The sequence below is a fragment of the Pseudomonas sp. QLc11A genome (genome assembly GCF_052112305.1).
Classification (GTDB): Bacteria; Pseudomonadota; Gammaproteobacteria; order Pseudomonadales; family Pseudomonadaceae; genus Aquipseudomonas; species Aquipseudomonas laurylsulfatiphila.
This window is the reverse complement of the sequence record NZ_JAVAJJ010000017.1, coordinates 1-172,320: the sequence shown is the minus strand read 5'-3', so window position 1 is coordinate 172,320 and position 172,320 is coordinate 1. Positions and strand designations below refer to the sequence as shown.

The window sequence follows — 172,320 nt, the reverse complement described above, 5'->3', positions numbered from 1 at the left end:
GAGGGTGCCGCCGCTCCAGGCGATGTCGTTGTTGGCGGTCTGGCTGACCGTCACGGCGTCGTTGCTGTCCAGATCGGCAAAACTCAGCGCCCCGCTGTCGCTCAGCGTGGCTGCGCCATTGCCTTCGCTCATCGCCCCGGTCTTGTCATCGATGGTCAGCGTCGGCTGGTCGTTGGTGCCGGTCAGGGTGATCGTCACATCCTTGGTCACCGTCGCCCCGAAGTCGTCGGTCAGCGTCACCGTGAACACTTCGGTCTTGGTCTGACCCTCGGCCAGGTACTGCGCCGCGCTGTTGTTCAGCGTATAGCTCCAGCCCACGCTGCCCGCCGCGTCGCCCGTGCTCTCGTCGTTCACAGTGGCCACCAGCGTACCCAGCGCACCGGCCGGCGCGCTCACGCTGGCCACATGGGCGTCGTCGGCCAGGTCCACGTCGCCGAAGGCGAAGCTGCCGCTGGCCACCGTGGTGCCGTCTTCGGTCACCGCACCGCTTTCGATTTCTGCCGCCGTAACCGTTGGCCCGTCGTTGGTGCCGGTGATGGTGATAGTCACATTCTGCGTTACCGTCGAACCATGACCATCGCTGATGGTGACCAGGTAGGTTTCGGTAACTGTCTGTCCCTGGGCCAGGTACTGCGCCGCCCCATTGCTCAGGTTGTACGTCCATTGCACCGAACCATTGGCCGCGTTCGCGGCTTCGCTTACCGGCGAGAGCACGAACGTACCAAGATCAGTAGCGTTGCCCGCCGCCGGTGCGAACGTCGCCATGTGCGTGTCACTCAGGTCGACGTCGTTGAACACAATCGTGCCGCTGGCCGTCAGCGAGTCGGTCGCGCTCGCAGTGGTGTCGGCGTCTTCGGTCACCATGCCGGCCTGCGTCTCGAGGTTGACGGTCACCCCATCATTCATGCCCGAGAACTGCACTGTCGCGGTGGCCCAACTGAGCGTGCCGTTGCCCAGGCGCATCGCATAGGTAAAGCTGTCCGTCAGGACCTCTCCGACAGCAAGCGCCTGGAGTTGTGCCTTGAAAGCAGTGGTGAAAGTAGCGGCGTCGTAGCCGACCTTACCGTCCGGGGTGATCCAGATCTTTGCACCATTCACACTGGTGTCAGAACTCGTCGCCTCAGCCCTCGACGTATCCTGGGTCAGGAGGTCGGCCGGAGCATAAGCCTTGGTGGCAGTAGAAAGACTGTCCGCGTTGTCGAGTGACCAGAGTGTCTTCGCGTTACCGCCGAGGTCATTGGACATGACGTCCCAATACACGACCCCCAGCAGATTTTCAGTGGTGGTAAAGACGTCATCCTTCGCCTGCGGCGTGTTGGAAAACGAGGTAACGGTTCCGCCGCTGGTAGTGGTGGTGCTAGCCATGTCTTTCTCCCAAGAATGTCACTCAGAGCAAAAAACCGCTGTAGGCCGCCAACAGCCGCAAGCCGATTCTTGCTCACTCCACGAACACTTCACTCCACCGCTACCAGCCGGCTGGCCAGTAGCTTCACACCCACCCCGGCCCTGCCGCCCAGCGGCTCAATGCGCACGATTTGTCCTTGCGCCCTGAACTTCATGGGGCCGCCGGGAGCGTCGAGCTCGATCTCGAAGTCAATCAAGCTACCCACCTGCTGCTCGCTATCGGTTTCGAAATACAAACCGGAGGCGCTGATGTCACGGGTGACACCGTTGCCCCCGCCGATCAGTTGCAGCGACAGGGTGACTTGTTCTCGGGGCTCAATGCGGAGTGTGTCTTTCATGTCGGCAGTCTAAAAACGACCGCTGTTAATTACATGAGCGCGCTATCCCTTTTTTTCTGGGAGTCAATCACCCATCAAAACAGTGTTTTACGGGACAAATGTCATGGGAGGGGGGAGTCAAGCGCTATGGAAAAAGCTACGGACTGCAACGATTGCTATCATGATCAGCTAACACAACCCGCCTAAAGGGGCAGCGACACGCATGCCAATTCAAGTTCTGTTAGTAGCTCTACCGCTCGTGGCCTGGGGCCTTGAGCGTCTGGTGGAAAGCGCTCGACCAAGATTGGCGCTGGCGGGTTCGGTGTCGTCGGTGGCGCAATACCTGCTTTCTCCGCACCAATACGCACCGGATGTGGTGGTGCTGGACCTGGACAGCGAGGACTGTATCGAGTCGCTGGCCGACTTGCACAACCAGACCAAAGCCAGGATTCTGGTCGTGACCGGGTCGAGCGACGTGGCGCTGCATGACCGTGCTGTGCTGGCGGGCGCACGTGGCGTGGTGGATAAGCGGGAGTCGGCCTCCGCATCAACATTGCTCAAAGCCATAGAAAAAGTGCATGACGGCGAACTGTGGATTGACCGCAATGCCACCAGCCGTATCTTTCTTGAACTGGCGCGCAAGAAAGCCGAGCGCGAAATAGACCCGGAGCAACAAAAAATCGCCAAGCTAACGCGCCGCGAGCAGCAAACCATTGCATCGCTGGCCCGAGACCCCTCAGCGCCAGGCAAGTTGGTGGCCGAGAAACTGCACATCAGCGAGCACACGCTGCGCAACCATTTGACATCGATCTACAGCAAGCTGGGCCTGACAAACCGCGTAGATCTGTACGCTTATGCACACAAGCATGGGCTGTCCACTGGCGACTGAGGACTGCGGCAACACGCCGGGCGTGTTGCCGCAGCCTGACCTTGCCACGAAACTCCAGCACAGGTCATTCGCCGATTCTTTCCAGATTTATGAGAACCCGATCACCCCCCAGCTCCTGCGAGGCCGGCAAGATTCGCCATCAATCTCCATGACAGACCACTCCCGCAGTGGATCTTCACAGAACCCAACCTTTATCCTTGACGCCCCCCGCTGCCCCGAGTCCTGGAATTTCGCCCATGCCCCATGAAAGCAACCTGCTACAAGCCGCTGTCGTGTTCCTGATGGCGGCCGTGCTCATCGTTCCGTTAGCCAAGCGTCTGCAACTGGGGGCGGTCCTGGGCTACCTGTTCGCCGGGGTGATCATCGGCCCGTCGGTGCTGGGGTTGATCGACAACCCGCAAAGCGTCGCGAACATTTCCGAACTGGGCGTGGTTTTGCTGCTGTTCATCATCGGCCTGGAGCTGTCGCCGCGACGCTTGTGGGTGATGCGCAAATCAGTGTTCGGCGTAGGTCTGGCGCAAGTGTTGCTGACCGGCACGGTGATTGGCGTGGTGGCTTTGTGGTTGTTTGGCCAGCCGTTGAACACCGCGATCGTCCTCGGCCTGGGCCTGGCGCTGTCGTCCACGGCGTTCGGCCTGCAAAGCCTGGCTGAACGCAAGGAGCTGACCAGCCCCCACGGGCGATTGGCGTTCGCAATCCTGTTGTTTCAGGACATCGCCGCAATCCCCTTGATTGCCATGGTGCCGTTGCTGGCCGGTGGCGATCACAGCACCAGCGCCAGCGAAAACCTGAACCACGGCCTGCAAGTGCTGGCCAGCATCGCCGTGGTGGTGATCGGCGGGCGTTACCTGCTGCGACCGGTGTTCCGCGTGGTGGCCAAGACCGCGTTGCCGGAGGTTTCCACCGCCACCGCGCTGCTGGTGGTGATCGGCACTGCCTGGTTGATGGAGCTGGTCGGTATTTCCATGGCCCTTGGCGCATTCCTCGCCGGCCTGCTGCTGGCGGACTCCGAGTACCGCCATGAACTGGAAGCCCAGATCGAACCGTTCAAGGGCCTGCTGCTGGGGCTGTTTTTCATCAGCGTCGGCATGGGCGCGAACCTGAGCCTGTTGCTGAGCATGCCGGTCGCGGTGCTGGGCCTGACCCTGCTGCTGATCGCGATCAAACTGCCGCTGCTGTTTATTGTCGGTCGCCTGGCCGGAGGTTTGAAGAACGTCAGTGCCATCCGCCTGGGTATCGTGTTGGCGGCCGGAGGTGAATTTGCCTTTGTGGTGTTCAAGATCGGTCGCGACCATGGGCTGTTCGCCGCCGGGCTGTATGACTTGCTGGTGTTGACCATCACCCTGTCCATGGCCGTGACGCCGCTGTTGCTGCTGGTTTGCGCACGCCTGGTCAGCCCGAAAGTGCAACCGGTGGAAGTACCGGAGAAGTTCCGTGAAATCGACACCGACGCACCACGGGTGGTGATCGCCGGGATGGGCCGCATGGGCCAGATTGTTGCGCGGATTCTGCGCGCGCAGAACATCAAGTTCGTGGCCCTGGACACCTCGGTGGAAACCATCGAACTGTCCCGCAGCTTCGGTGGCGTGCCGGTGTTCTACGGCGACCCGATGCGCCCGGAAATCCTCAGCGCGGCCAAGGTCGGCGAAGCCGAATTTTTTGTGATCGCCACAGACGACCCGGACACCAACATCAAGACCGCCGAGCTGGTGCGCAAGCTCTATCCGCATATGAAAATCATCGCCCGCGCCCGTAACCGTCAGCATGTGCACCGGCTGATGGACGTCGATGCTCACGCTGTGCGCGAGACCTTTTTTTCGAGCCTGGAAATGAGCCGGCAGACCCTGATCGGCCTGGGATTGACCCAGGCCCAGGCCGATGCGCGGATCAAACGTTTCAAGCAGCACGACGAAGAGGTGCTGGAAGCCCAGCACGCGGTGTATGACGACGCGGTGAAAGTGCTGCAGACGGCGCAGGAAGCGCGGGCGGAACTGGCCAGGTTGTTCGAGTCGGATCAACTGCAGGAGCAGGCAGGCAAGAAATGAGGTGACTATTCGGCCCTCATCGCGGGCAAGCCCGCTCCCACAGTTATTTCGGGTGTCCTTGATTTTGCGTACATCCATTAATCCTGTGGGAGCGGGCTTGCCCGCGATGAACGATGACACGGTGTATTGGATAAACAATCATTTCAAAGGAATCCACCATGGCTGACGAATCCTCCCCCGCCCTCAAGGAAATCTTCAACACCGAGCGCCTCAAGCACATCGCCACAGAGATGACGGCGGTGTACCCCGATTTTGACGGCGAGAAATTCCTGAAGCTGGCCCAATCCGGCCTGGCAGACCTCAGCGTCATGCAGCGCATGGCCCGGGTCAGCGAATGCCTGCACGCGGTGTTGCCGCTGGACTATGAAGCATCGCTGCAGGTGCTGCGCGCCCTCGCCCCGCGCCTGAACAGCGGTTTCGTCAGCATGTGCCTGCCGCACTACGTCGCCCGCTACGGCGCCCATGCGTTCGAGCAGTCGATGGACGCGCTGAAGTACTTCACCGCTTTCGGCTCTTCGGAATTCGCGATCCGCTATTTTTTGCGCAGCGACCTCGAACGTTCGCTCGAGCTGATGCACGACTGGTCACTGGATGACAACGAGCACGTACGACGCCTGGCCAGTGAAGGCTGCCGGCCACGCCTGCCCTGGTCATTCCGCCTGGAACCCGTCCAGGCCGACCCGACACTCGCCGCGAAGATCCTCGACAACCTCAAGGCCGACACCAGCCTGTACGTGCGCAAATCCGTGGCCAACCACCTCAACGACATCACCAAGGACCACCCCGACTGGGTGCTGGACCTGATCGAAGGCTGGTCGCTGGACAACCGGCACACGGCATGGATCGCCAGGCACGCCCTGCGCAGCCTGATCAAACAGGGCAACCAGCGGGCACTGGCGATCATCGGCGCGGGCGGCAAGCCTGAAGTCGAGATCGTCGATGTGAAAGTCGAACCGCCGGTGATTGGCCTGGGAGAAAAGATCACCCTGTCGTTTGCCATCAGATCCACCGTTGAAAGCAGCCAGCGCCTGGTGATCGACTACGCCATCGATTACGTCAAGGCCAACGGCAGCACCTCGGCGAAGGTGTTCAAGCTCAAGGCGCTGACACTGCCCGGCAACGCCAGCGAAGCCGTCAGCCGTGGGCAACACATCAAGGAACTCACCACCCGCCGGCATTATGCGGGGCACCATGCGGTGCATGTCATGGTCAACGGCGAAAGGCTGGCCAGCACGGCGTTCGAGATTGTTGCTTAAACCTCAAGATGGATATTGGATGTTCCGCCGCCTTCGCGGGCAAGCCCGCTCCCACAGGTATCTCGGGTGTACACAACACTTGCGTACGACATGAACCACTGTGGGAGCGGGCTTGCCCGCGATGGCGTCAGGTCAGCCACCCAGTAGCAACCCCTGCTCCCGCTCACACAGCTCCACCACATAATCCCACAACACCCGCAACCGCACCGACTTGTGCAACTCCCGACGAGTGCTGATCCAGTAGCTGCGCTGGATGCTTTCATCCGGCAACAGCGGCACCAGCCCCGGATCGGCACTGGCCATGTAACACGGCAGCACCGCGATCCCCAGGCCCGAGCGCGCAGCCTGTTGCTGGGCGATCACGCTGGTGCTGTGAAACACCACCTGCGGGTTGCGGCAGAAGCTGTTGAGGAACATCAATTCCTGGCTGAACAGCAAATCATCGACGTAGCCGATCCACGCGTGACGCCCCAAGTCCTCGCGACTGCGCAACGGCGGCGAACGATCGAGGTAGTCCTGGCTGGCATACAACGCCAGGCGATAGTCGGTGAGTTTGCGGGTGACCAGCATGTCGGCGGCCGGGCGTTCGAGGTGGATGCTGATCTCCGCCTCCCGGTTGAGGATGCTGACAAACCGCGGCACCGCCACCAGCTCCACTTCCAGCCCCGGATAGCGCTCGAACAAGCCGTTCATGCGACTGGCGAGGAACATGATGCCCAGGCCTTCGGTCACCCCGACGCGGATCTTGCCCAGCGGCGCGGTGGATTGGGTGATTTCCTCCTGGGCCAGCAGCGCCACGTTCTCCATCGCCTCGGCGTGTTTAAGCAACGCCTCGCCCGCCGGGGTCATCTCATAACCCTGGGCATGCTGGACGAACAATGCCGTACCCAGGCTCTTTTCGATGGCCTCGATGTGCCGCGCCACGGTGGCATGGGTGGTGTTCAAGCGCCGGGCAGCCGTGAGCAAACGCCCGCTGCGCTGCAATTCGAGAAAAAACCGCAGGTCATTCCAGTCGAACATGAAGCGTCCTTGTTCGTTGCCGTTCGGGATGCTGTTTAAAAACGCACAGCGGCTGCGCAAAAACTAACATTCTTTTGACGAAAGCTAACAACTAGGATGACAGACAACAAGAACAACAAAATGAGGTCAGGGATGCAGGCTTCCCTTGATGAATACGATTACATCGTGGTCGGGGCCGGCCCAGCCGGGTGTCTGCTGGCCAATCGACTGTCGGCCAACCCTCAACATCGCGTGTTGTTGCTCGAAGCCGGCGGCCGCGACAACTATGCGTGGATTCACATCCCCGTGGGTTACCTGTACTGCATCGGCAACCCGCGCACCGACTGGTGCTTCAAGACCGAAGCACAACCCGGCCTGCAAGGTCGCGCCCTGAGCTATCCGCGCGGCAAGGTACTGGGCGGCTGCTCATCCATCAACGGCATGATCTACATGCGCGGCCAGGCCGGTGACTACGACCGCTGGGCCGCCGACGGCAACCCCGGCTGGAGCTGGCAAGACGTGTTGCCGCTGTTCAAGCAGAGTGAAAACCACTTCGCCGGCGCCGCCGAATTTCACGGCGACGCGGGTGAATGGCGAGTCGAACGCCAGCGCCTGTCGTGGCCGATTCTCGACGCCTTCCGCAGTGCCGCCGAACAAAACGGCATCGCCAGCATCGATGACTTCAACCAGGGCGACAACGAAGGTTGCGGCTATTTTCAGGTCAATCAGAAGGCCGGCATCCGCTGGAACGCGGCCAAGGCGTTTCTCAAACCGATTCGCCAACGCTCCAATCTCACGGTGCTGACCGGTGTCGAAGTCGACCGCGTGCGGCTGGACAATGGCCGCGCCTCTGCAGTCAGCGCCCGCTGGCAAGGCGAGGTGAAGACCTTCAAGGCACGCAAGGAGATCGTCCTCTGTGCCGGCTCGGTCGGGTCGCCTGGCATCCTGCAACGCTCCGGCATCGGCCCGCGTCCACTGCTGGAACGGCTGGGCATTGGCGTCGCCCATGAACTGCCCGGTGTCGGCGGCAATCTGCAGGATCACCTGCAACTGCGGCTGATCTACCAGCTGGAAAATGCCCGCACCCTGAACCAGATGGCCGGCAGCCTGTGGGGCAAGCTGGGCATGGGCCTGCGCTACCTGTATGACCGCAGCGGCCCGCTCTCCATGGCGCCGAGCCAGTTGGGCGCCTTTGCCCGCTCGGGGCCGGAACAGACTTCAGCCAACCTCGAATACCACGTGCAGCCGCTGTCGCTGGAGCGCTTTGGCGAACCGCTGCATGCGTTCCCGGCGTTCACCGCATCGGTCTGCGATCTACGCCCGCAAAGCCGTGGCCGGGTCGATATCCGCTCGGCTGATCCGCAACAAGCACCACTGATCCAGCCCAATTACCTGAGCCACCCGGAAGACCTGCGGATCGCCGCCGACGCCATTCGCCTGACCCGGCGCATCGTCGCCGCGCCGGCCCTGCGCGCCTTCAATCCGGTGGAATACCTGCCCGGCGCCAGCCTGCAAAGCGAAGAACAACTGCACGAAGCCGCCGCGCGCATCGGCACCACGATCTTCCACCCCGTGGGCACCTGCCGAATGGGCAATGACGCCGAGGCCGTGGTCGATGCGCAACTCAAGGTCCATGGCATCCCCGGCTTGCGTATAGCCGATGCCTCGATCATGCCGCGCATCACCTCGGGCAACACCTGCTCGCCGACGCTGATGATTGCCGAGAAGGCTGCACAGATGATCCTCAACCCCGCCACAAGGAGCACCACACCGACAATGGAACTGATCGCACACCTCTGAATCCTGCGCGCCCCCTGTAGGAGCGAGCTTGCTCGCGATGGTCGTCAACGATAACGCTGTAAACCTGACACCCACGTGCGCTCTCAGGTTCATCGCGAGCAAGCTCGCTCCTACAAGTAACGAGTACGCCCGATACATCGCAACAGCGGCACCAGCCCTCAAGACTGGCGCCGACAGTGGAACAACAAAAACAATCACTGTGAGGGATACCGGTATGTCAGAAAATGTTCAAACCCTGGAAGCCGTGCGCAGCGCGGGCACCAGCCAGGAAACCCAGAAAGTCATCTTCGCCTCGTCCCTCGGGACCGTCTTCGAGTGGTACGACTTTTTCCTCTATGGCGCCCTTGCGGCAGTCATCAGCAAACAGTTTTTCGCCGGGGTCAATGACACCACGGCGTTCATCTTTGCGCTGATGGCCTTCGCCGCCGGCTTCATCGTCCGGCCGTTCGGCGCGCTGGTGTTCGGTCGGTTGGGGGACATGATCGGGCGCAAATACACCTTCCTCGCCACCATCGTCCTCATGGGCCTGGCGACGTTCTGTGTCGGGCTGCTGCCGACCTACGCCAGCATCGGCATCGCCGCGCCGATCATCCTGGTGGTGCTGCGCATGCTCCAGGGCCTGGCCCTGGGCGGTGAATACGGTGGCGCCGCGACCTATGTCGCCGAGCACGCGCCCATGGGCAAACGCGGCTTCCACACCAGCTGGATTCAATCCACCGCGACCCTGGGCCTGCTGCTCTCGCTGCTGGTGGTGCTGGGCTGCCGCTACTTCACCGGTGACCAGTTCGAAGTCTGGGGCTGGCGCATTCCGTTCCTGTTTTCCATCGTGCTGCTGGGTATCTCGACCTGGATTCGCCTGAGCCTGCACGAGTCGCCAGCCTTCGTGAAAATGAAAGAGGAAGGCAAGCTGTGCAAACAGCCGATTCGCGATTCCTTCGGCAAATGGGAAAACCTCAAGGTGGTGTTGATCGCGCTGTTCAGCATCAATGCCGGGCAAGCGGTGACCTTCTACGCCGCGCAATTCTATGTGCTGTTCTTCCTCACCCAGTTCCTGAAAATGGACCCGGCCGTGGCCAACGGCTTGCTGATTGTCAGCGTGACCATTGGCGCCCCCTTCTTCATCTTCTTTGGCTGGTTGTCGGACAAGGTCGGGCGCAAGCCGGTGCTGATGATCGGCCTGCTGCTGGCCACCGCGCTGTACTTCCCGATCTTCAAGACCCTGGCCCACTACGCCAACCCGGCCATCGACCAGGCCAGCCGCCAGGCACCGATCACCGTGATGGCCGACCCGGCCACCTGCACTTTCCAGTTCGACCCGGTGGGCAAGGCGAAATTCGACAGCCCCTGCGACAAGGTCAAAACCTTCCTGGTCAAGCAGGGCCTGCCGTACCAGAGCGCAGCGGCCCCGGCCGGCAGTGACGTGCAGGTAAGCGTCGGTGACGTGAAGATCGATGGATTCGACGAAGCCGCCTTGCGCGGTGCCGTGACTCTCGCCGGTTACCCACAACAGGCGGACATGCAGCAGATCAACAAACCGATGATCGTGGCACTGATTGTCGCGCTGATCATCATCTCGGCCATGTGCTACGGCCCGTTGGCGGCGTTGATGGTCGAACTGTTCCCGACCCGCATCCGCTACACCTCGATGTCCCTGCCCTACCACATCGGCAACGGCTGGTTCGGCGGCTTCCTGCCGACGGTGTCGTTCGCGCTGGTGGTGTACACCGGGGACATCTTCTACGGGCTGTGGTATCCGGTGGTGATCACCGGGGTGAGCCTGGTGGTGGGGATGATTTGCCTGCGTGAGACGCGTAACGTGGATCTCGACAAAAACTAAGATCCCCCCACCTTTGCAGGAGCGAGCTTGCTCGCGATGGACGTTAACGATAACGCGTGTTTTCTGGATAAACGCGTCGCTCTCAGGTCCATCGCGAGCAAGCTCGCTCCTACAAAGACCGGCTCAGAAACTGGCCTTGACCGACACCATGAAGTTGCGTGGATCACCGTAGTAATTGCCAAACGACTCGGTTCCGATAGTGGTGTAGTAACGCTTGTCGAACAGGTTGTTGCCGTTGAGCGCAGCGCCGTTCAGGCTGGCGTCGATGTCATCCAGGGTCTTGGTCTGGGTGTAGGTGTAGCCCGTCGGCAGTTGCAGGCGCTCAATGACTTCACCGCTGATTTCCGCTTCGAAGCCCCGGGCTCGCACCTTGCCGGCATTGACATAGCAATAGCCATCGGAGGACGGATTGGCTTGAGCTGTGCGCGCCTTCACGAATCCCTGACGCGCACGGTGCAGGGCCAACACAGACTGCTGTTCAACATTCTTGATTGGCACAAACCGCATGGTTGGCCGAGTCACAGCCTCGCAGATGGCCTCGGCATCTGCTGCGTCATTTTTGTTGCTCTTGACATAGGGTTTGACGAATTGGGGAGCCATGAGTCGCACGGTATGGCCCAGTTCCTCAAGCTTGCGGGCCCAATAGTGAGCGCTACTACAAGCTTCCATGCCGATCAGGCAGGGCGGTAAATTAGCAAAAAATACCACTACCTGATCGCGCTTCAGTTGCTTGCGCAATATCGGCTTGCCTCGCTCGTTCATGCCATGGATCTGGAACACGTTTTTGGCTAAGTCGATACCAACGGTTTTGATTTCCATGGCTGACTACCCCTTTGCACAAGTGGATGGCGACACCACTCACTCTGGCACAGCGATACGATTATGGGCGGGGGCGTCCATCCCATTGCTTACGTCTCTATGTAGGATTGGCGATCATTTGAGTATTAGATAAGTCTTGCGCACAGCTTCGCGAATATCCCAGGTACCGTGGGAGTTGGCCTCGAAGAAGAGTGCATCGCCCGGCTTGAATTGGATGGTTTCTCCATTATCCGGCGTGAACGAGCCCTCACCACTGACAATGTAGCTGTACTCGGCGCCTGCCACTTGACGGCGGAATTGCCCCGGGCTGCACTCCCAGAAACCTGTAACTGCGTTGTAGCCTTCCAGAGGCATGTGTTCGGCTGTACGGGTCATCGCGACGGGCTCTCCAATAGGCTGCCCGACCGGAGTTTGGGGGGAAAATGTGCTTTGGTCATGCAAACGGATGCGGACGACTGACATGCTGGTCTCCTTGATGTTTTACGTCGAGCAGGGTGCAGGGGGATTTTGATCGACATCGGTTAGCGCCCCTCCCCCTCCATGTGTTGAGGAAGCTGGGGCGCCAGCAGGTCGTCAGGTCAAAGCGTCGAGCATTCGGTACCAAGCGATACCCAGGCCGACATAAACGCGCTGCAGGCCATGAAACGGAATCGGCTTGATACCGGTGATCGGGAAAGGGAATTCCTGCCCGTTACCGAGAAGGTTCATGGCTAAATGGCGGCCCAGGCTTGTTGAAAGTGCAATACCGCGTCCGTTGTAGCCTAGCAACATGCTCAAGCCCGGCTTGGGCTGATGGACATGAGGCAGGAAATCCTTTGTCAGTGCTACGCGACCGCTCCAGCGATATTCCAAAGGCACACCTTCCAGTTGCGGGAAGACGCCTGCCAATGCTCGCTCCAGATGAGCCCAGTCACTGTTCGAAGTCGGCTCTGAAAATGGCCCACGCCCACCGAACAAAACTCGACCTTGAGCATCTTGCTTAAAATACATCAGCAGCCGACGGGCGTCGGAGCATACTTCGCCACCAGGCAATACCGTTTCCCTAAGGTTTTTGGGCAAAGGCCGGGTCGCGATAATGAAGCTGTTGGCGGCAAGAACCGTCTGCCGCAAACCTGGCCAGAGGTTGTCGGTGTACCCATTAGTCGCCAGCACCACCTGCTGAGCCCGGACCTTGCAACCTTGGCCCGTCGTCAAATTCCAGTGGCCGTCCCTGGACTCCAGCTTAACGACCGGGCTGCGACCATAAATTTCAGCACCATGGTTGAGAGCGACGCGAGCCAGTCCACGGGCATAGTTCAACGGGTGCACGCTACCGGCGCGTGGATCGACCCAGGCACCCAAGTAATCATCGCTACCAATTCGCTTGGTCACGCTGGCTTTATCAAGCATCTCCACGGACACACCGCGTCGTTGCCATTGCTCGGCCCGGCTCTCGATATTGCGCATTGCCGTAGCGGATACCGCGGGTTGTATCCAACCTTTACGGGTGGCATCGCACTCAATACCGTAGCGATCGATCAGTTCGAACACCTCGTCAGCCGCGTTGCCTACCACATCGATCAGGGCCTCGGCGCGCTCACTACCAAACATCTTTAGCAAATCATCCGGATCGTGCTTAAGCCCCGGAATTACCTGGCCTCCATTGCGTCCCGACGCTCCCCAGCCTGGCTCGGCTGCGTCCAGAACGCACACCTTCGCGCCACCTGCTGCCAGGTGCAGGGCCGTTACCAGGCCGGTATAACCAGCCCCGACGATAGCAACGTCTACCTGCTTGTCTTCACACAGCTGCGGTGTCGCCGGTCCGGCAGCGGCCGTAGATGCCCAGAGAGAAGGAGGTAATGCCAACTGCTGTCCAGTCATGCCGACACCTCATCGGTGTTGAGCAGACGGCGCAAAAAATCTTGAGTACGCGCATGCTTGGGTGCACCCAGAACTTCATGGGCAGGACCTTCTTCCACGATACGACCGCCATAAAGGAAGCAGACCTTATCAGCGACCTCGCGAGCAAATCCCATCTCATGAGTCACCACCACCATGGTCATGCCTTCGTCGGCCAGTTTGCGCATTACCGCCAGGACTTCGCCCACCAGTTCAGGGTCGAGCGCAGAGGTCGGTTCGTCGAAAAGGATGGCCTTTGGGCGCATGGCCAATGCGCGCGCGATCGCTACCCGCTGCTGCTGACCGCCCGAAAGCTCGTCCGGGAACGCATTGATACGATGCGAAAGGCCAACCTTCTCCAATAACTGGCGAGCGTGCTCGCGAGCCTCTTGAGGGTTTTCCTTTTTCACATAGATCGGGCCCTCCATCACGTTCTCCAGGGCGGTGCGATGAGGGAACAGATTGAAACGCTGGAAAACCATGGCAACCTGAGTGCGGATCTCGTGGATGCTTTTCGCGTGACGATCAACACGTTCGGAGGACACCAGGATGTCCCCGCCCTCGTATGTCTCCAGGCCATTGATGCACCGAAGAAGCGTGGATTTACCAGAGCCTGACGGCCCGATCAGGCAAACCACCTCACCGCTATTAACTTGTAAGTCGATTCCTTCGAGCACGCAGGTATTGCCGTAACTCTTGCGCAGCGCTTTGATCTCGATCATGACGTTTTCCTCATTCCAAGCCGCTTCTCAAGGCGGCGTAACGCGAAGGACAGCGGCAGGCTCAAAGAGAGGTAGAGCAGCGCTACCAGGGTATAGATCGTCATGTTTTCGAATGTGGATGAAGCGATCAGTTGACCTGCACGGGTCATCTCCACAACGGTAATGGTGGACACCAGCGACGAGTCCTTGAGCATCATGACCAAGGTGTTGCCGTAGGGTGGCAAAGCGATACGGAAAGCCTGCGGAAGTACAACGCGGCGCATCACCATGAAGCCGCGCATGCCTAGCGATTCCGCGGCTTCGATTTGCCCTTGCTGAATGGCCTGTATGCCGGCCCTGAAGTTCTCAGCCTGATAAGCCGAGTAGGCGATACCGAGACCGATGATGCCGGCTTGCATTGCGGTCAGTTGAATGCCGAATTCAGGTAGTACGAAATAGATGTAGAACAGCTGAACGATGATTGGAAGACCGCGGATCAAGTTGACCACGGTGATCGCGAACAACGAAATGGTGCGGACCTTTGACACCATCATCAAGGCCAAAACCAGGCCGATGACCGAACTGAGCAGGAAGGATGCAACCGTAACCTGCAAAGTGACCACCGCCCCGCTCAAAAGAATGGGAAGGAAGTCCAGAGCATTCTGGAGAAACATAGGATTATCCATGAGGCGAGTTCAACCAAGGCCTGGTGGGGGCACCAAGCCAACAAAGGCGCTTAGTTAAGCTTCCACTTCTCGACAATGCGCGCGAGGGTGCCATCTGCCTTGATCTTGGCAATGCCCTTATTCACTTCAGCGAGCGCCTGCTCATCGCCCTTGCGCAGAATCAGGCAGACCTCACCCTTGATCTGAGGCTGATAGGTGTCAACCAGCCGCACCTTCTGCAGGGAGCCTAAAGACATCTGGTACGCCAGGATGGGACGGTCGCCGAATCCGGCCTTGATCCGCCCCAGAGACAGGTCGCGGGTGAGGTCCGCGATCGAGTCATAGCCACGGACTTCCTTGAAGATGCCGCGCTTATTGAGCGCATCGAGGAAGATGGTGCCGACCTGGGCACCCACCACCTCACCCTTGAAGTCATCCATGCCGGTGTACGACGTATTGTCGTCAGCCCGCACCACCAAGCCCTCGCCGTACTCGAACACCGGATCGGAGAACTGCACGACTTTCTCACGCTCCGGGGTGCGCACCATCGCTGCGGAGATGATGTCAATTTTGCTGGCTGTCAGGGACGGGATAAGCGAAGCGAAGGTGGTTTGCGCAATATCCACCTCGAAGCCAGCAGCCTTGGAGACGGCTTCGACGGTGTCGATCATCATGCCCTGGATACTGTTGCTTTTCACATCCAGGAAGGTGAAGGGTGCTCCGGTAGCGGTGGCGCCGACCTTGAACGTCTCGGCTTGAGCAACGAGAGAAGCGGCACAGCCAGCGACCAGAGCAATGGCACAGGTGAACACACGAAGGCGAGGATACATGTTGAACACTCCAATTTGACGCGGTTCTTGTAGTTGTGAGTGGTGGACAGCCTTTGCGCATCAAAAAAAGGCCTTGAATTAAATATATATGATTTACAAAAATCGTAAAGAGATTTATAAATATCGCATATCGATATTTAAATCAGAATCAGCAAAAGAGATGGCGCCATGATCGAGAACGAAAACAGCCTCTTCAATCAGTCTCTAGAGAAGGGTCTAGCCGTACTGCGTGCATTCAACGCACGCCAGCGGACAATGAATCTGGCAGAAATTGCCGAGGCAGCCGGCATCAACAAGAGCTCTGCACAGCGCATGATTTTCACCTTGGAGGCGTTGGGGTACGTGTGTAAAAACCCTCAATCCAAGCGTTTCCAGCTCACTCCACGCGTCATGGAAATCGGTTACAACTATCTGGCAGCGGATACGCTGGTAGACGTCGCCAACCCTTTTCTCGCCGAATTGGCTGAGCTCACGGGGGAATCGACGAACCTCACCGAACCGGTCGACCTGGAAATGATCTACGTGGCTCGTTTCGTAGCCCCCAAGTTCATTCCGATCCACCTGCCTATCGGCAGTCGTATACCGATGTACTGCACGGCTTCTGGCAGGGCTTACCTAAGCGCCTTGAGCGATGAGGGGGTTAGTGAGGTGCTGGTTGCCAGTGATCTGAAGCGTCATACCCAACACACCCTGACAAGAGTGGACGAGATAGTCAGCGAGATTCAGACAATCAGAGATAACGGCTATGCCGTTAATCTGGAGGAGCTTTACCTCGGAGATATGACCATTGCAGCACCTATCATCAACAGTCAGCATAAACCAGTGGCCTCGGTGCACGTGGTTGCGCCGACCAGCCGATGGACTTTAGAGGAGGCGCAGCGACGGATAGCTCCAGCGGTTATAAAGTGTGCCCGCGCAATCAGCACCTCGATACGTTCTCTCTGATGATGAATTGGAATCACCCTGAGTAACGTGATGCATAGACGGAGCATGCCGCCCTCTGCGTGCTCCGGTCATGTGATTTGACGAGCGCTGACTACTTTCGATTGCCCCCACAGTCTGAGCGTTACAAAAACACCTCAACGTCAAAGAGATAGAGCTTGCGGCCAAAGTACGCTGTCGGGCGAGGCGTCATTGACCAGCGAAAATGCCCAACCAATGACTCGGCGATCATGAGTCTGATCCTGTCGGCGCGGCTCAACGGACATGATCCGTATGCTTACTTGAAGGAAAGTCTTACACGCCTGCCGACGCAGCGTGCAAGTGAGCTCGCCGAGCTGTTACCGCACCACTGGACGCCACCGCATCGGATTGACAGGGGCAGTCAGCATTACTCTAAAAGCCTTGGCGTCACTGTCCGAGCTAAACAACCGGAGAATGAAGGGGAGTACGATGACAATTCAGACACCAGACGACACCGGTCACCAGCAGTGCAATCGCCACCATTTCATATGACTCGGGCAACCGATATTCCCATAAAAATCCAAAAACGAGCGCCGCTAACGTCTCAATCACGAGCACTTGCCCACTAAGTGCCAACGGTAGAAGTCGGCTCGCCTGGTTCCAGCACGCGCCACCCACAACCGAAGATAAAAGGGCTACGCCACCAGCCACCAGGAAAAAATGCAGCCATTCGGAGTTGCCATGCGTCCCGGGCTGCAAACCCAGGACAGGCACCGCCAAAAGCAGTGACTGAGCGCCAGTCATGATCCCTGTCAGCAGTGCCCAGTCATGCGAGGAAACGCCTGCTACCTGAACCAACCGACGAGCGTTGCTCACTGCGAACCAACTCCACGTCACTAATGCGCCCGTCGCGCATAAAATCCCGGCGATGTTTGTCAATGTATCGGGCCTGTCTCCATTGATCAGTGCATGCCAGCTGATAAGCACGACTCCACCCACAGCGCAGCACAGCGAGGGGACGAGCTTGCGCAAAGAAACGGCGTTGACGTCATGACGACCTGCCAAAGTGACGAGCACCGGGATGAGTCCGACAATCAGGGACGTTGTGGCAATGCCAACCAACTGCACACCGGTGCCCACCAACGCGTAGTAGATGAGGTTCCCTATCAGGCTAAGCCAGAAGAGTGACTTCCAATCGGCCATAGTGAGATTGGCGCAAACGCGCCTCCAGCGCGGCATAAGCAAGACCGCCGAGATCGCGCCATAGCAGAGGAATCTCAGGACGGCGAATTGCAGGCCACTCAGCCCCGGGGTTAGCTGGGGGCCGAGGAAAATCACTCCCCAACACAGGCCCGCACAAACCCCGTAGACGATGCCCTTGAGCAGAGATCGATCAGCAAACATTTCACCCGCGCTCCAAAGCGTAATGGATTAAGTCTGGAGCAGCTGACTCGGGGGAGTATTGTCGGTAACTGTGGGATTTTTTACCCAGACTGTTTTTGCGCTTTACGATAAACCGCCGGGGTCGTAGCGCTCACACGTTGCATGGTCCTGGTCAGCGATGCCTGATCGGAGAAGCCTGCACGCAAGGCAATCTCGGATATCGGTAATGAGGTTCCACGCAACCATCGCTGCGCTTCTTGTATGCGTAAATCAGTCAGCCACGCTTGAGGACTCATCTCGAACAATTGCCGGAATCGCTGGTGCAGTTGACTCATGCTCATGTTTGTTACTTGAGCCATCACTTCGTTGCTCCAGTTAGCTCCAGGATTCGCCCGAAGACGGGCGATCAACTGCTCCATGGGGTCTGATAAACAGCAGGTATCCGGGCTAAGGGACGACAAAAGCAGAGGGCCCAACTGTGAGGCCGCGATGGATAGTTGCGTGTTGCCTATCAACTCAGCGAACTCGATAAGCCGACGTGTCGCTGGGGGAATAGGCACATATATTCTCTGAGCAAGACGCCCGATCTGGAGTGTTTCCAACGTCGTAGGCGCACAATCCAAAACCAAAAAGCGGCTATCGACGTTAGTGAGCTGCGAATGCACCGAGCCGGGTGTCACAAGCGCTGCCAATGACTGATCAATGCAGCCCCCGCGCCCGTCTACGTCAATTTCCATTCGGCCATGAATCGGCAGTACCAATTGAGTATGGTCATGATGGTGGTGGTTAGGGTTTTCCCTCTCGTAGCTGCGAACTTCAAGACTTAGAAACATTAGTGCACCATCCGGCCCGTCTGGTGATTCGATATTTGACGTCGCAAAACGCCCGCGCGCACCTGCATCAGGTCAGGCTTGGGCCCCCAGATCCTAACACCTGCTCACCAGACCGTTAATCGCACAAGCTGTGTTGGCCATACGCTTACATTTAGTGTGCGGCATCGACCGGTTGAATCCACAGGTGTGAAGCGGTCATTGAGTAATGGAGGATACTTACGGGTTCAGTTTTTTCAGCGCATTTCGCAATTCTGTATCACTGCCGCCTAACGCGCTTGTTGCAATAGCAGCATTGCGTAAAAGGATCGACGCGGCATGCTGGATATGCTCTTGCAAGAGACGGTCTGAGGGACCCGACAGCGTCAGCGCCCCCTTGAGCTCATAGCCCATGGAGAATACCGGTACTGATACAGCGGTCGTTTCCGGATCCCTTTCACCAAAAGAACAGGCCCAAAAGCGCTCACGCACCTCCGCCAAAAGGGGATCTGACTGTCGAGAAAAAGCACGAAGAATCTTCCCTGATGCACCTGCTTGCAATGGAAAGCGCGCGCCTTCGAGTACGGAAACACGCACCGCTCGCTTAGGCTCAACCCGAAACAACACGACTCTGCTACCGTTTTCGAGCACATAGAAAGAGGACGTTTCACCGCTCTCCTCGGTAATGGACTCCAGTAATGGATAAATGACATCGCGCAGACGGAAGGATGCCTGGTACAGCTGTGACAGACGAAGAGGCTCGGGTCCGACGGAGTAACTGCCATCGCTCAAGCGCCGTACAAATCCGGCCTTCTCCAACGAAGTAATCAATCGCAGGATCGTACTTTTATATAGCCCGGTACGCCTCGCGAGCTCGGCCAACGTCAGGCTTTCTTGCTCGGCTTGAAAGGCCGAGAGAATCGAAAAAGCGCGATCGACAGCCGCGACGCCGCCTCCTTCCGCACTGTTGGACTGATTAGAAAGGCTTGTGTCGGATTCGGTGTTCATAGCCACTCAACGTGAGGTCTGAGCTCGCAGGCGATCCAGCAGCACTGGAGCCGCTGGATCACCCACAAGAAAATTTTAGTGGGCCTAAGATACCTTCTGAACAGCCATGGAGCCAGCGTGTCACTCCTCTCGCAGGAACAGGCGTAACGACACAACCATCGCGGCGGCCAAAAACATGATGCATCCCATCACCATTAGCCCCGCGGTGAATGAACCGGTGTAATCCTTGAGAAACCCCATCAGATAGGGCCCCACGAAACCACCGAATGCACCAATCGAGTTGATCAACGCGATACCACCCGCCGCTGCCTGGCCGCGAAGGAACTTGCCTGGCAACGTGTAAAAGATGGTCTTGCCGGCGATCGTACCGACCAACGCCAGAGAGATACCGGCCAGTGCTGGAACCAGTGCATTCATCTGCAGCGCAAATAGTAGCGCCAGGCCTGCAAGGAGCATCGCAAGCGTGAGGTTGAAAATGCCCTTACCGGTGCGATCGACATGTTTTGCCCAGATCAAAAGGCCAATGGTTGCGAAAAAGTAGGGAATCGCTGCTACCCAACCAATCATGCTGACTTCGACGCCATGCGCCTTGAGCATCTGCGGCAGCCAGATGCCGATCCCGTAGGAACCCAACGTGAAGCTGAACGTGATAGAGCTGAGAATCCAGACGCGAGGATCCTTCAGCGCTGCCTTGAAACCGTGGCTGTGATGGCCCTTGCTCTGTTCTTCAGCCAGCATGCCCGCGATCAGCTCACGCTCGCCGGGTGTCAGCCATTTGGCTTCTGCCGGGTGGTTGGTCAGCACCTTCAGCGTGATCAGCCCCAGAATACAGGCCGGCATCCCTTCGATGATGAACATCCATTGCCAACCTGCGAGGCCAAGGAAGCCATGCATTTGCAAGAGCCAAATGGACAGTGGCCCGCCTACCAGGAATGAAATCGGTGTGGCCACCGTGAACCACGCAAGCACCCTGGTGCGGTACTGCGCCGGAAACCACAGCGTCAGAAAGAAGATAACGCCAGGAAAGAAACCCGCCTCGGCGATACCCAGGATCAGCCTCACCACATAGAAACTGTAAGGCCCGACGACCAATGCAGTTGCGGCAGCGGCCAAGCCCCATGTGATCATGATCCGGGCCATCCACAGCCTGGCGCCAAATCGATACATCGCCAGGTTGCTGGGCACCTCGCACAAGCAGTAGCCAAAAAACATGATCCCTGCACCAAGGCCGAATTGAGTGGCCGTCAGCCCCAACTCTTCGGTCATCTGCAACGCCGCATAACCGACGCTGGTGCGATCCAGATAATTGAAAAAGTAGGCGAGTGCAAGTAACGGGATCAGACGCCAGGCGGCCTTGTGAAGGACGCGGGTTTGTTCCGCATCAAGCGGCTGCGCCGTTAAGCCGTTAGGCCGCTGGGTAGATGTCGTGACAATAGCCATGACGGGGTTCCTCAACTTTATTTTTATATGGCGGACGGCGAGAAAACCATCAGCGAATTTGCTACACAGTCGATCAGGAGAATCAGCGGACGATGCCGCATCCGCGCAGGGCTTCAATGTCCCCTGCCGCATAACCCATCTCTTGGAGTAGCGCCTCGGAATGGCTGCCTAACCGAGGCACATTCAGGCGAGCATCCAGGCGCTGACCATTCATCTCGAACGGCAACATGGGCACCTTTACTTCGTCACCGTTTTCCAGGGCGAGATGTGCCAGGCCTCCAGACACGTTCAGGTGCGGATCCTCGAATAGATCCTGCGGGCGCTGGATAGGCGAAAACGGCAAGCCTGCCTGCTCGCACAGCGCCATGACCTCTTGCTTGCCAAGGGTTGCGAGCCGCTCCTTGACCAAAGGCAATATCTTCGAGCGAGCCTGAACGCGCTGTGTGTTCCTGGCGAGATCAGGGTCACGACCCAACTGTTCAAAGCCAAAAGCCTGACAGAAACTGGCCCATTGACTGTCGCTCACCACGCCCATGAAGACCTGATCATCATCAAGGGTGCTGAAAACGTCATAGATAGCCCACGCTGAAAGGCGGCTGGGCATCGGGGCTGCCGGCTTACCGGTGGTCGCCATTTGCATCATGTGCTGACCGACCAGAAAGGCCGAGTTTTCAAAAAGTCCGGTCTGAACAAACTGCCCCTCACCGGTCGCCTTGCGCTGCCAAAGTGCTGCAAGGATCGAGATGGCGCTGAACATGCCGCCCATCACATCGTTGACCGAAGCGCCGGCGCGTAGCGGACGACCTTCAGGGCCGGTCATGTAAGCGAGCCCCGTCATCATCTGCACGACTTCATCCAGTGCCGTGCGGTGTTCGTATGGACCAGGCAAAAAGCCTTTCATTGAGCTGTAGATAATGTCGGGTTTGATAGCCTTTACGTCGTCATAACCCAGCCCGAGTTTTTCCATCGCTCCTGGGCGAAAGTTTTCTGTGACTACGTCCGCGCTTTCAATCAGCTTGCGGACCGCGGCCATGCCTTCCGTTGTTTTGATATCGACTGCAAAGCTCTTCTTGTTCCGGTTGTAGGTCATCCAGTAACCCGCGCCAGAACCCGTCAAGCGCCGGGTGTTATCGCCCTCTGGGGTGGGCTCGACCTTGATGACCTCGGCGCCGAGATCGGCAAGAACCAAACCGCAGGCGGGGCCCATCACCATGTGCACAAACTCGACAACCCGGATACCCGCCAACGGCAAGGTCTGGATGTTCTGATTTTGCCTGCTCATCGCGCGCCCCCGGCATAGTGAAAGTTTTTACCGACACCCGCGTCAGGAATGAAGCCGTAGAGCGGCTCTCCTGGCAGGCCCTGTTTTAGCCACTCACGAGCGGCGACGAGTTTGTCGATATCGACACCGGTGCGCAGCCCCATGGATTCGAGCAAATAGACCAGATCTTCAGTCACGATGTTGCCCGAAGCACCTGGTGCGTAGGGACAGCCACCGAGGCCGCCTTGCGACGCATCAATGGTGGTGACACCTGCTTCCAGCGCGGCCACCACGTTGGCCAACCCTTGGCCACGAGTGTTGTGAAAATGTGCGCTACCCGCTTTTGCACCTATCTCACCGCGCAGCCGGTTGAACAGACGGCGAACTTGAGCGGGGTTCGCGTAGCCGACGGTATCGGCCAGCCCGACCTCATCAACGCCCAATTCGACCATGCGCAAGGCCATGCCAATCACGTCCTGCTCGCGGACTTCGCCCTGGATCGTGCAACCAAATACCGTCGACAAACCGGACTCGATTTCTACATGAGGAAAGCGCTCGTTTCGAAGACTGACAATGGAGCGCACCTCTTCGTAAACCTGCTCATGCGTCTTTCGAATGTTGGCCAGTGAGTGAGGCTCGCTGACGGAAATGGGCAGCGTGATTTTTTGCACGCCGGAATTGAAGGCGGCCTCTGCCCCCTTGAGGTTGGGCACCAGGGCGGTGACGAACACATCAGGTCTTTTACGCAGGTGAGCCACCAACTCGGCTGCGTCCGCCATTTGCGGTAACAGCCTGGGCGAAACAAATGAGCCCACCTCGATTTCTCTGAGTCCGGAATCCGCCAATGCTGTCAGCCACTTGAGCTTCAACTCGGTCGGCATCGTCGCGTTGACACTTTGCAGGCCATCACGCGGGCCTACCTCGCTGATCAGGATGTCTATGTTCTTCTTGTCACTCATCGCCGGTACTCTGCGTATTGATTTGTGCGCATTCTGTTGTGCAGAACGTTGTTCTGATTTAAATCATGAGCGCATCAATTTCACGTGTCAACATCCCTCCTTCCGAATCAGAAAAAACGGCCTGCCTCCCGCTAAAGCATCCAGTTCATACGTAGTGCTGATAGCGCCTTTCGACGATAAAGCAGTTGACAGGAATGAAAATTACATCGAAATTTATTCTATTAGAAAAAACATCGTTCTTTCTGACAGAACAATAACGATGCAGCGCAAAGACCGAATCACCTTCAACCGGGTGACTGCTCTCTGCGCCGCCTTATGTAGGAGTTGCTCCTGTGAGCCTGTATGCCCCGCCGCGCGATTTATCGACCCGAGTGTTTACTACGTTGCCGGAAACCTTTTGGAAGGACGGTGATTCGGATTGGGTGCGCGCCAACAAACCCGGGCAGAAGGTCAAAAGCTTTCTGGAAGGGCCATCCTTCGACGTACAGGGAAATCTCTACGTAACAGACATCCCCTACGGGCGTATTTTTCGAATAGACCCACAGGGCAAATGGACCCTTGTCACCGAATATGACGGCTGGCCCAACGGACTCAAGATCCACCGCGATGGCCGGATTTTCATCGCCGACTACAAGCAGGGAATACTGGTTCTCGACCCTGAAACCGGCTCAATCGCGCCGTTTCTTACCCACAGCCGTAGCGAAGGATTCAAGGGTGTAAACGACTTGTTCTTTGATAGAAACGGCAAGCTCTACTTCACCGATCAAGGTCAGAGCGGCCAGCAGGATCCCACTGGCCGGGTGTACGCCTACGACATGGATAAGGAAATTCTGACTCGACTGATCGACAACGGCCCAAGTCCGAACGGACTGGTCATGGATCTCCAGCAGAGTGCTCTGTTCGTCGCGATGACGCGCGCAAATGCCATCTGGCGCCTGCCGATTCAGAAGGATGGAGGCACCAGCAAAGTGGGGATCTTCACCGCAATGGCCGGGGGTGTCAGTGGTGCCGATGGCATGGCATTGGACTGCGCCGGCAATCTTTACGTGTGCGATGCCGGAAACGCCTGTGTCTGGGTATTCGATCCCCACGCCGTGCCGCTGTATCGCATTCGGTCCTGTACCGATGGACGCACCCTGACCAACCTGGCGTTTGGTGGCGAGGGCAACAAGCAATTGTTCATCACTGACTCGTCCACCAGCACCGTATTGGTTGCCGATCTCGAACACGCCGGTCTGTCGATGTTTTCCCACAGCTAACTCGATGAAGCGCTGAAGCCTGTGTGCATCGCGCACGGGGTTCGTTCGGCCTGAAAAAAGCGCGCCCTCACTGCCCGTACCCTACAACACCAATAAAAGGGATACCCATGTTGATCTTCTTAAGCTACGCCATGATCGCTTGTTTCATGTATTTGATCATGAGCAAACGCCTGTCACCGCTGGTCGCGCTACTGCTCGTCCCTGTTGTATTCGGATGCCTGGGCGGCTTTACGACTCAGCTCGGCGCCATGATGTACGACGGCGTGAAAATGCTGGCGCCCACCGGCATCATGCTGACCTTCGCGATTCTGTATTTCTGCCTGATGACTGACGCTGGACTGTTCAATCCGCTGATCAAAGTACTGTTGCGCCTGGTAAAAGGCGACCCTCGCAAGATCGTCGTGGGCACTGCAGTTTTGGGGTTGTGTGTCGGACTCGATGGCGACGGCGCGACCACTTACATTATTGCCACCGCTGCCTTCTTGCCGCTGTACCGACTGACCGGCATCCGCTTACAGGTGATGGCAACCGTTTTACTGATGGCCATTGGTGTGATGAACATCCTGCCATGGGCCGGACCGTTTTCTCGCGCAGCCAGCGCCATGCATGTCGATATCACTGAGCTGTTTCTGGAGATGGTACCGATCATGATCGCCGGCGCGGCCTGGGTTGTCCTCGCCGCCTGGTGGCTGGGGCGCATGGAATATCGCCGACTGGGTGTGGTAACAGTCAGTGAAGACGACGTGCTTGAGGGGTACGCACATATTCGCCTCAAGGACCCAAAGTTCCTGTTTAACGTCGTGCTGACGCTAACGCTGATCACCGGCATGATGCTCAGCCTGATGCCCCTGCCGATCCTGTTCATGCTTGCTTTTGGCCTGGCTTGCCTGGTCAATTACCCAAGCCTGAAACAGCAAAAAGAGGTCATCGCTCGTCATGCTGACAACGTCATGGCGGTCACCCTGCTGATCTTCGCCGCAGGCATATTCGTCGGCATCATGAGTGGCACCGGGATGATCAAGGCGATCTCGGATAACATCATCACGATCCTGCCGGAACAGGCTGGCCATTACATGTCGTTGGTCACCGCCCTGCTGAGCATGCCGTTCACTTATGTACTGACAAACGATGCATTTTACTTTGGAGTGCTACCCATTCTCGCCGAAACGGCGGCTCACTATGGAATCAGCCCGAACGAAATGGCGATTGCTTCGCTCATCGGCCAACCCGTTCACCTCCTCAGCCCCCTGGTTGCATCGACCTATTTGTTGTGTGGCCTGCTTGATATCGATTACGGCGATAACCAGCGAGTCTCCCTGAAATGGACACTCGGCACAGTTCTGGTGATGTTGTTGGCCGCCATCGCGATTGGCGCGATAACCGTTGTCAACTGAGACTGGAAGCCCGCATCGAACATGGCTGGGACATCGGCGATGCCACGCACCAGCAACGTTCGCCACCCCCTCGTTTCACTCGCTGGCCGAGGGGAATCTTCATGCAGCCCACCGGCGACTACCTGAACATTCTGAAGATCAAGCCTGCGATGTGCACAACACGGGCAAGCGTGGACTACTTCGCTGACAGCGTGGATCGGATTCTATCGGAAGGTTTGTAACGACCATGGACCTTACAAGCCAACGGCCATCGGCTTGCAACACAACGCAGTGCTGTAACCGTATAGCCAGAGCGCATTGCCTGGATCGTAGAGACGCGTAACGTGGGTCTCGACAAAAACTGATCCGCCCGGCTGGCTGACGGCGCCCATCAAACCTCCACATCCAACAACTCAAACTTCACCTGATCCGGGTAGAACGCCACGTATTCGCGTATCTGCTGCACCGATATCTTGGGGTTCTCATAACTCCACACCGCATTGGCACTCTCATGCCCCGGCACCTGCAAACTGAAATAACTCGCATCGCCCTTGTACGGGCAATAGCTGGTGTGGTCGGTGCGGGCGAAATATTTCTCGTCGATATCCTCCCGCGGCACGTAGTACACCGGTGGGTAGTTGGCCTCCAGCAACACCAGGGCCCGCGCCGAGGCGGCTACTTGAATACCGTGAAACCTCACCAGCAGACAGCCAGGCTGCTCGGCGATGGTGATGACAGGACTAGGACCGGAGCTTTTCATGGAATACGTTCCTCATGACGGTGATGGACCTGCAAATCGATGATGTGGGAGCGTGGCTTGCCCGCGATGGGCTGCGCAGCAGCCCCAAAACCTGAGACCACGGTTTATCAGGTATAACCCAAGTTTTACCCTCGCGACGGCTTCGCAGCCGAACGGGAGCTACACATCAGGCTGTACATCCATACAGATAAAGATTGCTCCATCGTCCATCAAGCGCCATTCTGTGCACCCCTGACACATAGATCGACGATGGTGGTTATGCGGCTGTACCTCTGTGAAAAACCTTCCCAGGCCAAAGACATTGCAGCCGTGCTCGGCGCCCGGCGCCGGGGCGATGGCTGTTGGCTGGGAACGGACGTCACGGTGACCTGGTGCATCGGCCACCTGCTGGAGACCGCACCGCCGGATGCCTACGACGCGCGCTACAAGCGCTGGGTGCTGGCCGACCTGCCGATCATTCCCGAAAAGTGGAAAATGACCGTCAAGCCGCGCACCGCCAGCCAGTACAAGGCGGTCAAGCGCCTGCTCGGTGAGGCGAGCGAACTGATCATTGCCACGGACGCCGACCGTGAGGGCGAGATGATCGCCCGGGAACTGGTGGAGCATTGCCGCTATCGCGGGCCGATCCGCCGCCTCTGGTTGTCGGCCCTGGATGATGCGTCCATCCGCAAGGCTCTCGCGGCACTCAAACCGGGCAACGAGACGTTCAGCCTCTATCACTCGGCCCTGGGGCGTTCCCGGGCCGACTGGCTGATCGGCATGAACATGAGCCGGCTGTTCACCTTGCTGGGGCGCCAGTCCGGCTATCAAGGCGTGCTGCCGGTGGGCCGGGTGCAAACGCCGACCTTGCGCCTGGTGGTGGATCGCGATCGCAGCATCGCCGACTTTGTGCCCGTCCCCTATTGGGCCATCGATGTGCAACTGCTGCACAACGGCACCCCGTTCACGGCGCAATGGCGAGCGGCATCCGAGGTTTGCGACGATCAGGACCGCTGCCTGAATCAGGCGCTGGCCCAACAAGCAGCAGACGCCATGCGCGGCGCGGCCAGTGCACGGGTGATCAAGTTGCGCACCGAACGGATGCGCGAAGTGGCCCCGCTGCCGTTCGACCTGGGCACCCTGCAGGAGGTCTGCTCAAAGAAACTCGGCCTCGGCGCCCAGGAAACCCTCGACATCGCCCAGGCTCTGTACGAAACCTACAAGGTCATCACCTATCCGCGCAGCGATTGCGGCTACTTGCCCCTCAGCCAGCACAGCGAGGCGCCGGCCATTCTGGCGGCGCTGCACCAGGCCGACCCGGCGTTGAACGCCTTGCACGATCACCTCGATCCGCAACGGCGCTCACGGGCCTGGAACGATGCCAAGGTCAGCGCTCACCACGGCATCATCCCCACCGCGGCGGCGAAGAACCTCGACAAGCTGGCAGGCAAGCAGCGCGCGGTCTACACACTGATCCGCGCGCGGTATCTGGCGCAGTTCCTGCCCAATCACGAATACGACCGCACCCAGGCCGACTTCGATTGCGCAGGCCAAGCCTTGCGCGCTGTCGGCAAGCAGATCATCGAGCCGGGCTGGAAACGCGCCCTGCCCGAGGCACTGGCTCCGACCAGAGGACGCGAAGCTCCAGCGCCACAGACACTGCCCAACCTGGCCGAAGGCATCGATTGCGCAGTGGCCGGCGTGCAACTCAAGGACCTCTGGACACAACCGCCAAAGCCATTCACCGAAGGCGATCTGATCAAGGCCATGAAGAACGTCGCCAAACTGGTGGAAGACCCGCTGCTCAAGCAAAAGCTCAAGGACACCACCGGCATCGGCACCGAAGCGACCCGTGCGTCGATCATCCAGGGCCTGCTCGACCGTGGCTATCTGGTCAAGAACGGCAAGGCCCTGGCCGCCACGCCGGCTGCGTTCAGCCTGATCGACGCCGTGCCGCGGGCCATTGCCGACCCGGGCACCACGGCGATCTGGGAACAGGCCCTGGACATGGTGCAAAGCGGTGAAATGAGCCTTGAAGAGTTCGTCACCAAACAGGCGGCGTGGATGAGCAAGCAGGTCAGCCGTTGCGCCGGACTGAGCCTGACCATCAGCGGTCCGCCGCCTACCGGATCCGCCGCAGCCCCCTGGAAGAAAAAGCGCAAGAGCGCCCCGCGCAAACCAGCGAGCGGCACCAGGCGCAGGGCAAAACCGGCAAGCAAAACGTAGACCTGACACTGAGCCTTTGTGGCGAGAGCTTGCTCCCGTTGGGCCGCAGAGCGGCCCCATTCCCTAACAAAATGAATGGGCCTGCTGCGCAGTCCAGCGGGAGCAAGCTCCCTCGCCACGGATCGTGCGATGCCGACCATAATCGATGGTGTCCCTTGGCCGATCAGGAGCCCCCCCCGTATGTCTTCGATAGCACTGCACGCCGCCCAACGCGACGAACTGGAAACCATCGAAAACCTGATGCAGTTCTACACCTACGACTTCAGCGAATGGTTGCCGCTAAAGCTGGGTGAATCCGGATTCTTCAACATCCTGCCCATGCCGGAGTACTGGCGACACCCGGCCACCCGACCTTTCCTGATCAAGGTCGACGGGGAACTGGCCGGCTTCGTGACCGTGGATAACCGGACTCATCTCGCCGGTGCCGACTACAACATCGGCTATCTGTTTGTCAGTCGACGCTTTCGTGGCCGGGGTGTCGCGCGATTTGTCGTTTCCACCCTCTTGAGTCAATTCCCCGGTCAATGGCAGATTTTCCATCTCGAGGCGAATCAGCCGGCGCGCCTGTTCTGGGCCACCGTGATGCCGGGGCTCGGCGTTGGCGGGCTCACCTTGCATCAGCAGCAGGTAGACGGTCATCCCTGCACTTTTTACCGCTTTGAGTGTCCGCCTTTGTCGTCCTGACCGACACACCCTCGCCTCCCACCGCTAATTCCGAACAGCTTTGTCCGACAATATGTAGTGACTGAAAATAATCACTACAAAACCGTTGACGCCTCCGTTTTGCCCTTGCATGATGCAGACGTCTCCCCGATCGGGAGTACAGGCAACACGTTTGAGCAAGCTCGTCTGACCGCCGAGCTGTTTTTCCCGGATACACGCTGCCCACAAGGCAGATTGAAGAAGCTGACCTGGCCTGAACGTCCAGTACAAGGGCGAGAAGTCTTGGCGAGCAATCCTCATGATGCTTGTGGCCGACCCTGAAAATGTCGGCAGTGGCCTTAAGGTTTTCGCCGCTTCTCTTCGTTGTGACGCTATTGCGTAGCAGTTATTCAACACGACTACATGCAACAGACGCAGGACCCCGCCCGATAAGGCGGTCGAACGCTGACGTCCTGGTTTCGGTGCCAGGGATCAACTAACCGATGGGCTACCTGTATTAGCGAATCAACTTTGAAAGATCACCAATTGGTCAAGGGGCTTTATGATGAATCTGAACAATCAACCAACTATCGATGAACTGGCTCGTATGTTCGCTGCAAAGAAAGACAGCCACGACAGCCATATTCTCTGGATCAGCAAGTGTGGCCAGGTTCATATCGACCCCCTGTCGCCGCACGCCCATGAAGCAGAGTTCGACCAGAACAACCAGAACCTGCTTGCCCGACTGAAGATGTACCGTCGCGGCCAGGGCTATGTCGGCAAGAAGGCCGCGGCCGACAAGGACTTCATCGGTAGTGTTCTGCAAACCCTGAAACAGGCCTGGGCCTCGATGCAGAATCAGAACGAAGTTCGGGTAATTGACCGGTTCTACTAATTGAATGAGTCGTCACTGACTTATTGAAAAACAGGGCCTGCTCCCAATAAGGAGCAGGCTTTTTTTATGCCTGAACGAAGATCAACTGTGGGAGCGGGCTTGCTCGCGAAGGCGGTGTGTCAGATAACACTATGTCAACTGATACACCGCATTCGCGAGCAAGCCCGCTCCCACAAGGGTATGTGGTGCTTAAGAAACATTCGCCCCCATCACCAGATCCACAAACGCTACCGACGCCGCACTGTGGTAGTTGTTCTTGCGCCGCAGCAACGCGGCCCCGCGTTCTGGCGCTGCCCCCTGCATGGAAAGCTTGCGCAGTGCCCGATCCTGCGTGGCGTTTCCCCCGTCTCAGCGTTTGACGCCCAGATCGGTCTGGGTCATGCGGCTACGGATGGTGAACACGCCGTCACCCGAGAGAATCGCACTGCGCGCAAACAGGCGCCCGCTCTCCCAGTTCGAAAGGCCCAGTTCCGGCTTGTTCAGCGCGTACTGGCCGTCGACCCAACGGGTGATGCCATTGCCGACAAAAGGCGCGTTGACTGCGTTGTAGAAACGCTCCTGGGTCTCGGCGCTTTCACTGATCAAGGACACGGTGAACTGCGGGCTGTAGCGGTTGAACAAGGCAATGGCAGTGTCCAGGTCGTCGACGATTTTCAGGCTGACTTCCGGGGTTTCTTCCCACTCCCATTCGCGGCCCAATTGATCTTCCGGCAACGGCTCGGCCTGGGCTTCGGTCTGATAGCCTTCGGCGCGGTACACCTCGACCGTGGCAGCCAGCCAGTCTTGCGCCAGGTGCGACTCGCTGCCTTCGACGATGTGCAGCTTGCAGCCCTGCCCCCGCGCGGTGCCGGCCTGCTTGAGTGCGTCGAGGAACAGCGGCACCAGTTCAGCGGCGCGGTCGCGGTGAATCAGGCAGACGTTCAGGGTGTTGCAGACTTTGCGGTCCAGGGAGTTGCGCACCACGGCGGCAAAACGCTGGGCGTCGGCATCGGCGTTGGCGATCAGCCAGGCGCCACCAGTACCGTGCAGGCTGACCGCCGTGCCGGCCTGCTGCGCGATACTGCCCAACTGGCTGACGGCGCGACCCGAACCGCGGGCCACCGCCAGTGACAAGCGGCGGTCAGCGAACATCGCCCAACCGGCGGCGTGGTTGACGCTTTCCACCAGCGACACAGCACCGGCCGGTAAGCCGGCGTCGCTCAGTGCAGGGTTCAGTGCATGAGTAACGATTGCCTGGGCGGTGCCCAACGCATCACTGCCGATGCGCAGCACGGCGGTGTTGCCGGTGCGCAATACACCGGCCGCATCGGCAAACACATTCGGCCGGCCTTCGAAGACGAACGCGACAACGCCCAACGGCGAGACCACTTGCTCGACTTTCCAGCCATCGTGCTCGACGCAGCTGATCACCTTGCCCCGACTGGCCGCCGCATCACGCCACGCGCGCAGGCCGGCGATCATGTCGCGACGCATGCGCTCATCGGCGAGCAACCGGGTGGTCGAGCGGCCGCGCGCCTTGGCCCGCTCGATGTCGGCCAGGTTGGCGGCCTCGATCAAGGTCCAGCATTGCGGGGTTTCCAGGCGTTGGGCAAACAGGTCGAAGAAGGCGCTGATCGCTTGATCAGACACCGCCGACAGCGCGGTAAACGCCGCTTGGGCGCGCTCGATCGCGACGTTGGCCGCTTGCTGGTCCGCCACGGGGATCAACAACAACTCGCCGCTGACCTGCTCCACCAGCAGGTGATCACCGGGCTGGAAGCGTTGCGCCAGTTCGGGGCTGACGACGGTGACACGATTACCGGCGAAAGGGATGGGCGTACCAGCGACTAGACGTTCGAGTGCGAGAGACATGAAGCGGTTTCACCATGCAGTGGGCGGCCGGAAAATGTATAGCAATTTCCCCGGAGCGTCACGCTTCGCACCGGTGATCCCCTGTGGGAGCGAGCTTGCTCGCGAAAGCGGTGTGTCAGGCCACATCAGTCTGGCTGACATACCGCTTTCGCGAGCAAGCCCGCTCCCACACTGGTTGTTCACTGGATGAAAAATCTCATGGTTACGTATCTCAATGTATACAGCCCCGCCCCTGACACACCCCGCACGCAAAACCCCGCCACAACGACACACCGCAGATACACCCCGTTGATGAAATACGCCGGTCGATTGGCCTGGCTGATCAAAGCGCTCAACTCACGGGGCATGCCCTTGCCCCGTCTCCCCCGACCAGAAGGAGATCATCGTCCATGAACACCTCCATTTCCTCGGCCGTCAAAGGCCTGAACCTGAACCTCGACCGTGCCGGCGACTGGGTTGCGCCCCTGGCGCTGCGAGTGTTCCTTGCCTGGGAATTCTTCGAGTCGGGCCTGGAAAAATTCAACGGCCAGAACTGGTTCGCCGATATCCAGGAGCGCTTCCCGTTTCCGTTCGACCACCTACCAGCGACGTTGAACTGGGAACTGTCGATGTGGGCCGAACTGATCTTCGCCATGACCTTGCTGGTGGGCCTTGGCACACGCTTCTCAGCGTTGAGCCTGATGGTGGTGACCCTCGTCGCCACCGCCGCCGTGCATTGGCCCGCCGACTGGCACACCCTGAGTGAACTTGCCCAAGGGTACGCCATCAGCAACAAGGGTTACGGCAACTTCAAACTGCCCTTGATCTACCTGGTGACCCTCACTCCGCTGTTTCTGTCCGGTGCCGGCAAGCTCAGCCTCGACGCACTGCTGGTGCGTTACTTCTGGCGTCGCTGAAACGCAATCTGCAACGCGGACAAACAGAAGAAAACTTCACCGGGACACACAGATAACGAAATTTCTGTAGGAGCGAGCTTGCTCGCGAAAAACCTGAGAGCACCGCGGGGTGTCAGGCTCCCCGCATCATCGTTGACCTCCATCGCGAGCAAGCTCGCTCCTACAGGTATCGGTGTTCCCCGCAATTGCGTGAACAACCTACCCAATCACTTCTTCCATCCCGGTCTGCTCGGCCAGCTGCGGATGCGCACTGCGTTCATGCACATGGGCGTGCGGTGTACGGTCAATCAGCAGGCTCAACAGTTCCGGGCGACTGTAGTGGCCGCGGGAATCCATCATGCGTTTGCGCTTGTCGATCAGGCCCATGTCGAGGTCGGCGATCACCTCGCCCTCACCTTCCTGCAACGAACCCAGCACCGTGCCATCCGGGCTGATGATCGCGGTAAAGCAGCCGCCGGAGATCGGGCCGATGGTGCAGCCGGTATCCGCCATGATCTGCGCCTGTTGCTCGGGGTACAGCCACGCCGTGGAGTTGACCACGAAACACGCGGCCTCCAGGGCATGCTGGCGAATGCTGACTTCCATTTGCGAGGCGAACAACGGACCTGCAAACGACCCCGGGTACATCGCCGCATGGATCTGTTCGCCATCGGCCATCAAGGCATAACGGGCCAGCGGGTTGAAATGCTCCCAACAGGCCAGTTGCCCGATGCGCCCTGCCGCGCTGTCGACGGCCCGCAGGCCGGAGCCGTCGCCCATGCCCCAGATCATGCGTTCATGGTAGGTCGGGGAGATCTTGCGGCGGCGCTGGATCAGCGAGCCGTCGGCATCGAACAGCAGCTGCGTGTTGTACAGCGTGCCGCCATCACGCTCGTTGACGCCGATGGACACGACCATGCCGACTTGCCTGGCCGCAGCGCCGATGGCATCGGTGGCAGGCGAAGGCACGGTGACAGCCTGGTCCAGCAGCTTGAGGTGTTCGGCGGCCATTTCGAACGGCGACTGCACGAAGGAAAAGTACGGGTAGTAGGGCACGACGGTTTCCGGGAACACGGCAAATTGCACGCCCTGTTCGCCGAGTTCGAGAATCTTCTGCACCACTTTGTCGACCGTGCCTTCACGACTGTAAAGAACGGGACTGATTTGTACGGCGGCGGCTTTGACGATGGTCATGGCGGTGATCTCACTGAGGGAAAAGTTTCAACGAGATCAATATTACGCACATCATATAAAGGCTTGAATGTCGTATATACCACTTTTCAGGACATCAACAAATCAACCCCGACTGGCCCGCTGAATCACCTGCGGCGGCTGCCCGAAGGCACGAATAAAAGCGCGGCGCATCCGCTCCCGATCACCAAAACCGGTGTCCGTCGCCACCACATCGATGGAGTGCCGTCCGGTTTCCATCATCAACCGGGCCGACTCGACCCGCAGGCTTTCGATGGCCTTGGCCGGAGACTGGCCGGTTTCGGCATGAAACACCCGGCTGAATTGCCGGGGGCTGAGATTGGCCGCGCTGGCCAGCTCCTCGACCGACAGCGCGGACTTGAGATTCTGCCTGGCGTAGTTCAGCGCGGCCTGAATCCGATCGGTCTTGGGGGCAAGCTCCAGCATCACTGAAAACTGCGACTGTCCGCCGGAACGCCGGTGGTACACCACCAACTGCCGCGCCACCTGGCGTGCAAGGTCGGCACCCAGGTCCTGCTCCACCAACGCCAAAGCCAGGTCCACGCACGCGCTCATGCCCGCCGCCGTCCACAGATGACCATCATTGACGAAGATCCGGTCTTGCTCGACCTTCACCTTCGGGTACGCCTTGCGAAAGGCCGGCACATGCGCCCAGTGGGTGGTCGCCCGCCGACCATCAAGCAAACCGGCCTCCGCCAAAGCCGTCGCCCCTGTGCAAATCGAGCCCAGGCGTCGGGTGCCGTGACTGGCGCGGCGCAAAAACGCCAGCATGCCCGCAGTGGTCGGGCGGATCAGGTTGTCGCCCAGGACCAGCAGCGTATCGAACGCGCGCTGGTCGAACGCTTCGGTCTGCACGGCAAAACCGGCGGACGTTTGCACCAGGCCACCCGGCTCGGACAACAAGGCAATGCGGTACAACGGTTCGTCACCGGCACTGTTGGCCAATTCGAAGGCGGCACACATGGCCAGCCCCAGAACCTGAAAACCGGGGTAAACAATGAGTCCGATCTGGTGCATGGCGGTATGACCCTGAACGTGGCATGCCTGATATTCAGGCCAGGATCTGTACTCTAACCCGAACAGCCCGCACCGGACATCATGATGGAGCGCCTCGCGCACTGGCCGATGGCGACGGATAATGAAGCGGTTTGCATCTCACCGAGGAATGGAAGGATGTCATTGACTCTTTATTTCCACCCGCTCTCGTCGTTCTGCCACAAAGCACTGATCGCCCTCTATGAACTGGACATCGAGTTTGAAAAACGGATTATCGACCTGGGCAACGACGCCGACCGGGCCGAACTTCAAGCGCTGTGGCCGATCGGCAAGTTCCCGGTGCTTCGCGATCTCACCCGGCAAAAGAACGTGCCGGAGTCGAGTGTGATCATTGAATATCTGGACCGGCTCCATACCGGCCAGGCGCACCTGATTCCGTACGATGGGGAAGCCGCCCTGGAAGTGCGGCTGTGGGATCGTTTTTTCGACCTCCACGTCCAGGTGCCGATGCAGAAGATCGTCGCTGACCGCCTGAACGCCGCCAACGGCGACCTGACCCGCGAGCGCGCCGCGCTGACAACGGCGTACGGCCTGCTTGAACGGCAACTGACGGCACGAACCTGGGTGGCCAGTCCGGCATTCAGCATGGCCGATTGCGCCGCCGCCCCGGCGCTGTTCTACGCCAGCACCCTCGTCCCCTTTGCCGACGATCATCGCCACTTGCGCGCTTATTTCGACAGGTTGACCGAAAGGCCCTCGGTCAAGCGGGTGATCGACGAGGCAAGGCCCTGGTTTGCCTGGTATCCGTTTGCCGAGGCCATCCCGGAGCGCTTTCGCTAGAGGCTCGTGCACAAAGACCTTGCGCAAGCCTTGGCTGCACGCGGGTTTGCGAGGGAACATCCGGAACATGAGTAACGAGCGCAAAAAACCGACGAATCGACGAATAACAACCGTCGGTCGAGTGTTTTCTGATTGAGCAGGAAGAAAAATGGCAGGGGCGGCTGGATTCGAACCAACGCATGGCAGGATCAAAACCTGCTGCCTTACCGCTTGGCGACGCCCCTGTATCTGTTGCGATGAGTGCCAGGCACTCGCTTTCTTGAATGGCAACAAGCGCTGTTGCCTGCTTGCGTGACAGGCTCCCTGAGGGCCTGTGCAAGTGTGGGCGGCAATTTACCAACTTTTGCCTCGTATGGGAAGCCCCAATAAAACAATTTGTTTTTTAAAACAGATGCTTAGTGTTCAGCCAAGTCCCCGGGAAGTGCTCGGCGCACATTCGGCCCGATCACGTCTGCTACGCTTTTCCTTTAGGGGATGGAATCGGAAATCGTTTGCTCAACACCCCTCCTTTGCCATTTGAGGGCGCAAAATGTGAAAGGCAAACTGATGGGCACCTTTGCAACCATCCTGGTGGTCGGGGCCGCGATTTATGGACTGAACACCTGGGAACACATCGAGAGCCAGCGACAGGAAGCGGTCTGCAGGGCCGCCCGGGAGCATCTCAACAGCCTGGAAACCCAGGCGCGGGCCCTGGCCTCCGGGTTGACGGTCGAAGCCTATGCCGAGGCGGAAAAAGCCGAGGCTGGCCAGTTGGTCCTGGCACTTGATACGGCCAGGAACGAAGCAGAGGTCAATGCCGTCATCGACAAGCACGCCGCGGCCATCGAAGCACAGATAACGGCCGAAGACGCCGAGGTCCACTCCCGCAGCGATCAACCCTTCCTCGGCCAGGAACTCAAAAAGCAACGCATCCCCACCGACATCAAACAGGAATTCAAACGAGCTGAAAAAGCCGTCCTCGAGACCTGCGGGTAGCGTCGACTGCAGCTACGGATTTGTCACCAGCGAATGGATTCCAGCAAGAACAGGCTGCAACCATGCTCCGCGCTTAAAACAAAAAAACGACAAACGAGGACGCTCTTTCGCTGGATCTTGAGCAAAAGGCGAGCGCGCCGTTGCGGCGCGCTCGCCGGTCACTCAGTGCGGTGCGCGCGGGATGGTCTTGAGCAGGTCTTCGGGGCTGATGTGACCGACCACGCTGCCCGGTTGCGGCAGGTTGAGGATGTGGCCCTTCATCTTGCCGATGATGTGCATTTCGCATGGCTTGCAATCGAACTTCAGCGTCAGCACTTCATCGCCGTGAATCAGCTGCATCGGCGCGACCTTGGTGCGCACGCCGGTCACGCCCTTGGCCTGTTTCGGACACAGGTTGAAGGAGAAACGCAGGCAGTGCTTGGTGATCATCACCGGCACTTCGCCGGCTTCCTCGTGGGCCTCGTAGGCCGCGTCGATCAGCTTGACCCCATGGCGGTGATAAAAGTCGCGAGCCTTCTGGTTGTAGACGTTGGCCAGGAAGGTCAGGTGCGACTCCGGGTACACCGGCGGCGGCGTGGTTTCGGCTTTACGGCTGCCACGCGGGTGGGCGGCGACCCGCGCCTGGGTCAAGGCCTCGATCACTTCGCGGCGCAAGGCCTTGAGCTGCGAGTTCGGGATGAAGAACGCCTGCGGCGCATCCAGCTTGATGTCGATGGCGTGGTACTGGGTGGTACCCAGCTGGCCGAGCAGATCCTGCAATTGCTCCAGCGCCTGCTCCGGCTTGTTGGCCGCGCCGAACGGGCCGGCCAGCGTGACACTGGCGCTGATGCCTTCCTCGCTGGTCGCGGTCAGCTCCAGCTGTTCTTCACGCAAGCGAGCGACCCAGCTCAGGGCGATACGACGCTCAGCCGAGGTCCTTTGCAGCGCCTGTTGCCAGTTGTGATCGAGATTGCGATTCAGCGGATGGTTGGGGCGCAGCTTGTACATCCCCTCCGGCATCTCGTTGGGCTCGACGCGATAGCGATAACGCTTCTCGCCGTCCTCCTCGAATTCGCCCTTGGGTTCGGCGATGTTCGCGCGAAAACCCACCACTTCACGCTTGACCAGCACGTTGAGGCCGTCACCGTTGGACAGCGGCTCGTGCGTCACGACCTGCATGTCGCGCTTGGCGACCTTCTCGACCACACCCACCGGCAGACCGGTGAAGGTCGGCGAGTCAAAGGCGCCGATATCGATCTTGCGGTCAGTGACGAAGTAATCGGTACTGCCACGGTGGAAGGTCTTTTCCGGGTCGGGCAGGAAGAAGTGCGCGGTGCGGCCACTGGAAGCCCGGGCCAGGTCCGGGCGGTCTTCGAGGACGTCGTCGAGACGCTGGCGGTAGTAGGCGGTGATGTTCTTCACATAGCCCATGTCCTTGTAGCGGCCCTCGATCTTGAACGAGCGCACGCCGGCCTCGACCAGCGCGCGGATGTTGGCGCTCTGGTTGTTGTCCTTCATCGACAGCAGGTGCTTTTCGTAAGCGATCACCCCACCCTTTTCATCCTTGAGGGTGTACGGCAGGCGGCAAGCCTGGGAGCAGTCGCCGCGGTTGGCGCTGCGTCCGGTCTGCGCGTGGGAAATGTTGCACTGGCCGGAAAACGCCACGCACAAGGCGCCATGGATAAAGAACTCGATGGCCGCGTCGGTTTCGTCGGCGATGGCGCGGATTTCCTTGAGGTTCAGCTCGCGGGCCAGCACCAGTTGCGAGAATCCGGCCTGATCGAGAAACTTTGCCCGCTCCAGGGTGCGGATGTCCGTCTGGGTACTGGCGTGCAGTTCGATCGGCGGAATGTCCAGTTCCATCACACCCAGGTCCTGGACGATCAGCGCATCGACGCCGGCGTCGTACAACTGGTGGATCAGCTGGCGGGCCGGCTCCAGTTCGTTGTCGTGCAGGATCGTGTTGATGGTGGTGAAGATCCGCGCGTGATAACGACGGGCGAATTCCACCAGTTCGGCAATCTCGCTCACCTCGTTGCAGGCGTTGTGGCGGGCGCCGAAGCTCGGGCCGCCGATGTACACGGCATCGGCACCATGCAGGATAGCCTCGCGGGCGATGGCAACATCGCGGGCAGGGCTGAGCAATTCCAGGTGATGTTTGGGCAAAGACATAGTTTTTTTAGTCAGGCTTGTCACGGTCGAGGCGTGCATTGTAGCGGCGAAACGCCTGACCGGCACCCGTATGCTGCCCGGTGGTGGCCTTGGGCAGATCTGCCCTGCCTGAATCCATGTAGGAGCGAGCTTGCTCGCGATGGACGTTAACGATGACGCGGGCATTCTGTATGCACGCGTCGCCCTTGTGTTCATCGCGAACAAGCTCGCTCCTACATTCGATCGGCGTTGACCAAAATTTAGCCCCTGCCCAACATCCCCTGTGGGAGCGAGCCTGCTCGCGAAAGCGGTGTGACAGCCAAAATTGATGTCGACTGACACGCCGCCATCGCGGGCAAGCCCGCTCCCACAGGGGGATTTCATGTCGTACTCAGAATTTGTGCACAACAACATTCAACTGTGGGAGCGGGCTTGCCCGCGAAAGCGCTGGGTCAGTCAACACCTGTGCAAGCTGACACGCCGCCTTCGCGGACAAGCCCGCTCCCACAAAAGGTCTTATGTCGTACTCAGAATTTGTGCACATCAACATTCAACTGTGGGAGCGGGCTTGCTCGCGAAAGCGCTGGGTCAGTCAACACTCATGCAAGCTGACACTCCGTCTTCGCGAGCAAGCCCGCCCCCACAGGGTTTTGTGTGTGTGTGTTGCTGCAGTTATGCCTTGGCCGCCATCGCGGTCACTTCCACGCGCATGCCTTCCACCGCCAGCGAGGCAACCCCGACAGCGGCGCGCACCGGCCACGGCTTGGCGAAGTAGCGTTTGTAGACCTCGTTGAACGCGGCGCGGTCGGCCATGTCGGTGAGGTAGATGGTCAGGTGCATCACGCGGTCCATGGAGCTGCCGGCACGTTCCAGGGCAACCTTCAGCGCTTGCAGGGTGCATTCGCTTTGCAGGGTGATGTCGCCCAGTTCCAGGCTGCCGTCGGCACGGGTGGGGATCTGGGTGGAGACCAGCACACCGGCGAAACCGACGACGTCGGAGGAGATCGAATCGGCATCGAGGTCAGGCGTAAAGGTCAGGTCGTGGTTTGCCATTGGAATTTCTCTTGCTTGAAAGGGTAAGGCGAGCGCCTTTTGCGCCGCCAGTTTACAGGGCCATTTCCGGCGCGTCGCTAATGCGCACCGTTCGGTTGCGCATGAGCCGAGCCCTCGTCATTGCAAGGGGGAAAACTTCGCCGGCATATAGATCGTCGAGCACATGTCACGCAGTTGCGGGCCGGAGTTTTCCGGCGGCCAGACGCCGTCGGTGACCGCCTGGGTGCGCACCTGCAAGCGCTGCTCAAGGCTGGCCCACGGCCAGATGTGCAGATAGCGCGGCAGCGCGCCGTCGGTGGCGTAAAACGCCGCGTACACCGGAGAATATTGCTCGGCGGTTCGCGCCTCGATGGCTTTGCTCCAGCCGTCGAGTGTCGGCTGCAAGCCGCTGCTGACCAGGTCGTAGACGCGCAACTCATAGAACGGACCGTGCTGGCCGGCACTCAAGGGTTCGAGGAAGGGAAACAGCGTGTAGTTTTCGATGCGCAGGTCGGTGATGAACTCGTTGACGCCAAACGCCCCGCCCCCCAGCAGGAAACGCTCGCGCTCCGCTTGCCTGAGGTGTTCGTCCCCATAGCCGCGCAGCACGGCGATCTGGTTCAACGGGCCGATCTCAGAGGCCCAGCAGCCTATCAAGGTGCCGCCGACGTTCGGGTCGTCCAGCGCCGCCTCGATCTGCGCCAATGCTTGTGCCACCGTGCGCACCCGCACAGTGAAGGTGATCAGTTCAAATAAACGCATAGCGACTCCGCCGACTTGTTTGCCAAAAGCCCACAGCCTATGGCAGCCACTGCCGACGGGGTATTGAGACGAACCCCATCGATTGCGGCATTTCCCCCAGCGTTCCAGGTAATTTCTTTACGCCGGGCAACCATCGATCATTCACACAGCGTGTTCAATGCCTTCACTTAATGGCGCTTGATGCAGGAATGGCGACGAATATGCTGTGGGTACGTTTCCGTGATCTCGCATGACAACAAGAGCCCATACCATGCACAGCCCCAGAACGCTCTACCAGAAACATATCGACAGTCACACCGTCTGCGCCCTCGACGATCAGGGCCACGTGCTGCTGTACATCGACCGCCAGGTCGCCAACGAATACACCAGCCCGCAAGCCTTCAGCGGCATGCGTGACGCAGGTCGCAAAGCCTGGCGGCCGAGCGCGACGCTGGCGGTGGTCGACCACGTCAATCCCACGGCGCCGACACGCGTTGCTGCCATGCCGGACGCTGGCGGCGCCCGTCAGGTGTCCTACTTCGAAGAAAACTGCCGCGACTTCGGCATCGAACTGTTCGACGTGCTGGACAAGCGCCAGGGCATCGAGCACGTCGTGGCCCCCGAACAAGGCTTTATCCTGCCCGGTATGGTCGTTGCTGCCGGTGACAGCCACACCACCACCTACGGTGCCCTGGGTGCCTTCGGTTTCGGCATCGGCACCTCGGAAATCGAACACCTGCTGGCCTCGCAAACCCTGGTCTACAAGTGCCTGAAGACGATGCGCGTGACGGTCAATGGCCTGCTCGGGCCTGGCGTCACGTCGAAGGACATCATCATGGCCCTGATCGAGAAAATCGGCGCTTCGGGCGCCACGGGCTATGCCATCGAATTCGCCGGCCCGGCGATCAGCGATCTCAGCGTCGAAGCGCGCATGACCATCTGCAACATGGCCGTCGAAGCCGGCGCCCGAGGTGCGTTCATGGCCCCGGATGACAAGGTCTTCGCCTACCTGCAACGCAAGCCCCGCGCACCCCGGAGGCAGCTGTGGGAACAGGCCGTCGCAACATGGCGCGGCCTGAACAGCGACGAGGGTGCGGTGTTCGATCGCGAAGTCACCCTGGATGTCGCGGCGCTCGAACCCATGGTCACCTGGGGCACCAGCCCCGATCAGGCCGCACCGGTGGGCGGGCATGTGCCGGACCCGGCCGCACAGCCGGACCTGATCCTGCGTCAGGGCATGCAACGCGCCTTGAACTACATGGGCCTGGAGCCGGGCATGCCGCTCAGCGACGTGTTGATCAGCCACGCTTTCATCGGCTCGTGCACCAATGCGCGCATCGAGGACCTGCGCGATGTCGCCCGCGTCGTGCGCGGCAAACGGGTGGCGGCCCACGTGCGGGCCATGATTGTTCCCGGTTCGACGATGGTGCGTGACCAGGCCGAAGACGAAGGATTGGCGCAGATCTTCCTCGATGCCGGTTTTGAATGGCGCCAGTCGGGTTGCTCGATGTGCCTGGCCATGAATGACGATGTGCTCGCCCCCGGTGATCGCTGCGCCTCAAGCACCAATCGCAATTTTGAAGGCCGGCAAGGCGCCGGTGCGCGCACCCATTTGATGAGCCCGGCCATGGTCGCCGCCGCAGCGATTACCGGGCACTTGACCGACGTGCGCACCTTCGCGCTGGAGGCTTGAACCATGCAACCTTTCGCTATCGTCAGCGGCAGCGCCGCCCCGCTTCTGGCCGCCAACATCGACACCGACGTGATCATGCCCAAGCAGTTCCTCAAAGGGATTGATCGCAAGGGCCTGGACAAGGGGCTGTTCTTTGACTTGAGGTTCCTTGAGTCCGGCGAACCCGATCCGGGGTTCATCCTCAACCAACCCGCCTGGAGCGAGGCTGCGTTTCTGGTGGTGGGTGCCAATTTCGGCTGTGGTTCGAGTCGCGAACATGCGGTCTGGGGCCTGAAACAAGTGGGCATCCGCGCACTGATCGGCACTAGCTTCGCTGGCATTTTCTACGACAACTGCCAGCGCAATGGGGTGTTGGCAATTCAGCTGATCGAGGATCAACTCAAGCAGATTGCCGCGTTGACCAGCAACCCGGCAACGGCTCGAATCAGCGTCAACCTGCCGGAACAAACCATCGAACTGGCGGACGGTAGCGTGATCCCGTTCGAGATCGATCAACTGCGCAAGCAATCATTGCTGCTGGGGCTGGATGCCATTGGCACCACGTTGCAACGGGCCAAGCAGATACACCAGTTCGAAGCCCGGCACCTGGCGGAAAATCCCTGGCTGGTCTGATAAGGATCCTGTAGGAGCGAGCTTGCTCGCGATGATCGTTAACGATAACGCGAGCTTACTGGCTAAACGCGGCGCTCTTGAATCCATCGCGAGCAAGCTCGCTCCTACAGAGGATAATGACGCTGCTGGGGCTAGATGTCATTGGCACCACGTTGCAACGGGCCGAACAGATTCCTGTAGGAGCGAGCCTGCTCGCGATGGTCGTTAACGATAACGCGTGTTTACTGGCTAAACGCGGCGCTCTTGAATCCATCGCGAGCAAGCTCGCTCCTACAGAGGATAATGACGCTGCTGGGGCTGGATGCCATTGGCACCACGTTGCAACGGGCCGAGCAGATTCCTGTAGGAGCGAGCTTGCTCGCGATGATCGTTAACGATAACGCGAGCTTACTGGCTAAACGCGGCGCTCTTGAATCCATCGCGAGCAAGCTCGCTCCTACAGAGGATAATGACGCTGCTGGGGCTGGATGCCATTGGCACCACGTTGCAACGGGCCGAACAGATTCCTGTAGGAGCGAGCTCGCGATGGTCGTTAACGATAACGCGTGCTTACTGGCTAAACGCGGCGCTCTTGAATCCATCGCGAGCAAGCTCGCTCCTACAGAGACAGATGACGAAAATACTCCTCTAGAAACTCGACGCAAACCCGCAGTTTGGCCGACTGGCTCAGCCGCGTCGGGTACACCGCCCACACGTTGGCGCTCTGGGTGTATTCGTGCAGCACTTGCACCAGTCGTCCCTGCTCCAGCATCGGCTTCACATCCCACATCGAGCGCAACAGAATCCCGCCGCCACTCAAGGCCCACTGCAACACGATCTCACCGTTGTTGGAGGATAACGGCCCGCTGACACGCACCGATTCTTCCTGCCCGTCCTTCGTCAGGTTCCATACACCGAACGCGTTGTTGCGCTCCTTGAGCACCAGGCAATCGTGGTCCTTGAGGTCCGCCAGCGACTGCGGCACACCGCGCCGCTCCAGGTACTCGGGCGTCGCACACAGCACCCGCCGGTTGCTCACCAGTTTGCGCCCCAGGTGCTGGCCCGGCAGGTCATCCCCTACGCGGATCTCCAGATCGAAGCCCTCGCCAACGATATCGACCACGCGGTCGAACACGTCCAGGCGCAGTTCGAGTTTCGGATAGGTCTGCGACAGCTCGCAGATGGCCGGCGCCACATGGTTGCGGCCAAAACCAAAGCTGCTGCAGATGTGCAACGAACCCATGGGCTGTTGCCGCGCCTCGGATATTTCGCCGACGAAATCATCGAAGTCACCCAGCAACTTCTCCGCCCACACCCGCACCCGCTCACCGTCGTCGGTCAGTGCGATGCGTCTTGTCGTGCGGTGCAGCAGGCGGGTCGAGAGCGTGGTTTCCAGCACGGAAATGCGTTTGCTGATGTAGGCCGGCGAATACCCCAGCTCCTCGGCGGCGCTGGCGAAGCCGTTTTTGCGCACGACGGTGAGGAACACCTTGAGGTCTTCAGGCAAGGGAAATTGATCACGATTCGTGTTCATACGCCTCATACTTTTGCTGTTTATCGCGTTATTCGCGAAGGATAGCATCGATCTACCGAGTGGCAATCCATCCCCGGCCAACCGTGGTTTCTGAATCCTCGATAAAAACAACATGAGGAAAGCGCGACATGAACAAGCCCTACGAGCAAACCCTTAACACCCCCGACAGCGGTTTCGTGCAACGCCTGCGCAGCCTCTGCGCCTACGAAATCGGCGTCATCCCGCTGCCGATCTTTCTCGGCATCGCGGTCATCGTTTATCTCTCGGCCCATCTGGGCTTCCTGCCCAAGAACATGATCGGCGGGCTCGCCGTGATCATGACCATGGGCGTGTTTTTCGGCCAGCTGGGCTCGCGCCTGCCGATCCTCAAGGAAATCGGCGGCGGCGCCATCCTGTGCCTGATGCTGCCCTCGATCCTGGTGTTCTACGGCTTCTTCGGGCCGGCGACGATCGACGCGACCAAAATGCTCATGAAGGAAGCCAACTTCCTGTACTTCGTGATCGCCAGCCTGGTGGTCGGCAGCATTCTGGGGATGAGCCGCTTCATCCTGGTCCAGGGCATGCTGCGGATGTTCATCCCCCTGCTTGTCGGCACCCTGGCCGCCGTTGCCAGCGGGTTGCTGGTCGGCAAACTGGTGGGCTACAGCTTTCACCACACGTTCTTTTTCATCATCGTGCCGATCATTGGCGGCGGGATCGGCGAAGGGATTCTGCCCCTGTCGCTGGCCTACTCGGCGATCCTCGGCGGCACCCCGGATATCTACGTGGCGCAACTGGCGCCCGCCGCCGTGGTCGGCAACATCGCGGCGATCATCTGTGCCGGTTTTCTCGCGCGCCTGGCCCTCAAGCGCCCGAACATCAATGGCGAAGGTTCGCTGATTCGCGCCAAGGACGAGAACGATAAATTCAAGGTCAAGGAAGACACCGGCTCCCTTGTCGACTTCCGCGTCATGGGTGCCGGGGTCCTGGTGATCTGCGCGTTCTTCGTCCTCGGTGGCCTGCTGGAAAAAGTCGTGGACATTCCCGGCCCGGTGATGATGATCCTCGTGGCGGTGCTGTTTAAGTACCTCCGGGTGCTGCCGGAGAAACTCGAGAAAGGCGCCAACACCTTTTACAAGCTGGTGTCGTCGGCCTTCATCTGGCCGGTCATGATCGGCCTGGGCATGCTCTACGTGCCGCTGGACAGCGTGGTGAAAGTGTTCTCGGTCGGCTATGTGCTGGTGTGCGTTTCGGTGGTGATATCGATGACCGTGGCCGGCTTTTTCATCGGCAACCTGATGAAGATGTACCCCATCGAATCGGCCATCGTGACCTGCTGTCACAGCGGCCTGGGCGGCACCGGAGACGTGGCGATCCTCTCGGCTTCCAACCGCATGTCGCTGATGCCGTTCGCGCAGATTTCCACGCGCATTGGCGGGGCTTCGACGGTGATTCTGGCGACGATACTGTTGCGCCTGTTTGTCTGAAGTTCTCAACACACAAACCCTGTGGGAGCGAGCTTGCTCGCGATAGCGTTGTGCCTGATACATAGATGTTGAATGTACGACCGCAATCGCGAGCAAGCTCGCTCCCACAGGAGGTGCGGTGTTCAAACTATTAGCTGAACAGAACACCGGCCCCGTGCCGGTGTTTTGCATTGTGAGGTTGTTATCGGCCCAGCCGATTCAAACCTGCGAATTATCGATTTGTGCAGCAGTGCGTGGACCGCGAGCATGGCGTCACTTCCAACAACAAAAACCAAGGACCCGCCATGACCGCCCGATTTCACAACCCAGTGGATACCCGTTTCGGCTGGGGCAGCCTGCAAGAGCTGGCCGCCATCACCGAACACCAGAACGTTGCCGTCGTAACCTTTCCCGAAGCCCGTGACCTGGGGCTGGTGGATCGCCTCCAGGCGCTGCTGGGTGAACGTCTGGTCTACGTGATCGAAGATGTCCAGCCCAACCCCGATGTCGCGCAACTGCGCGCGACCTATGAACGCTTCTGGCAGGAAGCCGGCGATTGCCATGCGGTGATTGCCGTCGGAGGCGGCAGTGCCATCGACACGGCTAAAGCGCTGATTGTCGGCACCGAGTCAGGCCGTTTCGATGAACTGCTGGCATTGCTGGCAAGCGGCAAACCCTTCGTTCCGGTACGCAGCAAACAGCTGATCGCAGCCCCGACCACGGCAGGCACCGGCAGTGAAGTCACGCCTTGGGCGACGATCTGGGACGCGGCCAACCACAAGAAGTATTCCCTGCACCTGGACTGTACCTGGCCAAAGGTCGCGATCATCGATCCGCAATTGATGCTCACGGTGCCGGCCAGCGTCACCGTGTCCACAGGCCTGGATGCCTTGTCCCACGCACTGGAATCGATCTGGAACATCAACGCCAACCCGCTTTCCGACACCTTCGCCATCTCTGCCATCGAGGACATCCTCGAATGCCTGCCCTTGCTGCGGCGTGACCTGTCCAGCCAGGAACTGCGTTCACGGATGGCCCTCGCCGCACTCAAGGCCGGCATGGCGTTCTCCAACACCAAGACCGCGCTGGCCCACTCCATTTCCTATGAGATGACCTTGCACTACGGTCTGCCCCACGGCATCGCCTGCTCCTTCACCTTGCCTCTGGTGTTGGGCCTTGCCTGGGGCCACGACGCAACGCGTGACAAGACCCTGCAACGGGTTTTCGGACCAGACCTGGACAAAGCCCAGGCCCGTTTGCGCGCCTTCCTGCACAGCCTGGATGTGAAGACCGAATTCGCCGACTACGGCGTAACGGCCGAAGAGGCGCAAGTCATGATCGATTTCGCCCTGCAGGGCGCACGCGGCAAGAACTTCATCGGCTCACGAGCGGCCTAGGGCTCGACAGCCCCCCAAGACACTACACTGCCAGCGGCGTAACGAGCCGCGACGATTTCCTGCCGCACCTGAAAAAGAGTGCACCCTGCGCCGCAACTCGCAGGGAACGAACAAGAATAAGGAAAAGATCATGAATCGTGCCCAAACCATGCCAGGTCTCGCCGTACACACCGCATCGTTTCGCGTGGCCCAGTGGCGCATGCTGCTGGCCGCCATGTTTTGCTATCTGTTTTTCTATACCGGGCGACAAACGTTCGGTTTCGCCATTCCCGGCATCCAGGCCGAGTTCGGCTTTACCAAAGAGCACCTTGGCTGGGTATCGGCCGTCATGCTCTGGGCCTACGCCATTGGCCAGGCCATCAACGGCAACCTCGCCGACAAGTTCGGTGGCCGACGCATCATGACCCTGGGCGCCGTGCTGTCCTGCGGCGCCAACTGGGTGACCAGTTTCGCCAGCAACTTTGCCGCGTTGATTTTGCCTTGGGGCATCAATGGCTACTTCCAGGCATTGGGCTGGGCGCCGGGCAGTCGGCTGATCTCCAACTGGTGGAGCGCGGGCGAACGCGGCAAGGTCTACGGCTTGTATGTGTTTGCAGCCGGCTGCGCGTCGGTGCTGTCCTACGTGACCTCGATCGTCGTACTTGAGGTGATGCATCTGGAATGGCGCTGGATCTTCCGCCTGCCCGTATTGCTCATGCTGGCGGGCGGCATCCTCTTCTACCTGGTGGCCCGCGAGCGTCCGCAAGACCTGGGGTTCGAACCGCTGGCCGACACGGGCGTGGCCAACGCCGAGGACAAGAACCATGAGGTGGCGCACGGTGAAACCGAAACATCGGCGCAACGCTACAAAGCGGTACTGAAGAACTTTCGCCTGATCATCGCCGCCGTGTCCCTGGGGTTCCAGAACGCTGCCCGCTACGGTTTGATCGTCTGGGTGCCGGTGCACTTCCTGGGCGCCAACTGGAAAAGCGGCGACAGCATGATCGATCCGAAATGGATCACCGTGGCGCTTCCGGTCGGCATGGCCATCGGCGCGCTGAGCAACGGCTGGATCTCGGACAAGCTGTTCGGCTCCAAGCGCTACCTGGCGATCATGCTCTACATGTTCCTCGGTGCGGCCACCAGTCTGTGGATGTGGACCCTTGCCCCCCACAGCGCGACCGGCCTTGTGGCGTTGTTCCTCTGCGGTTTCTTCGTGTACGGCCCCGCTTCCAGCTTCTGGGCACTGTGCCCGGACCTGGTGGGCGCCAAGCGTGCCGGCACGGCGACCGGCGTGATGAACTTCTCTTCCTATCTGTTCGCCGGCCTGGCGGAACCACTGATCGGCAGTATGCTCGACAGTACCGGCAACACCTCGCTGATCTTCATCGTGGTCACCAGCGCCTGCCTGTGCAGTGCGATTGTCGCGTTGTTCATCAGGCGTTGATTGCCGGGCACGGCAGGTTGAATCGAAGGCGCGGCTTCTGAACAGGATCGTCTATGTACCAGTACCACAAGTGGCTACGTTCATTTCATGCAGTGGCCAAGACCGGCAGCTTCACCCTCGCCGCCGAGTACCTGAGCGTCGGCCAGCCCACGGTCAGTGAGCAGGTCAATGCCCTGGAGAAGAAGTTTTCCGTGGAGCTGTTCCATCGCCGCGGCCGCTTTATCGAAATGAGTGCCGCCGGGCACCAACTCTATGCGATCACCCAGGGCCTGTTCGGCCAGGAGGATGAAGCCGTGCAACTGCTGCAGAGTTTCAAGCAACGCAAGACCGGCATGCTGCGCCTGGGCGCAGTGTCCCCGCCCATTGCGATGAACCTGACCTACGAACTGATGCAGCGGCACCCGGACATCGAGCTGGAAACCTCGTTTTCTCCGGAAAAAGAGACCCTGGATCGCCTGTTCAACTTCGATATCGATGTGGCGATCCTGGCCCTGTCCGAATTCGACCAGCGTTTTGACACGCAGCTTTACCGGCGCTACCCGATCATTGCGGTGGTGCGCGAGGACCATCCCTGGGCCCGGCAGAAAGAAGTACATGTCGAGCAGATCAGCGAAGAGAAATGGGTGCTGCGGGAAAAAAGCTCCCGCACTCGCCAATTGGTAGAGGAAAGCTGCAAGCGCCTGGGCGTCGCCCTCAATTGCGTCATGCAGTTGAACAGCCGCGAGGCCATCGTCCATGCCATCGCCAAGGGCATCGGTATCGGTTTCGTCTCGGCCGTCGAGTACGCCGAAACGCCCGGCACCAAACCGATCACCTTCGTCAATCACCCGTTTTCCATCGACTACCACCTGTGCTGCCTGGGCATTCGCCGAAACCGGCCGATGATCGCGGAGCTGTTCGACTCGAGCCCAACGCCGGCCACCTGATTTCGTCTCACCCTTGAGCAATCCACAGGCCTACTTCCTGGCGACAGGAGGGACGGCCTGCCCACAACAAAAAATGGAGAAATACCATGAACTACCAACAACCGACCCAACTGCAAGCCGTGGTCCTGGACTGGGCCGGCACCGTTGTCGATTTCGGCTCCTTCGCCCCCACGCAGATTTTCGTCGAGGCCTTTGCCGAGTTCGGCGTCGCCGTTTCGCTGGAAGAAGCCCGGGGCCCGATGGGCATGGGCAAGTGGGATCACATCCGCACCCTGTGCAATCAGCCGCAGATCGCCGAGCGCTACCGTGCCGTGTTTGACCGCCTGCCGACCGATGACGATGTCACCGCACTGTACGAACGCTTCATGCCGCTGCAGATCGAGAAAATCGCCCTGCACTCGGCCCTGATACCCGGCGCCCTGAACACCATCGATGCCTTGCGCGACAAGGGCCTGAAAATCGGCTCCTGCTCCGGTTACCCGGCCGTGGTCATGGAAAAAGTGGTCGAACTGGCGCGGCACAATGGCTACGTGGCGGACCATGTGGTGGCCACCGACGAGGTGCCGAACGGCCGCCCCTACCCGGCCCAGGCCCTGGCCAACGTGATTGCCCTGGGGATCAGCGACGTCGCCGCCTGCGTCAAGGTCGACGACACCTGGCCCGGCATTCTGGAAGGCCGTGCCGCCGGGATGTGGACGGTCGCGCTGACCTGTTCCGGCAATGCCCTGGGCTTGACCTACGAGCAATACAAGGCCCTGCCTTCCGACAGGCTGGACAGTGAGCGGGCCCGCATCGTCAGGATGTTCGAAGGCTCCCGCCCGCACTACCTGATCGACACCATCGTCGATCTGCCGGCGGTCATCGAAGACATCAATGCCCGACTGGCGCGAGGTGAAACACCGCAAGGATCCTGAACGGATTCAGGCGTCAAGCGGCCGTCCCTCGGGCGGCCGCCTCACTTGAAAAAATCACTCGGCGTCTTGCCGAACTGCTTCTTGAACATGGTCGTGAACGCGCTCGGGCTGTCGTATCCCAGCTCCCCGGCGACGTCGATGATCTTCTCCCCGACGGCGATGCGTTCCAGCGCCAGCAGCAGTCGCGCTTGCTGGCGCCATTGGCCAAAAGTCATGCCGGTTTCCTTGCGAAAGCGGCGCTGGATGGTTTTGGCGTCGAGGCTCAACCGCGCGCTCCAGTCCGACAAGGTCGAGCCATCGCCCGGGTCCTGCTGCAACGCGCTACAGATCTGGCTGATCCGTTGATCGCTGGGCTGCGGCAGGTTCAATGGCAAGGTCGGCAGTATCGTCAGTTCATCCAGGATCAGCCGCAGCACCCGGGCTTCCCGCGAGTCCGGATCGCAATTGAAATCGAAATCCACCGAGACCTTGATCAGCTCACTGAGCAACGCGGACACACTCACCGCGCGGGTTTCACCGGGCAGGTCCGGGCTCGCGCCGGGGTGCACAAACACGCTGCGCATCTTGATCGGCCCGACGCAGCGAATCGAGTGCACTTCCCCACTCGGCATCCAGATGCCACGGCTCGGCGGCACTGTCCATTGGCTGGTGGCGGCGTGCACCACCATCACGCCTTCGATGGCATAGATCAGTTGATGCTTTTCATGGGAATGCGGCGCGATAAACCAGTTTTCCGGGTAGTCGGTCGCACTGCTGCGAACACTCCAATCGCCCTGGTCGATCTCCGCAAGAAATGTCTGCAATGACTTGATCATGACGCCCTTTTTGCGATGGTCGGCGCCCGAGTTGCGCGAGACGGGCGACTTTGTGGGCCATAGGATAACGCCGAACTCTGAAATTGGCTGCGCCTTGCGTTCGCGGCTCGCGTTTTTTATCCGGAAACCTGCCTATGTCGACCACCACCCTCAGTTCGCCCTCACCCACCGCCTCGGTCGCCAGCCAGGCCAGCCCCCTGGTCATGCGCGTCATCGGCGCCTGTGCGTTGGCGCACCTGATCAACGACCTGATCCAGGCCGTGCTGCCGTCGATCTATCCGATGCTCAAGGCCAGCTATGGCCTGAGCTTCACCCAGGTCGGCCTGATCACCCTGACCTTCCAGCTCACTGCCTCATTGCTACAGCCCTGGATCGGCTTCTACACCGACCGTCATCCCAAACCGTGGCTGCTGCCGGCCGGCATGGTCTGCACCCTGATCGGTATCCTGATGCTGTCGATGGTCGGCAGTTTCCCGGCGATTCTCGTGGCCTCGGCGCTGGTGGGGGTTGGCTCGTCGACCTTTCACCCGGAGACCTCGCGGGTGGCACGCCTGGCCTCGGGCGGTCGCTACGGCCTGGCGCAATCGACCTTTCAGGTCGGCGGCAACGCCGGCAGCGCCTTCGGCCCCTTGCTGGCCGCCGCGATCATCATTCCCTATGGCCAGGGCAACGTCGCCTGGTTCGGCCTGTTCGCGGTGTTCGCCATCCTCGTGCAATATGGCCTGAGCCGCTGGTATCGCAATCACCTGAACCTGTTCAAGCTCAAGCAAGGCAGCAAGGCCACCCACGGCTTGTCGAAACGGCGGGTGACCTTCGCTCTGATCGTGTTGGCGCTGTTGGTGTTTTCCAAATACTTCTACATGGCCAGCTTCACCAGCTACTTCACCTTCTACCTGATCGAAAAATTCGACCTGTCGGTAGCCAGTTCGCAGCTGTACCTGTTCCTGTTCCTCGGTGCCGTCGCGGCGGGTACGTTCTTTGGCGGCCCGATCGGCGACCGGATCGGCCGCAAGCAGGTGATCTGGTTCTCGATCCTCGGCGCTGCGCCGTTCACCCTCGTCCTGCCCTACGTCGACCTGTTCTGGACGGGCGTGCTGAGCATGATCATCGGTTTCATCCTCGCCTCGGCATTCTCGGCCATCGTGGTCTTCGCCCAGGAACTGGTACCCGGCAACGTCGGCATGATCGCCGGGGTGTTCTTCGGCCTGATGTTCGGATTCGGCGGAATCGGTGCTGCGCTGCTGGGGCACCTGGCGGATATCCATGGCATCGAGTATGTCTACACGCTGTGTTCGTACCTACCGCTGCTGGGAATTCTGACCATACTGTTGCCGTCTACTGGACAACGCTCGTCGGGAGCGTGAATAGCCATCAGGAGGCCCCCCCCCATGAAAATCGTAGTCACCAGCGTACTCGTCGATGATCAGGCCAAGGCACTTGCCTTCTACCGGGATGTCCTCGGCTTTGAACTCAAGCATGACATTCCCATGGGCGAACACCGCTGGCTGACGCTGACGTCCCCCGGGGATCCCGATGGCGTTGAACTGCTGCTGGAGCCCAATGCCCACGGCGCGGCTAAAACCTTCCAGAGCGCGATCAAGCAGGACGGCATTCCCTGCACGTTTTTCGGCGTCGATGACGTGCAAGCCGAATATGCCCGGCTCAGTGCCGCCGGCGTTCAGTTCACCCGCCCGCCGACGGTGAGGGGACCGGTCACCCTCGCGGTACTGGACGACACCTGCGGCAACCTCATCCAGATCGTCCAGCACCACTCAACCACTGACAGCAGCTGAGCGCTGATGGCGGTTCGACCGTGAAAGGCACGCCTGAATCTGGTCAGACAAACCTGACCAGATTGAGTGCCGGCAAAGGTCCGCCAGGAAACTGCACCAGCCGGGCGCCGACGTCGAGCATCCCCAGGTCGATGCCGAAGAAGCCCAGGCGGTTGATCAAGCCACCGACCGTCTCCCTGGCTTGCGGGTCATCGCCGGAGACAAACAGCACGCGGCGCCCGCCTTCCCTCCCCGGGTCGGCGCAAATCAGTTGCGGTTGCAGGTGATTGAATGCCTTGACCACCCGGGCACCGGGTACCAGCTCGGAGAACACCGCGCTGGATGTCCGGCCCTGCAAGTCGACGCCCTTGAACAGCGGTGCCTCGATCGGGTTGTTGGCATCGATCACAATCCGTCCGGCGAAGTCCGGCAGCCCTGCCAGTGCTGCCGGCAACTTCGACCAGTTCACCGCGACCAGCACGATCGGCTGTGCGGCGGCCTCCTCCCGGGTGCCCGCCTTGACCAGCGGCCCTAGCTCCCTGACCCGCTCAGCCAGCGACGCCGGGCCACGGCTGTTGGAAAGGATGACACTGATCCCCTTGCTTGCCGCTGCCCGGGCAAAAGCACTGCCGATAGCGCCCGCGCCGATCACACCGATGGTGGTCATGTTGAAAATTCCTCGTTCAATGAAAGAAAGGGATCAGGCCGTGAAACCGCCGTCTGCGACGATGTCGGCGCCGGTGATGAAGGCTGCTTGCGGGCCGGCGAGGAAGGCCACGAGGCTGGCAATTTCGTGGGGCTGGCCGTAGCGGCCAACAGCGATGCCGGGCTTGACGAAATCGCTGACCGCGCCGCCATCCGGGTTCATGTCGGTATCGGTCGGGCCCGGGTGCACGGTGTTGACCGTGATGCCTTTTGGTCCCAGGTCACGCACCAGGCTGCGATTGAAACCGGTGATCGCGCCTTTGGTCAGGGTGTACAGGGAGGCAGTGGGGAATGCGGCATAACGGGTCATCGACGAACCGATATGGATGACGCGGCCGCCGTCCTTCATCTGGCGCACGGCTTCCTGGCTGGCCACGAACACGCCGGTGACGTTGACCGCGATCATGCGCTGGTAGGTTTCGAACTCGATGTCTTCGATCGGGCCGCCGAGGGCCAGGCCGGCATTGTTGACCAGAATATCGATGCGCCCGAAGGTGTCGACGGTTTGCGCAACCGCCGCACGCATCGCTTGCGGTTCACCGGCATCCGCCGCAATCGCCATGGCGCGGCCGCCTTCGCTGGCAATGGCCTGCACCACTTCCCGGGCCTTGTCCGGCGAGGCGCTGTAGGTCAGTGCCACCTGCGCACCGTCGGCGGCCAGGCGCCTGGCAATTGCTGCGCCGATCGAACGCGAGCCGCCGGTAACCAGGGCAACTTTTCCGGCAAGCGGGAGGGTTTGGGTCGTCATGATGGATTCACTCTCGGGTTAAGGTGAAATCATCATGGCCGCGCCAATACTTAATGATTAGAGTGCAATGACTTAAATCACTTTCAAGCATTCGTATCAGGTGAGCGATGGAAACCCTGGCCAATCTGGAGTCTTTTGTCCGTAGCGCGCAGGCCGGCAGCTTTTCGGCCGCGGCCCGTCATCTCGCCCTGACGCCTGCCGCTGTCAGCCGCAATGTGGCGATGCTTGAACGCAACCTTGGCGTCCGCTTGTTCCATCGCTCGACCCGCAAGCTGACATTGACCGAAGCCGGCGAGCACTTCCTGGCGTCCATCGGCGGCAACCTCGACGCCTTGCAACACGCGATCAGTTCAGTGGCGACCGATCAGGGCGAACCTTGCGGGCAACTGAAGGTGAGCATGGCGCCGACCTTTGGCATCAGCCACGTGCTGCCTCTGCTACCGGCGTTTCTGGCCCGTTATCCGTTGATTCGCCCGGAATGGCATTTCGAGAACCGCCAGGTAGACCTGATCGCCGATGGTTATGACGTGGCCATCGGCGCTGGCTTTGAGCTGGCCCAAGGCGTCATTTCACGACCGTTGGCCCCTGCTCATGTCATCGCTGTCGCTTCACCGGATTACCTGCGGGGCCGTCCTGTCCCCGCGACCCCGGACGCACTCGAAGACCTTGAAGGCATCTTGATGCGATCCCCCCAGACCGGTCGGGTACGTTATTGGAACATGCGCAACAAGGCCGGCGTGGAAGTGCCCGCGCAAGTCAGGGAAAGCATCATCGTCAACGATCCCGTTGCCGTGCGCGAGGCGGTATTGCTGGGGCTGGGCGTAGGGTTTCTCGCCGTGGAGGATGTGCAAGGCTGGATCGAACGCGGCGATCTGCTGCGCCTGGTGCCGGACTGGTACGCCGATGCCGGCACCATTTCCATGTACTTCGCCACACGCGCCCTCATGCCGGCCAGGACCCGGGCGTTCATCGACTTCATCAGCGAGGCATTTGAACAGCGACAGCTGGCGCGCAGGTTTTCCGGGGGCGAGGGTTGAGCTCAGGGAAAGCCACCTGTGCTCCTGATCATTTCTGCTACCAACCCTGTAGCACTCGGTAACACCCGGCCCCAATGCGGTGCGTCTTTCAAACGCCTTGCCGTGCGCCACCCCGCTCCACACGGGGCCACCCGCCATGGCGTACTTTGTGCATCCAAAGGCCATCCTCCTCTGCCTGTAGTCGCCATGCGCCCCAAGGAACTGAAACTCTGGACCACCGGAGTCGCCCACCTGCTCGACCTGCCTGCCGGGCATGCGCGGCTGTCGGGATTGAGCCACTGGCTTCGACAAATCTGCCCGGTCGATCATTTCGTGTTGTTTGTCTACGAAGGCAATCACCGGCCACTGGCGTTGTTCGATACGTTTTCGGCGGACAAACGCGCGGTGTATGTCGACGACTACCAGTGCGGGCCTTACCTGCTCGATCCGTTCTACCTGGCCTGCACCCGCGGCCAGGCGCCGGGGCTGTGGCGTCTGCGCCAGTTCGCCCCCGACCATTTCTACCTTGGCGAATACTTCCTGACCTATTACCAGCAAACAGGGCTGGCCGAGGAAGTGGCGTTTTTCGTCGACCTCGGCAACGGCGCCATGGCGGTGTTGTCGCTGATGCGTTCCAGTGCCAGTTGCGCCTTCAGCCGGGACGAAATGCAGCTCGTCGAGTGTGCGCAAGCGGTGGTCGAACAGGTCATCAACGAAGCCTGGCGCTTGCGCCAGGCCCAACAACCGCGACCGGCGCAGGACCTGGACTTCAAGATCCGCGAAGCCTTCGACCACTTCGGCGCGCACATCCTCACCGGGCGCGAGCAGGAGATTGTCCAGCTGTTGCTGCGCGGCCACTCCAGTGCTTCGGTGGCTGAGCAACTGAACATCAGTCCCGGCACGGTGAAAATTCACCGCAAGAACATCTACGCCAAGCTGGGCATTGGCAGCCAGTCGGAGTTGTTGGGGTTGTTCATTCGGGAGCTGACGGAGGATCCGTTGCAGGCGCCCGGCCTCAAGCTACAAGCCTGATGCCCATTGGTATACGCATATCCCTGTGGGAGCGAGCTTGCTCGCGATTGCGGCCATACATTCAACATCCATGTGTCTGACACACCGCCATCGCGAGCAAGCTCGCTCCCACAGGTCTACTGGTGATCTGAAGATTGTGGTCAGCGCGAATCAAGCTGATCCTGCTCCCCTGGGCTCAAGCTGCAAGCCTGATACCTGTCGGTAAGCAGAAAACCCTGTGGGAGCGGGCTTGCCCGCGATACCGGCAGCACATTCAACATTGATGTGTCTGACATACCGCCATCGCGGGCAAGCCCGCTCCCACAGGTCTACTGGTGATCTGAAGATTGTGGTCAGGGCGGATCAAGCTGATCCAGCACCCGGTTCACCGCCAACTCCCCCAACATGATCACCTGCGCGATGCCCAACAGCGCATTGCGGCTCGACCCTTCCAGATGATCCACCAGATCGTTGGCCATGACATTGGCCGACGCCAGCGACTCGCAGGCGTGCACCAGCAAGGTTTCGGTATTGAGCTCGGGATTGACGATGAACATCGTGCTGGGTTTTCGCGGCGTCGCCATGATATGGGGGCCGGGATTGAGGTTGTGATCGAAACTTTCGCACGGAGATGCCGGATCAGTGTCCGGCGGGTTGGGTGTGACTTTGAACATAGTGAAACTCCTCGCATCGTAAAAAGGAGCCATCACTCTCACGCTACCAAACGTAGGGTGGTGGCCATACGCAGGTTGGTAGACCGGGATACGAGGAGACCGGCGCGCCCGAAGGCGCCCTGTGCATGGCCACCATAGAGCAGAGTAGAAAAACACTGCAGATGATGAAGCATTGCACCTCGCATACCTGGGCTACCAAACCCGATCACTGTTGTTTTCCAGCGACCGGCAAACGATAAAACCCAGGCCCGAAGCGCACAAGCCGGCGGATTCTGGCGTACCTGTAGGCAATGACGCAAGGTGTTGTAGCTTGCGGGAAGTAACGCTGACAGCGACTAAACACGAACATCTCAGCCGTGAATTTACGCGACCCACTTGCGTTGAAATTCCTAGGGAACCAGAGGAAATATCCGACGTACTTTTAAGGTTGGCGGTCGGAAGCGTGAGTATTAACTTGGCCGCTCTCAACATTCAGGGTGAAACGATTACATGCGCGAGACAAGGGTCGACAAAGTCAATTGCCCGGATGGCGACATTTGGCGTTATGATCACGTCAAATGTCGCATGGAGGTAATCGGTATGCCCGCCGTCAGATCCACAGAAAATGAAGTCGTTGGAACGGAGGCAAAGCGTCTCGCCCGCAAGCCGACTGAGGTGCTGCTACATGGCCGTAGTGGCGATACGCGCATGTTGATCATCCGATACACCCAGGAAGGCTTTGATCTGAGCGACGTCAGGGACATGATTTCCATATCCGGCCTGTACATGGAACACGACCTTGTTCAGCGCATTACCGGGAAATCCCTCAGAACTGTGCAGCGCTTGGCAAAGGAGACCCAGCCAGTTCGGCTGAACCAGCAACAAAGCACCGTCGCCTTTCAGTTTGCACAGGTACTCGAGCACGCCATCAATGTGTTTGGCGATCAGCAGTTGGCTGAGGACTGGCTGAGAAAACCCTGCAAGTACCTGGAGGGTCATATTCCGCTGGAACTGATCGACAACTCACTGGGTTTCCAGGTGGTAGAGGACTATCTGACCCGAATTGAACATGGGGTTTATCAATGAATCCTTTGCCTTGGGATGGGAAGTGGCACGCTTGGCGTCTGGACCGTGCAGTTTTCAAGGACTCATGGGATAGCGGCATTGGTGCGCAACAATCCGGCGGCCGATGGAACCCTCCTGGCCGTCGGGTCATTTACGCTTCGGCTGACCCGGCTACTGCGATTTTAGAAGTCGCCACCCACGCTGGCTTCGATACGCTCGACAGGGTGCCTTATGTGCTGACGTGTTTCGAAGTGCTGGATTCGAATGTCATCAAGGTCGTTCAGCCCGAAGATGTGCCGAACCCGAACTGGCTCATTCCGTCTGAACTTTCACCCAATCAACAGCATTTTGCTGATGAGCTACTGGCCGAACACCCATTCGTGCTTATTCCGTCTACGGTTACCCGCCACTCCTGGAACCTGCTGGTCAGTTGCGATTTGGCAGCGGACCAATTCAAGCTTGTTTCGCAGGAGCGTTTTGGACTGGATACCCGCTTACTGAAATGAATGAGAGTGTCGACCTTGCCCATCAGAACCTCAAATGTAGCCAGTCGCGTGTGATCTCTACACTTCACACCCACTGAACACCTGCTCCACTCCCCTCCTATCCCCCAAGGGATATATACACCGCAAAACCCCCATTGCTAGTTTGGCCCCCGACGCACTGATTCATCACTGCAAGGGAGCCCGCCTCGTGAACAACACCCCGCCAAGCGATATCGAATTCTGCAATGTGGTCAAACGCTATGGCGAGGTGCAGGCCGTCAGCGGTCTGGATTTCGCGGTACGGCGTGGCTCGTTTCATTCCTTTCTCGGTGGCTCGGGCTGTGGCAAGACCACCACCCTGCGCATGATCGCCGGTTTCGAACAGCCCACCAGCGGCGAGGTCCGTCTGGCCGGTAAAAGCGTGGCCGGTGTGCCGGCGTTCGAGCGGCCGGTGAACATGGTGTTCCAGCATTACGCGTTGTTCCCGCACCTGACCGTGGCGCAGAACATTGCCTACGGCCTGCGCTATCGCACACCGCGCCCGGACAAGAAACAGCAACTGCGCATGGCCGATGAAGCGCTGGAAATGGTGCGCCTGAGCGGCTTCGGCCAGCGCAAGCCGAGCGAGCTTTCCGGCGGCCAGCAACAGCGTGTCGCCCTCGCCCGCGCGCTGGTCAACAAGCCGACGGTGTTGCTGCTCGACGAGCCGCTGGCCGCGCTGGACCGCAAGCTGCGCAAGGAGATGCAATCGGAGTTGCTGCGTTTGCAGCGTGAGGTCGGCATCACCTTCGTGCTGGTCACCCACGACCAGGAAGAAGCCCTGTCGATGAGCGACAGCATCAGCGTGATGCACAACGGTTCGATCATCCAGACCGCCACCCCGGAGCAACTCTACGAGGCTCCGGCCAGCCGCTACGTCGCCGACTTTATCGGCGAGTCCAACCTGTTCGACGGCACCGTGCGCCAGCTCAACGGCAATTCGGTGGTGCTGCGTACCGAGCAGGGTCTGGAACTGACCAGCCCGCTGACGCCCACCGGCAAAGCCCTGAGCGCCAACACAGCCGGTTGCATCGCGGTGCGCCCGGAGCTGATCAGCATCGCCGGCGCCCATGCCGAGATGAGCCGCGAAGTGAAGCTGCCGGGCTGCGTCGAAGACCGGATCTACCTGGGAAACTCCACCGAATACCGCGTACGCACCCAGGCCTTCGGCGTGGTTTGCGTGCGGGTGCCGCGCCAGCAGGATCACGGCGCCAATGCCTTCGAACACGGCGCAGCGGTTCGCGTCGGCTGGGATCACGCCAATGGGTTGGCCATGGCGTTGTAAATCATCGATTCGTTTCATCAACCGGATGTGGAGCGTGCTATGGACCAGAAGACTTTTATAAAAACCCTGCGCAGCTGGCAGAACGGCTCGATCAGCCGCCGCGAGTTTCTTGGCCGCACCGGCCTCGGTATCGCTGCTGCCGTGGTCGCCACCAACATGCCCGGCCTGCTGACCTCCAGCGCCGAGGCCGCCGAGCAAACCAAGCTCGGTGATCGCCTGTCGCTGGCGACCTGGCCGAACTACCACAGCCAGGAAAACCTCGACGCCTTCGGCAAGACCACCGGCGCCCGGGTGTCGATGAGCGTGTTCGGTTCCAACGAAGAAATGCTCGCCAAATTGCAGGCCGGCGGCAGTGGCTGGGACGTGCTGGTGCCGACCAACTACACCATCAGCACCTATGTCGGGCTAGGCCTGATCGAACCGCTGGACCTGTCGCGCATTCCCAACTTCGATGCCTCGGCGTTCCAGCAGAAATTCATGGCCCAGGGTACGGTGGACGGCAAGGTCTACGCGGTGCCGAAAAACTGGGGCACCACCGGCATGCTCTACGACACCGGCAAGCTGAAAAACGGCCCGACCAGCTGGAAGGAATTCTGGGTCGCCGCCCAGGGCCCGGCCAGTGGCCGGACGATGGTCCACGACTACCAGTTGACCGCCATCGGCAATGCCCTGAAAAGCTTCGGCTACAGCTTCAACTCCCTGGACCCGAAAGAACTGGCCGACGCGGAAAAGCTGCTGATCGAGGTCAAGCCGCACCTGTTCGCGATCAACTCCGACATTCAACCGTCGATGCGCAGCGGCGATGCCTGGCTGGCGATGTCCTGGACCGGCGATGCTTCGCAACTGCACCGCGACAACGCGCAAATGCAGTTCGAATTGGGCAAGGAAGGGGGCGAGTTGTGGAGCGACTTCTTCGCGATTCCCAAAAGTTCGGAACACAAGGACGCCGCCTACGCGTTCATCAACTACCTGCTCGATCCGCAGCACAACAAGCTGGAAGTGCTGAGCCACGGCTACCCGAGCGGCGACAAGCGTGTCGACGCACTGCTGCCTGTGGCGATGCTCGACGACCCGATCATGTACCCGGCCGCCGAGGCCTTGAGCCCGCTTGAGTTCGGTGCCGCCGCGACGCTGACCAGCCCGGCGCGAGCCGAACTGATGGCGCGTTTCAAGTCCGCCTGATCGCCTGACCATGGCCAATGAGGAGTCACCCATGAATGCCGCCGCCCACCCGCAAACGGTTCAGCCGGGCCATGCCCTGTCGGCCGAGGTTCGCCAGCGGCGCAGCCTCGGCCGGCGCATCACCCTGCTGATGCTCTTGCCTTCGACCCTGTGGTTCCTGCTGCTGTTGTTGATGCCGCTGGTGATCATCCTGGTCTTCAGTTTCGGCGAGCGCAGCGCCGTGGGCGGTTACGCCGGTGGCTTCACCCTGGCCAACTACCTGAACCTCGGCTCTCGCGGCGCAGCGTTCAGCAACACGCTGATGCTCGCGCCGCTTGGCACACTGGTGTGCCTGGTGGCGGCCTATCCGCTGGCGTACTTCCTCGCGGTCAAGGTCAGCAGGAACCGCTCGCTGTTGCTGACCCTGGTGATCGTGCCGTTCTGGACCAGTTTTCTGATCCGCACCTATGCGTGGATTTTCATCCTCAGCGGCAAAGGCATTCCGGCGCTGCTGGCCAGCCTGGGTCTCGAGGATGTGCGGCTGATCAACACGCCGTGGGCGGTGCTGATCGGCATCGTCTACGGCTACCTGCCGCTGATGGTGTTCCCGATCTATGTCAGCCTGGAAAAACTCGACAAGCGCCTGCTCGAAGCGTCCGCCGACCTGGGCGCCAGCGCCTTCGAAAGCTTTCGCCGGATCACCCTGCCGCTGTCGGCGCCGGGGATCATCACCGGGGTGATGCTGGTGTTCATCCTGCTGATGGGCGAATTCCTGATCCCGGCCATTCTCGGCGGCGGCAAGGTGTTCTTTGTCGGCAATGCGCTGGTCGACCTGTTCCTGCAATCGCGCAACTGGCCGTTCGGCAGTGCGCTGGCCATGACGTTGGTGGCGATGATGCTGCTGATCATCGGCGTGTATCTGAAACTGGTGGCGCGCTACGGCGGCCGCCCTGCCGACGGAGGTTTGTGACATGTGGCTGCGCAGCTATTCGACATCGTTGTACCTGTTCCTCTACGCGCCGATTGCCTTGATCGTGCTGTTCAGTTTCAACGCCGGGCGCAGTGGTCTGGCCTTCCAGTGCTGCTCGGTGCAATGGTTCGGCACCGCGTTCGGCAACCCCTTCATCATGGAAGCCCTGGGTAACAGCGCGCTCATCGCCTTCAGCTCGGCGGTGATCGCCACGCTGTTCGGCACCCTGGCGGTGTTCGGCTTGCAGCGCTGCGGCGCCAAGGTGCGCCTGCTGTTCGATGCGCTGACCTACTGCGCGATCATCGTGCCCGGTATCGTCATCGGTATCTCGACGCTGATCGCCTTCATCAGCCTGTTCGACCTGATCAACCCGCTGCTGGCGAGCTGGCTGCCCACTGTGCCGAAGTTGAACATGGGTTTTTTCACCGTGATCGCCGCGCACTCGCTGTTCACCATGGCCCTGGTGATGGTGATCGTGCGCAGTCGCGTCGATTCCCTCGACAAGGCCTTGCTGGAAGCCTCGGCGGACCTGTACGCGCCACCGATGGACACCTTCTGGCGGGTGACCCTGCCGCAGATCAGCCCGGCGATCATGGCCGGGTTCCTGCTGGCCTTCACCTTCAGCTTCGACGATTTCATCATCGCCTTCTTCGTCGCCGGTTCCGAAACGACGTTGCCGATCTACATCTTTTCCTCCATCCGCCGCGGCGTGACGCCGGAGATCAACGCGATTTCCACGGTGATCATCTGCGTGTCGCTGGCCCTGCTGTTCACTTCCCGCCATCTGCAAAACCGCCGCACCGGCGTCCAGGAGTCGCACCATGCGTGATCAGCTCTACATCAACGGCGAATGGGTCAGCCCGGATCTGGGCGGCTATCTGGACGTGATCGACCCGGCCACCGAACAGGTCTTCCACCGGGTGGCGGCGGGCACTGAAGAAGATGTCGACCATGCCGTGCGCGCGGCCCGCCGGGCCTTTGACAATGGTTGGGGTCAGACCAGCGGAGCTGAACGTGCGCAGTGGCTGGAGGCATTGGCTGCCGAGCTTGAAAATGGCCAGCAAGCACTGGCGGAACTGGAAGTGCGCGACAACGGCAAACCGCTGCCCGAAGCGCAGTGGGACATCGGCGATGCCATTGCCTGCTTCCGTTACTACGCCGGTCTGGCCCGCGATCTGGACCAGCAACAGGACCAGCCGCTGGCCCTGCCGGATGAGCGTTTCCGCTGCCGCATCCGTCACGAACCGATTGGCGTGGCCGGGCAGATCATCCCCTGGAACTACCCGCTGCTGATGGCCGCGTGGAAAGTGGCGCCGGCGCTGGCCGCCGGGGCCACAGTGGTGCTGAAACCGTCCGAGCTGACGCCGCTGACCGCCCTGGAACTGGCCGCCGCCGCCGACCGTATCGGCCTGCCCGCCGGGGTATTGAACCTGGTCACCGGCCTCGGCGCCGACGCCGGCAGCCCGCTCACCGAGCATCCGGGCGTGGACAAACTGGCCTTCACCGGCAGCGTGCCCACCGGGGCGAAAATCATGTCGGCGGCAGCGCGGGACATCAAGAACATCAGCCTGGAACTGGGCGGCAAGTCGGCCTTCATCGTATTCGATGACGCCGATGTCGAAGCCGCTGTGGAGTGGATTCTGTTCGGGATCTTCTGGAACCAGGGCCAGGTGTGCAGCGCCACATCACGCCTGCTGGTGCAGGAAAGCATCGCCCCACGCCTGATCGAACGGCTGGTGGAGGAAACCCGCAAGATCAGCATTGGCCCCGGCATGCAGCCCGGGGTTCTGCTGGGTCCGCTGGTCAGCCAGGGCCAGTATGACAAGGTGCTCGGATTCATCGACCAGGGCCTGGCCAGTGGCGCCCGTTTGCTCACCGGCGGACGGCGCCCGGCGCATCTGGCCGAAGGTTACTTCGTCGAGCCGGCGATCTTCGACGAGCCTGGCCACAGCAGCATTCTGTGGCGCGAAGAAGTGTTCGGCCCGGTGTTGTGCATCAAGCGTTTCAAGACCGAAGAGCAAGCGGTGCAAATGGCCAACGCCAGCCGCTTCGGCCTGGCCGCCGCCGTGATGAGCGCCGACCTGCAGCGCACCGCCCGGGTCGCCAACCAGCTGCGCGCCGGGATCGTCTGGGTCAACTGCTCGCAACCGACCTTCGTCGAAGCGCCCTGGGGCGGGATGAAACACAGCGGCATTGGTCGGGAATTGGGGCAATGGGGGTTGCACAATTATCTGGAGGTGAAACAGGTGACCGAGTACGTCAGTGACCAGCCTTGGGGGTGGTACCTGAAATAAACAGGTCAACTGTGGCCGGCCGCGGGATTAGCGTTCACTGAAGATCAGAATTGTGAGAGCGAGCCTGCTCGCGAAAGCGGTGGGTCAGTCGACATCTCTGTTGTCAGTCGACATCTCTGTTGGATGTGTCGGCCTCTTCGCGAGCAAGCTCGCTCCCACAGGGATTGTGGCCAGCCGTGGGATTGGCGTTCACTGAAGATCAACACTGTGGGAGCGAGCCTGCTCGCGAAAGCGGTGGGCCAGTCGACATCTCTGTTGGATGTGCCGGACTCTTCGCGAGCAAGCCCGCTCCCACAGGGATTGTGGTCAGCCGTGGGATTGGCGCTCACTGAAGATCAGAATTGTGAGAGCGAGCCTGCTCGCGAAAGCGTTGGGTCAGTCGACATCTCTGTTGGATGTGTCGGCCTCTTCGCGAGCAAGCTCGCTCCCACAGGGATTGTGGCCAGCCGTGGGATTGGCGTTCACTGAAGATCAGAATTGTGGGAGCGGGCTTGCTCGCGAAAGCGGTGGGTCAGTCGACATCTCGGTTGGATGTGCCTGCTCGCGAAAGCGTTGGTTCAGTCGATACCTCTGTTGGATGTGCCGGCCTCTTCGCGAGCAAGCCCGCTCCCACAGGGATTGTGGCCAGCCGTGGGATTGGCGTTCACTGAAGATCAGAATTGTGGGAGCGAGCCTGCTCGCGAAAGCGGTGGGTCAGTCGACATCTCTGTTGGATGTGCCGGCCTCTTCGCGAGCAGGCTCGCTCCCACAGGGATTGTGGCCAGCCGTGGGATTGGCGTTCACTGAAGATCAGAATTGTGGGAGCGGGCTTGCCCGCGAAGGCGGTGGTTCAGTCGATACCTCTGTTGGATGTGCCGGCCTCTTCGCGAGCAGGCTCGCTCCCACAATGGGTCGGCGGGGAGCACGGCATTGGCGTACATCCGTTCCCGCCATTTTTTTGCTGACCAGCAGGCTTGTGACTGCGGGCTAACAACAGGTAATTTGAACGGCCTGCCCTCCAAGACACGCCGGAGTTGATCCATGCGCATTGCCTTGCTGTCCGACATGCACCTGTCTGTCAACGCGGTCCCCTTTCCCGCCGTGGAAGCCGATATTGTCGTGCTCGCCGGGGACATCGCGCGCCCCGCCAAGGCCATCGAGTGGGCCAGGGCGTGCCCGGTTCCGCTGCTGTACGTGGCGGGCAATCATGAGTTCTATGGCAGTGACCTGGTCTCGACCTACGAACAGCTGAACAGCCTGGCGCAAGGCACGCAGATCCACGTGCTGGAACGTAAGGAGTACGTGCACGACGGCGTGCGCTTTCTCGGTTGCACCTTGTGGTCTGACTATCGTCTGCTCGACAGCCCCGAGGACCGAGCGCTGGGTATCAACCTGGCGACTCAACTGATCCGTGACTTCAGCCACATCAAGATCGCCCCCGATTTTCCAGACCTGTTCACGCCGGCCATTTCCCAGCTGGTGTTTCTGCAGACGGTCGCCTGGCTGGAAGACTGCTTCGCCCGCGACAGCAGCACGCCCACGGTGGTGGTCTCGCATTTCGCCCCGACACGATCGAGCATCAGCCCGAGCTTTGCCGGTTCGCCTATCAACTCGAGTTTTGTCTCGGACCTTCAAGCGCGGATCAAAGACTGGCAGCCGGCGCTGTGGCTGCATGGTCACACCCATGGCAGTTTTGATTATCGGGTGGGCAATACCCGCGTGGTCTGCAACCCTCGGGGCTATGCCAAGAACGGCATCAACGAAAACCCCGACTTCGATGATGCCTTCGTGATTGATCTGGATTTCTGAGGTAACGCTCGAGTCAGCAGCACCGCGTATTGCACTTGCCCCGACCGAAACGAGCTTCCTGGCGTTCGCGGAAAAACGCCTCATAACTCATCACTGGCTCGCCCGGACGGTTGCGGGCCATTTGTGCCACGTAGTTGTCGTACTCGGGTACGCCGACCATCAATCGGGCGCTCTGGCTGAACATTCTGGCGACCTGCTGCAGTTTACGGAACATGGCGGATCTCTCTGTTGTCGTGGGACCTGGCCCATGAAACCGCGCTCATGTATCGGCATTGTGTCCGGATCGGGCGCCTTTGTATTTTCAAGTATCCAGGCTCGCGCCCGATGCGACGCCGGCAACCCGCTACACTTTCCTCGCTCCGCCGCTGCTCCCGAGCGGCCAAGCCCCCTGACTTCTGATCTGGAGGTATCTCATGAGCGACAGCAGCGAACTCACCACCTTTACCGGCTGGGCCGCCACGACAGCGGGCGCGCCACTGGAACGCTACAGCTACGATCCCGGTCCGTTGGGCAACGATGAGGTGGAAGTCGCCGTGGAGTATTGCGGCGTCTGCCACTCCGATCAGTCGCTGATCGACGACGACTGGGGTATCAGCCGCTACCCGTTCATTCCCGGCCATGAGGTGGTCGGCCGTATCGTGCGGATGGGCCCCCAGGTGCGCGGCCTGGAACTGGGGCAACGGGTGGGCATCGGCTGGTACAAGGGCAGTTGCATGCATTGCACGTCCTGTATCGAAGGCTCGCATAACCTGTGCAGCACGGTGCAACCGACCATCATCGGCAGCAACGGCGGCTTTGCCGACCGCGTCCGCTCGCACTGGGCCTGGGCCCTGCCGATCCCGGCCGGGCTCGACCCGGCAATGGCCGGGCCGTTGTTCTGTGCCGGCTCGACCGTGTTCAACCCGCTGGTGGAATTCGGCATCAAGCCCACCGACCGGGTTGGCGTGGTGGGCATCGGCGGCCTTGGTCACCTGGCGCTGCGCTTTCTCAACGCCTGGGGCTGCGAAGTCACGGCGTTCACCTCATCGCTGAGCAAGCAGGACGAAGCCAGGCGCCTGGGCGCACACAAGGTGGTTGCCTCGACCGACTCCGATGCGCTCAACGACATTGCCGGCACCCTGGATTTTCTCCTGGTCACCGCCAACGCCAACCTCGACTGGACCGCCATGCTCGCCACCCTGCGCGGCAAGGGGCGCCTGCACTTTGTCGGCGTCGTGCCCGACGCGATTCCGGTGCACGTGTTCAACCTGATTCCCCAGCAAAAAACCATGTCTGCCTCACCGGTGGGTTCACCGGCCAACACCGCTATGATGCTGGAGTTCTGCGCCCGCCATCAGATCCTGCCGCAGGTCGAGATGTTTCCCATGAGCCGGATCAACGACGCCATCGATCACTTGCGCAGCGGCAAGGCGCGCTACCGCGTGGTGCTGGACGCCAGCCAGTGACAGGAGAGCCGAACGCGGTCTCCTGTGGGAGCTGGCCTGCCAGCGATGGTCGTTAACGATAACGCGGGTGAGCTGGATGAACGCGGCGCACTTGAGTCCATCGCCAGCAGGCTGGCTCCTACAGTTTTAGCATGGGCAGGGTCTTTTGTGGGAGCTGGCTTGCCAGCGATGGTCGTTAACGATAACGCGTGCTAACCGGATGAACGCGGCGCGCTTGAGGCCATCGCCAGCAGGCTGGCTCCTACAGTTTTAGCGTGGGCAGGGTCTTTTGTGGGAGCTGGCTTGCCAGCGATGGTCGTTAACGATAACGCGGGTGAGCTGGATGAACGCGGCGCGCTTGAGTCCATCGCCAGCAGGCTGGCTCCTACAGTTTTAGCGTGGGCAGGGTCTTTTGTGGGAGCTGGCTTGCCAGCGATGGTCGTTAACGATAACGCGTGCTAACCGGATGAACGCGGCGCGCTTGAGTCCATCGCCAGCAGGCTGGCTCCTACAGTTTTAGCGTGGGCAGGGTCCCCTGTGGGAGCTGGCTTGCCAGCGATGGTCGTTAACGATAACGCGTGCTAACCGGATGAACGCGGCGCGCTTGAGTCCATCGCCAGCAGGCTGGCTCCTACAGGTTCCCGGGAATACGTGAAGGACCTTTTTTTGTCTTCAGGGATTGGCTGCCTGCGCAGGCACCATTGGCATGTGCGGGTCATTCCAGCTGAACCGATAGGCTTTGCCGGTTTCAGGCGGCTGGCATTTGCCGTTGTCGGCATCCGCGCCCACGATCGACCAGTTCGCCCGGGCGTTTTCGCCCAGTTCACGGGCCGCTTCGGCTCTGAAACACTGGTTCAAAATGTCATCCGGCACCAAGGCGTAGGCCTTGGGGTGGTCGCGCAGGTACAGCGCGGCCTTCTCGATGGACGAGTTGTCCATGCCGAAATGCACGATCGGCTGGCGGGCGAACAACCAGTGCCCCTCCTCCCAGTTGACCAGCACCAGATCGGCGCCCCGGGTCATGGTCGCCGCCTGCGCCATGAGCACCTGATCAATATTGGTGCCGTCCTTGAGCGGTTCGATGAAACCCCGGGCGAACCACAGCGCGAACCAGGTCGCCACCAGTGCCGGGAACACTCGACGCAAACGCGGGTGCTTTTTGAACCAGCGCTTGAGCAGCCAAGGAATCAGCGGCGCGGCGACCAGCACCAGCCCGGGCAGCGCCGGGTAGATGTACAACTTGCGCTTGCCCGTGCTGATGCAGAAAAACAGCACCACCAGCACCACCCAACCGAGCAATACCAAAACCCTGCCGTCGCGTTTTTGCAACTGCCGGCGCCAGGCAGGCACCAGCCATGGCAGCACCAGCACCAACGGTAGCCAATACTGCGGAATCACCTTGGTGAAGAAGTACCAGAACGGTTCGCGGTGATGCCATGCAGCGGCATAGCGGCCCGCGGTCTGGCGCAGGAGGATCTCCCGCGCATAGGCCATTTCATCGGCGCTGCCATTGAGGATGATCGACAAGGCCAGGGGCAACAGCCAGATCGCGATGGCGCCAAGCATCAGCGCAAGTCCGAGCAACCACTTGCGCGCCTCGCCAGGCATGGCCACCACGCCGGGCCAGCCTTTGTGCACCGCATAGGCGTACGGAATCAGCAACAGCGCCGGCAGAAAACCCACGCCCTTGGTGATCACACCGATGCCCATGGCCGCGCAGCCGGCGTAAAACCAGCGCCACGCAGGTCCCAGCAGCAGGTGCCGCGCCAGACCGTAGACGCCAAGCGAGGTGAACAGAATCAAAAAGCTGTCGATCTGGCCGGTGCGCAGGATGCTGTAGGTCTGGTAGGTCGCCAGGTACAGCAGCGCGGCGTTGCGCCCGATACGCTGGGTCCACAGGCGACGGCCCAGGTCATAGACCATCGCCGTGACCGTCACCGCCGAAAACAGTCCCGGCAGGTAGAGCGCGATGTTGGGCTTGCCGGTCAGCCAGGTGAAGAGCGCCACCGTCCACATGAAAATCGGTGGTTTGTCGCCGTAGATCTCGGCGGCACGGTGCGGGATCAACCACGAGCCGTTTTGCAGCATCTCCAGGGCGACGCCGAGGAAGCGCTCCTCATCCACGTTCTGAGCCTGGCGTAGCCCCAACCCCGCGCCGATCAGCAACAGGGCAAGCAGCATCAGTCCCAGGCACTCGACCCGGGGCGACAACGATCTACGCATGGTTTATTCCTTCACGCTGCGGCTTTTGGCAATCAATTGCAGGTTGCGAAAATAGACGATGGAGCCAAAGGCCTGCCCGGCAATGAACACCGGATCCTGACGGTAGATGGCGTAAGCCAGCAGCAAGGAACTGCCGACGATGCTCAGGTACCAGAAGCTGGTCGGGATCACGCTGCGCTTTTTGTATTCGCTGTACAGCCACTGCAGGACAAAACGCCCGGTAAAGGCAATCTGCCCCGCAAAGCCGACCACCAGCCACAGAGTTTCACGGGTCAGCATCATCCTTCGAGCTCCTGGGCAATGGTGTTCAGCCGCGTGCGCTTGATCAGCCACCAGACGCCGATCAGGTCGAGAATGCCGACCAGTGCGCGGTCGAGGTTGCCGTATTTCGACACCCCGGCCGTGCGCGGCCGGTGGTTAACCGGGTGCACGATCATGCGCCCGTTGTGGCGCTGGATCAGCGCCGGAATGAAGCGGTGCATGTGGTCGAAGTACGGCAGGCGCAAGAACGCCGCGCGCTCGATCAGCTTCAGGCCGCACCCGGTGTCCGGGGTGGCGTCCTTGAGCAGACGCCGGCGCAGGTTGTTGGCGAACCGCGAGGCGTAGCGTTTGCTCGCGGTGTCGCGGCGATTGACCCGGTGCCCGGCGACCAGTTGCACATCGACCTTGCCCGGTTCGCCGCGCACCAGCGCCAGCATGCCGGGGATGTCCGCCGGGTCGTTCTGGCCGTCCCCATCGAGGGTCGCCAGCCATTGCCCGCGCGCCTCCCGAGCGGCGTGGTACAGCGAAGTGCTCTGCCCCAGCGAGCGCTCGTGATGGAGGATGCGCAGGGTGTTCAAGCCGTCGTGGCGAATCTGCCGCAGCTCCTGCAGGGTCGCATCGGTACTGCCATCGTCGACGACGATGATTTCGTAAGACTCATCGACCAGCGCCACGCGGATTTCCTCAAGCAGCGGCTTGAGGTTGTTCGCTTCGTTCTTGGCGGGAATCAGTACGGATACAAAAATGTCTTGGCTCATGGGGTCTCTCTCGCCTTTCATGATTTTTTCGAGATCAGAGGCGAACGCTTCAAATCCGATAGAACTGCCGATACCACTGCACAAACGCTGCGACGCCGGTTTCCAGCGTCACCTGCGGACTGAACCCCACCCATTCGGCGAGTGCCGAGACATCGGCCCAGGTCTTGACTACATCACCGGCCTGCATCGGCAAGTAGTTGCGCCGGGCCTGTCGATCCAGGGCCGATTCCAGGCACTCGACGAAATCCAGCAACGCCACCGGCATGCCACGCCCGATGTTGAAGAGCCGGTTGACGCCAGCGCCAGAGCCTTGCGGCACCGGCGGCTTTGGGCGCAGTCGGGCGATGCCTTCGACAATGTCGTCGACATAGGTAAAGTCGCGCGACAGCTGGCCCTGGTTGTAGATGTCGATGGGCAGGCCTTTGAGGATGGCGTCGGTAAACTTGAACAACGCCATGTCCGGGCGGCCCCACGGGCCGTAGACGGTGAAAAAGCGCAAGCCACTGGCTTTCAAGCCATACAAGTGGCAGTAACTTTCGGCCAACAGTTCATTGGCGCGCTTGCTGGCGGCGTACAGCGATACGGGATGTTCGACAGGGTCCTCGACACTGAACGGCATCTTGCTGTTGGTGCCGTACACCGAGCTGCTCGAGGCATAGATCAGATGCTCGGGGCGATGGTGCCGGCAGGCTTCCAGCACATTGAGGAAACCCACCAGGTTCGACTGGGCATAGACATCCGGGTTGTCCAGCGAGTAACGCACCCCGGCTTGCGCCGCCAGGTGCACCACCTCGGTAAAACCATGGTCGCGGAACAGGTCCATCAGGGCCGGTTTGTCGACGATGTCCATTTTCCGGAAGCGAAAACCCGGCAAAGTCTCCAGCACCTTGAGGCGTGCGTGCTTGAGTTCCACGTCGTAGTAGTCATTGAGGTTGTCGATACCGACGACGGCCTGCCCCTCGTGGCACAAGCGCCGGACCGTATGAAAACCGATGAAACCGGCGGCACCGGTGACCAGGACGGTCATGGAGCGCACGCTGGCGACTGCGCCGCGTTCGACGCGAAATTACTGATCCAGCCCCTCACCCGCTTCATGTGCAGTTCCTGCTTATAACGTCATGTCACGCACGGTTGCGTCATGCAGCTTATAAAACAGAAACATTTCAGTTTGGATAACGCCGCGCACGACCTCTGCAAAAACACTATCTGGCCGAAATCTGCGCGGCTACCTGGCCGATCCGTCACGGGGCTTATAGAACCGGAACAGGCCGATATCCACGGTCCTGATGTATTTCCTGGCCCAATCCGGCTTGACCGTACGATCATGGAAATACAGGGCACCCTGGGTGCGATCCGGCAGCTCCTTGTTCAGGGCCTTGCGCGCAATTTCCTTGGCCATCGCATACGGCACCTCTTCCTGGACCGAATCGGATCTGCCGTCACACCACCAGGAGAACTGACAGCTCTTGGTCTCCGATCCCTGCTTGACCACTTTGCACACCGTGTCCGGAAAGCCCTCGTGACCCAGGCGATTCATGACCACATTGGCCACCGCCTCCATGTCGGCAGAGTCCTTGCCCTTGGCTTCCCAGTAAATGGAGCGGGCCAGGCACGTGATCGCATCGTCCAGCGGCGCGGCACCCGCCGGGTCAACGGCCTGGACCTCGGACGGGGTAATGGCTTCGACCTTGGGAGCCGTTGCGGGGGATTTATTCTCGGCGGCCTTCTGTTCCAGCACCTGGGCCTTGTTCTCCGCCGATTCCTCTTTTTGCTCCTGATCCGTAGCCGATACCGGGCCGGCGAGCAGTGTGAGGGCGAAGCAGGTGGCGATCCAGTCGAGGCGCATGGTCGGTGTCGCTCGGTGAGTGGTTCGATTCAGTCTAGTAGTGAAATGATTTCGCCCACCCCACTACACTCTGGATAAATCCGTTGTCTTAAATGGGCCAACTTCGCGCATCATGAGCGCCATCTGCTCAAGGGGGATTTTCATGGGATTCATCTCATACGCAATGCGCCTGGCCGGTGTGTCACTGGGCCTGGTATGTGCCGCCAACGCCATGGCGGCGGACGAAGCGCAATTGATCGAATCGATCAACGTCTACCGCAGCCAACTACAGCGCTGTGCCGGCCAGGTGTCATCGGAACTGCCGCCGCTGTCGGCCGACCCGCGCCTGGTGCTGAGCGCCTCGAGCATCGGTAATCTGCAGCAGGCCATGGCCACTGCCGGTTATCCGATGAAGAACGTGCAGGCCATCAGCCTGTCCGGACCTCGCGATGCAGCCGCAGCGATGAAGGCGATCCAGGAGAGTTTTTGCCAGATCGTCCTCGACCCGCAATTCGTCGATGTCGGCGTCAGCCGCCAGGACCAGCAATGGCGCATCGTGGTCGCGCGTCCGTTGTTGAGCGCACGCCTAGGCGACGCGCAGGCCGAAGGCCAGAAGCTGCTCGCCGAACTCAACACCGCACGCACCCAGCCACGCCAGTGCGGCACGCAATCCTTCCCCGCCGCGCCAGCGCTGGCCTGGAACGCCACACTGGCCAGCGCCGCCGAAAGCAACTCGCGCTCCATGGCCAACAACAACTATTTCGACCACAAGGACCGCGACGGCCGCACCCCGGGCGACCGCGCGGAACTGGCCGGCTACAACTTCCAGCAGATCGGCGAAAACATCGCCGCCGGGCAAGACACCGCACACAAAGTGGTCGAAGGCTGGCTGTCCAGCCCCGGCCACTGCGCCAACCTGATGAACCCGCAGTTCCGCGAGTTGGGCGCGGCGTATGCGACCGACCCGAAGAGCGATGCGGGGATTTACTGGACGGCGATGTTTGGGGCGCAGTGAGCGCCATAGCCCCCGAAGCGATGGCTTTGGGGGTTCTTTGTGGTCAATGAACACTTCGAAGAGCGAAGTAACTTTATAAAATGAAAGACCCTTCTGAAGGAAATTTCTGAAATATGAAAAACCACACATGAAATCTTGAAATTTCAAAACGCAATAAATATACCTAGCCCCTTACGACACCATTTCGAATAGCAAATTTCGACCTCAAAGTCAGGGTTCTATGAAAAACGCAATATCACCTACAAGAAATGACAACTTTTCTGACTGGTATCAACAAGTGATTATCCAGTCGGAAATGGCTGAGAACTCTCCAGTTCGAGGTTGCATGGTTATCCGTCCGTGGGGATATGGCATATGGGAGCAGATCCAACGAGAGCTTGATCAGAAAATCAAAGACACAGGACATTCAAACGCCTATTTTCCACTATTGATTCCGTTATCCTTTCTTCAAAAAGAAGCCGAGCATGTTGAAGGCTTTGCCAAAGAGTGCGCGGTTGTAACCCATCACCGTCTCGAAAAATCAACGGATGGAACCCTTACTCCCGCAGGAACACTAGAAGAACCGTTGATCATCAGGCCCACCAGTGAAACGGTCATCGGTGCATCCTTTTCACGATGGGTACAAAGCTATCGGGATCTGCCGCTCCTTATCAATCAATGGGCGAACGTAATGCGCTGGGAAATGCGTCCTCGGATTTTCCTTCGCTCATCGGAGTTCCTATGGCAAGAAGGTCACACCGTTCACGCAACTCATGATGAGGCCTTGGACGAAACGCTAAAGATGCTGGATATCTACGAGCGCTTTACTACCGAGCACTTGGCCATACCGGTAATCAAGGGTGAAAAGTGCTCTTGGGAGCGTTTTCCGGGCGCCGTCAGCACCTATACCATTGAAGCAATGATGCAAGACGGCAAGGCCCTGCAAGCAGGTACTTCTCATTTTCTAGGCCAGAACTTCGCACAGAGTTCAGACATTCGCTTCGTGAACAAAGAAGGGATAAAGGAACTGGCATGGACCACGTCCTGGGGAGTATCCACGCGATTGATCGGCGCGATGATAATGGCCCATGGAGACGATGACGGGCTAGTACTCCCGCCCCTCGTGGCGCCGACCCAGGTGATCATTGTTCCGATCGTCCGCGACGAACAAAATGCAGATGCCATTAATGCCTACTGCAAAAAACTGCAAAAACAGCTTTCCCGGAAAAAACTGAAGGGGCAAAACCTAAGGGCCAGCATCGATTGGCGGGACATGAACGGCGGTGAAAAAAAGTGGTTCCACATAAAGCGTGGCGTCCCTGTCCGGGTCGAGATTGGCATTAAGGAACTGGAGCAAAATGTGGTGTCTTACTCCTGTCGAAACAACTGCAAAACTCTTCTGAAGCTTGACACTGAAAGTTTCGTTAAAAATATCTCTAAAATACTGGCCACCCTTCAAAAAGACATGTTGGAGGTAGCACAGAAGAAATTGGCCGACAACACCACAATGGTCACTACCCTGGACGAATTCAAAACGCGATTTAAACAGAACGCAAAACTTAACGCCTTTGTTCTCGCCCCCTTCACCGAAGACAAAAAAGTTGAAAAAGCCATCGGAGAGTTTGGAGTAACCGTTCGCTGTATTCCGCTCAACCAACCTAAAGCTTCCGCAACCTGTTTATTCACCGGTCGTAAAACGGACACCTGGGCACTTTATGCAAAGTCATATTGATCCCCGGCAACGAAGGCCAAGACACACCCGCGCGTCCAAAGCCTGAAGCGTTCAGCACTTACCTTGCGACCGATCAGATACTGCAACAAGATTGATGCCAGTGCGTTGGAGACGAATACCACATGGATGATTTCGTACATTTGCTCGGTGGAGTACGTCGTTAGCAAGTATTGGCCTACATACAGGTGAAACTGCCCGAATACACCAGCCAACAGGACGTGAACCTGGGCGCTGTAATGACAAGACTCTATGCCCTTCAAGAAAGTTTTTGCGGTGAGACTGAAGTCCTTGGCCGCGGGACAGATCGTACCTGTAGGAACGAAGCGTGCTCGCGAAAAACGTCTGAACAACGCGATCATTCAGACAGCGCGCGTTATCGTTGACGTCCATCGCGAGCAAGCTCGCTCCTACAGGGAAATACGTACCCATCAGAACCAGGTCGGCCGGTAGGCCGCCTCGCTTTGGCTTTAGATCTTCTTGCCCCCTCGAGAGGCCGAGCGCAGGTTCTGCGTAGTGGGCACTGTAGGAGCGAGCTTGCTCGCGAGAAACCTGAGAGCACCGCGGGGTGTCAGGTTCCCCACATCATCGTTGACGTCCATCGCGAGCAAGCTCGCTCCTACAGGCCGGGCGGCGTTCCGCTCTTCCAGATGACCCGCCGTCTGGGCGGAATCAATAGTCGCCGTGACCGCAGAAATGGATATTCACCCAATCCAAACACCTCAAAGCGAACTGGAACCCTCTAACGACTTGCCATCAGTGACTACTCATCCCAGCCACCTGCATCAACATCCGCAACGCCCCCGCCGCCACCCCCAACGCAACCACACTGCCCAGCCAGATCAACACCAGCCACCCAAGGCGCTTGTACCAAGGCGCCGGTGCCGGTTCACGGGAATCAATGGTAGCCATCGCCAATCCTCACTTTGCCGCGGAACACGTAGTAGCTCCAGACCGTGTACATCAGGATGATCGGCAGGATGAACAGCGCGCCAATCAGGATGAACAACTGGCTGGTCGGCGGTGACGCCGCCGCCCACAGGCTGATCGACGGCGGCACGATGTTCGGCCAGATACTGAACGCCAGACCGATGTAGCCGAGGAACACCAGCATCAGGGTGAAGGCGAACGGCCAATGGGTGTGGCGTTGGCGCAGGGTCTTGAGCAAGCCGAACATCGCCAGCAAGGCCAGCACCGCGAGGCCTGCGAACACCGCCAGGTGCGCATGGGCAAACCAGCGCGTAGCGATGTCCGGATGCAGGATCGGCGTCCACACACAGATCACGCCGATCACCGCCAACAACAGCCAGGCCAGGGGCCGGGTGAACAGGCGCATGCGCGATTCGAGCATGCCTTCGGTCTTGACCAGCAACCAGGTGCTGCCGAGCAGCGCATAGGCGACGATCAGGCCGACTCCGCAGAACAACGGAAAGGGTGCCAGCCAGTCCAGCGGACCACCGGCGAACTGGCGGTCGACCACCGGGATACCGGCAATGTAAGTGCCGATCACCACGCCTTGGGAGAAGGTCGCCAGCAGCGAACCGCCGATGAACGCCATGTCCCAGACATGACGCTTTTCAGGGCTGGCCTTGAAGCGAAACTCGAACGCCACGCCGCGAAAGATCAAGCCGCACAACATCAGGATCAACGGCAGGTACAGCGCTTCGAGAATCACCGAATAGGCCAGCGGGAACGCGCCGTACAGGGCCGCGCCACCCAGCACCAGCCAGGTCTCGTTGCCGTCCCAGACCGGTGCCACGGTGTTCATCATCACATCGCGCTCCTGCGCATCCGGGATCAGCGGAAACAGAATGCCCAACCCCAGGTCGAAGCCGTCCATGATCACGTACATCATCACGCCGAAGGCGATGATCAAGCCCCAGATCAGCGATAAATCGATACCTTGAATACCCATGACTCAACTCCCTTCCTTCAATTGACGCGGGCGTCGGTTTCGAGGATTTCAGCGTCGGCGGACAGCGGCCGGCGCGGTGTGATCACCTGATCGGAATGCCCCGCAGGCGCATGCTCGTGATGGGGTTTGGGCCCCTTGGCCACCAGTTTCATCATGTAGCCGATACCCACCGTGAAGACCGAGAAGTAGATCACCACGAACAGCGCCAACGAGAGGCTCAACTGCGTGACGCTGTGATTGGACGCGGCATTCGCGGTACGTTGCAGGCCATAGACCACCCACGGTTGGCGCCCCACTTCCGTGGTGATCCAGCCGGCGAGCATGGCGATCAGGCCGCTGGGGCCCATCCACAGCATCAGGCGCAGGAACCAGCGGTTGCGGTAGATGGCACCGCTGCGACGCAGGACCAGGCCGAGCACGCCGGCCAGCACCATCAACATGCCCAGCCCAGCCATGACGCGGAAGCTCCAGAAAATGATCGTCGCGTTGGGGCGATCCTCTTTCGGGAAGCTCTTGAGCGCCGGGATCTGCTTGTCGAGGCTGTGGGTCAGGATCAGGCTGCCCAAGTACGGAATCTCGATGGCGTACTTGGTTTTCTCGGCCTGCATGTCCGGGATGCCGAACAGCACCAGCGGCGTCGCTTCGCTACCGTTGTTTTCCCAGTGCCCTTCGATGGCGGCGATCTTCGCCGGTTGATGTTCCAGGGTGTTCAAGCCGTGGGCGTCACCCACTACGGCCTGGATCGGACAGACGATCAAGGCCATCCACAACGCCATCGACAGCATCTTGCGTACTTGTTTGGTGTCGTTGCCGCGCAGCAGGTGCCACGCCGCCGACGAGCCGACAAAGAACGCCGTGGCCACGAAGGCGGCAATCGCCATGTGCGCCAGGCGGTACGGGAACGACGGGTTGAACACGATGGCCAGCCAGTCCAGCGGCATCACGCGCCCGTCGACGATCTCGAAACCCTGTGGCGTCTGCATCCAGCTGTTGGAGGCGAGAATCCAGAAGGTCGAAATCAGCGTGCCGATGGCGACCATCACCGTCGAGAAGAAGTGCAAGCCACGCCCTACCCGGTTCCAGCCGAACAGCATGACCCCGAGGAAACCGGCCTCAAGGAAGAACGCCGTGAGCACTTCATAGGTCAGCAAGGGCCCGGTGATGCTGCCGGCGAAGTCGGAGAAGCGGCTCCAGTTGGTGCCGAACTCGTAGGCCATGACCAGCCCCGAGACCACGCCCATGCCGAAGTTGACGGCGAAAATCTTCGACCAGAAATGGTAGAGATCGCGGTAGGTGTCGTTGTGGGTCTTCAGCCAAAGCCCTTCGAGCACCGCCAGGAAACTGGCCAGCCCGATGGTGATGGCGGGAAAGATGATGTGGAACGAAACCGTGAACGCGAATTGCATCCGCGCCAGGTCCAGTGCCTCCAGATTGAACATATCGAAATCCTCATTGCGGATTTAAAACTGTGGGAGCGAACTTGCTCGCGATGAGGCCGGCACCTTCAACATCAATGGCGTCTGGCACCCAGCAATCGCGAGCAAGCTCGCTCCCACAAAGTCTTGAGTGATCGGCACTACGCGGCGGACGTCGAAATCAGGTTGCTGGCCCTGGCCTGCTCCAGCCGGATGGCGACGAACTTGGAAGTCGGGGTGAAGGTGCGCTCACCGTAACTTTCCAGCGGCACCAGCGGATTGGTCTCCGGGTAGTACGCCGCCGCCTGACCGGCCGGAATGTCGTAGGCAATCAGGGTGAAACCGCTGACCCGACGCTCGCGATCGTCGTCCCACAGCGCCACCAGATCGACCTTCTGCCCCGGTTCGAAACCCAGCCGGCGGATGTCCTGCTCGTTGGCGAAGACCACATCGCGCATGCCGTAGACCCCGCGATAACGGTCATCCAGGCCGTACAGCGTGGTGTTGTACTGATCGTGGGAACGCATGGTCTGCAGAATCAGGTGCGGCTTGACCGCCAGGTTGCGCACGCCCTCGCTGATCAGGTGCTCAGGCAGCACGCTCGGGGTGAACTGGGCCTTGCCGCTGGCGGTTTTCCAGATGCGCCTGGCCGCGTCGTTTGGCATGTGGAAACCGCCCGGATGCAGCAAGCGCCGGTTGAAATCTTCGAAGCCGGGAATGGTGTCGGCAATCATGTTGCGGATGCGGCCGTAGTCGCCGATGGCCCAGTTCCAGTCGATCGGGTGCTTGCCCAGTGTCGCGGCAGCGATGCCGGCGATGATCGCCGGTTCCGACAGCAAGTGTTTGGACTTGGGTTTCAGTTGGCCGTGAGAGATGTGGATCATGCTGAAGGTGTCTTCCACGGTGACGCCTTGCGGCCCTTCGGCCTGGATGTCGATGTCGGTGCGGCCCAAGCACGGCAGGATCAGCGCTTCACGGCCGGTGACCAGATGGCTGCGGTTGAGCTTGGTGGCGATGTGCACGGTGAGGTCGCACTTGCGCAACGCAGCGTGGGTACGCGGCGTGTCGGGGGTGGCCTGGGCGAAGTTACCGCCCAGGGCGATAAACACTTTTGAGCGCCCCTGCTCCATCGCGCCGATCGCCATCACGGTGTTGTGGCCATGCTCACGCGGCGGCTTGAAGGAGAAGCGTTTTTCCAGGGCATCAAGCAACTCGGTGGGCGCCAGTTCGTTGATGCCCATGGTGCGGTCGCCCTGCACGTTACTGTGACCGCGAACCGGCGACAGCCCCGCACCGGGACGGCCGACGTTGCCGCGCAGCAGCATCAGGTTGATGACTTCCTGCAGGGTCGGCACCGAGTGCGTGTGCTGGGTCAGGCCCATCGCCCAGCACATGATCACCCGTTTGGCCCGGGCGTACATGCGGGCGGCGAGCTCGATGTCAGCCAAGGACATGCCCGACTGCTGCTCGATGTGCTCCCAACTGGTGGCGTCGACTTCGCCCAGGTAGGCCCCCATTCCCGAGGTGTGTTCGGCGATGAACTCGTGGTCGAATACCGGCTCGCCGCCGCTGACCTGTGCTTCGCGCTCCCACTGCAGCAGGAACTTGACCATGCCGCGCATGACCGCCATGTCGCCACCCAGCGCCGGGCGGAAGTACGCGGTGTTGGTCGGTTCGGAGCCGTTCATGAGCATTTCGATCGGGTGCTGCGGATGCTGGAAGCGCTCCAGTCCGCGCTCCTTGAGCGGGTTGATGCAGATCACCTGTGCCCCGCGCTTGACCGCTTCGCGCAAGGGCTCGAGCATCCGCGGGTGGTTGGTGCCGGGGTTCTGGCCGATGACGAAGATCGCGTCGGCATGTTCCAGGTCGTCGAACACCACGGTGCCTTTGCCCACGCCGAGGCTTTCGATCATGCTCACCGCGCTGGCTTCGTGGCACATGTTGGAGCAGTCGGGAAAGTTGTTGGTGCCGTAGGCCCGCACGAACAGCTGGTACAAATAAGCCGCCTCGTTGCTGGCCCGGCCCGAGGTGTAGAACTCGGCCTGGTCCGGCGATTCCAGCGCGTTGAGGTGCCGGGCGATCGTCGCGAAGGCCTCGTCCCAGGTGGTTTCCACGTAACGGTCGGTGGCCGCGTCATAGCGCATCGGGTGGGTCAGGCGGCCCTGATACTCGAGCCAGTAATCGCTCTGCTCAGCCAGCGCCGAGACGCTGTATTTGTTGAAGAACGCCGGGTCGACCAGACGGCCCGTGGCTTCCCAGTTAACCGCCTTGGCGCCGTTTTCGCAGAACTTGACCATGCCGTTTTCCGGCGACTCGCCCCAGGCGCAACCGGGGCAGTCGAAGCCGCCGTTCTGGTTGGTCTTGAGCATGGCGCGAATGTTCTTCAGCGCGTTTTCACTGCCCAGCCAGTTCCGGGTAACAGCAATCAGTGCACCCCAACCGGCGGCGGCACCTTTATAGGGTTTGTAGCGGTCGACTTGAGACATGGTACTTCTCCGTGACCTGATTCAGGCCATTGATCGTTTGACGGAGAAAAGCATATGGACAGGGGTAAATTATTGTCTAATCGCTATTTACGACCGCATTATCGAAACGCTCTATCACGAGTTTAAATACTTATTTTTCAATAACTTGAAATCACTTACAGCCCTTGAAACCACAAAATAAAGTTCATCATCGACCCGCTCGATCACCCGGTTGTTAATAGTGATTGGACGCCCGTGAAAGTTGCTCTTAGCCTGCGCTCAACAGATCCGTTAACAGCGCAATACCTGTAGGAGCGAGCTTGCTCGCGATGGACTCAAGAGCACCGCGTTCAGTCAGCCAGCACGCGTAATCGTTAACGACCATCGCGAGCAGGCTCGCTCCTACACCTTTTCTCAACAGATCCGTTATCAGCGCAATACCTGTGGGAGCGAGCTCGCTCGCGATGGACTCAAGAGCACCGCGTTCAGCCAGTCAGCACGCGTCATCGTTAACGACCATCGCGAGCAGGGCTCGCTCCTACACCTGCGCTCAACAGATCCGTTAACAGCGCAATACCTGTAGGAGCGAGCTTGCTCGCGATGGACTCAAGAGCACCGCGTTTAGTCAGTAAACACGCATAATCGTTAACGACCATCGCGAGCAGGCTCGCTCCTACAAAGACAAAACCCGATTAACGGAATGTCCATTCAACGCATGCAGTACCAAGCGAGGGTGTCATGTCAGAACGAGTCTTGATCGATGGCTTCTCCCGGCGCGTGGACTATCTGCGCATGTCGGTCACCGACCGCTGCGATTTCCGTTGCGTGTATTGCATGGCCGAGGACATGCAGTTTCTACCGCGCCAACGGGTGCTGACCCTGGAAGAGATCTATCAAACGGCGCAAAGCTTCGTCGCGCTGGGCACCCGCAAGATCCGCCTGACCGGAGGCGAGCCGCTGATTCGTCCGGGCGTGGTGCAGTTGTGCGAGAAGATCGCCGCCCTGCCCGGCCTGCGCGAACTGTGCATGACCACCAACGGCTCGCAACTGGCCAGACTGGCCGTGCCGTTGTTCGAGGCCGGGGTCAAGCGCCTCAACATCAGCCTCGACTGCCTGGACCCGCAACGCTTTCGCGAACTGACCCGCACCGGTGACCTGGCACAGGTGATCAAGGGCATCGACGCGGCCAACCAGGCGGGCTTTCGCAACACCAAGCTCAACTGCGTGGTGATGAAGGGCCGCAACGACCATGAGATCAATGATCTGGTGAGCTTCGCCATCGACCGCAACCTCGACATCTCCTTCATCGAGGAAATGCCGTTGGGCACCATCGACGAGCACAGCCGCGCCGAATCGTTTTTCGCAAGTGCCCAGGTCCGCGAACGCATCGCCGAACGCTACACTTTGATTGATTCCGCCGAGTCGACCCAGGGTCCGTCGCGCTACTGGCGCCTGGCCGAAGCGCCGCAGATTCGCCTGGGGTTCATCTCCCCCCACAGCCACAACTTCTGCGGCACCTGCAATCGGGTGCGGCTGACCGTGGAAGGACGCCTGCTGCTGTGCCTGGGCAATGAACACTCGGTGGATCTCAAGGCAGTCTTGCGCAGCCACCCCGGACAGCCCGAGCGCCTGGAAAAAGCCATTATCGAGGCGATGAAACTCAAGCCTTATCGACACAACTTCGAAGTGAACGACGATGTCCAGGTCATTCGCTTCATGAACATGACGGGCGGCTGAAACCCATGATCGTGAGACCCAAACCCAACCTGATCGGCGTGCTGACGTCCCTCAAGGGTTCGATTGCCAAGCGCATTGCCTGGCGCAGCCTGATGGTGACGTTGCTCGCCTCGGCCATCGTGCTCATCGAAACCTTGCATCCCAGCTACTTTTCAAAGGTCAGCGCAACGCCCTTCACGCTGCTGGGTTTGTCGTTGTCGATCTTCATGAGCTTTCGCAACAACGCCTGCTACGACCGCTGGTATGAAGCGCGCAAGGCGTGGGGCGATGTGATAGTCGAAGTCCGCTCGATGATTCGGGAAACCCTGGTGCTCAAGGACACGGATGAGCGGCATACGATCCTCAGCAACCTGTGCGGCTTCGCCCATGCCCTCAACGCACGGCTGCGCCAGGAAAACGAACTGGCCGCCAGTGGCGACTGGCTGCACCCGATGCCCAAGGGCAACACCACGGACATCAGCGGGCAGATCCTGATGCAGGTCGGTCAGCAGTGCTCGACACTCAACGAGTCCGGTGCGATCAACGACTGGCGCTACACGCTCATGGCCAACCACCTGGCCGGCCTGACCCACGCCCAGGCGGTCTGTGAGCGGATCAAGCACACCCCGCTGCCGTTTCCCTACACCCTGTTGTTGCACCGCACCATCTACCTGTTCTGCATCCTTTTGCCGTTTGCCATGGCCGAACCCCTGGGCTGGCTGACACCGATCTTCACCGCGATTGTCAGCTACACCTTTTTTGGCCTGGATGCGATTGCCGACGAACTGGAAGACCCCTTCGGCCGCGACGAAAACGACCTGCCCACCGACGCCATCGTGCGCAACATCGAGCGCGATGTGCTGGCGGCACTGGGCGTGACGGAGTTGCCGCCGCAACTGGAGCCGGTGGATTTTGTGTTGAACTGAAACTAAAGAAACACACAGAACCTGTGGGAGCGAGCTTGCTCGCGAAGGCGGTCTGTCTGCCGACATCTCTGTTGGATGTACCGGCCTCTTCGCGGGCAAGCCCGCTCCCACAGGGATTGTGGGTAGCCTTGGGATTGGCGTTCACTGAAGATCAAAACTGTGGGAGCGAGCCTGCTCGCGAAGGCGGTCTGTCTGCCGACATCTCTGTTGGATGTACCGGCCTCTTCGCGGGCAAGCCCGCTCCCACAGGGATTGTGGCCTGCCGCGGGATTGGCGTTCACTGAAGATCAAAACTGTGGGAGCAGGCTCGCTCCCACAAGGGGGCAGTGTCAAAACAGTTCGCTGAAGGGTATGAACCGCGCCGTGTCGCCCATTTCCAGGGTGCAACCTTCCGGCACTTCCACCAGTCCATCGGCCCAGGATGCTCCCAACAAAACGCCTGAACTCTGGTTCGGATACAACACAGCCCGACCGCCCTCCAGCCTGGCCCGCAGGTATTCGCGGCGGCTTCCGGGTTTGGGCCAGGCAAAGCCGACGCTGACCAGGAAGCTCAACGGTTCGACGTCTTCGACACCCTGAATCCGCAACAGATAAGCCCGGGCCAGCAGGCCGAAAGTGACCAACGCCGATGTCGGATTACCCGGCAGGCCAATCACCGGCACGCGGCCGAAGTGGCCCACGGTCAATGGCTTGCCGGGTTTGATCGATAGTTTCCACAGCAACGGCTTGCCGCACTCGCGCAGCACCTGGCCGAGGCAATCGGCGTCACCGGCGGACACACCGCCCGTGCTGAGCATCAGGTCTGCCGTGCGTTGCAGCTGTTCGAGCTTGAGCCGCGTCTGGCGTGGTTCGTCGGGAAGAATGCCGGCATCGATGACCTCGCAACCCAACGCATTCAACCAATGGCTCAACAATGTACGGTTGCTGTTGTAGATGCTGCCAGGCCTGAGGGGATTGCCCGGCTCTACCAGTTCATCGCCGGTGGACAGCAACGCCACCCGTGGTCGGCGCACCACCTGCACATGGGTGCAGCCCTGCGCCGCCGCGACCGCCAGTTCGAACGGACCGAGGCGCTTGCCGGCACGCAGCAGCACATCGCCGACGCGATTCTCCTGGCCTTGCGGGCGGATGTTGCTGCCGGCGCTCAGGGGTTGCTTGAAGCGTATGCGTCCGTCATCCAGGACCTGCGTGTTCTCCTGCATCTCCACACAGTCGGCACCCGGCGGAACCGGTGCGCCGGTGAAGATCCGCGCGCAGGTTCCCGGTGCCAGGGCTTCGGGGGCCTGACCGGCAAACACTTGCTGCGACACGGCCAGCGGTGCCCCGTCCCAACCCTCGACATTCAGGGCATAGCCGTCCATGGCGCTGTTGGGCCATGGCGGCAGATCGAGGGTCGCCAGCAGGTCATTGGCCAATACCCGTTGCCGCGCGGCTTCGAGCGGCACGGCTTCGCTGTCTTCAATCCACTGCGCCTCGGCCATTGTCAGTAAACGGTCGATGGCGTCCTCTACCCGCATCAAGGGTGAAGCGCTCATCCGCGCGTCCCGCAGGCTTGCACAGGCTTAAGGTGCGGTACGAAATTGCACGGCCGGTGGCGCGCGTCGAGCTGCTCGGCAAGGATGCCTTCCCACGCGGTGCGGCAGGCACCCGTGGAACCCGGCAGGCAGCAGACCAGCGTGCCATTGGCCAGCCCGGCCAGCGCCCGGCTCTGCACCGTGGAAGTACCGATGTCGAGGATCGAAATCGCCCGGAACAGCTCACCGAAGCCATCGATCTGCTTATCCAGCAAGCAGGCCACTGCCTCGGGGGTGCTGTCGCGGCCGGTGAACCCGGTGCCGCCCGTGATCAGCACCACCTGGATGCCGTCGTCGGCGATCCAGTTCGCCACCTGTGCGCGGATCTTGTACAGGTCATCCTTGAGCAGGTTGCGCTCGCTGAGGGTGTGGCCGGCTTCCAGCAAACGGCTGACGAGTAATTGGCCGGAGGTGTCATTGGCATATTCACGGGTATCGCTGACGGTCAGTACGGCAATATTCAAAGGGATAAACAACGTATCCGGTTTGACGCTCATGGAGTTCTCCGGCAGGCATGAATTAGACAGCTAAGTTAAATGACTCCCGGAGACTAATTCTATAAATCAAGCCGTGTCTAATCACTCTAACCAACCAGACTATCGAGGCGCTCTATCAATATAAAAAGACCAGAAAAAACATCATTGATAGAGCCCGTCGATAACCCCTTAAACAACAGTGATTGGACGCACGCCAAAGACAGTGAGATCGTCCGCACCTCACGTTTGCGCCTCGCCTTGTGTCTTGCACACCCGGGTCAATACTTAACCCTTCACTCCCCCGCCAGCAGGTGCCGTCATGGACATCAAACAACTCAAGTTCCTGATCGCCCTGGAGCAGACCCGCCACTTCGGCCAGGCGGCCGCGCGCTGCCACATCACCCAGCCCACCCTGTCGATGCGCCTGCGCAACCTGGAGGATGAACTGGACCTGGTGCTGGTCACCCGGGGTCAGCGCTTCGAAGGTTTTACCGAGGCCGGCGAACGCGTACTGGCCTGGGCCCGGACCCTGCTGGCCGCCCACGACGGGCTCTTCGCCGAGGCCGCCGCGTGCCGGGGCCAGCTCGTGGGTAACCTGCGCCTGGGGCTGGTGCCGCTCAGCAGCTTCAACCCGGTCACCTACATCCAGGGCCTGTCCCGCAGCTTTCCCGAGCTCAAGTACAGCCTGTCGTCCCTGAGTTCCGACCAGATCATCGAGGGCCTGGGCAACAATCAGCTGGACCTGGGCGTGTGCTACCTCGATCACGTCAACCCGAGCTATTTCGAGTTTTTCGAGATCGGCGAGACCCGCGTCGGCCTGTTGTACGACACCCGCCACTTCCATTTCGACGGCACGCAAATGAGCTGGGAGGACGCCGCCGAACTGCCGCTGGGGATGCTCAGCAACGGCATGCACTACCGCAAATCCATCGACCTGAGCTTTCGCAGCCGCGGACTGGACCCGCAGCCGATCCTGGAAAGCGACTCGACCTACCAGTTGCTGCAGGCGATCCACGAAGGTTTCTGCTGCGCGATCATGCCGCTGGACAGTGGCCTGGAAGAGCCCATCGAACACCTGTCGTTCATCGAATTGCCCGATGCCAGCGTGCTCGCGCCCCTGGGCCTGGTGATGCGCAAGACTGAGCCACGTTCGGCGATTGCCGAGAAGTGTTTCGCCGAAGCACGAACGTTATTCAACCGGACCCACTGAGCAACTTTCGGCTTTATAAAACCGAACCATAGATGTTTGCCCGCCGTGATAGACATCACCAATCGGTGCATCGGAACAAGCGATTGGACGCTTTGAAAAGTTACCCGTAGCCTGAACTTAATTCAGCGCTTCGAGGTTCTTTTCATGTTGTGCAAAGTTGAACAAGCCGATGATCGAAGCGACACTAACGCCCCTGCACCCAAACCCTTAAGCGTGAACTTTCGCGAATACGAAAACGGCGCATCAGTCTGTCAGGCGGCGCTGGCTTCAGAGATTGCCCTGGCAATCACCTACAACGGTTTGAGCCAGGCCGTGATGATGGTGTCGCCGGGCAACCTCGAAGATTTCATCCGCGGTTTCAGCGTCAGCAACGACATCGTTCGGGACCCGCGTGAAATCTACGACCTGCGCCTGACCCACTTCGACCAGGCCGTACAAGCCGACGTGCAGATCTCCAGTCGCGCGTTCTGGGCGCTGAAGAACCATCGTCGGCAAATGGCGGGTACCAGTGGCTGCGGACTGTGCGGCGTGGAAGCGCTGGAGCAGGCCCTGCCGAAACTTGAGATTCTCGAGCCGGTTGCCCTGCCGCCCGCCGAGCACTTCATCGACATCCGCCAGCGCATCGAACAGGCCCAGCAAATGGCCCGCAGCAGCGGCGCCCTGCACGCAGCGTTGTACTTCGACAGCGAAGGCAACGCGCTGATCTGCCGCGAAGACATTGGCCGCCACAACGCGCTGGACAAGTTGATCGGTGCCCTGCAACACGCCGGCATCGACAGCCGCAGCGGCTTCACCGTGGTCACCAGTCGTTGCAGCCTGGAGCTGATCCACAAGGCTGTCAGGGCCAGGCTCGGCACGCTGGTCAGCCTGTCGGCGCCCACCGCCCTGACCGTGCAATGGGCGATCAGGCATCGCCTCAACCTGATTCACGTCCCCCACCGCAACGCGCCACGCATCTACAGCCCGGCATGATGCCTTCACCTGATCACCGCGCCGGCCAGCGCAGGAACCTCCCATGACAGACATTTCACATGCATCGCCCAACGGCCTGACCCACCTCGACAACCAGGGTCGCGCCAACATGGTCGATGTCAGCGAAAAACCCCCGACGCAGCGTGAAGCCCAGGCCCAGGCCTGGGTGCGGATGCGCCCGGAAACCCTGAAGCTGATTCAAAGCGACGGCCACCCCAAGGGCGACGTATTTGCCGTGGCGCGGATCGCCGGCATCATGGCGGCGAAAAAGACCCATGAGCTGATCCCGCTGTGCCACACCCTGCTGCTGAGCTCGATCCATGTCGAACTCAAGGCCTGCACACCGGACAGCGTGAAGATCCTCGGCACCTGCCGCGTCGAGGGCCAGACCGGGGTCGAGCTCGAAGCCCTGACTGCGGTCAGTGTGGCAGCCCTGACCCTCTACGACATGTGCAAGGCCGTGGACCGGGGCATGGTCATCGACGACATCCGCCTGCTCAGTAAACAAGGTGGCCGCTCCGGTCATTTCAAGTTCGAGGACGCACAATGATCCTGATCAATTACTTCGCCCGTTACCGCGAACAGCTCAACCTGGGCGGTGAAAAACTGCCCCTGACCGACAGCCTCCGGACCATCGAAGACGTGCGCCGCTTGCTGATGGCTCGCGGCGAGCTGTGGAGCCAGGTGCTCGGTGAGAACAACCTGATGTGCGCACTGAACCAGGAGCTGTGCCACCCGGACCGGGTGATCGAGGACTTTGACGAGATCGCCTTTTTTCCACCGGTCACCGGGGGCTGAGGCATGACGGTTCGGGTCCAGCGTGAAGTGTTCGACGTCACTCAGTTGATCGCCAGCCTGCAGGCCAAGGATCCGGGCGTGGGTGCCGTGGTCAACTTCGTCGGCTACGTGCGCGACATCAATCAGGGTGAGGCGGTCGCCGGGTTGTTTCTGGAGCACTACCCGGGCATGACCGAACGCTCGTTGCAAAAGATCATCGACAACGCCCGGACTCGATGGCCTCTGCGGGCCGTAGAGGTCGTGCATCGGATCGGCCCGTTGTCGATCAGTGAGCCGATCGTGTTTGTCGGCGTCAGCAGCCCGCATCGCCAGGCCGCTTTCGAGGCCTGTGCGTTCATCATGGACTACCTGAAAACCGACGCGCCGTTCTGGAAGCGCGAAGACGTGGCCGGCGGCGCACGCTGGGTCGATGCCCGGGACAGCGACCGATCCGCTGTCGTGCGCTGGGCAGATACGCCACAAGAGGCGGCTATGCAACGCGTTCCGGCATAGCTACAGTCACGGGCTCAACGTTTCCCTGCACAAGGAACCCGCGCTTGAGCCCCACGCCCTCCCCGATCACGCAACAGGCTGTGCCCCAACCCCGGACCATCAGCCTGCGCGAAGCCTTCCTGTTCTGGCTCAAGCTTGGTTTCATCAGTTTCGGCGGGCCGGCGGGGCAGATTTCGATCATGCATCAGGAACTGGTCGAACGCCGACGCTGGATCTCCGAGCGACGCTTTCTGCACGCCCTCAACTACTGCATGTTGCTGCCCGGGCCCGAGGCTCAGCAGTTGGCGACCTACATCGGCTGGCTGATGCACCGGACCTGGGGCGGCGTGATCGCCGGCGTGCTGTTTGTGCTGCCGTCGCTGTTCATCCTGATCGCGCTGTCCTGGGTGTACATCGCCTTTGGCGACGTGCCCGTGGTCGCCGGACTGTTTTACGGGATCAAGCCGGCGGTCACGGCCATCGTGGTGCAGGCGGCTCACCGGATCGGCTCGCGGGCGCTGAAGAATGGCTGGTTATGGGGCATCGCCGCCGCGTCCTTCGTGGCCATCTTCGTGATCAACTTGCCGTTTCCGTTGATCGTGCTCGGGGCGGCGATCATCGGTTACTTCGGCGGACGACTGGTACCGGAAAAATTCAGGACCGGTGGCCACAGCGCGGCGAAACAATCCTACGGCCCGGCTGTGATCGACGATGACACCCCGTCCCCTGAACACGCCCGGTTCAACGGTTTGAAACTGGCGCGTCTGGCGGTGATCGGTGCGATCTTGTGGACACTGCCCATGGCCACGCTCACCGTCCTGTTCGGCTGGGAAGGCACGCTGACCCAGATGGCCTGGTTCTTCACCAAGGCGGCGCTGCTGACTTTTGGCGGTGCCTATGCGGTGCTGCCGTATGTGTACCAGGGCGCGGTCGGTCACTACGGATGGCTGACGCCGACGCAGATGATCGACGGCCTGGCGCTCGGAGAAACCACTCCAGGCCCGTTGATCATGGTCGTCGCCTTCGTCGGCTTCATCGGCGCCTACGTGCAGCAGGTCTTCGGCCCGGATCAAGCCTTTGTCGCCGGTGCCGTGGCCGCCACGCTGGTGACCTGGTTCACCTTCCTGCCTTCGTTCCTGTTCATCCTCGCCGGCGGACCATTGGTGGAATCGACGCACAACGAACTCACCTTCACCGCGCCGCTGACGGCCATTACGGCCGCCGTGGTGGGCGTGATTCTCAATCTGGCGTGTTTCTTTGCCTATCACGTGCTGTGGCCCAAAGGCTTCGAAGGAACACTGGACTGGCCTTCGCTGCTGATCGCCATCGTCGCGGGCATTGCCTTGCTGCGGTTCAAGCGCGGGGTGATCGAGGTGCTGATCGGCTGCGGCTTGATCGGGCTGGTGGTGCACCTGATGTTCTGAATCAAACATTTACACGCGCGCTAATCCTCCCTAGTATCCAGCCATCCCCGGATGGCTTGTTCCACTCGCCACCGACGATTTCCGCCGCCGGAAACCTGCGCCATGCGTACTTTGCCGTCACTGCTGAACATTTCGATCCAGGCCACCTCGCTGTTGGCCACGGACGGCATTGCATGAAGCGCATCGTCAACCTGCCCATGGCCCTGCGCCGCTCCAAGTTGCGTCACTCCGCACGTCCGCCGGATAGCGCCCTGCTCGCCTGATCGGCGAGCCCCCTTCTTTCGCTATCCCGGTCCGCGAGCACCCTGCTCAGCCATACACAGAACCTGTGGGAGCGGGCTTGCTCGCGAAGGCGGTGTGTCATTCAGCAGTGATGTCGGCTGAAAGTACGCCTTCGCGAGCAAGCCCGCTCCCACAAGAACTGCGCTCGCCTGACCGGCATTGGTATCTCCCCATTCTGCCTGGACACCGACATGACTCAACGTTGCAATTCCTACTACACCGCCACCCTCAACCAGGACACCGATTACCCGACGCTGCAAGGCCGGCACAAGGTTGACGTGGTGATCATCGGCGGCGGTTTCACCGGCGTGGCCACCGCCGTCGAGCTGGCGGAAAAAGGCCTGAAGGTCGCCATCGTCGAAAGCCACAAAATCGGCTGGGGCGCCACCGGGCGCAACGGCGGCCAGGTCACCGGCAGCCTGTCGGGCGATGAAGCCATGCGCAAACAGATGCGCCGCTCCATCGGTGATGAAGTCGACGACTTCATCTGGAACCTGCGCTGGCGCGGGCACCAGATCATCCGGCAGCGCGTGGAAAAATACGGCATCGCCTGCGACCTCAAGCACGGCCACCTGCACGCCGCGTACAAACCCGCGCACATGGGCGGCTTGCGCAAGGATTACGACGAGGCGGTGCGCCGTGGCATGGGCGATGAAGTCAGCCTGCTCGACCGCAGCCAGGTGCGCGACCTGCTGCAAAGCGACCTCTACCACGGCGCGATCAAGAACACCCGCAACATGCACCTGCACCCGCTCAACCTGTGCATCGGTGAGGCCCGCGCCGCCGAAAGCCTGGGTGCGTTGATCTTCGAGAACAGCGAAGTGCTGGAGATCATCCATGGCGATGGCCTTCACAAGAGCCCTGGCGTACGTACCGCCCACGGGCACATCGACGCCAACCAGGTGCTGCTGGCCGGCGACGTCTACCACAAGCTGGAACCGGGCAAGCTCAAGGGCAAGATTTTCCCGGCCATGGGCGGCATCGTCACCACCGCGCCGCTGGGCGATCTGGCCAGGCAGATCAACCCCGAAGACCTGGCGGTCTACGACTGCCGCTTCGTGCTCGATTACTACCGCCTCACCGCTGACGGTCGCCTGTTGTTCGGTGGCGGCGCCAACTACAGCGGCAAGGATTCACGGGACATCGCCGCCGAGTTGCGCCCGTGCATCGAGCAGACCTTCCCGGCGCTCAAAGGCGTGGCCATCGATTACCAGTGGAGCTGCGCGATGGGCATCGTGATCAACCGCATCCCGCAACTGGGCAAGCTGTCGGACAACGTCTGGTACTGCCAGGGCTACTCCGGCCACGGCATCGCCACCACCCACATCATGGGTGAAATCATGGGCCGCGCGATTACAGGCCAAATGGCGCAGTTCGACACCTTTGCCGCCTGCCAGCACATCCGCGTGCCCATGGGCGACCTGCTGGGCAACCCGATGCTTGCCGCCGGGATGTGGTACTACCAGATGCTTGAGCGATTGCGCTGAGCCCCCTGCATTGATGTTGTTTGTGTTGGCCCCTTCGCGAGCAGGCTCGCTCCCACACTGGACTTGTGTGCGCCACCGATCCCCTGTGGGAGCGAGCCTGCTCGCGAAGAGGCCGGCACATTCAACACACCTGCCAGCAAAAAAAGCTCAAGCCTGCACCACCTCAATTCCCAACACCCGGTAGTCCTCCACATTGCCAGACGCCACATGCCGCTCGGTGATCAGCGTGTGCACACGGTTGCAAGGCGCGACGACAAAGGGCTCCACCGCGCCCAGCTTATCGGCGGTGGTGACGGCAATCACATGGGACGCACAATCGAGCATCGCCTGCTTCACCGGCACTTCATCAAAGTGCAGTGAGCTCAAGCCCACCTGCGGGTGAATCGCGCAGACCCCGGTAAACAGCAGATCGGCCTTGATGCCCGCCAGCAGCCGCAAGGTTTCGTGGCCGCTGGCCGACATCGTCGCCGGGCTCAGCTGGCCCCCGGCCAGGATCACCTTGATGCCTTTGTATTCGGACAGGGTAATAGCCGTCATCGGCGACGCCGTGATCGCGGTGATGGCGATGTCCGTCGGTAGCGAACGTGCGATCTGCAAGGTGGTGGTGCCCGAGTCGAACACCACGATCTGACCGTCCTGCACCCGTTGCGCAGCCAGTTGCGCCAGATGGGTTTTCACCTCATCGGTTTCGCTGATCCGGGTGAAATAGTCCTTGCCCGTGTCTTTGGGCCGCGGCAACGCCCCGCCGTGCACCCGCTGCACCAGGCCGGCACTGGCCAGTTCCGCCAGATCGCGGCGGATGGTGTCTTCGGACACCGCGAAATGCTGGCTCAATTCCGAGGCCATGACCTTGCCGTCACGCTCGAGGATCAACAGGATTTTTTGCCGGCGCACTGACGGCAGTTCGGCAGCTGAATGGTTTTCTTGCATGTTTTTGCCCGTTTATGCGTGTAACTGCGTGTTGCACGAGAGTATCCGCAACCCCCGGCAAAAACAACGAACCGGCCCGGTATCATTTTTTTCGATCTTTCAAATCATTACAGCGAATTTTTTATTTTCCCGTGAGCTGTTCAAGATGGCGCCGTCGCTCATGTCCTGGATGGAAACCTCATGAATATCAATTTTGCCTTTGCGTGCATGATCGTGGTCTCGTTCACCATTGCGCTGGTACACGCCTGACCGACAGGTCGTGAGGCGTCAAGATGTGCAAGGTCGCGGTAAAAGCCTGACAGATCAGGAAAATGCTCTATAACCAGTGGTGACACGATTTCCGATGCTGGGGAACTGGAAGGCTCCCTCGGAAGTTGATCTCTTAAAAAGCTGCGGACAATTGAGTGCCCGCCTGGAGACGCCACGATGAAACCCCTGAAAATAGCCGCCAGCGATGGCGCCGCCGCAACCTTCAAGAACGCTCGGGAAGTGGTAGCGCTCAGCCAGACCGATTTCACCAACGTCGCCGTGGCGGTGGTGTCTGTCAATGACGTCATGGCCGGCGCCCTGGGTGCCATTCAGCGCACCGGTTTCGACATTCCGATTTTCCTGGTGGCCTCGCCGGATTCAGCCAACCGTCCCCGGGAAGTCTATAAGCACCTGACGGACGTGCTGCTGCAGGTGAACGGCATTTTCGATCTCACCCGCGCCAACGCCGAGTACCATGGCAACCAACTGGAAACAGCGGCCCGAGCCTATGAAGACAGCCTGCTGCCGCCCTTCTTCGACTCACTGAAGAAGTACACCGAAGCGGCCAACGCGACCTTTGCCTGCCCCGGTCACCAGGGCGGCCAGTTCTTTCGCAAGCACCCGGCCGGCCGGCAGTTTTTCGACTTCTTCGGCGAGACGCTGTTTCGCGCCGACATGTGCAACGCCGACGTCAAGCTCGGTGACCTGCTGATCCACGAAGGCCCGGCGCTGCTGGCGCAGAAGCACGCCGCGCAAGTGTTCAACGCCGACAAGACCTACTTCGTGCTCAACGGCACCTCGGCGTCGAACAAGGTGGTGACCAACGCCCTGCTGACCCCGGGCGACCTGGTGCTGTTCGACCGCAACAACCACAAGTCCAACCACCAGGGCGCGCTGCTGCAGGCCGGGGCTACGCCTGTGTATCTGGAAACCGCGCGCAACCCCTACGGCTTCATCGGCGGCATCGACGCCCACTGTTTCGACGAAGACTACCTGCGCGAACTGATCGCCGAAGTCGCCCCGGACAAGGCCCAACTGCCACGGCCATTCCGCCTGGCGATCATCCAGTTGGGCACCTATGACGGCACCGTGTACAACGCCCGGCAAGTGGTCGACCGCATCGGCAAGCTGTGTGACTACATCCTGTTCGACTCGGCGTGGGTCGGCTACGAGCAGTTCATCCCGATGATGAAAGACTGCTCGCCGCTGTTGCTCGACCTGAACGAGAACGACCCGGGCATCTTCGTCACCCAATCGGTGCACAAACAGCAGGCCGGTTTTTCCCAGGCCTCCCAGGTGCACAAGAAAGACCGGCACATCAAGGGCCAGGCCCGCTATTGCAACCACCACCGGCTCAACAACGCCTTCATGGCCCAGGCCTCCACCAGCCCCTTCTACCCGCTGTTCGCCTCGCTGGATGTCAACGCACGCATCCACTCCGGCCGCAGCGGCCTGCGCCTGTGGGAAGACTGCGTGAAGTTCGGCATCGAAGCGCGCAAGCTGATTCTCGAAGCCTGCACCATGGTCCGCCCGTTTGTGCCGGACACCATTGAAGGGCGCGCCTGGGAAGACTACCCAACGGAAGACATCGCCAACGACATCCGCTTCTTCGAGTTCCATCCCAAGGACCGCTGGCACGCCTTTGCCGGCTACGCCGAGAAGCAGTACTTCATCGACCCGTGCAAGTTGCTGTTCACCACGCCGGGCATCGACCCGGTGGACGGCAGCTACACCGACTTCGGCATTCACGCCGGCATCCTCGCCAACTTCCTGCGCGAGAACGGCATCGTCCCGGAAAAGTGCGACCTCAACTCGATCCTGTTCCTGCTCACCCCCGCCGAAGACTGGGCGAAGATGACCCACCTGGCCGCCCAGATCGCTCGCTTCGAACGCTTCATCAGCGATGACGCGCCGATGAGCCGGGTGCTGCCGGCCATCTACGCGCAGCATCAGGAGCGCTACCACAACTACACCATTCGCCAGCTCTGCCAGGAAATGCACGACCTGTATCGCCACCACAACGTGCAGCAGTTGCAGAAGGACATGTTCCGCAAGGAACACTTCCCGAAAAAAGCCATGAACCCGCAGCAAGCGCAAATCGAGTACATCCGCGGCAACGTCGAACTGGTGGCGCTGGCCGATGCCGACGGGCGTATCGCCGCTGAAGGTGCGCTGCCCTATCCACCGGGTGTGCTCTGCGTGGTGCCGGGTGAAATCTGGGGGGGCGCGGTGTTGAAATACTTCCTGGCGCTGGAGGAAGGCATCAACCGCTTGCCCGGCTTCACGCCGGAATTGCAAGGGGTGTACCTGAAGCAGGAAGGCGGTCGCACCCGGGCGTATGGGTATGTGATCAAGGCTTGATACCCGGCCAGGCGCTGTTGCAGATCCGGGTCTGCGTCAGCGCCTGGTTTTGCATTCACCTCAGGCTTGCGCAGCACGCTCCCCCGGCGTTTCCTGGCCACAGGCGCCCGCCTGGGGCAGCAGGCTGATTTCGACGCGTCGGTTGGCCGCGCGCCCGGACTCGCTGTCATTGCTGGTGACCGGCTGGCTGGCGGCAAAGCCCTGGACCGCAAAGCAACTGTCGGGGATGTCGCCCATGCGTTGCATCCAGTCACGTACGGCAGAAGCTCGCGCGTGGGAGAGCAGGAGATTGTCCTGCGGGTTTCCACGGCCATCGGTATGTCCGCCAATGACGATCAGCCAACCGGGCTGGGCCTTGATGTCGACCAGGGCGCCGATCAGGATCTTGGTCGAGCCCGGCTTAAGCTCGGCGCTACCAGCGTCGAACAGCGACAGGCTGTCCAGGCGTACAGGTTCGACAATCGTTTGTGCCGGCTCAAACAGTTGGGTAAATCGTTGCTCGATTGCACCGGTGGAGCCCAACCACCAAGCGCCGCTGACCAGGCCCGCCATGGCGGCTGCCGCGCCCAGCCACAGGGCAACGCGACGCTTGGCTGGCTGCATTTCAGGCATGGGGTTGGGTGGCAACATCACCACGGGCATCAACAGCGACGGTGCCGGTTCCGTGGGTGGCAGCGATAAGGTGCCGAGCGCAACGCTGCTGCGCTGCGTACGCTGGACCAGGCTTTCGATCTGCTGGCGCAAGGCGTGCAATGCGACCAGGGGCGGCTGCGCCTGTTGATCCAGGCGCTGCTGCAAACGCGCCAGCTCGGTGTCCAGTTCAAGCAACGCGGGGAAGTTATGCGCACTCAACGGCCTGTTGCGCAGCAGCGGCTGCCATTGCACGAACAGCCAGGCCAGCAGATCCAGGCGAACCGACGCCATGGGCGGCCATAAGGCCGGCCATTGACAACACAGTGACTCGATCAGCGCCACCCCCTGCACCATGCCTTCCAGGCCGTGGCGCTGACTGCGCGCCAAGGCAAACGCAGCCGCCGTTTGCAGGTCCCCGCCGTTCTGCTCGAACAGCGTCAGACACCACTGCTCTACCCTGGCCCAGTCCACGTCGGGACAGGCCGGGTGACTCAACTTCGCCAGCTCCTGGCGCAGCGACACGAACTCACCAAAACCGCGCGGATCACCGCCCAGCCGAATACGCATTTCAAATAACACCGTCAGCCTCCCTTGCCATTCAGGTTCACGATTACGACAACCATTGCTGTCGTTTCAAATGTCGCACCAGGACTTTGCCTTCCGGTGCCACGGTGGTACCGAAGGTGATTTGCTGGCCGCTTTTGAGCAGCGCGTCGAGGCTGTACTCCAGATGACCCGGCAGTGTCTGCTCGAGCAACTCGATATTCACGGTCGTCAGGCGCGGTTCGTACTTGATCAAGGTCTCTTGCATGATCCCCATCAACTGATGAGCCGAGCCAGGCAAACCCTGCAGGATCTGGCCCATGTCGGGAAGGCCGTAATCCGGCAGGTGTGCGAGTGCACCGGCCCGGCTGTTGAGGATGCGTTGCAGGTTGTCCAGTACCGACAACGTGTGCTGGTCCTCTTCGCTGACCCGATGCAGGTCCAGGTCGCCGTTGAAGTTCTGCAGCAGCGTTTCATAGAGTGAAGGATTGAACTCGGTCATCGGTTACTCCCGAGACAACGCGCGCAAGGTCAATCGGTTGTCCCCCAGTTCGATGATCCGCGCCCGTTCCGGGTCGAGGTCATCGCGGGTCAAGGTCAGACGCCAGTTATTGATCTGCGTATCGGGGTTGCGAAACAACGCCACCACCGAGACAAAGCGCGCGTCCTTGTCCAGTGGCACATTCAGTTGCGCGCCTTCGCCCGGTTTGATCACCAACGCCTGGGTGTCGAGCAAGTTGCTGTCGAGCACTCGTTCGTCACCATCGAGCAGGCTGTCGTAGGAAGCCCTCTCCAGCGCTTTGCTGTCGCTCAGTTGGTAGACCCGCACCAGCGTCGGAACCGACATTGCATTCATGTCCGCGACATCAGTGTTGATCGCCGTGCGGGCACTGAAATCCAGGTGCAGGGTTTTCACCTGCTTGTAGAAAATCGAGCGGGTGGCGGAAGCGGTGCCCTGCGTGACGGATTGAGTCACCCCGCAGCCGGCGAGCACTGCCGCCAGCATCGCCAGCATCAATGGTTTACCAACGGTACGCGACATGCTGTATTTCCCTGTTCCGAGTGTTCTTCGACAGGCCTTGGTAGCGACCCAGATTGATGGTGATCGTGTCGTGCTCCGCGCCCTGCCAGGTGTCACAGCCCGAGCCCAGCAGGCCGGTCATCCCCAACAGGATGGGCGCCCGCCCCAACACCGGTTGCGGCAGGCTGCGCACCGGCAGCGAAAGCTGCAGCTTCGCGGTACAACGCCAGCCCAGGTACACCCGCAGCAACACCCGCAAATCGTTGTACAACTGGCCATCGGGCAACCAGCCGCGTGCTTCGTCCGGGTCCCGGGTGAACAACACCAGATGCAACTGGCTGTTGGCGTCGCAGCCAGTCGCCCCCAGCGGGGTCCCCCGGGACAGGCTCACCGGGTGATTCGCGGACAGACTCGCCGGCTGCGCCAAGGCAATTTTCTGCGGCCAGTGCGGCGTGATCCGCACCTGCGTCTCGGGTGCGAGCAGCGTCACCAACGCCGTGATGCCTTCGGCGTTACGGGTGGGCATGCGCATCACACCGAGCAGCGCCAGGAACCGCGAAACCGGCGTGGCAATGCGCTTGGCCGTGCCGGGAATGCCCAGCCCGACCAGGCCAAGCAGGCATTGCGAAGTCGCATCGCTGCCGCCCGCTTCGAAGGTGGCCGGGTACGAATACTTGCGCCAGATCCGATAGAACTGGGTGAATATCCGGTGGTTGAAAATGTCGAGGAAAGCTTCCAGCGCTTCATGCCCCTCGCGGCGCTGGGCAATGTCGTCGACAAAAGCCGTCGGCAATGGCGAGTCCACACCGTACAACCCCAGCAGGCGCGTGCGCACTGTCGCCGGGTGCAGCGGTTGATCGGCGTCGATTTCGATGGCCTTCAGTTCACTGGCGGGAAATCCCATGCCGGGGTCGGGGCGGAACCGTACCGGGTCATCCGCCGGGTGGTTGGTGCTGCCCAGTGGCGGGTGATCCGGCAGGGCCTGTTCGAGCAACTGGCAGAAACGATACAGATTGGCCTCGGCCACCCGCCCGTCCAGCGCCTCGAGTAACCCGCTGGCTTTCAGCCGGGAATACGCTGACTGTGGTTCTCGTTCCATCGCAGGCACTTTCCAGAAGGTTGAAGGATCAGCGTGAGCTGGTTGAACAGGTGAATATCGGCGTACAGACCGAAGAAACGATGGAGCATTTCGCCGAACAGGCTGATGTCGCCCTCACCGGAAAAACCATGGGCGTCGAGGGTCACTTCGATGTCCACGCCGCGCAGCAGGAAACCTTTTTCGAAGCGCTGCACCAGGTGGTGATTGACCTCGACGATGGCCGCCAGGCGACGGCGGTTCAGCTCGCTGTCCGTCCAGTCGTACAGCGCCAGGGTGCCGCGCAACACTTCGGCGTTATCGAGCATCGGCAGGAAATTCGAACCCAGGTGGCTGAGCACTCGCCAGTGGAACCGGTCGCGGTTCGGCGGATAGCACGGCAAGGTCGGGGCGCTCAGATTGCGCACCCGCAAACCGGTCTGGGCGGAGTTGGCCAGCGTATCGAGCAAGGTGCTTTGCAACGCCTTGCGCGGCAGTTGGCCGTGGGTACCGGTCAACTGCAGGGACAGACTCTGGCTCGCGTGCAGCCGATCCTGGTCAAAGCCTTCGCCGCCCAGGATCAGCCAGGTATCGTGCAAGCCATTGGCGCCACGCTTGAGGCGCGTATGGAAATAACGCTCGGGGGCCTCGTCGCGCAGCATGCCGCCCTTGTGGCGAAAGCTGCTGAAGGGCACGTAGTCAAAACGCTCGGCGTTCTTCGATGCGGTGACCTGATCCACCGAGTAGATTTCGGTGTGGCCGTCCTGCAGGCGCATGGGACGCAGCAGGTAGTCCGATTGCAACGGCGCCAGCGTCATCGGATCGGCTTCCAGGGTGAACAGATTGATTACCGGCACCGCATGCAAACGAATGTGTTCGGCACTCAGGTTGAACGCTTGCGGCCACGACTCGCGCAGGACCACCTCCAGCTCGAACCAGGGCATGCCCGGCGTGATGCTCACCTGTTCCAGACCATGGAGCGTCACGAACATGAACTTCTCGCGGAAGGTGAAATACTCCAGCAGCAACTGATACCCACTGAACGCGCTGTCGCCCTTGGGCCACAAGCGGTCCTCATCGGCGAAGCCCTTGGGTGCGAAATGGCCGGCCAGCGGATAACGCGACGCCTCCCCCGGCAGGCGCACATACAAGGCCTGGGCATTGAGCGTCAGTGCCTGGTGCAGTGCACTGGCCAATGGCGCATCGGCATTCAGATACAGCGACAGGCGACTCAGGTCGACCTCGCTCCAGTCGCTCAACGAATCACAGGCAAAGCGCAGGCGCAGCAACGAGCGGCCGTCGGGCTCGTGGTCCAGACGCACCGATTCCAGGTCGATGGGTTGCAGTGTCAGGTCCTGGGTGGTGGTGTAGCGACAACGGGTGCGCTGCGGCCCGATGGGTTGCGACAGCACTTCAAAGCCGGCCGCGATCACCTCGCTGCGCTTCATCTGTGCCCCTTCAGGCGCCAGTTCGACAATGGCCAGCGATGGAATGGTGCGCAGGTAATGCGGCCACAACAGGCTGACCAGGCCCTCGGTCAGCTCCGGCAAGTCGTCGTCGAGCTTTTCACGCAAGCGCCCCATCAAGAAGGCAAAGCCTTCGAACAGGCGTTCCACATAGGGATCGCGCGCGCCCGGTTTGTCCAGGTTCAGTTGCGCCGCCCGGTCCGGAAAGGCTTGCGCAAATTCCTGGCCGGCTTCGCGCAGGTAGCGCATCTCGGCGTCGAAATAACGCAGTGTCAGATTGTCCATGCTCAAAAAGAATCCTGATAAATGAGGTTCAACCGCACAGCACCGCGGCGCGTACCGGATCGATGGCCACCAGCGCCGCGAGCAATGCTTCCATGCGCCGGCCCAGCTCGGTCTTGTCGGCATCGTTGCGTTGCGCCTTCAAGCGCGTCAGCTTGAGCAGCCGTGCCTTGACTTCAAAATTCAGCTCCGGCTCCCATTCCGCCAACGCCTGGCGTTGGGCCGTGGCATCCAGTTCAACGAGCAGATGCGTGGCCAGGTCAGTCTTGCCACATTGCTCGGCCACTCGCGCCATCAGCAGGCGCAGCAGCCAGCGCTGACGGCCGGTATGGATGCCGGGGCGCTCGGCCATCCAGGCCAGCGCATGCTCGACACCGTCACTGTCGGCCTGTGCCAGTGCCTCGGCCTCCAGCGACAGGATCTCGACATCGGCAAACACCGCCGCCGGGGCCGGTTCGGGCAGCCACTGCCGGGACTGATTGCCGCTGACGTGCTGACTGATCCACTCGCGGGTCGTCTCGTCGGCAAAAGGCGTACCGTCGTTCCAGCTCAACACCTCCAGCCCCGGCAAACGGTCGAGGAACATGCCCAGGTCGCGCTTGACGATGTCGGCCCAACCGTCCTGGGGTGCCGGTTGTTTGCTCAGGGCCTGGACCAGGTACCACTGCAGGTCCAGCCAGAAATGGTTGACGCCCTCGGCGAACGTCCACTCGACCTGATCGAGCAATTCGCTCCAGTTCTGTTGCAGATACAGGCGTTTGAGTTGCGCCCTGGACTCGCCTCTGGGCGGTGACAGGCGCGTCATGCCGCTGGCGTCCTGCAGGGGTGTCTGGTGCAAGGTATCCCAGCGCAGGCTCTTCATCAGGTGGTGCGCCGCCAGCCAGCCTTGCGGCTGGTCGCGCAGATAACCCGCGAGGGTCCGACCACTGTCCAGCAGATCGCGTCCGGACTTGATGACCGTGACGCCCGGCGTACTGGCCGGACTAGCGGACTCATGGCTGGCACTGTTCTGCGGCACCAGCGCATCCACCCCGCCGGACTGCGCCAGTCGCGCGGACAACGCCCCATACAGCGCGCCCAGTTGCGGTCGTTGTTCCTGCGGCCAGGCCTGCAGCCCACGCTCCAGCCAGGCCAGCGCCGCCACGGTGCGCTCCGCTTCAGCCTTGACCACTTCCGGGTACAGCGACAGGCTGTCCAGCACCTTGCCGCTGGTCAACCACTCCAGGGCCAGCTTGCGGCTATTGGGCCGTACGGGCAGCACGTCACCGGCGTAACGCTCGACCAGCGCGGCCAGCAGGCCCAGGCCATCAGCCAACCCCCTTTCACCGTCTTTGTGCAGGCGCGCCCACAAGTAATACGTGGCAACGCGCAAATCCTTGCAGCGCTGGCTGAGCAGTTTCTCCGCCAACTGAACCACCTCGTCGACATCCGCCCCAGAGAGCTTGTTGACCTCTTCACGCATGCGCTGGAAATCATCGTCGTAACCCGGATCCTCGCCGACAGCCGACTGCGCGCTGATGGGTTGCAACCAGGACTGCCAGTGTTGCGCCTGGGTGCGGGCAAGGGACAGCGGGTCGCGTTCGCCCAGGCAGCGGGCGATCAGTTTGAGCAGGCTCATGGGTAACTCCCGTTCTGCGCAAAAGGCTGCGCTGGCGTGCCCTCGCCGAGAAAGATCTGCGACGGCAATTTGAAGTCGCGCAACTTGAGCAACGCCAGCGGCCCCGCGCCGAGTTCGGTGCGCAGGTGCCAGGTCAGGTCCAGGCCATCAGGGGCCTTGAGCTGCACGCGGTACTGGCTGTCGCTGTCGCTCAGCGCGGTGACCCGGGCTTGTTCGAGCAGGCGGATCAGCCCCCAGGTGCCTTCGAAATCACCGAACAGGCGCTCGTTGGCATGCACGCTGATCCAGCTCAGACGGGTGCCCGGATGGTGGCTCAAGCCCGGCCAGCTGAAGCGCTGCCAGCGTTCCTTCTGGTTGAAGTACTCATGCTTTTCGCCGTTGAGGATGAAAGTGGTCTGCACCACGTCACGCACCGGTTTGCCCCGCAGCTCGAAGCTCAGGCCCATGCCGCCATCGGTGTAGAGCACGTCGGCGAGGTGGCTGAGCTGGTTGATCGCACTGAGGAACTGCGGGTTGAAACGCAAGCCCTGGCTGTGCCGGGCATCGGCCACCCAGCGGCTGCCTTCCTTGCGCAGCACGCCCCCCAGTTGCTGCTGCAGAAACTGTTCGATGCGCCCGGAATCGGCGCGGATCATTTGCCCGAGCATCGGCAGCGAGGCGTCGCTGCTGGTGGCGGCAAAGGGGTAGCGACCGGCGAAGGCGCCGTGCCAGTCCTTGACGATCGCCCGTTGCCACTGGCTGTTGAGGCCCGCCGTCGAGGGTTGCAGCACCCGTTGCCAGGCCTGCTCCAGCGGCTGCACGAACAGGGTCTGGCCGATCCCGTCCCACTCGGCGCCGAGGCTGGCGGCGAGCAGGCTGCCGTAGGCCCGGGTGTCGGTGAGGTCGACGCTATGCCCCTGGAACACGCTCTGCGCCAGGGCCTGAGTCATGGCCTGCGGGTTCGGCGCGTTGCTCACTTGTTGCAGCTTCAGGCGCACCCGCGTGACCCGGTTGAGGAAGGCTTGCAGGCTCAGGCGCTCGCTGTCGTTGTTACGCTCGGCGTCCTTGCCCAGCAGGCTCAGCAATGGCCCGAAGGTGGCGTCCAGCGGACCGCCCGGACCGCCGAGCGACTGCTCGATCGGCGGCACGCTGTCCTGGGTGATCAGCTTCTGCGCCGACTTGATCAATGAATCGCCCAGGGCCTGGCCGCGCGTGCCGGCCTGCCCCTGCCAGGCCAAGGTGTTCATCAGCGCGATCAGCGACGACTGGCGCACGTCGCTCATCAGCGCCAGTTGATCGATCACCTCGCCGAGGCTGTCGACCGGCTGCCAGCGCAGGTGGTTGAGGAAGTCCAGCCAGGCGTTGGCGTAGTCCTGGAAGTAGCGTTCGGTCAGACGCTCCTTGAGCTGGTCCGGGGTCAGTTCGACGGCGAGGCTGGCGGGATTATCGCTGAGCACCCAGTCGATTTCTTCGCGACGGGCCTCGGCGATAGCGGCGATGGCCGGTCGCACCTGGCCTTCCCAGGCCTGGCGGGTGAACACGCCGGGCACTTCGGCCGATGTAGAGAACAGCGCCGTCGCCTCGGTGTCGCCGACCATCTGCTGCAGATTCAACGCCGGCGCGTGATTGGCCGCGCTGTCGAGGACGCTCTGGTACAGGCTGGCTTCGCCATTGCGCTGGCCCAACTGGCCGAGCAGTACTTGGCGGGCCTGGGCCACCAGTCGTGGGTCGGCTTCGATGCGCCATTGCGGATGGGCGGCCAGTTGCTGCGCGTAGAACTGCCACAGAGCCGGTGACAGGCCAGTCCGGTCCGGCTCGGCGTCGCCAAGGACCTTGGCCAGGAACGCCGGATCGACTTTTTCCGGGCGCGCCAGCATCAGGTAGGCCTTGAGTTGCGCGTAGGCCACACCGGCACGCTTGCTGCGTTCGGGGCTGTCCGGCGGCAGTTTGACCAGCGCGTTGAGCCGCGCCTGCAAATGGGCCACCGCCGGATCGCGCAGCAAGCGCTGATTGGCCTCGACGTAACGCGGCCACAGCGCGGCCAGCAGTGCATCGTTTTGATTCAGGCCGAAGCGCTGATACCACGGCGTGCTGTGCTCGGCCCGGTAATCCAGGCGCGTCAGTTCGCGCACCAGCTCGTTGAACGCCAGGAATTGCTCATCTGCGCTTTGTGATTGTTCGAGGGTGGTCAACACCGTCTGCACCTGGGTGATCTGCACGCGGTTGGTAGCGAACGACAGCAGCAGGCCGACGCCCCAGATCACTGCCAGCCCCAGCACGGTTGCGTAGCCGATGCGCACGGCGCCCCAGCCCAAACGGCGACGGTGCACGGCTTTGTCGCCGAGCACGCCCTCCCAAGGCGGCGTGACATGCCACAGACGCCCGGCATCTTCCGCGCCGCCCGGCAACGGCAGGCTGAACCACAAACCGCGCAACGGCACGCTCCGGGCAAAGATACGGAACATCGGCGCCAACGCCTGACGCCAGCGGGCAATGCCCTCGACCTGCAGATCGCGGGCCAGGCGCACCAGAAAATCGTTACCCATCGAGTCTTGCATCTGCACCCAGCCGGCGTTGCGCAGGGGCTGTACCAGGTTGTCCAGAGCCCCTTCCACCGCCTGCGGCGTCACGGGGATGGGCAGCAGGCAACCGACCGGTTGGGTCGGGCGCCGGTCCTGTTTCCACTGGCTGTCGCAGACCTGCCACAGGTGCAGCGGTAGCTGCCAGCGCAGCTTGCGTGCCAGGGTTTGCAGGTGGCGTATGCCGTGTTCCATGGCGCGGGGGTCGGCGCTTTGTGGTTTGTTGAGGGCCCAGATGGCACCGTCGAGGGCACGCCAGCGGGTCAGCCATTGGCACAGGTCCAGTACCCTGTCGCTGGCAGCGGTTTGCGTACTGCCGCCCCAGAGCAGGACAGTGTCGTGACCTTCCAGCCAATGATGCTTGGCCAGGTCGGGGGCGATGGCGTTGATCTGCTCGGGTTCGCCGACGACCAGGAACACACGAACCTTGAACCGCCAGAGCAGGCCGTGTTGCTCGCGCAGCACCTCGCTCATTTCTGCCTGTTGTTTTTGCGCATCAGTTTCGACGGGAGGCGCAGGCGGCAACTTCTGGGAGCCGCTCACAAGCTTGCGGATCCCGTTCTGCACAATCTGCCAGGTCAGCACCGTCATGACGAACAGCAGCGTCCAGAGCAATGCTCCCTTGAGCAACAAATCCAGCAACACGCTGCGAGTGACAGGTTGCGCTCCATTCCACAACCACCAGACCACTCCTCCCATTGCAATCAGCACAGCCAGGATCACTGCCAGCAATAACGCAGTACTCCATGGGGATAGTTTCGGAGATTCAACTGTTTGAGTCATCGGGTTTCACAATTCCAAGGGCCAGAGTGTGATGAGGATCGTTCGCCAACCAGGCACAGGGCACCTGATGTTGCTCGACGTACCAGGCAGCCAGGGTCTGGACGACCATGGCCTGCAGGCCTTCCAGGTCGCCGAAGTTGGCATCTTGTACGTTCTGTTTAGTGTTCCAGCCGTGGAGTGACAGACTTGGCACATCCGGCTGGGAGAACGACACACAGGCTTGCGGGGGTGACGTTATCTCGCTCTGTTGCAGAACACGCTCCGCCACCGTTGGCAGAAGTTCGGTATCGGCGTCGAACCATTCTCCTCGAGAAAAACGCACGCCACCTTCCGGGCCGAACAGCCAAAGCACCGCGGCCTCCCCCGCCGGCAGGCGACTGTCCGGCCGAGCCGGCAAGGATTGGCAGCCGGCACAAAGAATTCGTGCATCCGAAGGGGCACCCTGCATTCGGTATATGATCGAATCCAGGCTATCAATCCCGCGCCAGGATTCTGGTTGCTCGGGCAACTGAACCTGCGCAAAGGTTTTCCCCATCTGCTCGACAAAGGCTTGCCAAGCCGACAGAGACCCTTGCCAGTAGCAAGCCAAAGGCTGTAATGGGCCCGGCTCAGGTCGCTGTGCCTGCCACTGTAAAACCAGTAACTTCGCCAACTGCCATTCGCGTTCGACGACCTCATCACCGAACATCTGGAGCAGGCGAACCGTCGCGCCGTCCGGCGTCATTGCAGGTGCCGGGGGTTGGTGGTCCGCACTGAACAGGGCTTGCCTGTGCTCCGGATCGCTGCTGCCTCCCCCCACCAACACAGCCTCGATCAGCGCCACCGTCTGGCGATGGCGTACCCACCAGGCTTGTTGTATCTGCTGGGACGTTTCGGCATAGCATTGCGAATTGTGGCGATTGAGTCGGTAGAACAACACACGCAACAGAAATATCAGTAGCCATGGCGCCAACACGCTCGCAATCAGCAGAAATCGCATAATTGGATTGTAAAAAGATCCAAAGTCCAGCTGCATAGCGCCAGCGCACGCCAATACAAATAGACCTGCACCGATGGCATACCACCAGGGAAAATCAGGTGCGCGCTCCAATGGATAGGTATCGAATTTCGGAGCCGTATTCATGAGGACACCAGCGCATCGGGCATTGAGCTGACCAACGTGCATCCACACCTGCAGCGATGGCCATCCAGTGCCGCCGGGCGACCGTCGTAATGCAGTAGATCGCTACCCTCAGCGATCTCGGTTGGGCCGTGCAGGTTGCAGCGCACGGCATGGCCCTGACAGGCAACGGGCTTGCCGTAACACTCGTAAAGCCCCTCCAGCACTTCGCCTCCATATTCGTGCAGCGTGTCTCCCTGACGTATTACCGGCTTCATTGCTTCACCTCTCGGTTTTTGACTCACATTAATTTGGGCATGACTGCGGCTGCGGCAAATGCAGCGGGGTCTTGATCGGGTATTCGGGGCTGCCGTAGGCATGGCAGGAGGTGGTGACCACAAGCTCATCGCAGGGCAGGAAGTGCACGGTGAGGCCGCAGGTTTTTTGGCCGGTGTAGTCTGGGATGGGGACTACTTTGGTGTGTTTGCGTTTTTGTGCATCGATTTTGTCTAGCCAGGCATCGTATTTTGCCTCGTCAGCAAAGCCAGGAAAGTCATCGGAGTAAGCCACGCCAGTCTCCCAATCAATGCGCACCGTCATCCCCGGTTGCCACCGCGACGGCGCGCTGTAACAACACCCCCCTCCCCCACCCTGGTATGGCCCAACAATGTCGATCCCCGAGCGACCATCAACGCTGAAGCGGTTGATCGCCCAATGGGTGTGGTTAACCGCTTCAAGCGTGCCAGCCTGGGCGCCTTGCACGAGCATGGCGGCGACCAGCCCGCCGAGGACGCACATCCGTGCGCGGCGCGAATTGAGCTTGCCTCTGGAGGTTGCTCTTTTTGTCGAATATCGAACAACCGGATCAGACCTGCCCATCGTTCACCTCGCCAACCTTGGCGTAAAAGTCTTCCCAGATGGCATCGATGGCTTTATGCACCTCAGCCAAGCGTTGGGGCTCCGTCAGTGGCGGCGGTTCGGTAGCGCTGGAAGCAGACCGCACGGTGGTATCTGCCAACGTGGTGGCGTCGTTTTCACCGTACAGCGCCAGATCCCTTCGGCCGGCGTCACCAAAAAAAACCATGCGTTCACCGAAGTAACTACCGCCGAGTTCTCGCCCCCACTTGTAGAGAAACCAGGCGCGAGAATCGTGGACCTGATCGTCGAACAGCGCGCGCAACAGCCCTTCGGGTTGCGTGGCGTTGCGGCTTTCGTCGACGTTGCCGCGAAAGTTTTCATTGAGGTGGTTTCTCTCGTATTGCGGTGGCGGGAACAACTGGCTGACCTTCAGTTGTCCTGCCGCTTTCATCTGCTCGCGCTCTGCCCGCGCCACGGCGGTGATCACACTCGGGAGCAACACCGGAAAGAGCACCAGGCGCGCCACACGCATCGCGGGGGAAGGCTGTACGCCAACGCTGCGGAAGTGCGCGCTGAACTCTTCGGCGGCTTCGCGCAATTGGGTTTGTGCCATGTCGGCGTCGAAATCCTTGGGGCCGGGTTCCAGAGGCGCTTTCGGCGTGCCGGGAATGCGTTCTCGGGCCAGTTGTTGTTTACGGCGTGTTTCGACGGCAGATTGTTTTTTGTTGCGCGCCTCCTCGTCCTTTTTGCGCACGGCTTCGTCGGCCTGGGTATCGCTGGCCTGACGATAGAATGGCGTTTCCAACAAACTGGCAAAGGCGTAGCGGTCGATGCGCCAGGCGGTGATCCAGGCCAATTGATCGCGAACGGCTTGCTCCAGGGTGTCGTTGGCTGGGAGGGGGTGGTAGCGTTCGGTCTGTTCGATAGACAGGGGTTGGGAAACAGATGGAAGTCCCAGCGTTAGCTGGCGCCAGGCGTTAAAGCGGTGGACGAGAGTTGGAGCAACGATGAACTCAAGCACCACATCAGGTTCCATCGCTCTCCAAAGCTCATCGCGCAGCGTTATTGGCAAAGCATCCTTTGGTACCTTTAACGGTGCACCATGCACGAAGGCATCGGCATAGAGGTCGTGCAAAGCTATCTGCGACAGCAGCAGACCATCGCCTTCGATGTTGTCCTTGCTAATGGCCTTACCCTGATCTCCGGGCGGATACCCCCCTCCTTGATCGGAATGCACCCCCGGATAGATCACTTCCTCACTATTGACCGGGTACTCACCGCTCTCCCGCCGGATCGACTCCAACGGAAAACACAGCCGCTGCTCATGGCTGGCCACCAGATGCAGACAGCGCTTGACCAGCTCACCAGCGGGCAACTGCTGATTGCCATCGGCCCAGCTCATATGCCCGTTCGCCTCCGGCGCGATATCGGCGATACCCACAGAGGCCACGGTGTCCAGCAACCCCAGGTATTCCACGCTGACGGGCAAGGTCAAATCCATTAGCGTCAGCGCCGGCGTCGACGCCTCACGCGACAACAGCTGGTTCAAGCCACTGACAAAGGCCCGGGCCGCCGCCGCGCCACGGGAAAAACCATAGACATACAGACGGATGCCCAACAGCTTCGACATGCCAGGCTGTGGCTGGCTCAAGGCTATGCGCAACGGCTTGGCGATGGCCGCGAACTGCTTGTTGAATTCGCGGTAGCGGTTGCCGAAGGCACTCGCCCATTCAAGCCCCGGCAGGCTACCCATGGCCTTGACCGAAGCCCGCAGGCTGGCGTCGTCCAGCCGTGGCAGGCCCAGTGCGCGGCGCAGGGCATCGATGATCATCAGCAGTCCCCAGTTGATCCGCTCCTCGCCGTACCAGGCGCCGCCCAGCCCCAGGAAGGTGTAATCCAGGTCACCCACTTCCGCAAAAGGCGTGCCTACACCGGGCATGTAGTACTTGTAGTACTGGCCATAGCCCGTACCCGCCGCATCGACCAGCCGCCGGGCTTTGTCGCTGTGCGCAGTGCCGCCGGCATGGCCGTCGCCGATAGTCGCGCGAAACAACCGGGCAATATTGGTCGGGTGTGGGATGGTGGATTCGTACAGGTCGTTGTTGAGGTTGTTGCCGGTGCCGTCGAAAAACAGACTGATGTGCAAGGTCTTGCTACACGGCGCCATCACGCGGCGGCCGGCGGCCAGACACAGGGTATCGTGGTAGTCACGCTCCTGCTGGCGCTGGCGTACAAGGTTCTGTTGAACCTGCAGTGCCCGGCGGGGCAAACGCCCCTCCAGCGGGAACGCTGGCGGATAGCAGATGCTGGCATGTTTCACTTCGGACATGATTGAGGCTCCGGCAGGTGCTGTGGTGTCTTGATCGGATATTCGGGGCTGCCGTAGGCGTAACAAGAGGTGGTGACCTGAAGCTCTTCGCAAGGCAGAAAATGCACGGTGAGGCCGCAGGTTTTTTGGCCGGTGTAGTCTGGGATGGGGACGACTTTGCTGTGACGGCGCTTTTGCGACTCTATTTCTTTCTTCCAAATCAAAAAATTATCCCAATCGCCAAAACCGGGAAAACCCTCTGAACTACCGGCTCCGGTTTCCCAATCAACACGCACCGTCATCCCCGGCTGCCATCGCGACGGCGCGCTGTAACAACACCCCCCACCCCCGCCCTGGTACGGCCCGATAATGTCGATCCCCGAGCGACCATCAACACTGAAGCGGTTGATGGCCCAATGGGTGTGATTGACCGCTTCAAGCGTGCCGGCGTGGGCGCTTTGCACGAGCAACAGACCTGCCAGCGTGCCGAGCATGGCGACGCGAAAACGATGGTTTATGAATGTGGGCATGAGGCTTATTTCCTGGCTTTACTGGGGTGGGACGCGCAGGCGGTGCGCAATCGATCGAGGGCGTGGGCTTCGCGCTCGGTGGCGAGTATCAATCCGGCCTGGGTAGCCTCGAGCATGGCTGCGTAGCACGTCTGAAACTGCTGCTCGGCACTCAATTGCGGCGGCAATGCCTCGCCAAGGTTCGTCAGCGCCAAGGTGGCATCGCTGGCACAGCCAAGGGTTTCCAGCTGGCTGTCGCTCAGGACGATGGGACGCCGTTCTTCTGGCCACACAGGTTCATCGCAGGCACCCGCCAGCCGCTGGGGAAGGCCATCGCGATCCAGCCAGCTCCAGAACACAGCCGGTCTTAGCAAAAGGCGTTGCTGATTGGGTTCAAGCACATGGCTGAACAACAACGGGAACAGGCGCGGGTCGTAGTAGCGCAGCAGACCCGGATACCCGCCGCTCTGTGCTTCCAGGCATCGACCAAGGTATTCGGCCAGCGCCTGGAACGGCCAGTTGGAGGCCAACACCAGTAATTGCGAGTGCCCTTTCAGGTTTTGCATCAGGCCGATGAGCCATTGCCGTTGCAGGGGGACCGCCAGATCAACCCGCACCAGCAACGGCGCCAGCTCCTCGGCACCGGCCTCCGGCAACTCGCTGAACAACGAGTGCCAGGGCAGCGAAGGTTCGACACTGAGCACGCTGCCGAGCATCGGCGTGTCGCTGCCGGCCTGGTCAATGATGATATCCAGGCAGGTAATGGTGGACTGGGCACAGCAAGCTTCCAGCAGTGCAATCCAGGGAACGCTACGAACAGAGGTCATGCTCGTGCCCCCCTGGGTACGAAGCCGAGTGCGGCGGCCTGGGCCCTCTTCAGGCACTCCTTGCACACCGAACCGGGCAATTCGGGAAGTGGGAAGTCTTCACTGGTCGGGGGATTGATCCGGTGCTTACCCTTGACGCAGATCAAGCCCGGGCCGTGAATCTGGATCTCGCCTTCCTCCGTAATCCGGAAGTAAGCGCCACCACAGGCGAGGGTGATGCTCTTTAGGGCAGTCAACTGCAGATGCCCCTGCACCGATTGGATCGTGATGTCTTGCTGGGCAATGAGATTCATCAGATCGCCGTGGGATTCGATTTCCAGCGGGCCCTTGCCGGAGACCAGGCGCATGCCTTCGTGTTGGGCTAGCAGGGAAATGCCCTGGTTGGCGTGGGCGGACAGGCGTTGGGCGGCGGCGAGGTTGATTTCGTCCTGGCTTTGCAGGTACATCGCGTCGCCGCTGCTGAACAGCAGGCTGGCCGGCGTGACCGCACCGATGCCTTTGGGTGCGCTGAGGAGGATGGCCGGGGCGGACAGGTCTTTGGCGTCCGCTTGTAGTTGATGCAGACCGTCGATGGCAGGCTGTCGGCTGTGGTGGGCTTGGGCAATGGTTTGCCAGTCGGCGATTTGCTGCTTAGCCCCTTCGATAAGGTTGGATGCTGGCTCCATGCCCAGGACTTGCCCCTGCGCCTTGGCCTGCGCATCGGCACTGATGAACAGGCCCTTGCCGCCACGAATGGCACCATGACCATCGCTACGCAGCTCAAACCCTTCCCCACGCTTCTGCTTCTTGGCATCCACCAGATGCCCCAGATTCAACTGGCTCTTGCCCCCATACTCGGTACTGAGCTTGACGTGCTCTTCCCCCCGCCGGTCCTCCATGCGCAGTTTGTTGTTGGCCGGAGTACGCAGCACGTTGCGGGTGTAGTCGCGTTTGCCGAGGGTCACGTGGTCCGGGTGCTGGTCGTCGTGCAGGGCGTGGGCGATGTAGGGTTTGTCCGGGTCGCCCTGCTCGAAGGCGATGGCCACTTCGGTGCCGGCGATCAGTGGCAGGTGCAGGCCGTGGGTGTCGCCGGCGTAGGCGCGGGCCTGGCGCAGCCATTGGCTGTCCTGGCCGGGTTTGCGGGTGTCGCGGTCGAAGAGGAATTTGACCCGGTAGCGGCCTTCGAGGTCGATGTCGGCGTAGGGGTCGTTGGCTTTCGGGCTGGTGACCCGTGCCGGGAGGGTGCCGGCGATTTGCGGTTTGGGTGGAATCGGCGGGCGGAAGCACAGGCGTTCGGCGTAGGGCATGGCCTGGAAGTGGCATACGAAGCTGCGGTCGCGGGCGGCGTGGGTGGTGAGGCCGGTGAGTACCGCGCCGCGGGCGAAGGCCTGAGGGGCGCCGCCGCTGATGTTCAGTACCTGGCCCGGGGCCAGGGTGGCGCTGCTGCTGGTGCCGCTGAGGTGGGTCTGTTGGTTGAGGTAGCGTTCGTGGCGCAGGCGCGCGTAGAAGTAGCCGCTTTCGCTGAGCAGGTCTTCGTCCTGGTGGTAGGCGTTGCCGAGCACGCTGTAGGGTTCGGCGTAGTGGTAGGCCTCGCCGTAGGTGTGGGGTGCGCCATGGGTGGCCGGCTCGCCGCGGGTCTGGTCGACTTCGCCGTCGAGGTAGGCGCGGGCGTCGCGGGGGTGGTAGGCGCGCACGCTGACTTGCTGTTCCACCATCTGGTGGCGGGTTTGCAGGGCCCAGACGGCGTCCTCGCCGCTGCTGCTCAGGCCGGAGGGCGAGCGCATCGGCAAGACGACGTCGAACTGGTAGCCGCGCTGGTCGTCGCAGAACTCGACGACGTCGATGCTCAGGCGTTCGTCGCTGGTGCAGCGGTACCAGATGCCGACGTCGGCCAGCAGGCGGGTGATGAAGTCCAGGTCGCTTTCGTTGTATTGCATCACCTGTTCGCGGCGCGGGTACTCGCGGTGCAGGCGGAAGAAGAAGTCCTGGCCGAGAAAACCGTGGCGGCTGCGCAGGATGCTTTCGACGATTTCCGGCACCGATTGCTGCAGGTAGAGGCGCGTTTGCCGGCCACGGGCGAGCCGTCCCAGGCGCGGTTGCAGGGTGATTTCGTAGCGCGCTTCGTCGACCGAGCCGGACAGGCGTTGGCAGCCGCTGATCACGCCGTAAAACGTGCGCAGCGGTTTGGCCGGCTTGGGCACTTCCCACGCCATCAGGGCCACGGTGGATGGCGCGGCGTGCAGGCTGAACTGGGCGTATTGGCCGAGCAGTCGGTCGGCGCCGAGGTCGAGGTGGCTACAGGTGAATTCGACGGTGTAGGTGAACGGCTGGCTGAGGTGTTCTTCGCCCCTGAAGGTGAGGACGTCGAGGGTGGTGTCGAGGCCGTCGACCTGGAGTTTGTGGCGGCTGTGGTCGAAGAAGGTGCGCAGTGCGGTGCTCATGGTCAGGCTTCCGTGGCAGTGAGTGACGACGCGTCCTTTGCATCGGTAAATTGCAGCGTGACGCCCTCCTCGTCGCTGTAGCCCAGGGTTACGCCGAGGGTTTTGTGCTGCTCGGCCTGACGTCGCAAGAGCTGTTGACTGAGGACCGGCAGAATCTGCTGGTTGAGCAGGCTGTCGATGTTGCGTGCACCGGTGTCGGGCAGCAGGCAGGCAGCGACCAGCGCGGCGTGGAGTCCATCGTCGATCTGGCAGGCCAGGCCGTAGTGGCGTTGCAGGCGCCTGGCAACCCGGGCGAGCTTGAGCCCGACGATGCGCTTGAGTGCATCGGCCTGCAGCGGGCGGTAGATCAGGGTCTGAAAGCGGGCAAGCAAGGCCGGCTGGAAGTGCTCGCGCAGAATCGGTCGCAGCCATTCGTGCAGCACGCTGTCAGTTGCGTCGGGTTGTTGCTGCAGGCCGTTTTGCAGTTCATCGCTGCCGAGGTTGGAGGTCATCAGAATGACGGTATTGCGAAAGTCGATCTCGCGCCCTTCGCCATCGCGCATGAAGCCGCGGTCGAACACTTGATAGAACAGGTTGAGCACGTCGCGGTGGGCCTTCTCCACTTCATCCAGCAACACCACGCTGTAGGGCCGCTGACGCACCGCTTCGGTGAGCACGCCACCCTGGCCGTAACCGACGTAGCCTGGTGGCGAACCTTTGAGCTGGCTGACGGTGTGGGCTTCCTGGTACTCGGAAAGGTTGAGGGTGACCAGCGACCTTTCGCCACCGAACAGACAGTCCGCCAGCGCCCGCGCGGTTTCGGTCTTGCCGACGCCGCTGGTGCCGACTAGCAGGAACACACCCAGCGGTGCCTGTTCATCGGTCAAGCCGGTCTTGGCCGCGCGCAAGCGCTGGGCCTGGGCACCGAGGGCATGCTCCTGGCCAATCACCCGCTCGGCCAATTGCTGTTCCAGTACCAGCAGGCTGGCCTGTTCGTCCTTGAGCAGGCTGCCCAGGGGCACGCCGGTCCAGTCGGCGATCACTTCGGCGACGCTGCGGGCATCGACGTCCAGGGACAGCATCGGCCGGTTGCCCTGAGCCTGCAGCAGCCGTTGCTGTAACTGCGCGCAGAGGTCGCTGCACAGAGGTTCGGCCTGGCGTGCGTCAAGCAGTTGCCGGGTCAGGTCGAGCTCGTGACGGTATTGGTCCAGCAGATCGTCTTGCTGTTGTTGCAGTTCGGCCTGTTGCTCGGCGATCAACGTCAAGCGTTCGCTGGCGGCGCTGCCATTGAGTTGCGCGTCTTGTTCAAGCGCCTGCTGCTCCAGCGTCAAGGCGGCGTGCCGGGCCTTGAGCCGGACCAGCACCTGGGGCTCGCAGTCGAGGCTCATGCGCACCCGCGCGCTGGCGGTGTCGAGCAGGTCGACGGCCTTGTCCGGTAACTGGCGGCCGGTGAGATAACGCCGCGACAGGTTGACGGCAGCCTGTACCGCCGCATCCTGAATGTGTACACCATGGTGGCTGGCATAGCGCGCCTTGAGGCCGCGCAGCATCAGGCAGGCGCTGGCGTCGTCAGGCTCGTCGACCTTGACCACCTGGAAACGCCGCTCCAGCGCGGCATCACGTTCGAAGTACTGTTTGTATTCGCTCCAGGTGGTCGCGGCGATGGTGCGCAATTCACCACGGGCCAGGGCGGGCTTGAGCAGGTTCGCGGCATCCGCCCCACCTGCCTGATTACCGGCGCCGATCAGGGTGTGGGCTTCGTCGATGAACAGCAGCACCGGGTTGGCCGACTGCTGCACAGCGTCGATGACATTTTTCAGACGTTGTTCGAATTCACCTTTGACCCCGGCACCCGCTTGCAACAGGCCCAAGTCAAGGGTGCGCACGCTGACCGACTTGAGGCTGTCCGGAACGTTGCCTGCGGCGATGCGCAAGGCCAGGCCTTCGACCAGCGCCGTCTTGCCCACACCGGGCTCACCGACCAGGATCGGGTTGTTCTTGCGCCGACGGCTGAGGATGTCGATGACCTGGCGGATTTCATCGTCACGTCCGAACACCGGGTCGATCTGCCCGGCCCGCGCCTCGGCGGTGATGTCCCGGGTGAACCTGTCCAGTACCGCTTGCAAGGCATCGTGCACGGCTGCGCCGGGGACAGGTAACGCCGGGGGCTGGTCCAACGCGCTTTGCTGTTGGACGTGCGGGCGTTCCTCGGAGTGCTGATCGAGCAGCCCTGACAGCTGCTGCAACTGGATTTCATTGAGGCTTAGCATGGGCCAGGCCGCATTGCATGCCAGCAGCTGCGGACTGTCCTGCAACGCACCCAGCAGGTGCGCCGAGCGCAGACTGTCATGCCCTTCCAGTGACGCACGCAACCAGGCGGACTCGATCAGTTTCTGCAATTTGCCGCACAACTGTGGCTTGCCCTGCACGCTGCGCGGCAGCGTGTCGAGATGGTCAAGCAGACCGCGCCAAAGCCCGTCCATGTCCCACTCATGACGACGGGCGATAAGGGTCAAGTCGCCCTCGCCCTGCTCCAGCAACTTGAGCAGCCAGTGTTCGATGCTGATCCGCCCATGGGCACGGCTTTGACACAACGAAGCCGCCGCGCTGAGCGCCTGGGCGCAGTAGGGGTTGAGACGGCGAAGCAGGCGCGTGGAGTTGTCGGTCATGGAGGTACGTCCTTGTGCTGAAGGGTCAGCGGATAATCGGTCAGGGCGATGGAAAGTGTCGGGATGGGCTGGGTTGAACGTCCGCGCACAGACGCTCAACCCAGTGCACCGGAACCAGCAGGCAGAGGCCAGCCTGCTGGTTATTCAGCGTTACCCTCTACTACGTTTGTCCCATGCATCGTCGTGTTTGAGGTTTCCGTCCTTGAAGTCCCAGAAGATCTTCTCGTAGCGCAACTCAACCTCTTCCAGGTGGTTGAATTTCGCCTTGTCCGGATCTTTGACGTCGTGCATTTTCGACTCGACCTTCACTACCTTCACTTTTTTAAGCAGGGTGTTGTAGTACTCGACTTCCTGGCCTGCGTCGTTGATGCGATAAAATTTGAACTCGGCGCTCTCGAGTGTCTGGCCTGTAGTAGCAGCCTTATAGAGGTATGTGCTGGAAGCATCGATTTCCTTAGTGAACACGTACGGAGCATGGGTCCGCGTACCGGTCAATTTTCCGGTGCTATCGTCGCTGGCGATGTAGACGCTGTGGTTGTGAGCGACCACCTCGATACTGCCTTCGCGACCTTTCACGGTCACTGAACCATTAATGTCCGCACCGCCGTCATTTTTCAGCCACAGGTAAACGGGAATTGCCATGTGAAGCTCCTTTTTCAGTACACAGATGCCGCGTTTGCGACAGGGGGTTGTACGTCGGCTCCGGCCATGGGAAACACGCAGGCCCCCGCTTCCGGCACCAGACGGATATCGACGCGACGGTTGGCCTGACGCCCCGCCTCGGTGTCATTGCTGGCGATGGGCTGGCTCTTGCCAAAGCCCTGCACCGCGAAACAGCTGTCGGGGATGCCGCCCATGCGTTGCATCCAGTCACGCACCGCCGCCGCACGGGCGCGGGATAACTGCAGATTGTGTTCGTCGCTGCCCACGGCATCGGTGTGCCCGGCGATGACGATCAGCCAGCCAGGTTGGGCCTTGATGCCGACCAGGGCGTCGATCAGCACCCTGGTCGATTCCGGCTTGAGTCGGGCACTGGCGCTGCTGAACAGCGACAGGCTGTCCAGGCGCACGGTTCGCACCGCGCGTGCCGGCATCGGGCTCGTCGACGGTTGCCGGTGGTTGGCGATGGTCGACAGCAGCCCAGCGCGCAATTGCTCGCCGCGATACAGGCCAAGGCCCAGCGCCAGGGGCTCACCCCGGCGGTAGTAATGGTCGAGGCGCATGGCGTCCTCGCGCAGCACGTTCAACGCTTCTTCCCGTTGGGCAAATTCGGGTTGATCGCGACGCTCCGTCGGGGCAATGGACGCATAACGCCGCAGGTCATCGCTGACCTGACGCAGCAGCAGGGTGTTCTGCCAGGCCGAGCTGGTCAGGGCGACAACGGCGGCGGCCGCGAACAGCCACAGCGCAATCACGCTGGCGCGACGTATTGGTAAACGTCGGGCCTGTACCGGCAGCAGATTCAGTAAAGGATCAGGGAACGGCAGCGACGCATCCGGCGCTTGTACCTGTGCATCGGCGTCCCTCAGCCCGGTCTTGCCCCGCAGCCATAGCCCCCACAGATTGCCGGTCATCATCCCGGGCAGTGTCGGTACCAAGGTGCTGGCGCAAACCAGCGGCAAGCCGACAGGCTGGCGACCTTCGCGGCTGGCGAAGTGCGCCAGGACATATTCATCCAGCCAGGCAGCAGCACTGTTGAGCTGGACACCGGCCTGCAACCGCCGAGTGTGGGTTGCATGTTCAGCGGGCAGCCGATACCAGTCGTCGGGGCCAAGGCACGCCCCCCCTTCCCGAATGTTGCAGGTGCCCTGGCCGGCTTCCCAACTGAACCAGGTCCCCTTGCTCGCCGATGATTGCAGGTAGCTGACGAGCATCAGCGGCAGTGCAATACCACGCTGGCCAATCAGCCCGGCCTGGTAATTGAACGTACGCACGTGCCCGGCCAACACCGCGGCATCGGTGTGCTCGCCCGGGTTGACAATGAACATCACGCAGAGCTGCCCGGCCCACTCGGGACGCAAGGCCAGGACAGTGTCAGTCAACTCCGGCAGTTGTTGCGCACGGGAGACCCGCAGGTAACAGCCCTGCTCGGTCATGCGCAACGCCGGCTGGTCGTTGCACGTTTCACCAAACAGCCCGGCCAGGCCATCACCACATACCAGTACCACCGGATGACGATACGCTGCCGGTGGCAACGCCAGGTTGTCGAGCGAGCCGGGTAATTGCCGTTGACGCGCGGCCCGGACACAGCCGAGCGCAACGCAACCGACAACGATCAGGGCCACGGCGGCACGGCCCAATCCGCCAAGCGGGATAATGGCCAAAAGCATCAGAGCCAGTGCACCCGCCCACAGCCAGAGCCCTTGTTTGAGTTTGAGCGTCATGGGCTCCACCTCAGGCTTGCGCGGCCAACAGCGTCGCAACCAGACCACCCAACAGCTGGTCGAGGCCGTACCAGACACCGGCCAGCAACAGACCGGCAACCAGGACGTTGACCAGCGGCGAGCGCATCCAGCGCAGCGCCATTGCGCCATGGCTGGCGCTGAGGGGTGCGGTTAATGCCTGACGCAGCTTCAGTGGTGCGACCCGGGCACTCAGATCGGCCAGCAGTTGTTCACGCTCGGGGTCATTGTCATCGCGATAACGGCCGCGAAACCCCAGGGTCAAAACCCGCTGGAAGGTCGTTAGTACCTGAAGGTCCGGCGCCGGTTCGCGCAGTACCTCGCGCATGTCCTCGTACAGGAACTCCCCGGCCTGGTGGCGATTGAAAAATTTCGCCTGCAAGGGTTCACTGGCCCACCGGGAATGGGCATCGTTATCGGCGCGGTTGAGCATGGTTTCATCCAGCAGCGCGCATTGAGCGTGGCTCATATGGTCGATGCTGCGTTGGGCCAGGCCGGCATCCATGAGCCGCTGGCGAACGTGCTCGACCTGCCTTACGCAAAGCGCTTTGACCTCATCGCTGCTTTGCGCGGAGGCCCCTTGCCGCAACTCGACCACCAGCAGGTAGCTGTCTTGCAACAACGCGTCGATGTCGACCGTCATGGCGGCCGGTTTTTTCGCTTCGATCAGGTTCATGCGCGTAGTACCGCGAACAGTTCAAGTTTCACTTCGGCCAGGGTGCTCGGGACGTAGAAGGCACAGATGCCCTGGTCCCGAATGGCTTGTCCCTTGGCATGGTTGAGATCCAGGGCGAAGTACTGGTTTTCCAGGCGCAGGGGGATGGCCGCCGGGACATGGCTGAGGGACTGCAACGGCACGCCATCGAGGGCGGCGTTGACCAGTTGATCGACTTCGTCCGGTGTACCGATCTTGCACAGTTGCGGGAACTGATTCTGCAATTGCACGGCGGGCAAGCGGCAACGCACCGACAGATAGAAATCGGCACTGTCGGGCTCGCGCAAACGGGCGTCGTCAAGTCGGACCTGCCAACGGTTGGCTGCGCTCTGCTCGAGTGTCAGGGCGATGACGCGAGAAGGCAGACTGGCCTCCAGCAACGTGGAGATCATGCGCAACAGCGGCGGGAACACGCTTTCCAGGTGTTCGTGGCGGTAAGGCGGAATCTGCTCGACATCGTGTTCGAGGGAAAAGGTCAGCAGACTGCCGGCCAGTTTTGTCAGCTCCAGATAGACCTGCTCGGGATGTCGCGCCGGCCAGGCCTTGAGATCGGCCAATACCGGCTGGTAGGTGTTCAAGGCATTGAGCAACCAGAACAACGACACGTCGGCCACCGCGAAGTCGGCCATTCGCTGGTTACTCTCACGGCGCATGCCCATCAGCCGCTGACGCTTGGAGGACAACTGGGTCAACAGGTTGTCCAGTTGCGTCAACAGACCCGGGTGCGCCGCGAAACTGAGCAGCGGTGGCACATAGTCAGGATCAAGGCTCCAGGCGCCCTGCCCGTCACGCACCAGGCGCGCGATCGGGCAGGTCAGGTAATCGCCGTTCTCGTCGTGATCGAAGCGCAGGCTCAGCACGTGTTCCAGTACGCCGACCGATTGCACTTCATCGGCGTAAATGTCCTGCACCTGACGCCAGTCCTGACGATAACGGGTGGGTCGATCGGCCTTGTCGGCGTCGAACAGGCAGTTGTTGCCATTGGCCTGTTCCAGTGGCAAGGCCAGGAGCAAGGTCGCCGCCTGGGTATCGTCGGACAGCAGGCGCGACAGCTCCAGCCCAAGGGGCAGTCGATCGACATGGTCAGTGTCGATCAAGGTGCCGTCGGGCATGCGCAGGCTCAGGCGAGTGGCCTTGAGCTTGCCCAGGCGCAGTGCTTGCAGGTCAAACGCGACGTCATGGACGCCCCAGGGGTGCACCAGGGACAAACGAGCCAGACACTCGTTGGCCCAGGCTTCCCAGCGCGCCTGCTGCTGGAATTGCTGCGGGGACAGCAATGCCCCCGCGGCCCACAAGGGGCGGTCGATTTTCATGAGGTCGAATCCCTACGCAATGGGTTGGGTTTGCACAGGACTCAGGCTTTTGCCTTGGGCATCTGCGAAACCAGCGACAGGTTGACGTCCATGCCTTCCACCTGGAAATGCGGCACGGCGTACAACTTGACGCGGAAAAAGCCCGGGTTATCCTCGATGTCTTCGACGGTGACCCGGCCAGCCCGCAATGGGTGCGAAGCCTGCAGCGAGTCGCCCGGATCGTTCATCTCGGTGACCAGCCCGCTGACCCACTTGTTCAGCTCCAGCTCCAGCAATCGGCGATCCTTGGTGGTGCCGATGTTTTCGCGCTGGATCAGCTTCAGGTAATGGGCAATGCGTGACAGCAGGAAGATGTAGGGCAGGCGCGCATTGATCCGGCTATTGGCGGTGGCCTCCGGGGTATCGTATAGCGCCGGTTTCTGCGTGGAGTTGGCCGAGAAGAAGCACGCGTAGTCGCGGTTCTTGTAGTAGGAGAGCGGGATAAAGCCGAGGTTGGCGAACTCGAACTCGCGCGTCTCCGCAATCATCACTTCCGAAGGGATCTTCACCTGATTGCCAGTGCCCAGATCGTACAAGTGGATCGGCAGGTCGGTGACTGCGCCGCCAGACTGCGGACCGCGGATCTGCACGCACCAGCCGTTGGCGATGAAGCTCTTGACCATGTTGGCAGCGAAGGCAAACGAGGCGTTGGTCCACAGGTACTTGTCGTGGTCCGGTCCCTTGACGCTTTCGATGTAGTTGAAACTGCGCACCGGAACGGTGTCCGGGCCATACGGCAGACGGCCCAGCACGCGGGGCATGAGCAAGCCGATATAACGGGCATCGTCGCTGTCGCGGAACGCTTTCCACTTGATGTATTCGGCACGGTCAAAGTAGTTGCCGATGTCCTTGATGGCGGCGACTTCTTCCATCGAGTGCTTGCCAAAAAAGGCCGGGCCGACGGAGCCAATGAAGGGCATGTGCGCGGCTGCCGAGACTTTGGAAATATTGCGCAGCAAGGCAATGTCCTGCGGGCTGCGGTCGAACTCGAAGTTGGAAATGGCAGCGGCGATCGGCTCACCACCCGGGGTGTCGTACTCCTGGGTGTAGGTATGCACATACAGGCCACTTTGTGCGATCTCCGGTGCATCCTCGAAATCCTGGACCAGGTGATCCTTGCTGATATCAAGCAATTCGATGCGCACGTTCTGGCGGAAGTCGGTCTGATCGATCAGCGATTTCACACCGCGCCAGGTGGACTCCACCCGCTGGAAATCCGGGTGATGCATCACGGCGTCCAGTTGGCGGCTGATTTGTGCATCCAGCGACGCAATATGTTCATCCAGCAGTGTCCTGTCCAGACGCCGGACTTTGCGCGAAGACTGTTTGATCAAATTCAAGAAAACACTGACAGCGGCAGTCACTCGCTCATCGGCAGAAACGTCCGACAGCGCCTCGGAACTTTGAAACACTTCAATTTCGCCCAGCACTTTTACCGGGTTGAGATTGATCTTTCCAAACAACGCGCCATACACGCCTTGGCTTTCTTCAGGCAACACTGTAGTGCCGCGCGATTGCGCGTGAGAATGTTCAATAGACATTTTTAAACTTCCCTTTAAACGAGCCGAGGTGAATTAACGAATGTGTTCCGGAGCCAGTGCAGCCAACTCATCTCGCAGTTCGTCACTCAGTGCCTCGTCCACGAGAATACGCTCCAGTTCCTGGCGGAACGTGGCATTGTCCAACAGGTTGGACTTGAGGTCGCGCAGCAGGTTACGCATAGCCAGCAGTGCGCGCAGTTGCGGAATTTGCCGAGCCACTTGTTCCGGCTCGAAGTCCTTCATGCTCCGGAAACCCAGGTTGACCGCCGCTTCGCCGGCATCCTCCGCCAGGGTATTGGCCACCGCCAGCTTGACCTCGGGAGAAAACTCGGCCAGCACGCTATCGAAATTATTCTTGTCGATGGCGACTTTGCTTCTCTCGGACAACGGCCGCTGTTCCTTGCCGTTACTGTAGTCGCCCATCACCATCAACTTGAGCGGCAATTCGACTTTTTTCTGTGCATCGCCCGTATGCAAATCGAGCTTGATGTTGACCCGTGCCTTGGGCACTTTGTTTTGAAAACTACCAGAAGCCATAAATCCTCCAAGGATATTTGTAACAACATACAGCGTTACAAAAAATTCAATGACACAATCGAGATCAGAAGTTGGGCCAACAACACGCAATCACATAACCAGACGCAACATGCAAACTTGCTTCGATTGCGAAAGACTAGCCTCTCCAAAAGGAACCGCAACTACAGAAACAAATACTCAAACACTGCCAGATGCAATAGTGAATCATCTTACAAAGACATTCCAACCGCCCAACTAATATTTAGAGGATTCTTACATTGCGATCAGATCTTACCCACTCTCTAAATAGCAATTTCCTACGCAATTAAGGAAGTTTCCTACGTAAAGATTATTGGCGTGTTTTGGTTGCGCTCGGCATGGCCGTTGAGACAGCGGATGATCGGTTAATACCGGAAAAGCGAGGAGGCGATTTCACGACTGCCGTGCCCGGGTCTTGAAGACCGGGCACGGGCAGCACAGTGCGGCGGGATTCTAGAATTTTTCCGCAATGTACTTGAACGGATAGTTCGGATCCCGATAGTTACCGGGACTTTGGCGCTTGGGCAGTTTCACTTTCGCCCGCGGTACTTCCTCATAAGGAATGCTGCTGAGCACATCGCTGATGATGTTCAGTCGCGCCCGCCGCTTGTCATTGGAGTTGGCGACCCGCCACGGGGCGAACTCAGTGTCGGTGGCCTCGAACATGTCGTCCCGGGCACGTGAGTAGTCGTACCAGCGGTTATAGGACTTGAGGTCCATCGGTGACAGCTTCCAGATCTTGCGCCCGTCGGTGATGCGCGCCTTGAGGCGTCGGGTCTGCTCCTCCGGGCTCACTTCAAGCCAGTATTTGATCAGGATGATGCCCGATTCGACCAGTGCATGTTCGACGCGCGGCGCCACGGTGAGAAATGAGCGCACCTGCTCTTCGGTGCAAAACCCCATGACCCGCTCGACACCGGCGCGGTTGTACCAGCTGCGATCGAAGATCACCACTTCACCGGCCGCCGGCATGTGCGGCAGATAGCGCTGCACATACATCTGGCTTTTTTCCCGATCGGTCGGTGCCGGCAACGCGATCACCCGGAACACCCGCGGGCTGACCCGTTCGGTCAGTGCCTTGATGGTCCCGCCCTTGCCGGCGCCATCACGGCCCTCGAAGACGATGCAGACCTTGGCGCCCGAGTGCTGTACCCACTCCTGCAGCTTGACCATCTCGACATGCAGGCGCGCCAGCTCCTCGAGATAGACCTTGTTCTTGAGCTTGCCGCTTTCAACCGGCTTGCTTTTCGTTGCCGTTTTCTTCTTTGCCATGCCCGTAATCTCCTTCAATGCGTCACACAGCGTCCGGGATGCACCCGGCCGCACTCATTCAACGCCGATTGCGCTGGTAATGTTCAACCGCCAGTTCCAGGTTCAGGAACATGCGTGCCTCACCCAGCGTATGGCCCAAGGGTGCCTTGATGACCATGTCCCATACACTGGGGCTCATACCTACCAGCCACAGTGAAATGCCTTTCTCGCTCATGCGCTGCTCGGCGCTGGTGAGCATTTTCAGGGCCGTGTATTCCAGGTCGAACACGCTGCGCAGGTCCAGGACCACAACCCTGGGTGTCGCCGCCTCGATCAGCGGCCGGATTTTCTCGGCGATGCGCTCGGCATTGGCGAAGAACACCCGCCCCTCGGGCCTGAGCAACAGCAGCCCGTCAAACTGTTCGTCATCTGCGTTGCCGGTGGCCTGCGGGCGATAGACGTTGGTGCCGGGCTTGCGTGCCAGAACATGCACGGGCGGGTCCGAGAGCTGATAGGCCAGGGCCAGCAACGAGACGATGATCGCCACGACGATCCCTTGCAGCGTGCCCAGCAGCATCACGCCAATCATGGCCACCACGGCCCAGGCGAATTCGGTACGGCGAACCGACAGGATTTCGCGAAACTCCGCCGGCTCGATCAAGCCCACCGAATACACGATCACCACGGCGGCGAGTGTGGCATTGGGCATCAGGCCAATGAGCGGTGCCAGCAGCAGGCAAGTGCCCAATGCCAGTGCTGCGGTAATCAGTGCGGCCAGTTGCGAGCGGGCACCGGCCAGGCGGTTGACCGCCGTTTGAGTGGTCCCGCCACCCGCGACCATGGCCCCGAGAAACGCACCGCCTATGTTGGCAACGCCAGTGGCCAGCAGCTCCCGGTTCGGTTGTGGAGCAGGCTCGTCACTGCGGGCGAAAGCGCGACCCGCGGCAATGGTTTCGGTGAAACTCATCAGCGCGATACCCATCGCCGAAGGCCACAGGGTTTCGACCAGCGACGCTACCGGCAAGGTCGGCGCCGGCAACCCGATCGGCACCACGCCGACGGCGGACACACCAAAACTCTCCAGGCCAAGCAGGCTCATGCCGAGGATGCCCAGCGCCACCGCAATCAAGGGAGCGGGCAGTCGCGGCGTAAAGCGCTTCATGCCGACCAGCAGCAGTATCATGAACACCCCGACTGCCGCGGTCGGCAGCGAGGCATGAGGGATGCTCTGAACCGTAGCCACCAGGTTGTGCAGGAAGCCACCTTTGTCGATATGGGTGCCCAGCAGCTTGGGTAGCTGGTCGAGCACGATGACCACGCCAATGCCGGCCTTGAACCCCACCAGCACCGGTTCGGAAATAAAATTGGCGACGAAACCCAGGCGCAGCAACCCCGCGACGATCAGGATCGCACCCACCATCAACGCCAGGGTGGCGGAGCCGGCGAGCAGGGTCGTCGCATCGCCATCGGGGCTGATCTGACCCAGTGCGGAGCCAGCGAGAATGGCCAGGGTGGTCGTGGTGCTGACACTGAGCGGACGCGACGTGCCGAGCACGGCATAGATCACCATCGGCACCAGCACCGTGTACAGCCCGACCTGCACCGGCAGGCCGGCAATCGTGGCGTACGCCAGCGCCTTGGGAATGACCACGGCCGCTGCCGTCAGCCCGGCGACCACATCGCCCCGTAGCCAGTCCGGCCGATAACTGTCGAGCCACTCCGGGATCAACAGGCTGCGCACGCTACCCCGCTGTGGAGTGCCTGGGTTCCGCGCTTGCGGATCGCTGCCAAGTTGATTCATCAGTCACTCCAGTCGCAAATCGTCCATGCGGATGATGAGTGGGCTCAACTGACCGCACAATCCTTTAACTGCACGCGTAACCACTGCAGACCTTCATCGGCATCGAAGTGCGCGTGGCAGCAGGCAATCCACGCAGGCTCGACTACAAATGTAGCCGGTTTGCACGGCTACGCCGCCACATGACTGGAGAAGGAGAGACGCCCTACCCTCTGCGCGCAAAAATGGAAAGCCTTATATGGACGACGTCATGAGGGCGATAAATGAGCTATACCCGCTAATTCCCCCCATTGCAGTTCTTCAACTCAGGAGTTTGGCAATGAAGCTCAAGACCTCTCTGGCAGCACTCATGGTCGCGGCCAGCCTTTTCGGCTGCGCCACTTCCTCGCACCACGGCGTGAACGTCAACCTGGTCGCCACCCGGCAAAACGCCGGTCAGATCGGCACCGTCACCTTGACCGACTGGGACAAGAAAACCGGGCTCAGTTTCTTCATCAGCGGTGCTCCAAGCGGGGTTATCCTGCCCCTGCGCCTTTACTCGTTCATCAATAACGGCACCTGCGAGCAACCCGGGTCAGTCGCCTACGCGATGAACGACACCGTCAACACCGAACGCCAACCCATTCGCGGCTGGTCTTTTAACAGGACCGCGCCCGTGCCGTTGCAGACCTTGCTTGACGGCAAGTATTCGGTGGTCGTGCGAACGGCTGCAACCGATGGCAACGTCGATATCTTTTGCGGGGATATCAAGGCGACAGAGCCGGTGAAATAGCCCTGGCCAGTGCAGGCCAGCCCACGCCCCGGTACCGCTCGTGCCACCGATTGTCCGGTGCGAGCGGTGGCGTCGGGTGAACGGAAACGGGGGCCGGCGACGACAGCAGCAACCGGTAACAAACCTGTCATTACTCACTGATAACGTCCTGACGCTTTCCCGATCCGCACCCGCTCGATCTCCGATCGCCAATTCCCTGTACCAGGGCTTTGCCCATCCGCTCAAGGTGACACTTCAGGTGTACGCAAGCACGACGCGCAAGCAAATCATCATCAGGTCCAACGACATGAGCTGCGACGACTTTGGCGCGTTGTTCTCGAACCTGTTCGGCAACCTGTATGCCGACTCCCCGCCACCGCCGAAAAACATCATCATCGGCGGGGTCTACGGCCGGCACGAAGGTGTCAGTTTTCGGCGCATGCATTATCGCGGCGACTTTACGGTGGACTTTCCCGCGCCCCTTGATGAAATCACCTTCGTCATTCCTACCGCCGGCAAGATCATCTTCAACCACGTCACCGAGTCGGTAGGTTTCGCGCAGATCGGCCTGGCGATCGACAAGGCCGAAGTCCGCTCGGCGCGCTTTGTCGATAACCACGCACAGCACGGGATATCGATCAGCCGTCGGCTGATCACCGAGCGCCTGTCGACACTGCTGGGCAAACCCATTCTGCAAAAGGTGCAGTTCGAACCGATGGTGGATCTGAAGGCATCGGCCTTGCAGGGCATCCGGGCATTGATCGAACTGGCCACGGGCAGCGAGTTCGACCTGCTGATCAACAGCGGTTCGCTGATGCCTTCGCGTCTTCGCGAAATGCTGGTCGATGCGGTGCTCGAAACCTGGCCGCACAACTTCACCGAAGCCCTCCAGCGCCCCTCTCCACTGATAGCGCCGCGGCATGTGAAGCTGGCCGTCGAGTACATCCAGGCGCACCCCGAGCACCTGGCAAGTGGCACGGAGCTGGCGCAACTGACCCATGTCAGCCTGCGCGCCTTGCAGGAGGGTTTTCAGCGTTCCATGGGCACTTCGATCGTTGCCTATCAGCGCCAGGTACGCCTGGAACGCGCCTTTGCCGCGCTGTCCCAGGGGGCGGCGCCGTCGGTAACAGACGTAGCTCTGCAATACGGCTTCAGCAACGTCGGGCGGTTTTGCCAGTATTTCCAGAGCGCCTACGGCATCAGCCCCGCAGACGTGAGAAAGGGTGTGCGAACTCGGCCGATGGCGACCCATTGAGGGATTAGCGGGAGTGCTTGCGAAGGCGGAGTGACATTCAACATCTCTGTCGACTGACATGGCCTCTTCGCGGGCAAGCCCGCTCCCACAAAGTTTTGTGCTTGCCACATGATCCGGGCACGACACACAACCTGTGGGAGCGGGCTTGCCCGCGAAGGGGCCGCAAGACTCAATATCAATGTGCCTGTCAGATCACTATCGCGAGCCCGCTCCCACAGATTGCCTTGACTGATCGTCAGAACAGATAGCTGGCCTTCAGCCCGCCATTGAAGCCGTGGCTGTCGCCGCCACCGCTGGCGCCGATTTCTGCCCCCACGTTCCACGGTCCAAGGTTGGCCATGACGTTGACGCCACCGGTGAACTGGTCACGGTTGTCGAAGGCGGCCTGTTGCTCGATGTCCAGGCCCAGCAGGTGCCCTTCGCTGTCGACTTCAGGGTCGCCCAGCACGTGCTCGTAGCCCACTTGCACCCCCGGCACCAGTTGCCAGGCGCCCAGGCTGACCGGTGCAAAGGATGCGTTGAGGTTGGCCACCGCGCTCTTGCGGGTCTCGTGGAAGCCATCGACGTCCAGCGCCAGCTCGCTGCCTTTTTCCTGGAAGCCCGACAGATTGACGTGGCTGATCCGCACACCGAGGCTTGGCTCGAGGGTCACGCCGTTCACCGGAACCCGGTAGCCCACGGCCAGGGTCGCACCGGTGAGGTTGCCATGGCTGTCGCCCTTGGCCGTGCCCAGGCCGCCGCCGAGCTCTCGCTTGCTCTCGTAATCGAGATAACCGGCGCTGGCATCGGCATCCACAAACAGGCCGCGCTCCAGACCGTTCGGTGCAAAGCGGGCACCGACGCTGAAGAAGGTCAGGTCGGTATCGGCCTCGCCACCGGCGCCACCGACATTGCCGCGGCTGTAGCCGAAGCCGGCATGGGCGCTGAGCTGTTCGGAAAAGCGCTGGGTCAGGCCAATCATCATGCCCTGGCTATGCTCGTTGCTGCTGGAGGCCTGAGAGGAGCCGTCGGTGCCCAGATACCCCGCCAGGGCCGTGCTCCACAGACGATATTGCCCGGTCTTGAGGTCGGTGCCACTGGTGAAAGGCGCAGCAGCCTGATCGATCATCGCGCCCTGGCGCAGCAGGTAGCTGGCAGCGTCGGCATGCACCTGGCCGCCAACGGTAGACTCGACGCCGCCGAGGCTGCGCGCATCGATGGCCGATTGCAGGTAGTAGTTGTAGGCGCTGTAGGTGCCTGACAGGTTGCTGTTCTGCAGTTGTTGCAACAACTGCGCGCCGGCCGCAGCGTTGCCCGCCAGGTCCGCTGCGCCAGGCAAGCTGTTGTAGAACACCATCTTGCCGCGCAGCACGTAGAGGGTTTCCTGGGACAGACCCAGGCCTTGCTTGAGGTAGTTGTCCATGGTGCCGTACTGCGCGGTCACCTGGTCCAGGCCGGCTTGCAGGTAACTGGCCTCCACACCGATCAGCGGCCCATAGATGGTCGCCAGGCTCGGTGGCAACGCCGCCAGGGTCGCCCTGATGCGCTCGGCGGTGTAGTCGTTGGTCGCCAGGTAATTGCTCATGATAGTGGCATCGTCGACCCCGGCGATGCTTTGCAGCACAGCGGCAGTCCAGCCCGTGCGGTCCTTGCCGGCGGTGCAATGGAACAGCGCGGCACCGTCGACCGTGGCCAGTTCATTGAACAACTGGTTGAACTCGCTGCGCATCCCCGCGTTCCTGACGAAGTCACGGTTGGTGTCCTGCATCATCGCGGTGGCTTCGGCGGCGCTGTGGAACGCGATGTTGGTGACGTTCGCGCCAGACGTAGAGCCGCCGATGATGTCGATGTTGCTATAGGTCGCGCCCGTGAGCATTGTGTCGGGCGTGGCGGCGATCTCGGTGGGCGTGCGCAGGTCGTAGACCGCCTTGATGCCAAGGCCGTTGAGGGTCGCCAGATCCGCCGCCGAAGGCGTCAACGCGTTGGAGCGGTAAAACACCCCGCCACGCATCGTGCCGTCGTTGGCTGTGGTGTATGCCGTGGTGAGACCGGCGACATCGCGAAAATTGTCGATGCTCTTCAGGCGTGGGGTGTTGAGGGGAACCGTCTCAGCCGCCTGAGCGGCAGCGATGGACAGGCTCAAAACAGACAGCGAACACACAAGTCGTTGGAACACAGGGCAGCCTCATTGGAATCACGTTGGGCTGACCAATATCTACATTGCATTGACGCTGAACATGACAAATCGCCTGCAAACGCAAATCACTGCGCGATGTGTCCGGGTGGCTCGTTTTCTGTCCGTGCATGGCCCGGTGTGCGGCCAGCTTCTGTGCCGAAAGCCATGTCCGGCGAACAAATGCCAGACGCAAAAAACCCGCTTTTCAGCGGGCTTTTGGTTTTTCTGAAACTGCTCGCTACTGCTGTGAACTCAATGGGTTTTTTTCGAGGTCGACATCCCGGCTTTACTCAAGCCTTTGGTGTTGTGTTCACCCGGCGTCGAAGCCGAAATAGCCCTGGCCTTGGAGAGGCCGCGAGTGTCCTTGGAGTTGGCGATGCCTGAGGTCGTGCTGCCATGACCGTTGTCATCGTTGCGCTCACTACCGTAGTGGTTCCCGCTCAGACCATGGTCGCGCACGGATTTGCCGGCATGGTCGCTGTCCAGCCCGTTGCCGCGGCCGTTACTGCCGGAGTGGCCTGTGCCGGCGTGTCCGCCACCCATGCCGCCGCCGTGGCCTCCACCGTTTCCGCCACCGTTTCCGCCGCCATTTCCACCGCCGCCGCCATTTCCACCGCCGCCACCGTTTCCACCGCCGCCGCCACCGCCACCGCCGTCCTTCGCGTAGGCGGAACCCATGATCGACAGGCCATCAGGCAGCAAAGGGGCGGCTGCAAGCATCATGGCGCATGACATTACAGCAACGAGACTCTTGTTTTTGAAAAGCATGATTGCTTCCGTAGGTGGTTGATATCGCGTGACGTATGACGCGATATCCCTCAAACAGTTCCAGCCCGACGACAGGCGGCTGGAAGTCCACTCACACATCAATCGAACACACCATTGAGAATTTCATAAACAAGCCCGGTGGCCAACGCGACCAGGATCAGATCCGTGCCGACTTGCTGCCACTCGTAACCGTCATAGTGAGGCAACCTGCCGACCAGTCGACCATCCAGCTTTTTGGCAATGCCCGGTGGAAGCGGCTTGCCTCGGGCAAGGTTCTTTTGAATACCCGGTGGCAAGGCAGGCCCGGGGCTCCAGTAGCCTGTGCTTGCGCCAATGATTTCGAGCACGCTGCTGCGATTGATGCTGGGACCATGACTCCAGTCCCCGCCGCCAGAATTCTTGTTCTTGTTGCCCTGGTTGCCCTGATTGCCATGGTTGGCCTTGTTGTTGCCCTGGCCGTTTCCTGGATCAGCCAGCACAGTCACTGAGCCGCTGGCCAGGGCCAGGCAGGTGATTGCTGCAATCAACGATCGAGACTTGATCATGAGTCGTTCCTTCGTGGCGGGAATATTCCCTTAATTTTAGACGTCATTGACGGAGTTGGTTCCATCGAGTCACCGAACGCCAAACTCGACGCCCGCCCCGGCGCATGGAAGTGCTGATTCCGGGAACTGGGCATTGGCTGATAGAGGAAGTATCGACGCAGACGATTGCGGCGATTCGCGGGTTTATCGAGAAGCAATCTTCTTCGATGTGAGTCCACGCTTGATACGTCGCAGATACTTCAATGCGTAGCGCTGTTACCTCAGCGCCGCAGTTGTCACTTCTGCGCCACCGAACGGGCCAATAAAGTATGGCCGTCGGTGTGAAACAGGGTCGTCGACTTGTCGGCCCGCGCCAGCACCGATCCCCCCATCACGGAAGAGGTGAATCATGAGTTTCGTCAAAGTGGAAAAAAACCAGAGCAGCGCCCCGTCGGATGCCGACATGAAAAAAGCCATGGTCGAGTCGGGCGGCGCGCCGGGCGAGGTCACCGGGACCAATGCCGCCCGCACCCTGACCTACACCGGCGTGGTCAATCACACGGTGTACGAGAACAAGCTGATCGAGATTGCCAAGGGCAAACGCACCAGCTGGAACTTCGTCTGGGCCGATGCCCGGGCCGCCTGAGGTCAAAGCGGGGCGGCTGATCGGCTGCCCCGCTGACCCGGCCCCTGATACAACCCCGATACCCGCTTGTAACACCAAGACACTTAGCCGCCCTGCCCCTCGACCCTAGAGTGAAACCGTCAATGCACTGCAGCGCCAAGCGCCAGCAGCCCATTGTTTGCCCAACACACCACCAAGGAAGAGGGAAACCATGAGCAAGTCAATCGCTGTCAGCCAACAGAGCCAGCAGCTTCACAATGATGTGCAAGAAGCCGTCAAGTCGATCATGGGTGCAACGCAACTGAAGGCGTCGGATTACGGCCGGGTACTGAGGTCGGCCCTGGCGGCTTCGGAAAAAACCGTCACCATCGAAATCGCCGCCGGCGACCTGACGCTGCTGAAGAAGTCCGGCTACAAGCTGTGCTTTGCCAAGAAAGTGGGAGACGCCGACTACAACGTGGTCTGGCAGTCCTATGACGCTTACCTGAGCAACAACGAGTTCAGCTGGACGCCTCAATATCAGATGTTTGCGTCCAACCTGTTCAAGGCCAATGTGCAGGTCAAAGTCTCGACCAACATCGTCAATATCGGCCTGGGGCAAACATCGACACTCGATGAGCACGGTCTGCTGAGTTCGGCGGTTACCGGGGGGCCGAGCATTTCCATGACCTTTGTAAACGACTACGCCCCCATCCATCCGGGTATCAACCAGCTCTCTACCGGCATTGATGGCAATCAGGTCAGCACGCCCATTTACGTTGCGGTGGATCAGGTGGTCACCGGTGAAACCGTGCTGACGCCGGTGGAAACCATCCTCGTGTGGTTCGAACAGAACGTGCAGACCAGCACCATGTTCAGTACCTCACGCTCCAAGGCGATCGAAATCGACCTGACGTTCGATAACACCGCAGGTCGCCTTTACGAAGGCGGTCAGTGGAAAACCGTGTAACCGTCATGCCAGGGCAACCTTGCGGTTGCCCTTTCACTTCTCTTTACCCGCCGTGGCGAAGTAGCCCGTCAGCGAGCGACAGATCGACTGCGCAAGGTCCTCCTGGGTGGCGATGCCATAGGGTCGGTCACGATCGAACTGCGCCGACCAGCGAATCCGCCCCTGCGCCACATCCACCAGGCGCAATGACGCGCGCACCCGCAAAGGCTCGACCCGCACGCTACCCTCCAGGCAATAGCTGTAACGCCCGCCACGCTTGAAGTCCGCTACCGGCTCACTGTTGCGTGCCACCCGCATCAACACATGATTGGTCCCGGTCTGCGCCTGCTCGAACGACTCGAACAGTCGGCAACTCAACTCCTCGCACAAGCCCCGCGCAAAGTCATTGCCATCGCGGGTGAGGCAGGTAAACGGCTGGATCTGGACCACAGGATGGCGCGTGCCGACGCCCTTGGGCCGCAGCCGCTGATAGGTCAAGCGATAACACCCGGGTGGAATGCTGAAGCGCACCGGGTCCTGCTGGCCGTTACCGGCGTAATGCGCTGCGAGCTTGCGCCGCAGGCGCCCCACCTGCACCCGCACCACCGGATCGTCGCCGGTGCAATACACTGCCGGGTCACGACGAAACACCGCGATGCCGATGGCGTGTTCGGTCAGCGGCGTATTACAAGCCTGAAGGTCGTGCTCGACCAGAAAGCGCAACAGACTGCCCATGCGCCTGGATTTGGCAAACAACGGGCTGACCAGCAACAGCGCCAGCACCCGCTCGATTTCTTCCCGATCGAGCGGCTCGGGAACCCCCGCCGCCGTCGAATCGGCCATGCTCATGATCACCATCGCCTGCCTCCGTGCAGGTTGCCGACAGGAATGGATGTCGCACTCCGTGATTACCCTCGCAGCGTGAGCAGGATTGGCGCTCGGGCACTGCAACGACCAAGCTTAGCAGCCGTGTTGATATCGGCAGGCAATTGCGATGGTAGCAACCCGCCATCCGACGAACGTTCAATCTTGACGTCCGAAAAACTTGTAGGACTTGCCCCTTTGTGGCGAGGGCGCTTGCTCCCGCCGGGCTGCGAAGCGGCCCTCATACCTTGCAACTCATTTCCTCAGACACTTCGCAGTGCCTGATTTTACGGCGGCAGAGCCGCCGGACGGGAGCAAGCTCCCTTGCCACAGGGGGTATTGGGCGTCCTACAGGCCGGTTGCAGCGCTGGAAATCGACGCCTAATGTGCGCCCGTCGCTGACTTGAGTTGGCGATTGGGTTTCGCAGCCCGAAGGAAACAAGCCTTAGACCGTCAAACAACAATTCTGGCAAACTGCGTCGGATTTACGTTTTATGGCGGTTGTACGTGGGAGATCTCCGGATCTGCCGGGTTTTGGGTTGTCTTCCTCGGTCTGCGAACCCGCGTACAGCTGCCACCCAATTGATTCGCAGCAAGCAGGTGGCGCTTCATTTATTTTTTGAGTAAATATCAAAATGATGAACAACCCACCCCGCCGCTTCACCCCCATGAAACAAATCGCCACCAGCTACCCCGTCCTCCTCATCGACAGCGACGCCCCGCTGCGCGAACTCCACAACTGCGCCGCCGAACGCCTCAACGCCGTCCTGCAATACCTCAACCTCATGGCCTGCACCAGCCTCCCCGACTACGCCGAAAACGACATCAACACCGTCAGCAACATTTCGCGGATTCTGCTGCAGGATGTACGGGATGTGTTTGGGGTGATTGAGCAGCGGGGGTTTGAGGTGCCGAAGAAGCAGTGACATTTTTCAAGCGCAAAAAACCCGCATTTCTGCGGGTTTTCAATGGCCACCGTTCTGTTGGCTACAGCAGCCATCAGCAGACTGAGATGCAAAAAAGCGATTATTGAAAAACGTCTAAAAAATCCATCTCCCCGGCCGATACATTTAGACTCGACTGTTGGCTCATGGGGCCAGGCCAAGCCCTGTAACGGATATCCAAGACAGCTTTTCATGAAAAAAATAATCAGTTATTTGCGAAATAGTTACTGGAAAAGATGGATTCGCAAACACAAATGCAAAGTGGCGGGCGGTGTATTGTCACTGCACAAAAGATCGACACTGACCATTGAAGAAGGCGTAACGCTTGGGCATGTGGTCATAGAGTCAAAAAAGCTCGAAATCGGTGCGCATACCTATATCCGCAGTGACTGCGTCCTTTCGGCGGTCTCCTCCATTGGCAGGTTTTGCTCCATCGGTAGCAGCTGTTTTATCGGCCAACAAAAGAGCTCGCATCCGTTGGACTGGCTCAGTTCACATCCCTTTCAATATACCGACACTGCGCTGATTTATGACCCGGAGGTTGCGGACATCACGATTGGGCATGACGTCTGGATCGGCCATAGCGCGATGATCCTGGAAGGTGTGAACATAGGCACCGGCGCAGTCATCGCAACCCGCGCCCTGGTTGCCCATGACGTGCCACCGTACGCCATTGTTGCCGGCACCCCGGCAAAAGTCGTCAAGTATCGGCACACACCCGAGTTGATTGAGGCACTGATCAACAGCAAGTGGTGGGAGGTTGATGTCGAGGTACTCAAGACATTACCGCTCAATGATCCGCAAGCCACTTTGGCTCTGTTGGCCACCCTGCAGAAAGAAACACGCGCCGACTACCAACAGATCGAGATAACCCGCAAAGGGTGCAGTGTTTCGTCTTGAGCAGCGCAAATGACCAGCGCTGCACTTCAAGATGCCTGGCTGTAACCCGATTCGAATGATAAAAAAACCCGCATCAAATGCGGGTTTTAAAGGCCGGTCCTGATGAACCCTGCCCGAAAAGCGGTTGTCAGAAGTTCGCCGGCGTGTTCGCGCTGATAATCTCCGCTTCATCCGCCCCGATGTTGCGAAACCTGTGCGGCAAGGTCGTCGGGAAGTAATAGCCATCCCCGGCGTTCAGCACACTCACCTGGCCATCCACGGTCAACTCAACCGTGCCACGGGTCACCAGCCCGCACTCCTCGCCTTCGGAATGCACGATCGGCTCTTCGCCGGAGCTTGCGCCCGGTGCGTATTGCTCGCGCAGCAGGCGCATCTGCCGGCTCGGTACGGACGCGCCGATCAGCAGCAGGCGCAGGCCGTGGCGGCCGAGGTCGGGCTGTTCGTTGGCGCGGAAGACGTACTGGTGTTCGCGGGGTGGCTGATCGAAGGTGAAGAAGTCGGCCAGGGACATGGGGATGCCCTCCAGCAATTTCTTCAGGGAGCTGACGGAGGGACTGACCCGATTCTGTTCGATCAGGGAGATGGTTGCATTGGTGACGCCGCTACGCCGGGCCAGCTCGCGCTGGGACAGTTTGTAGCTTTCGCGTACTAATTTGAGTCGTGAGCCCGTGTCCATGACAGCCTTATGTGCCAACCCGTAGGAGCGAGTGTGTTCGCGATTGCGATTCTAGCCTCAACATTGATGTTGATTGAACTGGCGTTTTCGCGAGCAAGCTCGCTCCTACAGGGATAATGGAGGGGTGGAGTACAGGCGCGGATCACGCCGTTTTCCGGTCCCGGAAACGTGAAAGGCGGCTATTAAATCACGTTTGTTGGTAATGCTCAGCAGGTTCGATAAACGGCAGAAAAAAACGATCTGTGGGAGCGAGCCTGCTCGCGAAAGCGGTGTGTCAGGCGACATCTGTTTTGGCTGATATGGCCTCTTCGCGAGCAGGCTCGCTCCCACAGGGGACGGCAGTGTTTCTAGTGTTAAAAATCCGGCGGCATCTTTTTTTGGATGCCGCCGGCGAGGTAAGGCTTAGATGCCGAAACGGTCGCGCAGCGAGTAGTACACGGCGCCCAGGGCGGTCAGCGGTGCCGAGAAAGTGCGCCCGCCGATCATCGGCATGTGCGGCAAGGAGGCAAACGCGTCGAAACGCTCGGCGTCGCCACGGATCATTTCCGAGATCAGTTTGCCGGCCAGGTGCGAGCAGGTCACGCCGTGGCCGCTGTAACCCTGCATGTAGTAGGCGTTTTTCTCGATACGGCCGAATTGCGGCATGCGCGACATGGTCAGCAGGAAGTTGCCGGTCCAGCGGTAGTCGATCTTCACGTCCTTCAATTGCGGGAAGGTCTTGAGGATTTTCGGACGGATCAATTGCTCGATGTCATTCGGTTCGCGCGCACCGTAGACCACGCCACCGCCGTACAGCAGGCGGTTGTCCGCGGTCAGGCGGTAGTAGTCGAGCAGGTAGTTGCAGTCTTCGACGCAGTAGTTGTTCTTGATCAGGCTGCGGGCCTGCTTTTCCGACAACGGCTCGGTGACGACGATCTGCGAACCGCACGGCATGCTCTTGCTGGTCACGCGGTTGTCCAGGCCTTGCGGCAGGTAGGCGTTACCGGCGATCAGCAGGTACTTGGCCTTCACCACGCCTTTGGCCGTGCGCACGGTGATCGGCTCGCCGTAGGTGATTTCCACCGCCGCCGATTGCTCGTAGATCTTGCCGCCCAGGCCGATGATCGCCGAGGCTTCGCCGAGGGCCAGGTTCAGCGGGTGAATGTGGCCGCCCTGCATGTCCAGCAGGCCGCCGACGTAGGCATCGGAACCCACTTCGCGCTTGATGTCGGCTTCGCCGAGCAGTGTCAGGTTCTTGTTGCCGTAGCGCTCCCAGCTTTTCTTCTGCTCGGCCAGGCCCTTGAGTTGCTTCTTGTTCATCGCCGCGAAGATGCCGCCGGGACGGTAATCGCACTGGATGTCGTAGTGCTGTATGCGCTGACGAATGATGTCGGCGCCTTCGAAAATCATGCTGCCGAGCACTTCGGCGGTCTTGTCGCCGTAGCGCTCTTCGATGACATCGACGTCGCGGCTGTAGGAGTTGACCAGTTGGCCGCCGTTGCGACCGCTGGCGCCGAAGCCGACTTTGGCCGCTTCGAGCACGGTCACGCTGTAGCCCGCTTCGGCGAGGAACAGCGCCGAGGACAGGCCGGTGTAGCCGGCGCCGATCACGCAGACGTCGCAGTCCACCGCCCCTTCCAGCACCGGGAAATCGCCGGTGAAGTTGCGGGTGGCGGCGTAGTAGCTGTTTACATGCTGTTGATTGCTGGAGCTGTGTTTCATAAATTTCTCCGATGGCCGCCGCAGGTTGCCGGCGACCGCCGCTTTATTGTTGTTAGAGCTTGATCCAGGTCGCTTTGAGCTCGGTGTACTTGTCGAACGCGTGCAGCGATTTGTCCCGACCGTTACCCGACTGCTTGTACCCGCCGAACGGCGCGGTCATGTCGCCGCCGTCGTACTGGTTGACCCAGACGCTGCCGGCACGCAGGCCACGGGCGAAGGTGTGGGCCTTGCTCAAGTTGCGGGTCCAGACGCCAGCGGCCAGGCCGAAGATGCTGTCGTTGGCAATCGCCAGGGCTTCTTCAGCAGTGTCGAAGGTGATGACCGACAGCACCGGGCCGAAGATTTCTTCCCGGGCGATGGTCATGGCGTTGGTCACGCCGTCGAAAATCGTCGGCTGCACGTATTGGCCACCGGTGTCTTCGAGGGTGCGGCTGCCGCCGGCGATCAGTTCGGCGCCCTGCTCCTTGCCGATGCCGATGTAGCGCAGCACGTTGTCCAGTTGACGCTGGTCGACGACCGCGCCAACGGTGGTCGCAGGATCGAGCGCGTGGCCCGGCTTCCAGGCTTGCAAGGCTTCCACCAACAATGGAATGAACTGCTCGCGAATCGAACGCTCCACCAGCAGGCGCGAACCGGCGGTGCAGACTTCGCCCTGGTTGAAGGCGATGGCGCTGGCCGCTGCCTGTGCTGCCGCGCGCAGATCCGGTGCATCGGCGAACACCACGTTCGCGCTCTTGCCCCCGGCTTCGGCCCAGACGCGTTTCATGTTGCTTTGCCCGGCGTAGATCATCAGCTGCTTGGCAATCGCCGTGGAGCCAGTGAAGGCCAGCACGTCGACATCCATGTGCAATGCCAGCGCCTTGCCCACGGTGTGGCCGTAGCCCGGCAGGACGTTGAACACGCCTTTCGGGATGCCGGCATCGAGTGCCAGCTGCGCGATGCGGATCGCGGTCAGCGGCGACTTTTCCGAAGGCTTGAGGATGAACGAATTGCCCATCGCCAGGGCCGGGGCGAATTTCCAGCTGGCCATGATCAGCGGGAAGTTCCACGGCACGATGGCCGCGACCACACCGGCCGCTTCGCGCGTCACCAGGCCCAACTGATCGTGGGGCGTGGCGGCGACTTCGTCGTAGATCTTGTCGATGGCTTCGGCGGTCCAGCGGATCGCGTTGGCGGTCGCCGGAATGTCGATACTCATGGAATCGCTGATCGGCTTGCCCATGTCGAGGGTTTCGAGCAGGGCCAGTTCTTCCTGGTTCGCCAGGATCAGGTCGGCGAAACGGATCAGGATGCGCTTGCGCTCGGCCGGGGCCAGGTTGGCCCACACACCGGATTCGAAGGTGCGGCGCGCGACGGCGACCGCCGCATTGGCGTCGGCTTCGTCGGTGCTGGCGACGTTCGCCAGGAAGCGGCCGTCCACCGGGCTTAAGCATTCGAACGTGGTGCCACTGGCGGCCGCGCAGTATTGGCCGTCAATGAATGCGCGACCTTCAATGGAGAGGGACTGGAAGCGTTGCTCCCAGTCGCTGCGAGTGTTTGTCATGGTTGTGACTCGATAAGTGATCGTCGGACTGATGCCATTCGGTCATGGATCAGATTGCCGCAGTACCTGTGGGAGCGAGCTTGCTCGCGATAGCGGTGATTCAGTCGACATCTATGTTGAATGCCAGACCGCTATCGCGAGCAAGCTCGCTCCCACAGGGGTTGGCGGCGCACACAGGATGTGTGTGCACCTCCAACGCCATCAAACTGTGTGCAAGTACCAGTTGTACTCAAGGTCGGAGATGGAGTTCTCGAACTCGGCCAGCTCGCTTTCCTTGCACGCCACGAACACGTCGATGTACATCGGGTCGATGTAGCGCGCCATGACTTCGCTGTCGTCCAGCTCGCGCAGGGCATCGCGCAGGTTGTTCGGCAGGCTCTGCTCGTTCTGCTCGTAGCTGTTGCCTTCCACCGGGGCGCCCGGCTCGATCTGGTTGGTCAAGCCGTGGTGCACGCCGGCCAATACCGAGGCCATCAGCAGGTACGGGTTGGCGTCGGCGCCGGCCACGCGGTGTTCGATGCGCACGGCGTCCTTTGAGCCGGTCGGCACGCGCACGGCCACGGTGCGGTTGTCGATGCCCCAGCTCGGCGAGTTCGGCACATAGAACTGCGCACCAAAACGACGGTACGAGTTGACGTTCGGGCAGAGGAACGCCATCTGCGCCGGCAGGGTCTCGAGCACACCGCCGATCGCGTGACGCAGCGCGGCGTTCTGCTCGGGATCCTCGCTGGCAAAGATGTTGTTGCCTTCTTTGTCGAGAATCGAAATGTGCACGTGCAGACCGTTGCCCGCCTGGCCCGGATACGGCTTGGCCATGAAGGTGGTGTCCATCTCGTGGTCGTAGGCGATGTTCTTCACCAGACGCTTGAGCAGGACCGCGTAGTCGCAAGCCTTGATCGGGTCAGCCACGTGATGCAGGTTGACTTCGAATTGCGCCGGGGCGCTTTCCTTGACGATGGCGTCAGCCGGGATGCCCTGCTCTTTCGCGCCTTCGAGAATGTCTTGCAGGCAATCGACGTATTCGTCGAGGTCGTCGATCAGGTACACCTGGGTCGACATCGGACGCTTGCCGGATACCGGCGAACGTGGCGATTGCGGACGACCGTTCACGTTGTCCTGGTCGATCAGGTAGAACTCCAGTTCGAACGCGGCGCAGATGGTCAGGCCCATGTCGTCGAACTTGCGCACGACATTGGCCAGCACTTCACGCGGGTCGGCGAAGAATGGCTCGCCTTCGAGTTCGTGCATGGTCATCAGCAGTTGCGCAGTCGGGCGCTTCTGCCAGGGTTCGATGCTCAGGGTGCCCGGGATTGGGTAGCAGATCCGGTCGGAGTCGCCGATGTCCAGACCCAGGCCGGTGCTTTCCACCGTGGAGCCATTGATGTCCAGAGCAAACAGAGACGCCGGCAGGTTGATGCCTTTCTCGTAAACCTTATGAAGACTGGTGCGCTCGATGCGCTTGCCGCGCACCACACCGTTCATATCCGCAATCAGAAGGTCGACGTACAAAACCTCAGGATATTTCTTAAGGAATGCGTTTGCTTCGTTGAGTTGAACGGTACGCAGAGGGACCGACATGATGCACCTATTTTTTACTGTTAATTATTATGTTCACCGCCCTTTCACGATCCCAGTCAATCCGAAAGGCAAAGTGAAGTCAATAGCGAACACCTGGCCTTTCAACGTTTATTTTCTGGCCTCTCAGAAGGAAGAGAGTGCCAGATACGCCCTCAAACACGCGTAAATCCTGAAGATCGGACGTTCGGCGTTTAGAATTTTTTACATGGGAGTTGTTAATTAAAATCAACAAGGCTAAGCTCCAGAAAAGCTCGTTCAAGTGTGAAACTTCGAGGTGATAAAAATGGCATTCAAGCCATTGATCGGCGTTACTGCGTGCGTCAAACAGATTGGCCTGCACCCCTACCACATCAGCGGCGACAAGTACTTGCGTGCTGTCAGCGTTGCGGCGCTGGGGCTGCCTGTCGTTATTCCTTCCTTAGGCGACCTGACCGAAATCGATGACCTGCTGCCGCAGCTCGACGGTCTGTTGCTGACCGGCTCGCCGTCGAACGTGGAACCCTTCCACTATCAAGGCCCCGACAGCGCCCCCGGTACGGAACACGATCCGCAACGGGACCGCACCACCCTGCCACTGATCCGCGCAGCCATCGCTGCCGGCGTTCCGGTGCTCGGCATCTGCCGCGGCTTCCAGGAAATGAACGTGGCGTTCGGTGGCAGCCTGCATCAGAAAGTCCATGAACTTCCCGGCTTCCTCGACCACCGCGAGGCCAACCACCCGGACCTGGCTGTGCAATACGCTCCCGCCCATGCGGTGAATGTGCAGCCCGGCGGCGTGTTCGAAGCCCTGGACCTGCCACCGGAGTTCCAGGTCAATTCGATTCACAGCCAGGGCATCGACCGCCTCGCGCCCGGCCTGCGCGCCGAAGCTGTCGCACCCGATGGCCTGATCGAAGCGATCTCGGTCGAGCACAGCAAGGCCTTCGCCCTCGGTGTGCAATGGCACCCGGAATGGCAGGTTCTGAACAACCCGCCTTACTTGAGTATTTTCCAGGCGTTCGGCGAAGCCTGCCGGCAACGGGCGGCACTGCGTCACTCGCGCTGACGAACTGATACCCACATTCAACGATTAACTGCCCAACGCGAGCGGGCAGGCGCCTTTGCGTGCCCCGTTCGCGAAAACAACACACTGCAATAACAACAAGTACGACCCAGGCAGCCAGGACGGCGACGCCGAATTAACCCGGAGCGGGAAACGCAATCCCCTGTAGGAGCGAGCCTGCTCGCGATGGATGTCCGGACATCGCGGGCATTCAGACTGCCAGCGTCATCGTTGGCGACCATCGCGAGCAGGCTCGCTCCTACAAGGGATCAGCGCGGACCGGCTTCACGGGTTTGCAATCCACTATTAAGCCGGGCCGTGTTGGCCTGGCGACTGAAACCTGTTGGGAGTTTCACATGGCAAACGCCTCCAGCATTTACAGGAAGGCTATTGAAGGTCACCAGGCACCAAAAAAGGTCCTGGTGAAAGTCGATCGCGTCACCAAGAAATTCGACGAAACCACCGCAGTGGACGATGTGTCCCTGGAAATCCACCAGGGTGAAATCTTCGCCCTGCTCGGCGGTTCCGGCTCCGGCAAATCGACCCTGCTGCGCATGCTCGCCGGTTTCGAGCGCCCGACCGAAGGCCGGATTCTGCTCGACGGTGTCGACATCACCGACATGCCGCCGTACGAACGACCGATCAACATGATGTTCCAGTCCTACGCCTTGTTCCCGCACATGACGGTGGCGCAGAACATCGCCTTCGGCCTCAAGCAGGACCGTTTGCCAGCGGCCGAGATCGAAGCCCGGGTGCAGGAGATGCTGCGCCTGGTACACATGACCCAGTACGCCAAGCGCAAGCCGCACCAACTGTCCGGAGGCCAGCGTCAGCGCGTGGCCCTGGCCCGTTCCCTGGCCAAGCGTCCGAAGCTGCTGCTGCTCGACGAACCGATGGGCGCCCTGGATAAAAAGCTGCGCTCGCAAATGCAGCTGGAGCTGGTAGAGATCATCGAGCGCGTGGGCGTGACCTGCGTGATGGTGACCCACGACCAGGAAGAGGCCATGACCATGGCCCAGCGCATCGCGATCATGCACCTGGGCTGGATCGCCCAGATCGGCAGCCCGGTCGACATCTATGAAGCACCGGTCAGCCGCATGGTCTGCGAATTCATCGGCAACGTGAACGCCTTCGACGGCACCGTGGTGGAAGACCTGGAAGGTCACGCGATCATCCACAGCCCGGATCTGGAGCAGAAGATCTACGTCGGTCACGGCGTCAGCACCTCGGTGCAGGACAAGTCGATCACCTACGCGATCCGCCCGGAAAAACTGCTGGTCAGCACCGTCAAGCCGGACAACCGCTACAACTGGTCCAGCGGCAAGGTGCATGACATCGCCTACCTGGGCGGGCACTCGGTGTTCTACGTCGAGCTGCCTGGCGGCAAGATCGTCCAGTCGTTCATGGCCAACGCCGAACGCCGTGGTGCACGTCCGACCTGGGACGATCAGGTCTACGTGTGGTGGGAAGACGACAGCGGCGTGGTACTGCGCGCATGAAAACCTTCAATCAGCAATTTCTGAGACTGGTCCCCAGCGGGCGCAAGTTCGTCATCGGGATTCCGTTCATCTGGCTGTTCCTGTTCTTCATGTTGCCGTTCTTCCTGGTGATGAAGATCAGCTTCTCGGAAGCGGCCCTGGCCATTCCGCCCTACTCGGAGATCTACACCTTCGCCGAGCAGAAATTCCAGCTGTTGCTCAACATCGGCAACTACACCTTGCTGGGCCAGGACGAACTGTACCTCTCGGCTTATCTCGGTTCGTTGAAGGTCGCGCTGTTCAGCACCCTGATGTGCCTGGTGATCGGCTTCCCGATGGCCTACGCCATCACCAAGGCCAGCAAGGAAGCGCAGAACGTGCTGATGCTGCTGATCATGATGCCGACCTGGACCGCGATCCTGATCCGCGTGTATGCGTGGATGGGCATCCTGAGCAACAACGGCCTGCTCAACGGGTTCCTGATGTGGACCGGGCTGACGTCGCAGCCGATCGAGATCCTCAATACCAACATGGCTGTTTACATCGGCGTGGTGTATGCGTACCTGCCGTTCATGGTGCTGCCGCTGTACGCCAACCTGGTCAAGCACGACCAGAGCCTGCTGGAAGCCGCGTCGGACCTGGGTTCGAGCACCTTCAACAGCTTCTGGAAAATCACCGTGCCGCTGGCCAAGAACGGCATCATCGCCGGCTGCATGCTGGTGTTCATTCCGGTGGTCGGTGAGTTCGTGATTCCGGAACTGCTGGGCGGTCCGGAAACCCTGATGATCGGCCGTGTGTTGTGGCAAGAGTTCTTCAACAACCGCGACTGGCCGGTGGCGTCTGCCCTGGCGGTGGTGATGCTGTTGATCCTGATTGTGCCGATTCTGCTGTTCAACCGCAGTCAGGCCAAAGAGATGGAGGCACGGGGATGAAACGCTTCGGATTTTCAAAGTTCATGCTGATTTTCGGCCTGTCGTTTATCTACCTGCCGATGCTGATCCTGGTGATCTACTCGTTCAACGCCTCGAAGCTGGTGACGGTGTGGGGTGGCTGGTCGTTCAAGTGGTACGCCGGTTTGCTCGACAACTCGCAACTGATGGGTTCGGTAGTGCGCTCGCTGGAGATCGCCTGCTACACCGCCATCGCAGCAGTGGCACTCGGGACGTTGGCCGCGTTCGTGCTGACCCGCGTTACCCGCTTCAAGGGTCGTACCCTGTTCGGTGGCCTGGTCACCGCGCCGCTGGTGATGCCTGAGGTGATCACCGGTCTGTCGCTGTTGCTGCTGTTCGTGGCCATGGCGCAGTTGATCGGCTGGCCGATGGAACGCGGCATCGTGACGATCTGGATCGCCCACACCACGTTTTGTGCCGCTTATGTTGCGGTGGTAGTCTCCGCCCGCCTTCGCGAGCTGGACCTGTCCATCGAGGAAGCGGCCATGGACCTGGGGGCGAAACCGTTCAAGGTGTTTTTCCTGATCACCATCCCGATGATCGCGCCGTCACTGGCGGCCGGCGGCATGATGTCGTTCGCCCTGTCGCTGGATGACCTGGTGCTGGCGAGCTTCGTCTCCGGCCCGGGTTCCACGACCCTGCCGATGGAAGTGTTCTCGGCGGTACGTCTGGGGGTCAAGCCCGAGATCAACGCCGTGGCCAGCCTGATCCTGTTGGCCGTGTCGATCGTGACTTTCATGGTCTGGTACTTCAGCCGCCGTGCCGAAGCCTCCCGCAAACGCGCGATCCAGGAAGCCATGGACCAGACCGCCAGCGAATCCTGGCAACAACCGAAGAAGCAGATGGCGGCGGCCACCGCCTAAGCCGCTGCTGAATTAACTGTGGCGAGGGGGCTTTTGTGGCGAGGGGGCTTGCCCCCGTTGGGTCGCGAAGCGGCCCCAAAACCGGAAACCGCGGTGTTTCAGTTTCACCGCACTCGCTGGTTTTACGACTGCTGCGCAGCCGAACGGGGGCAAGCCCCCTCGCCACAAAAGCGCCCTCGCCACAGTTTTTGTGTTCACTGTTTTGTGATCTTGAATAAAAAAGAAATGGAGTTGTACCGATGAAAATGTTTGGCAGGACTCTGCTGACACTGTCCTTATTGGGCGCGATCGCCACTGGCGCCCAGGCCAATGACAAGGTTCTGCGCGTCTACAACTGGTCGGATTACATTGGCCCGGACACCGTCAAGAAGTTCGAAGACGAGACCGGCATCCAGGTGACCTACGATGTGTTCGACAGCAACGAAACCCTCGAAGCTCGCCTGCTGGCGGGCAAATCCGGCTACGACATCGTCGTGCCGTCCAACAGTTTCCTGGCCAAGCAGATCAAGGCCGGCGTCTACCAGACGCTGGACAAGTCGAAGCTGCCGAACTGGAACAACCTCAATCCGGTGCTGCTGAAAAACGCCTCCGCGAGCGATCCCGACAACGCTCACGCCATCCCGTACATGTGGGGCTCGATCGGCATCGGTTTCAACCCGGCCAAGGTCAAGGAAGTGCTCGGCGCCAACGCCCCGACCAACTCCTGGGACCTGCTGTTCAAACCGGAAAACGCCGAGAAGCTCAAGGCCTGCGGCATCAGCTTCCTCGACTCGCCGACCGAAATGATCCCGACCGCCCTGCACTACCTGGGCTACCCGGTGAACGATCAGGACAAACAACACATCGCCCAAGCCCAGGCGCTGTTCATGAAGATTCGCCCGAACGTGGCGTACTTCCATTCGTCGAAATACATCTCGGACCTGGCCAACGGCAACATCTGCGTGGCCGTCGGTTACTCCGGCGACGTGCTGCAGGCCAAGGCCCGCGCCCAGGAAGCCGGGGACAAGGTGAAGATCGACTACAGCATCCCGAAAGAAGGCGCCGCCAGTTTCTACGACATGCTCGCGATCCCGCGCGATGCCGCCAACGTCGAGAACGCTTACCTGTTCATGAACTTCCTGATGCGCCCCGACGTGATCGCCGACATCACCAACAACATCGGCTACAGCAACGCCAACGCGGCGGCCACGCCACTGGTCGATGAAGCGATCCGCAACGAACCAGGTTCCTACCCGTCGGAAGCGGTGATGGCCACGCTCTATGCCGTACCGGACCAGCCGATCGCCACCCAGCGGATCATGACCCGAGGCTGGACCAAGGTGAAACTCGGCCAGTAATACACTCAATTGATTTGCTGAGCCTGACATAGCCATCGCGAGCAAGCTCGCTCCCACAGGTACGGCATGCTATCCCTGTGGGAGCGAGCTTGCTCGCGATGAGGCCAGAACATCCAGCACACATTTCAGCTCTACCAATTTCCGTTCACGCAGCGCCTTACCACCGCTGCCTCTCCTGCAAGTAGAACGGCCTCACCTGGCTCCCTCGGTTCAGGTGAATTTGGCGCCCTCGGGCGCCTTTTTTTATGGATCAATCAACGGCCATTCAGCCAGCGCCCGATAACGGCCCTTGTGGGATTCGAACAGGGTGAAGCGCTCGGCATGCAGGAAGAATTGCGGCGCGGTCGGGGACTCCGGCACCGGCGCCCGATAATCGCGCGCCAGGGTCAGGTGTGGGCGATATTCCCTTGGGGCCTCCTCCAGCCCGAACGGCAACATCGCCTGTTCCAGGGCATAGACCAGACGCAGCAAAGCCGGGGGCGCCTGCTGCGGTGCGAGCACCAACGCCCCCGCCCTGCGCCATACGTCCAGCCGGTCAAGCTCCACCGTCAAGCGCTCGCCCGGCGTGCGGATGGACGCCGCAGCGGTGCAGAGCTCGGCGATCTGCGCCACACCCACCGCGCCCAAAAACTTCAACGTCAGGTGAAAGTTGTCCGCCGGCACCGGTCGTCCGTTGCGCAGCTGCAGCGCACTGCGCCATTGGGCGATTTCCCGGCGCTGGGCCGGGGCGCAGTCCAGCGCAAAGAACAGACGCTTGATCGGCTCGCGGGTTTCGTCGTTCATGCCGCACTCCTTGTGGGAAGACTGTTTGAGTGTACTCAACACCCGCCTGCCGGCCAGCGGATTTCTGGCAACGTGCTCCAGGCGCGTTATATATAGTTCTGGCATCCCAAAACCGGAGGGGGGACCATGCGACAGATCGTCAGCAAAGAGCCATGGTGGGCCAGACCGCCCGCGCCAGGCCAGGATGAACTCCAGCTGGAGTGGGGCTGGCTGGTGCATTACAGCGAAGGTGAGCCGCGCTTCGAGTTCATCCGCGAGCGGCCGACGGATGACGAGATCCGCGAGCGCAAGAGTTGCAGGATCACCCCGACGCCGGAGTGATCCCGCGTCCGGCATCAAGCCGTGAGGAGTACTTCAAACCCGCCGTACACCATGCGCTGGCCATCGAAGGGCATCGGATTGACGTCCGGCTTCATGCGCGGGTCCTGCATCATCTTGTCCATCCCGGCATTGCGGGTGGCCTTGTCCGGCCAGATGATCCAGCCAAAGGCAACGGTTTCGCCCTCCTTGAGCTTCACCGACATCGGGAACGAGGTGACCTTGCCTTCCGGCACATCCTCGCCCCAGCATTCGACCACGCTCAAGGCACCGTTTTTCTTGAAGATCGAGGCGGCGATTTCCGCGTGCTTGAGGTATTGCCCACGGTTGGCGGTGGGTACGGCAGCGATAAAACCATCGACATAAGACATGAGTGTTTCTCCTTGGATCATGGGGTGTTCTGCCGGGTAGTCGTTTGCGCCGGCGTCCAATCGACAGTGCCGGCACTCAAACCGACCGGCGGTTGTGCACCGCCGCCCAGACTCCCTTCGATCTGCCCCGCCATGTAAAGCGTGCCAGCCATGACGCCGGTGGTCGGGTTCTGCACCAGCTTGATCCAGGCCTTGTCGAAGGTATTGCCCAGACTGCTGCGGATCAGCGCTTCGCTGTCGGGCCTGTCATTGGCCTGGATCATCGCGCGAATGGCCGCCACACCGACGGTAATCAAGCCGCCGGCGAGTCTCCCGGCCGCGGCGGCCACGGCACTGGCGGCCCCGCGCGGGGCCATCTCGGCTTCCATGCGCTGGCTGGCGCGCTTGGCCACCGGCGCCATCGCGGTGTCGGTCGAACCCACGCCCTTGTCACCGCCGGCCTTGTGGATTTTGTCGAGCAACGCAGCGTAAGCCGGCAATGTGGTCAACGATTCGGTGTGCACGATCTGGTACAACGAGGCGTCCCGCGCCGGCGGTGGCCCGAGGGCAATGGCCGGGATTTTCTGGATGCGCCCGTTGAGCTGGGCCATAGGCACGCCGTGGCGGGTGGAGATTTTCTGCAGTTCTTCCTTGAGGATGTCGACGTAGAATGCCGCTGCCAGGCCAAGAATCGCATCGGGATCGATTTCCGCCGCCACCGGGGCCAGGACCTTCTCCTGGTAGGCTTCGAGCAGGTACGCCGCCAGGCGCTTGGCCGAGGCATCCTGCTCACCCTTGGCGCTGATGGTGTACCAGCTGACCTTCATCGACATCCATTCCTGGGTCCAGTAGCTGCTGAACCACGGAATGAAATTTTCTTCGGTCAGTTCATAGACCCGCGTACGCCAGTATTCCATGGCGCCACGGGCGTAGATTCGGGTCTGCTCGGTGGCCGACTGCGACGCGGCGACGATCTCCCGGTCCACCTGTTGCCAGGTGCTGACGGGAACGATGACCGGCGCCACTTCCACTGGCGCACGGGGCGGCGTGGCGCACCCTGCCAGCACCACCAGCACGGCAATGATCAGCGAACGCAGGTTCAAGATGGCGGCTTCCTGAAGTGTGCACCGGGCGGGATGTCCAGCACTCGAAAACCATGATTCAAGTATAGGTCGCGGCATGTGCATGGCCGACAACCGGCGGCACTTTTGAGGGCCTCTTCGCGGGCAAGCCCGCTCCCACAGGTTGCGTGTCGTGCCCGGATCATGTGGCAAGCACAAAACATTGTGGGAGCGGGCTTGCCCGCGAAGGGGCCAGAGCAGACAGCACGAAAACCACCATCACTGGCGTCGATATTCACCATCGCCGCGATTGCCTTCCGCTTGAACGCCGTCAGCGTAGGATCGATCCCAAGCCAACACGAAATCCCGAATCGGAGGGAAACCTCATGCTGATCCATCTGCTGACCTGCCTGGCCCTGACGGCGTTCACATTGAGTGTGTTTGCCTGGTACGTCCTGAGCGAGGAGCAAACATCATGATGCACACCGTCTCCCTCGCCGTGCGTTTTCCGCTGTTCGGCAACAATTTCTACGCGCAGAAATTCGAATCACGTAAAGAATTGACTCTGCTGTTCGACGAGAAGTTCGAAGCGCTGTTGATCCCTTCAGCCGATCATCACTTCAGTAACGAAGTGGTCGGGCTCAATGATCAGTTCCGCTTTTTGAATGACGTGCTGGCCGAGCATCTATTGGACGTCGAGCTGGCAAAAGCCTCGGTCCGTTCGTTCGGGTTCTGACGGCGACCGCGGGTCACCCGGGCACGGATGCAAACCGCTCACAACGTTCGCTGGCTATTGCCAGTGCCCCTCGCAATATCGATTCCCCAATCCATCGCCGCCTCCATGTCCAGCATGTGCGGCCGTGGGTCGTGGTTTTCGTCGATGACCGAGCCGTCCGGCTTGTAGACACCGATAAACATGCCCAACGAACCGTCTTTCAATATCTCGGCTGTGACTTTGATTTTGCATCCGTTCGATAAAGTCTCCTTGTGCTCTATATGGCGCTCGGTCATGACTGCATTGCTCCCCTGAGTGGATTCAAACCCTACTGGCCATGCTAGCCCAGCCCTCTGGAGTTCGCCGATTGGCAGGACCGAAGGCCGGCCCTGACAGCGGCGCAATGCCTCCTATACTCAAGGCCACCTCCCCTCCAGGGGATCTGCACGTCCAACAATAAAAAGCAGAGGTGGAACATGGTCTGGCAGCAAGTCTACGATCCGTTCGGTAACCCGGTGCTTTCAACGCTCATGGCGGCTGTGCCGGTGGTGGTGATGCTGGCGTCCCTCGCGTTTTTCCACATCAAGGCGCACCTGGCGGCGCTGCTCGCCCTGGTCTCGGCCTTGCTGATCTCGATCTTCGCCTTCGGCATGCCGGCGAACATGGCCGGTTCCGCGGCGCTGTTCGGTGCAGCCAACGGTTTGCTGCCGATTGGCTGGATCGTGTTGAACATCATCTTCCTGCACCGCCTGACCACCGAGAACGGTTCGTTCAAGGTGCTGCAAGACTCCCTGGCGCGCATCACCGATGACCGGCGCCTGCAATTGCTCCTGATCGCCTTCTGCTTCGGTGCGTTTTTCGAAGGCGCGGCCGGCTTCGGTACGCCGGTGGCGGTGACCGGGGCGATTCTCATCGGGCTCGGCTTCTCTCCGCTTGCCGCCTCGGGGCTGGCGCTGATCGCCAACACCGCGCCAGTGGCATTCGGCGCCCTCGGCACGCCGATCATCACCCTGGCCAAGGTCACCGGGCTGGATGAGATGGAGCTGTCGATGATGGTCGGTCGGCAGTTGCCCTTCTTCTCGGTGCTGGTGCCGTTCTGGCTGATCTGGGCCTTCGCCGGCTGGCGCAAGATGCTGGAGATCTGGCCGGCGATCCTGGTGGCCGGGGTCAGTTTTGCCATTCCGCAGTTCCTCGTGTCGAACTATCACGGGCCCATGCTGGTGGATGTGATCGCCGCGCTGATTTCCATGGCCTGCCTGACCGGTTTCCTCAAGGTCTGGAAACCGGCCACCGTGCACACCTCCGCCGCCCTGTCCGGCCGGGTCGACAACTCGAAGATCGATGTCGAGCACGACGAAAAGCCCGTACCCACTGCAACCTTTGCCAGCGAGGCGAAACCGGCGGTGATGCGGGCCTGGATGCCGTGGATCATCCTGACGGTCTTCGTGTTCATCTGGGGCACCCAGGGTTTCAAGAACACCTTCGACACCCGCCCTGCCATCGACCCGCAAACCAGTGCCGTCAAGCTCGATCCGCAGGGCAAGCCGATGCGCGAAGCCAACCCGCTGTTTGCGCCGGTCGTGACCTTCAACACCCTGCACTTGCAGATCGAGAAAGTCCCGCCCGTGGTGGCCGCGCCGAAAACCGAGGAGGCGGTGTACAAGTTCACCTGGTTCACCTCCACCGGCAGCGGCATTCTGCTGGCGGCAATTGTCGGCGGCTTGCTGATGGGGTACTCGATCCCGCAACTGATTCACCAGTACCTGCGCACCCTGTGGGTGGTGCGTTACTCGCTGATCACCATTGTGGCGATGCTCGCCCTGGGCTTTCTCACGCGCTACTCGGGCCTGGATGCGACCATGGGCCTGGCCTTCGCCGCGACGGGCATTTTCTACCCGATGTTCGGCACCCTGCTCGGCTGGCTCGGCGTGGCGCTGACCGGCTCGGACACCGCGTCCAACGTGCTGTTCGGCGGCCTGCAACGGGTGACGTCCGAGCAACTGGGCATCAGCCCGGTGTTGATGGCCGCCGCCAACAGTTCCGGCGGGGTCATGGGCAAGATGGTCGACGCCCAGTCGATCGTGGTCGCCTCCACCGCCACCCGCTGGTACGGCCATGAAGGGGAAATCCTGCGCTACGTGTTCTTCCACTCGATTGTACTGGCGATTCTGGTCGGCGGGCTGGTGACGTTGCAGGCCTACGTCGCGCCGTTCAGCCATATGGTGGTGGGCGGGCATTGAATCGAACGCTACTTAATTATGCTTAAGCCGCATACCTGTGGGAGCGAGCCTGCTCGCGAAGAGGGTGGCACAGCCGACATCTCTGTCGGACGTGACACCGCTATCGCGAGCAAGCTCGCTCCCACAGGGGACGGTGGTTTTTATTGAATGAATGGTCCGTCGTGCGGACAAACATCCCATGGACAGCCGGCCGTATCAGGCCAATGATAAAGGTCGCAGGTCTCCAGCGAGAATCGTGATCCCATGAACATTCTCTACGATGAACGCGTTGACGGCGCCTTGCCCGACGTCGACAGACACGCACTGTTGCAGGCCCTGCAGAGCCGCTTGCCGGGCCTGGAAATCCTGCATCAGCAGGAGGAACTCAGGCCCTACGAATGCGACGGACTGTCGGCCTATCGCACCACGCCGATGCTGGTGGTGCTGCCCCGGCACATCGACGAAGTGCAAGGGATACTGCGCGTCTGTCATGAGCTGCACGTCCCCGTCGTCGCCCGTGGCGCCGGCACCGGTTTGTCCGGCGGTGCGCTGCCCCTTGAGAAAGGCGTGTTGCTGGTGATGGCGCGCTTCAACAACATCCTGGGCATCGACCCCGCCGCCCGTACCGCGCGGGTTCAGCCGGGCGTGCGCAATCTGGCGATTTCCCAGGCGGCGGCAGCGTTCGGCCTGTATTACGCGCCGGATCCGTCCTCGCAAATTGCCTGTTCCATCGGCGGCAACGTCGCGGAAAATGCCGGTGGCGTGCATTGCCTGAAGTACGGCCTGACCGTGCACAACGTGCTCAAGGTCGACATCCTCACGGTCGATGGCGAGCATTTGAGCCTGGGCTCCAACGCCCTCGACGCCCCCGGTTTCGATCTGCTGGCACTGTTCACCGGCTCCGAAGGCCTGCTCGGGGTGATCACCGAGGTCACGGTCAAGCTGCTGCCTAAACCGCAGACCGCCAAGGTATTGCTGGCGGCGTTCGACTCCGTGGAAAAAGCCGGGCGCGCCGTCGGCGACATCATTGCCGCCGGCATCATCCCCGGTGGCCTGGAAATGATGGACAACCTGGCCATCCGCGCCGCCGAGGACTTCATCCACGCCGGTTACCCGGTGGAGGCTCAGGCCATTCTGCTGTGCGAGCTCGATGGTGTTGAAGCCGATGTCTCGGATGACTGCGACCGGGTGCGCCAGGTCCTGCAACAGGCCGGTGCGACCGAGGTGCGCCAGGCCAAAGACGAAGCCGAGCGCGTGCGTTTCTGGGCCGGGCGCAAGAACGCCTTCCCGGCAGTGGGCCGCCTCTCGCCGGATTACTACTGCATGGACGGCACCATCCCCCGTCGCGAACTGCCCGGCGTGCTGCACGCCATCACCGAACTCTCGAACGAATACGGCCTGCGGGTGGCCAACGTCTTCCACGCCGGCGACGGCAACATGCATCCGTTGATCCTGTTCGACGCCAATCAACCCGGTGAACTCGAGCGCGCGGAAAACCTGGGCGGCAAGATTCTGGAGCTGTGCGTGAAGGTCGGCGGCAGCATCACCGGTGAGCACGGTGTGGGCCGCGAGAAGATCAACCAGATGTGCGCGCAATTCAACAGCGATGAGCTGACCCTGTTCCATGCCATCAAAGCCGCCTTCGACCCAAGCGGCCTGCTCAACCCCGGCAAGAACATTCCGACCCTGCACCGCTGCGCCGAATTCGGCGCCATGCACATACATGGCGGTCAATTGCCCTTCCCCGAGCTGGAGCGTTTCTGATGCACGGCCCTGAAGATTTCGATGACAGCCAGTCACTGCTGGAACAGGTCAATCAGGCGCTGGAAAACGCTACGCCTTTGCGCATACAGGGTTCCAACAGCAAAGGTTTTCTTGGCCGCACCACGGCCGGGGAAATTCTCGATACCCGCGCGCACCGGGGCATCGTCAGTTACGACCCGACTGAACTGGTGATCACCGCCCGTTGCGGCACGCCGCTGTCGGAGCTGGCACAGGCGCTGGACGCCGCGCAACAGATGCTGCCTTGCGAGCCGCCGTCCTTTGGCGACGGCGCCACGGTCGGCGGCATGATCGCCTGCGGACTGTCCGGCCCACGGCGCCCGTGGTCCGGCTCGGTGCGCGATTTCGTCCTCGGCACGCGGGTCATCACCGGGCAAGGCAAGCTGTTGCGCTTCGGTGGCGAGGTGATGAAAAACGTCGCCGGCTACGACCTGTCACGCCTCATGACCGGCAGTTACGGCTGCCTCGGGCTGATCACCGAAGTCTCGCTCAAAGTGCTGCCAAAACCCCGGAAAATCCTAAGTATCAGCCTGGAAATGGACCCTGAACGCGCCTTGCTGCGTCTGGCACAATGGGGCCAGCAACCGTTGCCGATCAGCGCGGCCTGTCACGACGGCTCACGCCTGCACCTGCGGCTCGAGGGCGGTGAAGGTTCAGTGGCGGCGGCCCACGAGCGCCTCGGTGGCGAACGGCTGGACACTTCGTACTGGGAAGATCTCAACGAACAGCGCTTGAGTTTCTTCGACGAGGACCAGCCGCTTTGGCGCCTGTCACTGCCGCACAACACACCGCGCCTGTCGCTGCCGGGGCGTCAGTTGATCGACTGGGGCGGCGCCCAGCGCTGGTTGAAATCCGATGCCGAAGCGGCGTTCATCCGCCAGGTCGTCGATGAAGTCGGCGGCCATGTCACCTGCTTCAGCCACGGCCTGACCGACACCCCGTTTCAGCCGCTGCCCCCGGCCCTAATGCGCTATCACCGCAACCTGAAACAACAGCTCGATCCACGGGGCATCTTCAACCCCGGACGCCTGTACGCGGAGCTTTGAACCATGCAGACGACCCTGAGTGAACGCGCCAGCCAACTGCCCCGCGCCGCAGAAGCCGAAAGCATCCTGCGCACCTGCGTGCACTGCGGCTTCTGCAATGCCACCTGCCCGACCTATCAATTGCTCGGCGATGAACTGGACGGACCGCGGGGCCGCATCTACCTGATCAAGCAAGTGCTGGAAGGCAATGACGTCACGCAAAAGACCCAGCAACACCTGGATCGCTGCCTGTCGTGCCGCAACTGTGAAACCACCTGCCCGTCGGGCGTCGACTACCACAACCTGCTGGACATCGGTCGCGCGGTGGTCGATGCGGCGGTGCCGCGCCCGCTCGGGCAGCGCCTGTTGCGCGAGGGGTTGCGCCAGACCGTGCCGCATCCGGACCTGTTCAAGAGTCTGGTCAATGGCGGCCAGGTGTTCCGCGCACTGCTGCCGGGCACGCTGCAAAGCAAATTGCCGCGCCATGCACCACCGGCCAAGCCGCGCCCCATGACCCTGCGCGAGCGTCAGGTGCTGATGCTCGAAGGCTGCGTGCAACCCGCCCTGTCACCCAACACCAATGCCGCGGCGGCGCGGGTGCTGGACCGGTTGGGAATCAGCGTCATCGCGACCCGCGAAGCCGGTTGCTGCGGTGCCGTGGACTACCACCTGGACGCCCAGGCCGCCGGCCTCGATCGCGCCCGGCGCAACATCGACGCGTGGTGGCCAGGCATCGAAAAAGGCGCCGAGGCGATTGTGCAGACCGCCAGCGGTTGCGGCGCCTTCATCAAGGACTACGGCCATCTGCTCGCCAGCGACCCGGCCTATGCCGACAAGGCGAAAAAGGTCAGCGAACTGGCCCGGGACCTGGTGGAGGTGTTGCGCGACGAACCACTGGAAAAACTCGGGATCCACGCCTCGCAGCGCCTGGCCTTCCATTGCCCCTGCACCTTGCAGCACGGGCAGAAACTCGGTGGCGCCGTGGAAGCGCTGCTGAGCGGATTCGGTTTCAACCTGACGTCCGTGCCCGACGGGCACCTGTGCTGCGGCTCGGCAGGCACCTATTCACTGACCCAGCCCGCACTGTCGCGACAACTGCGCGACAACAAGCTCAACGCCCTGGAAAGCGGCCATCCCGAGGTCATCGTCACGGCCAACATCGGCTGCCAGTCGCACCTCGACGGCGCGGGCCGGACCCCGGTGCGGCACTGGATCGAACTGGTCGAAGCCGCCCTGCCTTAACCGAACCCCGGAGACGCCCATGAACCGCAAAGCCGTCCTGAGCCAGACCGAAGTCCAGCAGATCATCAAAGCCGCCCGTGCCGAAGCACAGGCCAATCAATGGGCGGTGACCATAGTGGTGGTCGATGACGGCGGTCACCCGCTGGCCCTCGAACGCCTCGACGGTTGCGCACCAAGCAGTGCCTATATCGCCACCGAAAAGGCCCGCACCTCAGCCCTCGGGCGGCGCGAATCGAAAAGCTATGAGGACATGGTCAACGGGGGGCGCTACGCTTTTCTGTCAGCACCCGTGCTGACTTCGCTCGAGGGTGGCGTGCCGATTGTGTTCGATGGCCAGGTGATTGGGGCTGTCGGGGTGTCGGGCGTCAAGCCTGAGCAAGATGCGCAAGTGGCCAAGGCCGGTGCGCAGTGCGTGAAATGAGATTTTGGTATCACCCTGGATCCCTGTGGGAGCGGGCTTGCCCGCGATGGCGGAGGAACAGTCAACATAAATGTTGGATGTGCTGGCCTCATCGCGGGCAAGCCCGCTCCCACAGGGTCCGTGTTCAACCAGACGAAAGGAACTCCGCCGATGACCCGTCTAACTGCCAAAGACTTTTCCCCGCAACTGCTTGAGTTATATGACTACTACGCCCACGGCAAGATCAACCGCCGGGAGTTTCTCGACCGCGCGGCGTTGTTCACCTTCGGCAGCATGACCGCCGGCGCCCTGCTCGCTGCACTAAGCCCCAACTACGCGCTGGCCGAGCAAGTCGAGTTCACCGACCCGGACATCATTGCCGAGTACGTCACCTACCCTTCGCCCAAGGGTAACGGCCAGGTACGGGCTTATCTGGTGCGTCCGGCCAAGGCCACCGGCAAGGTGCCGGCGGTGGTGGTCGTGCATGAAAACCGCGGGCTCAACCCGTACATCGAAGACGTGGCCCGGCGTGTGGCCAAGGCCGGTTTCATCGCCCTGGCCCCGGACGGCCTGACCTCGGTCGGCGGTTATCCCGGCAATGACGACAAGGGTCGCGAGCTTCAGGCCACGGTCGACCCGGAAAAGCTGATGAACGACTTTTTCGCCGCCGTCGAGTGGATGATGAAACACCCTGCCGCCACCGGAAAAGTCGGCATCACCGGGTTCTGCTACGGCGGTGGCGTGACCAATGCCGCCGCCGTGGCCTATCCGGAACTGGGCGCCGCCGTGTCGTTTTATGGTCGTCAGCCTACGGCCGAGGAAGTGCCCCGGATCAAGGCACCGGTGATGCTGCACTACGGCGAGCTGGATACGCGGATCAACGAGGGCTGGCCGGCCTATGAGAAAGCGTTGAAGGCCGGGGGCAAGACCTATGAGGCCTACATTTATCCGGGCGCCAATCATGGTTTCCACAACGACTCGACGCCGCGTTATGACGAGGCGGCGGCGAAGTTGGCGTGGGAGCGGACGTTGGGGTGGTTTAGAAAGTATCTGGTTTGACAGAAGTTTCTCGGCCAGCAATTCCGGCCCCTTCGCGGGCAAGCCCGCTCCCACAGGGGATCTCTGTCGTACACAGATCTTGTGTTCACCGGAGATCCCTGTGGGAGCGAGCTTGCTCGCGAAGGCGGTTTCAGGGTCGCAGCAGTTACTTCGGCTGAGCCACCGTCCGCAAATACGGCTTCAGTGTCTTGAAGCCATCCGGGTATTTCTTCTTCGCATCTTCATCAGACACTGAAGTCGGGATGATCACATCCTCGCCCGGCCGCCAGTTCACCGGCGTGGCAACGGTGTGCCTGGCATTCAGTTGCAGGGAGTCGAGCAGACGCAGCACTTCATCGAAATTGCGCCCGGCGCTCATCGGGTAGATCAGCATGGCCTTGACCTTCTTGTCCGGGCCGACGATGAACACCGAACGCACCGTGGCGTTGTCCACGGCTGTGCGCGCGCCCCCGCTGGCATTGGGGTGGATCATGTCGTAAAGCTTGGCCACCACCAGGTTTTCATCGCCGATCAGCGGGTAGTTGACGGCGCAGCCCTGAGTCTCGGCGATGTCGCCGACCCAACGGTTGTGGTCGCTGACCGGGTCGACGCTGAGGCCGATGACCTTGGTGTTGCGCTTGTCGAATTCGGGCTTGAGTTTGGCCAGGTAGCCCAGTTCAGTGGTGCACACCGGGGTGAAATCCTTGGGGTGGGAAAACAGGATGGCCCACCCGTCGCCGATCCATTGGTGAAAATTGAGCGTGCCTTCGGTGGTTTCGGCAGTGAAATCCGGTGCTTCATCGCCAATGCGGATAGCCATGTTCGATCTCCTTGCAGTGATGGACAGGGACGCCGTCAGGGCAACGTATGCGCTTTCAACGGCATGGACGCGGACAGTATAGGAGAGGTTGCGCAACTCGCCGGGCTGCGCTAGTCCACCAGCGCAATCAGCTGCTGACGCTGGGCATCGGTCAGCATCGGGCCGAATCCGGCCCGGGTATTTTCCGCCATGTAGCGCGGGTTGCCGGTGCCCGGAATCACGCAGGTCACCGCCGAATGCGACAACAGGAACTTCAGTGCCAGTTGCGGCCAGCTCTTGACCCCGACTTGCGCCGCCCAGCCTGGCAGCGGTTTGTCTTTCAGTCTGGCCAGCAGGCCGCCACCGCCGAACGGCCGATTGCAGATCACCGCCACGCCCCGTTCACGGCACAACGGCAGCAAGCGTTTCTCGGCACCGCGATCATCCAGGGCGTAGTTGATCTGCAGGAAATCGACAGGCTCGGCCTTGAGTACCGCTTCCACTTCGTCGTAGGCCGACGCCGTGTAATGGGTGATGCCGATGTAGCGGATGCGCCCCTGTTCTTTCCAGTGGCGCAGGGTCGGCAAGTGCGTCTGCCAGTCCAGCAGGTTGTGGATCTGCATCAGGTCGATCCGGTCGGTCTGCAACAGGGCGAAGGATTGTTCCATCTGCGCGATGCCTTCCTCGCGCCCGCGGGTCCACACCTTGGTGGCCAGGAACGCCGGCGAGCGCGGCTCATGGATCGACAGCAATTCGCCGGTGGTCTGTTCGGCGCGACCGTACATCGGCGAGCTGTCGATCAGCTTGCCACCCTTGTCGAACAACGCATCCAGTACCGCGGGCAAGTCCTTGTAGGCCGGTTGCGAAGGCTCGACGTCGAATCCGCGATAAGTGCCCAAGCCTACGATCGGCAAGGACTCGTTGCTGGAAGGAATGGCGCGAGTCTGCATGGTCTTGCCTCCTGTTCCCGTCGACGGCGCGGGTTGCGCACTCGCCGGACCGAACGTGAAGACCGCCGAAGCGCCGGCAGCCAGCGTGAGTATTGCTCTACGGGTGTAACCCTCAGGATGGCTCATAAAACGCTTCTCACCAGTCGTTCGGGTCCGGCCTGTTGCACCGACACGGCGGATAACCCGCGCCCAGGGTCGATTGACTACACTCACAAGGCCCTGCGACGCCAGCCACTTTCAAACCCCGAGCCGTCAATGCCGCCCACTAACGTTAGTCGAATGTCGCGCACCCTGGTGTTACTCGTCGTCATCGTCGCTGCGTTTTACCTGACGCTGTGCGTGACGCTGTTCGTGTTTCAGCGGGCACTGATCTATTACCCGCAACCGCGCGCTGTCGGCGCAGCCGGGACGCTGCTCACCCTGCCGGTCGCCGACGCACGGGTGCTGGTGTCCATCCGGCCGCACCAAGGCCCGAAGGCGCTGATCTACTTTGGCGGCAACGCCGAAGACGTCTCGCGCAACTTACCCGGGTTCACTCAGGCGTTCCCTGATTACGCGCTGTATCTGCTGCATTACCGAGGCTTTGGCGGCAGTTCCGGCTCGCCTTCCGAAGAGGCCATCGCCCGCGACGCCTTGACCTTGTTCGACCAGGTGTATGCCAGCCACTCGCATGTGGCGGTGGTCGGACGCAGCCTGGGCTCGGGTGTCGCCGTGCGCCTTGCCAGCCAGCGCCCGGCGGCGCGCCTGGTGCTGATCACGCCCTACAACAGCCTCGAAGGGCTGGCCGCCCGTCAGTTCCGCTGGTTTCCGGTGCGCTGGTTGCTGAAGGACAAATACCCGTCCTGGCAGTACGCCGCCCGCATCACGGTGCCGACTCGCCTGATTGCCGCCGAGCATGATGAAGTGATTGCGCGCTCGAGCACCGAGCGTTTGTACACACACTTCGCCAAAGGCGTGGCGTCACTGCAGGTGATACCGGGGACGGGGCATAACTCGATCAGTGAAAGCCCTGAATACCTCAAACTTCTTCGTGAAGGGCTGTAACGGCAACACCCGTATTTGTGGCGAGGGGGCTCGCCCCCGTTCGGCTGCGCAGCAGTCGCAAACCCGAACAATGCATTTGCCTGAGTAACCGCGATTGCAGGGTTTGGGGCCGCTTCGCGACCCAACGGGGCGATGCGGCGCTCCGACAAGCCCCCTCACCACAGAAAGCCCTTCAGTCGTGACCATTGGTCCGAGACTCTGCCTCCGGCCAATAAAAACATATTTTCATGCCTATATTGATATTGTCGAACGTTCCCACTCTCTGAGGGTGCCGTCATGAATATCAAAACCCTGGCTTTGCTCCTGCTGGCTTTCTGTGCCCAACCGGTCTGGAGCCAGACGCCTGCCGCCTCACCCGCCGCTGCCGACAGCCCCGCGTTGACCACGCGCCTGGCCGAGCGGGATCTTTGGGTCGAGCACATTTTCTGGATCAGAAACTACGCACTGGCCAATCAATTCGCCGACCAGAAACAAGCCAAAGTCGCGGCCGATCAGGTGGTCGACAACGCCACGAAAATCGCCAACAGCATCGCCCCGCTCTACGGCCAACCGGCGGCGGATCAATTGCTCAAGCTGCTTGCCGGCCATTGGGGCGCGGTGAAACACTACAGCGATGCCACGGTGGCCAAGGACACCAAGGGCAAACAGGCCGCCGTCACCGAACTGACCAGCAATGCCAAGGCGATTGCGGCGTTCCTGGCCACGGCGAACCCCAATCTGCCTGAGGCGACACTGGTGACGATGTTGTCAGCCCATGGCGGTCACCACATCACCCAGATCGATGAATTCGCGGCACATGATTACGCCGGCGAAGCCCGTACCTGGGCGATGATGCGCACGCACATCCTGGCCCTGGCCGATGCGTTGACCGGTGCGCTGGTCAAGCAATTCCCGGACAAGTTCTGATTCTGATATCGCGCGAGGGTATCCCATGCTGGAAGGACTGGGCCGAACACAGCAAGACCTGCTCAATGCGCTGCTGCACCATGCCGGCGGCATGAGCATTGACGAGTTGGCTGAACACTTGGCCGTTACGCGCACGGCGATCCGCCAACACCTGGCGGCGCTGGAGCGTGACGGCCTGGTGCTGCGCGGCGACACCCGCCCGACGGGGCGTCGTCCGGAGCAGCTGTACCGGCTCACCGACCACGCACGGGAGCAATTCCCTCGCCACTATCAGCTACTGGCCAGCGTCCTGATCGATGAAGTCGCCACCATCATTGGCCCCGAAGCCCTGGCCTCGCTGATGCGCAGCATGGGCCGCAAACTGGCGCTGGACCGTGAGCAGCAGGTCGTCGACGAAACCAGGATCGTCCAGCACATGAACCAGGCGGGCTACGAAGCCGAGGTGTTTTTTCGCTCAGGCGGCACGCCGGAAATCGTCGCGCATAACTGCGTGTTCCATCGCCTGGCCGCCGAGCACCCGGTGGTCTGCGAACTGGACCTGGCCTTGATCGGCGCGCTGGGCGGCGGTGAAGTCGAGCACAGCGAGTGCATGGTGCGTGGCGGGCATGTCTGTCGCTTCAGGCTGCGACCGAGCGAGAAGCAGGATCCCGTTTAAACGGCGCACTACGCCCTACCCTTCGTCGGACGCCTCGGCTGGATCACAGGCAGCAGCTTGTCCGCCGTGAACCTTGTGTCGAGTCACCAGTCATACCCTGCGTTTTTCCCCACTCCTTTCGTCGTCATCTCATCCGAGTTGTCCGTTCATGCGCCAAACCGTCGTTGCCTTGCGCTTTTCTTCGCTGTGCCTGTTTTCCCTGCTCCCCGTTTTTGCCAGCCCCGCCCACGCCGATGGGCAACGGCAACTGGTCGACGCCATCAACGACTACCGCGCCCATCCGCAACGTTGCGACCGGCGCCCCGCGCAACGCTTGTCACCCCTGACGCTCAAATCGAACCTGGCCTTGCCCGTTGGCTATGGCGGTGGGTTGCGGGACCGGTTAAAGGCTTCCGGCTATCAGGCCACCATGGTGCGTTCTATCCGCGTGGTGGGTGCACGGGACGCCGAAGAAGCCTTCGAGATGTTCCAGGACGAGCACTGCGCCGCACTGCTGGACAACCAATATGCCGATATCGGCGTCAGCCGCGCCGGGAGCGAGTGGCAAGTGGTGCTGGCGCGGCCAGTGCTCGACCGGCAAACCGCCGATCCTCGCAGCGCCGCCCAGGCGTTGCTGACGCAGGTCAACGCTGCCCGGGCCAAGCCGCGCCTGTGTGGTCGCCAGCGCTTCGCCGCCGCGCGGCCGCTGTCCTGGAGTGCGGCCTTGGGTTCCGCAGCACAAAATCACAGCAAGGACATGGCCTACGGCAACTATTTCGCCCACCAGGACCGCGACGGTGACATGCCCGCCGACCGCGCCAGGGCTGCCGGCTACCGTGGCCGCCAGATCGGCGAAAACATCGCCGCCGGGCAAGGTTCGCCGAGCAAGGCCATGGCCGGTTGGCTCGCCAGTCCCGGGCACTGCGCCAACCTGATGAACCCGATGTTCACCCAGGTCGGTGCCGCGTACGCCGCCAACGCCCGCAGCGACAACGGTGTTTACTGGACGATGCTGTTCGGCGCGCCTTGATCCGCCGGCCAGACTCACTTTGGGGGCATAGAAAAGGTTCTCGACGGGAAACTGTAGGAGCCATGCCCACGCTGAAACTGTAGGAGCCAGCCTGCTGGCGATGGACTCAAGTGCGCCGCGTTCATCCAGCTCACCCGCGTAATCGTTAACGACCATCGCCAGCAAGCTGGCTCCTACACCGTGAAAAAACCAAGGCATTAAAAAGCCCGCACTGGGCGGGCTTCGTGGGTGAGTACAAGTAGGTGGCCGGTGCTGGTCTCCGGCTTACAAGGTTTATCAGGCCTCCCACAAAAGAGTCGTGAAACCGTAATGGAACTCTTCTGCTTCACACGGCATAAGGGCTGGATCCCAGCGCGGGGATCTTTCTAACCGTGTACCCTTCGGAACGCGCCCCACGTCTCCTTGCTATCCTTTTGCGCATCAGTCTGCGTCTTCACCTACAAGGTTGAGGATAGCAAAACAGGGACGATTGCCAACCGGGCTTTTAGACCGATTTCGACCAGCAGAAAACATGGCAGGACGGAAAAATACTATCGATAAGGAGATGGCATTTCATGGATGAGTTTCACCGGGGCAGCTGCCTTTGCGGTGCGGTCAAATATCGCGTGTCGAGCGAGTTGAAAGCCGTCACCCATTGCCATTGCAGCCAGTGCCGAAAGAGCCATGGAGCTGCGTTTGCGAGCTACGTGAGCGCGCCCGCCTCGGCGCTGTCGATCATGACCGGCACTGACTCGCTGATGGCGTATCAATCGTCCAAAGGTGTCACGCGGCAGTTCTGTTGCCGCTGCGGATCTTCGCTGTTCTGGACTGACTCGACAGGCGCGTTTTCCGAGTGGGTTTCGATTGCCCTCGGTTCGCTGGATACGCCGCTACGGACACGCAAGCAAAAACATGTTTGCGTCGGCTCGAAAGCAGATTGGTACGAGATCAGCGATCAGCATCCACAAGCGGACTGAGTGGTGGGAGTGTGGTCACTGAAGATCGACTGTGGGAGCGACGGTGCGGCGATCCGACCTGCTCGCGATTGCGTCAAATCAGTCAACATTGATGTTGCCTGACACCCTGCATTCGCGAGCAGGCTCGCTCCCACAAAGGTTGTAGCTGGTGACCTGGCTGCAGTGCTTCACGAAGGCCGACGCACCACCCTCACCTTGCCGCTTTCGCCGCCACCGCAGAACAACCGCTCGCCGCCATCGGACTCCAGCCCCGACACGCCGACGCCTTCGGGCATCCTGAGGCTCTCGAGTACTTCACCGGTTTGCGCGTCGATGCGCCGCAACTCACTCTCGTCGCCCTCCCAGGTGCCATGCCACAGCGAACCTTGCACCCAGGTCACGCCGGTAACGAAACGGTTGGATTCGAGGGTGCGCAGGATCTTTCCGGTCTCGGGGTCGATCTGGTGGATCTTGCGTTCGCGGTACTGGCCCACCCACAACGTCCCTTCGGCCCAGGTCAGCCCCGAATCGGTGCCGGCGCCGGGGGCCGGAATCGTCGAGAGGATGCGGCCGGTGCGGGGGTCGATCTTGTGGATGCGGTCGTCGGCGATCTGGAACAGGTGCTCGCCATCGAATGCGGTGCCGGCATGGGCAGCGACATCGATCGAGCCCAGCACCTTGCCGCTTTCCGGGTCCAGGGCGTTGATTTTGCTGTTGCTGGCGAACCAGACCTTTTCGCCGTCCCAAGTGACGCCGCACACATGATCGACCTCGGCAAACGGGCCATATTCACGAATGACTTCAGCAGTTGCGTGTTTCATCTGGCAATCCTCAATGGGGGTTGGTGGCGTTCATCCTAGCCACCGGGCAGCGGCGCCGGGAGTAACAAGGTCGTCGCGAATCCCGGCACCGGCGGCGTCATCCAGCGCCGCGCGCGGCCTCGGCCAAACCACTGCACCTTGCCCTGCTCCGCCAGCGTATCGAGCGCACGCTGCACCGTGCGCTGGCTGGTCCCCAGCGCCAGGGCCAGGGCGGAACTCGACCACGACTCGCCATCGGCGAGGCAGGCAAATACCGCAGCAAATTTTTCCTCGACCGGATGCGCCAGTGTCACCACCCCCGTGCACACGGACGTTTGCAGGGCAAAACCCCGGGGCGTCGCGATGACGCCGGCCAACGGCTTGAGCGCTTTACGCAGCCGGCCAATCTCCACGCGAAGCCGGGCACGATGGGACTCATCCGAGAGCTTCAGACGGAACGCCCGGGCGATCAGCGTTTCCCGCGCAACATCGGCGGGCCAGGCTTCGGCCAGGGTGCGGGCGAGCACGAACAGGATCGGCCGCGTCGCGAGCGACACCGACATGCCGCAACCCCGCACAACGTACCGGCAGGCATCCACCACCAACGCCGTTGAACCGAGCAAGGCTTCGACTTCATCGAGCAGCAGCGCTCGCTCCTCACCCCGGGCAATCAGGCGTGCCGCGGGTGCGTCGAGCAAGCGCGCAACCTGTTCGACTTCAGCGATCAGCGCAGCAATCCCCGACTGACCGGCAGCCTGCCCGGCTCGCGTCAACGCCTCCCGTGCCGCGTGCGATTGCAGGCGGCGAATGGCGATCCCCGCCAGCACCAGTTCATGGGTGGTGCGCAAGGCCGGCGGCAAAGGGCCGGGGTCGAGACTGGCCAGCAACTGCTGCGCCTCATCGAGCTGTCCGATCAACAGCAAACGGCGGATGTGCAGATACCGCGCATGAGCGGCATTGACCCGGTCACCGTGCTGTTCAAGGGTGACCCGCGCCGTTTCGAGCGCCTTGACCGGCCAGCCGAGATCCCGCGACGCCAGGGCGATTTCGGCCTCGGCCACCACGCATCGGGCACGGGCCAGCACCTCCCTGGGCGAAAAGGCCCGTTGCGCACGCTTGACCAGCGCCCGGGCGCGCACCAGATCGCCCAGTTGCGCCATGGCGATACCGCGCAGGGCCAGCGCCGGTGCATCGTCGCGCAAGGCCACGCGGTCCAGTGCCCCCAGCGGATTACCCGCCGCCAGCGCCTGGGCGGCGGCCGTGATCATCGAGTCCATCGAAATCCCGCCACGCTTGTCACTCCCACCGTTCGATACCCGGGTTTAGTCTAATTCACGACCTTTCACCAGGAGCGTACAGCGATGAACACGCACAAAACGCGCGAGGACTGGACGGGCTGTGGAGCATGTACCAATGGCTCGACCGCGCATCCAGAGGTGCAATGAAACGGGGCCCCGGAATGATCACGCCGGAGGAATCGTCGCCAACATACCGATCAGAATGGTCAACAGCAGAAAACCGCCGAGAAAAATCGTCATCTTGGCCATGCGGCCTCCCACACTATGAATTGGCGGTACAGCGGGCGCCGAGTGCTGCCGTACCGGAGATTTATTGTGGGCTGGTGGCTGTATCCGTTACAGAGGCAGATTGCACTGAAAAATACGGATCAGATGCGTTTTCAGGCTGTGCTTCAGGGCGTTTTGCACAGAGAAGTTTGCGGGCGATGTCCACAAAGGGCGTGACGATCAAACCCTTCATCGTCAGGTAACGTTCGTGATCCTGCTCCCCGGTGCCGAACTGGATGACCTCGGGTGTGGACCGGGTGACGTACAGCGTGCCGAACATCCAGTCCCACAGCGACAGGTTGATGCCAAAGTTCTTGTTGAAGTGTCGTGGTGCGTCACTGTGATGAATCTGGTGTTGCGCCGGGCTGCTCAATACCCGTTCGAGCACCGGCCCGAAGGACAACCAGACATGGCTGTGACGCAGGTTGGCCGCGAGGCAATTGAAGATGAACACCATGTAGGTCACGCCAAACAATGTATAGCGGCTGATCTCTCCCCCGCAGGCGTACCAGAAGACACCGGCAAAGGCGCCGATACAGATGATGTCCGTGAGTTTTTCGACCACCTCTTCCAGGAAGTGCACGCGACTGGCCGTCGCCGGCACCAGCACGGGCGCCGAATGATGGACTTTGTGGAAGGCCCACAGATACCGCGAATGAAACGCGCGATGGCCCCAGTAATGGCTGAAATCCTTGACCAGAAAAACGCCCAGCCCATAGAGCAGGGTCAGCGCCAGGTGCTCCTCCACTTGCGTGCGCGCGCCCCACAGCCGGGTGAAGAAGGCGATGTAGTCCGCCGAGCGCAGCACGTACGGATCGACCAGAGCGACGATGGGGAGTACCAGGGCAACCTTGAGGATGGCGAGTACGAAGTAATAGCGGTAGTCGAGCAACGCCGAGCGGTGCAGGTAAACCCGGCGGCCGCCGATGAACTGAACGAAGGAGCGCGCGTCGGTCAAACCCCGGGATTTACGGTACCGGAACAGGCAATAAGCGACGCTGTAAGACATGCAGAGAAAGGATAGACCGAGTCTGCCGTTGAAGTCGAAAATGCCCAGGAACTGCCGGGTGACCGGCTCGATGACCCACTGGGATAAATAAAGATGGATTGCGGCAAGAACATCCATACCGGACTGCCCGACGTAAATGGAAGGGCGATTGTAAATGAGAATGAGTCTTTAGTGTGCTGAATTATGTCCAGTTGTCAGCCGCCCAGCGCAATGATCGCAAGGATCAACACACCTCCCGTAGCGGCCATGATCACCCCACCCTGCCACTGCGTGGCGCCAGCGTATCTGGCGAGCATCCAGCCTGCGATGAACAGCACCACGAGGCCGATCAGGTTGGACAAGCGGATGGCGAGCGCCGTCTGGTCGAGCAGTATGAACGGCACCACCAGTGGAAAGGTCGAGCCCACCACCAGCAGGAAAACACCGAACGCGCCCCTGAAGTCGTTCCAGCCGAGGCCGGCCCTGATCGGCAAGGGCGGCTGTTCGAGCAGCCGACGGCGCAACAGCTCCAGGCCCTCGCTGCCGGCTGCCGTCGCGAATTGCAACGGCAGTACTTGCGCAATGAGCGCCTGACCGGCCGTGGCGTCCGCGCCATTGCGCAGGGCCAGGTACAGCTTGATCCTGCGCGTGCGCTCGACCAGTGCGCGCAACAGGTACATGACCGCATCGGCCAGTCCCCAGGCGAGATTGCAACCGAGCGCGGCCAGCATCATCGTGCGCTCGGCGGCCTGGTCTGCCGTGGCCACGCTGATGGTGCCGGTGAACGTCATGGCCATCAGCAGGCCGAAGATCACCTCGGTAATGCGCTCGACAGGGTCAAGTACAGGCGCCCTTTCGAATTGATCATTGCCTGGCATGAATTCACCTCCCCTTGGGCTGCCTGCACGGTACCGGTCGACGCTTCGGCCAGGCACCGGTTGCCCGGGCTGGATATCCGCATCCCCGTCAAGTGTAGATTGAACGGCTACACTCATGCGCACACGTTATCTGCTTCAAGAGGAGTGGTTCATGCTTGATTACTTCGCGTTGGGCCTGCTGATTTTTGTCGGGCTCGTCTTGTTCTACGGGATCATCCTGCTCCACGACATCCCCTATGAAATTGCCGTCCACCGCAACCACCCTCACCAGGATGCAATCCACGCCACCGGCTGGGTCAGCCTGTTCACCCTGCACGCGCTCTGGCCGTTCCTGTGGATCTGGGCGATGGCCTATCGGGAGGACCGGGGCTGGGGTTTCAGTGACGGACACTCACCCAAGAGCCATGTGGTTCACCTCGAACAACAGGTCGCCGAACTGCAAGGCCGGATCGAGCGCCTCGAGGCAGCAACGGGTACGGCACAGAGCAGACGGCCAACGGACAATCTCGGCGAGGGCATTTGAGCCATGGATCTCTTACTCATACTGACGTATGCGGCACTCTGCGTTGCCATCTTCAAGATCTTCCGCATCCCCCTGAACAAATGGACGGTGCCCACGGCGGTGCTGGGCGGGATCGTGATTATCGGCGCGCTGATTTTCACCATGAACTACAACCACCCCTACTCCGAGGTGGCGCGTTCCTATTTCGTATCGGTTCCGGTGATTCCCGTGGTCAGTGGCCAGGTGATCGACGTGCCGGTCAAGACCAACCAGCCCCTGGAAAAAGGCGATGTGCTGTTTCGCATCGACCCCGCGCCTTTCGACTACCGGGTGAAATCCCTCAAGGCACAGCTGATTGCCGCCCAGGCCGATCGTGTGCGGATCACCGAGTTGATCAAGCGTAATTTCAGCACTCAACGGGAACTGGATATGGTGGTCGCCCGGACCGACGACCTGAAGGCACAACTGGACAACGCGCAGTACGAACTCGACAACACCACGGTGCGTGCGCCCAGCAAAGGCTTCGTCACCCATGTTTCGCTGCGTCCGGGCATGATGGCGACCAAGCTGCCGCTGCGCCCGTCGATGGTGTTCATTCCCGCCGAAGGGCATTACTTCTCGGCGTGGATGCGCCAGAACAGCCTGTTGCGCCTGACCGAGGGCGATGAGGCCGAAGTCGCATTTGACGGCATTCCCGGGAAGGTGTTCGAAGGCAAGGTCAAAACCGTGATTTCGGTCATCGCCGAAGGCCAGATCCAACCGTCGGGCACGCTGATCGGTTTCACCGGTTCACCACCGGCCGGCCGGGTACCGGTGATCATTGAAATCACCGACCCCGACTATGCCCAGTACGCCGAGCTGATGCCCGGCGGTGCCTACGGCCAGGCGGCGTTGTACAGCCAGCATTTCCATCACATCGCGATGATGCGCAAGATCCTCCTGCGCATGGCTGCCTGGATGAACTACATCTTTCCGTTCCACTAACCCGCTAGCGTCGGCAACTGACTCAATCCTTGAATTGGGTCAGTTGCCGGTTCAGCGAACCGGCCTGGTCGCGCAGTTGCAACGACTGATCGAGCAGGCTGCGGATCGCGGTGCTTGAAGTATCGGGCGTGGCATTGAGGGGGTACGGCGCTAGAGAATCCAGTTGAGCAGCAGGTGCGAGGCAATCCAGGGCGACGCCTGGGTCACCGCCCATGCCAGCAGTGCGCACACGAACAGGTAGCCCGCAAAGAACTTGAACATCGCGCTGTTGCCCATGCAGCCCTCCCGGCTTTACAGCCATACGGGGCGTTCAATGCGAATGCGTAACCATTACGATGCGCGTCTCACCCGTAAAGGATTCGATCACCCGAATGGTGTGCAGTTCCATAGGCCGGGTAATTCATAGGCTTGCCCACCCTTTGCATTCGACCTGACCGTAATAGGCGCCGGCAGGTCAGCGCGCTCAAAGGGTCAACGCCATCGCCAGTACGCCGGACAACGCCAGCATCATTAGCAACGCAACAAACATCAGACTCAACTGAGCGAGCTGCTTATATAGGTGTGTCGATCGTTTCGTGATCAGAGCAATGGATTTAGTCGTGGAAGCCATCACCAATTCTCCCTTTCCCGCCGCACATGTAATAGCTCCCGCGAACAATTGCCTGGGCTGGCCGTCGGTGGCGATCTGAATGATGTCTGCACGTTGGGTGCAAGCGCGCTGTCAGCCCGTGACGTGTTCCGGGAAAGAGCATCGTGCAGGGCGGGCTTGACCTGAGCGGTAAGGCGATGGCGTTGCATGCTGGCGTCGCTAGCTTCATTTTTTCACCCCTCGCGTCATGGGACGAAAACTGTTGCGGGTACCAAGGGGTTAAGCAACGAATGAGCCATCACTACGGGACCAAGAAAAAGTCCAAATTAATGAACAAGCTGTTTGACGGTGTGCCAGGCGAGACGCAAATTTGGTGAAAAAGGCCCGGTCAGGTGGGTGTAATAACCCATGTATGGGGATGTAGGAGCGAGCTTGCTCGCGATAAACCCGAGAGCGCCGCGGGGTACCCGGCAACCCGCGTTATCGTTGACGACCATCGCGAGCAAGCTCGCTCCTACAGGGTTTGTGTTTTCGCCGGCGGCCAATGCCATCTGTAGGAGCGAGCTTGCTCGCGATAAACCCGAGAGCGCCGCGGGGTACCCGGCAACCCGCGTTATCGTTGACGACCATCGCGAGCGAGCTCGCTCCTACAGGGTTTGTGTTTTCGCCGGCGGCCAATGCCATCTGTAGGAGCGAGCTTGCTCGCGATAAACCCGAGAGCGCCGCGGAGCACCTGCCAACCCCCGTTATCGTTGACGACCATCGCGAGCAAGCTCGCTCCTACAGGGTTTGTGTTTTCGCCGGCGGCCAATGCCATCTGTAGGAGCGAGCTTGCTCGCGATAAACCCGAGAGCGCCGCGGGGAACCTGCCAACCCCGCGTTATCGTTGACGACCATCGCGAGCGAGCTCGCTCCTACAGGGTTTGTGTTTTCGCCGGCGGCCAATGCCATCTGTAGGAGCGAGCTTGCTCGCGATAAACCCGAGAGCGCCGCGGGGAACCTGCCAACCCCGCGTTATCGTTGACGACCATC

Annotated in this window: 157 protein-coding genes, 1 tRNA gene and 3 pseudogenes; 74 read left to right on the top strand and 87 right to left on the bottom strand. The window is 60.8% G+C overall.

Annotation, left to right across the window (positions count from 1 at the left end; all coding sequences use genetic code 11):
- Both Q8X48_RS23070 and Q8X48_RS23065 read right to left on the bottom strand, forming a co-directional pair.
- Positions 1-1,365: VCBS domain-containing protein (locus tag Q8X48_RS23070; RefSeq protein WP_407802784.1), on the bottom strand; the 1,365-nt coding region annotated here is incomplete at its 3' end.
- An 89-nt stretch (positions 1,366-1,454) separates the two neighbouring features.
- Positions 1,455-1,742, bottom strand: a complete 288-nt coding sequence (locus Q8X48_RS23065) for a PilZ domain-containing protein (RefSeq protein ID WP_126046110.1) — start codon at positions 1,740-1,742, stop codon at positions 1,455-1,457.
- A 202-nt stretch (positions 1,743-1,944) separates the two neighbouring features.
- Between Q8X48_RS23065 and Q8X48_RS23060 the strand changes: the two genes are divergently transcribed.
- From Q8X48_RS23060 to Q8X48_RS23050, 3 genes are all read left to right on the top strand, one after another.
- Positions 1,945-2,610, top strand: coding sequence for a LuxR C-terminal-related transcriptional regulator (locus Q8X48_RS23060; protein ID WP_407802564.1), 666 nt, complete (start codon positions 1,945-1,947; stop codon positions 2,608-2,610).
- A gap of 236 nt (positions 2,611-2,846) precedes the next feature.
- Positions 2,847-4,655, top strand: coding sequence for a monovalent cation:proton antiporter-2 (CPA2) family protein (locus Q8X48_RS23055; RefSeq protein ID WP_407802563.1), 1,809 nt, complete (start codon positions 2,847-2,849; stop codon positions 4,653-4,655).
- A 158-nt stretch (positions 4,656-4,813) separates the two neighbouring features.
- On the top strand, positions 4,814-5,911 hold the full coding sequence (locus Q8X48_RS23050; RefSeq protein ID WP_407802562.1) for a DNA alkylation repair protein: 1,098 nt from the start codon (positions 4,814-4,816) through the stop codon (positions 5,909-5,911).
- Between the two features lie 132 nt (positions 5,912-6,043).
- Here Q8X48_RS23050 and Q8X48_RS23045 read toward each other — a convergent pair whose 3' ends face one another.
- Positions 6,044-6,931 (bottom strand): LysR family transcriptional regulator, encoded by an 888-nt coding sequence (locus Q8X48_RS23045; RefSeq protein ID WP_407802561.1) that lies wholly within the window; start codon positions 6,929-6,931, stop codon positions 6,044-6,046.
- A gap of 132 nt (positions 6,932-7,063) precedes the next feature.
- Between Q8X48_RS23045 and Q8X48_RS23040 the strand changes: the two genes are divergently transcribed.
- Both Q8X48_RS23040 and Q8X48_RS23035 read left to right on the top strand, forming a co-directional pair.
- Positions 7,064-8,710: a GMC family oxidoreductase gene (locus Q8X48_RS23040; protein WP_407802560.1), complete on the top strand. Its 1,647-nt coding sequence runs from the start codon at positions 7,064-7,066 to the stop codon at positions 8,708-8,710.
- A 214-nt stretch (positions 8,711-8,924) separates the two neighbouring features.
- Complete coding sequence (locus Q8X48_RS23035; protein WP_095967607.1) at positions 8,925-10,547, top strand: MFS transporter; 1,623 nt, start codon at positions 8,925-8,927, stop codon at positions 10,545-10,547.
- 123 nt (positions 10,548-10,670) lie between these two features.
- On the opposite strand, the gene Q8X48_RS23030 is transcribed toward Q8X48_RS23035, so the two are convergent.
- From Q8X48_RS23030 to Q8X48_RS23000, 7 genes and pseudogenes are all read right to left on the bottom strand, one after another.
- Positions 10,671-10,982: a TonB-dependent receptor domain-containing protein gene (locus tag Q8X48_RS23030; protein ID WP_371918133.1), complete on the bottom strand. Its 312-nt coding sequence runs from the start codon at positions 10,980-10,982 to the stop codon at positions 10,671-10,673.
- A pseudogene (locus tag Q8X48_RS23025) lies at positions 10,956-11,366 on the bottom strand (IS110 family transposase); the annotation flags it as partial. The pseudogene Q8X48_RS23025 and the gene Q8X48_RS23030, both read right to left, overlap by 27 nt.
- A gap of 114 nt (positions 11,367-11,480) precedes the next feature.
- Complete coding sequence (locus tag Q8X48_RS23020) at positions 11,481-11,828, bottom strand: cupin domain-containing protein (RefSeq protein WP_407802559.1); 348 nt, start codon at positions 11,826-11,828, stop codon at positions 11,481-11,483.
- 111 nt (positions 11,829-11,939) lie between these two features.
- Positions 11,940-13,226: an NAD(P)/FAD-dependent oxidoreductase gene (locus tag Q8X48_RS23015; protein WP_407802558.1), complete on the bottom strand. Its 1,287-nt coding sequence runs from the start codon at positions 13,224-13,226 to the stop codon at positions 11,940-11,942.
- Positions 13,223-13,966: an amino acid ABC transporter ATP-binding protein gene (locus tag Q8X48_RS23010; protein ID WP_015095480.1), complete on the bottom strand. Its 744-nt coding sequence runs from the start codon at positions 13,964-13,966 to the stop codon at positions 13,223-13,225. The genes Q8X48_RS23015 and Q8X48_RS23010 overlap by 4 nt, the downstream gene beginning before the upstream one ends.
- Positions 13,963-14,631: an amino acid ABC transporter permease gene (locus tag Q8X48_RS23005; RefSeq protein WP_083884576.1), complete on the bottom strand. Its 669-nt coding sequence runs from the start codon at positions 14,629-14,631 to the stop codon at positions 13,963-13,965. Before Q8X48_RS23005 ends, Q8X48_RS23010 begins: the two co-directional genes overlap by 4 nt.
- 50 nt (positions 14,632-14,681) lie before the next feature.
- The gene (locus tag Q8X48_RS23000) at positions 14,682-15,440 is read right to left on the bottom strand and encodes an ABC transporter substrate-binding protein (protein ID WP_015095482.1); all 759 of its coding nucleotides are present in this window, start codon (positions 15,438-15,440) and stop codon (positions 14,682-14,684) included.
- A gap of 168 nt (positions 15,441-15,608) precedes the next feature.
- Here Q8X48_RS23000 and Q8X48_RS22995 point away from each other — a divergent pair, with 168 nt between their 5' ends.
- Complete coding sequence (locus tag Q8X48_RS22995) at positions 15,609-16,385, top strand: IclR family transcriptional regulator (RefSeq protein ID WP_407802557.1); 777 nt, start codon at positions 15,609-15,611, stop codon at positions 16,383-16,385.
- A gap of 218 nt (positions 16,386-16,603) precedes the next feature.
- Positions 16,604-16,741: pseudogene (locus tag Q8X48_RS22990) on the top strand (transposase domain-containing protein); the annotation flags it as partial.
- 61 nt (positions 16,742-16,802) lie between these two features.
- Here the strand turns inward: Q8X48_RS22990 and Q8X48_RS22985 are convergent.
- The 6 genes from Q8X48_RS22985 to Q8X48_RS22960 all read right to left on the bottom strand — a co-directional run bounded on the left by Q8X48_RS22985 (position 16,803) and on the right by Q8X48_RS22960 (position 23,203).
- Positions 16,803-17,747, bottom strand: a complete 945-nt coding sequence (locus tag Q8X48_RS22985; protein ID WP_407802556.1) for a DMT family transporter — start codon at positions 17,745-17,747, stop codon at positions 16,803-16,805.
- 80 nt (positions 17,748-17,827) lie between these two features.
- Positions 17,828-18,559 carry a helix-turn-helix transcriptional regulator gene (locus Q8X48_RS22980; protein WP_015095487.1) on the bottom strand — a complete coding sequence of 244 codons (732 nt, stop codon included), beginning with the start codon at positions 18,557-18,559 and terminating at the stop codon, positions 17,828-17,830.
- Between the two features lie 216 nt (positions 18,560-18,775).
- Positions 18,776-19,543, bottom strand: coding sequence for an IclR family transcriptional regulator (locus Q8X48_RS22975; protein WP_015095488.1), 768 nt, complete (start codon positions 19,541-19,543; stop codon positions 18,776-18,778).
- A gap of 120 nt (positions 19,544-19,663) precedes the next feature.
- A complete protein-coding gene (locus tag Q8X48_RS22970; protein ID WP_015095489.1) occupies positions 19,664-20,983 on the bottom strand; it encodes an MFS transporter in 1,320 nt (439 codons plus the stop codon).
- An 82-nt stretch (positions 20,984-21,065) separates the two neighbouring features.
- Entirely contained in the window at positions 21,066-22,265 is a 1,200-nt protein-coding gene (locus tag Q8X48_RS22965; RefSeq protein WP_407802555.1) for a CaiB/BaiF CoA transferase family protein, read from the bottom strand.
- Positions 22,262-23,203, bottom strand: coding sequence for a hydroxymethylglutaryl-CoA lyase (locus Q8X48_RS22960; protein WP_407802554.1), 942 nt, complete (start codon positions 23,201-23,203; stop codon positions 22,262-22,264). Before Q8X48_RS22960 ends, Q8X48_RS22965 begins: the two co-directional genes overlap by 4 nt.
- A gap of 332 nt (positions 23,204-23,535) precedes the next feature.
- Here Q8X48_RS22960 and Q8X48_RS22955 point away from each other — a divergent pair, with 332 nt between their 5' ends.
- Positions 23,536-24,462 (top strand): SMP-30/gluconolactonase/LRE family protein, encoded by a 927-nt coding sequence (locus Q8X48_RS22955; RefSeq protein ID WP_407802553.1) that lies wholly within the window; start codon positions 23,536-23,538, stop codon positions 24,460-24,462.
- Between the two features lie 107 nt (positions 24,463-24,569).
- Positions 24,570-25,856, top strand: coding sequence for a CitMHS family transporter (locus tag Q8X48_RS22950; protein WP_095967598.1), 1,287 nt, complete (start codon positions 24,570-24,572; stop codon positions 25,854-25,856).
- A 370-nt stretch (positions 25,857-26,226) separates the two neighbouring features.
- Here Q8X48_RS22950 and Q8X48_RS22945 read toward each other — a convergent pair whose 3' ends face one another.
- On the bottom strand, positions 26,227-26,595 hold the full coding sequence (locus Q8X48_RS22945) for a DUF427 domain-containing protein (RefSeq protein ID WP_015095494.1): 369 nt from the start codon (positions 26,593-26,595) through the stop codon (positions 26,227-26,229).
- A 258-nt stretch (positions 26,596-26,853) separates the two neighbouring features.
- On the opposite strand from Q8X48_RS22945, the gene Q8X48_RS22940 reads away from it, so the two are divergent.
- The 3 genes from Q8X48_RS22940 to Q8X48_RS22930 all read left to right on the top strand — a co-directional run bounded on the left by Q8X48_RS22940 (position 26,854) and on the right by Q8X48_RS22930 (position 30,337).
- Positions 26,854-28,800, top strand: a complete 1,947-nt coding sequence (locus Q8X48_RS22940) for a DNA topoisomerase III (protein WP_407802552.1) — start codon at positions 26,854-26,856, stop codon at positions 28,798-28,800.
- 180 nt (positions 28,801-28,980) lie between these two features.
- On the top strand, positions 28,981-29,484 hold the full coding sequence (locus tag Q8X48_RS22935) for a GNAT family N-acetyltransferase (protein WP_015095496.1): 504 nt from the start codon (positions 28,981-28,983) through the stop codon (positions 29,482-29,484).
- A gap of 523 nt (positions 29,485-30,007) precedes the next feature.
- Positions 30,008-30,337 (top strand): hypothetical protein, encoded by a 330-nt coding sequence (locus Q8X48_RS22930; RefSeq protein WP_407802551.1) that lies wholly within the window; start codon positions 30,008-30,010, stop codon positions 30,335-30,337.
- A 189-nt stretch (positions 30,338-30,526) separates the two neighbouring features.
- Here Q8X48_RS22930 and Q8X48_RS22925 read toward each other — a convergent pair.
- Positions 30,527-30,673, bottom strand: a pseudogene (locus tag Q8X48_RS22925) (transcriptional regulator CynR); the annotation flags it as partial.
- A gap of 12 nt (positions 30,674-30,685) precedes the next feature.
- A complete protein-coding gene (locus Q8X48_RS22920) occupies positions 30,686-32,188 on the bottom strand; it encodes an aldehyde dehydrogenase family protein (protein WP_407802550.1) in 1,503 nt (500 codons plus the stop codon).
- Between the two features lie 389 nt (positions 32,189-32,577).
- Between Q8X48_RS22920 and Q8X48_RS22915 the strand changes: the two genes are divergently transcribed.
- The gene (locus Q8X48_RS22915) at positions 32,578-33,084 is read left to right on the top strand and encodes an HvfX family Cu-binding RiPP maturation protein (protein ID WP_407802549.1); all 507 of its coding nucleotides are present in this window, start codon (positions 32,578-32,580) and stop codon (positions 33,082-33,084) included.
- Positions 33,085-33,282: 198 nt separating this feature from the next.
- Here Q8X48_RS22915 and Q8X48_RS22910 read toward each other — a convergent pair whose 3' ends face one another.
- A complete protein-coding gene (locus tag Q8X48_RS22910) occupies positions 33,283-34,257 on the bottom strand; it encodes a nitrilase-related carbon-nitrogen hydrolase (protein ID WP_407802548.1) in 975 nt (324 codons plus the stop codon).
- Between the two features lie 102 nt (positions 34,258-34,359).
- Positions 34,360-35,292 (bottom strand): GlxA family transcriptional regulator, encoded by a 933-nt coding sequence (locus tag Q8X48_RS22905; protein WP_095967256.1) that lies wholly within the window; start codon positions 35,290-35,292, stop codon positions 34,360-34,362.
- Positions 35,293-35,448: 156 nt separating this feature from the next.
- Here Q8X48_RS22905 and Q8X48_RS22900 point away from each other — a divergent pair, with 156 nt between their 5' ends.
- On the top strand, positions 35,449-36,111 hold the full coding sequence (locus tag Q8X48_RS22900) for a glutathione S-transferase family protein (RefSeq protein WP_407802547.1): 663 nt from the start codon (positions 35,449-35,451) through the stop codon (positions 36,109-36,111).
- A 149-nt stretch (positions 36,112-36,260) separates the two neighbouring features.
- On the opposite strand, the gene Q8X48_RS22895 is transcribed toward Q8X48_RS22900, so the two are convergent.
- Positions 36,261-36,335 (bottom strand) — tRNA-Gln (locus Q8X48_RS22895).
- 322 nt (positions 36,336-36,657) lie between these two features.
- On the opposite strand from Q8X48_RS22895, the gene Q8X48_RS22890 reads away from it, so the two are divergent.
- Positions 36,658-37,086, top strand: a complete 429-nt coding sequence (locus Q8X48_RS22890; protein WP_015095502.1) for a hypothetical protein — start codon at positions 36,658-36,660, stop codon at positions 37,084-37,086.
- A gap of 162 nt (positions 37,087-37,248) precedes the next feature.
- On the opposite strand, the gene Q8X48_RS22885 is transcribed toward Q8X48_RS22890, so the two are convergent.
- The 3 genes from Q8X48_RS22885 to Q8X48_RS22875 form a co-directional block, all read right to left on the bottom strand.
- Complete coding sequence (locus Q8X48_RS22885; protein WP_102702707.1) at positions 37,249-39,237, bottom strand: peptidase U32 family protein; 1,989 nt, start codon at positions 39,235-39,237, stop codon at positions 37,249-37,251.
- A 651-nt stretch (positions 39,238-39,888) separates the two neighbouring features.
- On the bottom strand, positions 39,889-40,269 hold the full coding sequence (locus Q8X48_RS22880; RefSeq protein WP_116582778.1) for a RidA family protein: 381 nt from the start codon (positions 40,267-40,269) through the stop codon (positions 39,889-39,891).
- A gap of 117 nt (positions 40,270-40,386) precedes the next feature.
- Positions 40,387-41,010, bottom strand: coding sequence for an NIPSNAP family protein (locus Q8X48_RS22875; protein ID WP_407802545.1), 624 nt, complete (start codon positions 41,008-41,010; stop codon positions 40,387-40,389).
- A 250-nt stretch (positions 41,011-41,260) separates the two neighbouring features.
- On the opposite strand from Q8X48_RS22875, the gene leuC reads away from it, so the two are divergent.
- Together leuC and leuD are read left to right on the top strand one after the other, a co-directional pair.
- Complete coding sequence (gene leuC, locus Q8X48_RS22870; RefSeq protein ID WP_407802544.1) at positions 41,261-42,682, top strand: 3-isopropylmalate dehydratase large subunit; 1,422 nt, start codon at positions 41,261-41,263, stop codon at positions 42,680-42,682.
- A 3-nt stretch (positions 42,683-42,685) separates the two neighbouring features.
- Entirely contained in the window at positions 42,686-43,294 is a 609-nt protein-coding gene (leuD, locus tag Q8X48_RS22865; protein ID WP_407802543.1) for a 3-isopropylmalate dehydratase small subunit, read from the top strand.
- A 598-nt stretch (positions 43,295-43,892) separates the two neighbouring features.
- Here the strand turns inward: leuD and Q8X48_RS22860 are convergent.
- Positions 43,893-44,807 carry a LysR substrate-binding domain-containing protein gene (locus Q8X48_RS22860; protein ID WP_126046129.1) on the bottom strand — a complete coding sequence of 305 codons (915 nt, stop codon included), beginning with the start codon at positions 44,805-44,807 and terminating at the stop codon, positions 43,893-43,895.
- Between the two features lie 128 nt (positions 44,808-44,935).
- On the opposite strand from Q8X48_RS22860, the gene Q8X48_RS22855 reads away from it, so the two are divergent.
- From Q8X48_RS22855 to phnX, 5 genes are all read left to right on the top strand, one after another.
- The gene (locus tag Q8X48_RS22855) at positions 44,936-46,273 is read left to right on the top strand and encodes a 2-hydroxycarboxylate transporter family protein (protein ID WP_407801972.1); all 1,338 of its coding nucleotides are present in this window, start codon (positions 44,936-44,938) and stop codon (positions 46,271-46,273) included.
- 284 nt (positions 46,274-46,557) lie between these two features.
- Positions 46,558-47,649 (top strand): iron-containing alcohol dehydrogenase PsrA, encoded by a 1,092-nt coding sequence (gene psrA / locus Q8X48_RS22850; RefSeq protein WP_126046131.1) that lies wholly within the window; start codon positions 46,558-46,560, stop codon positions 47,647-47,649.
- 130 nt (positions 47,650-47,779) lie between these two features.
- Positions 47,780-49,075 (top strand): MFS transporter, encoded by a 1,296-nt coding sequence (locus tag Q8X48_RS22845; RefSeq protein ID WP_126046132.1) that lies wholly within the window; start codon positions 47,780-47,782, stop codon positions 49,073-49,075.
- 53 nt (positions 49,076-49,128) lie between these two features.
- Positions 49,129-50,001: a LysR substrate-binding domain-containing protein gene (locus tag Q8X48_RS22840; RefSeq protein WP_007980564.1), complete on the top strand. Its 873-nt coding sequence runs from the start codon at positions 49,129-49,131 to the stop codon at positions 49,999-50,001.
- Between the two features lie 86 nt (positions 50,002-50,087).
- Positions 50,088-50,915: a phosphonoacetaldehyde hydrolase gene (gene phnX, locus Q8X48_RS22835; protein ID WP_102675516.1), complete on the top strand. Its 828-nt coding sequence runs from the start codon at positions 50,088-50,090 to the stop codon at positions 50,913-50,915.
- A 41-nt stretch (positions 50,916-50,956) separates the two neighbouring features.
- Here the strand turns inward: phnX and Q8X48_RS22830 are convergent, their stop codons facing one another.
- On the bottom strand, positions 50,957-51,730 hold the full coding sequence (locus Q8X48_RS22830; protein ID WP_407801971.1) for an AraC family transcriptional regulator: 774 nt from the start codon (positions 51,728-51,730) through the stop codon (positions 50,957-50,959).
- A 134-nt stretch (positions 51,731-51,864) separates the two neighbouring features.
- On the opposite strand from Q8X48_RS22830, the gene Q8X48_RS22825 reads away from it, so the two are divergent.
- Positions 51,865-53,094, top strand: coding sequence for an MFS transporter (locus Q8X48_RS22825; RefSeq protein ID WP_407801970.1), 1,230 nt, complete (start codon positions 51,865-51,867; stop codon positions 53,092-53,094).
- Positions 53,095-53,118: 24 nt separating this feature from the next.
- Positions 53,119-53,523 (top strand): VOC family protein, encoded by a 405-nt coding sequence (locus Q8X48_RS22820; protein WP_407801969.1) that lies wholly within the window; start codon positions 53,119-53,121, stop codon positions 53,521-53,523.
- Positions 53,524-53,566: 43 nt separating this feature from the next.
- On the opposite strand, the gene Q8X48_RS22815 is transcribed toward Q8X48_RS22820, so the two are convergent.
- On the bottom strand, positions 53,567-54,169 hold the full coding sequence (locus Q8X48_RS22815) for an NADPH-dependent F420 reductase (protein ID WP_407801967.1): 603 nt from the start codon (positions 54,167-54,169) through the stop codon (positions 53,567-53,569).
- 33 nt (positions 54,170-54,202) lie between these two features.
- Complete coding sequence (locus tag Q8X48_RS22810) at positions 54,203-54,955, bottom strand: 3-oxoacyl-ACP reductase family protein (RefSeq protein ID WP_407801966.1); 753 nt, start codon at positions 54,953-54,955, stop codon at positions 54,203-54,205.
- A 107-nt stretch (positions 54,956-55,062) separates the two neighbouring features.
- Here Q8X48_RS22810 and Q8X48_RS22805 point away from each other — a divergent pair, with 107 nt between their 5' ends.
- Positions 55,063-55,992 carry a LysR family transcriptional regulator gene (locus Q8X48_RS22805; protein ID WP_407801965.1) on the top strand — a complete coding sequence of 310 codons (930 nt, stop codon included), beginning with the start codon at positions 55,063-55,065 and terminating at the stop codon, positions 55,990-55,992.
- 186 nt (positions 55,993-56,178) lie between these two features.
- Entirely contained in the window at positions 56,179-57,003 is an 825-nt protein-coding gene (locus tag Q8X48_RS22800; RefSeq protein ID WP_407801964.1) for a response regulator transcription factor, read from the top strand.
- A 332-nt stretch (positions 57,004-57,335) separates the two neighbouring features.
- Here Q8X48_RS22800 and Q8X48_RS22795 read toward each other — a convergent pair whose 3' ends face one another.
- Positions 57,336-57,656 (bottom strand): DUF6124 family protein, encoded by a 321-nt coding sequence (locus tag Q8X48_RS22795; protein ID WP_407801963.1) that lies wholly within the window; start codon positions 57,654-57,656, stop codon positions 57,336-57,338.
- 579 nt (positions 57,657-58,235) lie between these two features.
- Here Q8X48_RS22795 and parS point away from each other — a divergent pair.
- The 8 genes from parS to Q8X48_RS22755 all read left to right on the top strand — a co-directional run bounded on the left by parS (position 58,236) and on the right by Q8X48_RS22755 (position 66,722).
- Positions 58,236-58,721 (top strand): type II RES/Xre toxin-antitoxin system antitoxin, encoded by a 486-nt coding sequence (parS, locus tag Q8X48_RS22790; protein ID WP_407801962.1) that lies wholly within the window; start codon positions 58,236-58,238, stop codon positions 58,719-58,721.
- Complete coding sequence (locus Q8X48_RS22785) at positions 58,718-59,206, top strand: RES family NAD+ phosphorylase (protein ID WP_407801961.1); 489 nt, start codon at positions 58,718-58,720, stop codon at positions 59,204-59,206. Before parS ends, Q8X48_RS22785 begins: the two co-directional genes overlap by 4 nt.
- 187 nt (positions 59,207-59,393) lie before the next feature.
- The gene (locus tag Q8X48_RS22780; protein ID WP_126046138.1) at positions 59,394-60,509 is read left to right on the top strand and encodes an ABC transporter ATP-binding protein; all 1,116 of its coding nucleotides are present in this window, start codon (positions 59,394-59,396) and stop codon (positions 60,507-60,509) included.
- Between the two features lie 39 nt (positions 60,510-60,548).
- The gene (locus tag Q8X48_RS22775) at positions 60,549-61,691 is read left to right on the top strand and encodes an ABC transporter substrate-binding protein (RefSeq protein WP_407801960.1); all 1,143 of its coding nucleotides are present in this window, start codon (positions 60,549-60,551) and stop codon (positions 61,689-61,691) included.
- 31 nt (positions 61,692-61,722) lie between these two features.
- Complete coding sequence (locus tag Q8X48_RS22770; protein ID WP_102702569.1) at positions 61,723-62,640, top strand: ABC transporter permease; 918 nt, start codon at positions 61,723-61,725, stop codon at positions 62,638-62,640.
- A gap of 1 nt (position 62,641) precedes the next feature.
- Positions 62,642-63,469 carry an ABC transporter permease gene (locus tag Q8X48_RS22765; protein WP_015095519.1) on the top strand — a complete coding sequence of 276 codons (828 nt, stop codon included), beginning with the start codon at positions 62,642-62,644 and terminating at the stop codon, positions 63,467-63,469.
- Positions 63,462-64,934, top strand: coding sequence for an aldehyde dehydrogenase family protein (locus tag Q8X48_RS22760; protein ID WP_407801959.1), 1,473 nt, complete (start codon positions 63,462-63,464; stop codon positions 64,932-64,934). Before Q8X48_RS22765 ends, Q8X48_RS22760 begins: the two co-directional genes overlap by 8 nt.
- Positions 64,935-65,954: 1,020 nt before the next feature.
- Entirely contained in the window at positions 65,955-66,722 is a 768-nt protein-coding gene (locus Q8X48_RS22755) for a metallophosphoesterase (RefSeq protein WP_407801958.1), read from the top strand.
- 13 nt (positions 66,723-66,735) lie between these two features.
- Here Q8X48_RS22755 and Q8X48_RS22750 read toward each other — a convergent pair whose 3' ends face one another.
- The gene (locus Q8X48_RS22750) at positions 66,736-66,936 is read right to left on the bottom strand and encodes a YbdD/YjiX family protein (protein WP_015095523.1); all 201 of its coding nucleotides are present in this window, start codon (positions 66,934-66,936) and stop codon (positions 66,736-66,738) included.
- Positions 66,937-67,135: 199 nt separating this feature from the next.
- Here Q8X48_RS22750 and ahr point away from each other — a divergent pair, with 199 nt between their 5' ends.
- Together ahr and Q8X48_RS22740 are read left to right on the top strand one after the other, a co-directional pair.
- Entirely contained in the window at positions 67,136-68,167 is a 1,032-nt protein-coding gene (gene ahr, locus Q8X48_RS22745) for an NADPH-dependent aldehyde reductase Ahr (protein ID WP_407801957.1), read from the top strand.
- 291 nt (positions 68,168-68,458) lie between these two features.
- Positions 68,459-68,608 carry a hypothetical protein gene (locus Q8X48_RS22740; RefSeq protein ID WP_407802783.1) on the top strand — a complete coding sequence of 50 codons (150 nt, stop codon included), beginning with the start codon at positions 68,459-68,461 and terminating at the stop codon, positions 68,606-68,608.
- Between the two features lie 210 nt (positions 68,609-68,818).
- Here Q8X48_RS22740 and Q8X48_RS22735 read toward each other — a convergent pair whose 3' ends face one another.
- The 5 genes from Q8X48_RS22735 to Q8X48_RS22715 form a co-directional block, all read right to left on the bottom strand.
- Positions 68,819-70,369: an ArnT family glycosyltransferase gene (locus tag Q8X48_RS22735; protein ID WP_407801956.1), complete on the bottom strand. Its 1,551-nt coding sequence runs from the start codon at positions 70,367-70,369 to the stop codon at positions 68,819-68,821.
- Positions 70,370-70,372: 3 nt separating this feature from the next.
- Positions 70,373-70,651 carry a lipid-A-disaccharide synthase N-terminal domain-containing protein gene (locus tag Q8X48_RS22730; protein ID WP_007976061.1) on the bottom strand — a complete coding sequence of 93 codons (279 nt, stop codon included), beginning with the start codon at positions 70,649-70,651 and terminating at the stop codon, positions 70,373-70,375.
- On the bottom strand, positions 70,648-71,388 hold the full coding sequence (locus tag Q8X48_RS22725) for a glycosyltransferase family 2 protein (protein ID WP_407801955.1): 741 nt from the start codon (positions 71,386-71,388) through the stop codon (positions 70,648-70,650). The genes Q8X48_RS22730 and Q8X48_RS22725 overlap by 4 nt, the downstream gene beginning before the upstream one ends.
- A 49-nt stretch (positions 71,389-71,437) precedes the next feature.
- On the bottom strand, positions 71,438-72,415 hold the full coding sequence (locus Q8X48_RS22720) for an NAD-dependent epimerase (protein WP_407801954.1): 978 nt from the start codon (positions 72,413-72,415) through the stop codon (positions 71,438-71,440).
- A 198-nt stretch (positions 72,416-72,613) separates the two neighbouring features.
- Positions 72,614-73,234, bottom strand: a complete 621-nt coding sequence (locus Q8X48_RS22715) for a cell wall hydrolase (RefSeq protein WP_407801952.1) — start codon at positions 73,232-73,234, stop codon at positions 72,614-72,616.
- A 142-nt stretch (positions 73,235-73,376) separates the two neighbouring features.
- On the opposite strand from Q8X48_RS22715, the gene Q8X48_RS22710 reads away from it, so the two are divergent.
- The gene (locus tag Q8X48_RS22710; protein ID WP_407801951.1) at positions 73,377-74,228 is read left to right on the top strand and encodes a CAP domain-containing protein; all 852 of its coding nucleotides are present in this window, start codon (positions 73,377-73,379) and stop codon (positions 74,226-74,228) included.
- Between the two features lie 220 nt (positions 74,229-74,448).
- A complete protein-coding gene (gene proS, locus Q8X48_RS22705; RefSeq protein WP_407801950.1) occupies positions 74,449-75,939 on the top strand; it encodes a proline--tRNA ligase in 1,491 nt (496 codons plus the stop codon).
- Here proS and Q8X48_RS22700 read toward each other — a convergent pair.
- From Q8X48_RS22700 to Q8X48_RS22680, 5 genes are all read right to left on the bottom strand, one after another.
- The gene (locus tag Q8X48_RS22700; protein ID WP_407801949.1) at positions 75,921-76,298 is read right to left on the bottom strand and encodes a hypothetical protein; all 378 of its coding nucleotides are present in this window, start codon (positions 76,296-76,298) and stop codon (positions 75,921-75,923) included. The two genes, proS and Q8X48_RS22700, sit on opposite strands and share 19 nt — an antisense overlap.
- A 394-nt stretch (positions 76,299-76,692) precedes the next feature.
- Entirely contained in the window at positions 76,693-76,848 is a 156-nt protein-coding gene (locus Q8X48_RS22695; protein WP_407801948.1) for a DUF2474 domain-containing protein, read from the bottom strand.
- Positions 76,835-77,851, bottom strand: a complete 1,017-nt coding sequence (gene cydB / locus Q8X48_RS22690) for a cytochrome d ubiquinol oxidase subunit II (protein ID WP_407801947.1) — start codon at positions 77,849-77,851, stop codon at positions 76,835-76,837. Before cydB ends, Q8X48_RS22695 begins: the two co-directional genes overlap by 14 nt.
- 17 nt (positions 77,852-77,868) lie before the next feature.
- Positions 77,869-79,290 (bottom strand): cytochrome ubiquinol oxidase subunit I, encoded by a 1,422-nt coding sequence (locus Q8X48_RS22685; protein WP_095967275.1) that lies wholly within the window; start codon positions 79,288-79,290, stop codon positions 77,869-77,871.
- Between the two features lie 137 nt (positions 79,291-79,427).
- On the bottom strand, positions 79,428-81,752 hold the full coding sequence (locus tag Q8X48_RS22680) for an FdhF/YdeP family oxidoreductase (RefSeq protein ID WP_407801946.1): 2,325 nt from the start codon (positions 81,750-81,752) through the stop codon (positions 79,428-79,430).
- Between the two features lie 717 nt (positions 81,753-82,469).
- Between Q8X48_RS22680 and moaA the strand changes: the two genes are divergently transcribed.
- Together moaA and Q8X48_RS22670 are read left to right on the top strand one after the other, a co-directional pair.
- The gene (moaA, locus tag Q8X48_RS22675) at positions 82,470-83,468 is read left to right on the top strand and encodes a GTP 3',8-cyclase MoaA (RefSeq protein WP_407801945.1); all 999 of its coding nucleotides are present in this window, start codon (positions 82,470-82,472) and stop codon (positions 83,466-83,468) included.
- 5 nt (positions 83,469-83,473) lie between these two features.
- Positions 83,474-84,373 (top strand): bestrophin family protein, encoded by a 900-nt coding sequence (locus Q8X48_RS22670; protein ID WP_407801944.1) that lies wholly within the window; start codon positions 83,474-83,476, stop codon positions 84,371-84,373.
- Between the two features lie 329 nt (positions 84,374-84,702).
- Here Q8X48_RS22670 and Q8X48_RS22665 read toward each other — a convergent pair whose 3' ends face one another.
- Together Q8X48_RS22665 and moaB are read right to left on the bottom strand one after the other, a co-directional pair.
- The gene (locus tag Q8X48_RS22665) at positions 84,703-85,908 is read right to left on the bottom strand and encodes a molybdopterin molybdotransferase MoeA (protein WP_407801943.1); all 1,206 of its coding nucleotides are present in this window, start codon (positions 85,906-85,908) and stop codon (positions 84,703-84,705) included.
- The gene (gene moaB, locus Q8X48_RS22660) at positions 85,905-86,444 is read right to left on the bottom strand and encodes a molybdenum cofactor biosynthesis protein B (RefSeq protein WP_407801942.1); all 540 of its coding nucleotides are present in this window, start codon (positions 86,442-86,444) and stop codon (positions 85,905-85,907) included. The genes Q8X48_RS22665 and moaB overlap by 4 nt, the downstream gene beginning before the upstream one ends.
- A gap of 298 nt (positions 86,445-86,742) precedes the next feature.
- On the opposite strand from moaB, the gene Q8X48_RS22655 reads away from it, so the two are divergent.
- The 7 genes from Q8X48_RS22655 to Q8X48_RS22625 all read left to right on the top strand — a co-directional run bounded on the left by Q8X48_RS22655 (position 86,743) and on the right by Q8X48_RS22625 (position 93,067).
- Positions 86,743-87,633 carry a LysR family transcriptional regulator gene (locus Q8X48_RS22655; RefSeq protein WP_126046152.1) on the top strand — a complete coding sequence of 297 codons (891 nt, stop codon included), beginning with the start codon at positions 86,743-86,745 and terminating at the stop codon, positions 87,631-87,633.
- Positions 87,634-87,777: 144 nt separating this feature from the next.
- A complete protein-coding gene (gene fdhD, locus Q8X48_RS22650) occupies positions 87,778-88,605 on the top strand; it encodes a formate dehydrogenase accessory sulfurtransferase FdhD (protein WP_407801941.1) in 828 nt (275 codons plus the stop codon).
- A gap of 43 nt (positions 88,606-88,648) precedes the next feature.
- Positions 88,649-89,155 (top strand): cyclic pyranopterin monophosphate synthase MoaC, encoded by a 507-nt coding sequence (moaC, locus tag Q8X48_RS22645; RefSeq protein WP_095967283.1) that lies wholly within the window; start codon positions 88,649-88,651, stop codon positions 89,153-89,155.
- The gene (moaD, locus tag Q8X48_RS22640) at positions 89,152-89,403 is read left to right on the top strand and encodes a molybdopterin converting factor subunit 1 (protein ID WP_126046154.1); all 252 of its coding nucleotides are present in this window, start codon (positions 89,152-89,154) and stop codon (positions 89,401-89,403) included. Before moaC ends, moaD begins: the two co-directional genes overlap by 4 nt.
- A gap of 3 nt (positions 89,404-89,406) precedes the next feature.
- Positions 89,407-89,895 (top strand): molybdopterin synthase catalytic subunit MoaE, encoded by a 489-nt coding sequence (gene moaE / locus Q8X48_RS22635; RefSeq protein ID WP_407801940.1) that lies wholly within the window; start codon positions 89,407-89,409, stop codon positions 89,893-89,895.
- A 44-nt stretch (positions 89,896-89,939) separates the two neighbouring features.
- Entirely contained in the window at positions 89,940-91,298 is a 1,359-nt protein-coding gene (gene chrA, locus Q8X48_RS22630; protein ID WP_407801939.1) for a chromate efflux transporter, read from the top strand.
- A 473-nt stretch (positions 91,299-91,771) separates the two neighbouring features.
- Positions 91,772-93,067, top strand: a complete 1,296-nt coding sequence (locus Q8X48_RS22625; RefSeq protein ID WP_407801937.1) for an NAD(P)/FAD-dependent oxidoreductase — start codon at positions 91,772-91,774, stop codon at positions 93,065-93,067.
- Positions 93,068-93,214: 147 nt separating this feature from the next.
- Here the strand turns inward: Q8X48_RS22625 and Q8X48_RS22620 are convergent, their stop codons facing one another.
- Positions 93,215-93,997: a DeoR/GlpR family DNA-binding transcription regulator gene (locus Q8X48_RS22620; protein WP_407801936.1), complete on the bottom strand. Its 783-nt coding sequence runs from the start codon at positions 93,995-93,997 to the stop codon at positions 93,215-93,217.
- Between the two features lie 426 nt (positions 93,998-94,423).
- On the opposite strand from Q8X48_RS22620, the gene speF reads away from it, so the two are divergent.
- Complete coding sequence (speF, locus tag Q8X48_RS22615; RefSeq protein WP_407801934.1) at positions 94,424-96,607, top strand: ornithine decarboxylase SpeF; 2,184 nt, start codon at positions 94,424-94,426, stop codon at positions 96,605-96,607.
- Positions 96,608-96,667: 60 nt separating this feature from the next.
- Here the strand turns inward: speF and Q8X48_RS22610 are convergent, their stop codons facing one another.
- From Q8X48_RS22610 to Q8X48_RS22500, 23 genes are all read right to left on the bottom strand, one after another.
- Positions 96,668-97,807 (bottom strand): OmpA family protein, encoded by a 1,140-nt coding sequence (locus Q8X48_RS22610; protein ID WP_407801932.1) that lies wholly within the window; start codon positions 97,805-97,807, stop codon positions 96,668-96,670.
- Positions 97,808-97,850: 43 nt separating this feature from the next.
- The gene (tssE, locus tag Q8X48_RS22605; RefSeq protein ID WP_407801931.1) at positions 97,851-98,285 is read right to left on the bottom strand and encodes a type VI secretion system baseplate subunit TssE; all 435 of its coding nucleotides are present in this window, start codon (positions 98,283-98,285) and stop codon (positions 97,851-97,853) included.
- Between the two features lie 3 nt (positions 98,286-98,288).
- A complete protein-coding gene (gene tssJ / locus Q8X48_RS22600) occupies positions 98,289-98,825 on the bottom strand; it encodes a type VI secretion system lipoprotein TssJ (protein WP_407801930.1) in 537 nt (178 codons plus the stop codon).
- Positions 98,806-99,903 (bottom strand): type VI secretion system baseplate subunit TssG, encoded by a 1,098-nt coding sequence (tssG, locus tag Q8X48_RS22595; protein WP_407801929.1) that lies wholly within the window; start codon positions 99,901-99,903, stop codon positions 98,806-98,808. The genes tssJ and tssG overlap by 20 nt, the downstream gene beginning before the upstream one ends.
- Positions 99,867-101,636, bottom strand: coding sequence for a type VI secretion system baseplate subunit TssF (gene tssF, locus Q8X48_RS22590; protein ID WP_407801928.1), 1,770 nt, complete (start codon positions 101,634-101,636; stop codon positions 99,867-99,869). The genes tssG and tssF overlap by 37 nt, the downstream gene beginning before the upstream one ends.
- A 22-nt stretch (positions 101,637-101,658) precedes the next feature.
- The gene (tssA, locus tag Q8X48_RS22585) at positions 101,659-103,245 is read right to left on the bottom strand and encodes a type VI secretion system protein TssA (RefSeq protein WP_407801927.1); all 1,587 of its coding nucleotides are present in this window, start codon (positions 103,243-103,245) and stop codon (positions 101,659-101,661) included.
- On the bottom strand, positions 103,242-106,535 hold the full coding sequence (locus tag Q8X48_RS22580; RefSeq protein WP_407801925.1) for an ImcF-related family protein: 3,294 nt from the start codon (positions 106,533-106,535) through the stop codon (positions 103,242-103,244). Before Q8X48_RS22580 ends, tssA begins: the two co-directional genes overlap by 4 nt.
- A gap of 34 nt (positions 106,536-106,569) precedes the next feature.
- Positions 106,570-107,709 carry a hypothetical protein gene (locus Q8X48_RS22575; RefSeq protein ID WP_407801924.1) on the bottom strand — a complete coding sequence of 380 codons (1,140 nt, stop codon included), beginning with the start codon at positions 107,707-107,709 and terminating at the stop codon, positions 106,570-106,572.
- Complete coding sequence (locus Q8X48_RS22570; RefSeq protein ID WP_407801923.1) at positions 107,706-107,963, bottom strand: PAAR domain-containing protein; 258 nt, start codon at positions 107,961-107,963, stop codon at positions 107,706-107,708. Before Q8X48_RS22570 ends, Q8X48_RS22575 begins: the two co-directional genes overlap by 4 nt.
- Positions 107,964-107,991: 28 nt before the next feature.
- Entirely contained in the window at positions 107,992-108,483 is a 492-nt protein-coding gene (locus Q8X48_RS22565; RefSeq protein ID WP_407801974.1) for a DUF3304 domain-containing protein, read from the bottom strand.
- 67 nt (positions 108,484-108,550) lie between these two features.
- The gene (locus Q8X48_RS22560) at positions 108,551-110,872 is read right to left on the bottom strand and encodes a T6SS phospholipase effector Tle1-like catalytic domain-containing protein (protein WP_407801922.1); all 2,322 of its coding nucleotides are present in this window, start codon (positions 110,870-110,872) and stop codon (positions 108,551-108,553) included.
- Complete coding sequence (locus Q8X48_RS22555; RefSeq protein ID WP_407801920.1) at positions 110,860-111,381, bottom strand: DUF3304 domain-containing protein; 522 nt, start codon at positions 111,379-111,381, stop codon at positions 110,860-110,862. Before Q8X48_RS22555 ends, Q8X48_RS22560 begins: the two co-directional genes overlap by 13 nt.
- A gap of 5 nt (positions 111,382-111,386) precedes the next feature.
- Positions 111,387-112,187 carry a DUF4123 domain-containing protein gene (locus Q8X48_RS22550; protein ID WP_407801919.1) on the bottom strand — a complete coding sequence of 267 codons (801 nt, stop codon included), beginning with the start codon at positions 112,185-112,187 and terminating at the stop codon, positions 111,387-111,389.
- Complete coding sequence (locus Q8X48_RS22545; protein ID WP_407801918.1) at positions 112,184-114,607, bottom strand: type VI secretion system Vgr family protein; 2,424 nt, start codon at positions 114,605-114,607, stop codon at positions 112,184-112,186. The genes Q8X48_RS22550 and Q8X48_RS22545 overlap by 4 nt, the downstream gene beginning before the upstream one ends.
- A gap of 2 nt (positions 114,608-114,609) precedes the next feature.
- Positions 114,610-117,255, bottom strand: a complete 2,646-nt coding sequence (tssH, locus tag Q8X48_RS22540) for a type VI secretion system ATPase TssH (protein WP_407801917.1) — start codon at positions 117,253-117,255, stop codon at positions 114,610-114,612.
- A gap of 150 nt (positions 117,256-117,405) precedes the next feature.
- Entirely contained in the window at positions 117,406-117,897 is a 492-nt protein-coding gene (gene tssD / locus Q8X48_RS22535) for a type VI secretion system tube protein TssD (RefSeq protein ID WP_217835500.1), read from the bottom strand.
- Positions 117,898-117,911: 14 nt separating this feature from the next.
- Complete coding sequence (locus Q8X48_RS22530) at positions 117,912-119,639, bottom strand: OmpA family protein (RefSeq protein WP_407801916.1); 1,728 nt, start codon at positions 119,637-119,639, stop codon at positions 117,912-117,914.
- A 10-nt stretch (positions 119,640-119,649) separates the two neighbouring features.
- A complete protein-coding gene (tssL, locus tag Q8X48_RS22525; protein ID WP_407801915.1) occupies positions 119,650-120,333 on the bottom strand; it encodes a type VI secretion system protein TssL, short form in 684 nt (227 codons plus the stop codon).
- Positions 120,330-121,685 carry a type VI secretion system baseplate subunit TssK gene (tssK, locus tag Q8X48_RS22520; protein WP_407801914.1) on the bottom strand — a complete coding sequence of 452 codons (1,356 nt, stop codon included), beginning with the start codon at positions 121,683-121,685 and terminating at the stop codon, positions 120,330-120,332. Before tssK ends, tssL begins: the two co-directional genes overlap by 4 nt.
- 41 nt (positions 121,686-121,726) lie before the next feature.
- Positions 121,727-123,265, bottom strand: a complete 1,539-nt coding sequence (tssC, locus tag Q8X48_RS22515) for a type VI secretion system contractile sheath large subunit (protein WP_015095566.1) — start codon at positions 123,263-123,265, stop codon at positions 121,727-121,729.
- Between the two features lie 33 nt (positions 123,266-123,298).
- On the bottom strand, positions 123,299-123,802 hold the full coding sequence (gene tssB / locus Q8X48_RS22510) for a type VI secretion system contractile sheath small subunit (RefSeq protein ID WP_407801913.1): 504 nt from the start codon (positions 123,800-123,802) through the stop codon (positions 123,299-123,301).
- A gap of 471 nt (positions 123,803-124,273) precedes the next feature.
- The gene (gene ppk2 / locus Q8X48_RS22505) at positions 124,274-125,092 is read right to left on the bottom strand and encodes a polyphosphate kinase 2 (RefSeq protein ID WP_015095568.1); all 819 of its coding nucleotides are present in this window, start codon (positions 125,090-125,092) and stop codon (positions 124,274-124,276) included.
- Between the two features lie 58 nt (positions 125,093-125,150).
- Complete coding sequence (locus Q8X48_RS22500) at positions 125,151-126,872, bottom strand: SulP family inorganic anion transporter (RefSeq protein WP_407801912.1); 1,722 nt, start codon at positions 126,870-126,872, stop codon at positions 125,151-125,153.
- A gap of 316 nt (positions 126,873-127,188) precedes the next feature.
- Between Q8X48_RS22500 and Q8X48_RS22495 the strand changes: the two genes are divergently transcribed.
- Together Q8X48_RS22495 and Q8X48_RS22490 are read left to right on the top strand one after the other, a co-directional pair.
- Positions 127,189-127,641, top strand: coding sequence for a hypothetical protein (locus Q8X48_RS22495; RefSeq protein WP_407801910.1), 453 nt, complete (start codon positions 127,189-127,191; stop codon positions 127,639-127,641).
- 286 nt (positions 127,642-127,927) lie between these two features.
- A complete protein-coding gene (locus Q8X48_RS22490) occupies positions 127,928-128,875 on the top strand; it encodes a helix-turn-helix transcriptional regulator (RefSeq protein ID WP_407801909.1) in 948 nt (315 codons plus the stop codon).
- 235 nt (positions 128,876-129,110) lie between these two features.
- Here the strand turns inward: Q8X48_RS22490 and Q8X48_RS22485 are convergent, their stop codons facing one another.
- The 3 genes from Q8X48_RS22485 to Q8X48_RS22475 all read right to left on the bottom strand — a co-directional run bounded on the left by Q8X48_RS22485 (position 129,111) and on the right by Q8X48_RS22475 (position 132,343).
- On the bottom strand, positions 129,111-131,030 hold the full coding sequence (locus Q8X48_RS22485) for a tyrosine-protein phosphatase (protein ID WP_407801907.1): 1,920 nt from the start codon (positions 131,028-131,030) through the stop codon (positions 129,111-129,113).
- A gap of 252 nt (positions 131,031-131,282) precedes the next feature.
- Positions 131,283-131,798: a hypothetical protein gene (locus Q8X48_RS22480; protein WP_407801906.1), complete on the bottom strand. Its 516-nt coding sequence runs from the start codon at positions 131,796-131,798 to the stop codon at positions 131,283-131,285.
- Positions 131,799-131,896: 98 nt separating this feature from the next.
- A complete protein-coding gene (locus tag Q8X48_RS22475; protein ID WP_407801905.1) occupies positions 131,897-132,343 on the bottom strand; it encodes an anti-virulence regulator CigR family protein in 447 nt (148 codons plus the stop codon).
- Positions 132,344-132,731: 388 nt separating this feature from the next.
- On the opposite strand from Q8X48_RS22475, the gene Q8X48_RS22470 reads away from it, so the two are divergent.
- Both Q8X48_RS22470 and Q8X48_RS22465 read left to right on the top strand, forming a co-directional pair.
- Complete coding sequence (locus Q8X48_RS22470) at positions 132,732-132,968, top strand: hypothetical protein (protein ID WP_095967779.1); 237 nt, start codon at positions 132,732-132,734, stop codon at positions 132,966-132,968.
- A 190-nt stretch (positions 132,969-133,158) separates the two neighbouring features.
- Positions 133,159-133,896 (top strand): hypothetical protein, encoded by a 738-nt coding sequence (locus Q8X48_RS22465; RefSeq protein WP_407801904.1) that lies wholly within the window; start codon positions 133,159-133,161, stop codon positions 133,894-133,896.
- Between the two features lie 33 nt (positions 133,897-133,929).
- On the opposite strand, the gene Q8X48_RS22460 is transcribed toward Q8X48_RS22465, so the two are convergent.
- Positions 133,930-134,733 carry a hypothetical protein gene (locus tag Q8X48_RS22460; protein ID WP_407801903.1) on the bottom strand — a complete coding sequence of 268 codons (804 nt, stop codon included), beginning with the start codon at positions 134,731-134,733 and terminating at the stop codon, positions 133,930-133,932.
- Between the two features lie 641 nt (positions 134,734-135,374).
- Between Q8X48_RS22460 and Q8X48_RS22455 the strand changes: the two genes are divergently transcribed.
- Together Q8X48_RS22455 and Q8X48_RS22450 are read left to right on the top strand one after the other, a co-directional pair.
- Positions 135,375-135,665 carry a fructose-bisphosphate aldolase gene (locus Q8X48_RS22455; protein ID WP_407801902.1) on the top strand — a complete coding sequence of 97 codons (291 nt, stop codon included), beginning with the start codon at positions 135,375-135,377 and terminating at the stop codon, positions 135,663-135,665.
- Positions 135,666-135,875: 210 nt separating this feature from the next.
- Positions 135,876-136,583 carry a CatB-related O-acetyltransferase gene (locus Q8X48_RS22450; RefSeq protein ID WP_407801973.1) on the top strand — a complete coding sequence of 236 codons (708 nt, stop codon included), beginning with the start codon at positions 135,876-135,878 and terminating at the stop codon, positions 136,581-136,583.
- 127 nt (positions 136,584-136,710) lie between these two features.
- Here Q8X48_RS22450 and Q8X48_RS22445 read toward each other — a convergent pair whose 3' ends face one another.
- The 4 genes from Q8X48_RS22445 to Q8X48_RS22430 all read right to left on the bottom strand — a co-directional run bounded on the left by Q8X48_RS22445 (position 136,711) and on the right by Q8X48_RS22430 (position 142,081).
- Positions 136,711-137,259, bottom strand: coding sequence for a cupin domain-containing protein (locus tag Q8X48_RS22445; protein WP_007975263.1), 549 nt, complete (start codon positions 137,257-137,259; stop codon positions 136,711-136,713).
- 402 nt (positions 137,260-137,661) lie between these two features.
- The gene (locus Q8X48_RS22440) at positions 137,662-138,960 is read right to left on the bottom strand and encodes an NAD(P)/FAD-dependent oxidoreductase (RefSeq protein ID WP_015095579.1); all 1,299 of its coding nucleotides are present in this window, start codon (positions 138,958-138,960) and stop codon (positions 137,662-137,664) included.
- A 52-nt stretch (positions 138,961-139,012) separates the two neighbouring features.
- Positions 139,013-140,503 carry an aldehyde dehydrogenase gene (locus Q8X48_RS22435; protein WP_407801901.1) on the bottom strand — a complete coding sequence of 497 codons (1,491 nt, stop codon included), beginning with the start codon at positions 140,501-140,503 and terminating at the stop codon, positions 139,013-139,015.
- A gap of 201 nt (positions 140,504-140,704) precedes the next feature.
- Complete coding sequence (locus tag Q8X48_RS22430; protein WP_007975260.1) at positions 140,705-142,081, bottom strand: glutamine synthetase family protein; 1,377 nt, start codon at positions 142,079-142,081, stop codon at positions 140,705-140,707.
- 283 nt (positions 142,082-142,364) lie between these two features.
- On the opposite strand from Q8X48_RS22430, the gene Q8X48_RS22425 reads away from it, so the two are divergent.
- The 5 genes from Q8X48_RS22425 (at position 142,365) to Q8X48_RS22405 (ending at position 147,751) form a co-directional block, all read left to right on the top strand.
- Positions 142,365-143,126, top strand: a complete 762-nt coding sequence (locus tag Q8X48_RS22425) for a gamma-glutamyl-gamma-aminobutyrate hydrolase family protein (RefSeq protein ID WP_217835519.1) — start codon at positions 142,365-142,367, stop codon at positions 143,124-143,126.
- Between the two features lie 353 nt (positions 143,127-143,479).
- Positions 143,480-144,622: a polyamine ABC transporter ATP-binding protein gene (gene potA / locus Q8X48_RS22420; RefSeq protein ID WP_007982155.1), complete on the top strand. Its 1,143-nt coding sequence runs from the start codon at positions 143,480-143,482 to the stop codon at positions 144,620-144,622.
- On the top strand, positions 144,619-145,533 hold the full coding sequence (locus Q8X48_RS22415) for an ABC transporter permease subunit (RefSeq protein ID WP_407801900.1): 915 nt from the start codon (positions 144,619-144,621) through the stop codon (positions 145,531-145,533). Before potA ends, Q8X48_RS22415 begins: the two co-directional genes overlap by 4 nt.
- On the top strand, positions 145,530-146,414 hold the full coding sequence (locus tag Q8X48_RS22410) for an ABC transporter permease subunit (protein ID WP_095967788.1): 885 nt from the start codon (positions 145,530-145,532) through the stop codon (positions 146,412-146,414). Before Q8X48_RS22415 ends, Q8X48_RS22410 begins: the two co-directional genes overlap by 4 nt.
- Before the next feature lie 239 nt (positions 146,415-146,653).
- On the top strand, positions 146,654-147,751 hold the full coding sequence (locus tag Q8X48_RS22405; protein ID WP_407801899.1) for a polyamine ABC transporter substrate-binding protein: 1,098 nt from the start codon (positions 146,654-146,656) through the stop codon (positions 147,749-147,751).
- A 243-nt stretch (positions 147,752-147,994) separates the two neighbouring features.
- Here the strand turns inward: Q8X48_RS22405 and thpR are convergent, their stop codons facing one another.
- Entirely contained in the window at positions 147,995-148,534 is a 540-nt protein-coding gene (gene thpR, locus Q8X48_RS22400) for an RNA 2',3'-cyclic phosphodiesterase (protein ID WP_015095586.1), read from the bottom strand.
- 126 nt (positions 148,535-148,660) lie between these two features.
- Between thpR and Q8X48_RS22395 the strand changes: the two genes are divergently transcribed.
- Positions 148,661-148,855: a hypothetical protein gene (locus Q8X48_RS22395; protein WP_407801898.1), complete on the top strand. Its 195-nt coding sequence runs from the start codon at positions 148,661-148,663 to the stop codon at positions 148,853-148,855.
- Positions 148,856-148,869: 14 nt separating this feature from the next.
- Here Q8X48_RS22395 and Q8X48_RS22390 read toward each other — a convergent pair whose 3' ends face one another.
- Positions 148,870-149,223, bottom strand: coding sequence for a DUF1428 domain-containing protein (locus Q8X48_RS22390; RefSeq protein ID WP_126046171.1), 354 nt, complete (start codon positions 149,221-149,223; stop codon positions 148,870-148,872).
- A gap of 17 nt (positions 149,224-149,240) precedes the next feature.
- Positions 149,241-150,305, bottom strand: a complete 1,065-nt coding sequence (locus Q8X48_RS22385; protein WP_407801897.1) for a hypothetical protein — start codon at positions 150,303-150,305, stop codon at positions 149,241-149,243.
- 433 nt (positions 150,306-150,738) lie between these two features.
- Between Q8X48_RS22385 and Q8X48_RS22380 the strand changes: the two genes are divergently transcribed.
- The gene (locus tag Q8X48_RS22380) at positions 150,739-150,999 is read left to right on the top strand and encodes a hypothetical protein (protein WP_095967794.1); all 261 of its coding nucleotides are present in this window, start codon (positions 150,739-150,741) and stop codon (positions 150,997-150,999) included.
- 38 nt (positions 151,000-151,037) lie between these two features.
- On the opposite strand, the gene Q8X48_RS22375 is transcribed toward Q8X48_RS22380, so the two are convergent.
- Positions 151,038-151,274 carry a hypothetical protein gene (locus Q8X48_RS22375; RefSeq protein ID WP_007975246.1) on the bottom strand — a complete coding sequence of 79 codons (237 nt, stop codon included), beginning with the start codon at positions 151,272-151,274 and terminating at the stop codon, positions 151,038-151,040.
- 180 nt (positions 151,275-151,454) lie between these two features.
- Between Q8X48_RS22375 and Q8X48_RS22370 the strand changes: the two genes are divergently transcribed.
- From Q8X48_RS22370 to yghX, 6 genes are all read left to right on the top strand, one after another.
- Complete coding sequence (locus Q8X48_RS22370) at positions 151,455-153,218, top strand: L-lactate permease (RefSeq protein ID WP_407801896.1); 1,764 nt, start codon at positions 151,455-151,457, stop codon at positions 153,216-153,218.
- Positions 153,219-153,461: 243 nt separating this feature from the next.
- Positions 153,462-154,961, top strand: coding sequence for a glycolate oxidase subunit GlcD (gene glcD / locus Q8X48_RS22365; RefSeq protein WP_407801895.1), 1,500 nt, complete (start codon positions 153,462-153,464; stop codon positions 154,959-154,961).
- Entirely contained in the window at positions 154,961-156,025 is a 1,065-nt protein-coding gene (gene glcE / locus Q8X48_RS22360; protein WP_407801894.1) for a glycolate oxidase subunit GlcE, read from the top strand. The genes glcD and glcE overlap by 1 nt, the downstream gene beginning before the upstream one ends.
- Positions 156,026-156,028: 3 nt before the next feature.
- Positions 156,029-157,246: a glycolate oxidase subunit GlcF gene (gene glcF / locus Q8X48_RS22355; RefSeq protein WP_407801893.1), complete on the top strand. Its 1,218-nt coding sequence runs from the start codon at positions 156,029-156,031 to the stop codon at positions 157,244-157,246.
- Between the two features lie 19 nt (positions 157,247-157,265).
- Positions 157,266-157,667, top strand: a complete 402-nt coding sequence (locus tag Q8X48_RS22350; RefSeq protein WP_407801892.1) for a heme-binding protein — start codon at positions 157,266-157,268, stop codon at positions 157,665-157,667.
- Positions 157,668-157,817: 150 nt separating this feature from the next.
- Positions 157,818-158,705: a YghX family hydrolase gene (gene yghX, locus Q8X48_RS22345; protein WP_218504211.1), complete on the top strand. Its 888-nt coding sequence runs from the start codon at positions 157,818-157,820 to the stop codon at positions 158,703-158,705.
- 145 nt (positions 158,706-158,850) lie between these two features.
- On the opposite strand, the gene Q8X48_RS22340 is transcribed toward yghX, so the two are convergent.
- Both Q8X48_RS22340 and Q8X48_RS22335 read right to left on the bottom strand, forming a co-directional pair.
- Complete coding sequence (locus Q8X48_RS22340; protein ID WP_007975239.1) at positions 158,851-159,504, bottom strand: peroxiredoxin; 654 nt, start codon at positions 159,502-159,504, stop codon at positions 158,851-158,853.
- Positions 159,505-159,614: 110 nt separating this feature from the next.
- A complete protein-coding gene (locus Q8X48_RS22335) occupies positions 159,615-160,559 on the bottom strand; it encodes an aldo/keto reductase (RefSeq protein ID WP_172435769.1) in 945 nt (314 codons plus the stop codon).
- Positions 160,560-160,688: 129 nt separating this feature from the next.
- Here Q8X48_RS22335 and Q8X48_RS22330 point away from each other — a divergent pair, with 129 nt between their 5' ends.
- From Q8X48_RS22330 to Q8X48_RS22310, 5 genes are all read left to right on the top strand, one after another.
- Positions 160,689-161,477, top strand: coding sequence for an alpha/beta hydrolase (locus tag Q8X48_RS22330; protein WP_407801891.1), 789 nt, complete (start codon positions 160,689-160,691; stop codon positions 161,475-161,477).
- A gap of 276 nt (positions 161,478-161,753) precedes the next feature.
- On the top strand, positions 161,754-162,383 hold the full coding sequence (locus Q8X48_RS22325; protein ID WP_407801890.1) for a hypothetical protein: 630 nt from the start codon (positions 161,754-161,756) through the stop codon (positions 162,381-162,383).
- A 25-nt stretch (positions 162,384-162,408) separates the two neighbouring features.
- Positions 162,409-163,038: a helix-turn-helix transcriptional regulator gene (locus tag Q8X48_RS22320; RefSeq protein ID WP_407801889.1), complete on the top strand. Its 630-nt coding sequence runs from the start codon at positions 162,409-162,411 to the stop codon at positions 163,036-163,038.
- Positions 163,039-163,186: 148 nt separating this feature from the next.
- Positions 163,187-164,047 carry a CAP domain-containing protein gene (locus Q8X48_RS22315; protein WP_407801888.1) on the top strand — a complete coding sequence of 287 codons (861 nt, stop codon included), beginning with the start codon at positions 163,187-163,189 and terminating at the stop codon, positions 164,045-164,047.
- Between the two features lie 554 nt (positions 164,048-164,601).
- Positions 164,602-165,003, top strand: coding sequence for a GFA family protein (locus Q8X48_RS22310; protein ID WP_407801887.1), 402 nt, complete (start codon positions 164,602-164,604; stop codon positions 165,001-165,003).
- A gap of 167 nt (positions 165,004-165,170) precedes the next feature.
- On the opposite strand, the gene Q8X48_RS22305 is transcribed toward Q8X48_RS22310, so the two are convergent.
- The 4 genes from Q8X48_RS22305 to Q8X48_RS22290 all read right to left on the bottom strand — a co-directional run bounded on the left by Q8X48_RS22305 (position 165,171) and on the right by Q8X48_RS22290 (position 169,213).
- The gene (locus Q8X48_RS22305; protein WP_407801886.1) at positions 165,171-165,803 is read right to left on the bottom strand and encodes a Vgb family protein; all 633 of its coding nucleotides are present in this window, start codon (positions 165,801-165,803) and stop codon (positions 165,171-165,173) included.
- Between the two features lie 35 nt (positions 165,804-165,838).
- Entirely contained in the window at positions 165,839-167,059 is a 1,221-nt protein-coding gene (locus tag Q8X48_RS22300; RefSeq protein WP_407801885.1) for a helix-turn-helix domain-containing protein, read from the bottom strand.
- Positions 167,060-167,390: 331 nt separating this feature from the next.
- Positions 167,391-168,473, bottom strand: a complete 1,083-nt coding sequence (locus tag Q8X48_RS22295) for a sterol desaturase family protein (RefSeq protein ID WP_407801884.1) — start codon at positions 168,471-168,473, stop codon at positions 167,391-167,393.
- A gap of 77 nt (positions 168,474-168,550) precedes the next feature.
- Positions 168,551-169,213 (bottom strand): hypothetical protein, encoded by a 663-nt coding sequence (locus tag Q8X48_RS22290; protein ID WP_015095608.1) that lies wholly within the window; start codon positions 169,211-169,213, stop codon positions 168,551-168,553.
- A gap of 151 nt (positions 169,214-169,364) precedes the next feature.
- Here Q8X48_RS22290 and Q8X48_RS22285 point away from each other — a divergent pair, with 151 nt between their 5' ends.
- A complete protein-coding gene (locus tag Q8X48_RS22285; protein ID WP_015095609.1) occupies positions 169,365-169,736 on the top strand; it encodes a DUF3302 domain-containing protein in 372 nt (123 codons plus the stop codon).
- Positions 169,737-169,739: 3 nt separating this feature from the next.
- Complete coding sequence (locus Q8X48_RS22280) at positions 169,740-170,699, top strand: HlyD family secretion protein (protein ID WP_407801883.1); 960 nt, start codon at positions 169,740-169,742, stop codon at positions 170,697-170,699.
- 150 nt (positions 170,700-170,849) lie between these two features.
- On the opposite strand, the gene Q8X48_RS22275 is transcribed toward Q8X48_RS22280, so the two are convergent.
- Entirely contained in the window at positions 170,850-170,975 is a 126-nt protein-coding gene (locus Q8X48_RS22275) for a hypothetical protein (RefSeq protein WP_256585717.1), read from the bottom strand.
- Between the two features lie 187 nt (positions 170,976-171,162).
- Entirely contained in the window at positions 171,163-171,309 is a 147-nt protein-coding gene (locus Q8X48_RS22270; protein WP_172435770.1) for a hypothetical protein, read from the bottom strand.
- Positions 171,310-172,320 lie beyond the last annotated feature (1,011 nt).

What these genes read in the sequence shown, in the direction of transcription:
- Q8X48_RS22625 (WP_407801937.1), top strand. Translation starts at nt 91,772, where the DNA reads ATGACTCAACGTTGCAATTCCTACTACACCGCCACCCTCAACCAGGAC.
- Q8X48_RS22665 (WP_407801943.1), bottom strand. Translation starts at nt 85,908, where the DNA reads ATGAGCGCTTCACCCTTGATGCGGGTAGAGGACGCCATCGACCGTTTA.
- Q8X48_RS22825 (WP_407801970.1), top strand. Translation starts at nt 51,865, where the DNA reads ATGTCGACCACCACCCTCAGTTCGCCCTCACCCACCGCCTCGGTCGCC.
- Q8X48_RS22960 (WP_407802554.1), bottom strand. Translation starts at nt 23,203, where the DNA reads ATGAGTGACAAGAAGAACATAGACATCCTGATCAGCGAGGTAGGCCCG.
- tssA (WP_407801927.1), bottom strand. Translation starts at nt 103,245, where the DNA reads ATGAGCCTGCTCAAACTGATCGCCCGCTGCCTGGGCGAACGCGACCCG.
- Q8X48_RS22305 (WP_407801886.1), bottom strand. Translation starts at nt 165,803, where the DNA reads ATGAAACACGCAACTGCTGAAGTCATTCGTGAATATGGCCCGTTTGCC.
- Q8X48_RS23005 (WP_083884576.1), bottom strand. Translation starts at nt 14,631, where the DNA reads ATGGATAATCCTATGTTTCTCCAGAATGCTCTGGACTTCCTTCCCATT.
- Q8X48_RS22480 (WP_407801906.1), bottom strand. Translation starts at nt 131,798, where the DNA reads ATGCTTTTCAAAAACAAGAGTCTCGTTGCTGTAATGTCATGCGCCATG.
- potA (WP_007982155.1), top strand. Translation starts at nt 143,480, where the DNA reads ATGGCAAACGCCTCCAGCATTTACAGGAAGGCTATTGAAGGTCACCAG.
- Q8X48_RS22940 (WP_407802552.1), top strand. Translation starts at nt 26,854, where the DNA reads ATGCGGCTGTACCTCTGTGAAAAACCTTCCCAGGCCAAAGACATTGCA.
- Q8X48_RS22445 (WP_007975263.1), bottom strand. Translation starts at nt 137,259, where the DNA reads ATGGACACGGGCTCACGACTCAAATTAGTACGCGAAAGCTACAAACTG.
- Q8X48_RS22695 (WP_407801948.1), bottom strand. Translation starts at nt 76,848, where the DNA reads ATGGCTACCATTGATTCCCGTGAACCGGCACCGGCGCCTTGGTACAAG.
- Q8X48_RS22475 (WP_407801905.1), bottom strand. Translation starts at nt 132,343, where the DNA reads ATGATCAAGTCTCGATCGTTGATTGCAGCAATCACCTGCCTGGCCCTG.
- Q8X48_RS22300 (WP_407801885.1), bottom strand. Translation starts at nt 167,059, where the DNA reads ATGGACTCGATGATCACGGCCGCCGCCCAGGCGCTGGCGGCGGGTAAT.
- tssL (WP_407801915.1), bottom strand. Translation starts at nt 120,333, where the DNA reads ATGAACCTGATCGAAGCGAAAAAACCGGCCGCCATGACGGTCGACATC.
- tssH (WP_407801917.1), bottom strand. Translation starts at nt 117,255, where the DNA reads ATGACCGACAACTCCACGCGCCTGCTTCGCCGTCTCAACCCCTACTGC.
- Q8X48_RS22570 (WP_407801923.1), bottom strand. Translation starts at nt 107,963, where the DNA reads ATGAAGCCGGTAATACGTCAGGGAGACACGCTGCACGAATATGGAGGC.
- Q8X48_RS23015 (WP_407802558.1), bottom strand. Translation starts at nt 13,226, where the DNA reads ATGACTGGACAGCAGTTGGCATTACCTCCTTCTCTCTGGGCATCTACG.
- Q8X48_RS22965 (WP_407802555.1), bottom strand. Translation starts at nt 22,265, where the DNA reads ATGAGCAGGCAAAATCAGAACATCCAGACCTTGCCGTTGGCGGGTATC.
- cydB (WP_407801947.1), bottom strand. Translation starts at nt 77,851, where the DNA reads ATGGGTATTCAAGGTATCGATTTATCGCTGATCTGGGGCTTGATCATC.
- Q8X48_RS22335 (WP_172435769.1), bottom strand. Translation starts at nt 160,559, where the DNA reads ATGAGCCATCCTGAGGGTTACACCCGTAGAGCAATACTCACGCTGGCT.
- Q8X48_RS22755 (WP_407801958.1), top strand. Translation starts at nt 65,955, where the DNA reads ATGCGCATTGCCTTGCTGTCCGACATGCACCTGTCTGTCAACGCGGTC.
- Q8X48_RS22465 (WP_407801904.1), top strand. Translation starts at nt 133,159, where the DNA reads ATGAGCAAGTCAATCGCTGTCAGCCAACAGAGCCAGCAGCTTCACAAT.
- Q8X48_RS22855 (WP_407801972.1), top strand. Translation starts at nt 44,936, where the DNA reads ATGAACAAGCCCTACGAGCAAACCCTTAACACCCCCGACAGCGGTTTC.
- Q8X48_RS22920 (WP_407802550.1), bottom strand. Translation starts at nt 32,188, where the DNA reads ATGTCTCTCGCACTCGAACGTCTAGTCGCTGGTACGCCCATCCCTTTC.
- Q8X48_RS22275 (WP_256585717.1), bottom strand. Translation starts at nt 170,975, where the DNA reads ATGGGCAACAGCGCGATGTTCAAGTTCTTTGCGGGCTACCTGTTCGTG.
- Q8X48_RS22425 (WP_217835519.1), top strand. Translation starts at nt 142,365, where the DNA reads ATGGCATTCAAGCCATTGATCGGCGTTACTGCGTGCGTCAAACAGATT.
- Q8X48_RS23010 (WP_015095480.1), bottom strand. Translation starts at nt 13,966, where the DNA reads ATGATCGAGATCAAAGCGCTGCGCAAGAGTTACGGCAATACCTGCGTG.
- Q8X48_RS22430 (WP_007975260.1), bottom strand. Translation starts at nt 142,081, where the DNA reads ATGTCGGTCCCTCTGCGTACCGTTCAACTCAACGAAGCAAACGCATTC.
- Q8X48_RS22350 (WP_407801892.1), top strand. Translation starts at nt 157,266, where the DNA reads ATGAACCGCAAAGCCGTCCTGAGCCAGACCGAAGTCCAGCAGATCATC.
- Q8X48_RS22380 (WP_095967794.1), top strand. Translation starts at nt 150,739, where the DNA reads ATGATGCACACCGTCTCCCTCGCCGTGCGTTTTCCGCTGTTCGGCAAC.
- Q8X48_RS22910 (WP_407802548.1), bottom strand. Translation starts at nt 34,257, where the DNA reads ATGACCATCGTCAAAGCCGCCGCCGTACAAATCAGTCCCGTTCTTTAC.
- Q8X48_RS22975 (WP_015095488.1), bottom strand. Translation starts at nt 19,543, where the DNA reads ATGAACACCGAATCCGACACAAGCCTTTCTAATCAGTCCAACAGTGCG.
- Q8X48_RS22410 (WP_095967788.1), top strand. Translation starts at nt 145,530, where the DNA reads ATGAAACGCTTCGGATTTTCAAAGTTCATGCTGATTTTCGGCCTGTCG.
- Q8X48_RS22980 (WP_015095487.1), bottom strand. Translation starts at nt 18,559, where the DNA reads ATGTTTCTAAGTCTTGAAGTTCGCAGCTACGAGAGGGAAAACCCTAAC.
- Q8X48_RS22765 (WP_015095519.1), top strand. Translation starts at nt 62,642, where the DNA reads ATGTGGCTGCGCAGCTATTCGACATCGTTGTACCTGTTCCTCTACGCG.
- tssC (WP_015095566.1), bottom strand. Translation starts at nt 123,265, where the DNA reads ATGTCTATTGAACATTCTCACGCGCAATCGCGCGGCACTACAGTGTTG.
- moaC (WP_095967283.1), top strand. Translation starts at nt 88,649, where the DNA reads ATGACAGACATTTCACATGCATCGCCCAACGGCCTGACCCACCTCGAC.
- leuD (WP_407802543.1), top strand. Translation starts at nt 42,686, where the DNA reads ATGCAACCTTTCGCTATCGTCAGCGGCAGCGCCGCCCCGCTTCTGGCC.
- Q8X48_RS22700 (WP_407801949.1), bottom strand. Translation starts at nt 76,298, where the DNA reads ATGATCGCGTTGTTCAGACGTTTTTCGCGAGCACGCTTCGTTCCTACA.
- Q8X48_RS22340 (WP_007975239.1), bottom strand. Translation starts at nt 159,504, where the DNA reads ATGGCTATCCGCATTGGCGATGAAGCACCGGATTTCACTGCCGAAACC.
- Q8X48_RS22270 (WP_172435770.1), bottom strand. Translation starts at nt 171,309, where the DNA reads ATGGCTTCCACGACTAAATCCATTGCTCTGATCACGAAACGATCGACA.
- Q8X48_RS22450 (WP_407801973.1), top strand. Translation starts at nt 135,876, where the DNA reads ATGAAAAAAATAATCAGTTATTTGCGAAATAGTTACTGGAAAAGATGG.
- fdhD (WP_407801941.1), top strand. Translation starts at nt 87,778, where the DNA reads ATGTTGTGCAAAGTTGAACAAGCCGATGATCGAAGCGACACTAACGCC.
- Q8X48_RS22820 (WP_407801969.1), top strand. Translation starts at nt 53,119, where the DNA reads ATGAAAATCGTAGTCACCAGCGTACTCGTCGATGATCAGGCCAAGGCA.
- Q8X48_RS22565 (WP_407801974.1), bottom strand. Translation starts at nt 108,483, where the DNA reads ATGTGCGTCCTCGGCGGGCTGGTCGCCGCCATGCTCGTGCAAGGCGCC.
- Q8X48_RS22655 (WP_126046152.1), top strand. Translation starts at nt 86,743, where the DNA reads ATGGACATCAAACAACTCAAGTTCCTGATCGCCCTGGAGCAGACCCGC.
- Q8X48_RS22545 (WP_407801918.1), bottom strand. Translation starts at nt 114,607, where the DNA reads ATGAGCACCGCACTGCGCACCTTCTTCGACCACAGCCGCCACAAACTC.
- Q8X48_RS22725 (WP_407801955.1), bottom strand. Translation starts at nt 71,388, where the DNA reads ATGAGCCAAGACATTTTTGTATCCGTACTGATTCCCGCCAAGAACGAA.
- tssJ (WP_407801930.1), bottom strand. Translation starts at nt 98,825, where the DNA reads ATGTCGCGTACCGTTGGTAAACCATTGATGCTGGCGATGCTGGCGGCA.
- Q8X48_RS22945 (WP_015095494.1), bottom strand. Translation starts at nt 26,595, where the DNA reads ATGAAAAGCTCCGGTCCTAGTCCTGTCATCACCATCGCCGAGCAGCCT.
- Q8X48_RS22620 (WP_407801936.1), bottom strand. Translation starts at nt 93,997, where the DNA reads ATGCAAGAAAACCATTCAGCTGCCGAACTGCCGTCAGTGCGCCGGCAA.
- tssG (WP_407801929.1), bottom strand. Translation starts at nt 99,903, where the DNA reads ATGGAACGAGAACCACAGTCAGCGTATTCCCGGCTGAAAGCCAGCGGG.
- Q8X48_RS22290 (WP_015095608.1), bottom strand. Translation starts at nt 169,213, where the DNA reads ATGCCAGGCAATGATCAATTCGAAAGGGCGCCTGTACTTGACCCTGTC.
- Q8X48_RS22560 (WP_407801922.1), bottom strand. Translation starts at nt 110,872, where the DNA reads ATGTCCGAAGTGAAACATGCCAGCATCTGCTATCCGCCAGCGTTCCCG.
- Q8X48_RS22460 (WP_407801903.1), bottom strand. Translation starts at nt 134,733, where the DNA reads ATGGTGATCATGAGCATGGCCGATTCGACGGCGGCGGGGGTTCCCGAG.
- tssE (WP_407801931.1), bottom strand. Translation starts at nt 98,285, where the DNA reads ATGACCGAGTTCAATCCTTCACTCTATGAAACGCTGCTGCAGAACTTC.
- Q8X48_RS22735 (WP_407801956.1), bottom strand. Translation starts at nt 70,369, where the DNA reads ATGCGTAGATCGTTGTCGCCCCGGGTCGAGTGCCTGGGACTGATGCTG.
- Q8X48_RS22295 (WP_407801884.1), bottom strand. Translation starts at nt 168,473, where the DNA reads ATGGATGTTCTTGCCGCAATCCATCTTTATTTATCCCAGTGGGTCATC.
- Q8X48_RS22470 (WP_095967779.1), top strand. Translation starts at nt 132,732, where the DNA reads ATGAGTTTCGTCAAAGTGGAAAAAAACCAGAGCAGCGCCCCGTCGGAT.
- Q8X48_RS22670 (WP_407801944.1), top strand. Translation starts at nt 83,474, where the DNA reads ATGATCGTGAGACCCAAACCCAACCTGATCGGCGTGCTGACGTCCCTC.
- ahr (WP_407801957.1), top strand. Translation starts at nt 67,136, where the DNA reads ATGAGCGACAGCAGCGAACTCACCACCTTTACCGGCTGGGCCGCCACG.
- Q8X48_RS23050 (WP_407802562.1), top strand. Translation starts at nt 4,814, where the DNA reads ATGGCTGACGAATCCTCCCCCGCCCTCAAGGAAATCTTCAACACCGAG.
- Q8X48_RS22710 (WP_407801951.1), top strand. Translation starts at nt 73,377, where the DNA reads ATGGGATTCATCTCATACGCAATGCGCCTGGCCGGTGTGTCACTGGGC.
- moaE (WP_407801940.1), top strand. Translation starts at nt 89,407, where the DNA reads ATGACGGTTCGGGTCCAGCGTGAAGTGTTCGACGTCACTCAGTTGATC.
- Q8X48_RS22915 (WP_407802549.1), top strand. Translation starts at nt 32,578, where the DNA reads ATGAACACCTCCATTTCCTCGGCCGTCAAAGGCCTGAACCTGAACCTC.
- Q8X48_RS22875 (WP_407802545.1), bottom strand. Translation starts at nt 41,010, where the DNA reads ATGCGTTTATTTGAACTGATCACCTTCACTGTGCGGGTGCGCACGGTG.
- tssD (WP_217835500.1), bottom strand. Translation starts at nt 117,897, where the DNA reads ATGGCAATTCCCGTTTACCTGTGGCTGAAAAATGACGGCGGTGCGGAC.
- Q8X48_RS22530 (WP_407801916.1), bottom strand. Translation starts at nt 119,639, where the DNA reads ATGACGCTCAAACTCAAACAAGGGCTCTGGCTGTGGGCGGGTGCACTG.
- Q8X48_RS22845 (WP_126046132.1), top strand. Translation starts at nt 47,780, where the DNA reads ATGAATCGTGCCCAAACCATGCCAGGTCTCGCCGTACACACCGCATCG.
- Q8X48_RS22685 (WP_095967275.1), bottom strand. Translation starts at nt 79,290, where the DNA reads ATGTTCAATCTGGAGGCACTGGACCTGGCGCGGATGCAATTCGCGTTC.
- Q8X48_RS22775 (WP_407801960.1), top strand. Translation starts at nt 60,549, where the DNA reads ATGGACCAGAAGACTTTTATAAAAACCCTGCGCAGCTGGCAGAACGGC.
- Q8X48_RS22680 (WP_407801946.1), bottom strand. Translation starts at nt 81,752, where the DNA reads ATGTCTCAAGTCGACCGCTACAAACCCTATAAAGGTGCCGCCGCCGGT.
- Q8X48_RS22490 (WP_407801909.1), top strand. Translation starts at nt 127,928, where the DNA reads ATGAGCTGCGACGACTTTGGCGCGTTGTTCTCGAACCTGTTCGGCAAC.
- Q8X48_RS22370 (WP_407801896.1), top strand. Translation starts at nt 151,455, where the DNA reads ATGGTCTGGCAGCAAGTCTACGATCCGTTCGGTAACCCGGTGCTTTCA.
- Q8X48_RS22950 (WP_095967598.1), top strand. Translation starts at nt 24,570, where the DNA reads ATGTTGATCTTCTTAAGCTACGCCATGATCGCTTGTTTCATGTATTTG.
- Q8X48_RS22740 (WP_407802783.1), top strand. Translation starts at nt 68,459, where the DNA reads ATGGTCGTTAACGATAACGCGGGTGAGCTGGATGAACGCGGCGCGCTT.
- Q8X48_RS22970 (WP_015095489.1), bottom strand. Translation starts at nt 20,983, where the DNA reads ATGGCTATTGTCACGACATCTACCCAGCGGCCTAACGGCTTAACGGCG.
- Q8X48_RS22440 (WP_015095579.1), bottom strand. Translation starts at nt 138,960, where the DNA reads ATGAAACACAGCTCCAGCAATCAACAGCATGTAAACAGCTACTACGCC.
- Q8X48_RS22805 (WP_407801965.1), top strand. Translation starts at nt 55,063, where the DNA reads ATGGAAACCCTGGCCAATCTGGAGTCTTTTGTCCGTAGCGCGCAGGCC.
- Q8X48_RS22930 (WP_407802551.1), top strand. Translation starts at nt 30,008, where the DNA reads ATGAATCTGAACAATCAACCAACTATCGATGAACTGGCTCGTATGTTC.
- Q8X48_RS22285 (WP_015095609.1), top strand. Translation starts at nt 169,365, where the DNA reads ATGCTTGATTACTTCGCGTTGGGCCTGCTGATTTTTGTCGGGCTCGTC.
- proS (WP_407801950.1), top strand. Translation starts at nt 74,449, where the DNA reads ATGAAAAACGCAATATCACCTACAAGAAATGACAACTTTTCTGACTGG.
- Q8X48_RS22885 (WP_102702707.1), bottom strand. Translation starts at nt 39,237, where the DNA reads ATGTCTTTGCCCAAACATCACCTGGAATTGCTCAGCCCTGCCCGCGAT.
- Q8X48_RS22720 (WP_407801954.1), bottom strand. Translation starts at nt 72,415, where the DNA reads ATGACCGTCCTGGTCACCGGTGCCGCCGGTTTCATCGGTTTTCATACG.
- Q8X48_RS22880 (WP_116582778.1), bottom strand. Translation starts at nt 40,269, where the DNA reads ATGGCAAACCACGACCTGACCTTTACGCCTGACCTCGATGCCGATTCG.
- Q8X48_RS22320 (WP_407801889.1), top strand. Translation starts at nt 162,409, where the DNA reads ATGCTGGAAGGACTGGGCCGAACACAGCAAGACCTGCTCAATGCGCTG.
- Q8X48_RS22330 (WP_407801891.1), top strand. Translation starts at nt 160,689, where the DNA reads ATGCCGCCCACTAACGTTAGTCGAATGTCGCGCACCCTGGTGTTACTC.
- Q8X48_RS22610 (WP_407801932.1), bottom strand. Translation starts at nt 97,807, where the DNA reads ATGCGTATTCGGCTGGGCGGTGATCCGCGCGGTTTTGGTGAGTTCGTG.
- Q8X48_RS22905 (WP_095967256.1), bottom strand. Translation starts at nt 35,292, where the DNA reads ATGCACCAGATCGGACTCATTGTTTACCCCGGTTTTCAGGTTCTGGGG.
- Q8X48_RS22375 (WP_007975246.1), bottom strand. Translation starts at nt 151,274, where the DNA reads ATGACCGAGCGCCATATAGAGCACAAGGAGACTTTATCGAACGGATGC.
- Q8X48_RS22760 (WP_407801959.1), top strand. Translation starts at nt 63,462, where the DNA reads ATGCGTGATCAGCTCTACATCAACGGCGAATGGGTCAGCCCGGATCTG.
- thpR (WP_015095586.1), bottom strand. Translation starts at nt 148,534, where the DNA reads ATGAACGACGAAACCCGCGAGCCGATCAAGCGTCTGTTCTTTGCGCTG.
- Q8X48_RS23045 (WP_407802561.1), bottom strand. Translation starts at nt 6,931, where the DNA reads ATGTTCGACTGGAATGACCTGCGGTTTTTTCTCGAATTGCAGCGCAGC.
- Q8X48_RS22815 (WP_407801967.1), bottom strand. Translation starts at nt 54,169, where the DNA reads ATGACCACCATCGGTGTGATCGGCGCGGGCGCTATCGGCAGTGCTTTT.
- tssK (WP_407801914.1), bottom strand. Translation starts at nt 121,685, where the DNA reads ATGAAAATCGACCGCCCCTTGTGGGCCGCGGGGGCATTGCTGTCCCCG.
- Q8X48_RS22555 (WP_407801920.1), bottom strand. Translation starts at nt 111,381, where the DNA reads ATGCCCACATTCATAAACCATCGTTTTCGCGTCGCCATGCTCGGCACG.
- Q8X48_RS22730 (WP_007976061.1), bottom strand. Translation starts at nt 70,651, where the DNA reads ATGATGCTGACCCGTGAAACTCTGTGGCTGGTGGTCGGCTTTGCGGGG.
- Q8X48_RS22500 (WP_407801912.1), bottom strand. Translation starts at nt 126,872, where the DNA reads ATGAATCAACTTGGCAGCGATCCGCAAGCGCGGAACCCAGGCACTCCA.
- Q8X48_RS22770 (WP_102702569.1), top strand. Translation starts at nt 61,723, where the DNA reads ATGAATGCCGCCGCCCACCCGCAAACGGTTCAGCCGGGCCATGCCCTG.
- Q8X48_RS22830 (WP_407801971.1), bottom strand. Translation starts at nt 51,730, where the DNA reads ATGATCAAGTCATTGCAGACATTTCTTGCGGAGATCGACCAGGGCGAT.
- tssB (WP_407801913.1), bottom strand. Translation starts at nt 123,802, where the DNA reads ATGGCTTCTGGTAGTTTTCAAAACAAAGTGCCCAAGGCACGGGTCAAC.
- moaA (WP_407801945.1), top strand. Translation starts at nt 82,470, where the DNA reads ATGTCAGAACGAGTCTTGATCGATGGCTTCTCCCGGCGCGTGGACTAT.
- Q8X48_RS22995 (WP_407802557.1), top strand. Translation starts at nt 15,609, where the DNA reads ATGATCGAGAACGAAAACAGCCTCTTCAATCAGTCTCTAGAGAAGGGT.
- Q8X48_RS22575 (WP_407801924.1), bottom strand. Translation starts at nt 107,709, where the DNA reads ATGAATACGGCTCCGAAATTCGATACCTATCCATTGGAGCGCGCACCT.
- Q8X48_RS22435 (WP_407801901.1), bottom strand. Translation starts at nt 140,503, where the DNA reads ATGACAAACACTCGCAGCGACTGGGAGCAACGCTTCCAGTCCCTCTCC.
- Q8X48_RS22550 (WP_407801919.1), bottom strand. Translation starts at nt 112,187, where the DNA reads ATGACCTCTGTTCGTAGCGTTCCCTGGATTGCACTGCTGGAAGCTTGC.
- glcF (WP_407801893.1), top strand. Translation starts at nt 156,029, where the DNA reads ATGCAGACGACCCTGAGTGAACGCGCCAGCCAACTGCCCCGCGCCGCA.
- speF (WP_407801934.1), top strand. Translation starts at nt 94,424, where the DNA reads ATGAAACCCCTGAAAATAGCCGCCAGCGATGGCGCCGCCGCAACCTTC.
- glcD (WP_407801895.1), top strand. Translation starts at nt 153,462, where the DNA reads ATGAACATTCTCTACGATGAACGCGTTGACGGCGCCTTGCCCGACGTC.
- Q8X48_RS22840 (WP_007980564.1), top strand. Translation starts at nt 49,129, where the DNA reads ATGTACCAGTACCACAAGTGGCTACGTTCATTTCATGCAGTGGCCAAG.
- Q8X48_RS22935 (WP_015095496.1), top strand. Translation starts at nt 28,981, where the DNA reads ATGTCTTCGATAGCACTGCACGCCGCCCAACGCGACGAACTGGAAACC.
- Q8X48_RS22415 (WP_407801900.1), top strand. Translation starts at nt 144,619, where the DNA reads ATGAAAACCTTCAATCAGCAATTTCTGAGACTGGTCCCCAGCGGGCGC.
- Q8X48_RS22810 (WP_407801966.1), bottom strand. Translation starts at nt 54,955, where the DNA reads ATGACGACCCAAACCCTCCCGCTTGCCGGAAAAGTTGCCCTGGTTACC.
- Q8X48_RS22890 (WP_015095502.1), top strand. Translation starts at nt 36,658, where the DNA reads ATGGGCACCTTTGCAACCATCCTGGTGGTCGGGGCCGCGATTTATGGA.
- Q8X48_RS22405 (WP_407801899.1), top strand. Translation starts at nt 146,654, where the DNA reads ATGAAAATGTTTGGCAGGACTCTGCTGACACTGTCCTTATTGGGCGCG.
- leuC (WP_407802544.1), top strand. Translation starts at nt 41,261, where the DNA reads ATGCACAGCCCCAGAACGCTCTACCAGAAACATATCGACAGTCACACC.
- Q8X48_RS23000 (WP_015095482.1), bottom strand. Translation starts at nt 15,440, where the DNA reads ATGTATCCTCGCCTTCGTGTGTTCACCTGTGCCATTGCTCTGGTCGCT.
- Q8X48_RS22310 (WP_407801887.1), top strand. Translation starts at nt 164,602, where the DNA reads ATGGATGAGTTTCACCGGGGCAGCTGCCTTTGCGGTGCGGTCAAATAT.
- Q8X48_RS22785 (WP_407801961.1), top strand. Translation starts at nt 58,718, where the DNA reads ATGAATCCTTTGCCTTGGGATGGGAAGTGGCACGCTTGGCGTCTGGAC.
- moaB (WP_407801942.1), bottom strand. Translation starts at nt 86,444, where the DNA reads ATGAGCGTCAAACCGGATACGTTGTTTATCCCTTTGAATATTGCCGTA.
- moaD (WP_126046154.1), top strand. Translation starts at nt 89,152, where the DNA reads ATGATCCTGATCAATTACTTCGCCCGTTACCGCGAACAGCTCAACCTG.
- Q8X48_RS22800 (WP_407801964.1), top strand. Translation starts at nt 56,179, where the DNA reads ATGCGCCCCAAGGAACTGAAACTCTGGACCACCGGAGTCGCCCACCTG.
- Q8X48_RS22325 (WP_407801890.1), top strand. Translation starts at nt 161,754, where the DNA reads ATGAATATCAAAACCCTGGCTTTGCTCCTGCTGGCTTTCTGTGCCCAA.
- Q8X48_RS23020 (WP_407802559.1), bottom strand. Translation starts at nt 11,828, where the DNA reads ATGTCAGTCGTCCGCATCCGTTTGCATGACCAAAGCACATTTTCCCCC.
- Q8X48_RS23065 (WP_126046110.1), bottom strand. Translation starts at nt 1,742, where the DNA reads ATGAAAGACACACTCCGCATTGAGCCCCGAGAACAAGTCACCCTGTCG.
- Q8X48_RS22985 (WP_407802556.1), bottom strand. Translation starts at nt 17,747, where the DNA reads ATGTTTGCTGATCGATCTCTGCTCAAGGGCATCGTCTACGGGGTTTGT.
- Q8X48_RS22750 (WP_015095523.1), bottom strand. Translation starts at nt 66,936, where the DNA reads ATGTTCCGTAAACTGCAGCAGGTCGCCAGAATGTTCAGCCAGAGCGCC.
- Q8X48_RS22315 (WP_407801888.1), top strand. Translation starts at nt 163,187, where the DNA reads ATGCGCCAAACCGTCGTTGCCTTGCGCTTTTCTTCGCTGTGCCTGTTT.
- yghX (WP_218504211.1), top strand. Translation starts at nt 157,818, where the DNA reads ATGACCCGTCTAACTGCCAAAGACTTTTCCCCGCAACTGCTTGAGTTA.
- glcE (WP_407801894.1), top strand. Translation starts at nt 154,961, where the DNA reads ATGCACGGCCCTGAAGATTTCGATGACAGCCAGTCACTGCTGGAACAG.
- Q8X48_RS22795 (WP_407801963.1), bottom strand. Translation starts at nt 57,656, where the DNA reads ATGTTCAAAGTCACACCCAACCCGCCGGACACTGATCCGGCATCTCCG.
- Q8X48_RS23060 (WP_407802564.1), top strand. Translation starts at nt 1,945, where the DNA reads ATGCCAATTCAAGTTCTGTTAGTAGCTCTACCGCTCGTGGCCTGGGGC.
- Q8X48_RS23035 (WP_095967607.1), top strand. Translation starts at nt 8,925, where the DNA reads ATGTCAGAAAATGTTCAAACCCTGGAAGCCGTGCGCAGCGCGGGCACC.
- Q8X48_RS22495 (WP_407801910.1), top strand. Translation starts at nt 127,189, where the DNA reads ATGAAGCTCAAGACCTCTCTGGCAGCACTCATGGTCGCGGCCAGCCTT.
- Q8X48_RS22715 (WP_407801952.1), bottom strand. Translation starts at nt 73,234, where the DNA reads ATGCGCCTCGACTGGATCGCCACCTGCTTCGCCCTCACACTGCTCGCC.
- Q8X48_RS22280 (WP_407801883.1), top strand. Translation starts at nt 169,740, where the DNA reads ATGGATCTCTTACTCATACTGACGTATGCGGCACTCTGCGTTGCCATC.
- parS (WP_407801962.1), top strand. Translation starts at nt 58,236, where the DNA reads ATGCCCGCCGTCAGATCCACAGAAAATGAAGTCGTTGGAACGGAGGCA.
- psrA (WP_126046131.1), top strand. Translation starts at nt 46,558, where the DNA reads ATGACCGCCCGATTTCACAACCCAGTGGATACCCGTTTCGGCTGGGGC.
- ppk2 (WP_015095568.1), bottom strand. Translation starts at nt 125,092, where the DNA reads ATGGCAAAGAAGAAAACGGCAACGAAAAGCAAGCCGGTTGAAAGCGGC.
- Q8X48_RS23040 (WP_407802560.1), top strand. Translation starts at nt 7,064, where the DNA reads ATGCAGGCTTCCCTTGATGAATACGATTACATCGTGGTCGGGGCCGGC.
- Q8X48_RS22900 (WP_407802547.1), top strand. Translation starts at nt 35,449, where the DNA reads ATGTCATTGACTCTTTATTTCCACCCGCTCTCGTCGTTCTGCCACAAA.
- Q8X48_RS23055 (WP_407802563.1), top strand. Translation starts at nt 2,847, where the DNA reads ATGCCCCATGAAAGCAACCTGCTACAAGCCGCTGTCGTGTTCCTGATG.
- phnX (WP_102675516.1), top strand. Translation starts at nt 50,088, where the DNA reads ATGAACTACCAACAACCGACCCAACTGCAAGCCGTGGTCCTGGACTGG.
- Q8X48_RS22390 (WP_126046171.1), bottom strand. Translation starts at nt 149,223, where the DNA reads ATGTCTTATGTCGATGGTTTTATCGCTGCCGTACCCACCGCCAACCGT.
- Q8X48_RS22455 (WP_407801902.1), top strand. Translation starts at nt 135,375, where the DNA reads ATGATGAACAACCCACCCCGCCGCTTCACCCCCATGAAACAAATCGCC.
- Q8X48_RS22860 (WP_126046129.1), bottom strand. Translation starts at nt 44,807, where the DNA reads ATGAACACGAATCGTGATCAATTTCCCTTGCCTGAAGACCTCAAGGTG.
- Q8X48_RS22395 (WP_407801898.1), top strand. Translation starts at nt 148,661, where the DNA reads ATGCGACAGATCGTCAGCAAAGAGCCATGGTGGGCCAGACCGCCCGCG.